Below are 228,819 nucleotides of genomic sequence, written 5' to 3'. Positions count from 1 at the left end.
TAGTTTGAAAGGCCCAGGTGTAGGCATCCGCGAGCAGCTGTTGCCAGTCCTTCTCCGGTGCGCCGGAGGCGTCGGGGTCCGCCTCGAGGGTTGCTAGGCGACTGAAGTGCAGAGTCCTGGAGTAGGTCGCGGCATCGGTGGAGCGAAAGGTCTTCCACTCATCAAGTGACACCTCCCAGAGCACGCCGACGTGCGGTGGGGCTGGTGCGCCATAGAGTCGATTGCGCCGCTTGCCGCGTGAAGGAAGCCGGTCCTGGCCATCCCACGCTCTGCGCAGGTGCGCTTCGAGCGAGAGGGAGATGGTGGGCCTGCCGCGACTTTGGCGGAAGGGACTGCCGGTCAGCAGAAGAGTGGAGACGGCCCTGCCCATTCTTCCGGCCCTCCGAGTGGTGTGTCCGGCGGAGCCGAATAGCTGCACGTCAGATACGTCGTGATGTGTCAGCAGTGGGGCTGGAGCTTGCAGGACAGGGCGCAAGACGTCTTGTAGCGGGGGCAGGCCATGTCCGTTGGATTCGACGAAGGTGGTCCATACGGACAAGGGTGCACTGGGCCACATGCTGAGCGAGACGGCCGGAGCGATGGCTGCGGACCACCAGCTCACCGCGGCGGCGTACACGTCTGATGGATCCGTTCCCGCTGGCCGGGCCAATTGCTGGGCCATGTGGCCCAGCGGCCCGCTGTAGATGATGTCTTCGTCCATCGCAGCCCCCGGTTCACTCCTGCGTAAGGGTCCGCCCAATGGCAGCGGGGCTGCGCTACAGGGGCCGGAGTCCGGAATGTGTAACTGGTCTAGCTGGTGCGCATTCACGGGTGGATGGTGCCTGACTCGAACCAGGCGTGAAGGGTGGGCTCAGCTCCGTCCGGGAGATCGTCAATGAATACCACGGCCAGGCCGCGCTGGGCTCGGGAGCAGCAGACGTAGAACAGGTTGCGTGACCGTTCGGTACGGTCGGGTTTGTCGGTGCCGGCGAGCATTTTGCCGATGCTGTACCTGTTCCAGGCGCGGTCGTCGACCACTACGACGACGTTTTCGAATTCGTCACCCTTGACACCGTGTTGGGTAGAGAACGGGGTGAGCTCATCGATGAAGTGGGTGACGCTGATGACTTCACGGTAGGACACGGTGCGGAGGTTGTTGGAGAAGTCCGCCCGTCGCTGGTCGCGCTCGTCCAGGTTCGTTGTGGATCTCCGACGCTCCAGGTCCTTGAGCTTTCCCGGCAGGGCGAGGAGATGGCCGTCGGCCATCAGATCGAGCACTTCGCCGATGGTGCCGGTGCTGCGTACAGCGTCGAGCGCACGGATCGCGTCACTGATGGCGCGTTTGTGTGCGTGACGGGTGATCCGTGTCCGTCCCTCGCCCAGCAGGTTGGTCAGCTCGGCGAAGTCATTGGTGTGAAACGCGGTGCTGACGGCCTCGATGCGGGTGAGGTACTGGATGTACGGCTCGTTGCGGGCCATGAGGTCGTCGGGACCGTAGCGGCCCAGCTTTCGGTACTGCTCCAAGAGGTTGGCGTACTCCAGGGTGCCAGCTATCCCGCGGTGGGTGAGGAGTAGGTACTTACAGTTCTCCCGTGTCCAACCGTTCCGCGCGAGTGTTGCTTCGGCGGCGGTGAGTCGCTCATGGCCGGCCGGGATGCTGCTGTTGAGGAACAGGTGGATCTCGCCGGTCTGCTGCTTGCCGACGGCGTCCTGGGGGAGATCGGGACGCATCCGGTTGAGCACCTCGACGACGGGAGGCGAGCAGCGGTAGTTCTCGTGCTTGGTGAGCTCGGTGAGAAGGCCGGGCCGTTTTACCGCTCCGACTCCGGACTCGTAGATCTTCTGCATGGAGTCGCCGAAGAGACCGACCACGCATTTCTCGCGGCCCGCGCCTGCCAGGTGGTCCAGCAGCAGCTGGATGGTCTTGGGCGAGGTGTCCTGGTACTCGTCGACGAAAATGACCGGGTACTTGCTGGTGATGATGCGTATGAGCTTGGGGTGGGCCGTGACGAGACGGAGTGACAGCGCGATGACGTCGTCGTGGGAGATGCGCCCCTCGTGCAGCCTGCGCCCACGGTCGGAATACTCGATGACGGGAGGATCAGTAACGTCATCAAGGTCTTCAGGTTTGGACAGGTCCTTGTTGTAGTCGATGATCTGCTGCCAGAGTTCACGCTGGTACGGCTGGATGACACTCCACAGGAATTCGTGGATGGTACCGACATCGACGAGCGGATCTGCGGCGATGCGTTCGTGGATCTTCTTCTTGGCGACGTTGGTATAGGTGATGCAGGCGATCCTCCGACCGTGTGCCTCCAGGTCTGCGCGGTGGTGGGTCAGGAGGTGCCGCAGGGCGCGCACCAATGTGGTCGTCTTGCCAGCGCCGGCCCCTGCTTCGACGAGGAAGCTGCGCCGGGCCTCCAGCTCGGTGGCGACGGCTTCGAGGGTGTCTAGGCGAGCCACTGCAGTCCTTCGGCGATGTAGCGGGGAACGGCCCAGTCCTCCAAGAGCATGACGTCGAAGGCGAAGTCCGTCTTGTGGTCACTGAGTCGCTGTGCGATGTCGTAGGCCTTGGCTTCGATCTCGTCGGCAGTGGGGTCTGCCCCGACCTCCTTGACGAAGGCCACCTTCAGGGCGAGCTGGCGGAAGTCCCGCGCGAGGGGTCCCGCGTTGGCGATGATGAAGGCATCTTCGAAGCTTCGCGCGCAGGCTCCCGAATCTGTCTCCGGGATCTGGTAGGCGACGCGGACATGGCCCTGCTCCTTGTCGGCCGGGCCGGTGGCGAGCAGCTCGGCGATGCTGGACTTGGCGGGCAGCCAATGTTTGAGCGTCGAGTTCGAGGTGACCGTCTGCCCCTGGCCGGGTGGGCAGGCTTTGCGGTGCTTGGGGCACACGGAGTCGATGTCGGTGATGACGAGCGTCTTGACGTTCAGGAAGGCGAGCAGTTCCCGGAAGCGGACGGCGTAGGCGTCGCCGACCTCGATGACCGATACGTACTGGTGCAGAAGCCCCTTGGCGCAGCGCCGGACCATTTCCGGCAGGATCAGCCGTTCCGCGGTGCCCTCGATCAGGATCACCTTGTCGGCGAAGAACATGTCACACCGGTGCAAGACCATGTACTGGCGCAGGAAGCGCAGGGTCTCGTCGCCCTGCGGGGTGGCCTTCACGTTGGCCTCGAAGGTCGAGAGGTCCTTGACCGTGAGCTGCGGCTCGGAACGGTCGAAGTAGCGCACCGTGTGGAAGCCGCTGCTGGCGACGATGTGGGAGGAGTGCGTGGTGATGATCACCTGCACCTTCCAGCCCGTCTTACGGTCGATGAAGTCCTGGATGTTCTTGATGAACGTCTCCTGCATCTGGGGATGCAGATGGGCTTCGGGCTCCTCGATGAACAGCACCTGCAGCGCCGGTTTGGGTGTGGTGCGCTCGTAGGTCTGGTGAAAGCTGATGACCTGCAGGATCGTGAAGATCAGCTTGCTGTAGCCCAGCCCGTTGTGACCTTCGGGAAGATGGAAGTCGTCGTCCCCGGACGGGTATTGGATGCGGGTACTGCCGCGCAGGATGCCAGAAGCTTCGATGAGGGAGACGATGCGGGGCTTCTGGACTGGGGTGATGGTGCCCACCCCGAAGGTACGCAGGTCCTCGAAGATCGGGTCGAACAGCATGGCGTAGTTGTCGTCGAGCTGCTGAGAGGCGGACGCTAGAGCGGTCTCGATCTGCTCGATGCTCTGGTGACGGTCCTCCTGCCCGCTGTTGACCTTGTAGTAGGCCTCGAACGTCTTCGACAATGTGCGGGCCTTGTCGCCCGGCGTGTCATCCATCTTGGTCTGCGCGTAGACGAACTTGACCGACAGGATGGATTCGGCGGCGCCACGCTTGATCTCCTTGCGGACGTTCTCGTGCAAGGGGCTGACCGCGCGATAGGCCGCGGCGAAGTAGTCCGAGAAGTTCTTGCGCAGCCACTTGACGCGATCGAACTGCTCCCGCTGGCTGGCCGACCAGAAGTCCTTGAGGAAGTCGTGCGGGCGGGCCACCTCCAGCGCCGCCTCGATCTTGGCCTCGAAGCACGTGTCGTCCAGGTCGAGGATCACGCCCGTGAGCGGCGCGAGGTCGTCGTCCTCCGTGTACTGGATGGTGAGGACCAACCGGATGGCTGGGACGAGATCGTACGCCTTGGCCAGCAGGTCCTCGCTCGTCGTGGAGTCGCCACGGCCAGCATGCGACTGAGCCTCGCCGAAGATCTGCCGCGCTTGCTCGATGTCGGCGATACGGCAAGTGGAGAAGTCCTCCAGGACGAACCTCGTGTCCTCCTCACCGAAGAACTTCTCGAAGAGATTGACGAACGACGTCTTGCCGCTGTTGTTGCGCCCGACGATGAGGGTGGCCTTCGGATCAATCCGGACGTCCACTCTCTCGAGGGCGCGAAAGTTGATCACTTCGGCATGCGTCAGCTGCATCTCACTCCCGATCTTGTCCCCACCCCAGCTCCCGGGAGGGCACCTGTGTGCCTGCCGAGAGTCAGAGCAGTATCTGATATGGAAGGGGTAGAGATGCCTACTTGACTCAAAGTGGTCAGAGGTGTGACGAGTTACGTCTGTTTGAGTCGTTGCTGATCAGTCTCTGTCTGTTGATCCCGCGCGAGGAGCGTGGTGATGAAATGGCATGTGCAGGATTGCCAACCCAGCTCGGTCGTGCTCGTGCGGATGCGACAGGGGGTCGGCCCGTCGAATGAGTTCAGGCGCTGCAGTACACGGTGAACGTGCCCCGGGTGAGGGCGTGGACGTAGGTTTCGGCGCCGGCCAGCAGCCGTAGGTGTTCCTCGGTGCATGCAGATGCGGACAGTCCGGGCTGGGCGAGTACGGTGTGGAGGCGCGGCCGCAACTGCGGGGCGAGTTCACGGATCCGGTAGAGCTCTTCGATGCTGCCGACCTCGAAGGGTGAGACTCCGGTGCGTGCCCGGAAGTTCCTGGCGCGTCGGTCTAGATGGTTCAGGAGCGGGCCCAGGTGGTCCTGCCGCCACTTTGCACTGCGGACGGCCTGGCCGCACAGTTCGTACAAGTCGGCCACCCGGCCTCCGGGGGTCGGCTCGGAGGAGTACTTGCAGTGCACCAGGGTGACGACGAGTTCGTCGCCGTCGATCCCTATTCCGACCAGGTCGGCTGCTTCGCGAGCGCGGTCGTCGTCGATGAGGACGTCGAACTCCTGAGACTGCTGCAGGTGGGCGGAGATGTAGGCCTGGATGGAATCGGGTTCACGCTTGGCAGTCTGCGACTCCTTCTGGATGTCTACCCCGGTCCAATCGAGCACGGTCAGTCGTCTGCGGTCGAAGGGGGCGAGGTCTTTACGAGGGGCTAGCAGCCGGTCCTCGGCAGTGATCATCTTGTCGCCCGCCAGGAACAGAGTGGGCTTGTTCCGATTGATCCAGTCCTCAAGCGAATACTCGTGGATTCCCGAGCGGACACGCCCGTCCAGCTCGTCGGGAGTGTAGGTCAGTCCGTTGTCGGTGAAATTGGCGCTGTAGGCGATCTGCCAGGCAGGAGTGGTCAGGTGGATCAGGAAGGGGCCGGTGGGGGAGTGATCTGCCACTTCCAGGGCGACGTCGACGGCGGGGTACGCGGTGCCGGCGTGGGAGATCTGAGGGCCGGGCCCGTTGCCGGTGAACAGCGGCCAAGGCCATTCGGCAGCGATGAGTACGCCTTCGGGGCGTTCGGTGAGGTCCTCGGGGAGGATGAACCCTTCCATGACGCTGGCCAGGTCGATGCTGGTGTCGGTGAGCTTGGCCCCCTGCTCGTCACACCAGTCGGTCCAGGCCTTGAGGTTGGGGGCGGTCTGCATCGACCAGAACCGTCCTGACAAGGCGGCGCTGATGGTGGTCTTCTCCCCGTTGCGGAATCCGGAGGCGGCGATGTGGGTCTGGCTCTTGCCCTGACGGTCGGCGGTGGTCAGCGCCTCGTAGACGTCGCTTCCCACGTGCATGGAGAACCGGTTGAAGTGGTCCCGTGAATCCAGCAGGCCCACGTTGGTGGGGATCAGGCGCTCCATGTGGCCCAGCACCCTGAAGGTCGGCATGCCGGTGACTGGCCGGGATGCCACGCCCAAGACGGCCTGGGCGAGTTCCTGGTAGTCACTGGTGTTGTTCGAGCCGTGGATGTAGAGCAGGCCTCGAGCACGGCTGAAGTACATGACGATCAGCTCGTAGGTGACCTGCTCCAGGGCCTGCGGGGCTCCCCAGCGGACTTCGCTGCGGGTCTCCACCACGAACCAGGCAACAGTGGACGTGGTGTTGACCGCGATGGTGCTGTCCAGGACCCGTCCTTCGCTGTAGACCTCCAATGCCCGTTCGGGAGTCCAGGTGTGGCCGGGAGCATGGTGAGCGATGGCGCTCATCTTGGGTTCCAGAACTGCGACGGACACCTCTTCCGGCGCATCGGTGAAGGACGCCTCGAAGTCGCTGATCTCCTCCACGCTCGCCGTGGCCCGTTCGGTGATGTCATGCAGGATAGTGTCCCAGTCGGCGTCCTCGCGCAGCAGTTCACGCAGTGGTGACAGCGCTACCGACGGATCACGGGCCACGAACACCGAGGCCGTTCCGATCGTCGAGCCTGCGGAAGTGGCACGGGTGAATCGCCCGATGAACTGGATCATCGGGCTGAGGCTCTTCTTCACGTCATGTAGTGCGGCGATCTTCAAGGCTGGCAAATCGAAGCCTTCACCGAGCATGTCGACGCAGACCACGATCCGGCACGACCGATCTGTCAGAGCGGCAAGCGCCGTACGCCGTGCTCTGGCCGACACCTTCTCGTGCAGAACGGTCGGATTCATGTCCGGCGCGAGCGCCTGATAGAGTTCGCCGAGTTCTTTGGCCCGCGCGATGCTTCTCGCCCGAACCATCGCGATGTGATCGAGCCCTGCCGCCTGGTCCTGGCGCAGCTGTCCCACCGCCAGCTGCGCGAGTTCTCGGTCAGTGCCCTCCAGGCTGAGCACGGCCCGGTAGTTGATCGGGGTGAAGTACCCGTCCCGTTGGGCCTCCCGCAGCGGGAACCGAAAGATTGTCCGCCCGGGCACAGGACGCCCGTCCTCTCTGAACGGAGTGGCGGTGAACAGCAGGACACGCCGGTCGGCGAAGGTATCGACAATGCGCGACCAGCTGGGTGCCGGCGCGTGATGGGCCTCGTCGACCACCAGGTGAGTGAACGCGGCCAGCAGGGTGTCGAGAGATTCCGACTCACAGGCCTGAAGGGCGTGTGGGGTGGTGACTACCACGTTGCAGGCGGAGGCGAATGCCGCAGCATCGGCTGCGTCGTGGAAGCCGTGCTGGAGTTTGCCCACTACAGGCCGCATCACGCCCGGGGTGACGATCTGGTGTGTATGCAGGATGCCTAGCGACTCGAACTTCGCAGCAATTTGATCACGCAGCGCCGAGGTTGGAACCGGCACCAGCAGACGCTCGGGTCGGGCGGCCACGAGCAGCGCGAGCATCGTCTCTGTTTTGCCTGTTCCGGTGGGCATCACCACGATTCCCGGAGCGGTTACTCCGGAGGCCCAGTAGCCGATCACCGAGTGCAGGGCACCGATCTGGGGACGTCGTAGCGCGTGCGGTTCGGTGTGGTCGCGGAACCCGATGCCGTCAACGAACGAGGCAAGCACTGTCTGCGGCGGGCGAAGTACCGTGTCGCCGACCCATCCCACACGCCCGCTCGTTCTGACGGTGGGTATGACAGCCGTCAGCTGCTCTGGCTCTCCGCCTCCGGCGCGGATCGCCGGCCATCTGCCCTGTTCGCTCGTTACCTGTAGTCCGGTGGCTGCCTCCAGTACATCCAAGGTGCCTGACGGCACCAGTAGTTGGCGCACCGTATTGCGGCCGAAGACGATTTGTCGGGCCCACACATTGCTGGTCACGACGTGCACACGTGCTCCTGTTCCTTACCCGTCGGGACTGGTAGCTCAGTCGCCCCAGCGCCCAATCCGACTACCACGCCCCTCACGGAACGCCAGTAGGGATTCAACCGATATACACCCATGAGTCGACTACCGCACCCCAAATGCCGGGTGACCTGCTCCAGGGCTCAGTGGGATTGGGCCCTGGCCGGGTGCCGCGGAGACGTCGCCGCTTCCGCGCGGACGAGGGAAGTCGCCGCCCTCTGCATGTAGAAACGCTGTACCGCGTTGCGATTAGAACGCTCGGCCGACCATCCTTGAGGAAGCAGCGATGCCTTCGCCGCTCGGCCGGAAGGTGGGGTCTCCGAGGGCGTTGATGGCGGTCGGCGGGATCAGGAGCCCCCGTCGACCGTCGTGCTCCGGGTTGTGCGCCCGAATGTCAGTGGTCACCCGTATCGTCGGCATCAGTACGTTCAGGGGCCTTTGGGGGGACAGTGACCGACGGACAGTGGCGAACGAAGCGGCCCACGGGTCCCGGCTCGGCCAGGCACAAGCAGGTCGTGGCGACGGCGGTCATGGAGGCCGAGGGGTGTCTGGACGACCTGAAGCGCGGACGACGCGCCGCTCTGGAGATCAAGAAAGTCACCGAACGGATGCTCTCGCCGGAGTACAAGGGGCGCGTGCTCGTCGAACTGCTCCAGAACGCGCATGACGCGCACCCCGATCGCGACGGCGTCGGCCGCGTCGAGATCGTGCTCGACGAGGACGAGGGCGAACACGGTGTCCTGTACGTTGCGAATGGCGGCAGGCCCCTCGGCCCCAAGAACTTCGAGGCTCTGTGCAGCATCGGTCTGTCGAGCAAGCGCCCTGACGAGGGCATCGGCCACAAAGGCGTCGGTTTCAAGAGCGTCTTGCAACTCACCGCCGCGCCGGAGCTGTACAGCGTCGCACGGACAACGTCCAAGGCCTTCGACGGGTTCTGCTTCCGCTTCGCCCGGGACGAGGACTTCGATCGACTGGCGCGCCATGTCGCGCCCGACCGCCCGGAGGCAGCCGGTCAGCTACGTGCGAACCTCTCGTCGTTGAAGGTTCCGGTGCCGGTGGACGACATCCCGGCCGCGGTGGTGCCCTTCCGCCGCCGTGGTCTGGTGACCGTGGTCCGGCTCCCGCTGCGAAACGCCGACGCGCGCCAGGAAGCGGTACGCCAGCTGCGCGAACTGACCGACGACGGGGTGCCGTTCGAGCTCTTCCTGGACCGCCTCGGCAAGGTGTCTGTGACACACCGGGTGGGCAGCCGGGGGCGCTCGAACGTCTACACACGTAAGGTGGAGCCGCTCCTCACCTCGCGTGGCCTGAAGATCCAGCAGGTCACCCTGCGTCGTCGCACCCGCCTGATCATGGTGACGGCCGCGGTGGACCGTGACCGCGCGCACGAGGCCATCGCCGCCGATGTCGAATGCGGACCGCTGACGGAAGACTGGCGGGCCGTGGGCGACTCGGCCGTGGTCAGCGTGGCGGTGCCGGTGGGCGAACCGCTGAAGCGCGGCAGGCTCTACACGTTCCTGCCCATGGGCGCGCAACCGACCTGCCCGGTCCGCGGATTGCTCAACGCTCCGTTCTACACGGACGTGAGCCGACGCACCATGGCCGAGGCCACGCACTGGAACGACCTGCTGCTCGACACCGCGGCCGAGGCCTGCGCGCGGGCGGCGGTACTGGTCGACGAGGGCCGCGTCACGATGCCCGCGGGTGCCCTGGTCGACCTAATGTGTTGGGATTACGATCAGATGCGGCGCCTGGAGCTGGCCTTCACAGCACAGGACCGTGAGTTCGACGATGTCCCGTTCATGCCGGTGCTGCATCCCCTCGGAGCCCGCACCTCTTTCCGGCACGGCTATTTGTGGCACGGCCCCGACCGGGCCCGCGTGTTCACACCGCAGGCCGTCGCCGCCGCCGGGTTTCAGCACGTGCTCGACCCGCGGCTGCATCCCCTGCGTGCCGACCGGCTGGTCGCGCTGGGCGCGGCCCGTAGGCTGGGGCTCGTCCCTGACGCCTCCGTGCTCGCCGGCTGGGCGGAGAGCGTAGCGTCGGCCCTCGCCGAGAACGAGTTCGACGCGGGCAGGTGGGCGGACTATTACCACGATCTCTCGACCTGCTTCTCTCATACCGGCGAGGAGCTGAAGGACAGGAAGATCGTCCTCACGGTCGACGGGAAGCGAGCTCCGGCCGGCGATCCCGGGTTGTTCTTCCGCCGTTCGGACGGCCCGTCGGCCACACTGCCCGTCCTACCACCCGGCCTCGCGAAGAGCATCTCCTTCGTCCACACGGAGATCGCCTGGACGGGACGGAAGACCAGTCGGCGCTCCCGCGGCCGTACCTGGCTGGAGGAACAGGGGCTGGTACGGGACTACAGCCCGCAAGCACTCCTGGACGTGCTGGGTGAGGCCATGCGTAAAGTCCAGGACGACGACGAGGCCCTGCGCGAGCACCTCCTGTTTGCCTGCGCCCTGTGGGAGTCCTCCCCGGACCGGCATGGCAAGCGGCCCGTGATCAAGGGGCTGTTGGTGCCGGGCCGCAAGGGTTGGGTGCCCGCGACGGAGGCCATGTTCGGAGAGGGCTGGTCGGGCGGGCCCGGCGGGATCGACCGGACATTGGCCCGCTTCCTCGACTGCACCGAGGCTGTCTCCCGTGACTTGGTCGCCGCCGCCGACCGGGTCGTCCGACCCGCCCAGGACATCTGTGCCGGCACCCGCACTGACGCACAGACCCTGCGGCGCTTCCTCGAACAGCAGGGAGTTCGCCACGGCCTGCTACCGACCTACGTGCCAACGTTCCAAGCGGTGAAGGGGCAGCATCTCAACCGCCCCTCCGCCTTTCCCGGACTGTGGGCCCTGAACCTGGACCCGGACGCGCGGGCCCAATGGCAGTCGACGGCCCAGCGCTGGCCCAAGCGCCGCGACGATCTCTTCCAGACCGTCGAGTACCGCCCGACCCGCAGGAAGGTGGCCATGCTCCCCGGCCAGCGGGAGTACGCCGCGTTCGAGGAGGGGAGCCGCCGACTCTACGCCGAACTGATCGTCCACGGCCTGGACAACTGGGCCCCCGAGGCACTCGAGTTCCGCTTCGCGGGCGGCTCGGATCAGAAGGGCACACCGTGGCCCACCCCGCTGGCGGCCTTCCTGAGCCGAGCGCCGTGGATTCCCCAGACGGGCGACGACGAAGACACCCCCGCTTTCACCACGGCCGGCCAGGCGTGGTGGTGGACCTCGGCGGAGGCGCCGCCCACCTTCCTCACCGTAGCCTCCGCCGCGCTGCGCAGACGGCAGTCGGACCGCGTGCTCAAACGCCTGGAATTGCTCGGCGTACGCCGCTGGGACGATCCCGAGACCGCCGCGGACCGGCTCCGCCACCTGCCCGCCCTGCTCCGCCGTATGCCCCGGCTACGGCAGGGACGCCTCGGGCATCTGCTGCGGCGGGCCTACGAACAGGCTTGGGCGGACCTCCTTCCTTTGGGTGGATTCGGCAGCGGGTGGCGTTCCGGGATCCTCCCCGAACTTCTTGTGAGCCGGGCCGGGACACTGGATGTCCTGGCAGCCGAGTCCGAGCCGGAGCCGGTCTACGTAGCCGACATCCGCGGCACCCAGCAGCGGAGGCTGCTCGACCAGGCACCCCTGCCCGTCCTCCCGGTCGACGACCGGGCTCTGGGCCAGCGCATTCACGAGCACCTGGAGGTGCAGGGCCGTTTCGTGATCCGACCGACGAGCGAGGCGGAACTCGACGTCCGGGTCGACCAGCTGCCGATCGCCGACGCACCCCGAGTACCGCTGTTTGCCCTGGCTGGGCCCTGGCTGGAGACCCTCATGGTCGCGCTGGTCGAGTTCGACGAGGAGCGGTCCTCCCGAGCCACGGTGCCTGCCGCGCGCCGCGTCAGGCAACGGCTTCGATCCTGTGGCGTCGTCGTGGCGCGGACCGCAGTCACCCATATCGCCGGGCACACCCTCGACGCTTCTGGCGATGACCGCTCCCTCCTGCATAACGATCCGGACGAACCCTGCCTCGTCGTGGTGTGTGCGCGGCAGCGCTCCGACTGGCATGTGCTGGAGGTCGCCGCTACCGCCTTGAGTACCCTGATCGGTGCTCCGTACCTGAGCACGGAGGTACAGCTAGCGTTCATCGCACTGAACCGGCTGGGCCGGACCGTCGCGGACGTCACCGAAGCGGACATCGCCTCTGTGCTCGCCATCCCGCAACAGCGCCTGGAGGCGGTGCTGGCCGACCGCGCCTCGATCCGCTCCGGCAGCGCCCGACTCGTCCCCCTGCTCGCCTGCGTCGACCTCGCCCTCGCCGAGGAACTGCAACGCGGACAGGAGACCCTGCACGATCGCGGCGAACTCCACGACTGGCTGGTCGCCCGGCTCGATGTCGACCGCGCCGACCACTTGCTGGGGCTCGTGGAGGAGAGCGACTGGCAGCGGATGCTGTCCGCGCTTGGAGTGCCCCTGGCCGAGGCCAACCGCGCTTGGCAGACACTGGGTCTGCCGACCGTCGACAACGTGGAGATCCACCAACGGCAGTTCCAAGCCTGGTTGCAGCAGAACCGGGCCCGCATGGCCGACCGCGTCCGTGACGCCTACGTGGCCACGCACAAGGCGGGAGCCCCCCTCACGGAGTACGTTCGGCTGCGCTCGCTCCCCGGACTAAAGCCGGACCCCCAGTGGGGACTCGAACACTGGGACCTTCCTGTTACCCTCCTCGACGCCCACGCCGAGGAATGGACGGTCACGCACCTGCCCCCGCCACCGGCCCGTCAGCACCCCCCGCGCCCGGTGGCCGAGATCCACGAGGACTGCGTCGACACCATCCACGCGCGCCTTCCCCGCCTGCGTGTCCGCATGCAAGCCTGGCTGAACCGCCAGGGCCGCGAGGCTCCCTCCCTGCCGTCGGCCACCGAGGTCGCGTCGGCGATGGACGCCGAAGGTCTGCTCGACTTCGAGCCGATCAGCACCCGCACGCTCATCGCATGGCTCCAGACTCACGGTCACTGGCCAGCGGGCATGCCCGCCACGGACCGGGCGGCCGACCTCGGCCTGCACGAACCTGCGCCCCTCCCGCCGAGCCCGCCCGTCGGTAGCACCCCGCTCCCTGCCGCGCCGTCGGGCCCTTCACTTCCCCTGAACGGCCGTGCCCTCCCGATCGGCCCCGACTACCTGCGCGATCTCGCTCGACAGGTCGCCGCCGACCTCACCCCCGACCAACTCGCCGCCTCCCCACAGCCCGGGACAACGTCAGCACCCACCCTCCCGAGACAACGAACCCCCTCCGCGGCCGCCGGTCGCGGAGGGGGATACCGGGCCGTCCCCCGGGACCCCCAGAGGGACAGAGCCGTAGGACTCGCCGGGGAGGTGGCCGTGGCCGCCTGGCTGGAGCGGCAGTACGGCGTCCCCCGCGAAGAATCCTGGAAGTCTGGGCTACGCCAATACGTCTTCGCCGACGGCTCGGGCGACGACAGCCTCGGCTACGATTTCCTCATTCACGACAGGGACCGGACCCTTCTGTACGAAGTGAAGGCCTCAACCGGGGACCGGGGCGAGTTCGAACTTGGCGAGTCCGAAGTCGAAAGGGCAAGTCACCTCCGCCCGGACGAGACGTACACCATCGTCTACGTTTCCCACGTCCTCGACAGCACCCACCGACGCATCACCCCTCTCCCTAACCCATTCGGCGCCCCCGGCCTCGCCGGCTACCGCCTCGTCGGCACGGCCATGCGCCTGCGGTTCGAACTGCCGCCGGGACGACCGGAACCATCCCCGTAGGCGAACGAGGTCGAGCTGCGCCTATGTGGGCTCATCCCTGGCGGCAACGGGCAATGAACCGCGAACTCTCGGGACTGAGCGACTGAGGCGTGAACCGACGCAGCGCCCCGCACGTTGAAGGACATGCTTGAGAGCCCCGGTCCGCGTACAGCCGCCGGGGCTTGTGGCGGGGGCGTCCCCGCAGCCCCCGGATCGGTGGGACCGCGTCCAACAAGGGCAGGAGCTGGGTGACGTCGTGCCGGTTACCGCCGGTGAGCGTGACGGCGAGCGGGGTTCCGTGTCGGTCGACGATCAGATGGTGCTTGGAGCCGGGGCGGGCACGGTCGACGGGCGAGGGGCCGACATGATCCCCCTTTGAGGGCCCGGACATGCGAGCCGTCCACGGCGCAGTCATCCAGGTCCAGCAGGTCGGTGCGGCGAAGTTCGGTCAACAGGACAGCGTGCAGGCGTGGCCAGACGCCGGCCTCGGTCCAGTCCCGCAGCCGGCGCCAGGCCGTGACTCCGGAGCAGCCCACGGTCTCCGCCGGGACATCACGCCATGCGACACCGGTCCGCAGCACAAACAGCACACCGGCGAGGGCCACTCGGTCGGGAACGCGCAACCGTCCGGGATGACGGCGGCGCCGTTCGGGAACAGGCGGCAACAGCGGGGCCACCCGCTCCCACAGGTCGTCAGTAACAAGATCAGCTCGCACCCCGGGCACCCTGCCGCCCACGATCGACGAGCACAAGACCTGCGGCTCAACTCATTCTGAAACGATCAGTTACGAGCTGGTGCGTGATAGTGGGTGAGGCGTGTTTGCCTGATGTGGGTCGCGGTCAGGTGTTGGCGGTGCGGTCGGATACGAGGCCGGCGATGGCCCGGTAGGTGGCGGGGAGGGTCTCGCGACGGTGGGTCCACCGAGTCAGCTGCTTCCAGCGTTTGTGATCGGCAAGGGCGTGTTCGACGCTGATGCGTCGGGAGGAGTGCTGGTGGCGGGCTTGTGAGCGAGCTTCGTGGACTTCGGGCGGGCTGATTTTGTTCGCTTTTCGTGGTGGTGTGAGTGCTTGGCCGGGGTGGTCGCGTCTGAGGCCGAGGTATCCGTCGTCCAGGAGCACTTCCACGTTGGGGAAGTGCTGGAAGCAGATGGCGATGCCTTCGTTGCGTGTGGCGGTCGCGTCGTGCAATCGCCCTGGTCGCATGGCATCAGTCCAGAGCGTGCGTCCCTGGTGGTCGGCGATGATCGTGGCCTTCATCGTGTTCTGCTTTTTCTTGCCGGACACGAACGCCTGCCGCCCGTCGCGGCCGGCAGGCGGCCTGCGGACCTGGATCTCGGTGGCGTCCAGGCGTAGTTCGATCCCTTCCGCCCGGGCATAGGCGAACACATCCGTCAGGGTCCGAAGCCGCAGGCCGGGACGGTCGGGGACCGCACACCCGCGCTCAGCCAGCAGGCCGCGTACTTCCGCGATCGCGCGGGTGATGGTGGAGCGGTCGACACCGAACAGCAGCCCCAGCACGGAGTGCGGCAGGTCGTGCCGCAGATGGATCAGCGTGGCCACCAGCCGGTCGACGAACACGAGCTGATGGCGGGCGCCGGCACCCGCGGCCCGCTTGCGGGTGCCACCTCGCGCAGCATGGCGGCGGCCTTCGACTCCGGCCTCCCACGGTCCCGCCAACTCCGGTGCCAGGCACGCGAGATGACGCCGAGAGATCCCCGTGAACAGCCGATGCGCCAGCACCGTCCGATTAACCATGATCGCCACAGTCGGATCATGCCAGCAGCCAGGCACGATGCCTCACCCGCTATCACGCACCAGCTCGTTACTGATCGTTTCAGAATGAGTTCGGTGCAGGGTCTTTGCGGTGGAGCTTGGTGGCGGCGTAGTGTTGCGGGTCGGATAATCTTGTGCCTGATGGCCTGTGGGAATGCATCCTTCCGCTGCTGCCGCCCCGCCCGCCGAGGCGTAACCAGTGCCCCGGAGGCCTGCCGGCGGACGACTGCCTGGAGATACTCGCGGTCTCCCGATGAACTCAAGGCCACCACGTGGCGTCGTCGGCCAGCTGGTTACGGTTGGTGGCTTCCTGTGCAATACGGCGGCCCGACACTAGTACCTCATGAGTCCTCTGTCGCAGTCTGGGCGGCAACCAAGCCGTAAGCGTGTAGGCGCGCTCATCGGAGACCATCTGGCCCGGCGTGGAGGGCCGGCTCAGGAGGAGGCCGTACAGCACGGAGGCGGGTTCGACCGAGGGGAGCCCGCACTGGGTGGCTGTTACGGAGGCACGGGCGGGAATCGAGAGCCCTTCTGCGTCGAGGTCACCGTAGTAGAGGATCCGCTGGATCCCATGGATCTCTTTGGCAGTTTCGATAGAGGCTTCGAAGGCCCGTCCGGAGCCGAAGGCCACGGCTCTGGTGCGTCCGGGATTCGGGGTGAGTAGGTCTCGGAGTGTGGCGTAGGTGTCGCTGTTCTCGGCGACCAGGAGGGTGTCTCCGTCGCCGAGCAGTCGGTAGGCGAGGGGCGGTGGTTCGCGAAAGGTGCCGAGCTGTTCCAGGGTAAGGCGGCCTGGGGCGAAGAGCGCACCGGAGAGGAGACCATCAAGGCGCTTTTCGTCCTGGAAGATCTCGTACGAGCGTTCGCGCAGGGGGATCGGTACACGAAGTTCAGGACGATTGCTGGTGTCGCGGAACCATCGGTTGATGAGGGCCAGGTCTTCGTGGTGGGCGGAGGTGAGGTACGCCGTGTGAACCCAGTCGAGTTCAGGGCGGTAGGAGCGCCGTGTGGCGACAGGAGCGGGCTTGCGGGGGGCGACTGCGGGCAGCCGGATCTGTTCGGGCAGGGCGGGACGGCCCGCGTCCCATTTGTGTCTCTGACCGTGGGGGAGTCGCAGGGTGCCGGCGTCGGAGAGTTCTTCGAGCAGGGTTGCCAGTGCGGTGCGAGAGTCCTGACTGCGGGCGGTGCCGGGGAGGGCCGCGGTGAAGGCTTCCATCACCATGGCGCGCGGCACGGTGGCCTTCTCGGCGCGAGCGTGCAGTGCGGCGCTGAGGCGGGCGGCGCCTGATGAGAGGCGAGGAAGCTGCTCGGGGGTGGGCGTCGTCATCGGTTCGTATCCCCCTTGGTGTACAGGCGTGCGGAGCTGAGGTATCCGTTTGCTTCGGGCCCGTGGGTCTCCGGGGCGGTCCGAGGGGTGGGGATGAGGGCGTTGCGGACGCGGTCGTCGAGGCGGATGCGGGAGAGGCCAGTGCGGGCTTCGGCGTCGTTGCGCAGCTGGATGGTGGCGGGGAATCGGGCCGTGACGGCTTCGTCGCTCAGGCCGGTGGTGTAGATGAGCTGGATGCCGAGGGCTGCCGCCATCTGGCTCTGGATGTCGACGAGGTAAGGGGCGTTGGCGCGGCCGATGGGATTGTCCAGGAGGAGCAGTCCGCCGTGGCGGGTGCGGCTGCGGGGGCCGGGGGAGGTGCGCAGCGCGGCGAGGGCGCAGTAGAGCAGGATGGCGCCAGTCAGTTCCTGGCCACCGGAGAAGATCTTGCCCATCTTCTCGACGGGCACGCGTTCGATTCGTTGGGTGGCGTTGGGTTTCATGACCTCGGCGGTGAAACGGGGAACGGCTGCGTGCAGGCAGCGCATGACCACCTCGGTGCCTTTGAGTTTGCGGGTGCGCGGGTTGGCGGCGAGGTTGTCGATGGTTTCGCGCATATGGGCGGTGAGCACGGAGGGCTCGGGCTTCCTGTAGCGGATGGTGAGGAAGCGCTGCCCTGCCCAGGGCGTGGGACCGTCGGGGAAGAGGGAGAACCGGCTTGCTTGGTCCACTTGCTGGAGGAGTTCGGTGACGAAGCCGCTGAGCTGGGACACGAGGGCCTCACGCGCCTTGCTCATGCCTTCGAGCTGGGTAGTCAGGGCTGCGGCAGCGCGGTGCAACGCCGTAGTCCACTCTCGGGCGGCGGCGGGGATATGCCGCCGGTCAAGAGCCGAGATCTGGTTGCGCAAGGGGATGTCGAGTTGCTCGAAGCGGACGTCGCTGGCCTGGTCCTTGAGCAAGGACACGCTGTCTTCGACGCAGCGCTCGGTGCTGGTGAGCTTGCGCCGGGCGTCTTCGTAGCGGGCGGTGGCTTGCCGTACGGCGGGTTCGGCCGCATCGGCGGTGCCTTCGTAGGGGTCCGCCGCGGGTTGAATGCCGAGCTGTTCGATCGTGGCATCCAAGCGTGCTAGGACGTGACCGAAGGCGTCGAGTTCGCGAGTGTGCTGGCTCTGCTGCCTGCGGGCCGCGTTGTACTCCTCGCCGGCGCCGCGTTCGGCCTGCTGGGCCTCCGCCTGGGCGTGTTCGGCACGGGCGGTCAGGTCGTAAGCCTCTTCGAGGGAGTGTGGGGTCCACTCGGCGACGTCTTGAGCGCTGATGTCTTGTGCTGCGGTGGCGAGCGTGCGGTGTCGTTCCTTGAGACGGCTCTCCTTGTCTCGAAGGCGCCGTAGCTGGTCCTGGAGGCTGTTGATCTGTTGGTCTAGATCGCGCTGTACGGCGTCGCGCTGGACGTCATCCGCCGCGGCAGGAGAACGGCTGTATTCCTGGGCGAAGGGCTTGACCCGGTCAGGGACCTGCGCCCATTCGTCCTGGCAGGTGCGCAGGGCGTCTTCTGCTTCCTTGGCACGCTGACGCTGGTCTTCTCCGATGTCCACACTGCGCAGGTCCTCGACTGCCTGCTCGTAGCGGTGCTGGAGGACGGTGAGCGCTTCGCAGGGCGCTCCCTTGGTGTGCTGAGCCTGCTCGGCCTCGGGCGTGGCGGTGACCTTCTTTCGCGCCTGGGCATGGCTCTGGGCCTGCTGGACGGCGGCTTCCACCGCCTGGGTCATACGTGCGATGTCGCCGTGGGCGGTCTCCTCTTTCTCGCCCAGCTCCTCGAGTTCGCGCTGACGCTGCTGAGCTTCTTCCTCGAGCGCGGTGATCCGGTCGCGTGCCTGGCTGGCTTTCGCCTCGGCTTCCGCAAGGCGGCGCATCGCCTGCGCGGCCTCGGCGGCCTCGCGGTGAGCCGTTTCCTGTTGTGTGTAGACCTCCTCGGCAGCGGTGACGGCATCGTCGTGCTGTGCGGCGCTGGCGCGCGCGACCTCAAGGCTGGCCTGGGATGCCTGCGCTGCCGTCCGGAGCTCTTGGAGCTGTTCGAGCCGGACCTCTACGCTCACGGGGCCGATCTCGTCCAGCCAGTACGTGATCTTGTTGCCCAGGTCGCGGGTGACACTGATGCGTTCACCGAGCTCATCCAGTGCCTGCGCGGAGGCCGCCAGGCGTGCTTCGACCTCGGCTCGTTCGAGTGCCGCAGCCTGTTCGTCATGCAGGGCCGGGGTCGGCTCGGGCACCATCCGGCCGCTTGTGTCGGGTACCGGCGTCAGCATCCGTTCCCCGGTTCCTACCGCGACGGCCGCAGTGGGCAGGGGACGGGTGCGCTCCAGATGACGCTGCGCCTGATCCAGTGCTGCGAGGCCGCCGCCTACGATGATGCCGCCGACCAGGTCCGGGTGGTCGTTGATGAGGCGCTGGTGATCGTCCGGCGGGACGTTGTCGCGCAGCCACTGCCAGCCGGGGACGGCGTCGATGCCCTGGGAACAGAGGTCGGCACACAGGGTGCGGACCTCCTTGGTGGCGGGCAGGAGGCCGTCGCTGGTGTCCAGGGCGGCGAGGAGTTCTTCATCCGCGCTGTGCTGGAGCTGTGTCCGCCTGAGCGCACCGTCCAGAGCGGTGATCTTCCGCTCGATCAAGCCCTGCAGGGCAGCGCAGTGGTCGGCGAGCCAGGTCAGGGCATCGCCGTCTTGTAGGTCTTCGAGGCCGAGCTCAAGCAGTTCCGCAGTCACGGGGTGGCGGCGCACGGACTCGGCGCGGACGCGTAGCCGGTCGGTCTCCGCTTCGGCCGCTTCTGCTGCCTGGCGGTCATCGAGAGCCCGCTCCTGCAGTGCAGGCAACTGCTGATATGCCTGTGTCCGGCGGGTGCGGGCCTCATCCTGTGCCTTCTTGGCCTCTACACGGAGCTGGCCGTGGTGATCAGCTTCGCCGTCCATCCGGGAGGCGGCGTCCGCGGCGCTTTCGCCGGGTTGTACCTGTCCTTCGTCCCGTGCGGTGCGCAGCTGCTCTTCGAAGTCCTGCACCTGACGGCGCAACTGGCGCTGCTCTCCCTCAGCCGTACCGGCATCCTTATGGAGCGAGTTGCTTCGCTTGCGCCACTGCTGGATCTTGCTGCGAAACTCGGAGATCTCCCTCTCCAGGTTGCCGGCCTCGACGCGTGCCTGCGTTTCGGCCGCCGCGTAGCCCGCCCGCAGCGCCGCCGCGGCGATATCACACGCCTGCACATAAGGGGCGGCTGTTTCCTCGGCTTCGGAGAGGGCCCGCTGCATGCGGCCGTGGTGCTCCTGGGCAGCCGCGTGACGCACAGCGACCGGGACGCTGCGCCAGCCCGCAAGACGGTCTTCCAGCCGCTGTGTCGTCGCGGCGACTTGCTTTTGCTCCTCGGTTGATTCGCCCAGCTCGATGCCGCAGGCAGCCCAACGCGCATGCGCCACACGTGCCTTGGCGATATCTAGTGCCTGCTTGGCCGCTTCATGGGTCCGGTATGTGGCATTGACCGAGTCTGTGGTGGCCTGTGCCGCGGCGGTGAGGATCTGATGCCGACGCATCAGCCCTGCGGCAAGGGCGGCGAGGCCGGCCCTGGCCTCGCCAGCTTCGCGCTGCTGGTCGGTGTGCTCCTGGTGCCGGTCGGCCACACGGGCGCAGGTCTCTTCCATGGCCAGCGCGAACTCCCGCTCCTTGAACAGTTTCTCGCGCTGGTCGTGGGCGCCGGCATAGGTCTCGAAGGCACTGCCGAGGCTGGTGTACTTGTCGTCGTCGTTGGCCTTCTCCAGCAGCCACTGGACGAACGCTGCCGCACTGGAGGTGGTGAACGCTTCGGCCGCCCCGCTCTCGGTGGCGTTCATCTTGCGTTGGACATCGAAGAGGCCAGGTTCGAGACCCAGACCGGCCTGATGTTTCTCCCACTTCTCCTGCCCGTCCACGATCTGTAGTTCCAACGCCTCGACCGTGTCCTGCAGTTCGCACAGCTCGGTGTAGTAGTGGTCGAACGGCAGCCAGTGACCGTCGCGGTGGAAAGGTAGATCGTCCGCGGACAGGGCGGCACCCGGGTGGAAGCTGTAGAAGCGGCGCTTGAGCTTGCCATCGCCCTCGGGCGCGAGGATCTGCGCGGTGACCAAGAGCCTGCCAGTGCGGGCATCAGCCCACTCCAGGACGATATGGGAGGGTTGAGCTGGCGAGACGACGAAGCTCCGCAGTTTCTCCGGGTTATGGTGGCGCAGCGGGATCGTGGTGCAGGTGATGCCGGTCAGGAGCACACCCTTGCCGCCGCCGTTCTGGAGCATGACCAGACTGGCTGGCGAGGGCCGCTGCGTGACATGTCCGGGCGCCGGCATCAGGGATGCAGTCTCAACCAGGGGGCCCACGCCAGAGAAGTCCAGGTTCACGTTTTCGTAGCGGGCATCGAGCGGGCCGAAGTTGCGCAGCAGGATGCGGTTCAACTCGTACATGGAGAGGGGTCCTTACATCGCGATGGCGTCAGGTGGCTGGGGCGGAGTCCGGGAGCATGCCGTGGTCCGTAGCGTCGGGCTGTTCCGGAGCCTCGGATGGGAGTGACGCATCGTGGTGCGGCAAGACCGCCACGCCCAGGGCAGCCAGTTCCTGGAGCATGTCCCGGGCTGCCTGGTCACGGATGTGCAGTCTGTACAGGACGTTGGTGGCGTAGGTGCCGCCCTCTTCCTCACTGGTCGTGCGGACGAATCCGCGCTGCTCGAGATGCGTGAACGCCCTCCTCACCAGCGCGTACGTCGCCGAGCGCGGGGTCCTGTCCTTGTCCGTACGACCGGTGGGGTTTCGACGCAGGTAGGCCCGCCACAATCCCTCCAGCCCGGGGCTGCCGGCCGGCGGGTCGGTGTCCTCGTCGGCGGCTGCAGCACGGCGCTCAAGGACGGTCGCATAGGCCCTAACGTCTTCGTCGACCTTCTGCACCGATACCCGGGCGACGTGCTCGTCGTCGTCCAAGTCCTCCGGACGAGGGAAGGCTCGCGACGCGATGGCCAGGTGAGCGAGTAGGTACAGCGGACGGTTCTCCGCATTCGGCACGAGGTCGGTGACCGAGACGGCGAAGTCGGTCTCGCGTGTGGTTGCCAGGATCAGTCCCGCCTGCGGGTGTACTTCCTGGACCGTGAGGTCAAAGCCCTGCGCGACCTTCCGCACCAGCTGCGCGAAGTCCGGTTCCGTGTCGAACCGCCGCACGAGGCGGGCGTAGTCTCCAGAGCGCCCTGGGGACTTGCCGCGTGTCATAGCCAGAGCCACCATCCGGGCTGCTGCGGCAACATCGTCGTACTGCGTCATGCACTCGGCTCCAGATCGTCGCTCGTGGTGCGGGGAACAAATTCTGGTGAATGGGGTGGTTGCGTGTCCGGGGCCGCATCAACGCTGTCGGAGACCGGTTCACCCACGGCCGGCAACAGCAGGAAGTCGCTGCCACCGAAAACCGGGTCGTCCAACTCAGTCCCGTCATCCACGACAACGACGGCTTCCTCACCGCGCGCCAGCTCGGCGACGGGGATATGCCGAAAACGATGCGCGGTCTCCATGGCCAGCAGATGGTCAGTGTCGTCACCAGGCCCTCTGCCCTCGCCCCACTGGCGGGCACGCTCGAGCAGCCGAGACAGCCGCACGCCCTCCCCGGGGACACCCGAAAGCAGCCTGTCCACCCATGTATGCTGCGCGTCGTCGAACCTCGGTGGATCGGACGTGTCTTCCCAGTCGTCCCATGCGCCCACTGCGACCAGCTCAATCTCGGCCTGTTCCGGCATCCGCGTGAGGGTCTCGAAGTAGTCCGGCAGGTACATCACCCTCGGGCGGACCGGACCTAGCACCCCACGCACGAACGTCTCCAGGGGCCGCTCGCTGTCCTCGATGCTGAGCTCAAGCGCCGGCTCCAGGAGCTGGCTGCGCAGATGCACCCGTGTGTGGACCACGGGAGGTACGAAGATCTGCCGGTCCTGCTGGCGCCGGAACTCAGGAACCACCCTGAGCAGCATGTCGATGAGCATCAAGTGCCGCTGCAGACAATCCTCGATCAGCGCATGCAGTGCTTCTAGCTGCTGCCGCTTGTGTTCCTCTTCCGTGACCTCGAGCAGTTGCGCCACCTGCGCCTTCAGCTGAGTCTCCGCCCGAGACCTCTCCTCAACGTGTTCTTGCGCCTCCTTCAGCGGGCCTTCAAGATCCGCCTCCCAGTCGACGGCCCGTACGTTGCGTTTCATCTCCTCCATGCGGTTCAGCAGTTCCTTCGCGTAGCGGATGCTCTGTAAGTGGGCGGTGCGGGCGACCTGCCACGCCTCACCGATCCGCGCGCGCTTGAGCAGCGCGGCCAGCTTGGCCTCCGCCGCGATCTGCTCGGACGCGATGTCCACATCGACCGCATGGACGAGCACCGTGATGGCCGCATCAGTAACTGTCAGCGCAGCCTGCCCGGCTTCGTCCGGCACGTCTTTGAGAATCTGGAACGGGAAGTCTCTGACGACGAAGCCGTCGCTTGTCACGCTGCCGATCTCGTGCCGAAAGCACCGGTCGTGTCTCTCGGTGTTGATCATCCGCTCCACCAGCCAGCGCGCGACTTCCCGATACTCGGTACCCGCCCGCCCGGGAACCTGGAGCGCCGCAGACTCAGCCACCTGTTCCACGACGGCTTCCTGCCGAACTGCCGTCCGCGCCCCTATCCGCAGCGTTACGAAGTCGATGGCTGCCAAGGCGAGTTCGGCCAGCCGGTACCCCTCCCAGCCCCGCTCCCGCTTCGCCGGACTCTCGTCGAGCGCTAATAGTGGCCGAACTACGGCCAGCGCCTTCATCCGCGACGTGATGCTCTCGTACGCCGCGGATGACTCGCCAAAGAACACAGAGAGCCCCCCAACATCATCCGCTTGACCGGCAATTCACGCTAGGGCACGGCACTGACAATGCTCCGAGGTCGCACGCGTAAGCGATTATTTTCGGCTACCCTGCCACTGGCTGCAAGCTTGGGAAATCTGCGTCGAACTCCCATCCCATAGCGCTGCAGCTGTGTCGCCCGTCGCCGTCGCTGGCTCGAACGAATCAGTCGCCAGCGGTTCGGTGCCTGCGGCATGTTGAATGGAACATTCGACTCAAGGAGGCCAGTCAAGCGGCAAGAGGTGAAGGAGATTTCTCGGTGATGGTTTGCTGCGGAGCGAGCGCAGTAGTCATTCGCCGGGGCTACGTGAGACAGGGTAGGTGCTCAGAAGGCACGTGCTCTATCCACTGAGCTACGGGGGCTGACCTGCGTAAACGCAGCTTCCGGGCGCTGTCTTCCTGGGCGTGGGGGACGCATGGGGGAATCGCGGATTCCCGGTGACCGGGGGACGCGAGCGCTCCCTGATCGGGCCGTACGTAGGGTCTCACATTATCTTCACGCTCCTGGAACCTCTCGCGGAAACAATCCCGCACCTTCTCGGCGTTGGTGATCTCCGAGCCGAGGAGGGGAAGGTGTCGGGCCTGAAGCTGTTCCGCACGGACATGACGAACAGCGGCATGACGGAGGTCATGCCGCGTCTTGCTGAGATCGAGGCCGACGTGCAGGGCCTCGTCGAGAGGCACATGGAGACGCTGCTGGGCGTCCGGTTCCTGGCGAGCGAGTACAGCACCGGACCGGTGCACGGGGGTCGGATCGACTCGCTCGGGCTGGACGAGAACGGCTCGCCGGTCATCGTCGAGTACAAGCGCGGCACGGATGCCGGCGTGATCAACCAGGGCCTGTTCTATCTGGCGTGGCTGATGGACCACCGTGCCGAGTTCGAGCACCTGGTCCGCGACCGGCTCGGGGTGACGGCCGCATCCCAGGTCCTGTGGAGCGGCCCGCGTTTGATCTGCGTCGCCGGCGACTTCACCCGCTACGACGTGCACGCGGTGCGTGAGCATCGGCGCTCGATCGACCTGGTCCGCTACCGGTTCTTCGGCAGCGATCTGCTCGGCCTTGAGACCGTGGCTTCCGTGAGCGGTGGCATGCAGGTGGTCCACCGGGCACGGCGGGGGTTGGTTGCCCAGGCGGCGGCCGGAGTGCAGGGCGTGGCGATGGTGGAGCTGGCGGGTGCGGTCGACGAGGTCCTGCTTGGGCTCGGGGACGGCGTGAACCGCGTGGAGCGTAAGCAGTACCGCGCGTACCAGCGCCTGCGGAACTTCGCCTGCATGTGCCCGCCGCAGCGCAGCAAGTTGTTGGTCTACCTGAAGGTCAACCCGAAGGACGTCGACCTCGTGCCGGACTTCACCAGGGACGTATCTGGTGTCGGTCATCACGGGACCGGCGACCTGGAGGTCCAGCTCCGTTCGCTGAAGGACGTGGAGCGGGCCCGGGATCTGTTCCGGGCGAGCTACGCCGCGGCGTGAGCGGACAGGGCTGCGCGTCGCCGGGCGGGTCGCGCTTCGAATCGTGTCTGGGGTCGTGAGGGCTTCTTTCGACGTGCGGACAGGGGGTGGCGGTGGACTATCTATGGTCCGCGGGATCGCCGGTTTGGCCAACCGGCGATCCCGCGCTATGTTGCCCCGCTCCCGTGGTTGCTGGTCAGCGTGAGCGGCTGGCGGAGGGGTCGGCGCTGACCGCCGGGGCTGGCGGGCCGAAGGCGAGGCTGGTCGCGGGCGCGCGGCCCTGCTGGACCTGGCGGGTGCCGGTCTCGTTGGCGAGGGATTCGGCGAGGCTCGCGAGCAGCGAACTCGGGGTCTGCGGGGATACGGTGATCGACCAGGTGGGTCTGCCCTGGTCAGGCTGGGTTCCGGCCCGGAGGGTCCAGGTGGCCTGGTTCTGACTGGGGTGCTGCGCGGCGAAGGCGTCGAACTGGATGCCGGCGTCCCCGTCGGAGGATGTCCAGCGGATCCATCGCCCGTCCACGGTGTGCTTCCAGCCGGCGCTGGAGAGTGGCTGGGTGGCCGCGGTGACCATCTTCTCGTTCACCGGGGCGCCGAGGGCGGTGTCCCAGCCCGCGCCGTCGGCGAGATGGGTCAGCAGATCCTGCAGCAGCGGGGCGGGGGTGGCGCCGGTCGCGGTGAGGGCCCACATGCGCTCGGAGACAGGCGTCTCGTAGGCGGCCACAGTCCAGGCGGTCTCGTGGGCGGAGGTTTCGTGTACGCGCTCGATGCGCAGGGTCTGCGACTCGTGGATGGCGTGGGTGGTGTCATCCGACCAGGTGCGCCACTTCTCGAACTCGCGGTGGGCGTCGAGGAGCGCGTCGTGGTCGTCGGCGTCTGCCAGGTAGATCGGGACGGTCTCCGGCTTCGCGGGGGCGGGCGCGGACTTGGCGGTGGTGACGTTGAAGACGGAGCGCGCTGCGATGGCCTCGCGTTCGGTGTCGGTCAGGGGTGCTGGTCCGGGGCGCATCTCGGCTGCGTGGACTTTCTCGAAGGCGAGCAGGGCCTGGGCGGGTGAGTCGAAGGTGTCGGCGATCTGGCGCAGATGGTCCTCGCCGTGAAGGTAGACGGACTTCCCGCCCCGGTGGAGGTAGGTGCCAACCGCGACGGTGGTGTGGCCGTCGTGGGCGTGGGCGTGGATGAGGAGCTGGCCGTGGTGGATGTCGTCGTGGATCTTCTGCGCTTGCTGGGAGACCTCGCGGATCTCGCTGCGGGTGCACCACGGCATCGGGTAGTTCGGCCAGGTCCATTCCTCGTCGATGGCCTCTCGGAGTTGCGAGGTGATGTCGACGGTGATGCCTTCGGCGACGAGGTGCGTGGCGGCGTCGTTGGCCCAGTAGGGCTCCTAGTGGTCGATGCGGGCCAGGACCAGGACGTCTGTGGCGGCGACGCTCCAGCCGCCCGCCTCCAGCGCCATGACGGCGATACTGGCCTGGGTGCCGGTCACGACGGCCTGTACGGCGCTGGGGTGGGTGGGGTGGGTGTCGAGGCGGACGTGGGCGTCGATAGGGGGAGTCACGTGGGGGTCTCATCTGTCCTGCCGGTGGCCGGGCCTTCGTACCTGGCCACCGGTGTCGTCGGGGGCTACCGGGTTGCTCGTGAAGATCGGGCGGTGGGCGCGGCCCTGGTGGTCGGCGGTCCGGCGCGGGTGGTGGGTATGGGCCGCTGGCGTTGCGGTGGGGTGGCTGCGGTGGCGTGCTGCCACCGGGTGCGGACGGTGGCGACGTCGGCGAGGGCGCGGCGGGCGCCGACGACGAGCTGGAACGGGGTGTTCGCCGGGTCGTCCGCGTACGCCTGGATGCGCCGGCCGGTGTGCTCGGCTGTGGCCAGGAGGGAGCGCTGCAGGGCTCGTTCGCCCCAGTGCTCGGCGGACCCGGCCGGTTCGGCGAGCATGCGCAGGACCTCGTCCGGTGCGCTTCCGTCGTTCAGCAGGCCGCGCTGTTGGGCCTCCCACAGGACGGTGACGGGGTCGACGGGATCGCCGCGGCGGGCCAGGGCCATCAGGCACTGCCACAGACCGGTGTGCAGTGCCACGGTGAGGTCGTCGGGGAGCAGCCACCGGACGGTGTCGATGCCGGCGGGGTAGGCCGTGGCGGTGGCGAGGAGGAGCTGCTCCTCCTCGGCGGCCTCTGCCGGGTGCGGTGCGGCGGGTGGCGGCGGTGCCGGCGTGCGGGGCAGGACGCCTGCGCGGGGCGGGAAGCGGGTGGCGATGTCGTCCGCGACCGCGGCGAGTGCGTCGGCCTCGGTGAGCACCGTCTGGACGGGGTGGGGAAGGGAGGCGTCGTGGACGGTGTGGATGAGGCGTTCGGCGGCCGTGTGCAGGCGGCGGCGGGCGTGTTCGGCCTCGACCATCCGGGCGTAGGCGGGGGCGTGGCGGGGCCAGGGGCAGACCTGGACGAGGGTGTGCAGGTAGGAGGCGGTCAGCCCGCGTGCCTGCTCTTGGGCCTTGGTGAGTACGCGGTCGAGCCACTGGGTGTTCTTCGCGTGCTCGGCGGGGTCGGGTCGCGGCAGGGCGGTGATCGCGCCGTACAGGGCGGCGTGGGCGGCGGTGGAGAAGGAGTTGGCGGCGATGCCGCTGACGTCGTCCTGGCGGTGCGGGTCGAGGAGGAGAGCACCTAGGAGGGCCTGCTCGACGTGGAACACCGGTCGAGGGGACACGAGGGTGTCGAGGTCGTCTTCGTCGGGTTCGGGGGTGCGGGGCATCAGGCGGCGAGGGTGAAGTCGTCGGGATTGAGGGGGAGGCCGAGGTGCGGGGCGAGGAGGTGGCCGGCGAGCAGCGGGGGCACGGCGTTGCCGATCTGGGAGAACTGCTGGCCCTTGTTGCCGGCCCAGGGGTAGTCGGCCGGGAAGGTCTGCAGGAGGCCGGCCTCGCGGGCGGTGATCCGGATCGGCTCGGGGACAGCCGGGGTGGCGGCCTCCTCGGTCGGCGGCGAGGCGGGCTCGGCGACCCAGGTGCACTCGTTCGCGCGGTTTCCGAAGAACAGGGTGCCGGCCGGCTCGGACAGGGGCCGGACGGTGGCGTTGGCCTGGTTGTTGCTGCGCAGGGACCAGGACCAGCGGTGGGCTTCGGCAGTGAAGGTCGGTGCCGGAGCGTCGGCGCCGCGGTTCTCGCGGGTGCCGTGCCGGGCCGCCCACCCCGCGCCTTCGCGCCGGGACTGCAGGACCGCCCCGTCCGGCCGGGGCATCCAGGTGCCGCGCTCGCGGGCGTCGGAGAGCGTCTTGCGGGAGCCCGACGGGAACGGCTCAGGCCCGCCGCCGGGCCCGCCGCCTGCGCAGACGGTGGGGACGGGGCGGTCGGTCGCGCCCCATCCCAGGGCTTCGGCCATGCTGACCCAGCGGGTACGGCCCGGGCCGAACAGCGACTCAGGTTCGGCGAGTTGGGCGTGCGTGGGCGTGGGCGGCTGTGCAGGCCGAACGCGGGAGGCGAGGAGGATCGCCCGCTTCCTGGTCTGGGGGATCCCGAAGTCGGCGGCGTTGAGGATCCCGTACCAGACGGAGAACCCCCACCCGCGCAGGACGGCGGCGTACTGCTTCCACAGAGGCAGGACGTCCGGGACTTCCTCCATGGCGACCCAGTCCGGCTCGCCCGCCGCGTTCAGGGCGTAGAGGTAGCGCATGGGCTCGGCGGCGAGCAGGGAGCGCTCGTCGCGGCAGGCGGCCAGGAGACGTTCGCGGGTGTCGCGGCCGACGGCCAGGTCGGCGACCGCCTCGTGCACCAGCGGCTGGTCGAGCAGGCCGAGGCGCTTGCCGGCCATGCTCCACGCCTGGCACGGCGGCGAGGCGATCACACCGCGGGTACGGCCGACGAACGGCCAGACCGGATACCTCGCCACATCGCACCGGATAGTCAACTGCCCAGCCGCCGATCGGGTCTTGCACGCCCACTGGTCCCATTCCAGCCCGACGTCGCGCACGCCGAGGACCTGCAGGGCCCTGCTCCAGCCGCCCGGCCCCGCGAAGAGGTCGAGGATCATGTAGCCAGCCCGAAGCCGTCCTGCGTCAGCGCCTCGGTATCACCGCGGCACGCCCAGGGCGAGCAGCCGTCCTCGACACCGCTCTCCAGGACCTCGGCCTCCTCCGCGCTGAGCTGCAGGGCAGCCCGCTCGGCGGCGGTGACGTGGTCGATCGGCGCCTGGCTCAGCGGCACGCGCGAGCGGTGCAGGAATGCTTCGCCGAGCAATCGGCTGCCCGACGCATTGGCGCGAGCATTGCCCTGCCGGATGGCCGCGTCGAATTCGACAACGTCCGCCCACTCGGACGGGGAGGTATCTCGAATATGCCGCCACTGCGCATTTCCGTGGAACGGGCATCCCAGGCAGCTCGACTTCGGCGTATCGGCGAGCCCGAATGACGTCAGGTAGCGCACGCAGTCGGACCTGCTCCACGACATGTCCAGTAGCGGGTGCCGGTTGCGCATGTACTTGACGTCCGCGTCCTTCGCGCGATGGAATTCGTCCGTGGATATGCCGACCCACTGCTCGACGAAAACGCCCTTTGGTATGCGGTTCGGGTAGGGGCGGCCGAGAAGTTCGCGCACTTTCTGCTTGATCGGCCGCACCTTATATTCGCCGGTACACTGCCGCCGCGTCATCCCAGGTCGCCCGTCCTGATTCAGGATATGCAGCGGCATGGAGGCGAACCGGTGATCGGGGTTAAGAGCATCGCTGCGGATATTTCCGGCCGACACGCGAAGTACCGGTATGCCCGCAGGGGCGGCTACCTCCCTTTCCAGTCGGTCAAGGTGGGCATAAACCGCTCGGGGCTCCCATCCGGTGTCGGCGAATATCGCGTAGTCGACCTTGGGGAGGACACCTTCTGCTGACAGGGCAAGGAGGGTGCTGGATTGGACTCCCGCGCCGAGGGAGAGGGCGCGGAACTGGGGCTGATCTGAAATGGGACTGTCCTGAGGTAGGGGGGAGGTGCGGCGTGCGCTGTGGTCCTGTCGACTGCTCAGTGGCGGGTAGGGGAGCGGGCGCGCGGCTCTGTGGCGGCCGTCGAAGCAAGGGCGCGGGCGAACGCGGCGACCAGCTGCGGCGCTTGTTCGGGGGTGCTGACCAGAGCGCGGACGACGGGGGTGCCGATGACGACGGCGTCCACCAGGGGCGCGACGTGTGCCGCTAGGGCGGGTGTGGAAGTCCCGACGCCGGACACGACCGGCAAGGGGCTCGCCGCGCGCAAGCGCCGGGTGAAGGCAGCTAGGGCGGGGATGTCGAGCGGCCCTCGGTAGCCGGTGGGTTGAGCGCTAGCCGGTGGGTAGAGCCACCCGGAGGCGTTGGTGGCCACGGTGGCCAGGTCGTCGTCGGTGGTGCGGCGCGGGACGAGGCGTGGGGTGCGGAGGTTCGCGTGGTGTGCTGCGGCCTGCCAGCACTCGGCGTGGTGGTCAGGCAGGTCGACGATCATCACGCCGGACGCGCCGGCATCGGCGAAGAGGCGGGCCGCGGATTCGGGGCCGTGCCGTTGGACGGGTTCCCAGTAGGTCATGACGACGGTCGGTCGCAGGTGTGCGGCATACGCGACCGCGCGGACGACGCTGTCCAGGGCATCGCCGCTACGCAGTACGCGGCGGTAGGCGTGCTGGATGACAGGTCCGTCGAGGTGGGCGTCGTGGTGGGCGAGGCCGATCTCAAAGAGGTCGGTACCCGCGTGGGCGAGTTGGCCAAGGTGGCGACGCTCTGCGTGCGAGCAGTGCAGGCCGGCGGGGACGAAGGTGCCCAGCGCGCTACGGGGTTGGGCGAGCAGGGTGTGCAGAGGAGGGGTGGTGGCCAGAGGGGTACCTTTCTCGGCTGGGGCCGTGGTGGTGTCCGGCCGGCGGAGCCGACGGCGCGGGTGAGTAGGCGCTCTGCTGCGGTTGGGTAGTGGGGTGGAGGGTGCAGATGCCGGTCCGGCGGGAGGTTTGCGGTGCGCGCGGTACTGGGCGAGTGCGCGGTGACCCGTGGCGTCACGGTGGTCTCTCGCCCCCGGGAGAGAAGACGGACGTGTCGAGGTAAACCACGGAGCGCCTGCCCAGGGCCTCCTGGCCGCCCGCGACGTCCGTGCAGGGCTGTCCGGTCGATCGTGCGGGCGCCGCATTGAGCGCCTCTTGTCGGCCGTGAAGACGGGCTTCATTCTGGTCAGCGAACTGTCAGCCAGCGTGCGGGGGACGGATGACAACTGGAAGTGGCACGGCGCAGCGCATGACTTGGGTACTGACGGCTGTGGCTTACGTCCTGCTCGGTCTTGGACTGCTGGGGCTGATAGTTGCGACACCGTTCGTACTGGCCGCTGTGGCTCCGGCGGGCACGGACTGGGGGAAGCTGAGTGACATCAGCCAGACGTACGGGGCCGTTTCCGTCGTGCTCTCAGCCATCGCTTTGGCCGGTGTGGCTCTCTCGCTCCTCTACCAGGTTCGGCAGGCACGTACGAGCAACGAGCAGGCCATCAGGGACAGCCACCTCCAGCTTGCGACGCTCGCGCTGAGCGACCCGATTTTGCTCCAGGCATGGGCACCGCCTGTTGCACCGGTGACCTTGAAGCGGCATCAGCAGCATCTGATCACGTCTCTCGCTCTCGGGGAGTTGTTGCAGCGGTTCCGTATCGGCCATCTGTCCGTCGAGAAGCTCGCGATCAAACTCGATGGGCACTTCCGCGGGGAGATCGCGCGGGAACAGTGGGAGCGTGAGGGAACAGGGTGGCACCGCACCATGGAGGCTGGCGATCGCCGGGATCGTGTGTTTGTTCGCCTGGTGGACGAACGCTTCCGGGCCGCTGTGGCGACGGGGCCGCCGCCCGCCCTTCTGGAGTTTCAAGATCGGCCGGACATGTCTCCCAGTCACCGTCCTTCCGCCTAACCGCGACCCGCTGCTACGGGATACGGCCCACTCCTTCGCCTAGCGTGAGCGGACGGGGCACCACGTGCAGCAGGGTGTCGCTCACACGGCCTTTCCGCAGTCGGACTGCACGGGGCTGTGCTTCGCGACGGCGCGGCTGGTGATCGCCTGCGACGCGCGGTCGGACGCGGCGGACAGTTCTGTCGCCCCGGGCTCTCGGTACCACGGCCGTAGATCGAGCATGGCCGCGCGCATGCCGGTGGCGAAGCAGAGCGCGGTGCCCTTGGGCAGGGCGCGGATCGCGTCGGCGGGCAGGATCCGCTCCTGACGCATCGAGACCGACGTGCTCTTGCCGGACTCCGAGTGCGAGGTGGACGTGGTCTGCACGTCGTGGTCGCCGATCAGGCGGGAGAGCTTGTCGGCGAAGTCCGGGTCGTCGATGCCGGAGCCGATGACCTTGACCGTCGAGGCGGACCACATGGCGTCCATGCCCGCGTCCCCCCAGACCTTCTGGCCCTGGCGATAGGACTGCAGGATCGTGATGGGGATGATCCCGCGGGAGCCGAGGTGGGAGTACAGGTCGGGCAGGTCGCTGATCTTGCACACGTTGGCGGCCTCGTCGAGGATCGCCAGCATGGGCGGGTCGAGGCGTCCGCCGGCGCGTTCGGCCTGAGCGGTCGCGGCCCGCATCACCGAGTCCGCGCACGCGGCGATCAACGCCGACGCGCCGCCTCCGCCGTCCTTGCTGAGCAGGAAGAGGGTGTCGGTGGAAGTGACGAACTGCTCCGGCCGGAACTCCGCGACGTCTTTCTGCGGCGTCACCCACGCGGCGATCTCCGCGTTCAGGAGGGCCGCGGCGTACTGGCGGGCGGTCTCGTAGATGCCGTCCCGGGTCTCGGGCGGACCCTCCACGGTGCCCTTGAGCTGAGCGGCGACGGCGGTGAAGCCGTGGTCGCGCAGGATGTCCAGCGGGGTGCGGTCGGCGGGGAAGGCGAGCCAGGCCATGATGTCGGTGATCGGGCGCTCGTCGAGCGCTGCGGCCAGCAGGAGCTGGGAGAGGATGTTGCTGCCGGCCTTGGACCAGAAGTCGCCCTGCTGGGAGGCGTCCACGGACGCGGCGAGGAAGTGGCCGGCTAGCCGGTTCGCCCCGTCCAGGGTCTTCGCACCGGCGAGGGGGTTCCACCACATCTCGCGGGCGGCGTGCGCGATCTGCTGCGGATCCATGGTCCACACCGCCCCGGCCTGGGCCCGCGCTTCGTAGGCGGTGGTGAAGGCATCGCCGGCGGCCTTGTTCGACGTCAGGAGGACCGGGCCGGGTGCGTTGAGCATGGAGGGGATCGCGAGGGAGGTCGTCTTGCCCGAGCGGGGCGCCATGATCGCGACGGCGACGTCCTCGAACCCCATCCGCACCTCGTGCCTGGTGCCCTGCAGGTTGCCCAGGAGGATGCCGGTGTCCTTGGCCTGGATGTGCTTGGCGTTCTTCAGACTCGGTCGCAGGGAGCGGGCCTTGTCGGTGATGGCCTTGGACATCAGGGGCTCGATGTCCCGGGCCTTGGCCATGTCGGTGATCTTCTCCTTCCGGCCCCCGCCCGAGCTCTTGTGCCGGGCCCACAGGAGGCCGACCACAGCGGCGAGGGCCAGGAACAGGACGACGGGCACGATGCGGGCGCCGACCAGCAGGGACGTTTCTCCTGCGGTGGGCCAGACCTGCTCGGGGTGGAGCAGGGCGGCAGTGGGCTGGTAGGGCGCCCACGCGGCCCCCGTGAGGGTGGCGGTGAGGTTGCCGCACAGCCAGGCGAGGTGGGCGAGGAGGATGGCGAGGGCCGCCAGGCCGAGCAGGAGGCGCAGGGCGAGGTCGTACCCGTCGGTGTTGCTCGTGGAGGAGGGTGGCAAGGGCTGGGTGCTTCCGGGCGGGGACGGGAGGGCTAGCGGCTGTGACCGCGCTGCGGCGGCGAGTGCCGTGCGGGGATGGGGGCTGGCGGCGTGCCGGCGGGCCGGGCGGCGAGGGAGCGGACGCGGTCCTCCAGCGCGGCGGCGAGGGAGGCCGCGGGCACGTCGACGTACTTGCGGGCGACGAGGCTGGGGTTGTGGGTCGGCAGCCTCTGCTCGCCGGTGCGGTACACGGGTTCTGGGTCGACCAGTGCGGCGGTGAACGCGGTGACGAGGTGGGGCGGGGTGTGGGTGCCGAAGCGCGCCTGCCACACCGGCGGGCGGTTCGGGGCGAGGGCGGCGGTGACAAACCAGGAGCCCGGTTCTTCTGCGCTGCCCAGCCGCTGGACGTAGGCGGTGCCGTCGGGCGAGACGAGGCCGTCGGCGTCGGCGGCAGGGGGATTCCAGGCGACTTGCCGGAGCGGTCCGAACGGGTCGTGGGACTCAGCTGCCGGCGGGGCTGGGTCGGTGAGGGCGTCGGTGAAAGCGGCGATGAGTTCGACGGGGGTGCGGGCGCCGAAGCCGGCGTACTAGGCGGGCCGGCCAGGCTCGGCGGTGTGGTGGAGGGTCCACCACTGGCCGTCGGGGTCCGGCTCCAGGCGCAGGAGGGCCTTCTGGTCGGGGCTGGAGAGCAGCACGCGCGGCATCAGCGGGTCATCGCCGTGGCTCCAGCCGCTGGCGCGGTGGAGGGGCACGGTGATCCAGGCGGGGTCGCCCCCACCGGCGAGGTGGCGCGGGGTGATGAAGTCGACCTCGACGGTGTCCGCGGTGGAGGACATGGTCACCGCCTCGTCGCGCGGTAGCCGCCGTGCCGGGCCGTGAGAACCGGAAGGTGCGGACGCTTGGGCTGGGGGCCGGCTCGACGGGTGGCGGTGTTGATGTCGAGGATGGCGCGGCCGTGGCAGGCCCAGTCGTCCAGGTAGCTCCAGCACTCGGCGTGGTGCTCGTCCAGCGCATCGTCGTACGCCCCGCTCCCCGGTCCGGCGTCCTCGGGGAGCTGGGCCACGGTCTGGCGCCACTGCGCGTCCAGAGCGTCGAGGCGGTTCAGCGCCTGCTCCAGGATGGCCAGCTGTCCGGGCCAGCTCTTGCGCGTGAGGTGGGCGGGCAGGTGCTGGAGCTGGAGGCGTGCGGTGGCCAGGAGTTGGCGGGCTCCGGCGCGGGTGGTTGTGAACGCCGCGACGGTGTCGGAGTCGCGGACGGCGGCCCGGCGGCCGTAGGCGTCATCGTCGAAGGGCCAGCCGTCCAGGTCGGTGTTGAACTCCGTGTAGGCGTCCCAGGAGGCCAGGATTCGGTCGCTGTTGCGCAGGTAGCGGTTGAGGCGCCGCAGCGAGGTGCGGCGGTGGTTCAGGGTGCGGGGGATGAGGTGGTCCTTCCGGTTCAGCGGTGGGCGGTCGGCTGGACGGCTGCGGTGTGCGGCGGGGGCGGCGCGGGGGTGGTCTGCCGGCGGCGTGCGGCGCGGGTCTGGGCGCCGATTGCCTTCATGCGGGCGGTGTGGGCCTCGACGACCTGCTGTGGGCTCAGCGGGCTTGGCTCCTTGACGGCGCTGTGGTGGGCGGTGCGGTCGAACATGCCGCGCTGCAGCGGGCTCCGGTCGGTCAGCGCTGTGAGGAAGGCGCCGGCGAGGTGGTCGGGGACGTGCTCGTCGAGGTAGGCGTGCCAGATGCGCGGGCCGGGGTACTGCGCGTCGCGGGCGTCTCGGGCCTCGATGTGCCAGGACGGCAGGAGGCGGAACTCGCTCATCGGGCGCCGTTCGATGTGGCACAAGGAGTCCGGCGAGTGCGCCGCGCCGGCCTCTTCGCGCCGCCAGCCTGCTCGGGTCACCTGCTCCCAGGGGTCCTGGTGCGGCGAGGCGGGTGCGACGAGGGCGTTGGTGAGGCCGGCGAGGACCTCGGCCGGCACGCGTTCACCGAACTCGGCATACCAGCCGGGCCCGTTGTCACTGTTCTCGGCCCGCAGCCGCCACCAGGCGGAGGTGGTGGACTGCGGGTCGAACTGCAGGCGGTAGCGGTGATCGGGGCTGCGCATCACGATCTCGGCGTCGAGGGGGTCGGAGAGCGTGGTCCATCCGGCGGCGGCCAGGCCGTGGGTGACGTGGCGGGCGTCGCCGGGGCCGGCGAGGTGGCGGGGGCTGGTGTCGAAGGGGATCTGCCCGGCGTGCTTGTCGGCGAAGGCGGCGAGTTGGCGTTCGCTCAGCGGCACGCGCCGCACTCCGGGTCGCTCTGGGCGGCCTGGTGCAGTGCGCGCAGTTCGTCCAGGATGTAGTGGAGGGTGTGCTGGTCGCTCTGTTCCCACGCGGCGGTGCGCAGTTCGGCGACCAGGAGGCTGACGTGTGCCGCGCCGGCGGCGGTCTGGTGCTCCTGGACGGTGCGGGCGAGGGCGCGCAGGGTGTCGGCGAACTGGACGGGCAGGCCCGTGTACTCGTCCAGGAGCGGCTCGATCAGGGCGAGGGCTTCGGTGGGGTCGGGGTTCTCGCGCAGGTACTCGGTGAGGTCCGAGAGGGTGTCGGTCAGGGTGCTCAGGGCGTCCGGGGTGGGGGCGGGCATCGTGCTCCTTGAAGGCGGGCGGGGGTTCAGCGGCGGGTTCGGGTGCCGCCGGCGGGGGCTTGCGTGCGGGTCTTGGTGCGGGGGCGGGCGTTGTGGACGCTGTTGCGGGCCCAGGTGGCGGCGTGGGCGGCGGTGATCCGGGCCTGCTGCCAGGCGCCGAGCTGGGAGGGTGTGACGGAGACCGACCAGGTACGGATCTGCGCGCTGCTCGGCACGCGCCCGCGCGGGCGCATGACGGGCTCGGGGTTGGCGAGTTCGGTGGCGAAGGCTTGTACCAGCTGCATCGGGGTGTTCGGCGTGAAGCTGGCTGTCCAGCCGTTGTGCTGCGTGTCCCTCGCTCCGGCCCACCACGTCGCCGAACCGTCGGGGCTGTGCTGGTAGCGCAGGCTCGCGCTGCCGTCCGGGCTGGTGGCCACGTAGTGCTCGCCCTCGGAGCGGGTCTGCCAGTGCTGCTCCTGCAGCGGCGCCCAGACGTTGGGCGCGTGAGCGGAGCGGGGCCGGGTGAGTGCGTCGGTCAGGCCCGCGACGATCTCCACCGGCGTCTGGCGGCCCAGGTGCGCCGACCACTCACCGTTGAGCGCGTCGGCTTTGCCGTGGATGGTCCATCCACCGGGGATGATGTAGGGGTCGTAGGCGACGCGCAACGCGCGGCTGGGACTCTCCATGAGCAGCGGGCCGCCGGACTTGGACTTCTCCCGCCATCCGCAGGCGCGCAGGAACTCCGAGATGTGCCGGACGTCGCCTCCGCCGGCCAGAGCGCGGGGCTGGACGAGGTAGTGCTGCTCCGCCCGCTCGCCCGGTCCCCAGCCCTGCCATTGCTTCTTGCTCACCGGTGTCGCCGGGCGACGAGCGGCGCAGGAGCCACAGGCTTCGCCGCCGCGGTGGTGGCCGGCCGCGCGCCGAGGTCCTTGAGGAGGTCCTGGTGCTCGTCCAGGTCCAGGTTGATGTCGTGCAGTTCGTTGGCGGCTCGGCCGAGCGCGAGCCAGACCTCCGCGGGGAGGAGGCCGCGTTCGGCCTCGCCCTTGGCGAAGTGGCTTCCGGTGATGACGAGGTGGGTGACGCCGCCGAGGACACCGGCCTCCGGGTCGAGGACGCGGGCGATGACCTGAGCGGCCTGCGGCGCGGGGAGCTGGGAGAGGTGGTCGGCGAGCTGACCGAGCTGGCGGGTGATGTCGTCGGCGAGCTTCACCGGCTGAGGGACGGGGTGGGACATGCTCCTCCTGGTGGGTGGGCGGTCAGTGGTGGTGGCGGTAGCCGATGCGCTGGGTCCCGCGAGGACGTTCTCGGGCCGGGCGCCTGCCAGCGGGGAGGGTCGGTCGGGGCCGGTCGGGAGGCAGGCGCGCAGATAGCGGCGGAAGAGGGCCGTGGCCAGTCGCGGCTTGCGCCGGGTAATGATGGGCGGGGGTGTGCGCTTTGCTACGGGGTGCTCCAGGTGTCGGGCGGTGGGCCCGGGTGGCCCCGGCGCGGTGCCGGGACCACCCGGGCCCCTACGGAGTCGGCGGTTTCGCCGAGTCGCGCGAAGAGATCGGGTTCGTGGCCGGGCGGCGGACCCTCACCGAGAACGGACGGCCTGCGACCGGGAGCCGGCCGGAACGGGCGGTGGCGAAGCGGGCGCGGCGGTGGGCGCGCTGCGGCCCGCGGGGTGTTGGAGAGCGGTGCCGATGCCGAGCGCGTCGAGACGCGGGCCGATCGCGCGCAGGGCTCGGGCCTGGGCTTGGGTGTCGTCGCCCGTGAGGTGGTAGATGCCGCTGGGCGGGTCCTGGACGAAGCCGTGGGCGGTGAGGATGGCGCCGGCGCGGTCGCCGGCGGGGGCGGTGGCGATGCTGCCGTCAACCTGCCAGGTCAGAATGACTCGGTCGGGCTGGGAGGGCTGGATGGACGCCAGGGCGTTGTGGCGGGCCTGGGCGAGGGCGCGGTCGTAGCGGGCGAGCAGGTCGGCGGCGATCTGCTCCGCGCTGAGGAACGGGTCGTCGGTCAGGGCGATGCCGTTGGGTTCGGGGACCGCGCGGTACGCCTCGTCGGGCAGGGCCGGCGGGGCGAGGGCGGCGATGAGGAAACCGTCGCGGCCGTCGTGCCGGTCCAGGACGGCGAACTGCGCGCCGTCCGGGCGGCTGAGGACGGCGGCCTCGGTCAGCGGGTGCTCGGCGAGGGCGGCGGCGACCAGGTCCAGGTCCCAGATCCGTTCAGCCAGCTCGACGAGGTCGTCCTTGGCATCGGCGGGGAGATGAGCGCTGGTCCAGGTGTCGGGGAGTTCGCCGGCGAGGACGTCGGCGTAGGAGGCGAGGCGCTCGGAGGTGGGGTCGTGCATGGTGTCCTTGCGGGTGGGAGGTCAGCGGCGCATCGCGGCGGCCAGCGGGGGCGGCGGGGCCGGGAGCGCGCGGGGTGGAGGCGGGCAGGCGCACACGGCGGAGCGCTCCTGTTCGGCGGTCGGCACCTCACCGCTGCAGGTGCTGCGGCCGGGGTGCGGGGCGTGCCGGTCGGCGAGCGCGTTGCGCGTGTGGGCGAGATCGGTGCCGATGAGGTGGAGGTACTCCTCGGCGAGGTAGCGCAGGCGTCGGGCGGCGTAGGGGTCGGCCGGCTGGCCGAGGTGGTCGTGGAAGTCGGCGGCGGCAGTCAGTACCTCGTGCAGGGCGGCGAGGATGCCGTCGCCGGGGGCGGTCAGCTCGGTCAGCGCATCGGCCGCCTCGTCGGTGGTGGTGCCCTCGCGGATGCGCTCGGCGACGTGGGCGACGGAGGAGCCGAGCGTGGGGTAACTGACGGGGCGGGCGTCGGTGTCGAGGTCCTTGTCGCAGTCGACGTGGTAGCCGAGCGCCCGCAGGCGGGCGGCGGCGCCGGTGGCCAGGCGGGCCTCGTCGTCCCGGTGCAGGCCGGTGGGGGTGCGGTGGTAGGTCTCGTGGAGGCGGACGACGGCGACGAAGCCGGTGCGCTGCAAGACGCTGTGTGCCTCGGGATCGCCGCCGCGGGCGAGGAGTTCGCCGGAGCGCGGGTCGCGCCGGATGTCCAGGAAGCGGTCGGTCGAGGGCAGTGGGGCTTCTCCTACGGTGATCGGTGGGCGGAGCGCTGGGCAGGCGGGGGAAGTGCGGCGGTGCGGGGCTGGACCAAGCATGCTGCGGTGGTGTCCAGGTCCTGCTGGATGGCGTGCAGGCGGCGGGCGATCAGCTCCAGGCCGTGTGCCGCTTCGGCACCGGCGGGGCCCGGCTGGCGTTCGAGACGGTGGGCGGTGTGCTCGATCAGTCCGCGGACTGTGGCCAGAGGGCCTGCCTGTTCCTCGGCGAGCTGGGTGAGGACGCGGGCGAGCTGGGCGGATGCCGTGGGCGCAGCGGGGACGGCACTGTGGCCGGTGCGTACGGGGAACAGGTCCCGGTCCTGCGGATGCAGGCGGACGTCCACGTGGAGGATCGCCTGCCGGTCGTTGTCCGGGCTGGCGGCGAACGGGTGCTCCAGGTACGGGTCTTCAAGGTGCTCGGCCCACTGGGTGGCCGTCCACGTCTTCTGCTCGTCGTCCAGAGTGAAGTGGTCCAGGCCGGGCCAGTGGGCGACGACCGTGTGGTCGGTCAGGCCCTCGTTGGGCGAGACCGGCCGGCCCAGCGCCTCTTCGAGGGGGCCGTGGGAGCGGTGCGTGCGCTCGTGCAGGCGGGGGATCACCGGCCGCCCCGCGCGTCGGCGAGGTGGACGAGCTGGCCCAGGGCGGTGGTCGTGTACCAGCCGCAGTCGATCACTTCCTCGCGGTCGGTGAAGCGAGGCAGGAAGGTGTCCTCCATGGCCCGCAGGTGGATCAGGCAGTCGGGGCAGCGGCGCGAGAGGTGCACGAGGTAGCGCGGGTGGCCGGTGGTGTAGGTCTGGGCGCCGCCGGTCGGGTCGCGCAGCCGCCATCCGTCTTCGTCGGTGGGGGTGTGCCAGGACGGGGCGACGATGCGCATCGCGTCTCCCCACAGCTCCCCGCCGGCAACCCCCTTGAGCACGACGACCGTCTCGCCGGCCTGGAAGTGGGCGTGGGTGATGTCCCGGGTGGGAGTGAGCGGGTCGGGCGTGAGGGCGAGGACCGGGGCGGGCGGCGGGGTCCAGGGCGGGGGAAGCAAGCGGAGTCCTTCCACACGGGGGAACGGCGGGAGGATCAATGGTCCGCAGGAACGCCGGTTTGGCTAACCGGCGTTGTCCGGCTATGTTGCCCCGGCCTCAGCGGAAGGGGTTCTCCGTGCCGAGGTCGTCCTCGCCAGCTGCTTCCAGAAGTTCGAGCAGGTCAGAGCCCTCGGCATCGCGCTGGTCGATCCACCAGCCGGCCCGGGTCACGGCGCGGGCCTTCTCCTCCAGCTCCGCCCAGTCCGCCTCGTCCCAAGTCCCCTCCACGACCAGCGCCGTGTGCGCGCCTTTCATCAGCTGGTGGCGGGAGCGCTCGCCCCAGTCCAGAGCCCTCTCGGGTCCCTCCAGCGGCGGCATGTCGAATCGCTTCGCCCACGCTCGGGCTGCCTCCTGCTCCGCGGCGCGCCTGGCCGCGAGCCATTCCTCCTTGGATTCGGTGTCGGCGTCGCGTGACGCCTTCCAGCAGTCGGTGCAGTCCTTCGTCGCGAGCCAGCGGGCGAATCCGGCGCGCCGGTCGGCTGGACGGTTGGACAGGTTATGCGTCACTTCGTGTCCACAGCTGTGGATGATCTTCCAGGCCGTGCGTACTGCCACGTGGTTGTTCCTGCTTTCTGTCTTTTTGTCTTGTCTCAGCGTGTTCTGCGGATGGCGTCTGTAGCCGCCTTGGCGATGGCGACGGGAGTGCTGGAGGGCCGGGGCAGGTGCAGCAGAGTGGTCCCCGGCAGGTGCTGGGACTGGGCGGTGAGGGTGAGCTGGAGTACGGCGCAGCCGGCGGTTGTGAGCTGCTTGACGCGGGTGACGGCTTGAGCGGTTTCGTCGCTGCCGTACCGGGCGTCGGTGACGATCACGAGGAGGCGGCCGGTGCCGGGGCGGCTGAGTTCGAGGCCGTGGTCGAGCGCGTCGATGGCGTCGCCGAGGTTGTGGTGGCCGCCGGTGGCATCGAACGTCGTCACGCGCTCCGGTGCTCGGTGGGTGGGTCGGATCAGTGCGGTCAGGTGCCTGTCGTAGGCGATGGTGGCGGTACGGGAGTCGGGGTCGGTCAGGGCCGCTGCGCGTGCCACGATCCAGGCAGCGGACGCGACGGGCGCGCAAGCGGCACGCATGGAGCCGGAGACGTCGACGGCGATACCCACACGCAGCGGTGGGGTGGGGGAGTTCCGGCGGCGGGTATGGGTGAACGGCTCCGCGGTGGGGACCGACCCGGCCGCACGCTGAGCGTCGCGGGCGAGGGCCGCGCGCATGTTGAGGCGGCCGGGCGGGGTGGGGCTGGTGGTCCGCTCCTCGGTCCGCTCGCGGTAGGCGGCGGCACGCAGGGCGCGGCTCAGGCGCGCGGCGGCACTCTTCTCCGCGGCGGTGGGCCTGCGAGTGCCGGTTACCGGGTTGCCGGAGGGCGCCGGTGTGCCGTCGGGAGAGACGGTGGCGCCACGGGCGTTGAAGACCGACTTGGCGGTGGCAGCGGCTTTGCGTCGCTGGCCGGCCCGCTGGGCGCGGTCCTGAGCCTGCGCCTTGGACTGCGCGGCCACGGCGTTGGCCGCTGCGGCCTGAGCCACAACGTCGGCGGCGTCGGTGGCTGCCGTGCTGTCCATGACGACCCCCACGGCGCCGGACAGCAGATCGGTGAGGTTCTCCGGCACGGGCAGGGCGGGGGCCGCGATGTCCAGAGCTTCGCACCATGCTTGACCGTGCGCGAGCATCGTCGTGGCGTCGTGGTCGGCGCACTGGTGCGCTGCACTCCAGATGCGGGTGAGTGTGGCCAGCAGGTCTGCGCCCAGCACCTTCTTGCACAGATCGGCGACGGCCCGGGTCTCGCCGGCGTCCAGGATGCCGACGTCACGGCGGCCGAGGATCAGGGCCGCCACACCGGCGGCGTGCTCGATGCCCTGGAGGTTGGGGTGGGCGATGTCGGGCATGACCAGGGTCCTGGCGCTGGTGCGCAGGTACGTGCGGTCCGTGGGCCGCGTGATCAGGTGTGCGCCTTCGACACGGCTCTCCTCCAGCAGGAGCGCGGCCTCGACGACACGGGGGTTCGCTCCGGCAGGTGCCGTCCAGACGGAGTGGGCCGCGTGCGCGGCCTCGTGCACGAACACCCCCCAGGCGGCGGGATACCGCTCCTCGTCGCCCACGATCCCCGGATGGATCTCGTGGGGCTTCAGCGGGGCGAACAGGTCGGCGTCGAACTCGACCTCGCCCAGAGTGGGGAAGAACGCGGCCGGCGCGCCGCTGCGCGTGCCGGGGCGGCAGGTGACGAGGAGGTCCTGGCGGCCGGAGAGGGCGACCAGCCGGTCGCCGAGTTCGGCTCCCACGCGCAGCCACGCGTTAGGGGAGGTGCGGGGTTGCGCGGGCGGGGCGCCGTCGTCGTCCCATCGCGCGAGGTCGCCGTTGTCGTCCGGCATGGACTGGACGTGGTGGTGGGCGCTCATCGCGAGCGGCCCCGGTGTGCGGAGCCGGCGCTGCCCGGGGGCTGCCGGGCGGCTGAGGAGGGGAGCTGCTTGCCGAGGGTGAGGGGCGCGATCTTCTTGATGCCGACCGACTTGGTGATGGCGTCGGCGACGGCGTCGCGATCCTCCACCGGAGCGATGCCGACGAGGTTCGCGAGCGCGGCGTTGGTGCCGAGGACGGCTTCGGTCTTCTGGTAGCTGAGCAGCTCCCGCAGCTGGGGGGCCCAGCCCAGCTCGCCGAGTTCGACCTGGTGGGCGAGGTGTCGGGCGACCCGGACCACCCGGGCATCGATCCTCAGCGCCAGGGCGAGGTCGTAGTCCGTGCCGATCTGGATCTGCACGCTGAACCGGCTCGCGAGCGCCTCCGTCAACACCGCCCCGTGCACGCCCGGGTTGTGGCCCGCCACCACGTAGAAGCCCGGCTCGGCCTTGATGGTCTCGCCCTTGTGGGCCTTGACCTGGATCTGCCGGCGCCCGTCCATCGCGGGATACAGCGCCGCCAGGACCTTCGGTGAGATCAAGGTGGCATCGTCGATCAGCAGGGCGCGGCCCTCGGTCATCGCGGTGACCAGCGGACCGTACTGGAACACGTAGCCTCCCGCGTCGGCCTGTGTGTACTCGCCGATCAGGTCGCCGACCGTGGTGTCGCCGTCGCCGGCGACGGTGAGCAGGTCCGGGAACGCCGCCTCGACCAGACTCGTCTTGCCGGTGCCCGGAGGGCCGTAGAGCAGCACCGGCACGTCGGCGTCGCGCAGGCGGTTCAGCGCCTCGACGTCGGGCAGATCGGCCAGCTCCCGGGGGTGGTAGAGCTGGCCCCCCGCGCGGCGGATCGGGCCGGTCTGCCGGGGCGTGGCTGCGGCGGGAGTGGCCGTGCGGGCCGTGGCCGCCTGGGCGCGGGGAGTGTGGGTGCCCGGAGGGCTGATCACAGCGGTCTGCGCGGCTGCGGCGGTTTTCGCGTTCGCGCGGAACTCCGGTTGTCCGGTGCCGCTTTGGTCGGCTTCGCCGCGTCGCACCAGGGTGAGCGCGGCGTTGCGGACGGCGCCGTGGGAGTGGCCCAGCTGCCTGGCCATGTCCCCGATGGTGAGCGTGTCCGTCGGCCGGTCGGCCAGCAGTCGGGCCACCTTGGCCCGTAGTTCGCCGCCCTTGGTGCGCGCTGGACTGGTAGGCGTAACGGGTGTGGTCAAACGAGGCCCCCTCAACGGGTGCGGGTGCGGGCGGGTTGGAGAGGCTGGCCGCTCTCGGAGCGGATCACGGGCTGTGGCGACGTCGGGGACCGGGCCAACTGAGGGGTTGCCGTCGGCGTTCACCGGTCGGCCGAGGGCTTGGTGCAGGTGCACGGGATGGCCGGCGACGAGCAGCTCGCTGGCTGCCGAGCAGGCCCGTGTGTCCGCTCCGTGCCGGGTTCCGTCGCTCCGCAGGCGCAACCTGGCGTCTCTTCGAAGCCGGACTGGAGCAGGATCCGCCGGGCGGCGGCGTTGTAGCCGGTGGTGGTGATCTCGCCGGTGATGGCGTGCCGGATCGTCAGGAACGGCTCTGCTAGTGCGTCGGGCAAGGCGGATCTCCTATCGGTGGTGGCGGTAACGGGAAGGGGCACGGGCTGCTTGTCGGCTGGGCGTGGTGGTACGAGCCGGCGGCGTGCGGCGAGCAGAACGGCGAGCGCGAAGGCGGCGCCGGCGGCGGGAACACGGCGGTCGCCAGGGGCTGCTCGGCGAGGCGCCCGCATAGGGCGATGCCGGCGGACTGCCCGACGCCGATCGAGAGGATCAGCCAGGCGTACGCCTCGCTGGTGCGGGCTGCGGGTGCGAGGGTGTCGGTAGTGACGTAGGCGCAGGCGACCACGACGGTCAGGAACGCGCCGGGCACCGCGACCGCGACGGTGGCCGCGTACGGGCCGGGGAGGAACAGGAGTGGCAGCCACCCGGCCACGAACGCACCGGCGACGGTGACCAGCCGGCTGATGGTGGTGCTGTTCCAGTGCCGGCGGCCGTAGAGGAGGCCGCCCAGGAAGCTGCCGGTGGAGAACGAGGCGGGCAGGATCCCGGAGAGCATCTCCTGGCGGTATTGCTCGGCCATGGAGACCGCCCAGACGTTCATGGCGCCGATCGCGAAGCCGATGCCGACCAGAGAAGCGAAGAGCAGTACCAGTGCGGGACTGGCCAGTCGCGGTGTCTCGCGTGCCGGTACCTGAGCGGGCGGGGCCGGACGCCAGCGTCGTGACGGTGGCGCGAGAGCCACCGCGGCGGTACCGGCCATGCCGAGTACAGCGGTGACCGCGAGCGCGGTGGTGGGGCTGTGCGTGCAGGCGAGCGCCGCCACGAGCAGGGGGCCGACGATGTAGAGCAGACCCTGCGTGCCGGTGTCCAGGGCGAGGGCCGCGTGGCGGAGGCGGGGGTCGGGCAGCACGCTGGGCCACAGGGCCCGCAGTCCGGCCTCCAGGGGAGGCGTGCTCAGGCCGCCGGCTACGACGATGGCCGTGGCCAGGCCCGCTCCGCCGAGGGGCTGGCTGTCGGCCGGTCGAGGGCACGGCGGATCTCGGCGGTGGTGGCGGACAGGCCGTCCAGGACGGCCCGCCACCCGGCCAGGTGCCGCGCGGGCGGCAGTTCGTCGAGCGCGTGGCGGGCGGCGTCCAGGAGGTTCTCGGTGTGCGGGGCGAGGTGGGTGGCGTACGCCTCGACCGCCGCTTCGTCGCGGCCTGCTCGTGCGGCTGCCGCTGCGCCTGCGTGGACGGTGCGGCCGAAGCTGTAGCGGGTCGTGTCGAGCGCGACCTCGTACTCGTGGTCGATGACCGCCATCCGCAGCCGGAAGGTGCGGGCGCTTTCGATGACGTCCTTCGCCACCGTTGGGGAGCCGTCCGGGAAGGGGCTTGACTCTGTCATCGGGACCGCCCCGTTCCAGCGGCGGTCAGGTGAACGGTCGGTGCGTAGGTGGGCTTCGGCGGGATCGGCCGGGCAGAGGGGGGCGAGGTGGTGGGCGCGGTGGCGCGCTGGGTGGTCCGGCCGGCGGCAGCTTGTGCGAGGCGGCTACGGCGCTCTAGGAGGTCGTTGGGCCGTGTCGGGCGCGCAGCTGCTGCGGACTGCTGGGGGTCCAGGCCCATGTCGGCCTGCACGGTGTAGCCGTGGCTGCGCAGGTCCAGGACGGCCCGGCGGGTGCGGCGGGCTCCGTCCCGCTCGGGCTCGCTGAGCCGGTAGAGCCCCGGCTTGTCGGGGACGGGCTCGAACTGTTCCCGCTCAAGAAACCAGTGGGTGAGGTGTGCGGGCAGGGAGGCGGTGGAGGAGGCGACGAAGCCGTGCTCGGGGTGGGTGCCGAAGGCGAAGTGGGTGCCGGGCTGCAAGGGGGCGTGCTTCTCCTGACGTGGTCAAGTGGCGGTGGTCAGTGGCCGCGCTGGGCGGGACGGGCGGTGGTGGTGGTGTGGGCCGCCGGGGCGGCGACGGGGAACGCGGGGTGAGGGTGGGTCGCGCTCAGCCGGGCCTGGCGCAGGAAGCGCTCGCCGTCGATGAGCCAGGTCTCGATGGCCGGCCACGCCCGGGCCCGGCGCTCCCGCAGGGTGAGCGAACCTTGGAGGACGCCTTCCAGGAGCGCCCTGACATCCAGGACCGCGTCGGTCAGGCGGGAGAGGGCCGCAGCGTCCTCGGGCCACGGGCTGCGGTCGGGGCGGCACCGGTTGAGCAGTGGCGGGGCGTGGTCGGCGACCGTGAGGAAGCGGTGCCAGGACCGGTCGAGGAACTCCTCGACCGCGGTGCCGAGAGCGGCGGCGTCCAGCGAGGTGGCGTCGCTGTAGCGGCCGGAGGCGACCATGCTCTGCCAGGTCTCGTGCTCGCCGCCGATCTCCTCGAGGGCGGCGGCGATGGCCGCGGTCTGGTGGCAATGGACGGCCTGCTCGTAAGCGGGCAGGTACCGGTCGGTAAGAGCCTTTGCCGCCTGGCCCGGAACTGGGGGCAGAGCGATGCTGCGCGGGGCGTGGGGGCCGGCGTAGCCCTCTTCGAAACCTTCGGGTGCGAAGGCGCCGACCAGATAGTCGAGGTGGCTGCCGGGGCGCTCGATGAACAGGAGCGTGGTGCCGTTGACGGTGTCGGTAAGGATGGCGGCATAGGGGATGCGCTCGCTCTGTAGGGCGCGGTCGAGTTCACCGCTGTCCCAGACCCAGGGCACGAGGTCTTCCTGCCAGGCGGGGTGGGAGTAGAGCCCCACCGACGCCTCCCAGGTACCGGGGAGCTGGCGGGCGAGGTCTGCGGCGGCGTCGCCGATGTAGCGCCGGCTGCTGGTGTGCACGCTGGTGCGGTGCCGTTGCGCGCAGCGGACCAGGCCGAGCACAGTGGCCCCGTTGCCGTCAGGGGGAAGGTGCCACGCACCCCCGTTGCTGCGCTGGAATCCGCTCTCGGCAAGGGCAGTGTCTGCCCACCTGCACTGCTCGCCCGAAGCGATGGCGACGATCCCGGACTCCCGGCTGTGGGACAGGATGATCTGCGCGTCAGCCATGGACCAGGTCTCCGGCGCCGTGGAAGAGGGCGCGCAGGCTCCGGCCGTAGGCCCAGGCGTGCTCGCGAGCCGCCGCCTCCAGCTGGTCGTACCCGACCTGGGCCGTCATCTGGCCGCCCCACTTGCGGTACCGGTACACCGGCGTGGGGAGCAGGATCCCGGGCGCGAGCGAGGCCACGCCCAGGGCCGCGCAGTAGTCCTCCCCCTGGACGAGACCGCCTATGGGCGCGGCGCGCACGAGGTCGGTACGGGCGAGGATCGTGGTCGGCCCGATGGGGATGGTGTCCGCCGGCGACTTCCAGTACGTCCACACCTCGCCGGCTTCGTGCCGGCCGGGCGGCGTGGGGCAGCGCCAGAGGGTGGTGGAGCCGTCGGGGTGGTGGTCCTCGCTCCACCCGGCGCACCAGCCGACGCCGGTCGACTCCAAGGTGTCCAGCCGGATGGCCATCGCGTTGTCGGTGAACTCGTCGTCATCATCGGCCCAGTTCAGATACGGAGTGCGGACCTGGGTGAGGGCGAGGTTGCGGGCGCAGGCGGCGCCGACCGGCCTGGGCAGCGCCAGGGTGCGGACGCGGGAGTCCTGCGCGAGCGGTGCCGGCAGTCGGTCCGGGGAGACGCCGTCGAGGGCGATCACGGCCTCCCAGGACACGGACTGCCGGGTGAGGCTGGCGTGCATGGCGCTGAGGTAGTCCAGCCGGTCCTCGCGCAGGTGGCTGGCGATGACGACGGTGATCAATGGCTTGGTGCGTGAGGGCAGGGGAAGCTCCGGGAAGCGTGAGTGGGGGTCTAGCGACGGCCGGCCGGGCGCGGGGTGCCGGTTTTCGCCGGGGAGCCGGTGGGGATGGTGCGCGGCGGTGTGCTGCGCGGGCCGGGCCGGGCTGGTGTCCAGGCGGCAGGGTGGTCGCTGAAGGCGGTGCTCGGGTCGGTGGACCAGTCCACGACCGGGCCGCGGTCCGCGTGGAGGAGGTTGAAGACCTCGATGCCGTGGGGGTGCAGGACGTGGCCCCACTGCACGTCCATGTCGTCGGCGTTCTCGTCGGTGACGGACATGCGCACCAGCGGGGAGCCGTCCGGGGTGACCAGGTGGTCCAGGGTGCGGCTGGGCCACTGCTCGCCGCCGATCAGTGCGTGCACGAGGGCGGGAGGGGCGTCGTCGAGGAGGTCGGTGCCCAACTCGTCCCAGCCGACGGTGACGTCGTCGATGAGGTGGCGGGACATGGCCTCCAGGTCGCGGCCGGAGCGGTGCTGGTAGGCGGCCAGGAGGAGGGGGAGGTGGTGGCTGGGCAGCCCGTCGAACTGGACGTGGATGCCGCTGTAGCCGGTGCCGGTGGTGGGGCGTGCGATGAAGGAATGGGTGGACAGGCGTATTCCAGGGGACGCGCGGAAGAGGCTGGGCTGCCGCGGGGAAGGACAGCGATCGGCCGTGCGAGGTCCTACGCGCGGTGCAGCTGGGTCGGGACCGGGGGGCCGGAGGCGTCGGTGCGGGCGCAGGTGTAGCCGATCAGGCGGGAGGGCTCGGCCTTCGCGGGGACGGTGGCGGCGTCGTTGCACACGAACGTGTACCGGATGGAGGTGCGAGGCACGTCGTGGAGCCAGGCCCGGTCGTCCTTGCTCGGGTTGAGCTGCAGGCCGGAGTTCGCGACGGTGTCGGTCTGGGTGTGCGTGTGGGAGAAGAGGACCAGTGCGCCGCCGTAAGCGGTCTTCAGGGCGTAGGCGTCCTCGTAGCGGTTGGGGGCTTCGTCGAAGACGGTGCTGGCCTGGCTCCCGAACCGGGTGCCGGCCTCGTCGTGGACCTTGATCTACCGCTTGCTCGCCTCGGTCGGCGTGAAGGCCTTCGTCCCGGTACGCGTGCCGCCCGTGGCGAAGTTGTCGAGCACGGCCGTGCGCAGCAGGTCGGCGTCGGCGGCCAGCTGCTTGTTGCCGTCGGCGGCGACGGCCGTCGCGTACCCCTCGCGGTCAAGGGCGATCTTCGGCAGCTTCGGGCTGTCGAGATCGACGACGGAGACCATCTCCCACCGCTTGTGCTGGGGGCGTTCGGCGAACACGGCCAGTCGAGAGGGGGCCTTGCCGGGGTGGGCCGACAGCGCCGCGGCGAACCAGTGGTTCTGCCCGCCGACCTGGCGGGGGATGTACAGCTTGGCGTGGGCCGAGTCGTAGGACGACTGCTTGTACGGCTCGCGGTCCTTGGCGGGGAGTCCTTCGGTCTCGGTGTAGTCCGAGAGGGACATCGCCTACAGCGGGCCGTCTTCGACCGTGTCGAGCTGGTTCCGGTCGCGGTCGGCGTTGGCCTCGTTGTTGATCTTTGAGTAGCGGGTGATGACGTCGCGGGCCTGGGTGGCGCCGTCTTCGCCGGCGCAGCCGGTGAGAGCCAGGGCGAGGCAGACGGTTGCGGTGAGCAGGGGGATGGTGCGGTGAGCGGTGCGGATCAGGGCTCCAAGGGATCCGCTGGGCGGAAGGGGATCAGCGAGTGCGGCGGCTCGTAGATGCCGTGGGTGATGCCGGGAGGAGGGACGGTGCCCGGGCGGGGGCGGCCCGCGGGGCGGGCGTGAGTGGTGTCAGGGCTCGCATCCGGTCCTCGGCCACGTGCAGGATCTCACCGAGCTGGCGGATCTCGGCGGCGGCGTCGGCGAGGTCGTAGGACAGGTCGAAGCCGTCGTCCTCCTCGGCTTCCTTGGCCTTCTCGCCAGCTGCTTCGAAGAACTCTCCGAGCTGCGCCAGCAGACCGTCGGTGGGCTCCAAGATCTGGTGCAGCAGGGCGGCGGCATCCGCGTGCGACTCGGCTCCGTTGAGCCGGTCGGTCAGCGCGCGCATGGCATCGCCGTAAACGTAGGCAGCGCCACGCTCCGGTGTGCCGGGGGTGTCCTGGGCCGGAGGCGTCGGCTGGACCGGGGTCGGGTGAGCGCTTGCGTGGGTCGTGGCGGGGGCCGGGAGGAGGCCGAGCTGGCCGAGGCGGTGGTCGATCGCCGCGATCAGGGGTACGGCGCTGCCGCCGTGGCGGGCTTCGGGCCGCTGGTTGGCGCCGGGGTCGTCGCAGGGAACCGAGTCGTAGAGAACCTCGTACTCCGTGACGACGTAGGGATCCTCGCGGGTGACGATCCAGCCCTCGGGGTCTCCGGGACGGCGTTCGGAGGGAGGCTCCTGCGGTGGGCCGATGGTCAGGTAGCTGTCGTCGGGGAGCGAGACGCGCACGATGTAGGCGCTGAGGCCGAACTCGATGTCGCAGGGCAGTCCGCGGGCACGTAGCGGTGTGGTGATGTGCGTGTGGCGACGCCACAGCTCCTGCCACCATCGTTCCCCCACATTGCGGTGGTCGGGCAGCGGTGCAAGGGTTGTGCGGGCGTCCACGAGGTCCGGCTCGTCAGCGGCCACGGCTCCTCCTCCGGGACGCCGGCCGGTGTCGCGGAGCCGGACGGCGGGTGAAGTCGGTCTCCGGCACCTGGTGCGAGTCGAGTTCGCAGGCGCCGCAGGCCACGCTCAAGTCGTGCTCCATCTCGGCATCGCGGTCGGCGAGCTGTGCCATGAGGTCGTCGTGTTCGGTCTGGCGGCGCCGGGCTTCGGCCCATTCGGCGGCATTCTCGTGAGGGGGTCGGGCCAAGGGGACTCCGGGTGTGGGGGCGGGGCTGGGAGCTACCGGCGCGGCGCGGTACCGGGCGGCGGGGGAGAGGGCGGCGGGCCTGCGGTAGTCCCCTGCGGGAGGCCGGTCGAGGTCTCAGGGGCCGGGTCGTAGGCGATCCGTAGCCTGTTCACGCCAGCTTCGTCGGCAAGGGCCAGGACCGACAAGGCCCGGCTGGCCGCTGTCATCAGCAGGTTCGAGGGTGACCCCTTGGCCGCGCCGCGGTTCTCCTGTTTCCACCGGGCAGCCGCGGCGAGGTAGTCGCTCAGGGCGCGCAGTGCGGGTTCGGCGGCATCCAGGACGTGGTCGGTGACCGCGTCCATCTCCGCCGGGGTCTGGGCCGCGGCGAGAGCGTTCAGGTACGGGGTGAGGTCGGGTGCCTGCCAGGAGTGGTCGGGCAGCGGGTGCGCGGTGCGGAAGCGCGCTGCGTCGCGTCGTGCCCACCGCTTCAGGTCGCCGCGGGTGGCGAGGTTGTAACGGGCCGCATGGATCTGATCGGCGTCACAGCCGGCGTTGTCGTACAAGTCGAAGTCTGGGTCACGCGAGATGATGAGGTAGTCCCTCGAGCGTTCGTCGGTGTCGGGGAAGTCTTCGGGTCCGGGCCTGCTGGACGTGGAAGCCGGCTGCGTCGAGGAAGGCGAGGGCAGATGGCGCTCCTCGACGGGGCGAGCCGTATGCGTCTCGGTCACCGACGAGTACGGCGAGCAGCTGCTGACGGTGTGGAAATGGCACGCGGGCTGGGGGTGATGGTGGGCCCGTCCGCTGTCACCTGGCGGTAGGCAGCGAGGGCTTCTCTAAGAGTGCATTCTCGTGCCGCTCGGGTCGCTTTCGTGGTACCTCATTGTTCCACCATCCGTAAAATAGGACTCCTGTGAGAACAAGTGCCCCCAAGACGGCCCCGGTTACGTGTCCGACAGGTGGCGGCAAGACCGCCACTCCCACATGCGCGAGAAGCCAGGGCTTCGGGAGCCTGGGCTCGGCTTCGACGCTGGTACCAGCGATCTGACTGGGCGCGTCATACCGCCGTTCTCGCTGCGGTGGTCGCAGCCGCGAGCCTGGCCATCACAGCGTGGGGGACGTACAAGGCGGCTCAAGTGGCTGACGACCAGCTCGCGCAGTCCAAGGAGGACGGCGAGAAGGAGCAGCGAGCCGCAGCCTCACGCGTAACGTGGTGGGGAGACGGCGGTGAGAGCATCACCGTGGCCAATCGGACTCTGGACCCGGTTTTGGTGACCATGTTCTTGCAGACCCGTGAGATGAAGGAACAGAAATCCAGCTGGGCCAACTACATCTATTTTGGGGTGGTGCCGCCCTGCACTTCCATATCGGTGCCGGAAGCTGCTGTCAAAGATGAGGCCACCCGCCGCAACCCTGGGGAAGACTGGCTTCTGAGAGGAGTCCACTTCGTCTTGTCGGATGGCACCTTCTGGGTCCGCCACGCCAGCAATCGCGCACTGGCCGCGACCGAAGTACCGCTACCTACAGGGCTGGCCAATCCGAAACAGCCGGGCGGGTTAATTGCGGATCCCGATGCGACGACGATTCGAATGGAGCAGTGCAGAAGCTGACCATGATCAAAGGCTGTCCAGCAACGATCGGTTTGCGTTTTCGGCCGCATGGCGTGTGCGGGATGTGGTCACGCTCGGGGGCGCTCTGTATCGGGCTCACGGCCTGTCAGGCGGCTGTCCCGCCCGCGTTGCGGATGGTGACGTAGTCCGCGTCGTCGATGCCCTCGTGAAGGACGGCTTTGATCGAGGGCGCGATACTGGCCATGTCGACGCGGGCCTGTTCCCCCTCTGGGGAACTCGACGCCGTGTCAGTGCATGCGGGCGTCGGTGTCGAAGAGGGCCAGTTCGTGGCTGTGGAGGAGGTGCTGAACGATGAAGCTGCGTCCAGCGACCTTCCACAGGCCCCGGCCGCGGTTGAGGTGGGCGATGGCGTCCATCTCGACGGAGGTGAGGCCGAGGAGGGGGGCGGCAGCGTGGAGCTGGTCGGTTTCCTGGCGGTAGATGATCCGGGTGGAGCAGTCGGCGAGGAGGCCCTCGGCGAGGGCGCGTCCCTGTGATCCGGCGTCGCCGGCGGTGAGAAGGTCGGAGAGCCGGTGGATCACCATCAGGTTTGCGATGCCCAGGCCGCGGGAGAGCTTCCACTGGGCCTGCATGCGCTGGAGCAGGCCGACGTGGCGCATCAGGCGCCAGGCTTCGTCGTAGACGATCCAGCGTCGGCCGCCGTCGGGGTCGGAGAGGGCGCTCTCCATCCAGGCGGAGGCGCAGGTCATCGCCAGGACCAGCGCGGTGTCGTCGCCGGAGCCGCCGAGGCGGGAGAGGTCGATGGTGAGCATCGGCGCGGTCGGGTCGAAGCCCACGGTGGAGGGCGCGTCGAACATGCCCGCCAGGTCGCCGAAGACGAGGCGGCGCATGGCGTGGGCGAGGTCGCGGGCGGCGTCGCCGAGCCGCCCCGACATCATCCCGGCGGCCTCATCGAGGGCGTCGGGGTCGTTGAGCGTGGCGGCGATGTCGCCGAGGAGCGGGGTGCGGCCGGTGGCGTCGGCACGGGTGACGACGGCGTCGAGGGCGACGTCGAGGGCGGTGTGCTCCATGGGCATCAGGTCTCTGCCCAGGACGGTGCGGGCCAAGGAGCCGAGCAGGAGCAGTCGCCGCTTGCGGATCTCCCCGGCCCAGTCCGCCTCGGAGATGCTCGCTGGTCGCGGGGCTGCGTCCAGGGGGTTCAGCCGTCCGGGCAGGCCCGGGCCGAGGGCGACGGACCGTCCGCCGAGGGCTTGGGCCACGGGTGTCCATTCGCCCTTGGGGTCGCAGGGGACGTAGACGCGGTAGCCGAAGGCGATCGAGCGCAGCGCGAAGGACTTGGCGAGCGCGCTCTTGCCCTGGCCGATGACGCCGGCGAGCAGCAGGTTGGGGTTGGTGAAGCCCTCAACCTTGCCGTACAGGGCGAACGGGTCGAAGACGAAGCTCGCTTCGGCGTGGACGTCGCGGCCGATGTAGATGCCCTCGGCGCCGAGGCCGCCTTCGGCGAGGAAGGGGTACGCGCCGGCGGCCACCGCCGTGGTCATGCGGTGGGCGGGCAGCTTGAGTCGGTTCCCGCGGGCGGAGGCGGGGCCGGGGCGTCCGCCGGCCGGGTGGAGCGGGGCGGGCATCTCGTGTTCGGGGCTCGTGGCCTGGGCGGAGTGGGCGCCGGCTTCGGCGCGGGCCTTGGCGGTGGCTTCGGCGAGCTGGCGGCGGGCGGCCTTGCGGCTGGCGCGGTCGGTGCCGTGCGGGGTGAACAGCGGGGAGGCGGAGGCGCGGCGTGCGCGGCGGGCGGGCCGGTGGCTCATCGGGGGCCCTCGATTCTGCGGGTGGTGCTCATCGCACGCAGGTGGTGGTGTGCGTGCGGAGGTCGCTGGGGGTGGTCTTGCGGCGGACGATGTGTCCGGCGGCGAGGTGGCGCTGGCAGATCGTCAGCACCGGTGGGCCTTCGGGCAGTCGGTCGGGGCTGCAGGTGCTCTGTTCGGCGTCCGCTGCGGTGCCGGTGGGCAGCAGGTGGAAGGCGTTGTGGACGTTGCTGGTGGCCTGCCAGAGGTGGGTGTGCGCGGTGGCCAGGTGTCGGCCGGCGGCCGGGTGGGGCGGGCGGGTGTTCTTGGCGAGGCGGTCCAGAAGGTGGAGCAGGGCGGTGAGGTGGCCGTGGAGTGCGTCCAGGTGCTGCCGGTCGGCCGGCCGAGGCGGTAGGGCGTCCGGCGGGCGGAGGGCGCGGGTGTGGTGTCGGACTCCGGCGCTGGCTGCGCGCAGGTAGGGGTGCGCGTCCTCCGGGGATGCGGGGGAGGTCAAAGGTGGTGGTCCTTCCTGCCGGGCGGCAGGGGCGGCGACGGGTGCTCGTGTCGCGGATGAGCGAAGGGCTGTGGGCAGGGACGCCGGCCGGTGAACAGGGGGCGGGTTCACAGGGCGGTGCGGGCGAGGGGCAGTGCGCTTAGGGTGAAGGCGTCGGGTTGCTGGTAGTTGAGCCGTCGCAGGTCGACGCCGGAGGTGACGGCGTGGGTTTCGATCTGTGCGCAGGCGGCGTCCAGGAGGCCGTCGGTGTCGGCGGTGACGGTGACCAGGCCGGTCAGGGCCACGTCTGCGTGCCCGGCGATGAGCTGGCGCTCACGCTGCTTGACGTCGGCGTACTCGACGGAGTCTTCCTCGCTGTCGACCTGGCCGCGGCGGGAGCGTTCGTTGGCGTCGGCGATGATCGCGGCCTTCCGCCGCTGGACGTCGCGCAGCGCGGACTCCAGGGCCTGCGGAACGTAGATCAGGGAGAGGCTGCGGCGCACGCCGGCGGTGAACATGATCCCGTGCAGGAATCCGGCGCCCATCTCGGTGCGGGGCCAGTTCTCCACCCAGTACGTGGCGTGGCGGGCGCTGTCGGTGGCCAGGCGGTCGTACTCCTCGACCTGGACGACGGGCCCGGCGGCGGCCGGGTCGGCCTCGGCGCGGCCGGTCTCGGACCACTGCTGGAGGGCGGCGAGGGCGGCCGGGTCGTAGGCGGTGCGGATGACGGCGGCGATCTCCCTCGCGGTCAGCCACCCGGTGACCTGGAGGCCGGCGTTGCGGGCGGCCTGGGCGATGGAGGCGGTGGTCTGCTCCATGACGGTGAACGCCCCCGGCAGCCCGCCGCCGGCCTGGCTGATCAGGCGCCGGGCGGCCTTGAGGTCCAGGGAGATGGCGAGGTAGGTCTCGTGCGGTGCGGCGGCGGGTCCGGCGGAGGCGACCAGCTCGGAGTAGATCTGCCCGGCGACCGGGGTCTGGGGCTGGCCGTGGTGGGTCCAGTGGCGGGTGAGGGTGTCGCCGCTGTCGGGGACGGTGCGTTCCAGGACCTGCACGGTGGCGATGTGCCCGGTGCGGGCGATGCCCGCCAGCGCGCGGCCCCAGCTCGAGACGTTGTGGTTCTGCGTGGCGGGGTCCAGGAGGGCGAAGGCGCGGGAGCTGACGCGGGCGATGGCGGTCAGGGTCTGCTGGTGCGGGTCGTGGACGGCTGCGGCGCCGTTGGCGGAGTCGCCGGGGGTGACCACCTTCAGGGAGGCGGTGGTGCCGGGCAGGTGCAGGATGCCGTCCTGCCGTGGACGGGTGACGGGCCGGGCGAGCCAGAGCGTCTGACCGGTGCGGCGGCGGTGCGCGTAGCGGGTGACGATCGGCGCCCAGTCGATCAGGGATCGTCCGTGTCGGCGGATGGCGACGAGCGCGCCGGACGCCGCCCACAGAGGGGCCAGAGCGACGGCGCCGAGCAGTCCGGTGGAGATCACGGTCAGCAGTAGCACTGCCAGCGTGGCGGACACGAGCAGAAGTTGGGGCAGGGAGAGGCCGAGGAGGATGCCGCGGCGGGAACGGTGCGGGAACTTCACCGTGACCGGGGCGACGGACAGATCAGTCATGAAGTGGGTCCTGGAGGCGCGGGTGGAATCCGGGGGCGGGAGGTGCGGGGCACGTCCCGCCCCCGGTGTTCGGGCAGGGGGTCAGAGGCTGGTCGGAGGCGGCGGTGTGCTCGACCCGCTGGACGGGGCGTTCTGCGATCCGGAGGACGGGGGCGCGCCTTGGGGCGGTGGGGTGGTGGTCGGCGGCGTGGACTGCCACCCACCTCCCTGTCCGGAGGCGGCGTTCGTCCCGGCTCCACCCGGCCCGGGGCTGCCGCCCACCTGGCCGCTGGTGTCGTCGGACACGCTGGTCGGCGCGGGCTGGACGGCCTTCTCCAGTCCGGACTTGAGGGCGTTGCCACCGAGTGAGGCGCCTGTTCCGCCGCCCTGCGGGCCTTCCTTGCCTGCGTCGTCTCCGCCGGTCGGATTGGCCGCGATGTCGCCGGGGAAGCCTCCGCCGGCATCGGGACCCTGCGGTGCGGCGCCCGCTCCGGCGGCTGCGCCACCGGTACCTGCGGTGGCTGCGGCTGCGGCGGCCTTGCGGGCGGCCTTCTCGGCGTGGGCCTTGGCGATCTGGGCTCCGGCGCCGCCGGCACGGTGGATGGACTCGCCATCGGTGCCGTCCGCCGCCCAGTGCACGAACTTGAACACGGCGTACGGGCACAGCAGCACCAGGACCATGATCACGATGCCGGACATGACGTCGGCCAGGGCGGCGATGCCGTCCTTGGCCTCGGTCTTGCCCATGGCGGCGATACCGAGGACGAAGATCACGGTCATCAGGAGCTTGGAGACGACGAGGGTGGCGGTGGCTTCGATCCAGCCCTTGCGCCAGCGCCGGGCGGCCTCCCAGCCGCCGCTGGCGGAGGCGAAGACGGCGAGGGTGACCATGACGAGGATGCCGACCTTGCGGACCATCATCACGCACCAGTAGAGGAACGCGCCGATGGCGGCGCCAAGTCCGGCGACGACGGGCACGAGCCAGCCCAGGCCGGAGAGCGCGCCGATCTGGTTGACCTTGACGATGCGGCGCACGGCCGTCTCGATGTTCAGGTTGGCGGCCTTGAACAGTCCGTCGCTGATGGCGTCGACGACTTCGATGGCGACGGTGGTCAGGGAGATGGCGCAGAAGGCGAACAGGACGCCTGACATGGTGCCGGTGAAGGCTTGGGTGAGGGCTTGGCCGTCGCGTCGGATGGCGGCCCGGACCAGCTGTGCGGAGAAGGTGGCGACCAGCAGGACCAGGCCCAGGGGCAGCAGCATCTCGTAGTTGTCGACGAACCACGAGGCGTTCAGGTCGACCTTGGTGGTGGTGTTGACCGCCTCGGCGGCGAGATCGGCTGCTGCGGCGGCCAGTTCGCCGGCGGACTTCGCCATCCAGTCGCCGATGGCCTTGCCGGGGTCGGTGGCGAAGTCGACCGCGTCGCCGACGGCGCACAGCTTGTCCGCCAGGGGGAAGTCACAGAAACCCACGGGGTTGCTCCTCCTTTCGTGTGGTTAGGCGCGGGTCACTGCGTGACGTTCGGGGCGAGGGCGGCCAGGGCGCAGTCCTGGTTCGGGCGGCACTGCACGGCGAGGGTCAGGGCCCGTTCCTCGGCGCCGCCGCCGCCCTTCTTCCAGACGATCTGCTGCTTGCCGTTGACGGTGACGACGTAGATGTACGCCTCGGTGATCGCGGACGGATCGTCGGCGAGGGCCTGCTTGAACGCGGAGGGGTAGTGGCCCTCGGTGACGTGGGCGGTGGCGTGTTGGTCCTGGTCGGCCATCCGTGACCAGAGCACCGGGTCGGGGACCTGCTCGGAGACCGAGGTCCAGTCGGCGTACGTGGTCTCGGTGGTCATCCAGGTGTGCATGCCGGCGAGCTGCTGGTCGCGGCTGGTGTCGCGGGTGTCGTAGGACCACAGCATCTGGGCTGCTGCCTTGGCGTAGGCGACCGGTTCGGAGATCTGCGGCGGCTTGGGCACCGATCCTGACCCGGAGGAGGGCTCGGGGGCTGCCTCGGTCGCAGATGGGCTGCTGGTCGGAGCGGGGGCGGTGGTCGCTGGAGCCTGGTGGTCCTCCCCGCTGCCGGTCACGACGGCGACGACGCCGGCGAGGGCCAGCAGCGCGGCGACGACCACAGCGACGACGGCGATGCGCCGGTTCGCTGACCAGCCCGCACCGTAGGAGGAGAGGGAGGGGAGTCGGTTCTTCATCACTGGATCTGCGATCCGAGGTTGGAGAAGAAGGCGACCAGGCCGTTGGCGGCGCCCAGGCCCAGGGCGGCGCCCGCGGAAACCATGGCGCCCTTCTTGCCGTTGGCCTCGGCCTGGTGACCGCCGGTGTGGTGGCCCCAGGCCCACACACCGAGGGAGACGGCCAGGGCGCCGACGACGGCCACGATGCCGAAGAGATTGATCGAGCTGACGACGGTCTTCAGCACGCTCAGGCCGGGAAGGCCGCCGCCCTTGGGCGTGATGCCGGGGTCGTAGGCGAGCTGTATGACGCGGTCGGCGAGGGGGACATGCATAGGGGTGAGGAGGCTCCTTGCGTACGCGGGCCGAGCGAGGGCCGGTGAAAGGGGAAGCGGAGGGGCGCGGAACGGGGCCGCGAGGTGGCCTCGCCCGATCGGAGCGGGCGGGCGGCGGCGTCAGAGGACGCGGCGGGCGGCGAGGATCGTCCAGTCCTTGATCGGCGTGATCCGGACCGGCTTGGTGGTGCGCGGCGCCTCGATGAGTAGACCCTCGCCCATGTACATGCCGACGTGCTCCGGCCGTGCGGCGCTGCCGCGGCTGAAGATCAGGTCACCGGGCTGCAGCTTCGACGGCGAGACCGCCTTGCCTTCGCCGACCTGCGTGTACGTGGTGCGGGTGAGCTGGATGCCGGCGTGTGCGTATGCCTGCTGCATCAGCGAGCTGCAGTCGCAACGGGCCATGGGGTCGGGGCCGTGGGCGTTGGTGCAGGAGCCGCCCCACTGGTAGAGCGTCCCGAGCTGCTGCATCGCCCAGGCGATGGCCTTGCGGGCCTTCGGGTCGGCGTCCTTGGGGATCGAGTAGCCCTTGGGGACGCTGCCCTCGGGGATGCGGCCGAACCCGGAACCGTCCTGACCCGGCGTGCAGCCGGTCGAGGTCGAGGGCTCCTTGTCCTGGTCGGCGTCCGCGCCCTCCGCGTCACTGCCGCCCGGGAAGGTCTTGACGATGGCGGACTGCAGTGCGGTGGCCAGGTCCTCCCACTGCGCATACGCGTCCGGCAGGCCGGATCGCTGGACGGCTTGGGCGGCCTGAGTGACGGTCATCTGCTGCCACCCGTTCACCTTGAGCAGGTGCTTGTAGAACTGCTCGGAGGCGTAGGTGGGGTCGCGGATCTGCTCGGCACTGCCCCAGCCCTGGGAGGGGCGCTGCTGGAAGAGGCCGAGACTGTCGCGGTCGCCGTAGTTCAGGTTGCGCAGCCGGCTCTCCTGCATCGCCGTGGCGAGCGCGATGATCTGCCCCTTCTTCGGGACGTCGAGGGAGAGGCCGGCGGCCACGATGGTCTGGGCGTTGGGGACCTGCTCAGCGGGCAGGTCCAGGCCCTCGATGTGCACGTCCTCACCGGAGGCGCCATCCAGGAGCTTGGAGACCTGGTCGGCGATCTCGCTGGAATCCAGGTCCGTCAGGCAGTTGCTGAGGGTGCCGTTGCTTTGCACAGCTTCGGCGGAGGAGGCCAGCATCATGCCGGTGCCGGCCAGGAGGATCGGGGAGAGGAAGACGACGCCGATGCCAGCGGCGAGGGCCTTCAACCCGAGCGGACCGCTCGCCGGCCAGCGATGTTGGGCAGGGGTGGGTAACGAGAAGTCATGCAGGTCCTTCGGTGGTGTCCGGCACACCGCGTACGCAGGGCGTGGTGGAAGGGTGCGGCGGGCCGGGGCGATCGGAGGCAGGGCCGGCGGGGCGAGCTGCCGCTCGCTTCGCGTGGCCCGGGTGGTGAGCTAGGTGGGGCGGGAGTAGCCAACGGCGGTGTGCGCCGGGCGGTTCAAAAACAGTAGGTGCGGATCGGCGGTTGACCAAAAAGTCAGCGCGGGGTGCCGGAATCCGACCCCTCGGCGGGCACTTCTTGGTCGTCGGCTAATTCGGCCCTACAGTTTTTGGACTCCCCTTGCCCTCCTCGGTCCGCGGCCCTGGGCTTCTGCATGCCCGTATTCGGCCCGCGAGGACCTGTCCGAGGCGGCAGTCTCTTTCCGTGTTTCCGCACCCGAATTGGGGTTCCTCTTTGCCTTTTTCCCTCCACCAGGGCGACGCTCTGGCTGTCCTCACCGGCCTGCCGGACGGCTGCGTCGACTCCGTCATCACCGACCCGCCGTACAACTCCGGCGGGCGCACCGCGAAGGAACGCACGACCCGCTCCGCCAAGCAGAAGTACACCTCCGCCGATGCGAAGAATGAACTTCCCGATTTCACCGGCGAGAACATGGATCAGCGCAGCTACGGCTTCTGGCTGACGCAGATCATGACCGAAGCCCACCGCCTGACCAAGACCGGCGGGACGAGTCTGCTGTTCACCGACTGGCGCCAGCTACCGACCACGACGGACGCGATCCAGGCCGCCGGATGGCTGTGGCGCGGGGTGCTGGCCTGGCACAAGCCCGCCGCACGGCCCCAGAAGGGCCGCTTCACCCAGAACTGCGAGTTCATCGTCTGGGCCTCCAAGGGCCCGATCGACGGCTCACGCAACCCGGTCTACCTGCCGGGCCTGTACTCGGCATCGCAGCCCTCCGGTGCGAAGCGGCAGCACATCACGCAGAAGCCGGTGGAGGTGATGCGTGAGCTGGTCAAGATCAGCCCCGAGGGAGGCACCGTCCTCGACTTCTGTGCCGGCTCCGGATCCACCGGCGTGGCCGCCCTGCTGGAGGGCCGCGACTTCATCGGCGTCGAGAAGACCGAGCACTATGCGTCGATCGCTGCCGACCGGCTTACCGAGACGATCCGCGCCACCCTCACCCAGGACGACGTGGGCCTCACCGGATAGGCGGCTGCGGCGTACCCGATTCCGGAGGCGGCGCACGCCGTCGAATGCCGAACGGCCGTTGATGTGACCGGTACTTCGCCATCCGTGTGTACGCCGCTGCTTTCGCCCACCATCACTTCGCGTCTCGTAGGAGGCCGTACTCTTTCATGCTCGAATCCGTAGAACCCGCAGCAGGCGGGGAATTGGAGCCGGTCCGCGTCCCGGACCCTCATCTGGAGGGGATCGAGGCGAGCGTGCGGCGGCTCATGGAGCAGTCGGCGCAGCAGGCCCAGCAGCTGGACCATCTCGCCTCCGCTCCACCGCCGAGTGAATCCCCGTTCGCGGCGTTCGGCATGCCGGGCTTCGGTGGACCGGCTCCCGCCGCTCCGCCGGAGCCCCGGCCGATTCTGGAGCTGGACGGGGAGGAACGCGAAGACGAACTCGACGCCCTCAGCGACTGGGTGGACGACTTCTTCCTTCCCGTCTACGGAGCGGAGGTCACCACCGCGGCCCCCTGGTGCCTGCAGTGGCAGGAGCACGACGACGTCGTGGCCTGGCTCCACGCCCTCTGGCTCGCCTATCAGCAGCACAAGGACCCCGAATCGGGGCTGAGCGGCCTGTTCGTGTGGCACCGGGACTTCCTCACCCACGCGGTCGCTGCCATCCGCGCGCCGGGTGGCCCGCTGTCGGCGTGCATGACCTCTCCCGAGCGTCCTGCGCACCGCCTGCTGCCCGGCCCGCCGCCGTCCATACGCACCGAGGCGGCGTCCGCCGCCGAAGCCGTCGGCACCACCGAGCCGGACGAGCCGACGTCATGAGCGGGGGAGCAGGAGAGCCCGCCTTCGGCCTGAGCTTCGACCCTCGCGCGTTGACCGACCTCCTCCAGGCCCCCAGCCACATCCGCGACATCACCCTCGCCTACCTCCAGGAGGTCGTGAACGCGCAACGCTTCGGGCTGCGCCTGGACGGTGACCTGGAGGGGTACCGGAAGCTGTTCGTGGACGCGCGCAAGGACTGGCGCGTCGTCTACGGAGTCCGCCAGGCACCCGCGGACTCCGTGCACCACAAGGAGATCCACGTCGTGGCTCTCCGGCCGAGGGCAGGCAATGACGTCTACGACGAGGTCGGCCGGCGGCTGGGGATGACCCGCCGGCCGGTAAGCGCCCGTACCCACGCGGCACGCTCCCGCTCCCCCCAGTTGACCATCCGCGGGCCCGTACCCCGGCCCGGCCCGGCGCCCAGCCCGGTACCGGGTCTGCCCCGGCCCGCGCACTCGCCCGCCTCCCGGCACGCCCGCTGACCCCGCGCGAAAGGCCCTCTTGCCGTCCAGCGAACCGGCGCCCGACCGAGCGTCCACCCCTGAATCTGCCGCCTTCGAGGTGGATCACCTCAACGCCGACGAGGACGTCCTCCTCGACTTCTACCAGCAGGTCGGCGACGCCGACATGCTGGTGCCGCTCGCCGAACACCACACGGCGAACGGCGTGCACAGCTACTTCGTCCTCTTCGACCGAACCGCCACCTTCGACCATCCCGGCACCGCGGCCTACCGTGCCGTGCACCTTCGACGGGACCTGGAGCAGCGCACGTTCGCCTTCGAGCAGGCCGTCCTGCCGCTGCCGGCCCTCGCGCAGTCCTGGCTCATCCACCGCGGATGCCGCCCCGACGCCATCACCCTCAACCCCGACCTCGGCCCCCCTGCCGCCGACGAGACGACCCGGTCGCTGGAGCGGCGCCTGGCCGGCGACGGCGACCACTACGCGATGGGCTACTCCTACACCCGCGACGATTCCGAGGACATGGTCACCATCGTCGTGCTGCGGGCCCTGGACGAGCACGTGCCCAGCCCCTTTCGCGTGGTAGTCGAAGGGGTCGACAGCAACGCATGGACCTACACGCTGCGCGAGGGCGGATTCTCTTCTGCCGGTGAAGCCCTGCAATGGGGCGAAGACCGCCTCGCTGGAAATGCCGGTCCGCTGCCGCCCGTCCGCCGGTCAACCACGCCCGCACGTCCATCTGCTGTACCGAAGGCTCCGCCTGTGCGCGTACCCGGACGTCTCTTCTAATGCCGGCAACTGGCAATGGCGGGCGCAACATAGCCGACGATCGCCGGTTAGCCAAACCGGCGATTCTCCGGATTCTTGATGCAGCCGCCGGGACAACCGGCAGCGCCCTTTCACGCAACCCCCGTTTGCCTCATGGAGGTTCCTTCCGCATGCGCTCCACCCGAATCGCCGTGTCGGCCGCTCTGCTCGGCACGCTGGCTCTGCCGGCGCTTTTCGCCACCAGCGCGAGTGCGGCGGCCGTACCCACGGCGGCGACTGCCGCCCCCGCGGTCAGCTGCCAGAACTTGCCGCCGCTGCCGTACGAGGTGCACACCAGCGCTGTGACCATCCGGTCCAAGGCGAGTTCCTCGTCCACCGCCCTGGGCGTGCTCTACAAGAGCCACAAGTTCAGCGTTTCCAAGAAGAGCGGCAACTGGCTCTACATCACTGACAAGACCACCGGCGTCAAGGGCTGGGTCTCCGGCACGTACGTCTACCGCGACGTCCGAATGTGCCTCGACTGACAGGCTCATCAGTTCCCGTACGCCCAAGTCGCCAGGGCCCGCAATTTCCTCGCCCGGTCCTACGCCCGTCCTCTCCAGAATGGGAGCTTCCCTTGCCCGAGCGCATATCCGATGACGCTGAAGATGTCGTGGGCGCGCTCACCGAACGGATCGAAGCGCGTTTCGGTATGGGTCTGGACCAGCTGAAGGCCGCAGTCGCCGCCGCGCCGACCGCCAATCCGGATGCCACCGATGTCGTCAAGTGGCACGGTCTTCTCGTCGAGGCCCAGTCGGTGCTCGACCGAACGGAGGACGACCTCCTCGCCGCGCTCCAGACCCAGCCCAGCGAGGTCGACGACCCGACGATGGACCTTGCCCATCAGGTGAACGCTGCCGTCACGACTCGCGACGGCCGGGCCATGGTCGTGAAGTGGTTCCTCGATCCCGATGCGCCGGGGAGGAGGGATCTGGCCGCCGAACGGCTGGCCCGCCTACGGCCCCGAACAGGGCCGGCGGTGCAGACCAGCGCTCCCCACCAACCCAGTGGAGTGTCCGCTCTCGCCTCGGCGGTGCGAGCGGGGAGGCCGGGCCGATGAGTCCGGTCAAGGCCAGCACCATGGACATCGACCTCCAGCAGGTCTTCGGGAGCCCGGTGCCCGAACTGCACGAGGCCGCTGTCGCGCGCGACGCCTCTCCCGTCCTCACCCGCGCCCTGGAACTGCGCTCCTTCCTGGCGCTGACCGAGGAGCAGGTCGCCCGTGTCCGTGACCGCGTGCACGCGGACATGAACCCCGACCGCGATATGGGCGAGTTGTCGGCGGACAAGCTCCGCTTCGACGTGCAGTGGCTGGAGGCCGCGCTGGAGGCCCGCGACGGCTACCGCGCCGCCCTCGGTGACCTGCTGCGCACCATGCCCCCGCCCGGCCAGCCGGCCCGGCCCGTGCGCACGACACAGCCCCGGGCCACCGTGACCCTGCCCACCTCGGCCGCCCCCGCACCGCCGCGTGCCGGGGCGGCCCGGGGCCCTCGATCCGGAAAGCCTGCTTGACCCACCTCACGTCCACCGAGATCGCCGGACGGATCGAGGACCTGTACGGCGCCCCGCTCGCCGATCTCCGAGCCCACGCCCAGGACCAGCCGCCCGGCATGCTCTGCGCCCTCCTCGGCATGCACGAGCACCTCGCCGGCGCCGAACGCAGCATCGCCTTCCACCGCGAGCACCTCACCCGGCTTCTCCATCCCGAGCGGCCAATCGACCGGCACGAGGTCTCCCACCTCCTGGACGGTGCGCGCCGGCTCGCCGAAGCCGTTGCCGTCCGCGACGTCCAGGCCACGTCGGTGACTGCCGTCCTGCGCAGCCTCGCCCCCATCCCAGCCCCGGCGCCGCCTCCGCCGCCTGCCGCGGCCCCTGCAACCGCTCCGCCCTGTGCGGCGCCGAGCGCGGCACACAGCCGCTGACCTGGTGGCGCATTCCCTTACTGACCCAGGAGTTCTTGTCTTGGCCATCACCGCCCTGCCCCCTGACACCGCGACCAACATCGCCCGGGTCACTGAAGCACTCGGCATGATCACCCCGCGGTGGAACGTGCGGATCCTGCTGGCCCTCTCCGCTCGCCCCATGCGTTACAGCGATCTGGCCGCCAAGGTGTCCTGGCTCCACGACGGGCAGCTCCACCCCAAGGTGAAGGCGCTGTGCGACGCCGGCTTGGTGGAGCGCACCGAGCACAGCGCGCGACACGTGACCTACGGGAACACCCAGCGCGGCACCGCCCTGCTGCCGGTCCTGCCGGTGATCGTCACCTGGGCCGAGGAGCACCTGGAGAAGGCGGACCACCCGCTGATGGCGATCGAACACATCGAGGACAGCCTCACACTCCTCACCCGACGCCACGCCGCCGCAATCCTGTGGGTGCTCAAGACCCACCAGGAGGTCAGCGGGCGCACCCTGGCCCGGCTCGTGATGCCCAATAGCGACTGGACCAACATCTACCCGCCGCTGCGGCAGCTCGTTGACGACGCCTTGGTCAACACCGAGGGCAAGGGCCGGCCCTACCGGTTGTCCGCTTCCGGCGACGGGCTGGGCCCCGTCTTCAGCGCCTTGTCCGCGTGGGCCGCCGGACAGCCCCTCCACGAGGCGGCGTCCCACCCGGTCTGGGGTTCCCCGAACGCCGGACCGGCGTCCAAGCCATGGGTCAGCAGCCTGTCCCGGACGGCCCCCGGAACGCCCTTCCCGACGCGGGCACCGGAGGTGGCTCCGGCCACCTGGCAGAGCCGCGAACTCTTCTCCCACGCCACGACCACCGGCCCGAAGGCGGCCCTCCCGGCAGGGGGGCCGCGCCGATGACTGCCTCCTTCACAGCTGAGATACGCACCGCGATCGAGGTACTGGCATCGCGCCCCTTGATCCGCCTGATCACCGAGATCGACGACAACGGAGCGATACAGCCCAGGCAGCTGGCCGCCACCCTCCCCGACCTCTCCGCCCAGCACCTGCGGATCGCAACCGAGACGGCCCGCAACCACGGTCTCGTCCGCACCGCGCCAGGCGCTGGCCTCGAACTCACCCCCCGCGGCCAGGAGCTGGCCGACGTCTACGATGCGGCAGCGCGCTGGTCCCGCCGCCACACCTCACCGGTGGAGATCTGCGAGTTCACCGACCGCGTCCGTCACGTCCTGGGACTGCTGGCACTCCAGATCTCCAGCGAGGGCGCACAGGATCCGGCACGCCCCTCCGCCGCGAGCTGGGCCGGCACCGAGCCCGAGACCGACCCGGCCCACGTTCGGGTTCTCCTGCTCCAGTGGCTGGCCGAAAACCCGCAGCTCACCTGCTTGTCAACGTACGAGCCGGTCGCGTGAGTCACGTCGCAGACTCCCGGGACCTGCGCCCCGCCGATTCGCTGCTGCGCACCATCTACCTGCCGCGCACGGCCGACGCCCTCGCTTTCGCGATGTGCACCTACGGCATCCCGCTGCTCGTTCTGGCCACCACGAACTCGGCCGCGCTGACGGGGGCCGCGTTCGCCCTGGAGTGGATGCCGCGGCTGGCGGCCTTCGGATGGGCAGGATCGATCGTCGACAGGCGAGGGGCGGCCATCGTGTTCCACCTCGCCTCCCTGGGGCGCGCGGTGGCCCTCGCCGCCGGCGCGACCCTGCTGTGGCTGCACCCCTCGGGGGCCGTGGCGAGCGTCACCGTGATGGCGCTGGCGGCGACAACCGGCGTGCTCACCGAGTTCAGTTACATCGCGGCCGAGACCGCCGGCGCTGCCGCGGGCCGCCGGGCGGGATCTCGAGCCCACCGGGTCCAAGCGGTACTGATCGGCATCGACCAGACAGCCACCCTGGCCGGTCCGGCCCTCGCCGGGGTGCTCCTGCTGGCCGGACCGCCCCCCATGCTCGCGGTGATCACCGCGCTCTCGCTGCTCGCCGCGCTGCTCGCCCTGCGCACCCCACCCTCGCCCACGGCCTCGGAGCACCGCCGCAAGGGACGGCCGGGCGCGGGGCTCCTCACAGGGTGGCGCACCATCCGCTCGCTGCCAGCGCTCGGCTGGCTGGTCACCGGTCTGACCGTGTCCAACCTGGCAATCGGCATTCTTCAGGCAGCCGGTCCGGTGATCGTCGTCAAGCACTTCGGCCAGTCCACCACTGCCGTCGGCCTGGTGTGGTCCGCTGCCGCAGCGGCCACGCTCCTGGCCGTCACCATCTGCCGGTTCGCGCTGGACCGCCTGGGCCTGTGGCCCGTCGGCGCCGTCTGCGCCGTCCTTGCCTCGTTGGCCTGTCTCGCCGCCGCCCAGGCCCCCGACTACCTGTCCTACCTGGTGCTGGTCGCGATCCTCATGGCCGCCGACGGCGGCCTGGCGGTCGTCCTGCGCACCCTGCGGTCCCACCTCATCCCCCCGGAGAAGTTCGGCAGCACGCTGTCCGCAACCATCCTCATCCTCCTCCTGCCCTTCCCCGTCGCCGGCCTCCTCACCGCCCTCACACCCCCCGACGCTCTGGGCCACGTCATCACCGTCTGTGCCGTCCTGCAGGCCCTCGGCCTGCTCTGCGCCTTCGCCCGCCTGCGCCGCGACCCCGCCCTTCGCCCCTGACCCTGCTGCGCCCCAGTCTGTGGAGAACGTCATGCCTATCGCCGTTTGCGGGTCCCACCGCACGACCGGGCACACCATCACCGAGCAGTTCCACGCCTTCGATGCGCGCAACCCGCACGTCTACTACGCGCTCGAACGTACGGCCGCTCTCCGTCTGGCGGCCGGTGCCACCCGCATCGGCATGAAAGACCTCTTCGAGGACCTTCGCCGCGAACTCCTCCGCGGCGTTGCCGGATTGAACAACAACTTCACCGCGCTGTATGCCCGGAAGCTGATCGACGGCCATCCCCGTTGGGCCGGTGCGTTCGAGCTGCGTCGCCGCCGCGCGGCCTGAGAGCCCTCCTCCTGATCCTGCCCTTACCGATACGGAGACCATCTTCTTGTCTGACCGCCCCGTCGTGCTCGTCGTCGCTCCCGGAGACGCGAATTACCGCGGCTACTGCCTTGAGCAAGTCGCCGACACCTACGACGTCGTGCTGCTCACTGCCGCCCAACCCTCCTGGGAAGAGGCGCACATCATCGACCACGTCGTCGCGGACCTCGACGATCCCGCCGCCCTGCTGGCAGGGGGCCGGGCCCTGGCCGCACGCCACGACCTGGCCGGAGTCATGACCTGGGACGAGTGGTGCCTCGTCCCGACCGCCCGTCTCGCCCGCGCCCTCGGACTGCCCGCCAACTCCGTCGAGGTGACACGTGCGTGCCGCAACAAGGCCACCGCACGCTCCCTGTTCGCCCGCCACGGGGTACCGTCCGCCGTCTCGTTGAGCGTGCGCAGCCTGCCAGAAGCCCAGGCCGCTGCCGCCCAGATCGGATACCCGGTCGTCCTCAAGCCCGCTGCCCACGCCGGCGCCATGGGCGTACAGCGCGTGGACACCCCGGATCAGCTCGCCGCCGCACATCATGTCGCGCAGCTGACGGCCGAGCCGGCAGCAGAGAACAACCAGGTGCTCGTCGAGGAGTTCCTCGACGGTCCCGAGATCAGCGTCGAGTGCGTCACCTACCGCGGAACGACCACGGTGGTCGCGGTCAACCGCAAGACCATCAGTCCGCCGCCCCACTTCGAACAGCTCGCGCACCGTGTCGACGCTGCCGATCCACTCCTCGGCATCGTCACGCCCGCCGCGCGGGCCGCCATCCGAGCACTGGGGATCACCAACGGCGTCAGCCACATCGAGATGCGTCTCGTCGACGGCCGACCGCGTCTGATCGAGGTCAACGGCCGACTCGCCGGCGACATGATCGGCCACCTCGTCCGCCTCACCACCGGAATCGACCTGCCGCGCGCTGCCGCCGACCTGGCCTGCGGTCAAGCCCCCGACTTCACGGCCAGCCGCGTCGGCGCCGCTGCCATCGGGATGATCTACCCCCACACTTCCGGCACCCTCACCCACCTCGGCTACACAGGCACTCGCCCGCCGTGGCTGGACCGGCTGTGCTTCCAGCGCCGTCCCGGAGACCGCCTCCTGCTCCCGCAGGACGGTGGCACCCTGTTCACCGCCCGCGCCGGGTTCTACATCGTGACCGGCAGCACCCCCGCCCAGGTCAACGAACGCCTCAGCGCCGTCGCGGATGAGATCACCGTCGTCGTGAAGGCGGACCGATGAGCCCGCAGCCCGCTACGCAGGACGACCTCGATGGCGACGTCTATGTCTTCCCCCGCCACCTGGCCCGCTCGACCGCGGTCGGCGACCCGGTCCTCGACCCGCTGCGCCACCTCGGCTGGGACCTGCATCACGACGACCTCGGCAACGCCTACCTCACGGCCCCCGACGGCCAGGTGCGCCTGGAGTACCTCCCCGAGGGCGAGGACGACGGCCTGTGGCGCATCAACGCCTACCGCGACGCCTTCGGCCCGCCGGTCTGGGGCGTCTGCTGCAACGCCGACACACCGACGGAGTTCGTCACCGCCTTCACCACCGCCCTCGCCACCGCGTATCGCGACGGCCCGGACCGCTACCTCGCCAGCCCGGTCGTCGGCAGCCTGGAGCGCGACCCGTTACTCGCCGTCGACCCGCTCATCGCCCACGGCTGGCAGTTCGACCGATCCAGCCCGGACACCTTCGCCATCACCTCACCCGACGGCCTCGCCACCCTGGAGTACGCCATTGGCCCCCTCGACGCGAAGAGCGAGCTGGACTCACGCAGCGCCCGCTGGCACCTGTGGTCCGGCACCAACGTCGACCGGCCCTTCTGGTACGCGACCGCCAGCACCGACACCCCGGCCGCCCTCCTGCGCGCCGTCACCGAGTCCGTAGCCGACCCCGCGCCGCTGCTGCGGTGGCAGCAGGCGACCCACAGCTACGTCAAGGGCCGCGCCCAGCTCACCCCCGTCCTCCCGCCCTCCCCGCCGAGCCCGACTCCGCTCGATGTCCAGAGGGCCCTCGCCGCTCGCCGTCCGACCGCGGTGCCGGCGGCCAGCGTCCCGCGCTGGAGCACCACCAGCCGACCCGCCCTGCCCGGCCCCCGCCGCTGACACGGCCCCACCCGCCGGAGTCCACCATGTCCCTCCAGGCTCCCGAGTTCTTCGCCGAGCTCTGCCTCCCCTTCGCCGACCACGCCGTTGTCGGCAACACCTATTACGCCGCCCCGACCCCGGGTAGCCCCCTACGGCTGCGCATCGACTTCAAGGGCGCCCTCTACACCGGCACCTACGGCGGCCTGCGCCTGGCGGTCCTCCACCCCGACCGCGGCGAGATCGACGCCGTCGCCCTCAGCTTTCTCGACCACGGCACCTTCCACCGCCGCGACGAAGCCCACGGCACCCGGCCAGGCACCTCGCGGTACGCCACCTTCGACGGGCACCACCAACCCGGACGCCCTCCCTGGGACGGCGCCGTCACCACCGGGCTGCGCGACGCCATCGAGCAGTACACCGCCGTCTGGTTCCCCGGCGCCCGGACCGCGAACAAGCCCCGCCGCACTACGGGCCGCACCGCGCAGCCCGCTCTGGCCGAGCCGCTTGCCCGCAACGGCTCGCGCAACCGCTGAGCCCTGCTCCTGTCCGCCTCGATGCCCTGGCCACATCCGACGAACGCCCTCACTTCCGCCCCTAGGAGCCTCTTCCTCGTGCACGCACGCCTCATCCGATCCGCTGCTGCTGTCGCCGTCGCGGCGGCTGGCACCCTGACCTGGGCACCAGCCGCCAGCGCCGAGCCCTCCGATCCGACCCCCTCGGCCTCCGCCACTCCCACCGAGACCCCGGCTCCGGACGCAGGCAGCCTCGAGATCACCGCGAAGGACGCGGCCGGAGACGCCCTTCCCACCGCCACGTTCCTGCTGCTCGACTCCGCCGGCCAGGAAGCCGGACGCGGACAGACTGACGCTCAGGGGAAGGCGACCTTCTCCGACCTCGCACCGGGGGTCTACCGGCTCAAGCAGACGACGACCGGCAGCCCGCTCCACGAGGCCGTCGCCGACCAGGACGTCATCGTGACCCCGGGCGCGACCACCCGGCTGACGATCACCGACCCGTTCAAGGCCGCCAAGGTCCTCCTGCAGGCCAAGGACGACAAGACCGGCAAGCTCCTGCCCGGCGCGACCGTGAACATCGGCACCGGCACCTCCACGCTGCTCACCCTGACCACGGGCGCCAAGGGCACGGCCTCCGGTGAGCTGCCGGTGTCGAGCCGAAGCACGAGGTTCTGGGTCAAGGAGATCAAGGCGTCCGCCGGTTACGACCTCTACAAGCCGACGAAGATGTTCACCGCGGTCCCCGGCGCCCCGGTCACCGTGACCGTCACCAACACCCACACCGACCCGAAGCCCGACCCCTCAGACAAGCCGACGCACAAGCCCACCCCTTCCCCGTCCAGCCCCGGCAAGCCGAGCAGCGGCAACGGAGGGACGGCCCCCTCGGCCGCGGACAGGCCCACGCCTGACGCCGACTCTTCACCTGACGCCGACCCTTCGTCCGTGGCCGCGGCCCCGGTCAAGGACTCCACGCCGAAGGCGCCGACGGGATCCCTCGCCCACACAGGAGCTGACGCCACGCCGTGGCTGATCGGCGGTGCGACGGCACTGATCGCAGCCGGTGGAGGCGCTCTCCTCCTGGCACGCCGCAGCCGCACCGGTAGCCACGCCGACGACTCCACCGAGAGCTGACCCCTCTCCCCTCTCCACGACTTCGAGCCCTCGGATTCCACTGACTGGAATCCGAGGGCTCCGTCTTTTACTGCGGCACATTCTGGCGGGCCGATGCTTCAAGGCACAGGCCCAGGCCGAGGGGGGTGTAGGTTCTTGGGCCGCGTGTCATGTAACTGCGCCGTGACCTGCGGTTCCATCTGGAGTCTCACGCCGTGTCGCCCGTGAGTTGTCTCAGCTTCCGTGTCTTTTCCTCAGTTCTCGTGCTCGATCGATATCTCGCTCGCTTGGCGTCTCTCCGTTTAATCAGATTAGCCGTTGAATTAAACCCTCCGGGCTATCCGGTCATCAGGCAGCTGTGCTGTGCGGATGTGTTGATCTCATCTGAGCTATTGCGGAGCAGGCAGCGGATCTTGCTGGTTCCGCTCAGGGAGAGGAACGGGGCAGGCTCGCTGCCGTCGCTGTTCTGCATGGCGGAGAAGATATCGATCAGGTTGAGGTGTGCCGCGGCTCCGGGGATGCCGGCTTGCAGCGTCTTGAGTAGTTTGGCAGTGAAGGCGCCGTGATCGCCTACTACGAAAGCATTTCTGTTGCGGTCTGCCGAGCAGAGGGTGTAAACGTCGGCCGCCGTAGCGGAGAAGGCATCGGACAGACGTCCGCCGTAGCACACGTCAGCGATGACGACGTGTTCACGTGCTCTGGACTCACCGAGGATTCCTGCGAGGACTGAAGCGGGTGCCGCGGTGTAGGAGAGTCGATCCATCCGACTTCCGCGTGTCAGGAGAGCCAGAGCACCTGAGTGTGAGAGGGCGCCGTGGCCTGAGTAGTAAACGAAGAGCAGGTCCTCCGCGTCGTCGGCGGCATCCCCCACGGGCCCGAACAAGTCGGCCGGCGTGGCGGGATCGAGGACAAGGCTGCAGTGCTCCGGGGCGAATCCGAAGATTGTTGCGTCGAGGAGTGCTTGGTGGATCGCAAGGGCGTCGTTTCGGCTGGAGGGAAGAGGGGTGAGTCCGTCGTCGTGGTAGGTGGCGCAGCCGATGACGACGGCACGCGATCGGCTGAAGTCGAGCTCCGGTACGGCAGGTTCGGGCTGGAATGCTCCGTAGGCGCGGTTGCGTGCAAGGGGAAAGTCGCCGCCCTCCTTCTTATTGCACTGCTCTGGGAGCGGGAACTTGGTTGCGCGCATCCGTTTGCGTACGTCACCGTAGATGTCGGCCATGCGTAGCAGTGGGCCAGCCGCTGGGATCCCATCATTGAGGGCGTCCAGGAGGTATCGGGTGAACGCGCTATAGGTGTCTCCGTCCGGGGCTTTCGAACGCCGGTCTTTCGGCGCTGAAGTGAGGCAGTACAGACCTTCGACGGCGAGCTGGTCCTTGACCAGGTGCGACGGGTCCGACATGAGGTCGCTGTGCGCGCGGCCGCTGTAGCAGCAGTCGAGCACGACGATCTTGGTAGAGGCTCCGGATTGCTTGATGATGTCAGCAACGTAGGAGAACGGCAGGCTGGACCACGGTGCCTCGGGTTCGCTACCAGTGAGAGTCAGGTGGAGTTCGCTGTTCTCCCCGGACAGCTGACCGTGACCGCTGTAGTAGACCAGCAGGATGTCCTCGGCATCTTCGGCTGCCTGTTTAAGTGGCTGCATGATGTCTGCTGGCGTCGCCGGGTCGTCGACCAACCTCACGTGCTCGGTGGTGAAACTGCTGAGCTCAGGATCGGTGAGCACCCCCGCAAGGCCGCGGATGTTGTTGTACGAGTGGGGGATCTCGTCGAACACTCGGTAGGTGGCAGTGCCGATTAGTACGGCACGGGCGGCAGCGTTCGGTAGTCGGGTCATGCCTCGGGCTTGCCGTCCAGTTCGCGCAGGATGCGGCTGGCGATGTCGTCCGGATCGCGCAGCCGCGAGGCGTCGATCTCGACCTCCTTCTCGCCGCTGCGCACACGGATGCGGACGCCGCGACGCCGAACTCCGGCCCAGGTGCCGACGGACGCGGCAAGGGCGGTAAGGACTCCTTGCGGCTCCAGGAGCACCTGCAGTGCCTCGAGGACCGGCCCCATGTCGCCGCTTTCCATGGGCGCGTTCCGGCCCGAGATCGTAGCCCTTCTGAGTTCATCATCATCGCGCAGCCACTTCTGCAACTGCCGTAGTTCGTAAGCTGCTTCGTCGCCGGTCAGGCCGATCTCGATGATCATGGTGTTCTCCCCCTCTATCAACTGACTGCACACACAGGGTAGTCGCGGTTTGAAGGCCCGTCTGGAAGAACTTGGAGGGTCGCTGGGCGTGCAAAGCTGAGGGCGGGAGAAGCGACGCAGTTGCCATGGAAGGACTGCGGCGCGGGCACGTGGCCAAGTAGCTTGAGGGACGAGTCTCACGGTCGCTTCACATGTGCTGCTCGTGTGCAGTCGAGTCGGAGACTATGAAGCCGAAATTGAAATCCTACAGGGGGAGAACGAGCAGTTCGCCGGGGGCAGACAGGAAAGATCGCAGAAGGACTGGCCAACGTGCGCGAGAGCATGCCAACGTAGACGATCTCGCAAGAAACCCCAGGTCAGAGAGGTGATAGCCCGTGACCGTAGCCCCCGTGGGTCCCGCTTTCTCCACCACCGTCGAAGCGCTCCGACTACGGCAGTGGCAGCTCGGTCCCGGCCAGCCGACCCTGGTCATGGACCAGTTCTCCGCCGAGGACTTCCATCTGGTCGTCGATGATCGTGCGGACGTACACGTCAGCAGCAAGGACGGCCGCTTCTACCTCGGCTGGTTCCCGCTCGGCCGTCCCGGTACGGACCGCGAAGGATGGAAGATCGCGGTCACCGGCACCGCCAAACTGCCCGGTTACCAAGTCTCCTTCGACGTCGAGACGCCGGCCGACATCGTTGCCGCAGCCGTAGCCCGTGTACTGGAGACCTCTCACCTTCTCTGACCTTGCGGGGGCTGCCCGCTCGCATGCCGCCGGCCGAACCGAGTGCCGGCCGCTCTCCGTTCCCTCGTTCTTTCGCCCAGGAGGATGCTCGTGACGTCTTCGGAAATGACCGTCGCCGACCTCATCGACCTGCTCGCAGCCTGTGACCCAAGTGCTCCGGTGCGCCAGGCCATGAACCCCTTCTTCCCGATGGCCCATCGCTTGGCACAGGTCCTGCAATCGGTCGACGAGACCGGCCGGACCGTCGTCTACCTCGCCGAAGGACGCGAGGAGGACGCACAGCTCGGTCACCTGCCGCCCGAAGTCGCCATCAAGCTGACGTGGCAGGGCCCCGTCCAGGCGCCCCCGCGCCGCCCCCGCCGCCGCGCCGGCGGCAACTAGAAACGCACCGAGCCTTTGGAGGTGCCCCTGTACTCCCACCTTCAGCCCGACCCGTCGGCCCCACCCGCGTTCTGGGTCGGCCCCCGCCACCTGGCAGGTGACGACGGGCGCCCGTACGACGCCGTGGCCGACGCTCTTGCGGGCCTGGGCTGGACAAGCCTGACGATCGTCCGCGGACGGCTCGAGCCGGACGAGGCGGAGCAGGACCGTCAGGTCCTGCGCAGCACCGTCCTGCACATCAGCCCCGACGGCCTGCGCTGGGCCCAGTGGTGCTTGGCCGACGAGCCGTTCCACGTGGGTGAACTGCCGATCGCCTGGCAGATCTCCGCCCGTGAGGAGGCGACCAGCCTCGCTGGTTGGTCGGCCTACTTCACCTGCGACGTCCCTGGCGAGGCCGTTGCCGACTTCCTCCTCGCCCTCGACGCCCACGACCAGCCCACTGTGCCTCTGGCTGGCGCCGAGGCCGTCCTGGACGCCGTCGCCGCCCAGGGATGGTTCCGCAACATCGACCAGCCCCAGGCCGCGGCGATGGATCCGACGGGTGCCTCGCACATCAGCCTCGGCGAGGTGCCGCCCCTCATCCAGGACGGCGACCCGCGCGCCCTGGTCACCGAAGCTGACGAGGTGGGCCCGGCCGGATGGCAGGCATGGTCCGAGCCCGTGCTCGGCGCGCCCTACCTGTGGGTGGCCTCCTTCGCCGCCGGCGTGCCGCACGATCTCGTCGCCGTCTTCGCCACCTCCCTCAGCTCGACCGCACCGGTCCTGCGCCGGGTGCTGCCCGAAGCTACCCAGGAGCGTCTCCTGCGCGCGCCGGCCACCTGACCGTCTCGCCGCTCCGAAACGAAAGAAGCCCGGCTCCCTCCCTGGTGGAGGGCGCCGGGCCTTCTTGCTTCCCGGACACCGTCGTCCCATCTGCCCCGCAGACGCACTGCTGCCTCCGACCTTCCCGGGTCGGAGGCAGCAGTGGATTACGGGTGCAGATCAAGGCGTTGCGGTGGCCTTGGCGAGGGCCCGATCGAGGTGGCGGTCGACGAGGGCCGGAGAGCCGGAGACGACGAGCAGCAGGCTGCCGTCGCGGATCGCGGTCTGCTTGAGGACCGTGCTTCGTCCCCCGGCGGTGAACGTCAGGAGCTGGCTCCACTGCTCATCACCGCGGTCCTGGGGTGCGGGCAGCTTCTGCGTGGCGATGTCGATCGGGGCGCTGCCCGCGAGGACCTGATAGTTCGGGCAGGCGGTCATGGCGTCGAAGATCCGGTTGGTGCCGTCGGACAGCTTCGTCGGGCTGTCGCTGTAGAGCTCCTCGGAGATCTCCGAGGAGCTGCTGCCGTAAGTAAAGTCGGCCTTCGCCTTGTTCGGGAAGGTGAGCGTGCCGCCGGTCGCCGCGTCGCCGCCCAGCTTGCTCAGCGCGGGGCAACCGAGAACGGTGACATCGTCGTGCTGAGCCGCGCGCTGCGGCTTGGGCAGGTAGCCGTTGCCGAGGTCAGCCTCGGTGAGGAGGCGGGACGCCAGCGCGGCCGAGGTAAGCGTGGCCGGTTCGCGGTGAGCGTCGGCCGGCTTACCGGTTCGGCTGGAGGAGGCGGTCTGCTGGTCGGCTCCGTCGGTCTCGGGGGAGCAGGCGGGCAGGGCGAGGAGGGCGGTGGTGAGGCCGAGGGCGGTGGTGGCGACGCGAACGCGCATGACGGTACTGACCCCTTGGTGTTAGGTGACGGGTGGTCAGTGCGGGCCTGGAGACCCGGTGGGGTCGTAGGGGCGGTGGTCAGTGCCCGAGGTGGCGCAGGCAGTCCTCGAACGTTTCGTGCGTCGCGTCCGCCGGTCCGCTGTTGCGGTTGTACCAAGCGGTGTCCAGGCGTGTCTCCCGCTGCTGGTGACCGGCCCTGCATCGCAGCCAGATCTGGTCGCGGGTGGAGAGGATGAGCCAGTCCCGGTATGCCCCGCACTCGGCACAGGCGGTCATCTCGCCATCGACGACCAGGGGCTGCTTCCAGGGCATCATCTTGCCCTCGACCTGATCGTGGCTCGGCACGCGCAGCTCCGGCGGAAGGAAGCCCGGTGCCGCAGCGGTCGGCTCGTCGCTCTGCGGTGCGTCCGTCGGCGCCCCGTTCCACGGCGGCATCTGGTGGTGTCGTGCGACCAGCTCGGCGAGCTGTCGCTCCACTTCGCTCGGCCCCTTGGCCCGGCGGCGTATTCGGTGAAACATCCTGGCGTCCTCCTCTGCCTCGTCACCTCGTCCTGCGCGCTTCATGATCGTGCCCCACGCCCCCGCCGGCTTCAATTCACAAGGTCCACAGTCTCCTCCGACCAGGTCAGCAGGGGTGCTTGGGTGCATCGAGCGGGCCTAACGGCCCGGGCGGGCGGCGTCTTCGCCGCTCCGTCGCTTGCCGGGCGCGGGGCAGCTCGTCGCCGTCCCGCGCTTCGTGGACCGGGTGGTTGTGGTGCCGGTCTCGGGCAGACGGGAGGCGTCGGCGGGCAGGTTTGCGGCTCGCCGCATCCGCCACACGAGCACGTCACTGAGGGACTCCGCGGTGCCGAGTTCACGCCCAGCGGCAACCTCGGGGAGCAGAGCGGCCGGGTCGTAGCCGGCGGCATCGACTTCCGCGACGGTGGCGGCCAGGGCGTACCAGCCGGGCTCCGCGAGGATCTGCTCGGCCAGATCCGGCAGGGCCTCGCGCAGCAGCGCGGTCTGGTGCTGGAGCATCGGCCGGCTCAGGCGCCGACCGCGCTCGTAGAGAACCCCGAGGGGCTGCGCGGCGGCGGCCTGGTAGGCGGCGCGCAGGTGATGAGCGGCTCGGGTGGCGGCCTCGGCCTGCTGGGCATGGCCCTTGCGAGCATGCCAGTGCGCGGCGGCCGTGATCAGGAAGAACAGCATGTCGATCGCCATCGCCGTGGTGGCTCCGTCCTCACCGCGGCCGAGCGCCGGGCCGCCTTGGACGAGCTCGCGAGCGGCCTGCCGTAGAGCGCGATCGTGGCCCCGTACGGCACGGACGTGGGACCGCGAGGCTCGCTCAAAAGCTGTTGCCGCGTCGCGAAGTTGGCGGCGGGTGTGGGCGGCGGACGTCTTCGCGAGGGCGTCCAGGACCTCACCGGCCGCGGCGATGTGGGCGGCGGCGACCGCGTCCTCGTCGTGCTCGAAGACGAGCACGGCCTGCCACACGGCCGAGGCCGTTCCGCGGCGTGCAGCGGCCGGACCGTCCGGCCCCGGACGGATCGCGTCGTCCTTGGGGGTAGCCGGGGCGTCGGCGGACCAGCGTTCGCGGATGCGGGGCAGCGACAGATCGGGAGCCAGACGGGCGCCAGGGTAGAAGACCGGCTCGCCGTCCTTGTTCAGGTCGTCGGGTAGCGCGACCTTGTATCCGAGCAGGTCGCCGGAGGGTGCGGCGCGCTTTCGGATCAGGAGGCCGGCGGCGGCGAGCCGGTCGAAGAACTCCTCATCGCTGCGCGCGCCGCTCACCGCGCGTCGTACGGCTTCGCGTAGTTCCTCGCGGGCGGTGCGCTCGCGGCCCTGCCGCTCGGCCTTGTGGCGTTCGGCGCTGGTGGGACGCTTCGCTGCGGTGCCGTCGCCGGGGGCGACCTGGTGGAGGCCGAGTTCCTTCTCGATGAGGCGGGCTTCGGCCTGGGCGCGGGCGCCGGAGCGAAAATCGTCGGGGCGGTGGCCGTCCTCGGTGACGAGGGTGGCGACGATGTGGATGTGGTCGTCGGCGTGGCGCACGGCGGCCCAGCGGCAGCCGGACTGTCCCTCACCCGGGTCAATGCCCGTGGCGGCGACGATGCGACGGGCGATGCCGGCCCATTCCTCGTCGGTCAGGATCCGGTCGCCCGTGTCGGCTCGTACAGAGGTGTGCCAGACGTGCTTGGCCGGGCGGGCGTGCTTGGCCAGGGCCATCATCGGCTGGTCCAGGAGCCGCTGGAGGTCGGTGAGGGTGGCGTTTGGGTCGCGGCCGGGGTCCGGGGACATGCCGTCGAAGGAGGCGACGAGGTGAGGGTCCGTGTGGTCCTCGTGCTTGCCGGTGTCGTAGAGGTAGTAGAGGAGACCTCGGGTGTCCGCTCCCGACGGGTTGACACTTGGAATCATGAGCCGTGGTGCTCGATCAGACGGGTGGCGGCCTGATGGGCGGTGTCGGCGGCACGCCGTACGGCGGCGATGGCCGCTTCGAGGTGAGGAACGTCCACGCCGGAGTTGAGCGCCTTGACTGCCTGGTTGAGGTTGCTGCCGGCCCAGCCGAGCCGACGCCGGCTGTCGAACAGGGCGGTGATCACCTCGCGTTCGTCGGCGATCTCTGCGCTGGTACGGCTGAGGTCGCGGGCGGCGGCGAGCGCAGAACGGGCGAGGAACCCTGCGACGGACAGATTGCACTGGGCGGCGGCGGACTTGATCAGGGCGTACTCGTCTTCGTTGAATCGTGCGTTGGGCTGGTGCAGGCGCTTCTTCTCGGGCGACTGACGCGGACGCTGACGGGCGCGAGGAGCGCGCTGTCGGGGCGCGCGCGGCTCAGTCGGCTTCTCCTCCTGCCCCGGCTTCGATCCGCCCTCGGTCGAAGCCCGAAGGACCTGCGCCCCCCGGTGCGGGTCCTCTCCCGCCCCCTCGGGGGCGGGTTCGGCGGAAGCTACGCTTCCGCCCCAACTTGCTCGCTCCGGGACCGAGTTGCTGTCGCGATCAGGTTCCGGGGCGGTGCCGTACATGCGGGCGTTCGTCATCGAGATTCGGGCCTCTTGGAGCGGGGGTAGTGGTGGATGGCTGCCGCCGGCGCGGTGACGTGGACCGGCCCGTCAGGGCGGTCCTGGACGATCCACTGCCCGGTCGGTGTACGCAGCGCGCGGACGACGTCCGCCCAGGCATCGGCCTCGGCCACGGTGGGCTCGGAAGAACGGGGTGGACGTGGAGTCACGGCATGCCTTCTGAGCAGGGGCGGTGGCCCGGCGCGGAGCCGGGCCGCCTGTGCTGGTAGGGGCCTTGAGCTGGCGGCCTTCAGGGTCAGCCGCACTCGGGGCAGCGCCCGACGTGGCTGTTGAGCGCGCGGGCCATCCGCTGTTTCGCCGAGGCTGCCTGCTTCGCGCTGGACTTCGCCGCCGGCCGGCCAGCGTATCGTTCGGAGTGAGCGAGCATGAAGCCGATCTCTCGCTCGTACTCCGCCCGGACGGTGTTGAACTGGTGGCAGGTCTTCATCGGGAGGTGCTCCTCGTCGTGGTGATGTCCGTGTTCCGCAGCTCCTGAAGGACCACCCCGAGGCGGTTGTTGCCGACTCCCGTGAGGCCCTGGCGGCGGATGATCTCGCGCAGCTGCACTCGGGTGATCGCTCCGTTGCCGTCTCGTTCGAGCAGGGCGGGCACGTGAGGGCGTACCTCGCGGACGAGCTGGCGCTCGGGCTCGCCCAGCTCGCGTGCCGGGCGTTCCGTCTGGGGAGAGCGGGACCTGGTGCGCTTGTTCTTCGTCGTCCGGCTGGTCCGCGTCGTCTTCCGGCGGAGAGGGACCTTGTGTCCGCGGTCCTGGGTGGTGTCGGTCCCGGACTCGGGGGTGGTCGGTCCGCGGTCCTGGGTGGTGTCGGTCCCGGACTCGGGGGTGGTCGGTCCGCGGTCCTCGGTGCTCTCGGTCCCGGACTTCGCGACGTCAAGTCCCTGGTGGGAACTTCGGCCCTGAGCTGCTACTTCGCTCGCATTACGCTCGGTCTCGGTGACCTCTGCAGCGGTCCTTTGGACCGCACCGTCTGCCTGCTGCATGACCTCCTTCGACACTCCCGTCTGGGTGCCCCCGGTCCCTGCACGGACCGCTTCTTCCGGAGCTGCATCGTTGGGGACCGGTCCCCGCGCAGTCCTCGGTCCTCGCTTCGGGACCGGCCCGTCGGAGTCATCAGGATCGGAGCCGGGGACCGGAAGGTCCGGGACCAGCTCTGGGGGGACGATGGCCGCCGATGCACTGCTGTGCGCCGAAGACCAGGGAGAAGGAAGCGGGACCGTGGCGAGCGCGAGCGCGTGTCGACGGGCGGCGAGTTGATCGAGCAGTTGTGCCCGCTGGAGGGGGTCGGTGCCGACCGAGGCCCTGCCCACCGCCTTCGACAGGCGTCGGGTCAGACGCCGGCCACGACGGTTTCGCTGCTGCTCGGGTGTGCGCTCGGCGAGGCGGGCGGCGAGGGTGACGGCTCGGGCGGTGGCTCGGTCCCGGGTGATCTGTGCAGCGTCGCGGTCTCGCGCGGCGATGCCCAGACGGGAGAGCAGCCGTTCGCGTACTTCCCGACCCAGGACGGCGACGAGCCCGCTGGAGGCGGCATCGGGGGTGCGCAGGCGCAGCTCGATGCCCATGGCCAGGTGCCACAGCAACGCAGCCATCACGGGGCCGACGAAGGCGCGGACTGTGCCGCCGATGGGGCCGCTCTCGGCGTAGGCGGGGATCACCTGCACCGTGGTGATCACCCAGACCAGCGTGCCCGGCAGTCCGGGGGCGCCCTGGACGGCGAGGTTCTGCCGTGCCATCAGGGCGGTCGCGAAGAGCGCGAGTTCGGCGGCGGCGAACATCCCGGCGCGCTCGGCGGTGCCGGCCATGTCCAGGTAGTCGGCGGCGAAGCGCCAACTCGTGTCGGCGCTGTACGCGGTGCAACCCAGCGCGGCGATGGCGGCGACCTTGACAGCGGGGCTGCCGAGACGTTTCTGCGTTCGAGTTCCCCGGCGTCGGATGGTCCAGGCGGTCAACAGGAGCGCGAGGGTGGCGGGCACGACGGCGGCGAGGAGGAGCGGGAGGTCCGAAGCGGCACCGAAGTGGGTCATGCTGCCTTTCCGAGAGAGGCGGCCGTCGAAGTCGACGCCGCCGGGCGGGCTGCCGGCTGCTGAGCGCTGGGAGCTGCGGGCGCAGGCGTGTTCTTGGAGGTTTTCTTCCGCTTCTTCTTGAAGCGGGGGATGCCGTAGTTGCGGTCGCGGTCGAGGACCTTGTTGGCGGCCTGGCGCAGCAGGTCACGGGCGTGCTTGGGGCTGATTTGCAAGGCTGCGGCAAGACGGTCGGGCAGCCAGCCCCGGACGTAGGCGTGGTCGATGGCAACCTGCCGCTCAGCCTCGGTCAGGTGCACGTCACGGCCCTGGAAGAAGGCGATCACGCGGCGGTGGTCCAGGCGTCGATGCAGGTTGTCGTGCAGGGGACGCCGTTCGGCTTCGGTGAGGCCGCCCCAGACACCCTCTTTGAGGACGTTCTCCAGGGCGTAGTCCAGGCATTCACGGCGGACGGGGCACCAGCCGCACAGCTCCTTCGCCTCCGCGATCTCCTCGTGGTCGCGAGGGCCGGGGAAGAAGACGGGGTCGGCGTCCTCGACGTCCATGCCGTGGCACGCTCCGCGGGTGTGCCAGCTGGTGTCTCCAATGCCGCGCAGGCCGGTGGCCGGCGCGTCGTGGGTGGTGATGTGGTGCAAGGCGGGTCTCCGATGTGCTGCCGCGTCGGCAGGCCGAGGCGGTGCTCGGCGGGCCGCGGCGTGGGTCCGGCTGCGGGGCGCAGTGGGTGTGCGCCCGGCAGCCGGAGCGGGACGGTGATGTCGCGACGCGGCGCAGCAGCGGGCTGCAGGCGCCGGATCAGCGGATCAGGCCAGGGCGGGCTGCTGAGTCTGCTCGGTGCTCTGGGCCTGCTGGGCGGCGGCGAGATCGAGGCGGCCGGGGTGTGGAGTGGCACGTGGAGTGATGGCGCGTACTCCGTCGTTGGGGCCGATCCGTCGGCGTCGGCACGGTTCGCCGGGCTGGGCCAGGCACCACTCGCACCGCACGCTCAGGGCATCGAGCAGCCCCTGCTCGACCGCGGCCTCCCGGGCTGCGCGCGCGGGCCGGAAGGGTGCGAGAGCTGCACGAGCGGCGGGCGGGATGGGAGATCCGATCGCCTTCAGCCGCGCCTTCAGTGCCGGGTCCATCCCGTCGCGAGCGCTGGTGATCGCGAGGGCCTGTGCGGGCTGGGCGGTGCCGGCGGCGACGGCGCGGCGGTTGCCGACCAGCTCGGCGGTATAGGCGGCCTGGTCGTCCGGGTTGGCCGTGGGCGTGGGGTCGGTGTGCCGAGCCAGACGCTCGCGCCGGTAGCTCTCCCAGGGCCGGCCCACGTCCGCCGGGAGGATCGCGTACGGCGAGGTGCGGTAGTGGTGGCGGGCGACGGCCAGGGCGTCCCAGCCGTGCGGGGTGGCCATCGGCACGTCCCCGAGCAGATGGTGCCACTGGGCGAGCTGCTCGCGGGCCTCGCCTTCGTCGGTGCGGGTGGTGCGGGGGTCCAAGCGGCCGATGTAGGCCAGCAGGGCGGCGATTTCGCGGCGGTCCACGGTCAGCCCTCCGTTCCGGTCGGCTCGTCCAGGGCGCGGAGTAGGGCAGCCTGGTGGGCTTCGGCGCGGGTCATGCCGTGCGGCGGGCGGTGGCCGTTGTCAGGCACGGCGTGCAGTCCGCGCCGGGCCGGGGGGCGCTCGCGGGTGATCCAGGCCCGCCAGTCCGCGGACCAGGCTCCGGCAGAGCGAGGCGTCCAGTCGGAGCGGTGCAGGCGCCACTTCGCGTCGGCAGCCTTCAGCCCTTCCTCGCCGAGGCGGTCGAGGTGGCCCTGCTGGCGGGCCCAGGCGTGGGTTGCTGGGTCGACCTGCCACTCGCCAGCCGGGACGATGGCCGCACCACTACTGCTGTACCTCCGGTTCAAATCACGTTCACTAGGGTTCTGGGGGTTGAAATCCGTACCGTGAGGGGTTCGGATTCCTGCCCTTCGACGGGTCGGATTCCGTCGCGAGGATGTGGAATCCGACCCGGTCGGATTCCTGCGCGAGGGGTCGGAATCCGCGCTCCGCCGGGGCCAGATTCCGTACCGCTGCAACCCCTTCTCGGCGTCGGCGTCGAGGTCCGGAACGGGGTCGGAGTCCGTCGGGGGCTCGACGTAGGCGTCGGGGTCCTCGTGGCGCACGGCTGCGACCTTGGCCAGCCAGGAGGCCGCTCGGGGCAGGCGGTACACCGAGCTTCGCTTGGGGCCCTGAAGGTGTCCGCGCTCCACCAGCTCGCCGCTCTTGTCCAGCGCGGCCAGAGCGTCGCGAACGGCGGTGCGACTAGCGTTCGTCCGCTTCATCAGGTCGGGTACGGAGGCCCAGACCACGCAGCGCTCGTCGGGAACCCGATCCGCGACCGCCAGGAGGACCAGCCGCGCGGTGCCCCTACTGGAGCTGTGGTCGAATACCCATTCACGTACGTCCTTGCTCATCGGCCGCCCCGATCGAGCGAGCGGTGGTGGCCGCGCACCAGACCGGCGCCGGCAGACCCGGTGCGTGGGCTGGAGGGTGCTGCGGCCAGGGTGGCTGCCGCGCGGACAGGCCGGACGGGCCTTTTGCGCAGGGCGGGACCCATGTAAGAATCTCCTTTGGTGTTGCCACGCTGAGACGCCCCGTGGAAGGGATCAGCGTGGTGATGGTGGCGATCACCGCCCTTGCACGGGCGGTACAGCCGTTAGCGTCCGGCGTCCGGGAGTTGCACCTCTCGGGCGCCGCCGCTGTATCAGGACCTATCCGGTCCGAAGTTTCTGCACGTCACAGCTCTCTGTTCGCGTCGGTCGGGCTTCTGGCCGACTGGGGACGACGAACATACGCACGGCTTGGCGTCAAGGTCCAGAGTTGGCTCTTAAACCCTGTAGAAGTCGCGGGAGCGGGCGCGACGGCGATGGAGCGATCATGGGCGGATTCCCTGGCGGGTGCGTCTGGCGTGAGGTCGGCGCGACCCTTCCTGGGCCTCACCAGCAGCTCAACACTTCAGTGAAGCTGCGATCGGAAACCTACGCCACAGTGATCCCTTCTTGTCAATACTGAAGTGAAGCGCCTTGGATGTTGGCCCCTGAGGCTGCACTGCAGTACAGTCCGGGGCTCAGCGTGCAGATGGGAGGAGTCGGATGGTGGAGTCCAGCGAACCGGTGGGGGCGCCAAGCGGCGCGGCCGGCGCTCGGCGCTCTTTGGCCGACAAGCTCAACCACCTCTTCGAGACCAAGAAGAACCCTGCGACCGGCAGGCCCTACACCAATGCCGAGGTGGCCAGGGCGACTTCCATGTCGGAGAGCGCGATCAGTCAGCTCCGGAGCGGGGCCAAGCCCAACCCCACCCTCACGACGGTGGAGAGGCTCGCCGGTCACTTCCATGTGAAGGCGCAGTACTTCTTCTCGGACTATGACGCCGAAGAAGCCGAGAAGGTGCGCGCCACCATGGAACTGATCGAGGCGGTGGCCGACAGCGAGGTCCGCGGACTAGCGCTTCGCGCCAACGGCCTCTCGGCGGACAGCCTCAAGATGATCACTGACGTGATCAACCAGGCGCGTCGCTGGGAAGGGCTCGACAAGCCCGCTCCGTGACGTGACCCTTCTCACCCACTGGGCGGATTTGGCCTATATGCCTTCTAGGTCCTTCAAGATCACATTGAGGGGCCGTCTTGTCGTGTGCAAAGCTCCGCTGGAACCACGCGGAATGATGGGTTCCGGTTAGTGCAGGCCGCGCCAGCGCCGACTCGGGGGCTACAGCAAGGATCTCGTCCATGTTCAATCGGCGTTTCGCGCGCAAAGAGGCGCAGCTGAGGCGACTCTGTGAGGAGCAACTGCGAGGGATCGAGATATCGGATCCTGATGCGGTGGATGAAATATGCCGACAGCTCGCCATCAAGCGGGGCCGTCCGCTTTACCTCCACGAACTTCCTGAAACTGGCGGGGCGAACGCTCCCTGCGGAATGGTCCTGTCATTCGACCACGGGGATTACGTGTTCCACGTGGCGGCAACCAGTGAACGGCATCGCGCGCAGATCGTGCGTCATGAGCTGGCCCATCTCCTGCTCGGACACGCCGGGACCAACGAGAGCGTTGTGAAAGCGCTGCTGGGCGTCCTCCCCGACGGGGTGGATCCTGCGGCTGTTCTCTCGGCCCTGGGCCGGACAAGCTACGACAGCGAGAGCGAGTACGACGCCGAGATGGCCGCCTCCTGCCTCGGAGAAATCTTCCGCGACCTCGCTCACTCCGGCCGCGAACACGGCCGCTCCGGTTTGGTCTCGCGGCTCGACGACGCGCTGGTCCACCCGCGGAGGAACCGCCGCTCATGACCACACCGACCATCATCGCCGGCATCCTCTGGCTGGTGGCTCTCTGGCGGCTGCCGGCGATCCGGCACTCCCACAAGCAGCGGAGCCTGGCGCTGACCCTGGTAGCCCTCGCGGCAGCAATGACCTTCGAGGTGCCCCAGGTCAAGGAGATGGTCGATGCCGCCGTGGGGGCCGAGGCCAGGCTGTCACCGCTACTGAAGCACCTGCTCGGTGTCACCTCGGCGGCCTACCTGCTCGACTTCGTCATTGCGGTTGTCCGACCACAGGGCCTGGCACGCCGTACGCGGCTGGTGGCCGCGGGCGTGACCCTGCCCCTCATGCTCACCTTCTACGCCTTGGCGAACTGGACTCCCGACGGACCGGTCCGGCTCGGTGAAGGCCGCGGGGCCCTCTTCCCCGTTCTCTACATGACCGTCTTCACGCTGTACATCGGCATCGCGATGGTCGTAGCCACATGGCTGTTTCTCGGCGGGGTCCGCCACAGTCGGACCTTCCTCGGGAAGGCCGGCCTCGGCTTCCTGGGCCTGGGAACTCTGCTCGGAAGCCTCTACGCCCTCCAGCGCATCGTCTTCGTGACGATTCAGCTCAGCTCCGGAACCCAGTACCCGGGCCTGGCGAATTCGCTGTCCACGACGCTCAAGCAGGCCACGGTCCTATCGGTCGCGGTCGGCGTGTGCCTTCCTCCGCTCTCCGTCGCCGTGGAGTACATCGCTGCGGCGATCACCCTGCACAAGTTGCGCCCCCTCTGGGTTCAGCTCACGGAGGCGGCCCCGCACGTGGTACTGACGACCTCCGTACGCAGGAGACGCATCCCCTTCCGGCTTGAGCGTTGCGTCATCGAGATCGAAGACGCCTGCCTGGCGCTTCGGGAGTACGTGTCGGTCGACCTTTACACGTCGGCGCAGAAGTTCGTCCTTCACCGAGCTGTCCACCCGCAGCATGCTGATGCGGTCGTGGAAGCCTGTTGGCTACGGGTGGCCGTCCAGTCCTCTCGGAATGGCGAGCGTCTACGAGGTGTGGAATACCCGCCTCTAGGCGTTACCGGACGGGACAGGGAAAGCGAGCTGTCGTGGCTGCGCCTCCTTTCCCATGCGTACTTCTCCTCACCAGTCGCTGCAGAATTCGTCCGGAAAGAACAACCGTCCAATACCCCTGCGCAGGGTAATTCGGAGGGATCTCCTCACAATGACCACTGACGTTCGCCCCCACGAGTCACTGCTGGCCCGACGGATCACTGACTGGCTTGAACCGAAGAACTGGATCATCGCCGTCACCCTGCTGGTGGGTTGGCACACCGCGCACTGGACGGGAGTGGCCTGGGGAGTCGTCGGTGCCCTGTTCGCAGCCGTCATCCCGATTACCTTCATCAAGTACGGCATCCGCAAGGGCCACTGGGGCGATCGTCACGTCGGCGCGAAGCCAGCCCGACTCGTCGTGATGGCCGTCATCCTGCTCTCGGTAGCTACCGGCATCGTCCTGATGCTCGTTGCAGGAGCGCCGCGAACGATGGTCGCGCTCATCGTCTCGATGCTGGTGACCCTGGCGATCCTCGCCGCGATCACCTTCGCCTGGAAGATCTCTGTTCACCAAGCCGTATCCGCGGGCGCGTGCGCGATGCTCGTGCAGACCTACGGCCCATGGATGGCGCTCGGCTTCCTCCTGGTCATCGTCGTCGGCTGGTCCCGTGTCGAACTGCGCGACCACACCCGCAACCAAGTGATCGCCGGCACGATCCTCGGCACCATCGTGGCCGCAGCCGTCTTCCATCTCGCTGGCTGACCCGCTCCCCGGTTGGCGACTTCACGCATGAACGAGTCCGGAAGCCGCCATGCCGGACGGACGGTCTCTCCGTTCGTCTTGGACCCGCTGGAGACCGGGTGCTCGCACCCCCGCCGGGGTGGGAGCGGTCGCGTGGTGGGCCTCGATCTCAGAGCACCTGACCCGTTCCGGGACGCGGAGTCTGAGTCAGGGGCTTGCCGGTGATGAGGTACGTGGGCCCGTCGCCGGTGCGGGCGCGTTCGACGGCCGCCAGGCGGGCGTAGGGCACTTCGCCCATCAGCTCCCGCCACTGGACGAGGTCATGGATGGCGTGCAGGTCGTGTTCGGCCGGGTCAAGGCGGATGGCGCGCAGCTGGTGGGGGGTAAGGCGTCCGCCGTCGAAGACGAACCCGACCTTGCCCATCGGCCAGTGCGGTCCGGGCAGGAGGTAATGGGTCAGGAGCAGGCGAGGCTCACCGTGGCCGAGGCCGAGTCCTGTCTCCTCGGCGGCCTCGCGACGTGCGGTCTGCAACGGATCCTCGCCGGCGTCGGTGTTGCCGCCGGGGAACTGCCACAGCCGGTTGCCATAGATCGAGCGCAGTTGAACGGGGCGGTCGTGAGTGTCGCGGACGTACAGGCAGCCGTAGACGGTGTGATGGGGAACCGTCTTGACGTAATCGGCCCCGGACATAGGCAGCGGGCGTCCCGGGCGTCCTGGGCGGTGGTCGAAGGGGATCGCCAGGACGCCCAGGTCTTCCTGCTCGGGCGAGTAGATGGTGCGCAGAGTTTGCAGAAGTTCGTCGGCGCCGGCATTGGCGTCGATGCGGCGGAGGTCCTGGGCGCGGAGCAACTCTGCGAAGGAGGCGTGTAGCGCGGGGGGTCCGGCGATGACGTCGAGCTGCCGGTCGCTGCCGCGGTCGTGGAAGACCAGGGTGTCTCCTTCGGCGATGGCCTGCCTGCGGGATGTGGCGGTGCGCACCTCGATCGTTTTGTGGCCGGCCTCCACCTGGGCGTAGTAGCGGGGGAGCAGGTGCATGTGGTGCTCCCGCCGCGGCTGGTGCGGGGTGGGCTGAGGAAGAGGCGTGGGGGCGGACTGGGCGCTGTCAGACACGGTCGCCTCCGGCGAGCGCGGCGGTCTGGGGCTGCTGGGCAAGGGGCGGGGTCGGCCACTGGAAGACGAGGCGGGAGGCGGTCTTGTCCACGACGACGCCGTCGGCGGGGAGGTCGTGGTCGGGGGTGGTGGCCGGGTGGACGGTCATCGGGGGGTATCCGGTGGGGCGGATGTGCTGGTCCCAATCCCGTACGCACTGGGCCAGGCGCTCGGCCATCGCGGGTCCGGCCGGTCCGTGCGACCAGACCACGAACTCGTGCCGGGACTCCTGCGGCGTGGCGCCCTGGCGGCGGGGGACGCAGGTCAGGTAGGCCAGGGACCCCTCGGCCACGAGTGCCGGCAGGTGCTCGGCGCCGGCGGCGAGCAGTGGGGTGTCGGTGGCGCGGTCGCAGGTGAGAACGCAGGCGCCGGGCAAGGTGGTGGTGGCGTAGATCTGCAGGGTGTCGTACGGGCTCTTGCCCGGGAGCAGCACGCCGGTGGGCAGTTCGTGCCGCTCGGCGTGGAGAGCTTCCTCCAGTCCTTCGCTCTGGGGTGGGGGGCCGTCGTGGACGTGCACCTGCGCCCGCCCGTCCGCCAACATGAGCACCGGGCTGGGACGGGTAGCGACACCGCGGTCACGGACGAATCCGCACACCGTCCAGCCCCGCGCGTGCAGTACGTCGCCGCGCCGCTGGAGCGTGACGGCGCGCGTGTAGCCGTGGATCGACAGCGGCAGCACCAGGTGGCCGCCCTCGGCGAGCTGGGCGCGCCAGGCGGGGGCGACGTCCCAGCAGTTGTAGGTGATCATGCTGCCGTCGAAGCCACCGCGCGGTACGAGGTGGGCCGGGGCGCCGAGGGCCGCGTCGCCTTCGACGACGCTGACAGCTCCGCTGCCGGCCTCCGCGTTGAAGGCCCGGGTACGGCGTACGACCCACGGGTCGATGTCGACGCTGACCACGCGTCCTCCGGCTCCGGCGGCGTGGGCGATCAGCTGGGCGTTGTACCCGCCGGAGCCTGCCTCGAAGACGCTCGCGCCCGGCGTCAGGCGCAGGCTCTCGACCATGTCGGCCTGCAACCACGCAGCGGAGACCGAGCTGATGGCCGTCCCGGTCTCGTCGCGTCGGGTGACGACGGCCCGGTCGCCGCCGTCGTACGCGTCCGCCAGGCTCACTTCCGGGGCGAACCGATGGCGGGGCACGGTCCGCAGCGCCTCACGGACGGGTTCGGAGGGGGCCCAGCCGCCGTCGATCACCGTCTGGGCCATCTCCTGGCGCAGCCGGGCGGCCTCTTCCGGCTCACCGGGCACGGGCGGCCGCTCGGCGGCGAGCGGGTAGGACACCACCGATGGCAGGTCCGGGATGACGCCAGGCCACACGCTGTCGAGCGCGAGCGCGGCCGGGACGAAGACGTCCCCGACACGGGCGAGAACGTGCAGGTCGAAGAACTCCCAGCGGTCGAACTTGTCCGCCTCCGCGTTGGTCAGGGTCCCCGTCCACGCGGTGATGCGGACGACGGCCGTTAGCCTGGGGATCCCGTGGCTGTCGTCGACCAGCATCGTCACCACGTGCGCATCGCTCAGGTTGGCGACCAGTCCTGTCTCCTCGGCGAGTTCGCGCACCGCGGCGGCGGCAAAGCCCTCCGGGCCGGTGGTCTTGCCGCCCGGCAGCTCGAGCATGCCGCGCGTCGACCGGCCGAGCAGGACCCGGCCGGCGTCGTCGGTGACGACGGCGAGAGCGCCGGTCAGAGCATGACCGGTGGTCGGTCGCTTCTCGACCGCCCGGGTAGCGAGCGGGCGTGGCCCGCGCAGCACCAGGAAGGCCAGACCGTCCGCGTCCAGCCGCTCCACCGTCTCCCATCCCACACCGAGCAGCGTGATCTCGTCCTCGTCCAGGGCGATCCCGCACCGCTCCGCAGGGGTGTTCTCGACGGTCGGGGTGATGACGACGAGCGCGCCGCCCTCCCGCAGCCGCCGGCTCAGCTCGTGGACGAGCCGGTTGCGGTCCCGCACGAACGGATACGCCAGCCGCATCGTGATCAGGTCGTACCCGTCCTCGTGCAGTGGGGCCGGGTCGTCGCGTTCGATATCCAGCCGCAGCCAGCGCACGCCCTCGATGCCGGCGTGCTCCTCGCGGGCCCGGGCGACCGCGCTGTCCGCGAAGTCGACCGCGTCCACGGTGTAGCCGGCCCTGGCCAGGTGGGCGGCCAACTCCCCCGTGCCGCAGCCCACCTCCAGCGCCCGGCCGCCGCCCTCGGATACCGGGACGTGCTCCGCAAGGAGGTGCCGTTCGCGCTCACCGAGCGGCCGCCACCCCTTCCCCTCGCCGTAGTGCTGCTCCCACTCGCCGCGCTCTGTGTACGTCAACGTGCTGCTCCTCGTGTCGGTCGGGTGGGGATCAGGGGCGCTGCGGGTTACGCAGCCGGGCCAGGGTGCGCCGTCCGCGCTCGACCAGCTCGGGGTCACCGTGGGTGGTGCCGTAGGCGATGCCGGAGACGGCGTCGAGGACGGACAGGACCGTGAACTGGGCCTCCTCTGCCGGGGTGAAGGGGCGGCCGTAACCGTCCATCACGGCCTGGAAGAGGTCGGGCCGACCGTGCCAGGCGTCGGAGAGCCGTACGAAGTCCCGCACGGCCGGGCCGCCTTCGGCCCGTTCGAAGTCGATGACGTAGAGGACGTCGGCCCTCTCGTCCCAGCGCAGATTGCGGAGCTGGAAGTCCCCGTGCGTCGGCACGCTCTCCACGGGGGACAGGCCAGCGGCCCTCTCGGCGGTGGCGCGGATGAACTCCTCGTCGCCGGGCGCGAGATGAGGCAGGGCGCCGGCCAGGTGCCGCTCCACCTTGCCCGACGGAGGGGTGTCGGCGGCCGGTCGGGGCGGGGTGCTGTGGTGGATGGCCGCCGCGAGCTGCCCGATGCGGTGGAAGATCCGGCGCTGCTGCTCGGGCGAGTGGACGGCGCCGTGCAGGGTGCGGCCGCCCACCGCGGTGAGCACGACGGCCCGCAGCGCGGGGTCGGCGGCCACCAGCCGGGGTGCGGCCGCACCGAGGCCGGGGACCCAGCTGCGCAGGGCGTCGACTTCGCGGTGGTGGAAGCGGTCGTTCTGGTGGATCTTGATGTACCACTCGCCGCCCTCGGCGCCGACCGCCCGCCATACGCGGCTCTCCTCCCGAGCCCAGGACACGTCCGTCCACGCGGTGATCCGCCCTACCGCCTGCTCGGCGAACGTGCGCACCGCCCGCTCCGGGACCGTGCCGCGCGTGGCAGGGTCTGGCACCAGGACCAGCCGGTCGACGGACCGGTCGTAGGCGATCGGGTCGCCGGGCTCCTGGAAGTGCACGGCCATCCGCGCGCCGGCCCGGTAGGCATCCAGCCCGGCCCGGCAGTACGCCACCATCGGCTCCGGCAGGGCGTCGAAGGAGAACCACCCCATGGCGTCGCACACCTGGTGCTCCCTGACCTCCGGGGTGCCTTCCCACCGCCGCACCTCGAAGAACATCCCGACCCTGGCGTCGCCGCCAGGGGCGCGGTGGTGCACGGTGACGGCCGCCCGGACATCAGCCGGGTCGATGACGACACCGGACTCCTCCTCGGCCTCGCGCACCAGAGCGGTGACCATGTCCTCCCACAGGCCGTCCAGGTGCCCGGAGACGAGATGCCAGCAGCCGGCCGCGTACACGTCACCAGCCCGCCGGGACAGCAGCACCTCCGGCCCCGATGCGCCGTCGCGTACGGCGATCAGGTGGACGTCGAGCGGCTCGGAGTGCCGCCGGGCGCCGCTCACGCCGTACCGCCGGGGCGGCGCGCGAGCAGCACGGTGAACACCGCGTCCTCCGTCAGGACGCCGCCGTCGGCCTGGTCCTGGAGCAGCCGGAGAGCGACGGCCTCGAAGTCGGGGTGGCGGCCGGCGAACAGGGCGGGGCGAGCGAAGCTGGTGGTGCGCAAGTAGCCGATGACCTTCTCGGGCGCCCAGGTACGGGAGACGGGGAAGCGGTGCTCGGTCACCTCGCTGAACGCCGAGTCGGCCAGGTCGTCCTCGTAGGAGCGGCCCGGCCCGTCGTAGGTGCCGCGGGTGCCCGCGCGGCGGTCTTCGCCGAGGCAGCTCTGGATCAGCTCCCGTAGGGCGACTGTCCAGTCGGCCTCGTGGGTCCAGAGGCTGCCGTCGCCCATGATCGCCATGACCGCGTGGGGTGCGGCGATCCGGTCGGCCATGGACAAGACTTCCGGGCGGGCCATCCAGTTGGTCGGCGCGCTCACCCTCTTCACCAGCCCATTTGGGAGTAGAGGCGGCCTTCAGCGATCCCGGTGATGGCCGTGCGGGTGTAGGAGACCAGGCGGTCCGGGAGCTCGTGCCGCGGCCACCACTGCCAGGTCAGGCACTTGTCGGGCTCGCGAACCTCGGGGGCGCCCTCCCATCGGCGGGCCCGGAAGATGAGCTGCAGCAGGGGCTGGCTGCCCGGGGCGTCGACGACGTGGACGACGTGTGCCAGCTCCACGTTCACGGGGTCGATGACCAGCCCTGCTTCCTCCCACGCCTCGCGGACCAGGCACGCGAGGGCGGACTCTTGCTCGCACCGCCCGGCGAGGTAGTGCCAGGTGTCACCCGCGTACTTCGAGTCGGGATGACGCAGTCCGAGAAGCACACGGCCCTGGGCGTCTTCGATGTGGAGGTGTACCCCGACGCCGTTCAGCACCACCCGGCTGCCCCCGTCCCACACTGGAGGAGCCGCGGCCGGCTTGTTGTCCGGGGGGTTCTCGGCCGCGTGCCGGCGAATCAGGTCCCGGGTGGCGGGGCTCAGGCGCAGCCGGTCCAGCTCGTCCACTACGAACCAGCGCAGCAGCACACCCTCGTGCAGCGCGAGTCGGTCGGGGTGGCCACGCCACTGGCCGGCGAAGACTTGGATCGGGACGCTGAGGCCGTCGATGCTGGTTGCGGCCTCCACGGCGTAGGGCCGTACGTTTTCGAGGCGGAGGCCGGGTACCTCCTCGGACAGTTCGCGCAGGAGGGTGCCCTCAAGGTTCTGGTCGTCGCGTGTGCGGCCGCCGCCGAGAAGGGCGAACGCCCCCGACTCCCAGATGACGCCGGGCTTGTGGTCGCGCAGATGAAGCAGGTAGCGACCCTGTCCGTCGTGGATCAGCGCGGAGGCGTTGACGGGCTCCGGCCTCCCGTCCAGACCGTGGGCGCGGGCCTCCAGGAGCTTGCCGCGCAAGGTCGAGGAGTGGACGTCGGCGAAATCGAGCCAGCGGGCGCTGGAGACCTCCTCCTCCTGCAGGGTGAGCCGGGGGCGCTGCTCGGGCACAAGGCAGAAGACGAAGCGAAAGTCGAAGTGCTGGTGGGCGCCCTCGCCCTTGGCCGGGTTGGCGTCGATTTCGTGTACGTCGATGTCGATCGGGGCGCCGAGGAACTGCGGGGTGAGACAGAGGTCCCCCGGCCGCAGGCCGGTTTCCTCACAGACTTCCCGCAGGGCCGCCGCCAACAGCGTTCGGTCCTTCTCGATGTGGCCTCCCGGGGTGAGGAGCAGCCCCGTGCCCCGGTGACCGATGTGGAGCACGCGCTGTTCACGGTCGATGACGGCCGCGCTGCACGTGACGTGGCCGGGGAGCGTCGCGCGGTCGGCTGGGTGGTCGTCGCCCTCTAGGAGGGACAGCAGTCCGGCGAGGGAGTCCTGTTCGTGCGGATGCCGGGCCAGGTACGCCTCGGCGGTCGTGCGGATGTGGGAGCGGCTGAGCGGCACGTCATCACCTCGGGACGGCAGAGGAGGAGCAGGGGTGTCCGCAGCGGCGGCCGGGGGTGCGGCGGGGCGCGCGGAGATGGCGCCAGGGCGGCTCACGCGGAGGTCTCGTGCTTGTCGCCGTCCGGTTCGGACGTGATCTGATAAGACAGCAGCTTGCGGAACAGGCCCGGCTGTTGGGATAGCTGGGCGTAGGTGCCTTCCTGGACGATCTTGCCTTCGTCGAGGACGACGATGCGGTCGGCGATGGCGACGTTGGTGATGCGGTGGGTCACCAGCAGCACCGTCCGGTCCCGGGCGAGGGTCCGCAGCCGCTGGAAGATCCGGTACTCGGCGCGGGGGTCGAGGTTGGCCGTCGGCTCGTCGAGGACCAGCAGACCGGCCGGGCGGAAGAACGCCCTGGCCAGGGCGATGCGCTGCCACTGGCCGCCACTGAGTTCTTCCCCGTTCAGCCATTCGCGGGCCAGGAGGGTGTCCAGGCCGGCGCCGAGCTTGTCGATGACCTCGTCGGCGTCGGCCGCCTCGCACGCCTCGCGGACCGCTGCGTCGCCGCGCGCGGTGGGCTGGCCCTGGGTGACGTTCTCGCGCACGGTCAGCGGCCAGTGCGCGTAGTCCTGCGGCACGAGGGCGACCTGCCGCCACAGGGCCTGCGGGTCGGCATCAGCGGTGGGGACGCCGTCCCACAGCACTTGCCCGTCTGTTGGGAGGTAGAGGCCGCTGACCAGCTTCGACAGCGTCGACTTCCCTGAGCCGTTGAAGCCGACCAGCGCGGTGACCTCGCCGCGCCGCAAGGTGAGGGAGACGCCGGACAGGGCGTCGCGGTCCTTACCGGCGTAGCGGTGGGTGATCGCCTTGACCTCGATCGTCTCCGGCGGTGCGGGGTGGTGCGAGCCGCGGCGCATGCGGAAGCCGCCGGCCTTGTCGAGGAACCCGGTCCAGTCGTCCATGTACAGCCCGGTACGCACCGCGCGGGCGCCGACCGCCACCAGGCCGCGGACCGACATACCGGCGGTCTGCAGGGCGAAGACGGCCGTGCCGGCATGCCCGACGGTGATCCGGCCGGTCGCGAGCAGCCACACGACCGCCGCCCACACCACCGCCGACCCAAACCCGCCGCACACCGCGCCGACCAGCGACATGCGGGCGCCCTGGTCGGCCGCGGCCCGGTCCTCGCGGTTGATCCGGGCAACGGTGCTGCGGTAACGGCCGGAGAGGAAGGGAGCCATGGTGCCGGCGCGGATCTGGTCGGCGGCGTCCTTGGTGTAGATGTGCCAGCGCAGGACCGACAGCATCCGGTTGTCGCCGTTGCTGCGGAGATTGGCCAGATAGCGGGCACGGGCGGCGCTGACCTGGGCCACGGCCTGCGGGAGGCTGGCGGCGACGAGGAGGGGGAGGAGGACCCAGTGCACGCCGGCCAGGACGATCGCTCCGGCGAGGAAGGCGGCGGCCGAGGCGATCAGGTCCTGGCCCTCGTTGATCAGGTCGCCGGTGACCTGGGCGCCCCGGTCGGCGGCCTCGCGGTCGCGGTTGAAGTCGGGATCGTCGTAGGCGCACAGCTCGACCTCGGCGCAGCCGGTGAGCAGCATCTGCTCGGCCTCGCGGGACATCAGCGGGCCCAGCCGGGAAGAAAGCCAGTTGACGGTGATGCCCAAGAGCGCGCGTGCGCTGGCGGCTCCGGCGAGCAAAGCGACGGAGGGCCATGCCTGAAGGACGCGGTGGTAGACGTCGCCGTCGCGCAGCAGGGCGGTCAGGGTGCCTGCGATGGCGACCAAGCCCAGGGCCTGCATCACGCCCGTGAACAGCTGGCACAGCAGGAGGCCGACGGTCGCGCGCCGGTCGACCCGCCAGGCCAGGGCCAGCGAGCGACGGACCAGTTGCGGCAGGCGCCGAGCCATGTCGCGCATCCGGATGGAGCGACCGGCCGCCTCGCGGCTGCCGGTCAGGTCGACGTACCGCATCTGCGCCTCGGGCGCGGTGGCCGCCGCCGAGGGGGCGGAAGCGGAAGCGGAGGAGGGGGCGGGCGACGGCGCGGTGGTGGTGCGCGGGCCCGGAACACTGTCGGCTGATGCATCGGTGGGCTCACTCACGCCGCCCACCCCGTATCCGAGCGTTCTGAGGTGCGCGTGCCGTCAACGCTGAGAGGTGGAAGGCTGGGCCGCCGTTCGATTCCGGGAGGCTGCTGCAGGGGGGTGGGGGTGGGGTGCATGGCGTCCTCCGTCTGGGCGTCGGTGTGGCACTGATGCTCTAAAAACGCGGTGGATCTGGTCCCGTCACGGCCTGTTCAGAGGGCATTTGGTGAACGTGAGTTCTAAAGCCGGGGTTGGGCCGTGCGGGCTCCGGGGTGTCGTCGTTCAAACTCGTTCGATCAGGTCAGACCACTCCTTCGGGGGGTTGCGGACAGCACGAACCAGGGCCGCGGCGTACGACGGCGGCCTGGGGCGGTGATCGGAGGTGGAAGGGCGGGAGCGGGTCAGGTGTCGAGGACGGTGAAGGCGACCGCGGGGAAGCGGCGGCCGTTGACCTGGAGGGCGACGGAGTAGGAGCCGGGGGAGACCTTCCAGCGTGCGGTCGAGCGCAGCGGGTGCGCCTTGGCGAGTCGTAGCTCCTGACCCGGCTTGGCGGTGGCGCGACGCACGAAGGCCACCTTCTCCCGTGGCCGGCCGCTCGGTCCCGTAGTCGCGATCACGATCATCACGTGGACGGGAGTGGTCGCAGTGGCGGTGAGCGCGGCGGAGAAGTCCAGGGTGTCGCCGTCGCGGAGTTCGGTGCTCTGCAGGATGAGCGGCGTGAGGGAGATCGGTGCGTCGTGGGGGTAGCCGAGGAGGGCGTAGGCGGGCGGCCAACCCTCCTTCAGCCGGTTCATCAGGGCGTTGCGGGCGAGGAAGGCGAACTGCTCGCCGTTGACCCGGCCCGAAGCCTTCCACCGGTGGAGCGTGGCCAGCGCGAGGTCGGGCTGGGCGGCGGCGATGTCTCCGAGGTGGTTGGCCACGGAGGTGCGGACGTAGAGGTGCGGGTCGTCGTAGAGGGTCTCGAGGACGGGGAGGCCCGCGTCGGCGGGGAGCCTGATCCGTGGGGCCCAAGGGAGCAAGGGCCGGATAGCCTCGCTCGCCAGCCGCCGTACCCGGAAGTCCTCATCGCGGCTCCACGTGTCGACGGCCTTCATCGTCTCGTCGGGGAAGTCGGCGAGAAAGTGCCGTACCGGGAGCTCAGCGGAGAAGTACCCCGTCATGCGGGCCAGCGCGGCAAGTGACCGTTCAAGATGCTCGGCGGTGCGCAGGTACCGGGAGACGTAGTCGGAGTGCGGGCTGTAGAGGTGCAGCCCGAAGTCGTTGGTCACCCCGGCGGCCGCGGGCGTCGGGGGCAGCGAGCGCAGCAGGATGTCGAGCGCGTCGGGGCCGCCGGCCGGGAGGTGGTCGTGCAGGCCCTGGCTGGTCCGGGCGATCCGGGCGCTCAACTCCAGCCGGGGAAGGTCCGCCATCACCGATGCCACGAAGCCCTCAGTGTCGAACTCAGGCCACACGCCGTGGACTTCGCGGCCGACACGGGCGATGCGCTCGGCGTTGATAGCGGTCTCTTTCAGGGGAACCTTCGCGGTCATGGACAAACCCTAGGGCTGGCTGCGGGGGCATCCCTCGTGTTCTCGCCGCAGGTCATCCGGCGGTGTGAACGCGGGGGTTCTCGGCTATCGGACGGCGGCGCGGTACAGCAGCCGGCGGTGCCGGGAGCTGTCGCAGGGAGAGGCGGTGTGGAGGGTGGCGAGGTTGTCCCACACGACCAGGTCGCCCTGGCTCCAGCGGTGGCTGTAGACGTAGGGCGCGCTGGTCGCGTGCTGCAGCAACTCCTCCAGCAGAGTCCGGGCCTCCTGCTCGGCGAGTGTGGTGATGCCGCTGATCACCATGGAACCGAGCAGCAGGGAGCGCGCCCCCGTGACGGGATGGGGCAGGACGAGCGGATGTACGGCCTCCGGACTCGCGGCCAGGCTCCCGGCTACGATCGACGACTGCCCGCCGCTGGCCTGGCTCTGGAGCGCGCCGAGTTGCGCGAGCGAGTGCCGCGCACGCATCGGGCCGATCCTCTGCCGCACCGCATCGGGGAGGTCGGAGTAGGCGCGGGTCGCGTCGGCGAAGCGGGTCTCGCCGCCGCGTTGGGGGGTGATGACCGAGTAGAGCATCGTCGCCGAGGTGAGCTGGGGCTTGAAGCTGTTGTCGGCGTGCCATTCCTCCTCGTTGTCCCCGTCGTAGACGCCGATGTGTCTGCCGTCCTCGACGATGTTGCTGATGACGGTCAGGCCCGGGAAGCCGCCGACGGCGTACCGGCGGTCGACGCTGGTGTCGACCGTTCCGAAGCAGGAGGCGACGGTCAGTAGGTCGGCGTGGGTCAGGTGCTGGCTGGGCACGATCAGCAGCCGGTGCTGATGCAGGGCCGCGGCCAGATGGGGCGCGAGGTGCTCGGCGTCGGTCGCGAGGTTGGTGTCGACGACGGCGCCGAAGCCGCTCTCGTCGAGCGGGCGCAGCGACAGGTCCATCGTCACTCCTTCCGGACGGTGATCGGGGCGGTCAGAACCGGGGCGAGGGCTGGAAGACGCTGATGTCTTTGACGCCGGAGGCGGCCATGCACAGCCGCTCGATGCCGATGCCGAGTCCGACGCTGCCGGCGGGGACGCGTCCCGTGTCGATCGCCTCCCTGGCCAGGGCCTGCTCGTCGTCGTACAGGTCCACCGCGCGGGCCCGGTCGACGAAGGCGGCTCCGTCGGGCTCGTCCTCGTAGCCGTGGACGACCTCGATGCCGTCGACCAGGACCTCGAAGCGGTTGAGGACGGCCGTCGTGCCCGGCGTCAGGCGGGCGCACGGCTCGTCTCCGCCGACCGGGTACTCGGTCAGGAACAACGCGGCGCCGGCGCTCTGGACCTCGACCTCGCGCTCCACGTATTGCCCGAGCACCGTCTTGAACGGCACGTCCGGGCTCATGCCCAGGTGTGCGGCCATCCGCGCGGGCAGATCACCGAGGGGCTCGCGGTGCAGGTCGATGCCGAACTGGTCACGGATGTGGCCGGCGACGGAGACGCGCTGCGGGGCATAGGGCAGGTGTGGGCGGATCAGCCTCTCGGCGAGCGCCAGGAGGAAGTCGAAGTCCTCGCCGACGGCGTAGAGGTCGAGCATCTGGAACTCGGGCGCGTGCAGCTCGTCGGGCTTCTCGGGCCGGAAGCATGCGCCGATCTCGAAGACGCGCGGGTGATGCTCCAGGTTCACGCGCAGGGCCGGGCCGATCATCGCCCGCAGGAACCGCCCGCCGTCGTGGTCCACGGGCAGACGGCGCCCTGGACCGAGGTCGGCTCGGCGCATGGTCGGGGTAGTCACCTCGACGAAAGCCTCGGCGCGAAGGGTGTCCCGGAGAGTGAACAGCAGGTCGGACTTCATGACGACGGGGTTGAGCACGGAGGCTCCTCAAGGCCGTTGTTTCCGGGCGGAGTTCGCGGGAAGCCGGGCCCCACGGTGATCTGGGACTCGGGCCCTCGGCGAGGCCACAACGTAGCCGCGCCCCGGCGAACAGCAGAAGCCCTCCCACCCCTCCGGCCGCGGCCAACGGGCCCGAAACGGGGCCCATCCAGGAACCAACTTCGGCATAAGAGCAGCTCAGAAGCGGTGTGCGCGCAACAGTGACGCAACGGTTCCGTGCAACCGGCGCAACGGCCAGAGCCGTTGCGGCCCTCCTCGGCCGAGTTCTAGCGTGACTGTCCAAGCGCCCGGCGTGACCGCCACGCAACACTCCTCCACAGGTGGAGGGGGCGTGCTGAGGCGAGGCCCTCTTCACCGGCGTGCGCCCACGCCACGGCGTGCCGAGCCGACGGTTCAGCACCTCACCGGACCCGCGGCCCGGCAGTTCCACAGCCCGATCACCCGGACTCGCGGATCACCCGCGACCGAGCAGGGAGAACTCGATGACCGCTACCGCTGGAATGACCCCGGACACCGACCTGAAGGCCGGCATGCGCCCCGACGCGGCGGACCTGAAGCTCGGGATGCGCCCCGACGCCGAGCTGAAGGCCGGCATGCGTCCGGACGCCTCCACCTTGAAGGCCGGCATGCGCCCCGACGCCACCGTGCTGAAGGTCGGCATGCGCCCCGACGCCGCCGACCTGAAGGCCGGCATGCGCCCGGACAGCGCCCTCGTCGCCGCCTGACCGGCGGCTGATCCACCCCTTCGTCGTACTCCGGCGCGCCCGCCCAACGGCAGGCCGCCCGTGCGGTCCGCCCTGCGGGGGCGCGCCGGAGTACGGCCCCGCTCTCATCCGCACCGCGTCGACTGGAGAACCTGATGGGCAGCCCCGCCGCCGGCAGGACCCGCAACGGCACCGGAGCCTCCGGCCCGGTGCGCAAGGCCCTCGGCCAGCAGCTCATCGCCGACCTGGAGAAGCTCTGCGGGCGGCCGACCATCGGCCTGTGGGACGTCGCCTGGGACCTCATGGCCATCGCCGCCGCGGCGATCGCCGGCCACCTCGTCGGTCACGTCGCCGGCCCCCTGTTCGCGGTCTGCTACATCGGGGTGCGCCAGCGCCACCTGTCCAACCTCGGCCACGAGTGCGTGCACTCCAAGCTCATGGCCACCCGCCGCGCCAACCGGATCGTCGGCTACCTTCTGACCGGCCTGCTCGGCGAAGGGTTCGAGCCCTACCGCAGCAGCCACTACGTCCACCACGCCAAGCTCGGCTCCGACGACGACCCGATGTTCCAGTCCTACCGCGCCGGCAACATCCGCGCCGCGGGCCGGGCACCGAGCCGCCGTGCCTTCGTCCTGCGGGTCATCGTGCGCAACGCCCTGTGGCGGCTGCCGAAGACCGCGGTGCTGACCCTGCTCACCCGCGCGCCGGGGGAAACCTGGCGGGCCCTCGCCGCCCGGGCCGTGCTGTGGGCGGGCGTCGTCGCCGCGCTGTGGCCCGTGGGCGGCGCGCCCTACCTGCTGCTCTACTGGCTGCTCCCCCTCGTCCTGATACGGCCCGTCGTCACCTGGATCACCGATCTCGGCAACCACGCCGGGCTGATCGAGAACGGCGACATCCTCCTGCAGACCCGCGGCTGGACCTCCCACTGGCTCACCCGGCACCTGCTCGGCGGTCACCTCGACGACATGTTCCACCCCATCCACCACTGGTGCCCGCAGATCCCCTGGCGGCGCCTGCCCGAGGCCCGCGCCCTGGCCGCCGAGCACCTGCCGCGCTTCGGCGAAGTGCCGTGGTGCTCCGGCTACTTCTTCCGGCGCCGCGCCACCCCCGACCAACCGTGCGTGATCGAGGACATCATCACCCGGCTCGCCGCCCCCGCCGCCTGTACCCCGGCCCGGCACGCCTCGGTCGCCTGACCTGATCCCCGCCCGACCTCCGAACCCCGTACGGCACCACCCCGCCCCGGCCGCGCATCTCGCGCGCCGGAGGCGAGGGTGCGCCGTCGCCCGCCGCCGAGGAGGCGGCCCACCATGCCCCAGCCCGCGCCCGCCTCGCCGGCCTTGAACAGCTTCGACGAGTTCACCCGGCTCGACGAGGTCGTCCTCGGCCGCGCCGAGCACTACGACGCCCACCACACCGACACCTCGTGGCGGCTGTTCTTCTACGACAACGTCGCCCCCGTCCTCGGCCGGCACACCAGCCCGACGGGAGAGGAGCTCCTGCCGATCCCCGCGCAGCTGGTCGACGAGCTCAACGAGGACATCGCCAGCTTGGCCGACGCCCTGACCGGATGCGGGGTGAAGGTCCTGAGGCCCGCCGCCCCGGGCAAGGACGTCGACATCCGCTCCCCGTACTGGGATGCCCGGGCCACCCCGCCGCTCAACGTCCGCGACCAGACCATCATCCTCGGCAACACCATCGTGGAGACCGCGCCCCACGTCCGCGCCCGGATCTTCGAGAACGACCTGCTCAAGCCCGCGTTCTACCGCTACTACCAGGAGGGTGCGAACTGGGTGAGCATGCCGCGCCCGGCCCTGGCCCGCGGCTCCCTGGACACTTCCTACTTCACCAGCCAGGACCTGGACGTCAGCCGCGCCATGGACGGCGAGAGTGCCGGCGCGATCGAGGGCCTGGGCCTGGAGATGGTCTTCGACGGCGCGCAGTGCATGCGCCTGGGCCGCGACGTCCTGGTCAACGTCGCCAACCACAACCACGAACTCGCCTTGCACTGGCTGAGGGACAACCTCCCCGGCCTGCGGTTCCACCGCCTGAACGCCATAGCGGACAACCACATCGACAGCGTCCTGGTCCCGCTGCGCCCCGGCTTGATGCTGCTGCGCTCCCCGGCCTACCTGAAGTACCTGCCCAAGGACATGCAGTCCTGGGACGTGATCTACGCCCCCGATACGGACGACAGCAACTTTCCGGACTACAGCGACCTCGGCTTCGTCATCCCCATCGGCAGCCAGTACATGGACATCAACCTGCTGTCCATCGACGAGAGCACCGTCGTCGTCAACGCCCTCTATCCGGAGCTGATCGAGGTCTTGGAGCGCCGCGGGTTCACCGTCGTCCCCGTCCGCCACCGCCACCGGCGGCTGTTCGGCGGCGGCTTCCACTGCTTCACCCTCGACACCGTCCGCCGCGGCGGCCCCGAGGACTACCTCAGCTGACCCCCGCCACCGCGCCCCGGCCCCACGGCAGTCCGCTTCGACGTCTGGAGATCCTTGATGGACACCGCCTACCCCTGGCCACCCGACCGGGCCTTCTGGACCGGCACCTTCCCCGAGCACACCACCGGGCGGACCACGCCCTTCCTGTTCAAGGGCGTCATCCCCGCCTCCGCGGCCGGGCCGGACGACGTCCTGGCCGGATTCGAGGCCATCCGCCGGGCCCACACCGCCGACACCGGCATCAAGGCGCACGCCCGCGTCTACGTCGGCGAGGACCGTCGCGACGACCTCCTGCCCCAGGCGCTGACCGCCCCGGCCTGGGACGGGGGCGTGGCCGCCTTCGTGCCGTGGATGCAGGACCTCGCCGGCGCCGAACGGTTCTCCCTGGTCATCAACAACCTGGAGACCGTCAGCCCCACCCTCGCCGCCGGCCTCGGTACCTTCCTGGGGACCCTCATCGACGGGTGGGGCCTGCCGCTGGGCGGCGCCGAACAGGTCGCCTTCGCCGGGAACTACGCAGGCACCGCCTTCGGGATCCACGAGGGCTACGAGGACGCCTTCCTCGTCCACCTCGGCCCGAACGCCAAGAACTTCTACTGCTGGCCCGCCGAGCAGTACGAGAAGCTCACCGGCGGCAAGGAGCCCACCTACGGCGACTACCGGGCGCTGCTGGAGGAGGCCGAGCACTTCCTGCTGGAGCCGGGCGACGCCCTCTTCCTGCCCCGCCGCGTCTTCCACGTCGGCACCCAGGACACCTTCTCCGTCTCGGTGGCCATGCCGCTGTACACCTACCCGTACGCACAGCTCCTGCAGAGCCGCATCATCCCGGACGTCCTCGCCGACCTGGCCGGCGACGGGCCCGACAACCCGCTCAACGAACCCTCCGCGATGGCGGACACCACCACCGGGCCCGGCGCCGTCGCCGACCGTCTGGCCGGAGTTGGCCGCGAACTCCTCACCGTCGCCGCCGACCGCGTCCGCGCCGCAGCCCGCGAGCACACCGAGCAGCGATGGGCCACGCTGCTGAGCAACGGCGGCTGGGAGCTCGTCGAGGGCGACCTCTCCCGCCAGGAAGCCGCGGACGCCTTCGACCCCGAGCAGGTCATCCCGGGCGCCGGCATCCGCCTGATCACCCCCTACCAGGTGACCACCCTCCTCGACGGCGGCTCCCAGCAGGTCCTGCTGCGCGGCCACCAGCCGGGGGTCGCCCTCGACAGCGCGGGTCTGGACCGGGACACCGTCACCGCCCTCAACCGCGGCGACACCCTCGTCCTGCCCGACAGCGCCGAGCTCCTGAGGGCCGTCCGCGCTCTGGGCGCCACGGGCGGCCTGCACCTGACCCCCCGCCCCTCCGACACCAAGGACGCCGACGCATGACCCCCGACAACAGCCTCGTCCACGCCTACCTGAGGACCCACCCCGAGACGCAGAGCGCCGTCAACGGCACACTGCTGAGCAACTTCACCTCCGGCACCGCCCTGGTCACCAAGCACCTGGCCCCGCTGGTCGAGTGGGTGTATGCGCGGATCGCTGAGAAGGTCGGCGCCGCCGACCTCAACGAGCGCCAGGCCCGCATGTACATCGAGGAACTCTCGGTGTTCGCCCGCTACAACGCGCAGTTCCTCAAGACGGCTGCCACCGCCGTTGAGGGCTACTGCCCCGAGCTCGCCCACGAGCTGCGCCGCAACCACATGGAGGAGGGCGGCGAGCGCGGCAAGGTGCCCGCGCACTACGTCCTGTACACCAATGCGCTCCTCTCCGACCTCGGCCTGCTCGTCAACGGCCATGTGCCCGCACCGGAGACGGAGACGCTGGTCAACCTCCACCAGTGGATGGTCGGCTCGCACATGCCCAGCCACATCGCCGGCGCCTACTACGCCACCGAGGCCGTGGCGATCGCCGAGACCGAGATCCTCCGCGACATCACCAACCGCTACGGCGAGCTGACCGGCGCCGGCAGCGGCGGCGAACTCAAGGCCCTGAAGTACTACTACGACCTCCACCTCGACGACGGGCACGAGGCCGCCCAGGTCGGCGGCATGAGCGTCGAGGCCGCCCACATCGAGGGCCTCGCCAGGTTCATCAAGGAGGGTGAACTCTTCCGCATCGACCTGCCCCAGGCCCTCGACGGATGGCTGACGATCATGGAGGGAATGACACACTGGTGGGCTCAACTGGCCCACCGCGCCTCGGAGATGAACTGATGAACGCCACCCCCGACATCGTCGCCGCCGCCCAGGGGCGCACCGGCGGATGCCTGTGCGGAAAGATCCGCTTCACCGTCAAGGGCGAGGCCGTCTACCCGCACACGTGCAGCTGCAAGCACTGCAAGAAGCTGGGCGGCGGCCCGATGATGTGGTGGGCCGGCTTCGCCCCGGAGAACGTCACCTGGACGAACGGCGTCGAGCCGACCTGGTACACCACGTTCGAGGGCGAGGCCCAGCGCGGCTTCTGCCCGGACTGTGGCAGCCGCCTCGCGGCGATCGACAGCGACGTCCCCGAGCTCGGCATCGTCGTCACGGCCCTGGACGACACCAGCGGCGCCGATCTCGTCCCCGTCAACCAGTCCTTCCGCGACGACGCCGTGGCATGGCTGGACCAGGTCCCCGACACCACCGAGAAGAGCCCCGTCGGCTGACACCCGCGCCTTCGGGGGCCGACAGCCCTGACTCTGCCGGCCCCCGGACCCCGCACCCTCCTGGGACCGTCTGCGCCACGTCCGGCTCACCTCCGATCCGCCCCGCACCCCCGCCCAGGAGACCCCTCGTGCTCACCCCGCACGCAACCAGCGAGTACGGCGCCCTGCGCCACGTCGCCATGCGCTACGCGAGCGACCTCACCCCCGACCTCGACGGCCCCGATATCTCCCCCGTTCTGACCCGCCAGAAGGCCACCAGTTCCTGGCAGGCATACGACCCGGCCACCGTCCGCACCCAGCAAGACACCCTCATTGGCCTGCTCCGCGGACGCAGCATGGAGGTGACCCTTCTCGATGCCGCTCCGGGCTCCCCGGTCCAGCACTACCCCCGCGACATCGCCTTCGTCATCGACCACGTCCTGGTCATGGCCCGCCTGAACGCCACGCACCGCCGCCCCGAGGCTGACGCGCTCGCCCCGCTGCTGGCCGGCGCCCCGCACGTCGCCCACCTGGACGAGGGCACCATCGAAGGTGGCGACGTCGCCCTGCATACCGGAACCGTCCTGGTCGGCCTGGGCGAGGAGACCTCCCCCACCGGCGTGGAGGCGCTGCGGCGGGCGCTGGCTCACCACGGTGTCGACCGCGAGGTCCGCCCGGTGCACTTCGCCACCCACGGCATCGTCCACCTGGACGACCATTTCGCCATCGTCGCGCCCGGCACCGCCCTCATCCACCGCGACGTCTTCCCGCCCACCGAACTGTGCTGGTTCGAGCAGCACTTCGACCTCATCGACGTCACCGTCGCAGAGGCGCGCGCCGTCCAGACCAACGTCCTGGCGATCGCCCCGGACACCGTGATCGTCGCTGCTGGCAGCGACCGCATCAGGGAGCAGCTCACCGCCCGCGGACTCCAGGTCCTCACCGTCGACTACCGCGAGGTCACCCGGATCCCCGGCTCGCTGCGCTGCACCACCCTGCCGCTGACCCGCGCCTGATCCACCCCCATACCCGTCCCGCACCCGGCCGCCGGCCCACACAGTGCGGTCCTTCGCCGTCGCCCGACTCCTGGAGCTGTCGTGCCCGACCCGCTGCTACCCGTGCTCCTCGCCGTCCCGGTCGTGATCCTCGCCTGCCAGGCCGGCGGGCGAGCCGTCAGGCTGCTCGGCCAGCCGCCGGTCATCGGCGAAATCCTGGCAGGGATCCTGCTCGGCCCTTCGCTCCTCGGCTGGCTCGCCCCCACCGCCCAGCAGCACCTCCTGCCCCCCTCGGTCCTGCCGGTCACCTCCGCCTTGGGCACCCTCGGCCTGATGGCATTCCTGTTCCTGATCGGACTGGAACTCGACCTGCGCAGCCTGCGCACCACCCGCGGCGCCGTCGCCGCAGTCAGCCTCACCGGTCTTCTGCTCCCCATGGCCCTCGGCGCCGCCCTGGCCGCCGACCTCTACTCGACCTTCGCTCCCGACGGCGTCGACCGGCTGCCGTTCACCCTGTTCGTCGCCGTCGCCCTGAGCATCACCGCCTTCCCGGTCCTCGCCCGGATCCTCGCCGACCGCGGCCTGGAGACCACACCCCTGGGCGCCTTCGCCCTGGCCTGTGCCGCCACCGACGACGCCCTCGCCTGGTGCCTGCTCACCGCCGCCGTCGCCCTGGCCACCACAGGCACCGCCCTGTCGGCCCTCACCACCCTCGCCCTCACCGCCGCCTTCGCCGCCGCCCTCGCCCTCACACGCCCCTTGCTGCGCACCCTGCTCAAGCGCGCCGGCCGCACCGGCGACGAGCTCGTCCTGGCCCTGCTGTTCGCCGGGCTGTGCCTCAGCGCCTACACCACCGACCAGATCGGCGTGCACCCCGCCTTCGGCGCGTTCCTGTTCGGCGCCGCCGCCCCCCGCGGCCTCCCCGCCGTCGAGCGCGGCGCCGCGCGCATCCGCGCCGTCGTCCTGCCGCTCCTCCTGCCGCTGTTCTTCGTCGGCGCCGGCCTGCACACCGACTTCTCCCACCTGCCCGCAGGACAGTGGGGCTGGGGCGCGGCCATCCTCGCTGTCGCCGTCGTCGGCAAGTGGGGCGGCGCGGCCGGCGCGGCCCGGCTCACCGGCTCCGACTGGCGCTGGTCGGCCGCCGTCGGCACGCTCATGAACTGCCGTGGTCTGACCGAACTCGTCGTCCTCGGTATCGGTCTGCAGGCCGGCGTCATCACCGAGGCCCTGTTCACCCTCCTGGTGATCATGACCGTCATCACCACCGCGGCAACCGCCCCCATCCTCCGGTGCGTGGCCGGCGACGACCCGAGAATGACCCCGCCGACGCCCCACGACAACCCTGACCGCGCCCCGGCCCGGGAGACGACCCGATGACCCGCCCGAACTCGGTCCTGGACGCGGTCCTCACCCGCCGCAGCGCTCCCCGTCTGACCGAGCCCGCCCCCGGCTCCGCCGACCTGGAGTGCCTCGTCCAGGCCGCGGCCACCGCCCCCGACCACGGGCGGCTGCGCCCCTGGCGGCTGGTCGCGGTGAGCGGCGACGAGCGGGCCCGGCTCGGCGATGCGCTCGCCGAGGCCGCCGACGCCCCGGAGCAGGCCCGCCGCGCCGCCGCCAAGCCCTTGCGCGCGCCCCTGCTCCTGGCGATCGTGCACCGGCCCGTGCCGGACCACCCGAAGGTCCCCGAGTGGGAGCAGCTGGCCGCCACCGCCGGCATGGTCACCACGCTGTCGCTGCTCCTGCACAGTCACGGCTTCGCGTCGATCTGGCGCACCGGACCCACCGTCCAGGTACCCCAGGTCCGCAAGTACCTCGGCGTCGAGGACGACGAACAGCTCCTGGGCTGGCTGTACGTCGGCACCCGGGAGGGCGAGGACGCCGCCGACCGGCGGCCTCTCGACATCCCCGCCAGGATCACCTGGCACACGACCGGCATCTGAGCCCACCACCCGGCACGCGACGCGCCCGGCAGCGAGCCGGGCGCGTCGCTGTACCCCGCTGCGAAAGGCGGACCATGCGCGACATCCAGCACATCGACACCCGGACACACCGTGAGCGTCCGCGTCGATCTCGGGACCGAGCGGGAGGGCCGCCCCGCCCTGTGGCCGAGCGTGGGGGAGTACCCGATCTACGCCCCGTTCCTCTACACGACCATGACCACCGACGACGAGCGCAACCGCCGCTTCCGCGCGGCCCTGGCCCGCCTGGCGCCGGACCGGCGGATCCTGGACATCGGGACGGGACAGGACCTGCTCTGGGCACGCGAAGGCGTGCAGGCCGGAGCTCGGCATGCCGTAGCCATCGAGGTCATCGAGGGCGCCTTCCACAAGGCTGCCGCCAACCTGTCGACCCTCGCCTTCCCGGACCGGATCACGCTGCTGCTCGGCGAGTCGACCAGTCTCCGTTTCGCCCTCCGCGCCGATGTCTGCGTCGCCGAAATCATCGGTTCGCTCGCCGGCGCCGAAGGCACGGCCGCCGTCCTGGCTGACGCCCGCATCCGTCTCATGGAACCTGGCGGCATTGACGTACCCCACCGCGCGGTCACCCTGGCCGCCGCGGTCCGCCTGTCCGACCTGCTCCCCGACCAGCCCGTGGCGTTCGCCGAGGCCGCGCTTCCGTACCTGCGCAGCATCTTCGACTGGCACGGCGGCCTCTTCGCCGTGCGGCTCCGGGTCGAGAACCCGCCCGTCGACGCGCTGCTCTCCGAGGGCGCTCCCGCCGAGGTGCTCGACTTCAACGGTGACCTTCAGACACAGCAGAGCACGACCACACGCTTGGTCATCACGCGGCCGGGCCTCGTAGACGGCGTGCTCACCTGGCTCAACCTCTGGTGCCTGCCGGACGAAGAGCCGCTCGACGCGCTGCGCATGCAGACGAACTGGGCCACCATCTACCTGCCACTCTTCGACCGCCCCTGGCCGGTCGAGCCAGGAAACGTCCTGGAGCTCACCTTCGCGGCCAACCTAAGCGACGACCGGGTGCACCCGGACTATAAGCTCCGGGCCGTCCTGCACACCGCCGACGGGCAACAGCACCGCGGCTCTCTCGTCTCCCCGCACCACGGCGGTGCCTTCCGGTCCCACGCGATCTACCGGCATCTCTTTCCCACGGGCTGACCGGTACCGGGCGGGGCCCCCAGGCCCATCGCGGACTCCTCCGCAGGCTGCCTGGGACGCGACGGCGGTTGGGATGGTCAGAAGTCCCGTAGCGACTCGCCCGCGTTCAGGTGGTCCAGGCGCTCGGAGAGCCGTCGGCTCATCAGGTGCTGTGACGCCTGGGAGGCACGCTTCGCGGCCGCCGTGTGCTCCGCCGAGGCACCGCGCAGTCGCGCCAGCTCGGCTTCAGTGATCAGTAGTTCCACTGTGTCGCGCGTGCGGTTCGAAGGAAGGGCCGACGCCTCCTTCAGCGCCTGAGCGCCCTGTTCGGCCAGGCCAGCGACGGCGAACGCCCACGCCGCCTGTCCTTCCAGCTCACGCAGGTCGAACCACTCCAACCAGGTCGGACCGGAGTTCCTCTGCGCGCGGACGAAGAACTCGCGGGCCCGCCTCACCGCCGCCACGACCTGATCCGCCTGGCCATTCAGGGCCCATGCCTGGGCCTCGGTCACGCAGGCGTAGGCCCTGACCAGAGGCGGCGAGCCCTTGGCCGCCAGCACAGCACTGCGCGCGTGCGCGAGCACGTCGGCCTGCCCTCCCTGCGTTGCCGCCAGCCGGGCCTGGTGAATGTGGACCCGGGTGATGCGGGCGCGGTCGCCGATCGCCTGGGCCAGCCGCATCGCCTGAAGGTCATAGCGCTGGGCGAGACCGGGAAGCTGGTCGTCATAGGCCATCGACGCCATCGCGAGGACGGCATCCACCACGCTGCCGTACAGCCGACGCCCGGTCCGCGCGGAGAAACCCCCGTTCAGCATCGGCGTGGCGTGCGTGTCCATCATCGACGCGAACACGGAGCGGAACTTGCCTCCACCGTGCTGAGAGTCGAGCTTGCCGTACAGCTGCGTCTGCTCGTCGAGAAGGTCGATGTCCGCCGCGCTCACCTTGTGCCGCCCAAGCCCACCAAGCACAGAGTCGGCCGGCATGACGAGCGCCTCCCTCGAGGCGGGACCGAACACGCTCGGAGAGAACGCGCTCTTGACGACGCTCCGCCGCCGCATCGCGTCCAAGGCCCACAACTTCGAGAGCATCCGTACGGCGTGCGGCACATCCAGGTACTCCAGCGACTGCGCAGCGACCAAGCCGGTGTCCGACGGCCAGCCCAAGCTCTCCGGCGTCACCACCCGGTTAAGGGCCTTAGACAGCACATGACACGCGGCGGCCGCGAGGTCGTCGCTGGGGGTCGCCCCCTTGCACCACCGCGAGACGGTACTCGTGACCACCGTGTACGGCAGGTGGGTAGCCTCGCAGCGCGCGGCGATCCGGCGGGCGAAGCCGCTGATGGACCACTCTAAGGTCTCCAGGTGTTTGAGTAAGACCTCGTTGCGCTCAGCCTTCGCTGGTCTCGGTCTCGTCATCGTGCCGTCCATCGAGGCGAAGTTGGCAACGAGGACGACACCCTCCCAAGCAGAAGCGCGGTTGTGGACGTGGGCTCCCGCAATGAGGTGGCCGGGGTAAATGGGAGACCTCTGGGGTTCGCCTTGGCCGCCAAGACGAACGGGATGATCAGAACGCCCATCAGGATCACAGTGAGGCTGCCGCCGAGGTCGCGAAGCGCCGACCCGAGCGGGCCCTCGTGCCAGGATCGTCCGGTATGGGACAAGATGTCATCTCCTTGGTGGGATGGCGGCTGGCAGGACTGATGGGAGTGCGTTCGAGGCTGGCCGTCACGGCCTGCCGGACCTCGGTCGCGCAATCAGGCGGGGCTTCGGTCAAGGAGTTCGCAGACGAGCACTGCGAGACGGGCGGTGCACCACAGCGGGCTGGACGCGACGCCGGTCGTGTCGAGAACGAGAGCAGCCGCGGAAGGTCTGGGTGTGCTCGGCGTTACGGCCCTGGCGCACACGGACGGCGTCAAGCTGGTTGTTGACGCGTTTGACCGAGTACGCGGCGGACTGGGTCGCGCCGGCGATCAGTTTGCGGGCGAGGTCGCAGCGCTGGGGTCCGGCGGTGGTCATGCGCTGCCCCGATCGTCCGGGACCGTCTCCGGCGCGTGGACGCGGCAGGCGATAAGGGTGCTCAGCCCGGGCCTTTGCTCGGCGGCGAGTTCGAGGCGGGCGACTCGTTCACCCTCTCGTCCTATCCCGGAACACCGGATGACCCAGCCCCTGTCGGTGAGCCGACGCAGTAGGGCGGCGATGGGGTCGGCATCCAGGGGGTGGCGAGCCAGGGCCTCGGCGCGGACAGCGGGCAGGCCCTGCCGGGCGGCGAAGTCTGAGGCCCACAGGGTGATCAACCGCATGATGTCGTCGGGTTCGTCGGGCAGGGTGTGGACACAGCCGAGGAAGAGGCAAGGGCCTTCGCCCCAGCCGAGGCCGGGGTCGCGCTGGGGGATCAGGCAGGCCAGCAGCTTCCCGTCCTCGAACAGCCCGGCCGGCTTCGTCTGCGGGTTTCGGAAGTGGGCCGGGACGTCGGTTTGAGCGGGCACCGGGAGACCGCGCATGGCGAGCTGGCGCTGGCGGTCCTGGACAAGGGCGGCGGCCTCCTCGCGCTCGGCGTCCGTGCGTAACGTGCGCATCTCGTACACGGCGGCCAAGGGCGGCGTGGTGAAGGGTGCCGCAGTTGGCCGGCCCTGGTGGGTCGTGGAGGCCGGGTGCCGGTTCACTGGCTCGCTCCGACGCGCGTCGGCTCGGCCGTCAGCAGGTTCCATCCGTGCGCCAGGATGACCAGCTGGGTGGTGTCCTTGGCACCCGTGTCGACGAGTAGCTGGTCGAGCGCGGCGCGCAGGTCGGCGGGGGCGAGCTTGGCGGCGAGGGCGACGTTGCGGGGGTTGCTGTGCTCGGCGACGGCTCGCAGCAGCAGCAGGTCCTCGGGACTGAACTGCGGCGCCGGCCGGTCGGGCGCGGGAACGGCCACCTGCTGGGTGGAGAACAGGCGGTGCACCATCACCGGGGGCTTGCAGCGCGGCGGGCAGTGAAGGCTCTCGCGGATGTCGCGCATGTACTGGCGGACGGTTTCGGCCGACAGCCCGGTCTGTGCGCCGATCTCCTTCGGCGCAAGGCCGCCTGCCAGGTGCTGGGCGACGCGCAGCAGGGTCGGCGTCAGCGGAGTGATGGGTGCGCTAGTCGTTTTGGACAGGGTCACGATGTTTCTTTCTCAGCTGGGTGGACGGTCACCGGGGGAGGTGCCGCCGGTCCCCGCGGGGGACGGGGGCCGGCGGCACGGACCCGTGCGCGGTGGTGCGGATTCACGGGGTGCCGCGCACGGGGGTTTAGGCGGCGGTCGGGCCAGGGCGGGCCCAAGCGGCCTCGGCTGCCAGGCGTTCGGACCACTGAATGTGGTCCTCGTCGAAGGCGGCGTCCGCCAGGCGTATTCGCTGTACTTCGCCGGTGCCGGCCGGTGGGTAGGTGTGCTGGATGTCGCGCCAGAAGCGCTGGAGGACGTACTCGCCGTCGAGGGCGTGCGCGCCGTGCAGTTCCATGGCGTCCTGGGCGGACTGCGCGGCCCACTGGTGGCCGAGGTACTTGGAGTTGATCAGGTCGGCGTCGCAGGGCAGGCCCTGGTCGAGAAGGTGCACCGCCTGGTAGGCGAGTATCCGGCCGGCACGAAGGCGGGCCTCCATGGCGCCGATGCGGTCCCGAAGAACGGGCAGGTCGGACAGGGTGCCCCGGTAGCGGGGGCGGGTCTTGAGCCGCGTGGTGGTGGTGTTCACGACGGCCTCGTGGATGCCGAGGCTGACGGCGGCCAGGTTGGAACGGCCGTACAGGATGCTGCTGCTCTGGGCCACGGCCAGTCCCTGGCCGACCTCTCCGACCACGTTGTCCTCGGGGACGCGGACGTGGTCGAGGTCGAGGCGGCCGGCGGAGAAGCCGTGCAGGCCGAGAGCGACCTGGTGGCGGGGGATAAACAGGCCGGGGCGGTCGGCTTCGACCATGAACGCGGTCAGCGCCTGGGAGGTGCTCACGCCGGGCCCTGCGGTGCGGGCGACGACGAGGTGGGCGCCGGCGAGGTGGCTGTTACCGATGTGGATCTTGCTGCCTGTGATCACCCACTCGTGGCCGGCGCGTTCGGCGGTGGTCGCCATGCCGCCGGTGTGTCCGCCGGCGAGCGGTTCCGTCACGGCGATCGACAGCAGCAGGGAACCGTCCGCGACCCGGGGCAGCCAGCGGCCCTTCTGCTCGTAGGTGGCGAAGTGGAGAAGGGCGCCGACGGGGATCAGGGTCGCCTGCAGTATGGCCGCGGCAGCCGCCGAGACCCGCGCGATGCGGTGGATCAGGATGGTCCTGGCCACGTGGCCGGCGTCCAGCCCGCCGAAGGCGGCCGGGACGGTGACGGCGAACCAGCCCCGCGCGGCCATCAGGTCGGCGGCCTTGCGCTCCACTTTGCCCGGGGCGGCCTCCATCCGTGCAGCGCGCGGCGCGATGTGTTCGGTCGCGAAGGCGTCCGCATCCTGCCACAGCAGGTCGTGGCGGGCGGTGAGGTAGGGACGCAGCGAAGGTGGCGGTGCGGTGGGTGCGGCGGACATGGTCTCCCTCTCCCTGGGTGAAGGTCGCAACGCGGAGCGGGTGGGGGGAACGGCTTAGCGGGCGGGGGCGCGGGCGATGTGGTCCATCACCTGCACACTGGCGTTGATGACGATGTCCCGCAGACGGCGGGCTTCGGCCAGGGGCCGCTTCTCGGGGTCGATGACGCACACCGTGCCCAGTACGGTGCCGCTGGCGTGGATGAGCGGGGCGCCGAAGTAGGACCGGATCCCGACGGCGTCGACCACCGCGTTGCCGCTGAAGCGCGGGCTGGCGTGCACGTCGTGCAGCGGCAGGGCCTTCCGGCGCGCCATGACTTCCGGGCACCAGCCGTGGTCGCGGCTCATGGTGCGCCCGACGATCACGAACCCGCTGTCCGCCGGAGGCTGGTGCAGCCCGACGAAGGTCTGCTGCTCCAGGAAGAGGTTGACGAACCCGTAGAGGAACCCGGCCTGTGTGGCCATGTCCCGGGCCAGGTCGTCGAAGTCCTCGTCGGCCGTGGTGGGAACGCCCAGGCGGTGCAGCAGTTCGTAGCGCTGCGCCAGCTCCGGCGCCTGCTGGGCCGACTGGCTGGGGAGGGCGGTGTCCGGCGGGGTGAAGGGGCCGCGTGCGGCCTCCCGCATGTCGCGTCGCGGAAGAGACTGCGCGGGCGGTGCAGCCTGCGGCGTGCGGTAGGGGTGCTGAGACATCAGGCTTCCTGGAGGGTGGTGGGTGCGGAGTAACCGCGCCCGGCGGAGGTGCGGGTCTCGGCGTGGCCGACGAGGGTGAGCAGGACGCCGGCGACGTGGTTGCGGTCGCGGGCGTCGCAGGCGACCACCGGTACGGATGCGGGGAGTTCGAGGGCGGTGCGGACCTGCTCGGGGTGGTAGCGGTGTGCGCCGTCGAAGTGGTTGACGGCGACGACGAAGGGCAGGCCGATGTCCTCGAAGAAGCTGACGGGGGTGAAGCTGCTCTCCAGACGGCGGGTGTCGACCAGGACGACCGCCCCGACGGCGCCGCGGGCCAGGTCGTACCAGAGGTCGACGAATCGGTCCTGGCCCGGCGTGCCGAACAGGAAGAGCTCAAGGGGCATGGGCGCGTCGGGCAGGCTCAGGCGGCCGAAGTCGAAGGCGACCGTGGTGGTCCGCTTGGCCTCCAGGCCGGCCAGGCTGTCCACGTCCGCGCCGGCCTCGGTCAGGTACTCCTCGGTGCTCAGCGGCGTGATCTCGCTGACGGCGCCCACGGCGGTGGTCTTGCCCGCGCCGAAGCCCCCGGCGATCAGGATTTTCAGCACGATCGGCGCGGTGCCGGCGGGCGGGCGCGGTGAAGGACGCAGGAGCACGCGGGAGTCATCCGGCCTGGGGGTAGCGGGTGGCATTGGGGAACTTCCTCTTCAGGCCGGCGGAAACGGCCGCCAGCAGCTGGGTGGAGGGGCCCGCATCCGAGTCCGAGCCGGATGCGGCATAGGGGGCGGTGACGGGGACGACCAGGGCGTCGGCGTCCAGCAGGTCGGAGACGAGGACCTTGACGGCGGTGACCGGTCGGCCGAGGCGGCCCGCCAGTTCGGTCACCGACCGTCGGTGTGCCCGGCACAGTGCGAGGATCTCCGCGCACTCCTCGGCCTGTGCCGGGCCGGCCCGGCCCGACCCCGCTTCCAGCACCGTGTCCAGACCGAGCAGATGCCTCGGCTTGGTGCGCCCGCGCGTCAGGGTGTAGGTCCGCACGAACGTCGATTCCTCGGCCGCGCGGCCGTGCCCGGTCACCGGACGTCGCCGCTCGCGCCGACCCGGACGGGGATCTTCATGTAGGGGGCGAACTTCGCCACGAGGCGGCCCATCTCGAAGCCCACGGAGCCTGCGTCAGCGTCCGTGGTGGCGACGACGACGAGGATCGTCTCCACCTCACCGCGCTCGTTGCCGGGGCGGTTGTCGAAGGCGGCGCTGCACCCGGCGCTCTGGACGAAGTAGAGGCAGTCGTCCCGCTCGATGATGATTTGCCGGGCCGGCCGCTTCTTGTGGCTGGGGCCGGTGATGTTCGAGGCGAGAGAGGCGACGCCGCTGATGGCGGCCGACAGCTCGTCCGCCCAGTCCTTGTCCACGTCGCTGTCCAGCAGACGCAGCCCGTCCCGTGACAGCAGGACGGCGTGCGTGACGCCCGGGGTGTCGCCGGCGAACTGACGCAGCAGCCAGGCCATGTTGTCCCGCTGGCCGCTCGGGCTGTTCTCGGGCGCGGACACGCCGGTCACGGTGCCGGTCTCGTGGTGGGTGCTCATAGGGATCGCTCCAGAAGGGGGAAGGGCCCGACGCGTGGGAGTGGGCCTGCAGGAATGGGGGCCGTGAATGGTTCAGGGGTTGGGGTGCTCGTCCGGAGCAGGGGGAGAGGGGGTGGTGCCGCCGGCCTGGATGCCGGAACGGAAGGCGGCGGCCAGCCCCGGCGTCGGCGCGGCCACGGGCGCTTGCTCGCGGGGTGGTCGGAACGCGCCGGCCTGACGGGTGCGGGTTGGTAGGGCGGGCACGCTCCCCGAATGACCTGCCGCAGCGGGGCTTGGCGTGCCAGGGGGACCGGGGCGGGTGGCATGGCCTGGAGAAGGAGCTGCCGGGGCTGCGGTGGTCTGCCGCACCGGCGGAAGGGCGGATCGAGGCTGCCCCGCGGGCATGCCGGCGTCCTCGACGGGGGGAATCGCGACGAGGAGTCGCCCGGGGATGACGACGAGGGCGGTGGTGCCTCCGGTTGCGTTCTCCTGCAGCACGACGGAGAAGCCGTGCGATTCGGCGATCTTCGCCGCGACCAGCAGCCCAAGCTGCCCGGCCCGCACCTGGCCGCTCACGTCGACTTCGCTCGGCGCCTTCAGGAGGTGGTTCATCTGTGCCCGCGTCTGCGGGTGCATGGGCATGGCCCGGTCCTCGACCTCGACCGCCAGTCCGTTCGCGACCCGCTGTGCACGCACCATCACCTTCGTCGCCGGGTCGGAGCTCTCACAGGCGTTCTCGATCAGCTCTGCCAGCAGGTGAGTGAGGTCCGGACCCACATGGCCGGGGAGGCCGAGCTCGGCGCCTACGGACCCGGCGGCGACGGCCACGCGCGGATACTGCACGACCTCGGAGACCGCCCCGCGCAGCGTGGTGGTGACGGGCACGGGCTGACGTGTGCTGCGCAGGGACTGCCCGCCCAGCACCGCCGTGCTCTCCACCTGACGCCGCATCCGCGTCACGAGGTGATCGATCTCGAAGATCTTGGCCAGCAGCTCCGGGTCGTCGGTCAGCATCTCCAGCCGACTCAGCGCCTGGAGTGCCTTGCCGACCAGGGCGTGCTCGCGCATGGCCAGGCGGCGCAGAACTTCCAGCAGGACGACGGACTGGGACTCGTCGTGGACGCGTATCAGGGAGGCGATGGCCTGCACCTGCAGTGCACCCAGCGCGTTGTTGATGCCGTCGTTCGCGCCGGCCGGTGGCGGCGTCTGTGGGTCCTGCAGCGTGGGGCGCCCACCGCGGCACAGCTCGTCCGCCGACCACTGCACCGACTTCTCGACGGCCGCCGCCGCCTCCGCCACGGTCGCCAGCGCCGCTGCCCGGGCCCCCTCCACGGCCGTCTGCGCTGCCGCCTGGGCTTCCTCTGCTGCCGTCTGCACGGCTTGGGCGAAGGTGCGTGCCTGGCGAGCCGCGATGGCTGCGACCCCACCCAGTCCACAGACCAGACCGGTCAGGAGCCAGCCGGAGCCCACCGCGGAGACCGACCGGAGGGCGAAGGCGGCTACCAGCAATGTGCCAAGGAGTACCAGGGGCACGGCCACGGCGCGGCGGGCACGGTGCAGCGTGATCGCGTCGACCGGAGGCCGCCGTCGGCGGTGGTCGGTAGCGGCCGGCCGTGCCGGGAAGGCGCTGTCAGGCATGAGGATCCTCGTCAGGCGTGGGTGGCGTGCTGCGGCGTCAGGTCGGGGCTGGTCGTGCGCGTGCTGGAGGCGGCCGAGCGCGGCGCTGGCACCGAGACCGGGCCGTGGCGGTGGGCAGGTCCCGCCGTCAGGACCTGAAGGAGCCGGGCGCTCTCGATCAGCCCCATGTGGCTGAACGCCTGCGGGAAGTTCCCGAGCTGGCGCCGCTGGACGGGGTCGTACTCCTCCGCCAGGAGTCCGAGGTCGTTGCGCAGTTCCAAGAGGCCCTCGAACAGGGCACGGGCCTCGTCGATGCGGCCGGTCAGGGCCAGGCCGTCGACGAGCCAGAAGGAGCAGAGGAGGAAGGCGCCCTCATCGCCCTTGAGGCCGTCCACCCCGGTGCGGTCGCCGAGGGTGGGGTACCGGCGCACGAGCCCGTCAGGGGTGGAAAGCTCACGGCGTACCGCGTCCACGGTGCCGACGACGCGCGGGTCGCTGGGCGGCAGGAAACCGACCCGGGGGATCAGCAGCGTCGCGGCGTCCAATTCTTGCGAGCCGTAGGACTGGGTGAACGTGTTGCGCACCGGATCGAAGCCCTTGGCGCAGACCTCGCGGTGGATCGCCGCCCGCAGCTCGACCAGAGAGGCCGAGTCCACGTCGAGCGCGCCGGCCTCGGCCAGGCGGATGGTGCGGTCGACCGCCACCCAGGCCATCACCTTGGAGTGGACGAAGTGCCGGCGTGCCCCGCGAATCTCCCAGATCCCTTCGTCGGGCTCCTGCCAGCGCTGCGCCAGATGTTCGATGAGCCGCCGGTGCAGGACCGCAGTGTCGGCGCAGTGGGCGACACCGCTCTGGTGCGCGAGGTAGAGGGTCTCGATCACCTCGCCGTACACGTCCAGCTGGAGCTGGTCCGCAGCCTCATTGCCGACCCGCACTGGGGCCGAACCCTCGTACCCAGGAAGCCAGGGAAGCTCCCGCTCCCGCAGATCACGCTCCCCGGTGATCCCGTACATGATCTGCAGGTTCTCCGGATCCCCGGCCACGGCCCGCAGCAGCCATCGCCGCCACGCCTGCGCCTCCTGCCGGTACCCGGTCCCCAGCAACGCGGCCAGCGTTGTGGCGGCGTCGCGTAGCCAGGCGAAGCGGTAGTCCCAGTTCCGCCGGCCGCCGATTTCCTCGGGCAGCGACGTGGTCGGCGCCGCGACGATCCCACCGCTCGGCCCATAGGTCATCGCCTTCAGCACGATCAAGGAACGGATCACAGCCTCGCGGTAGGGCCCGTCGTAGGCGCACTCCTGTACCCAGTCCTGCCAGAAGGTGAGCGTCTCGGCGAGCGCGGTCTCCGAGTTGGGAACGTCCGGTGCGGCTGCGTGGGACGGGCACCAGCTGAGTACGAACGCCATACTCTGTCCGGCGGTGACGGTGAAGGCGCTGACGACGACGCCGTCCTTCTCGACCTGCGGGACGCAGGTGTCGAGCCATAGAGCGTCCGCGCCGGCCTCCGCGACCATACGTCCGCCGACCTCGTGGATCCACGGGCTGACGCTGCCGTATCCCGGACGCGGACGCATGGCAGAGACCATCTCCATCTCGCCAGCCAGTCCCTCGATGATCCGGATCACCTGCGGTGCCCCGTCGCGTGGCGGCATGAAATCCAGGACCCGGACCGAACCAGTCGGGGTACACCACAGCGATTCGAGAACGAGCGAGTCACCGCGGTACCGGCGCTCAGCCACTTTCCCGGAGCCGGACCGGCCTACGGACGAGGCCGGGGCGATCTGCCAGGTGCCGTGTTCCTGTGTGCCAAGCAGGTCGGCGAAGACGGCTGGCGAGTCGAAGCGGGGCAGGCACAGCCAGTCGATCGAACCGTCGTCGCAGACGTGGGCGCTGGTCTGCGTGTCGCCGATCAGGCCGTACTGCTCGATACGCGGAAGGCGTTTCATCGTGTAGATCTCCGTTGAGCCCCGCGAACGGGGTGGGCTTCAAGGCCGTGAGGGGCGGCCGGTGAACTGTCGGTGAGGCGGGGCACCGTCGCGGCGGCGACTCGATCTGCGCCGGTGAGGTTTCCTCGCCGACTTGCGGGGACTGATGGCGCGGTCACCGCGGAGAACCAGCCACGCTGTGGGACCGAGGACCAGGGCGATCAGAACCGCTCCGGTGACGGTCATGCCCGCGGTACGGAGGCAGCCAGGACGAGGCAGGCGAGTGCGAGGGCGAAGACCGCGCCACGCAGGACGTTGATTCGAGGTGTCCACCGAGGCCGTTCCCCCTGCTGCTTCGCACGGTCGCTGCCGCAGGTCTCCACTGTCGCGGTGAGTTCCTGGGTCGCCTTGGCGAGTTGGACCAGGTACACCCTGCTGGGCACATAGCCGTCGGGGACCCCCGCCGAGCCGAGCTGCTGGGCGTGGCGCAGCACCGGTGTCTCCTTCGGCACCATGACGCCGAGTCGGTGGATGTGACCCCGCAGACGCCTCGCGAGGTCTTCCACGTCAGCGGCGGTCTCCGGCAGCGGTGATTCCTCGTCCAGCACGAGCGCCACCGTCTCCGCCGCGGCCACCGCTTGATTGCGCCGCCGGACCGGCTCGTCAGCGACGCGAACCTTCCTGTTGGGCGCGGCGCGCTGACCGTCCGCCTGCCGTGGAGCCAACGCAAGGCGCATGACACAACTCCTGTTCGAATCAAGCCAAGTTGACTGAGGTCTGCCGTGCGACGGCGTCGGTTGTCGTGCAAACTGAGTGATCTGGCCGCTACGTTGAGCGAACCGTGAATCGCCGCCGAGGGGTATGCCTGCGCGACTTCCGAGGCCGTCAAAGGCGTCAAAGATCATTTCGGAACCGAGGGGCAGCCCATGGCCCGTGCGCGAAACGAAGCCCTCGCCGCACTTCTGCGCGAAGCTGGCTGGTCCCAGCCACAAGCAGCCGCAGCGGTCGCCCGGGTAGCCGCGGAGAGCGGGGTGCGTGAGCTGGAGGCGATCTCCCGCTCGCACATCGCCATGTGGGTGCAGGGCACACAACCGAGCGGCCAGGCACCTCATATCCTGCGCGAGACGCTGTCCCGTAGACTCGGCCGCCACCTCACTCTGGCCGACCTCGGGCTGGAAGGTGAAGCCACAAGCCAAACCGACAGCGGTTCCGACTGGAGCGTCGACCCTCTGACCATGCTGGCCGAGCTGGGAAGCGACGACCTCGATATGCACCGACGTAAGCTGCTGGCGACCGCCGCGTACTCGGCCGCCGGCCTCGCCTTGCCCACTGCCTCGTGGTGGGCAGCCGCCCCCGCCGCCGCGGCGAAGCGGCCGACGGTCTCCCCGTGGCCGGTGACCCAGGCCGACATCGACGATGTCCGGGGCTTGACGACTTTCTACTCCGCGCGAGACCAGCAGCGCGGCGGAGCCTCCGGCCGCTCGGCCCTGGCCGGCCACCTTCGCGACGAAGCGGTGCCCCTGCTCGGCAGCAGGTTCCGCACGGAACAGCTCCGCCGCGACACGTACTCGGCCGTGGCGGAGATGACCTACCTCGCCGGCTGGATGGCTTTCGACGCCTCCGAACACCGCACCGCCCAGCGCTACCTCACCCTCGCCGCCCGCGTCGCGGCCGAAGCCGGCGACGGACCGCTCGGCGGCCACATCCTGCGCGCCCTCGCCCACCAAGCCGTGGACCTCGGGCATCCGCGTAGGGCATTCGCCCTGGCTGACGCCTCCATGTCCCGCGACCGCTACGGCCAGGCGAGCCCCCGGGAGAAAGCCCTGCTCGCGATCGTCCACGCACGAGCCCTGGCGGCCGACGGTGACCGCCCCGCAACCCTCGCGGCCATCAGCCGCGCGGAACGGGACCTCGCTCGAGCCGACAACAACGAGGCGCCGGGCCGCGTGGGCTTCTTCCAGGAAGCCTCCCTTGCCCACGAGACAGCCTGTGCCCTGCGCGATCTGGGCCAGCCGCTCGACGCGGAGATCCACTTCAAGCGCAGCGTCGCCACCCGCCGCCGCCAGTACGCCCGCACCCACAGCGTGACCCTCGGCTACCTCGGTGCCGTACAGGTGCAGCAGGGCCACGTCGACGAGGCGTGCGCGACCTGGAGCCGTGCTCTGGACGCTATGACCGGAGTGCAGTCCGGACGGGCCCGGGACGTCATCGTCCGCATGCGGAGTGACCTGTCTCCCGTGCGCGGCCGCGGCGGCCGTCACATCGCGGAGCTTGACCGCCGCGCCCGGGAGATGCTGCGAGCCATAAGCTGACACCCGATCACGTCGGCGTCCTGCTGCGAGGCGTCCGGCCGTGCCGGTAGTCAGAGGGATGGAGAGGGAAAAACGGTGCCCAGCTACGAGGTCAGCTCGATCGCCACGGTCGTCGGAGGTCATACCCAGGTCCTGGACGACTACCAGGGCGGCGTCCGCTCGGTCATCCGGCTCAACGACGAGTACCCGCTGGAGACCCTCCAGGGCATCGAGGAGTTTTCGCACCTCACCGTGACTTGGCGCTTTCACCGGGCGCGCCCCGAAGACGTGCAGTTGCACGCCCGCAGCCCGCGCGGCGACGCCCGATGGCCGGCGACCGGTACCTTCGTGCACCGCAACCACCGCCGCCCCAACCAGCTCGCGATCAGCTTCCCGCGCCTGCTCGACGTCGACGGCCGAGACCTTCACGTCACCGACCTCGACGCGGTCGACGGCACCCCCGTTCTGGACCTCGCCCCGTACTTCCAGCAGATGGGCCCGCGAGGCCTGATCCGCCAGCCGGCCTGGCCCGGTGAGATGCTCGCCCTGACCTACTGGAGCGACGCCAGCGAGCGCCCGTAGGCGTATGGAGAGCAGCGGGGCACCCTTCCGGCGGCCACTCGGCTCGTCGAGTACGCACGGCATGAAGACTCCCGGTGTCACAGGAAGTTGGCAGGTCCGGAGGTTTCTCGACGACATGGGTTGTCACGCCGATCGGGAGAGGAGCCCAGCGGACTCCGGGCAACGGAAGACGGCCCACACGCCCTTACCGGTGACCCCTTGGGAGTTTTTTCGCGGCGCTGCCGTCCAGTAGTCGGCCACCGCGTCGACGAGCTTCAGACCGCGGCCACAAGTGGCATGCGGGGCAGGCCGAACGGCCGCCATGGGCGCCTCGTTGGAGTTGTCAGTGACCAGAACACCCAGCGCTCTGCCCGGCTTGAGGGCCAGCGCGATACCGACGTGCTCGCTGTCGTCCGTCGGCCGCATCCGGCCGTGCAGCACCGCGTTGGTGACCAGCTCGCTGACAGCCAGTACCACCCCGTCGGTGAAGTCCCCCGCCTCGGGGAAGCGCCAGCCGAAGAGCTGCTGCCGGACGAAGGACCGCGCGTCACGAACCGACGCCGGCGTGCTCTCGACCTCGATTGCCGCACGCTCGATTCCCTGACCGTCGGCCAGCTCCGCCAGGACCGTGTGGTACGGCGAGGACGTCATCGATCCACCTCCCTGTGGGTGACGAATGCCGCGCCTTCCCGCCGCAAGGTGCGGTGGGAGACGGCGGCGAACGCAGGCCCGGCGACCGGGCGTTCCACGCCACCGGCCGACGAGCGGTTCGTCGGGCTTCTGGGAGCAGCAAGGTTCGCCCCACCGGTATCGACGAACAACAGTCACCCTTCGCCGATCAGTCACTTCTTGCTTGCGGGTGACTGATCCGGTCGCCCGGCCGTCGAATCAGTCACTGATCCCGCGGATGGGGGAGTGCCTCACCGATACGCTGCCGGGAGTAGGAGCAGGGCGAGTTGGAGGAGGGGCCTTGGACCACAAGCCGCACCGTCCGTCCTGTGCGCAGCGGTTACGCGAGGACGCCGCCGACCGTGGAGAGCCGGTCCAGGAAACCGCCCATCGGATCCACGCCCACTGCGGTGTGACGCTGCTCCGCGCGCATCGCCTGGCGCGGGGACTGACCCTGCAGGAGGCCGCCGACGGCCTCAACGATCTCGGAGCGCGGTACGAAGCAGCACCCCGGGCGGACGGTGATCAACTGGGTCACTGGGAAAAGGGTCGGCAGCCCCGCCCGGTCACCGTGGACCTGTTGTGCGAGTTCTACGCGAGCACGGCCCAGGGCCTGGGACTGCGCGGAAGCAGCCAGTCCTCCTCGCCGGACGAGCCTCCGGCTGAGGAGAGGGCGCCGGCACGGAGATCCCAGCAGGCACTCACCCCCGCGGTCGCCCCACGACGCGCGGCGGACACGGTTCCCCTCTCCTTCGAGCAGCAGATCGACGCCGCCCGGCGGTCGGTCGACCGCACCCTTGCGGTGGGCACGGTGACGCCCACGCAACTGGACCTGCTCGACGAGCAGCTGCTGTGGGCACGCGAACAGTACGTCTACACGCCGCCCGCGCCGATGATCGAGATTCTGCTGGGCCACCTGTCCGAGGTGGAGGACATGGCCGCCCACCGTCAGCCAGCCGCCGTACAGGTCCGGCTCTCCGAACTCACAGCGATGATCGCCACACTGATCGCCGACGCCCTGATGAAACTCGGGCACCTCCGCCGGGCGCAATCCTGGTACGCCACCGCCCGCAACGCGGCCGACGACAGCGGCAACACCGAGCTGCGCGCCCGCGTCCGCGCACAGGCCGCCATGCTCCCCTACCACTACGGCCCGATCGAGGCCGCGGTCGCCCTGTCCAGAGAGGCACGGATCATCTGCCGCAACCGGCCCACGCCCACCGCCGCCTTCGCCTCGGCTGCCGAGGCACGGGCCTTGGCGAAGCTTGGCCACGCGGAGGGAGCGGAAGCCGCCCTTCGGCAGGCCACCGAGATCTTCGAGCGAAGCCATGCCAGAGCGGACACGGGCAACGACGCCTTCGCCTTCCCCGAGCGGCGCTTCCTCCTTTACATGAGCGGCACCCTCACCGCCCTCCGGCGGACCGTCGAAGCCCGACGCGTTCAGGAGAGCGCGCTCGCCCTGTACCCGGAAAAGACCGGCATCGACCCGGCCCTCCTCCACTTCGAGGCAGCTCTCTGCCTCGCCCACGAACACAGCACCGAGGAAGCATGCCAACTGGCGGCCGCCACGTTCCTGCGGACGGATCCGGCGCATCGGACCCCTATCGTCGAGGAGCGGGCGCGGGAGGTCGTGGAAGTCCTGCCGCCGCGCGTTCGAGGCAGCCGTGTGGCGCGGGAATTGCGCGATATTCTCGCGCTTCCTCCCGGCCAGATGTGACACTCGGCCATGTGTCCGCGAGCCTGGAACGCATGAGAGAGATGGCGCCGGCCCCCGGCGGGTACGACGAGGCCGAGATGCACCGGATCCTGGAACGGGCGTGCGCTGCCGCCGGCCTCGACAGCCTCGGTTCCCGCCTCCTCCGCGGCCACACCAACGCGGTTGTCCTGCTGGAGAAGGAACAAGTCGTCGCGAAGATCGCCCGCAAGGGCTCCCGGGTCGAAGACGTGACCCGCAAGGTCGAGTTCGTCAGGCGGCTCATGGCCGCGGGCTTCCCCACCGTTCCGCTCCACCCCGTCGACCAGCCCCTCCTCGTCGACGGCCACGCGGTCACCTTCTGGACCTACCTGCCCCAGCCCGAGCAGCTCGTAGAGGCCCAGCAACTGGCCCAGCCCCTTCGCGAGCTCCACAACTTGCCCCTGCCACCGCTTTGCTTCCCCGAGCACGACAACGTCGGGGCCATTCGACGCTCACTGTCCGCCATAACATGCCTGCCGCCTGACGCCATCCGATTCATGGAAGCGCAGACGGACCGCCTCGCAGCCGAGCTCCAAGACATCCGTTTCCCCCTGGCCCGAGGGTTGATCCAAGGCGACCCCCAGCACCGGAACGCCCTCCACGCCCCGGACGGCGGGGCGGTCCTGTGCGACTGGGATACGGTCGCCTACGGCCAACCCGAATGGGACCTCGTCACGATCGAGGTGCACTGTCGCCGCTTCGGCTTCGGCCGGCACCATTACCGCCGCTTCGCCGACGCCTATGGCTGGGACGTCACCGCTTGGCCGGGCTACCCGGTACTCGCTGGACTGCGCGAACTACGCATGATCACGACCAACGCCCGAAAGATTCACCACGCGCCAGCGAGCCTTGCTGAGGTGCAGAGGCGGGTGGAAGCACTGCGGAAAGGCGATCTGGCGTTCCGGTGGAACATCCTCTGACGGGGCTGCCTGAACTGCGGCGCGGCTTCCTTGCTGCCCGGTCCTCGATCGCGGCCAAGAGGTCGACTGTCGGTGATATTGATCAGAAACGCTTTGGGTTCATACTTGTTGACCGTGCGTGAGTGATCTGGTGGAGGATGCGCGGAGCTGGTCACCGGACGCGCTGGGAGGGAAACGCACCTCGGTCCGGACGGATGAGCGGGTGCGATCGCAATCAGGCACCCGAAAGAGTCACAGGCACACGAACCGCACAGTCACCGACCGCATCGTGTGCGCTGGCGTGTTCGATCTCAGACCAGCCCGGTCCCGGGTCGGACTCCCAAGTCGATGCCGTCACGCACTTCATGACCGGCAGCGCGCAGGTCAGCACCGGCTACAACGGAATTTTCGCGCCTGATCTGCACCGAGCTGCCGGTCCATTGGTACAGGAGGGCTTGGTGTGTCAGTGCAGCCCTCTACGCTGGGATCCGACACGCGCACAGTGGGGCGGCGGGACGGTCAGAGGACGGCAGTGGCATCGAACGACAGCAGGGCACACAACTGGCACAGCATCCGGGAATGGGACGGCAGCCAGCATCGCGCGTTCGAGGAACTCTGTTTCCAGCTCCGGACGCCGGCGCCTCCGGGCTGGGAGACGATCAAGACTGCTGCTCCGGACGGCGGCGTCGAATGGTATGACCAGGCGCCCGACGGCATTGCTGCACACGGATACCAGGTCAAGTTCGTCCACAACATCGACGATCTCATCCCTCAGGCGAAGAAGAGCGCCAAAACAGTCGGTGAGAACATCGCGAACCGGAAGATCGTCCGGCTTGAATTCCTCACTCCCTTCGACCTCTCCGACCCCACCCCTGTCACCCCGCGCGGGAAGGCGCGTACCGGTGCGAGGGAGCGGTGGAACAGCAACGTCGCCCGGTGGAAGAAGGACTTGCCCGGTCTTGCCGACGTGGACATCCGCTACGTCGGTGGCGGTGAGCTGCTGGAGCGGTTGACTCGGCCTGGAAATGAGGGGCGTCAGTGGTTCTTCTTCGAACGGCGGGCGCTGGGCAGCGAGTGGTTCAGGGAACAGGTCACGCTTGCTGAGCGTCTGGCCGAGGCGCGGTACACACCCGAGCATCATGTGACGTTGCCCCTTGCGCGCGTGGCTGATGCGTGCGCCCTGCCGCAGGAGTTCTTGAGGCAGGGCGTCCAGCGATCCCGGGATCTGCAGGCCGCTGTGGTGACCCTCCTTTCCGAGATGACACGCTGGTACGACAGCTATCCCGCGCCGGCCAGCAGCCCCGACCATCAGGCGCTGGCGCGGTGGGTGCATGCGTGGACGCCCGCGTTGCGGGAAGGCGCCCACACCTTGGTCCACGACCTGTCCGCTGCATCCGCAACGTCCGGTTTCCCCGCCGAGCAGAGTTCTGCTGTGGTGGAGGACATGCTGGAGCGGCTGGGTGAGTTCAAGGACCTGGCTGACCGGTTCACCGAGGAAGAGCGTGAAAGCGACGACGCCATATCTGCGGCCGGACGGGGCGCAAACGCTCCGGTGACCGCGGTGCGGAGCGTGCAGTGGTTGTGCGAGCGCGCTCTGGTTCGTGCCTTCGACGCCTGCGAGCGCCTGGACGGCTTGTTGCGGAGTTCCGCTGCCCAGGCAGCGGAGAAGAAGACCTGGCTGCTCGTGGGGGAGGCAGGGCAGGGTAAGACGCATTTGCTGGTCGACGCCGCGCGGCGGGCCGTGGACGAGGGCCGGCCGGCGTTGGTGGTGTTCGGGCAGGAGCTCACCGGGCACAACACGCTGAGTGAGATCGCGCAGAAGCGTGGCCTGGGGCCGCTTGCCGAGCGGGACTTCCTCCAGGCGATGGACGCCGCTGGCGCGGCCAGCGGTTGCCGCTTCCTGTTGATCATTGATGCGCTCAATGACTCCGACGACGCCGGGAACTGGAAGAGCGAACTGCTCGCGTTGCAGGTGCGTCTGGCCGGGTACCAGCACATCGCTTTGTTGGTGTCCTGCCGTTCGACCTTCAAGTCGATCGTCGTGCCTGATCGTTTCGATGTGCCGGCATCCGTGCACTCCGGCTTTGCCGGACGGGAGATGGAGGGGCTGGAAAGCTATCTGCAGGGTGCGGCGGCCGTTCTTCCCAACACTCCCCTGCTGGCCTCGGTCTTCACCAACCCTTTGTTCGTGAAGCTGTATGCGGACAGTCTGAGCAAGAGCCTGGAGCGTGGCGGCTCGGGTGTCCATCCGCGTGACCGGAGCGCGGTGTTCGACGCCTTTATCGACCACCGTGCGGAGACCATCTGCTCCCGGCTCGGGCTCGATCCTCTGGAGCGGCCCGTGCACCGTGCGGTGGACGCCCTGGCCTCGCTCATGGCCGACGCACGGCGTTCTGTGCTGCCGCGTGATGAAGCCCGCGCTCTTGCCGACGCGTACGCTCCTGCAGCCACGGTGTGGCCGGACACGATGCTCGGGCAGCTCCTCGCCCAGGGCCTGGTGTCCAACGAGCGGACCTACAAGTCCAACCAGGCAACTGGTATCGGTTTTCCCTACCAGGCGTTCGGCGACGACCGCGTTGTGCGATCGGTCTTCGCTGCCCACCAGGACGAGATCGACGTGCTGCGCGAGGGACGCCCACTGGCCGCCGATTCCGCGCTGCAGGGCTGGCTGAGGCAGGCTGCCCCGAACTACCAGGAAGCAGCGTCAATTCTCCTGCCCGAGCGAACAGGGACGGAGCTCATCGACCTGCTGGCCGCTTCTCCCACATCTGCGGAGGTTACAGCTGGCCCCGGCAGTCGCGCGGACGTTCGAGGCTATCGGCTGGCCCGCAGCTTTCTGGAAACGCTTCCGCTGCGCGGCACAAGCAGCGTCAACGAACGCACCATCGAACTCCTCAACGAGACCGCCTCACGTCACGGACGTAATTCCGACGTGCTGGAGGTCGCGGTAGCGGTCACCGCCGAGCCGGGGCATCTGCTGAACGCCGACCGTCTCCACCGGGTGCTGCTGCGGAAACAGCGGCCCGAGCGCGATGCGTGGTGGGGTGTCGAGACCTACTCCTTGTTGTGGGACGTCACGGCACTGCACCGGCTGCTGCGCTGGGCCGAGCAGTACCCCACCCCGCGCCATCTCCACCCTGCGTCCCTCACGGTCCGGCCTCGGCTCGGGGACCGGACCCGCCGGCCGGTGCAGATGGCCGGAGCCGGCGACGAGGAAGTCGTCCGGTTGGCGGCCACGACACTGGTGTGGACCCTCACGTCCTCCAACCGGTTCCTGCGGGACCGGGCCACCAAGGCCCTGGTGCAGCTGCTTCTGGGGCACGGAGACGTTCTCGTCTCCCTCCTGGACAGATTCCTCCACGAGGACGCGGAGAAGATCGACGATCCCTACCTCTTCGAGCGTCTGGTGTGGGTTGCTTATGGAGTCCTGGCCCGTCGCAGCGAGGACGACGGCAAGCACGACCTCCTCCGGACAATCGCCCGGCGGCTCCTCACGTACTCCTACGGCGCCGTTGATTCGCCCGCGCACGCTTCACGGAACGCACTGCTGTGCGAAGCGGCTACACGCGTTGTCACCTTGGCGCACCGTGCTGGAGCCGTCACCGGCGAGGAAGCAAACGCGGTCAGGCATCCACACGCCTGCCCCCCGATCGGGCAGGCTCCTGCGGAGGAGGACCTCGACGTGCTCTTCCCGCGGCGGGAGCAGAATAAGTCGCTGTGGGGATCGCTCCGCTCGTCCCTTTCACCGCTGGGAGACTTTGCGGACTACCAGGTCCGGCCGGCCGTGCGTCACTTCAGTTTGCTGCCGCTGTCGACCGATTATCCCCGTCGGCCGGCGTGGCAGCGCGCCGACGATCCTGTCGTAGTCGACCCCGCCCGTATCCCGGCCTTCGCGCAAAGCCTTCCGGAGTCCGTCAGGCCCGCCTTGAGCACACCGGCTGCCGTTGAACAACTCCTCACTGGGAGGAAGGCGAGGGACGTCCTCGACGCGGACCAGTACGCGCTGCTGCGAGCCTGCCGAGTGCCCCCGCCCGACGACGAACGCCTCGCCGCTGCCCACGTCGACGCCGAGTGGGCCGCACGCTGGATCCTCGCCCGCGTCGCCGACCTGGGCTGGACACCTGAACTCTTCGCCGAATTCGACAACATGCGTTCCCGCCACTCTGGCTCCCGCCAGTCACACAAGGGCGAACGGATCGGCAAGAAGTACCAGTGGATGGCCCTCCACGAGCTCGTGGAACGCCTGGCGAACCACCGGCACCCCCACCGGCAGACCGAGCACGACGCCGCCGAATACCCGGGAGCGGCACAACTGTCGCTGCTCGACATCGACCCCTCCCTCCCCCCGGCCCGACACCCCTTCTCCGACACCGACGACGACAACAGTCCAGACGAAGCCGACCACGCCACCTTCCCGACCGCAGACCCCGCACACCCGCTGGCACCACCTGTCCCCGACCTGCCCGACGACGAGGGCGTCGACGAATGGATCAGCCGTCCGGACAACCTGCCCGACCTCGGCGAACTGGGCATCCGCACCGACAGCCAGGACAGGCAGTGGATCGTCCTCTACGAACAGGCCATGGACGACCACGACGGCCGAGGATGGAACGTCACCCGCGGCCAGGCAGAGCAATGGCACCGCATCCACAGCTGGCTCGTGCCCACCCCCCAACTCACCAGCCTGCTGACGTGGCTTGAAGGCCGTTCGCTCACAAACCGGCTGATGCCCGAAGGAGCCGATCGCCACAGCCTTCTCCTGGCCGACTTCCCCACCGTCCCCGGTCCCTGGACCGACCCGGAACCCGACTCCTGGCATGTGAGTACCTTTCAGTACGACGAACCCGATCGCGGTGAGGACGACTCCCCTGTCCCAGGGGACGACGATCTCTCCACTCCGGAGCCAACCCCTAGACCGCCGGCCTCGGAGGAGAGCGTCGCCATCGCCATCTGGCGGGAGCGCAGGGAAAAGCGCCGGGAAGAGCTGCTCCTGGAGCTCGCAGACCAGTGGGCGGACGGTCCGATGGAAGACGACGAGGACGACTGGCTGGAGCGCACCCTCGCCGCACAGCCGCAGGGCCGGATGGTGTTCGCCATAGATCCCGATGGGGAACCCGTCACCGCTATTCCGACCGACCAGACATACAACTGGAGTGGTCAGAGCCTGGACTGCTCCCTCGACGCATCCGTCTCAGTGACGCTGCTCAGTGACCCACTCCTGAGAAACAGCAGGCTGCGGCGCGACCCGGACCGCCCTTTCTGGTACGACACCGACGGGCAACTGCAGGTGCAGTACCTGACATGGGACCGCCCGAGCGGCAGGGCCTACAGTCTCCTCGCGTCCAGAGAGTGGCTCGAGCACCACCTCGAGCGCAGCGGCCACTGCCTGGTCCAGGGCATGATCGGCGAACGGCAGCCTGTGACCGCCGAGCACCCCCGTGTCTGGAGAGAATTCAGCCAGAGCGCCGGCCGCACGGCACAGGGACAAGGCGAGCCTGGGACCATCGTCACCGAAATCAAGAAAAGCATCCGGTAGCAGGCTGCTGCCGCGCTTGGCCCGGGCACGACCGCAGAGCACGGCCCGTGTAGGAGGTTGACCATGATCAAGGGCGCCGCACTGCGGGGGTATTTATTGGAGGAGGCGCTTGCCTGGCTTCTGCGCTCCTCCGGCTACCGCCTGCTGGTGCACGAGAGCCAGGACCCCGAGGAGCTGGCGACCGAAGGGAACACGCTTCGGGTGCGGGGCCGGGGAGCACTGCATCAGGTGGACGCACTGGGGGAGTTCGCGTTCACACCGGCGTTCTCGATGCCGGTGCGGCTGTTCCTGGAGGCGAAGTTCTACCAGGAGCGCTGCGGACTGGAGATCGTGCGCAACGCCCACGGAGTGCTGCACGACGTGAACGAGAACTTCGTGATGCACGCCGGTAGAAGGCCGCGGCAGCGGTATCAGTACGCGTACGCCCTGTTCTCGACGAGCGGGTTCACGTCGGACGCCCAGAAGTACGCCTTGGCGCACCAGATCTCGCTGGTGGATCTGTCGGGCGCCTCGTTCGCATGGCTGCTTGGGACGATCGGTACCACCGCGTGGACTTTGGAGCAGGCGCAGTTCCACCTCGGGGCGTCCGGGACGTTCCCGGTGACGTGGATGCGTACGGAGCTGCGCAAGGAGTTGGGGACCTGGACCGCGTCTGCGGAGCTGCAGCCGACCCCGGCGCCGGCGGACGGCAGATTCCGGGACGAGGCTGAGGCGGCGATCGCCGGCTTCGCAGCCGCGCTCCAGCAGAACAGCGGTGCCGAGTTGCTGTTGGGCTTCCCGTCGGCACCGTTCATCCTGCCGTTGGCCGCCAGCGATCACCTGGCGTTCACCACGTACGCGGATGCCCAGCCGGATCATGCGGTGCGCATTCGGCGACGTGGCAATGGCGGTTCGGCGGAGTGGACGCTGTCGCCGCTGGGTGAGGAAAGCGCGTACGAGCTTGCCTTTAAGCTGCCGAAGCAGGTGGAGGACTGGATCAGTGACGTCGAGGGGAAGGAGCGGCGGCGCGCCCTGGAGGTCAAGGAGCAGTTCCTTTCCGCGATCACGATCTACCGGATGAACGGCGGTGGCGTGCGGGCGTATCAACTGCGCTACGAGGCGAGTTTCCTCTCGCACTTCTGATTCCCAGCGAGGAGGAGAGTGTGGGCCTTCCCGAGGCCGGGGAGGCCCACGTCCGTGTCAGACCGGCAGGTAAGGGCTGTGCTTGCCGTGCCAGCTGATGTTCAGCGCGTCTCGGGCTCGCGTGGTCGCCACGAAGAGCAGAGAACGGGCCTTGCGCTGTTCGCGCTCGTAGCGGGGCGGATCCTCGGTGCGGTAGCGGTCGATGACGTGCGTGCGGGGGATGATGCCGTCACTGGCACCCACGATGGCGAGGCGCTGGTACTCGAGACCCTTGAAGCGATGCATCGTGCCGACGTGGACCTCGCCGTCGCCCTTGGGACCGTCCTTGGTGAGTTCAGCGCAGGTGATGCCGGCCTTGGTGACCAGGTAGTACATGGTCTGGCTGACCAGGTCGCGGTCGGCGACGCAGACGGCGATATGGCCGCTCGGGTCTATGGGTGAGCCGTTCTCGTCCGTGGAAAGCTCCTCGCGCCACGTTGCCAGGGTGGTGGCAAGGCCGGCGAGCTCGTCCTCCCAAGTGTCGTACGGCGTGAAGGTCGGGGCGGGGCCGTGGAGGACGGAACGGTATCCGGCGAGGTTGTCGGTGCCGTCGTCCAGGTCGTCGTAGTTCACCTGCTGCCCGGGCTTCACAGGGTCGACCACGCGGAGGGCCTCGGTGAGGATCTCCTTGGTGGTGCGGTAGCTGAGGGTGAGGCGAGAAGAACGGCCGCGGATGTTGATGCCGAGGCTGCCGAGGGCTACCTGGTGGTCGTAGATGCGCTGGTGGGTGTCGCCGGCGATGAACATGTCGTTGGGCAGGTCGGGGTCGGCCATGGCCCGGAGCATCTTCCAGTGCGCGGGGCTGAGGTCCTGGGCCTCGTCGACGACGATGTGCCGGTAGCGGTAGTTCAGGTAGCGCATGCCGGAGCTGTTGTCGCGGTGGATGAGGTCCTTGCCGCCGACCTCCTCTTTGTACTCGCGCCGGGCTCTGATCTTCGCGGCGCGCTCGATCTCGAAGCGGGCAGCGCGCTCGGATGCCTGGCCCCAGGTCTCCACGCCGAGCTTGTCCAGGCGGGCGGTGAACTGTTCGACGAGCTTCCAGATGTGGTTGCGCTCGGGCCGGGTCAGCGAACGGCCCCGTCCTGCACGGCGGGCCTGGAAGTAGGCGGAGCGGGTGGTGACGGACTGGCCGAGGATGACCTGCTCCCACTCCTCCAGGAGAAACTCGGCCTCCCAACGGCGGTCGTCGAGTTCGGCGAGGAGCTGGCGCATCTCATTCAGCGCCACGTGGTCGTAGACACGCTGCCGGCCCCGGCCAGGTGCGGTGTTCTCGCCCAGGACGCGGGCGGCGAGCTGGTCGATGTGAGCGATCTCGACACGGTCGAGGAGTTCGGGCTCGACGAGGGATGCCAGACGCAGGCGGAGGTCCGTGGTGAGGTTCTTGGTGAACGTGGTCAGCAGGATCGCCTTGTTGCTGCCGGGGGGCAGTTGCTCGGCCAGGTGCTTGACCCGGTGCAGGGCGACGATGGTCTTTCCGGTGCCGGGCCCGCCGGAGACGCGGGCAGGTCCGTTGTAGTGGCGGTGGACGATGCGTTCCTGCGTGGGGTGGAGGAAGACCTTCCAGGCTCGGAAGTCTCCTTCGTCGATGGCCGCCTGAACGGCATCGTCGACGGCGGTGACCTTGGTACGGCTCAGGGCCGCGGCGAAGTCACCGAGATCGGGCTCATGGCCGAGCTCGACGGGCTGGGTGATCTCCTTGCGGACCTCGTCGATGGTCATACCGGCGGCGAGACCGTAGAGGACGTCCTTGGACAACAGCGGGGCGCCCTCGACGAGCTGGTCCAGCTCGGCGCTGTCGGTGACGGCGAGGGCCAGCTCGATCAACTGGTCGGCGACGCCCAGCTCACGCAGCTGGTCGGCGCTGTACGCGGCGAGCAGGGGAGGGGTTTCCACCGTCGGCTGCGGCTGCGGCTGTGGTTCGGGCTCGGCCGGCGGCGCGGTCCGGTCAGGTTCGGCCGGGGTCAGGGTGATCCCGGCGCGGCGCAGTGCGCTGTTGCCGACGACCGAGAGGTCGACGAACTCGATCTCGCCGGTGACACGGTTGACCGCGACCTGGAGCTCTTCGTAGACGTCCTTGCGGTGGCGGACGGCGATGACCAGCCAGCTCTGGGTGCCGTCCGCGTCTGCTCCGGTCGGGGTCAGCAGCGCGCGGTAGGAGTCGTTGACTCGCGCGGACCAGATGCGCGAGTCGCCTTTGAGCTTCTTCAGCTTCAGGCCCGGCTGGTTGGGGTTGTTCCGGAAGACGTGGCAGAAATCGTAGAACTGGGCCTTGACCGAGCGGTCGAGCTTGTACAGCTCCTGTTCGGCCTTGCGGTACAGGCTGAGCCGGGCGGTCATCGGGTGGTGCCTTCCGTATCGGGGAGCTGTATGAGCAGGGTGTCGAGGTGGTCGAGCCATGCTGCGGCGGTCCGGACCGTCCAGCCGTCCTCGGCGTAGGCGGCGTCGCGTCGCTGGGCCTCGATGTCCTCGTCGCCCTGGTGAGCGGCGACAACGGCGATCTTGAGGCCGGGAGTCTGCCAGGCGAAGTCCGCCTGCCAGCGGCTGCTTCCGAGTTCGAACCCGAAGACGGGGGCCTGCTTTCCGTGCTCGGCGAGCGTCTCGGCGAGGCGGAGCAGGGCAGGTGCCTCGTCGGGGTCCTCGCACAGGATCTCCAGGATGTCGTCGTCCCAGACGGCGTCCCGGATGATCTTCCGGAGGGCGGCTTCCGCCGGCGAGTCCCTGCTCGGCTCCGAGGCGGCGGGCCGGACTGTGGGCTCGGGCACCAGGGCGGGCGCGGGGGCGAGTGCTGCGGCGAGCGAGTCGAGTTCACCCAGGCCACCGCACACGGCGAGAACCTCTACCTCGAAGTCCGCAGCGCTGCTGACGGCGAGCTGGACACCGTCCCCGCCGACGAGTGACAGGAACTGGGTGATGTTGGTCCAGTACAGCCAGGACCGCCACCGCAGCTTGTGCTCGTCGGTGTCGAGGACGGCGTCGCTGTCGTCGAGGACCGTCAGGGCGGTCCACCGCAGGTTGTCAGGGTCGGCCGCGTCCAGCGCGAACACGATCGGCAGACCGTGCTCGTCCTGGGTGCGGAACACATGAACGGGACCGAGGCTGCCGGCGTCGGGTACCACCGGCTTGCGGTGCCGTCGGCCGGCTCCGAAGGAGGCGAGCTGTTCGCGCAGCGCGGCGACTAGCTCGCTGCGCTTGCCGGTCGCGGCGACGGCGGTCGTGGCGGAAACAGCGGTGAGGCCGGTGACCAGGGCGCGGGCCCGGCGGGCCCAACGGGTGGCGTCGGGGTCCCGCAGATAGGCGATGAGCGTGTCGATCGGGTTGGCGAAGACGGCTTCGCCGAAGTGGGCGCGGTTGCCGCCGTACTGCTCGTAGGCGGCCTTGGCCTGCTCCTGTGCGGTGCCCCGATACGGCGGCCAGACCGGTTTGGTGCGCCCCGGCCGCCGTTCGAACAGGTCGATGTCGGCCCAGGTGATCTGGAAGACGATCTTTCCGTCGGCACGGAGCCGGGTGCGCTGGGCCGCGTTCTTGGCGATGAGGTTGTGTTCCCGGCTGGCGTGGAACCGGAAGCCTTCCAGATAGACGTGCACGCTCTGCACCGGACCGCCGACGCGGGTGAAGGTGAAGTCCGTTCGGGTGCCTTCGAGCTGCCGCTGGGCCGTCAGCCTCCAGTGCATCACGTCCGAGCCGTCGGTAAATCGCAGATGTCCGCTGGCGTGGCCCTCCTCATCCAAGGCCGCGTCGTCGGTGACCTTCACCCAGTCCCGCAGCGCGGTCAGGAAGCGGGCCTCCAGGTCGGATTCGACCTGAGCGTCCAGCCCGACCAGCCCGGTGTGCTCCACATCGCTGATGTCCCAGCCGTCCTCACCGTCCCCCTTGAACAGCAGCGACTCCAGCATGCTGAGCGCCGCCTGGCGCGAGACGACGTCCTGGAACTGCTCGGGGGTGTAGCGGTGCAGACAGCGGTGGCAGGCGCGCCGCTGCTCCTCGGCGCACGGACATGCCTTGAGCTGCTCGTACGCCCGAGCGAGGGTGTCTCGGAAGGCACGGCGGTCGGTGAGCCGGTCCAGGTAGCCGGTGCCGCCCGGGAGAGAGTCGAAGAGCACCAGGAACCAGCGGCGCTCGCCGCTGTCCATGTCCGGCATGGAGGCCACCGTGGTGTCCAGGTGCTGCGGGTCGCCGCCGAAGTGCAGGTCGACACCGAGTCGCAGGGCGGCCCGGAATGAGTGCACCCGTGCGTCCACGTCGGCTGTCGCGGCCGGGATGAGGATCCGCAGGGCTTCGGTCTGCAGCTGGTGGGCCAGCAGCACCTGCTCCTGCGTTACGCCGTCCTTCTTGCCGCGGCGCAGGGGGCACCACGGGCGATGGTGCTTGAGCTGCGGGGCACGGGTTGCTGCCGATTCAAGGGCGTCGGTGTCGTGGTCGAAGACCGGACGGCCGTCCGCGCTCGCGGCCCCGCAGGCAGTGCACACGTGGAAGGGGTTCAGCCGGACCAGGTGGCCGGCGAAGTCATCCCGGGCAGGAGCGTCGTAGCGGACCGGGCCGACGTTGATCCGTCGGATCATCGCCGTGCGGCAGAAGTCCACGCCGAACGTCTCGCGGTCGTGCCGCCAGGACTTCCCCCGCTCGATCTTCTCGACGGGGATGTCCACCGCGTCCACGACGGTGTACGAGCGGCGATCACGGTCGTCCTTGTCGTCCCGGATCCGCGCGTCCTCACGCTTGTCCCGCGACGTCACGGTGGCCGGCTCCACGACCTGGAACAAGCAGGAGCCGTCGTCGGCGATCTGGCTCGTCCTGCACCGGGGGCACGGAGAGCGATCGTCGGTGGCGTCCTCGGTGCGTACGTACCCGCACCCTGGGCACACCCTCCAGGTCCGCCACTCCTGGCGCCCGCCCGTCGACAGCTCCAGGCCGGTGATCTCGTGCCGGTAGCCGTTGACGTAGAAGGTGTTGCCCGGCGCCAGCTCCTGGATCGCGAAGCGGCGGGGCCGCTCGTAGGAGACGGTATCGGACGTGTACACCACCTTGCCCGTCTTCGGGTCGATGCCGTCCTCGCCGTACAGGGTCGCCGACAGTGTCGTCGACGAGTCGATGAGAGCGTAGTTCGGCAGCAGACCCAGGTCACACAGCGCGGTCTGCGCCGTAGTGTCGCCCAGGTGGAGCAGCTGCCTGCCCACCCCGCGCCGTTCGGCGTCCAGTTCCGCCTTCTGACGGGCCTGGTCGGGGTCGCTGTCGTGCAGCTCGCCGTGGGCCTCGTCGATCTCCCGCAGCCGCGCCCGCAGCGCGTCCTCGGCGCGCCGCCACTCGCCTTCCGCCCTCTCTACGGCGCTGCGCAGACCGTGCGTCGCATACGCCTCCAGGTCGGCCCCGGCCTGCTCACTGACGCCGACCGGGAACAGCCGCAGGAACCCCTTGACCAGCTCCTCGCCCTGGTCGAGGGCCAGCTCCACCAGATCGGTCAGATAGCCGGACGGGCCGAACAGGCGCGGCGCCTTGTGCGGCAGCGCGCGCAGCACGATGCCGTCCGCACGGACGAGACGGCCGGCCGCGGCGAGGTCCAGCAGATGCGCCAGGTACTGACGACGAAGGATCTCGACGGCCGACAGGTAGGACCCGGGCGGCACGATCGTGCCCGCGATCAGGTCCTTCGGACGCTCGAGGAAGTACAGGTCACGGCGCCGCCGGTCGGGGATGGTCAACAGGAAGGCATTGCCGGTGCGGCGGCCGGCCCGGCCGACCTGCTGAGCGTAGGAGGCGGGACGGCGCGGCAGCGCGGCCAGCACGACGGCGGACAGGTCGCCGATGTCGATGCCCATCTCCAGCGTCGGCGTGCAGGAGAGCACATTGGGGTCCTTGAACCCGCCGCCGCGCTTGAACGCCTCCTCGACCCTCTCGCGCTGGTGCCGCGTCAGCATGCCCGTGTGCTCGGCGGTGATCACCTGATAGGTGCCCGCGCCGAGGTAGAGCCGCCGGTAGTAGTCGTCCCTGTAGTCGCGGTCGCGGTGGTGTACCCCCAGCCCCTCGGGCCGGTCGCCGGACACAAGGCGGCCCCGTCGGCACCGGTAGGAGGGACAAGGCTGGTCGTGCCACTGGTCCAGCAGCGACGGGTGGACCGTCTGCTCCCAGAAGCACACCGGGCACCGCACGTACGAGACCCGCACCTGCTCGTCGTCCAGCAGCCGGGCCTCGATGTTGCCGGGCTTGAGTCCGTACACCCGCACCGAGGTGTCGTTCGGGGTGCGCACCGACAGCAGCCCCATCGAGGCGAGTTCGGGCAGCAGCCGGCTCCACAGCTCGGGTGCCAGCTCACGCGGCAGCTCCAAGCACCGCCCGGCCCACCGCTCGTACCAGGAGAGCCGTCCGGTCGCGAAGTCGAACTCGCTGCCGTTCTTGGGCTGCCCGAGCAGGAACACGGGGGCGGCGATCCCCTTCGGGAAGGCCCGCATACCCGGAGCCCGCTTGCCCCAGATGTAGTACCGGCTGGTGCCCGCCTCGTCGATGAACTTGTTCAGCCACTGATGGGCGACCGCACCCCGGGTACGGAGCCGCTCCAGGAAAATGCGTACGAACGCAAGATAGCGGGCGTCGTCCTGTGCCACCAGCGGCAGGCCGTCCCGCACGCACTCCTCGTGCAGCCGCTTGACCAGCGCGATCACTGCAGCCGGGTCGCCGATGCGGACCTGCGCGGCGGCGGTGCGGGTCAGCTCCAGCGTACGGCCGTTCCGGGACCGGAAGCCGAACTCCATCAACGCCTCGAACGCCAGCCGCTGACCGATCAGCCGCCACGTTTTCAGGTCCCCACCGCGACCCTGGCCGGACAGCAACCGGTTTACGCCCTTGAAGCCGTGCAGGTCCGGCGGCACCACCGCCGAGAGGGTGTCCTTGTCCGTCGTGGCGTCGACGACGTTCGCGATCAGATCATTCAGCGCGGTCGGCTCGTCGTGCCGCAGGTGGTCGGCGAGGAGAGCACGGAGCGAGAAGGTGTACGAGCGGTTGGCGACGAACCCGGCCCGGTGCGCGGCGTCCTGCACCGAGTCGTTGAACATCAGCGTCTTTTTCTCGTGAAGCTTCTTGTCGAGCTCTCCACCGGTGAAAAGCTGGGTGATGGACGCGGCCGCCATCGCGGCGGCACCCGTACCGAGGTAGCGGATCGCGTTGCGCTCACCGCACGCCGGACACCAGTCCTCCTTGGCCGCAGTGTTCGCCGTCTCCCCGAAGTTCACGAGCACGAACGCCGAATCACGGGCCGTCAGCCGGGGCTCCTTGGTCTCCCGGTCGTAATCGTTCAGCGGATCAGGCAGTCGCAGCCGCTTACGGGTGCCGTCCAGCACCATCAGCGCCCCACCGGCACCCTGCGACGCAGCCGATCCCCCCTTGCCGCTGGCCGCCGTGAGCAGCGCGGCCCCGGAACCCTCCCGGGCCTCCCGGTCCGTCGCGGCGATCAGGTTCCGCACCCGGGCCTTGTCCTGGCCCAGTGACGCCCGCCGGATCTTGTACGTGTCGAACTGGACATCGTGGTCATCGCTCTCCGGCGAGAACACCGCCCAACCCGATCGCCCACAGTCACGGCAGTAGATCGCGGGCAGGAACAGGTTCGCGCTCTGCCCCGACGTCGCCGTCGTCACCGGCGCCATACGGCCGCTGTCGGCCGCGCCGGCATCGGCCGTGCCGGCTACATCCCAGCGGAACTCCGCCTTCGGCCACGGCAGCACTCCGCGCAGCAGCCGAGACACCGAACGCGCCCACTGATGCACCTCGACGTGCACGAAGGGCCGGGGCTCGGCGGGCGAGGACTCCGGATCGCGGGCGTACGACAGCAGCGCGACGAACCGCGCCAGCGCCTCGGCCGCCTTCTCCGGCTGCCGCGCCACCGCCTCGGACCAACCGGCGGCGCCCGCACGCCACATCACATCCAGCACTTCGGCACTGGTCTTCACCCCGCCGCCGAGCGCCTGCATCACCGCACGAGTGAACAGATGCCGCTTGAGGTTCCCTCCGAGGAGGAACGGATCGAGGTCACGGACGTCCGTCACCTTCTCGATCAGATCCAGCAACGCCTCATCGCCGGTCGCCGGATCGGGCAGCGCCAGCAACTCGTCGGGTGTCGGCATCGGCTGCATGGTCACGTCGCCGAGCGGGATGAACTCCTCGACCGTGAGCCGGTTCTCCCCGACGATGGAGTCCGCAGTGAACTCCGTGCCGAAGACGTGGGTGGCCACTTCCAGCAGCTGCGCCGTGCCGTCCTCGTCCGTGCCGGAAGCGAGCGTCGCCGACGTCGCGACCGGACAGATCTTTCCCAGCGGACGGCCTTCCTCGGCTGCCCCGACGGAGGCGGCGAGTCGACGCAGCAGCATCCCGACGTCCGTGCCCTGCGCGCCGTCGTACGTGTGGAACTCGTCCACGACGACGTAGCGGATATCCGACTCCCGCCATAGGGGCGCGTCGTCCGCACGCTGGAGGAGGAGGTCCAGCATCTTGTAGTTCGTTATCAGGATGTCGGGCGGGGACAACTGCATGTCCGAACGGCGGGTTCGCACCTTCTCGTACTGCGTCGCTGCGCGTTCACCGATGTAGAGGCCGGCCGACAGCTTCCCGAGCTCGGCGTTCTCCGTGAGTAGATCGTTGATGCGCTGCGCCTGGTCGGTGGCCAGGGCGTTCATGGGGTAAAGGAAGACCGCCTTCACCCCGGTCTTGCCGGCTGCCCGCTCCCGACGGCAGTGGTCCAGCACGGGGTAGAGGAACGACTCCGTCTTACCGGACCCGGTGCCGGTGGTGACTAGCGTCGGTTGCGGGGTGTGGCCGTGCGCTGAGGTCAGCCGCGTGAAGGCGGCCGCCTGATGCGCGTACGGCTTGAAGCCCTGCCGCTGCCACTCCAGATGCTTGCGCCACTCCTCGCCGGCCACGGTGAAGGGCGTCCGGATTCGAAGATACGGGCCACGGAACATCCCCGATGTCTCGTCCCCGAGGAACCGGTGTAGCGCCTCACGCGCACCCTCGTCGGTGAGCGCGTACGTCGTCGACAGGTACTGCAGCAGGCTCTCCTTGAGCCCGCGCGCCTGAAGAGTCGGCCTCACGGCTTCGGCACCTCCTGCTTCACCGGATCCCACTCACCACGGGTGACGGCCTCGTCGAGCCGCTTCTGGAAGTAAGCGTGTGCTGCGCGCATCTCCGCCTCGCGATCAGCCTTGTAGAACGGCGCGGTGTACCTCCTCGGCACGGGTGCGTTGACGGGGTCTGCCTGGTACGCCTCGAACTGCGCCCAGCTCTCCTTCGTCTGCCGCTGGCCGATAGTGCGGGCGTTACCCGCGATCTTCCAGCCATCGGCGTCGAACCAGGTCACGGCCTCGTACTTCTGCAGCACAGGGAAGCGGCCCCGGTATGCAGCGATGAGCGCGTCCGCGTCCATGCCGAGCCAGACGGCGACCAGCGCGTCGATCTCGACCAGCGCTGAGCGACGAGCACGCTCGCTGCGGAGCGGTGTTTCGGGTCGCCAGTCCGGGGTGACCTCGTGGAGCGGCTGAAGGTCGGGCCATTCGCAGGCCCATGGCTCGTAGGTGGGCCAGGTGGGGTCGTAGAGCTCCGCCCAGAGGTCGGCGTAGGCGTTGGTGAGACAGTTGAGGCGAAGGGTGCGGAGGAGGAGAGGGGAGGCGAGGGGGTGCTCAGCCGCAGGGGCCGGCAAGCGCTGCGCTTGGGCAACGTCCAAGTTTGCGATGCCCGAGATGCGCAGTGAGTAGTCAAGCGGCAAGGCCGACCAGAAGCCAGCAATGAGTGCCGTGTTGTTGTTGTCCGGGACCCTCCCACTGCGGACACCGTCAATGTGTGCAACGCCTGGGGGAACGATCGCGACGTAGAGTGCTCTCTCGGTGTTAGGAGCGATCATTTTTCGCCAGGCGAACCTGTGGAACGTGGTGTAGCGACGCTTCGCTCGCTGTCTGAGCACGTCGTCGACCTTCGCAGAATCGGCGTGCTCCACCGGGACACCGGTGGCACGTGCAGCGACGTTACGTGCTTGGGCCAGCGCTTTGTTGTCTTCTCGCAGTCGGCTTAGAGCCCGGTGGTCGATCCACCGTTCCTGCTCGGCCAGATAGGCGTGAGTTCTGCCGGGCGCCCGCACGTAAGCAGTGTCCGGGACAAAGTCCGACGCGAGGCTGACAAGGTTCATGCCGTAAGGGTCGTTACTGTTTGCGTCGTGGCGTTTGAACACCGGTGTGGCCACGCTCAACTGGGTGCCCTTGAGGATGACGTGGCGCCAACGGTCCGGCTGGTACCCCTGGCCCGTGGCTGGGTCTGGCCGGTTGTAGTCGATCAGGTTGTCCTTCTTGGCGCCGCTTTCGTGGTAACCCGGCGAGATCTCTGGTGACAGAGTGCCAAGTCGCAACGGATAGTCCGCAAGAGCCTCGATCGCCGAGGCTTCTGCGGTGCTGACAGGAAACAGCAGGCGGGCCTGCTCGACGGGCTGGTCGGCCTCGTCCAGTAGGCGCTGCCAGACAGATAGCTGGTGTTCGTCCACCGTGACGACGCGAGCTCGATGCGGGCGTTCGTCGAACTCGCCGTTGAGGTATCGGACTCCGGGTACCTCCCCGGAACCATCGTGTTCGGCGGAGTATCGGAGAGCATCCGTCGAGACAAGCCAGGACAGGTGGTCGAATGAGATATTTGTCGGCTGCCCGTAGATGTGTACCCCGAAGTGAGCGGTGTGTCCGACCGGTTCGGGGAAGAACCGCTGCCCAGCGTTGACGAAGTCGCCGTGAATCCGAAGCCGCCTGTACGCCGTCTCCCGAAGCGCTCCCTCCTTGTCGCCCGTGAAATGTGTGTCAGGGTGCACCATTCCCGCAGTTCCTTTGGACGAGGAGTGCGCCCAAATCTGGGACATAAAAGCGCGGTACAGGTCAGGCTGGGTACCTGTCAGCAGCGGGTACATCTGCGGTGAGCCGAACACAGCGACTTGAGCAGTCGTGCTCGTCAGCTCTCCGAGCACGTATCGGTGAGCGTCCTCGGACGCTAGCACCTTTCGACGTCGACGGTCCTTCTCGTTTGCCGACGCCTTGTCCTGCAGCTCGAACCACGGCTCGTGCTCCGCCAGCACAGCCGACTCGTTCCAACGGGGTCGTACCCACGGCGGGTTGCCGACCTGGAGGTCGAAGCCACCGCTTTGCGCGAAGATGAGTGCGAATTCGAGCTCCCAGTGGAGGAAGCCCTGGTCCTCCGAGATGTCGTGCACTTCCCGAAGCCACGGGAAGCGGTCTTCCGGGTTGCCAGCGTCCATGCCCATGAAGCTGGGCAGCGTCTCCTCGAAGCTCTTGAGGGCATCGAGGTCCTTGAAGCTGTCGATGAGGGTGCCCTCAGGCACGTCGGCCGTGCCGAGCATGGCCTCCAGAAACTCCAGCCAGTCGTCCAAGTCCTTAAGCGGGACGATCGGTCGACGCTCCGGCGCTTTCGGCTTCGGTGCTGAGGTCTGGGTCCTTCCCCGCGGCCTGATCTGCTTGACTTCCACGACCGAGTCGTCGGCGCTCAGTTCGAGGTCCTCGAAGCTTGTCTGCTCGGGGCCGAGCGCGAACAGGGCCGTCGCCTCGACGAACTGCGGCACGGGTGTGGGCGTGGGTACTGCGGCCGGTTCCGGTTCAACCGAGGCAGCGGGTGACTCCAACACCAGCGGCGCGCCGTCCAGCAGGCGACTGAGGCTGTCCGCTCCAGTCACCTCCAGTCGCGCCGCGTACTCACCAGCCGTACCGTCGAGCAGACCGGCTTTCTCGATGGGCCAGAACCACAGCGCACACCAGGCGTCCATGATCTTCTTCAGTCGCCAGTACGGAGTGTCGGCGGCGTTGAAAAGGTCTTCGAGGACCTGTTCCTTCGTAACCGCCTGGTCAGGGCGGTGGAGGAAGGCGTACTCGGGGTCAGTCGGGTCGGCGCCCCAGACGTCGATCCGACGGGCGATTGCCTGCTCGGAGAGCTCCATGCGCTTGGCGACAAGCGACCAGAGGAATTCGACTCGGCGGGCGGCGTCCCGGAGGCTGGTGAACTGAGACACCGGCTCCTTCTTCGCCCGGCCGGCTTTGCTGCGCTTAGGGCGCTGGAGGATGCCCTTTTTCCAGGCGGCGAGCTGTTCGACACCCTCCTTCGCCAGTTCCTTGGCCTCCTTCGAGCCCGCGATCGCGGCCCACCCGGGGCTCGGCAGGAGGAACTGGTGGACCGCGTCCTGGGGGAGCGGCTGGGGCTCGCCGTCCTTGAGGAAGGGCAGCGGGGTCGGAGCCAGGGCGCCCTTGGCCTTGAGCCATTCCTTGCCGATGACGTCGTCGGCCGCGTAGACGGCGCGCCTGGCGCCGATGAGGCTGTTTCCTCGGCGCAGGTGAAGGCCGAACCAGGGAGCGCGCATGCCGGGGTGCATGGTGTTGAGCCAGAGGGACACCTCTGCGAGCTCGACGCCCGTGGCGTTGAGGTCGACGCCGTACGCGTTGTGCAGGGCGATGTACGCCTTGGCCTTCTGCTTCTCGGTAAGGGCGTCCGCGGTGGGGATGGTGACGCCCAACTCGTTCTGCCTACGGCGCAGGTATTCCTCGGCGACCTGGTTGATCGCCTCGTTGAGGAAGGCGCCGGAGCCGAGAGCCGGCTCGCAGATCTTGTACTGGAGCAGTTCCGACGCCCGGGTCTTCATGACGTTGCCGTCGGCGTCGCGATCCTGGTCGAGGCGGTGCTTGAGCGTGAGCTCGACCGTGACCTGGGTCAGCGACTCGGGCGTGTAGTACGAGGCGGAGGTCTCGCGGTCACGGCCGGCGAGGCGGTAGACGAAGGAGCCCTTCTCGTACTTCTTGACGCCGCGCAGACCCTTGCGGGCGTCGTCCTCGTCGTAGTGGACGAGGGTCTTGTCGGGGTACTGGTCCTGCTTGTGGGAGGGGATGAGCCAGGAGCCCTTCTCCGGGTCGCCGCCCTTGGCGACCTCGCACAGCTCCTCCTCGGCGATGATGCCGGTGTAGGACATCAGGCCCTCGTAGACGGCACCGAGCTGGTTGATGCCGAGGTTGCGGTAGGAGATGAAACCGCCCCGCTCGCCGCGCTTGCCCTTCTTCATGGTGAGGAGGCGCAGCACCTCATGCAGGGCGGCGTTGCGGAGCCGCAGGTCGAGCCAGCGCGGGTCGCTGTCCTCGTCGCTGCGGGGGTCGAGGACGCCCCTGCCGATGAGGCGTACCGAACGGGGCTCGAAGAGCTCGCTGCGTAGGGGTTCGAAGCGCAGGCCACGGTCCTCGCTGCGGCGGGCGGCCTTGGCCTTGCGGGTCTCCTCGTCGTCGCCGGGCTGGTCGTCGTCGGCCTCGGTGCCGTACGGGCGGTGGCCGAAGTTGACCTTGTTGAAGAGGACGTCCAGAGATTCGTGCAGGTGGAAGCCGTTGCGGGCCTCCTCTTCGACGAGTTCTTCGTCGCGTTCGACGAGCTCGCGCAGGCGGGCCATCGAGTAGCCGGCCTCGTAGCTGCCGTCGTCGGCGGGGAGGATGCCGAGTTCGGGGCGGGCCTCGGCGTAGAGGAGGAACAGGACGCGGTAGAGGTAGCGGAGGGATTCGCTGGTGAGTTCCCGGGCGAAGGGGATCTTGGGGCTCTCGATGTCGGCCGGGGTGACGTCGTTCTCCGGCTCGGCCATCCGCGCGAGGACTTCGTTGGCGATGATCTCTACCGAGCGCTGGAGTCCGTGGCGCAGTTCGCCGGAGACGCCGGCGGCGTTGGCGCTGGAGGACTTTAGCAGGGCATCGATGGTCCGGCTCTGGTCGTTCTCGCCGGGCCGGAGCATGTCCAGGCTGAACAGCGCCGCGATGGTGGCGAGTTCGCCTTGCTGGCTGCGGTCGTTGCGTTCGAGGGCCGCGTCGAGGTTGACGGCGAGGTAGCGGCCCTCGTTCCAGGACTGGCGATCCGCGAGGACGAGCACGCCTCCGCACAACAGCAGGACGAAGCGTGGGCGAGGCCCGCCGGCCTCGCCGAGCTCGCTCTGGAAAAGCCAGGATGCCAGGGCCGGGCCGGTTTCGTACATCTCGCTTGCACTGACACGCAGTGGGTGCAGCAGTCGGCCGGGGCCTGTCCCGTCCAGAGCGGCGTCGTTGTCGGCGGCCCAGCCGCAGTCCAGGGCGATGATCCCGTGGCCGTGGTAGGCCACGGTCAGGGAGTGGTCGCGTCCGGCGCGATGGACGGTGACCTCGGTGGGAGTGACCTCGAAGCCGAGGGCTTGCAGGATCGTCTGATGCCACTCGGCGAGGCGCTTGCACCACTCGGAGTTGTTGTGGGTGTTCGGTCGGACCTCATCTCCTGCGTCGCGCTCGGCGGCCTCGGCGAAGTAGCCGCGTACGTCTTCGGCGAGGTAGGTGCCGCGCAGCGAGCGGAGGAGCTCTCGGGGAGTCTTCCGCGGATCGTGCTCATCGCCTTCGCGCAGGGCCCAGGTGGCGAACAGGCCCTTCTTCAGGTCGGTTCCTAGCTGTTCGGCGAAGTAGTGCGCGGCGAAGTACTCGCCGCGGTTACTGAAGGAGTCGAAATCGGTGCTCATCGGTCGGTGCCTCCCTCAGCGGCGTTGAGCGGTTCCAGGACGGCGAGCAGGCGCAGCATCGGCTCGCCCGTGGTCTGTAGGGAGTTGAGAAGGCTCAGCCGCCTGCTGACGCTGAGGTTCACTCCGCGCTTTCCCGTCCCATCAGAAGAGAACATGGCTTCCTGTTGCCAATGCACGACGCGCTTGCGGGACGGGGCCAGGACCGCCTCGATCTCCTCGCCGTACGCCTCTTTCAGGTCCCGGAGGTGCTGTTCGGCCCTGTCGATGGCTGCAGGCACGAGCTCCGTCAGGCCACTGAGGTCGCGCGGCGCGGCGCGGCCGGGCATCGTCGGACCGACGCCGTAGTCCTCCAGAACCTCCGGAGTCAGAGGCGTCACCTGAAGGTCGTGGGGGGCACCGTGGATGGCCATCCACTCGACGATGGTCGGCCGACCCAGCGCGTTGGAACAGATGCCCTGCACCAGGAACGTCGGTGAGTCCACGGAGGCGGCGAGCACGGGGGCCTGGTGGCGGCCGACCTCGACGAGCACCTTGTCGGTCAACCAGTCCAGGACGGGGTGGACGTCGGTGACGTAGGAGACGTTCGGCCACTGTGACTTGGACGACTCTCGGGCCGCCTTCAGACGCCGGTCCGCGAGGTCTTTGGAGAAGGTGATGCGCATCCGTCCCGGCTCAGTTTTCCGAGGCATGATCCGCTGCTCGTCGAGGTACGACTTCGGCAGTGCCTTCAGCCGGTACAGCAGGTCACGCGGAGGTTCGAAGGCGATCGTGCCGTCGTCGTCGCGGCGCATCGAGAGCTGGTCCTCGGGGTTCGGACGGCAGATCTGACGCAACGCCTCGTCGAAGTAGTCTGCGGTGGAGGAGAACAGACGTGGCACGTACGCCCGTCGCACCTCGGGATGCTCCGGGACGGCGCCTACCTGGCCGAGCAGTCCGGAAAGGAACGCCGCACCTCCTTGCTGGGACTGCTTGATCGACTCCTCGACGGTCCGGCCGGCGATCAGGTCCTGGGTGAGGCGGTTCTCTTCCTCCTTGGCCCGGTACAGGCCGGTGACCGCCTCCACCGAGCCCTCGATCTTGTGCGCTTCCTCCTCGCGCTTCAGGAGTTTCTCGCCCACGAGGCGGTCGTCCAGTGTGCGGGGCTCCCCGGTCGTCTCGTCCGTCCGCCAGGGGATGTCGCTAGTGAGGATCAGAGCGCGGAACTCAGGCCGGTGCTGCTGGCCGTAGCGGTCGATACGGCCGTTGCGCTGCTCGATGCGGATCAGGGACCACGGCAGGTCGAAGTGGATCAGCCGGTGGCACTGCTGGTGGAGGTTGACACCTTCGGAGGCGACGTCGCCGGTGAACAGGATGCGTACGGGGTCGTCGCGCAGCCCGAACTTCTCGACGATGGCCTGCTGCTCCTCGTCGCTGGTGGCATCGCCGTGCATGACCTGGACCACGCCGCCGAAGGCCAGCCAGGGCTTGTTCTCGTCGGGGTCGGCGCCGCGACGGAAACCGAGCGCGGTCGGGGCAGCCTCCGCGAGCCACTTCAGTGTGGGGATGCGCTCGGAGAACACCACCACGCGGGTTTCCGAACCGGGGCCGACACCCATGGCGCGCAGCTCGTCCACGAGGGCCGCCAGCTTCGTCGAGTCGTTGTCCTGGATCCGCTCGGCCACGTCCCGGAGGTCCAACAAGGCTGCGCGCTCCGCCTGCCTTGCCGCTTCCCGGACCGCCGGGTCGACCGAGCGGGCCGGCCTCTGACCGCCTCGCGTCGACTCTGCGGTCGGCTGCTTGTCCAACGTCTTCAGTCGCGTCTTGACGGTCTCCAGCAGGGCCTTGTGCGAGGACAGGAAGGACTTCAGCAGCTGGTAGGGCACCAGCTGGTGTCGGCTGACCGACGGCTGGTCGGGATCGGCCGGAATCCAACGCGTGGCGAGCTCCTGGAAGACGGCGAGTTCTTTCTCACCGGCCGTTACGTGGATCGGCTGGGACGGTCCACGGTCCGCCCAGGCGCCCTTCAACGAGTCGCGAACCTCCGCCGTCGTCTTCGTACGCCGGATGTAAAGGTGCTCAAGGTCCTTCACTTCGTACTTCGACGGGTTGGCGATGGCCGCCTCGTCCAGCATCTTGATCAACTCGGCGAACGACTCGGCACGACCGTTGTGGGGTGTGGCCGATGCCAGCACCAGCGCGTCGGTCTTCCGAGCCAGCAGACGGGCGAGTTCGTTGTTCTTGGTGCCCCGGTTGACCAGATTGTGGGACTCGTCGATGACGACGGCGTCCCAGTTGGTGTGCTCGAGGTGGTGCGCGTAGACGTCGCTCTTGAGCGTGTCCACGGAGATGATCGCGCGCTTGAAGTACGCGAACGGGTTCCGGCCGGCCGGGATGTCCTGCTGGATGCGCTGGATACCGGTGGAGTCCAGTCGGACGAGCGGAATGGCGAAGCGGGTCCACAGCTCCCGCTGGAACTGCTCTAGCACATGTTGGGGGGTCACGACCAGGATGCGCTCGCCGCGTCCGCGCCGGATCAGCTCGGCCAGCAGCACTCCGGTCTCCAGGGTCTTGCCCAGGCCCACCACGTCGGCGATCAGGATCCGCGGCTGCGGGTTCTTCTCCAAGGACAGCGCCAATTCGGCGGGCCGCAGCTGGTGCACCTGCTGGTCCATGAGGAACCCGTCGGCCAGCGCGAGCCCATGTTCGGTCTGCGGCAGGAACGTCTTGCGCATCACCGCTTCAAGGAACAGACGGCCCCGCCGGTGATTGGGTGAGTCGTCCGGGACGAGCCGCGTCTCCCTCGGGTCCAGTACCTGGATCGCGTCGAGTCGGCTGTAGAAGACCGCGTCCGTGCCTCGCACGAAGGACGAGATGCCGGTGACCTCCACCATCCACCCGTCTTTACCGACGTCCTTGGAGTTCCGGACGAGCCACAGCTCGTCGCGGATCAATACCTGGGACCCCGGGGCATAGCCGGAGGACCCGCTGGTCCGCCGTGAGGCCGGAGCATCCTCCGGCGCCCAGGCGTCCCACACCTCATCGCCCTGGCCGCCCACGGCTTCCGCCTCGACGCTCAACGTCCACTCCGATCCATCATCAGCGGCCACCGACGGCCGCACACACCGCACACGCCTGTAAACGACGGACTACGCCGTCCGAGCGCCATTCCGACAAAGACTCTCACCCAGCACTGTCAGCGCAGGAGTCACAGAACGGGATCGGCGGCATACAACGCGCGCAGCTCGTCCGCGATCCGCTTCGACGCCAGAGGGCGTCCCTTGGCCGCGCCGGCCTTCGTAGGGTCACTCCGCCTTCCGGACTCCGGCGTCGGCTTGGGCAGGAAAACCTCAGGCTCTTCTGGCTCCCGCTCCGGTTCGTCGGCCTCGGCCAGTGAAGCCCGCGGCGGGTCGTCGAGCGGACTCACCGGTTCACTGTTCTCGACAAGATCAGCCTGCTCGTGGATGAGCTTCTCGAACGGCACCGTCGGCGGCTCACCAGGGGTCGACGGAGCCTCGCCCCCCTTGGTGTGGGCGATCAGCGCGAGCCGGGCAGCCGCCGGTGTCACCCCGGAGCCGGAGAGGACCCTCGCGCACGTTTCGGAGACCGCTGGCAGAGTCGGCCGCTCCTCCGGCGTGTGGGCGAGCATCGACTCCAGCAGGGGCACCAACGGTGCAGGCACACCAGAGAGATCGGGAGCGATCTCGGGATTGGTGACCTGTGCCGCGATTGCTTCCCAGCGTGAACCGTCGTACGGATAGTGGCGGGCCGCCGCGTACAGCAGGACCGTGCCCAGCGCGTACACATCTGCCGCGGGTGACACCTGTGGATGGCCGCCGGCCTGCTCCGGAGGCATGCATCGGACGGTGCCGATGATCATGCCACTGTGTGACAGCGTCTCCTGCGTGGAGTCCATGAACGCGCCCAGCCCGAAGTCGATGATCATCGGGCCGTCATCGCCCAGGATGACGTTCTGCGGCTTCAGGTCTCGATGGAGCAACCCCGCGGCGTGGACTGCCGACAAGCCTTCGGCGAGCAACGCCCCAAGGCTGGCCGCCAGCGGCAGCGGAAGTGCACCGTCGCTGTCCACACAGGCCAGCAGCGTACGGCCGGCCACGTACTCCATGGCCAACCAAGGCCGGTCTGCGTAAGGATCCGCGTCCAGGAAGCGGGCCACCCGGTTCGTGCCGATTACCGTGCGGGCGATCAACGCCTCCTTCTCGAAGCGCGCACGCGTCAGGGGATCGAGCTTGTCGTTGCGAATCACCTTCACCGCGACGGGATCGCCTGCGGGCGTGTAGGCGAGATAGACCTCACCCATCCCGCCCGAGCCGAGCTCCCGCGCCACCGTGTACCGGCCGATCCGCGTGGGCACCCCGCTCATCCGCACCGACTCACCTTTCCACCGCGCCTCACCCGATCGGCGCTCTTGCCCGCCACACTCTAATCGGCCAAGAGGTCAGCCTGAGGTGCTTTCATCCTGATCAGGACACCGAGCAACGCGATGCAAGCCGAAACCGGCCGTGAGGAAGTCGGGACACCGGGATCTCCAGCAGCCACTGTGTCGGCGACTGCTGTGTGTCTGTGAGTCCGGGGCCGACAAGAAACTGCCCGCTACTAATGGATCTTCTGCTGCTCCAGCCACTTGAAGACCTCGGCCCTCTTGTACAGGACCTTGGCGTTCCTGCCTCGGCCGAGCTTGTAGCCCTTCAAGCCCAGTTTCGATGCCTCTTTGTAGACCCAGCTCGTGGACATATTGAGCATCGCAGCTACCTCAGAAGTGTCCATAAGGACGGGCTCGACGCTACGGCGCCTGCGCGACGAGTCGATATCGGTGCGGGTCTCGTCGGGGTGCGACTGCGGTCCCATGGGCAAGATGACTCCTTGAGGCTGGCCTGAGCCTGATCGCGGCAGCGGCTCGCGCTCTGCTCTGGTCGAATTTCAAACGTCCTTGACGCCCGCCCTGTGCCACCGCCAAGAGCCACCGGACGAGCCACAGTCATGGTCGTGAGAATCGCCGGTTTGGCTAACCGGCGATCCGCCGCTATGTTGCCGCGCTGCTTCGGCCATTCAGATTCATGGAGCTGTGGGCGCCTCCTCCTTTGAGACGGGATACGAGGGGCCTGGGCCGGCTGACCCATGGCGGCGCGTGGTCCGACTTCCGGTCGAGTGCCTTCGCTCCTGACCGCCTTCCAGACCGTCCGCGTGACGGTGATCACGGACGTCCTTCGGGGGGTGCTGCGTAGGCTTGGGTCGTCGCCGCGGTGGGGTCCGCGAGAGTGGGCGAAGCCCTCCTCCAGCCACCTGACGGGGCGTCAGGAAAGTCAGCAAGTGGTCAGCATGAGTCCTGAAAAACCTGGGGACAGCTGCCCGAACATGCGACTCGTTGTAGGGTGTCGAAACAGCCCTTGACCTGCAAAAACGCAGGCAGGGAGCCTACTTGTGGGAGTACCCCGATGTTGCGTACAATGTTCAAGTCCAAGATCCACCGTGCCACCGTCACCCAGGCCGACCTGCACTACGTGGGGTCGGTGACCATCGACGCGGACCTGCTGGACGCCGCCGATCTGCTGCCGGGTGAGCTGGTGCACATCGTCGACGTCACCAACGGCGCGCGGCTGGAGACGTACGTCATCGAAGGGGAGCGCGGCTCGGGGGTCGTCGGGATCAACGGGGCCGCCGCCCATCTCGTGCACCCCGGAGACCTGGTGATCATCATCAGTTACGCTCAGGTCACCGACGCCGAGGCGCGAGAGCTGAAGCCCCGCGTCGTGCATGTGGACCGCGACAACCGGATCGTGGCCCTGGGCGCCGACCCGGCGGAACCGGTGCCGGGCTCGGACCAGGAGCGCAGCCCGCAGGCCGTGTCCGTCTGACCCCCCCCGCACCACCGGTCCCCAGCAGTCCCAGGAGAGTCCATGAGCGACATCGGCATCCGCGACGACCGGCCGGCCGGCCGCCTCGAGGCCCTCGGCGAGGGCGGCGAAGTCGTCGGTCGCATCGAGTACTTCGTGCTGGAGTCGCCCGCGCCCGCCCTGGTACCGGTGCACACGATCGTCGAGCCGGCCCACGAGGGCAAGGGCATCGCCGGCTCCCTGGCCCGCGAGCTGTACGCCGTCTCCGGGCGCGAGGGCGTCCCCGTGGCCCCGCTCTGCCCGTACGTCGTGAAGTGGGCCGCGCGTCACCCCGAGGAGGCTCCGGCGCCCGACCCCGCGCTGCTGAGGGCCGCCAAGGAGTGGCTGCGCGCCCACCCCGGCCGGTTCTGAGCGGCCTGGATGCTCGCCCTCCTGCACACCTCGCCCGTCCACGTGCCCGTGTTCGACGCCCTGCGTGACCGGGCCCACCCCGGCCTGGAACTGCGGCACTTCGTCGACGAGGACCTGCTGATCCGGGCGCGGGACCGGGGGCCCGACGCGGTCGCCGCCGACGTACGGGCCGTGCTCGCGCGTGCCGTCGCCGACGGGGCGCGGGCGGTGCTGTGCACCTGCTCCACCCTCGGCGCGGTCGCGGAGTCGGCCGCGCCGGGCGTCCCCGTGCTGCGCGTCGACCGGCCGATGGCCGCCGCCGCGGTCGCCGCGGGCCCGCGGGTCGTCGTCCTGGCGGCCCTGGAGAGCACCCTCGGCCCCACCGCAGAGCTCGTGACGGAGGAGGCGGCCCGAGCGGGCCGCCCCGTCGCGGTGCGCACGCTGCTCGTCGACGGCGCCTGGGACCGCTTCGAGGCCGGTGACACCGAGGGCTACGTCCGCCTCGTCGCCGCCACCGCCGACGCGGTCACCGACGCCGAGGCCGACGCGGTCGTGCTGGCCCAGGCCTCCATGGCCCCCGCCCAGCACCTCACCACCACCGCGGTACCGGTGTTCAGCAGTCCCGGGCCGGGCCTGGCCGCGGGCGCGGAGGCAGCGCGTCGCCGCTGACCCCCGGCACCCGTCCCCCCCGCGGTGGGGGACCCGTGACCCCGCCCGGTGCCCGGCGACCCCGCCCGGCGTGGGACCCGGCCGGGCGCACCGCGTGCCACCACCGGGTGACTGCGTGCGCCGCCGTCGGGTAGGCGGGGGAGTAGTCCAGAGCCACGTTCGCCCCCGGCCCGGAGGACACGATGACGAACCCGTACCCCGACCCCGTCCAGCCGCCGCCGACACCGGTTCCCGACCCGTACCCCAGCCCGGTCCCGAACCCCGAACCACCCCCGGGGCCGGAGCCCGTCCCGCCCGTTCCCGGACCGGATCCGCAGCCGACTCCCCAGCCGACTCCACCGCATCCCGGCCCACCATCGCCGGAACCGGACCCGTCCCCGATCCCGCCGGGCCCGGAGCCGGTCCCGAACCCGGAGCCGGGCCCCCCGCTCAGCTGACCCCGGGTTCACGGACCGACGAGCGGTGGGCGGCACCCCGCAAGGACGCCGCCCACCGCAACGGACCCCTCAGGGGCGGACGGTCACGCCGACACCTCCGACCGGTCCCCGCCCCACAGCGTGTGGAACGATCCGTCCCGGTCCACCCGCCGGTAGGTGTGCGCCCCGAAGAAGTCCCGCTGTCCCTGCGTCAGGGCGGCGGGCAGCCGTTCGGCGCGCAGGGCGTCGTAGTAGGCGAGCGCCGCCGCGAAGCCCGGCGTCGGCACGCCCTGGAGCGTCGCGGCGACCAGCACCTCGCGCCACGCGTCCTGCGCGGCCCCGATCTCCGAGGCGAAGGTCTCGTCGGACAGCAGGCTCGGCAGGTCCGGCCGCGCGTCGTAGGCGGCGCGGATGCGGTCGAGGAAGGCCGCCCGGATGATGCAGCCGCCCCGCCAGATCGCCGAGACGGCACCGAGGTCGATGTCCCAGCCGTACTCCGCGCCGCCCGCGGCGATCTCGTGGAAGCCCTGCGTGTACGAGACGATCTTGGAGGCGTACAGCGCCTGCTCGACCCGGTCCGCGAAGGCCTGCGCCTCGGCCCGGTCCAGGGGCGCCGCCTTCGGTCCGGACAGGCCGCGCGAGGCCTCCCGCAGCGCCGCGTGGCCCGACAGCGACCTGGCGAAGACGGCCTCCGCGATGCCCGACACCGGCACCCCGAGGTCCAGCGCGATCTGCACGGTCCAGCGGCCGGTGCCCTTCTGCTCGGCCTGGTCCACCACCACGTCCACGAACGGCTCGCCCGTCGCCGCGTCCACGTGCGACAGCACCTCGGCCGTGATCTCGATCAGGTACGAGTCCAGCCGGCCGGTGTTCCAGGTGCGGAAGATGTCCGCGATCTCGGCGGGGGAGTACCCGGCGACGTCCCGCAGCAGCTGGTACGCCTCACCGATCAGCTGCATGTCGGCGTACTCGATGCCGTTGTGGACCATCTTCACGAAGTGTCCGGCGCCGTCCGGACCGACGTGCGTCACACAGGGCGCCCCGTCGGCCGCCTTGGCGGAGATCTTCTCCAGCATGGGACCCAGCGACCCGTACGACTCCGGGGAGCCGCCCGGCATGATGCTGGGGCCGTGCAGCGCGCCCTCCTCGCCGCCGGAGATGCCCGTGCCGACGAAGTGGATGCCCTGCTCCCGCAGCTCGCGCTCACGGCGCCGGGTGTCCGCGAAGTGCGCGTTGCCACCGTCGATGATCATGTCGCCGGGCTCCAGCAGCGGCGCGAACTCCTGGATCACCGCGTCGGTCGGCTCCCCGGCCTTCACCATGATCACCAGGCGGCGGGGGCGCTCCAGCGCCGCCACGAACTCCTTGGCGGTCTCGGCCGCGATGAACTCGCCCTCGCCGCCGAACTCCTCCACGAGGGCGTGCGTGCGCGCCGCCGTCCGGTTGTGCAGGGCGACCGTGTAGCCGTTGCGGGCGAAGTTGCGGGCGAGGTTGCGGCCCATGACCGCGAGTCCCGTGACGCCGATCTGGGCTGAGTTGGTCATGCGGTTGGCTCCTTGGAAAATCTGTAAAAGTCTGTGGCCGGCCGGCCCGTGATCCGTGCGCGACCCGTGCTCGTCGACGCAGGTGCCGGCCCGTGCACATCCTGTCGCGTCGGTGCACCCCTCGCACGTGCTGGACACGCCAAGTCGCCCACCCGAATACGAACACGAGGCCCATCCGTCTCAGCGGTCACGCAACAAGTCCGTGGTCCGGCTCAGTTGAGCCAGTGCGGCCGATTGTCGTCTTGTCACGGGCAGTGAGCGGACCTTACTTTTGCCCCTCCTGACGCATGTCGAGGGGGATCTCCATGGCCGCACGCGGTCGGCACCGCCGGTATCAGCCGAACAGGATCAACCGGGCCTCGCTCACCGTCACGGCGGGCGGCGCCGGCATGGCGATTCCGCTCATCGGCGCCGGAGCCGCCCAGGCGGCGGACGTGGACACCTGGGACAAGGTCGCCGCCTGCGAGTCGACCAACGACTGGAACATCAACACGGGCAACGGCTATTACGGCGGCCTGCAGTTCAGCCAGTCCACCTGGGAGGCGTACGGCGGCACCCGGTACGCGCCGCGCGCGGATCTGGCCACCAAGGACCAGCAGATCGCCGTGGCGGAGCGGGTGCTGGACGGTCAGGGGCCGGGTGCCTGGCCCGCCTGCTCGGGGCGGGCCGGGCTGACCGCCGGCGGCGAGGCCCCCGACATCGGGCCGGCCGGCGCGTCCGCGAAGACCGCCGCCAGGCCGGCCAACACCCTCAAGGACGTCCAGCCGCAGACCACACCCCAGTCGCGGGCCGGCACCGCCCGGATGTACACGGTCGTGCACGGCGACACCCTCTCGGAGATCGCCGACGCCAAGGACGTCCGGGGCGGCTGGCGTGGGCTGTACGCCGCCAACCGGACGACGATCGGGACGGATCCCGACCTCATCGTGCCCGGCCAGCGGCTGGACCTGCGCGGCCGGGCCGCGGCGGCCGGGGCTCCCGGCACGGAGCGCGGCGAACCGGTGCGGGAGGGGACCACCGGGAAGAAGAAGCCGACCGGGAAGAAGTCCACCGACGACAAGTCCACGGACGACAAGTCCACGGGCAAGAAGTCCACGGGCAAGAAGTCGGCCACGGAGAAGAAGCAGACCGGCCGCTCCCTCGTCGCCCCTGTCGACGCCGGGCTCGGCACGCCGTACCACGCGACGGGTTCCTCGTGGTCGAAGGGCTACCACACCGGCGTCGACTTCCCCGTGCCCACCGGCACGTCCGTGAAGTCCGTCGCCCCGGGCACGGTGGTCAGCGCGGGCTGGGGCGGTTCCTTCGGCTACCAGGTGGTCGTCCGGCACTCCGACGGCCGCTACTCGCAGTACGCGCACCTGTCGGCGATCTCCGTGCGGGACGGGCAGTCCGTGGGCGCCGGTCAGCGCATCGGCCGTTCCGGTTCCACCGGCAACAGCACGGGCCCGCATCTGCACTTCGAAGTGCGGACAGGGCCCGGATTCGGCTCGGACATCGACCCCCTGACCTATCTGAGGGCCGGCGGCGTCAGGATCTGATGCGCACCCGGTGCCGGTCGAGGACCGGCATCGGGACGTACGGCCCGCCGTAGAACGGCCCGTACAGCGGCAACGGCACGGGCGCGGGAGCAGGCACCACCGGCGCCGACGGTTCCCCGGGAGTCACCGCCCCGTCCGCCACCACCGGGGCCGGTACGGCGTCGGTCACCTGCGGGGAGGCTTCCGCGGACGCCGGGACGACGGCCGGTCCGGCCGGCAGTTCCGGGAACGCGAGAGCCATCCGCTCCGCGGCGTGTGCCGCAGCGGACTCCGCGACCGCCGCGCGGGGCCGCGCCGCGGCAGTGCCGTCAGCAGGTTCCGGAAACACGACGAGGAGGTCGGCCACGGGCGCCACGACTCCCGTGGGGACCGTCCGCGCCTCCTCGTGCCGCGGGCCGTCGGTCTCCGGCCGGCTGTTCGCCAGCCGCTCGGTCGTCAGCAGGATCAGGCCACCGGCCGCCACCACACCACAGCTCAGGGCGAGCGCGGTGCCCGTGGCGCCGTAGCGGAAGGTCTCGCCGAACATCGTGATGCCGACGGCCGCCGCCACCACGGGGTTCACCACGGTCAGCGTGGCCAGGGGGGCCGCGAGCCCCGCGCCGCGGTAGGAGGCCTGCGACAGCAGCATGCCGGCCGTGGCCAGGACGCCGATCACGGCCAGGGAGGGCAGGTCGGCCGCCGAGACGCCGTCGGCCCAGTCGACCGCGACGGTCTTGGTGAACACCGACGACATGCCGAACGCTATGCCGGAGCCGGTCGCCAGCAGCATGCTGCGCACCGCGGGGTGCCGGTGCGCGGCCCGGCCGGCGACCATCAGCGCCACGACGGCGCCACCCGTGACGAGCGCCGCGCCCACCCGCTGCGGGGTGCTGAGCGACTGCGCCTCGGCCGCGCCGACCAGGGAGAGCAGACCGGCCAGACCGACGGTCGCCATGACGGCGCCGCGCCAGGCCGTCGCCCCGGCCCTGCGGCCCACGAACAGCGCGGCCATCGGCAGCGCGAAGACGATGGTGAGCGCGCCCAGCGGCTGGACCAGGCTGAGAGGACCGTACGCGAGCGCCACGACGTGCAGCAGGCCGCCGAGACCGTTCAGCCCGACCGCCGCCCACCAGCCGGGCCGCCGCAGCGGGGCGTACTGCTCGTCGGGGGAGGACACCGCGACCTGCTCCTGCACGATCGCCCCGGCCGCGTACGCCACGGCGGAGACGAGCGACAGGACCACGGACAACGCGAGGGCGCTCATGAGCCGCTCCTCTGCGTGAGGCGGGGGCCCGGGGCCCGGCGCGGTGAACGGTCGGCTCTCATGAGCAACACGATGCCCTGTCGATCTGTTCCCGTCGTCGTCCCTGAGCACTCAATGAGTCCTACTACCGATGGAGTACGAGGCGTTCCCACTCCTCCCCAGGGTGGGGGATACGCCAGGGATCTCCCCTACGGCGGCCCCCGCGACGGCGTCCCCGTGCCCGCGGCACCCCCCTACGGCGGCTCCCGTGACGGCGACCCCCCGACGGCGGCCCCGGCCCCCCTTGGTACTACTGCACGTCGTGGACCTCGACCCCCGACTGACGGCACTGCGCGCCCTGGGCGGCTTCTTCGCGCTGCGCACGACACCGCCCACCGCCCCGGACGCAGAGCCGGACCGGCCGCTGCCGACGCTCGCGCAGGCCTACGCGGCCGCGCCCGCCGCCGCGCCCACCGGTACGCACGACGACCCCCTGGCCCGCCGCGTCGGCAAGGTGGCCCGCGCCCTGCGCGCCCCCGAGCCGCGCGTCGCCGCCTCCGTGGCCCAGCAGGGCCTCGCGGCCCGGCTCTGGTCGGTCGCGCTCGGCTGCGCCGTCCTCTACGGCGGGCAGCCCGACCTGGCGCCGGGACTGCTGCGCTGGGATCCGGACGGCAGCGCCCCGGACGACCTGTGGCTGACGGAGGTCCGCGCCCGGCCCGGCGACGCGCGGACCCTGGCGGCGACGGTCCTGCACGGCCACCTCGAACCGCTGGCGGCGGCCCTGCGCGCCCGCCACCGCGTCGCGCCCGGCCTGCTGCGCGGCAACGCCGCCTCGGCGCTGGCCGGCGCGGCCCGGCAGCTCGAGGGCTGGGCGCGGGCGAACGGCCGCCCCGACGCCGCCGCCCGCTCCCGCGCCCTCACCGCCGAACTCCTCGCCCACCCCCTCCTGGCCGGCACCGGAACCCTCACCGCGACCCCCACCGGAACCGCCTTCCGCCGCCGCAGTTGCTGTCTCTACTACCGGGTGCCCGGCGGCGGGGTCTGCGGCGACTGCTGCTTCCCACGGCCCCCGCGCTCTTTCCTCCGCGGCCCGTCTGGGTGACCATGAAGGGGACCGGCCTTCACATGCGAATCCAGGGGGTTGCCGGGTGCGAGTGGGACTGCTGACCCGGGAGTACCCCCCGGACGTGTACGGCGGGGCGGGTGTCCATGTCGAGTTCCTCGCCCGGGAGCTGCGCGAACTGGTCGATCTGGAGGTGCACTGCTGGGGCGAGGGCCGTACCGAAGGCGTCCGGCGCCACCGCTCCTGGCCCGTCCTCGACGGCGCCAACGACGCGCTGCGCACGTTCTCCGTGGACCTCGCCATGGCCGCCGCGCTGGAGGACCGCGAACTGGTCCACTCCCACACCTGGTACGCCAACCTCGCCGGCCATCTCGCCAAGGAGCTGTACGGCGTCCCGCACGTGGTGACCGCGCACTCGCTGGAGCCCCTGCGGCCCTGGAAGGCAGAGCAGCTGGGCGGCGGCTACCGCCTCTCCGGCTGGGCCGAGCGGACCGCCGTGGAGGCCGCCGACGCGGTGATCGCCGTGTCCGGCGCGATGCGCGAGGACATCCTCGCCTGCTACCCGGCGCTGGACGCGGCACGGGTCCACGTCGTCCACAACGGCATCGACACCGCCCTGTACCGGCCCGACCACCGCACGGACGCCCTCAACCGGATCGGCGTCGACCCGGCCCGCCCGTACGTGCTGTTCGTCGGCCGCATCACCCGCCAGAAGGGCGTCCCGCACCTGCTGCGCGCCGTCCGGGACATCGACCCGGCGGCCCAGGTCGTGCTGTGCGCGGGCGCGCCCGACACCCCCGAGATCGACCGCGAGTTCCGTGAGCTGTTCGCGGAACTGAGCAGGGCCCGGGACGGCGTGCACTGGATCCCGCGGATGCTGCCGCGTCCGGAGGTCATCCAGCTCCTCACCCACGCGGCCGTCTTCGTCTGCCCCTCGGTGTACGAGCCGCTCGGCATCGTCAACCTGGAGGCGATGGCCTGCGGCACGCCCGTCGTGGCCTCCCGGGTCGGAGGCATCCCGGAAGTCGTCGAGGACGGCGTGACCGGACTGCTGGTCCCCGCGGCGGAGGGGGAGGAGGACGCAGGCGTCTTCGAGGCGGGGCTCGCGCGGGCCCTGGACTCCGTGCTGGGCGATCCGGCGACGGCCCGCCGCATGGGCGAGGCCGGACGGGTGCGCGCGGTGGAGGAGTTCGGCTGGGACGCGGTCGCCCGGCGCACGGTCCGGCTCTACGAGGACACCCTCAAACAGGCGTAGTGCGCCCCGTGCGGGGCAGCAATGGATCAATCAGGGTGAGGGGAGCGGCCATGCGTCGTGGTGGACCTTCGGTCCTCGGAATCGTGCTGGCGGGCGGCGAGGGCAAACGCCTGATGCCTCTCACGGCGGACCGCGCCAAGCCCGCGGTCACCTTCGGCGGGACGTACCGTCTCGTCGACTTCGTGCTGTCCAACCTCGTCAACGCCGACATCCTGCGCATCTGCGTCCTGACCCAGTACAAGTCGCACTCGCTGGACCGGCACATCACCACCACCTGGCGGATGTCGAGCCTGCTCGGCAACTACGTCACCCCGGTCCCGGCCCAGCAGCGCCTCGGCCCGCGCTGGTACCTGGGCAGCGCCGACGCCATCCTCCAGTCGCTGAACCTGATCTACGACGAGCGCCCCGAGTACGTGGCGGTGTTCGGCGCCGACCACGTGTACCGCATGGACCCGCGCCAGATGCTCGCCCAGCACATCGACAGCGGCGCGGGCGTGACGGTGGCCGGCATCCGGGTGCCGCGCGCCGAGTCCGCGTCCTTCGGCGTGATCACGGCGGGCTCGGACGGGCAGACGGTGGAGCGGTTCCTGGAGAAGCCCGCCGACCCGCCGGGCCTCGCGGACGACCCGGAGTGCGTGTTCGCCTCCATGGGCAACTACGTCTTCACCACCAAGGCCCTCATCGAGGCGCTCCAGCGGGACGCCGAGGACGAGCACTCGGTGCACGACATGGGCGGCTCGATCCTGCCCCAGCTCACCGACCGCGGTGAGGCCCAGGTGTACGACTTCAGCGAGAACCACGTGCCGGGCGAGACCACCCGCGACCAGGGCTACTGGCGGGACGTGGGCACGCTCGACGCGTACTACGACGCCCACATGGACCTGATCGCCGAGCGGCCCGCGTTCAACCTGTACAACCGCAGCTGGCCGATCTACACCCACTCGGGTCAGCTGTCCCCGGCGCGTTTCAACGCGGGCGGCATCGCCAGCGAGTCGATCATCAGTGCGGGCTGCCTCATCCGGGGGCAGGTCTCCCGCTCGGTGCTGTCACCGGGCGTCCTGGTCGACCCGGGTGCGGTCGTGCAGGGCTCGATCCTGCACGACAACGTCCACATCGGGCGGGGCGCGGTGGTGCGCGGGGCGATCCTGGACAAGAACGTCGAGGTGCCGCCGGGCGCGACGATCGGCGTGAACCCGGAGCGGGACGCGGAGCTGTACTCGGTGTCGAAGGCGGGCGTCATCGCCCTGGGCAAGGGGCAGCGGGTGTCGTGAGCGCGGTACGGAGAAGGCGGAGAAGTGCCGTGCACGGGAGTGTCGCCGGCCAGGCGGTCCCGTCGATCACCATTTCGAAGCCGATACTCCTTTTGACGCATACGTAACGGGTTCTTAACTGTGTGTAGCCCGATCGTGCTTGACCGTGATCGCGCGGGGGCGGTTGACTACGGGCTCACTCTCCGTCGACGCGAGGCAAGCCCGTGACCGCTGATCCGCTCGCACCCCTCGATCTGGCGTTCTGGAACATCGAGACTCCCGAGAACCCGATGCACCTCGGCGCGCTGGGCGTCTTCGCCGCGCCCTCGGCAGGCGCCGCCGCCCACGCCGCCGACCTGCTCGCCGGCCGGGCCGCCGCCGTCCCCGGGCTGCGCATGCGGATCCGGGACGTGTGGGGGCCGCTCACCGCGCCGCTCTCCCTCGGCGGTGCGGTCCGCGAACCCGACCCGGAGTTCGACCCGCTGCACCACGTGCGCCTGCACGCGCCCACCGCCGACTTCCAGGCGGCGTCCGGGCGGCTCATGGAGCACCCGCTGGACCGCGGCCGGCCCCCGTGGGAGGCGCACGTCCTGCCGGGCGAGGCGGGCGACGGCTTCGCCGTCCTGTTCAAGTTCCACCACGCCCTCGCCGACGGTCTGCGCGCGCTGACCCTCGCCGCCGCCGTCCTGGACCCCCTGGACCTGCCCGCCCCCCGGCCCCGCCCGGCGGCGCCGGCCCGCGGCCTGCCCGAGGTGCGCGCACTGCCCGGTCTGCTGCGTGGAGCCCTGTCCGACGCCCTGTCCGACGTGGGCCGCGCCCTCGACATCGGCGCCTCCGTCGCCGTCCACACCCTCGGCGTGCGCTCCACCACCGCCCTCACCGCCGGGCCCACCGGCACCCGCCGCACCGGCGGCGTGGCCGTCGACCTCGACGACGTGCACCGGGTGCGCAAGGTCGTCGGCGGCACCGTCAACGACGTGCTGATCGCGGTCGTCGCCGGGGCGCTGCGCACCTGGCTCGACGAGCGCGGCGACGGCAGCGCCGGTGTGACCCCGCGCGCCCTCATCCCCGTCTCCCAGCGCCGCCCGCGCACCGCCCACCCGCAGGGCAACCGGCTCTCCGGGTACCTGATGAGGCTGCCCGTCGACGATCCCGACCCGCTCGGCCGGCTCGGCGCGGTCCGTGCCGCCATGGACCGCAACAAGGACGCCGGACCCGGCCGCGGCGCGGGCGCCGTCGCCCTGCTCGCCGATCACGTCCCCGCCCTCGGCCACCGCCTCGGCGGCCCCCTGGTCAGTCAGGCCGCCCGGCTCTGGTTCGACATCCTCGTCACCAGCGTGCCGCTGCCGGGCATCGGCCTGAAGCTCGCCGGGAACCCGGTGACCGAGATCTACCCCTACGCCCCGCTCGCCCGCGGCCAGTCCCTGGCGGTGGCGATCTCGACGTACCGGGGCCTGGTCCACTTCGGCCTGGTCGCGGACGCCGAGGCGGTCCCCGATCTCGACCGGTTCGCGCGGGCGCTGACCGCGGAGGTGGAGACGCTCATCACGGCCTGCGGCTCTTGACCCGCGCGGGTTTGGAGGGGCGGCCCGGTGCTCCGTAGAATTCCCGGTTCGAAAGCGGGCGCGGTCGGAGCGCCGCACGGGGCAGCAGGGAAACGGCAGCGCGATGACGGTGACAGAGGACGGCCCGGCGGCCATGGACGAGGCCGTGGACGAGGCCATGGACAAGGCCGTCGACGAGGTCGTGCACGGGCCCGGCATCGACCCGGAGCGGCTGGCGGTCTGCCTCGCCGTACTGGAGGAACTCGACCAGCTCGACGTCGACCACCCCGACGCGATCACCGTGCGCCGGGCCACCGCAGGCATCTACCGCTCGGTCAAGCAGCGCCGCCGCCAGGAGCGCCGGGCCGCCAAGACCGCCCACGACCGGGCCGTGACCGAGGCCACCGCGACCGGTTCCGCCCAGCGCATCGACGACGAGACCGAGGGCATCCTGCCCTCCTCCCGCACGGAGGAGGGCACGATCGCGGGGATACTCCAGCGACCCCGCTCCTGCTACACCTGCAAGGCGCGCTACGTCGAGGTCGACTACTTCTACCACCAGCTCTGCCCGGAGTGCGCCGCCGAGAACCGCGCCCGCCGCGACGCCCGCGCCGACCTCACCGGCAAGCGCGCGCTGCTCACCGGCGGCCGCGCCAAGATCGGCATGTACATCGCGCTCCGGCTGCTGCGCGACGGAGCGCACACCACGATCACGACCCGCTTCCCGAAGGACGCGATCCGCCGCTTCAAGGCGATGGACGACGCGGCGGACTGGATCCACCGCCTGGAGGTCGTCGGCATCGACCTGCGCGACCCGGCACAGGCCGTGGCGCTGGCCGACCAGGTCGCCGAGCAGGGCCCGCTCGACATCCTGATCAACAACGCGACGCAGACCGTACGCCGGCTGCCCTCCGCCTACGCCGCCCTGGTCGACGGCGAGAGCGCCCCGCTGCCCGCCGGTGAGCTGCCCGCCCACCACGTCATCGGCGCCTTCAACTCCGGGGCGGTCGACGGCCTCGCCGCGCTGCCCCTCGGCACCAGCGGCATGGACGCGCAGCAGGTCGCCGACCTCGCCCTGGTCGCCGGCAACGCCAGCGTCGCCCGGCACCTGGACGGCACCGCCATCGACGCGGGCGGTCTGGTCCCCGACGTCGTCGACACCAACACCTGGGTGCAGACCATCGAGCAGATCTCCCCGGTGGAGCTGCTCGAGACCCAGCTGTGCAACTACACGGCGCCCTTCATCCTGATCAGCAAACTCCGCCCGGCCATGGCCGAGGCGGCACGCCGAGCCTCCGGCAAGCGCGCCTACGTGGTGAACGTCTCGGCGATGGAAGGCGTCTTCGGCCGCGGCTACAAGGGCGCCGGCCACCCCAACACCAACGCCGCCAAGGCCGCGATGAACATGGTCACGCGCACCAGCGCCCAGGAGATGTTCCAGACCGACGGCATCCTGATGACCTCGGTCGACACCGGCTGGATCACCGACGAGCGTCCGCACTACGACAAGCTGCGCCTGGCCGAGGAGGGCTTCCACGCCCCGCTCGACCTGGTCGACGGCGCGGCCCGCGTCTACGACCCCATCGTGCGCGGCGAGTCGGGCGAGGACCTGTACGGCGTCTTCCTCAAGGACTACGCACCCGGCAAGTGGTGACGGCGGCACTCGGCGGGCGGTGGGTGACGGGCCGTCAGCCGACCGCCCGCGGCCGCGAGTCGGCCGACCCTCCTCAGTCGTGAGGTGGCCTACGGCTCGCGGCCTCGCGCCAGTCGACGGCGCGCAGTCGTGAGGCGCGGGCCGCCACCAGTTCCAGCACGGTCCGCCAGTCCTCCAGCACCCCCGCGTCGAACCCGGCGACCCGGCCGTCCTCGTCGGCCTGCCGCAGCACGGCCAGGTCGTCGTCGGCCGGCCCGTTCCAGGGATGCCGCCGCACCAGTCCCGCCACCCGCTCACCGAGCAGCGCCCGTACGGCGTCGGCGGCGCGCCCGGCCCGCCCCGCCCGGTCGGACGGCGCCAGCAGCAGGCCGACGGGGTGGACCAGTCCGGCCACCTGGAGTTCCTTGTCGGCGGGGCGGGCGCGGCGCAGCAGCGCGGCGGTCTGCAGCGCGTGGTCGTGCACGTCGACTCCGCGCACGTCGATTCCGCGCGTTCCGATCCTCCGCGCGCCGCCCCCGTGCGCTCCGTGGGGGTGCGGGGCGCCGGTGTCGTGCACCCCGCGCCCGGTGTGCAGCAGATCCATCAGCTCCTCGACGCTGCGCAGTTCCATGCGTCGGTCCTCCCGCGAGACGGCCGTAGCGGTACGCCAGCAGAGCACGGCGAGTTTGCGGCCGGGCCAACGGGACCTGAACCGCGCGACGGTGACGGCACGCCTGTGCGTCCGCGTACGCCGTACGAGTGAAGGTCAAGGGTGCTTCCAGGGAGGAAGGGGTTGAATCATCTGCGGGGACACACGGGTGACTTGCCATGGTTACCCCAAATTTTCAGCCCGATCGAGCGGTATCCCGCTCATCTGGTTACTCTGTAGCCGACGGACAGCAGGACGGAGTGCCACCCCACACCCACCGTCCGTCATGGGACAAGCCGGTTCACAGCGGCCTGCTCCTTCTGGAGTTTGCCGGCGCCACCGCGTCAGAACTGCCCTTGAGCCAGACCCGAGGGGCGCCAGACGCCGGATCCGCAGACCGACCGGCACGCCCCGAGGGTGACCGACACATAAGGAGTGCGCGGTGACACCGGAGAAGACGAAAAGCGAGCAACGCCCCAAGGAACGCACGGAGCGTGCGGGCCGCCGGCCCGGAGAGATCGGCAGCCTCGACGTGTGGGCGCGCTCCGCCCCCATCCGGCTGGCGGGGTACGAGGACGACCTCAACGAACCTCACATCCTGCCCAGCGTCGACTGACGCCGGCGGACCGCTCGCGACCGCCGGGCGCATGGGCGTGCGGACAGCACGCCCATGCGACACGAGGCCCCGGCGACACCGTGCCCGCGGACCCCGGCCGCTCATCGGTCGAGCGGCGCCCTCCCGGCCGCCACCGCCACCGCGCCGCCACCGCCACCGCGCCGGCACCGCCACCGCGCTGCCACCGGACGAACCGCCCACCGCGCGCGAGGTGTCCCGCGAGTTGAGGGCGGTGCCGTGTACGCCCTCAGCGGTGCCGAAGACGCACGGTTCCGACACGTCCGTCAGGCCCGCCACCACCGCGCCGGCCGACCCGCTCGGTCGCAGGCGCCCCCGGTGTGCGGGCGTACAGGTGTCACCGCGAGTGCGGGGAGAACCGGGCCCCGCCCGACGCGTCACGTCGAGGGGTCCCCGGGGTCCGTCCGGTCCCGCAGCCACTGTTCGACCCCGGCCACGTGGGCGGCCGCCGCCGCCCGTGCCGCCTCCGGGTCGCGGGCCGCCAGGGCGCGGTGGATCGCGGCGTGCTCCCGGCGGGTGCGGGCGAAGGCGCCCTCCTCCCGCCGGCCCCGCCGCACGCGGGCGCGGAAGGTGCGTGAGGACAGGCCCTCCAGCATCGCCGCCATCGTCTCGTTGCCGGCCGCCGCGGCGATCTCGCGGTGGAAGGCGAGGTCGTGGGCGAGGATCTCCTCCGGGTCGTCGGTGGCGTTCATCGCCGCCAAGTGGCCTTCCACGGCTTCCAGTTGTTCCGGGGTGATGCGGGCGGCGGCCAGGGCGGCGGCCGTCGACTCCAGGACGCGCCGCACCTCCAGCAGCTCCACCAGGCGCGGGCCCCGCGAGAGGTCGGCCATCACGCCGAACGTCTCCAGCAGATCGCCGGCCCGGAGCTGGGTCACGTAGATGCCCGAACCGTGCCGGGCCTCCAGCACCCCCATGACCGTGAGTGCCCGGATCGCCTCCCGCACCGAGCTGCGGGAGATGCCCAGCTCCGCCGCGAGGTCGCGCTCGGTCGGCAGCCGCCGGCCCGGCTCCAGCAGGCCATCGCCGATCATCGCCTTGATCCGCTCGATGGCGCGCCGCGTCACCGTGCCCTTCGGGGCGGCGGGCGGCCCGCCGGGCGGGGACTCGTTCACGTCACCTCTCCTGTCGCCGGTGGGCGCAGTCTAACCACCGAAGTGGTCCGACCACTCCAGCAGTGATGACGCGAATGTCGCGTCCGAGGGGTGCCCAGGACGGCAAGTGGTCTGATAAATATGCGGCATGGCGCCCCCGAACCCCGCCCGCGTCATCGCGGTCGACACCCACGACATCCGCTTCCCCACCTCCCGGGAACTCGACGGATCCGACGCGATGAACCCCGACCCCGACTACTCGGCGGCCTACGTCGTCCTGCGCACCGACGCGGCCGACGGCCACGAGGGCCACGGCTTCGCCTTCACCATCGGCCGGGGCAACGACGTCCAGGTCGCCGCGATCGGCGCCCTGCGCGAACACGTCGTCGGCCGGTCCGTCGACGACCTCTGCGCCGACCCGGGCAGCCTCAGCCGCGACCTCGTCGGCGACAGCCAGCTCCGCTGGCTCGGCCCCGAGAAGGGCGTGATGCACATGGCGATCGGCGCCGTCGTCAACGCCGCCTGGGACCTCGCGGCCAAGCGCGCCGGCAAGCCCCTGTGGCGGCTGCTGGCCGACGCCGACCCCGAGTGGCTGGTGCGGCAGATCGACTTCCGCTACCTCACCGACGCCCTCACCCCCGACGAGGCCCTCACCCTGCTGCGCCGCGGCCGGCAGGGCGCCGACGCCCGCCGCGCCCACCTGCTCGAACGCGGTTACCCCGCCTACACCACCTCCGCCGGCTGGCTCGGCTACGACGACGACAAGCTCACCCGCCTCGCCGCCGGGGCCGTCGCCGACGGCTTCCGGCAGATCAAGCTGAAGGTCGGCACCGACCTCGACGACGACATCCGGCGCTGCCGCGCGGCCCGCGCCGCCGTGGGCCCCGGCATCCGGCTCGCCGTCGACGCCAACCAGCGCTGGGACGTCGGCGAGGCGATCCGCTGGACCCGCGCCCTCGCCGAGTTCGACCCCTACTGGATCGAGGAGCCCACCAGTCCCGACGACATCCTCGGCCACGCCGCCGTGCGCGAGGCCGTCGCCCCGGTGAAGGTCGCCACCGGCGAACACGTCCACAACCGCGTCGTCTTCAAGCAACTCCTCCAGGCGGGCGCCCTCGACGTCCTCCAGCTCGACGCGGCCCGCGTCGGAGGCGTCAACGAGAACCTCGCGATCCTGCTGCTCGCCGCCAGGTTCGGCGTGCCCGTCTGCCCCCACGCCGGCGGCGTCGGCCTGTGCGAACTCGTCCAGCACCTGTCGATGTTCGACTACGTCGCCCTGAGCGGCACCACCGAGGACCGCGTCATCGAGTACGTCGACCACCTGCACGACCACTTCCTCGACCCGGTCGTGATCAGGGACGGCCACTACACGGCACCGACCGCGCCGGGCTTCTCCGCCGCCATGCGCGCGGAGTCGATCGCGCGGTACACCTACCCCGGCGGCACCTTCTGGGCCGCCGACCCCACCGGCCCGAAGGAGCAGGCGGCGTGAACGACTTCGAGGGGCTGACCGCCCTGGTGACCGGCGGCGCCTCCGGCATCGGCCGGGCCACCGCCGAACTGCTGGCCGAGCGCGGCGCCACCGTCGCCGTCCTCGACCTGGACCCGACCGGCGTCGGCGAGCCCCTGCTCGCCCACCGCGCCGACGTCCGCGACGACGCCTCCGTGCGCGCGGCCGTCGAGGCCGCCGTCGCCGCACTGGGCGGCCTGGACGTCCTGGTCAACAACGCGGGCATCGGCGCCCAGGGCACCGTCGAGGACAACGACGACGCCGAATGGCACCACGTCCTGGACGTCAACGTCGTCGGCATGGTCCGCACGGCCCGTGCCGCCCTGCCCCACCTGCGGGCCTCCGCGCACGCCGCGATCGTCAACACCTGCTCCGTCGCCGCCACCGCCGGCCTGCCGCGGCGCGCGCTGTACAGCGCCACCAAGGGCGCCGTGCACGCCCTCACCCTCGCGATGGCCGCCGACCACGTCCGCGAGGGCATCCGCGTCAACTGCGTCAACCCGGGCACCGCCGACACCCCGTGGATCGGCCGCCTGCTCGACGCCGCCGACGACCCGGCCGCCGAACGCGCGGCCCTGGAGGCCCGTCAGCCCAGCGGCCGCCTCGTCAGCGCCGCCGAGGTCGCGGGCGCCATCGCCTACCTGGCGAGCCCCCTGTCCGGCGCCACCACCGGCACCGCCCTCGCCGTCGACGGCGGCATGCAGGGCCTGCGGCTGCGTCCGGCGGGCTCGTGAACACCCTCGGCCGCAGCGGCGTCCGGATCACCGGGCTCGGCCTGGGCGCCGCCCCCCTCGCGGGCCTGTACACCGAGGTCGACGACGAACAGGCCCACGCCACGGTGGCCGCCGCCTGGCGGCGCGGCGTGCGCTACTTCGACACCGCGCCCCACTACGGCCTCGGCCTCTCCGAACACCGCCTGGGCGCCGCCCTGCGCGAGCACCCGCGCGCCGACTACGCGGTGTCCACGAAGGTCGGCCGCCGGCTGGAGCCCTCGACGGCCGGCGGCGACGACCTCGCCCACGGCTTCGCCGTCCCCGCCACCCACCGCCGGGTCTGGGACTTCACCGCCGACGGCGTCCGCCGCACCCTGGAGGCGAGCCTGACCCGCCTCGGCCTCGACCGCGTCGACGTCGTCTACCTCCACGACCCCGACGACCACGCCGAAACAGCCTTCCGCGAGGGCTACCCCGCGCTGGAGAGGCTGCGCCGCGAGGGCGTCGTCGGGGCGATCGGGGTCGGCATGAACCGGACCGCCCTGCTCACCCGCTTCGTCCGTGACACCGACGTCGACGTGGTGCTGTGCGCCGGCCGCTACACCCTCCTCGACCAGAGCGCGCTCACCGATCTGCTGCCGGCCGCCCAGGAACGCGGCACGTCCGTCGTGATCGGCGGCGCCTTCAACTCCGGCCTGCTGGCCGACCCGAAGCCGACCGCCACCTACGACTACGCTCCGGCGCCCGGGGAGCTGATCGACCGCGCCCGACGCCTCGGCGCGGTCGCCGAGCGCCACGGCAGCACCCTGCGCGCCGCCGCCCTCGCCTTCTGCGCCGCACACCCGGCCGTCGCCGGAGTCCTCGTCGGTGCCCGCTCGGCGACCGAAGCGGACGACTGCGCGGACCAGTTCGGGGCCGCGGTCCCCCCGGCGCTCTGGCGGGAACTGCGGGAGACCGGCCTCCTGCCGCCCGACGCCCCGGTCCCCGGCGAGAAGACACCGCGCACCCCGACGCGGGAGCCGTCATGAGGGCCGCTCGGCACGCCCGCCGCCGCGCCGAGCGGGATCGGGGCCCGGTCGACGTGGCCCGCCGGGCCCGGACGGCCGAACCGCCCGACGCCGGGCGCGACCACCGGTGTGGAGCCGTGGACGCCGGCCTGCCCGCCGTACGGGAGCTGCCGTGACCGTCGACGCCCACCACCACGTGTGGGACCTGTCCGTGCGCGACCAGGACTGGCTCGGCGGCCCCGGACTCCGGCCGCTGCGGCGCGACTTCACCCTCGCCGACCTCGCACCCGAGGCCCGTGCCGCCGGTGTCGACCGCACCGTCCTGGTGCAGACGGTCACCGTGGCCGAGGAGACCCCCGAGTTCCTCGCCCTCGCCGGCGCGCACGACCTGGTCGCGGGCGTGGTCGGCTGGACCGACCTGACCCGCCCCGACGTCGGTGACGAACTGGCCCGGCTGCGGGAACTCCCCGGCGGCCGCCACCTCAAGGGCATCCGCCACCAGGTCCAGGGCGAACCCGACCCGGAGTGGCTGCTGCGCCCGGACGTACGCCGGGGACTCGCCGCCGTGGCCGACGCCGGCCTGGTGTACGACCTGGTCGTGCTGGACCGCCAGCTCCCCGTCTGCGTACGGGCCGCCGCCGCGCACCCCGGTCTGACGTTCGTCCTGGACCACCTCGGCAAACCGCCCGTCGCCTCCGGCGCCCGCGCGCCCTGGGAGGCGGACCTGCGCGCGCTGGCCGCCCTGCCCAACACGGTCGCCAAGCTCTCCGGCCTGGTCACCGAGGCCGACCCCGCCACCTGGACGGCCGCCGACCTGCGGCCGTACGCCGACGCCGCCCTGGACGCCTTCGGCCCGCACCGCCTGATGTTCGGCTCGGACTGGCCGGTGTGCACGCTCGCGGCCGGTTACGGACAGGTCCTGGACACGGCCAGACAGCTGACCGGACACCTGAGCCCCGCGGAGAGCGGACAGGTCTTCGAGGCCACCGCCACCCGTGTCTACGGCCTCTGAGCCGACCCGGCACCCGCGTCCACGGCCTCCGAGTCGACCCGGCCGGCCACGTCTACGGCCTCCGAGTCGACCCGGCCGGCCACGTCTACGGCCTCTGAGCCGACCCCGCCAGCCGCGTCGGCGGCAGGTACTCCCGCACGTACGTTCGCTTCCAGCACGCCCCCGTCTCCCGCAGCTCGCGCGGGCTCGTGTACCGGTAGCGGAAGAGGCGGGCGCGGACGTGCCGCGGGGGTTCGCCGGGCGGGAACGGGGAGCGGCGCAGCAGGCGGAGCGTGGCCCGGTCGTTCTCCAGCAGCCGTTCCACCAGCGCGCCGAACCAGGGCCCGGCGTAGGCCGGGGAGAGCGCGGCGAACCACATCATCCAGTCCAGCCTCAGGTGGTAGGGGGCGAACTGACGCGGCCAGCGCCGTGGATCGCCGGGCTTGCCCCGGAACTCGTACTCCCGCCAGTCGGAGTCCTCCCGTGGCACCTCGTCGAGGGTGCCCTCGATCACCACCTCGTGGCGCACCCGGCTCACGCTGCCGAACGCGCCGTAGGTGTTGACCAGGTGCAGCGGGTCGAAGGAGCGGTTCATGACCTGCCCGCGCGAGAGCATGTTGAGCACCGGCCGGTGGCTGAGGAACAGCAGGAAGGCGGCCACCGCCAGGACCACCACCACGTACCAGAGGGGGGCGTCCGGCGTCGACGGCGCGTCGGCGGGAAGGCCGAGCGCGGGGACGGCCAGCACGATCGTGAGCCAGTTCAGCCAGGAGAAGTTGCCCGAGAGCACCAGCCACAGCTGGGTGAGGATCATCAGGGACGCGGCGGCCGTCGCGATCGGCTGCGGGGTGAACAGCAGGAACGGCACGAGCAGCTGGGTGACGTGGTTGGCGGCCACCTCCACCCGGTGCAGCGGCTTCGGCAGATGGTGGAAGAACCAGCTCAGCGGGCCGGGCATCGGCTGGGTCTCGTGGTGGTGGTCCAGACAGGTGAGCCTGCGCCAGCACGGATCACCCCGCATCTTGATCAGGCCCGCGCCGAACTCGACGCGGAACAGCAGCCAGCGCAGCAGGAACAGCACCACCAACGGCGGCGCCACCTCGTCGTTGCCGAGGAACACGGCGAGGAACCCGGTCTCCAGCAGCAGCGACTCCCAGCCGAAGCCGTACCAGGTCTGGCCGACGTTGACGATCGACACGTACAGGGCCCACGGCAGCAGCCACAGCAGCATCGCCGCCCACAGCGGCAGCAGCGAGTCCACGCCGGCGACCAGCGCCGCCGACACCGCGCAGCCCGTCCAGGCGCACCCGGCGAAGAAGCGGTCCGAACAGCGCAGGTGGAACACGCTCGGCGCCCGCCGGAACGGCACGCGCTCGACGAACCGGGCGACCGGCAGCATCCCGCGCTCGCCGAGCAGCGCCCGGAACTGGAGCGCCGCCGTGCCGAAGGCGACCAGATACACGCAGGCCAGAGCCCGTTGGAAGACCGTCCGGCTCAGCCAGTAGTCGGGTGCGGTGAACCACTCCACGAACGCCCGCTCCTCTCCCGTCCCCCGGTTCCCCGTCCTGTCATCCCCCGTGTTCCACGCCGGGCCACATCACGCACGTGATCCCCTACCGGTCGAATAATCGGGCAAATGCTGGCAAGGTGGGCGCATGGTCGATCGGGGAGCGAGCGCACCGTCCCTCCCGGAGGACTGGACCGCCCACCCGGAGCCGATCCTGGCGCTCAACCGCATGGGCGGCTTCGACTGGGACCTGGACACCGGTCTGTTCGCCATGGACGCCCGCGCCCACGAGATCTTCGACGTGACCCCCGACGAGTACGACGGCAACCCCGAGAGCCTCTCCTCGCGCGTCCCCCCGGCCGAGGCCCTCCGTCTGGACACCCTGGTGAGCCAGGCCATCAAGGACGGCAGCGAGAACTACGGCGCCTACTTCCGCGTCCGCCGCCGCGACGGCGGGCTGCGCTGGACCCACACCCAGGGCTACATCCGGCGCGACGACACGGGCCGCCCCCGCCGGATCATCGGCATCGTCCGGGACGCGACCGACGAACTGCGCGACCTCGCCGCCCACCGTGAGGCGGCCGCCCTCGACGACGCGCGCCGCGAGCAGACCAACGTCGTACAGCTCACCACCGCCGCCCTGGCGCACGCCCGGACCGTGAAGGACGTCATCGACGTCCTCAAGGACACCCACGGTCTCGTCCACCTGGGCGCGACCAGCCTGGTCATGGGCCTGGTCGAGGCCGGCCGGATCCGGCTGATCGCCGAGGGCCCCCAGGGCAGCTTCGTGCCCGGCACCCTCGTCACCGGAATCGACGAGCCGTACCCGATGAGCGAGGTGGTGCGCACCCTCACCCCCCGGTTCATCGAGTCGCCCGACGAGTTCGCGGCAGGCTACCCCGTGCTGTGGCCGCACATCACCGGCCTGAAGATCACCTCGGCCGCCTATCTGCCGCTCATCGTCCAGGCCCGTCCGATCGGCGCGATGGGCCTGCTCTACAGCGACCGGCGCGGCTTCACCCCCGAGGAACGCAACATCCTCGTCGCCCTCGGCAGCAGCATCGCCCAGTCCATGCAACGGGCCATGTTCTACGAGCAGGAGAAGGACATCGCCCAGGGCCTCCAGCAGGCCATGCTGCCGCGCACCATCCCCAGCGTGCCCGGCGCCGACGTCGCCGTCCGCTACCGCGCCGCCACCATCGGCGGCTCCCAGGGCCGCGACATCGGCGGCGACTGGTACGACCTGATCCCGCTGCCCGGGGGCACCCCCTCCGGGGGAGGCCGGGTCGGCGCCGTCATCGGCGACGTCCAGGGCCACGACACGCACGCCGCCGCCGTCATGGGCCAGCTGCGCATCGTCCTGCGCGCGTACGCCTCCGAAGGACACACCCCGGCCACCGTGATGGCCCGCGCCTCCGTCTTCCTCCACGAACTCGACACCGACCGCTTCGCCACCTGCCTCTACGCCGAGGCCGACCTGTCCACCGGCGTCGTCCAGATGGTCCGGGCCGGCCACATCGACCCGCTGGTGCGCGGGACGGACGGCACCTGCCGGCGGCTCTCCGTCCCCGGCGGACTGCCGCTCGGCCTGTCCGCAGAGTTCGGCTGCCTCGACTATCCCGTCGCCACCCTCGAGCTCGACCCCGGCCACACCCTGCTGCTGTGCACCGACGGGCTCGTCGAACAGCCCGGCGCCGACCTCGACGACGGCATGCGGGCCCTCGCCGAGCTGATCGCCACCGGCCCCGACGACGTACGGGAACTCGCCGACCGGCTCATCGACGTCGCCGAGGAACGCGGCGGTGACGACGACGTGGCCCTCCTCCTGCTCCGCCGGCGCGGCACGGACGCCTCCCGGACCGGCAGCCGGCTCCAGCAGCACGTGGCGCCCGGCGACCCCGAGGCCCTCACCCACGCCCGGCACATGATCCGCGCCGCCGTCCGCTCCTGGGGCGCCCGGCAGCGCTCCGACGACGTCGAGCTGGTCGCCGACGAACTGATCACCAACGCCCTCATGCACACCGAGGGCGCCGCCATCGTCACCCTGCGCCTCCTCACCGGCGTCGACTGCCGGCTGCGCGTCGAGGTCGAGGACTCCTCCAGCGCCCTGCCGCGCCGTCGCGAGGCCGGGGACTCGGGTGTCTCCGGCCGCGGTCTGCTCCTGGTCGACCTGCTCTCCGACGTGTGGGGAGTGGAGGCCCGCGGCGGCGGCAAGTGCGTGTGGTGCGAGTTCGGCATGCCGCAGGGGACCTGAACACCGGGCCCGCCGACGGCGCTGCGGACGGGGCCGGGACTGCCTGGGGCGGGAGCGCCCGGGGCCTTCCTCCGCCGGGGCGGCTCACCACAGAGGCGCGCCGATCAGGTACGCCAGCGCGGTCAGCACGGCCAGGACCAGCGCCGGGAGGGCCAGGCCCCTGGCGATCGCGGTGAGGGTACCCGTGCCGCCCGCGGCCCTCGGCGAGTAGAGATCGCGGCGGGCGCCCAGGTCGTGCCGGGCGAAGGCGCTCAGCAGGAGCGCGAGGGCGGCGGTGGTCAGGGAGACGGTGAGCGGGGTGAGCACGCCGAGTTCTCGGAAGTGTTCCTCGAGGGTGGCGTTGTCGCCCGGCTCGGGGTGCAGCCGCCGGTCCACGGCCGTCGCCACTTTCTGCAGGGTCACGACGACCGTGATCACCGCCGTGACCGCGAGCGTGAGGGCCGCGCCGGCGAGGGCGGGGGCCCGGCGGCGGTCGCGGGCGGGGGCCCGCCGGTCGCGGGGCGCGGCCGGGACCCGCGGCGGCCGGCTCGGGGGCTCGGGGTGGACGACGACCGGGCCGGGCGGCTCCGCCGGCGGATCGCCGAGGAGGGGGCCCAGGTCCGCCGTGGGCTGTCCGGCTCCGGGGCCGGTGGGACCGGTGGGGCGTATCTCGGTCTCCGCCTCCGCCCCGACGGTCGCCGTCACGTGGATCACCGCGTCGCCGGTGACCCCCTTCAGCACGATCTCCCCGGCCAGCGGCCCCTCGGCCGACGGCTCGACGCTCACGTCCAGACCGCCCGTCCTGGTCGGTTCGACCCGCAGCCAGGGCCGGGTGGACTGGGCCACGCAGTGCCGGGCCAGCGGCGGCCCGGCCAGCGCCACGGTCCGCCGCGGCGCGGGCGAGCCCGGCGGCACCCGGCCGAAGTCCAGACGGTCGGGGGAGGGCGCGAGCCGGATCTCGCGCAGCGCCTGGTCGGCCTGGTCGGCGATCTGCCGGATGTCGTCGCGCGCGATGGCCTCCAGGTCCTGGCGCGCACCCTCCGCGACGGGCAGCGAGTCGTCGTGCATCCGGGCGCGCAGTTCGTGGACGGCGCCCTGCCGGGTCAGCGGGTTGTCGCTGTCGATGGCGGCCAGCAGATACGGCGGCGAAGGAACCTTCGTGATCCTCAGGCGGCCCCGCCGGTTGTTCGCCAGCTTCAGCTCGCCCTCCATCTCCACGTCCTTGCTGGGCGTCTGGTGGGGGTTGGCCTCCCGGACCCGGTCGTAGACGTAGTCGTACAGCTCGTCCAGGGTGACCACGCCGTCCCCGTTGCGGTCGGCGTCGCCGCTCTCCAGCCCCTGCACGACGGCGTGGGTGAACACCGACGGCCGCGGCCCGGAGTCCTCGGCGAGGTCGGGGCCCTCGAAGGCGTACTCCATGGAGTTGGACGCCGTGATGACCGCCCGGCCGCGCCCGCCGGGGGGCTTCTCGTCCCGGAAGGACTCCAGGACGTTGACCTCGCCGGTGGCGCGCACGGCGCCGGAACCCCGGGAGAAGGCGCCGCCGTAGCAGCAGTCCAGGAAGAGGACCGTGCTGCCGGCCCGGGTGCGGGACATGCAGCGGCGCACGAAGTGGGCGGGGACCGCGGTGGCGTCCAGGAGGCGCGGGTCGGTGTCGCTGGCGGCGAAGTACAGCTCGCCGGACTCGCTCTTGAGGCCGTGGCAGGAGAAGTGCACGAGGAGGGTGTCGTCGCGCCGCCGGTCGTTGAAGAACTGCTGGATGCGCCGGTTGGCGAGGTGGGCCGGCTCGTTGCGCACCACCTCGACCTCGAAGTCGCCGATCTCGGGATCGTGCAGGACCTCGGCGAGGGCCGCGGCGTCCTGGGCCGGCGCCCGGAGCTGTTTCAGTCCCCGGTCCTCGTACCGGTCGTTGGCGATGATCAACGCGTGCTTGGTGGAGGTCATGGCTCATGCCCCGACGCCGGAATGGCGGCGGACGAACAGGTCGAACGCCTCCGTCACCTGCTCGGGGGACGCCTCGGAGATCTCCAGCACGTCGTCGTCCATCGTCAGGCGCAGCGAGGGCCGGGAGTCCCGGCAGCGGGCCCGCCATTCGCGGACGGCGTTGAGCACCTGGGCCAGGGCGCCCACCGAACCGCTCAGGCCGACCAGCAGGCCGCCGATCGCGGCGGGGTCCGCGACGCGCGCGCCGGGCGGCGGCTCCGGGCCGGGGACCGAGGTCACGTCGTCCACGTCGAGCTGGAGCAGTTCCTCCCGCAGGTAACCGGTCAGTTCGGCCACGCGTTCGGCTTCCGCCCCTTCTTCGGAAAGGAGGATCAGCATGTGCTGCGACACCGGCTCAGCCCCTTCGCTCGTGCTCCCAGGGGCGGCGCGGAGCGGGCCTCGAACAGGCTCCACGTCGGTGCTTCCAGTTTCCGTCCGGGGCGGAGGGACGGCAAATCAACCGCGGCCCGCGCCGCTAGCGGGGCCTGAGCACGACGAGGATCTCGCCGGTCATCGTCCGCACCTCGTAGCGCGCGACCTCGTCGGTCTGCATCGTCGCGCCGCCCTTCATGGTGTTGGGCCGGGCGTCGTGGTCGGGGACCATCCAGCTGGTGACGGTCTCCTCCGAGCCGTCGTGGCCGATGACGATCAGATGGCAGGCGCGCGGGCCCGCGGCGTCCTTCACCTCGAGTTCGACCCGGCTGCCCCAGACCTCGTCCTCGGACGTCACCTGCGCCCACACGCCCGACCTCTGGTCGGTCGCCGCGACGACCGCCGCCGGCTCCTCACCGCCGGCCGCGGCCGTCATGGCGAGCACCGGCCCCGCGACGGCGGCCACGACGGCCGCGGCCACGGCGTACAGCAGCCGGCGTCCGACGGCCCGGCGCCGGGCGGAGACCTCGTGGAGGAGGCGGTCGAGGAGCTGCGGGCCGGGGCCGGCGAAGGGATGCACGGCGCGCGGTGTCGCCCTCCGGTACAGCATCAGCTGCCGGGTGGTGGCGCCGAACTCGGTGACCTCCGCCGCGCAGCGAGGACACTCCATGAGGTGGTCCTCGAAACGGAAGGCCTCCGCCTCGTCCAGCACACCCAGCGCGTACGCGCCGACGTCGCGATGCCTCTCCAGGGACCTCATGCCGAAACCTCGCGCCGTTGAGTGCCAGTGGGGTTACTCCTTGCTCCCACCGGTACGGACCAGGCACCGGAATCACTCAAGGCGCGTACCGAATCGTGACCCAGATGTTCGGAGCGGTCCGGCCCGTGGATTGGTCCGGATGCGAAAAAGCTAGAAAAGATGGATCGCGAGGTGCCCGAGGGGCAGACCGAGCTGCCAGGCGGGCGTCCAGACCTCGGGTCCCTCGTCCTCGCCGGGCGGCGCGCCGCCCGGCACCGCGTTGAGGTCGGGGGCGAGCAGTTCGGTCTCCTCGAGCCAGCGCCAGGCCGCCGACGCCAGCTCCAGATCGGGGTCGGGTCCCTCCGACTCGGCCGTCTCGGCGGTCAGTTGTGACATACGTCCGGCGACCCAGTCCTGCCAGGGCTGGTCGTACGCCGTGAGCGAAAGCCACGTCTCCAGCTGGGTGACTACCCGGATCCCGGGCAGTTCGCCGTCGGTGTCGGACAGGAAGACGGTCAGTGCCAGGGTGTCCCGCCCGGCGCGGAACTCGAAGGACGTCGGTGGCATGAGATCGCCGGTCCGCAGCAGTTCGTCGGCGATGTACTCGGCGTACAACCAGGCCATGGGGACGGTGAGTTCCCCGCCGTCGGCGCCGTCCGTGCTCTGATGACCTCTGTACAGCATCCCTTCCTGCCTTCCTCCGGTGCGTGCGCTTCGTTCGGCGCCGGAAAACCGGCGACCGGGCCCCATCCGGAACACGGATAAGGACACCCGATTACTCAACCGGGGTCCACGGCAAGGCACTTTACGGAGGCTTGACCCGACCGTGGGTTTCAGTCCAGGTCGGGCGCGTAACCGGGAAGCACTCGGCGCAGGGCGCGCAGGGCGTAGTACGCGCGGGACTTCACGGTACCGGGCGGGATGCCGAGGGCTTCGGCGGCCTCCGCCACACTCGCCCCCTGGAAGTACACCAGCACCAGGACCTCGCGGTGTTCCGGCGTGAGTGTCTTCACGGCCTCGCGGACGTCGAGCGCCGCGGCGGCCCGGTCGGCGTGGTCGCCGCAGACCGGCGCGTTCTCCAGCACCGCGTCCCCGACCTCGGCCGGCCGTGCCTGCCGGGCCCGCCGCGCGTCGATCGCGAGCCGCCGGCCGACGGTGAGCAGCCAGGGCCGTACGGAGTCGAAGGCGTCGGTGCGCAGGGCCTCGGGATGCTGCCAGGCGCGCACCAGGGTCTCCTGGACGAGGTCCTCGGCGCGCTGGCGGTCGCCGTCGCACAGCCTCAGCAGCAGCGCGAAGAGCGGCCGGCCGTGCTCACGCTGGAGCGCGGCGAGTTCGTGTTCGGCGGTCGTCGTCTGGGCGGTGAGGGTGGTCCCGGCGGTCATGCGCGTATGGCACCCCAGCGCGCCGGTTCGGGACAGGGTGTGCACAAGGGTCTGCGGCGGACGGTCGATCGCGTCGACGAACGGTTCGACGAACGGTCCGGGCTACGCCGATCGCGCGCATCCGGCCCGGCGGCGGGAGCGCCGGGGCCGTACGCGTCCGCGCGTCGATTAGTAGTGATACATGCGTAAATATGACGAGTCATGTGCGGCGGGGTGATGCAGTGATCGCGCGCAGACACCAGGTGGCCCTGGCCCTCACGGCCCTCCTCACGGCGGCCGCGGCCTGCCAGGCCCACGACCGTGGACCCGCCTCCGGACACCCGGCCCCCTCGCCGAGCCGCGGCTTCACCCTCGTGGCCACCGGCGACATCGTCCCGCACGCCTCGGTCGTCGACCGGGCCCGCTTCGACGCCGGCGGCGCGGGCCACGACTTCGGCCCGATGTTCGCCGGCATCCAACCCGTCGTCACCGGCGCCGACCTGGCGCTCTGTCACCTGGAGACCACCCGCGTCGCCGTCGACCCGGCCGCCGCCGCCCTGCCCCGGCTCGCCGCGGCCCTCGCCGCCACCGGCTACGACGGCTGCTCCACCGCCTCCGACCACGCCCTCGACGACGGCCCCGACGGCGTGCGCCGCACCCTGGACGCCCTCGACGGCACCGGCGTACGGCACGCGGGCACCGCCCGCTCCGAGGCCGAGGCCGCCGCCGTCCCGCTCCTGAGCGCGGGCTCCGCGAAGGTCGCCCACCTCGCCTACACCTACGACACCGACGGCCGGCCGCTCCCCGACGGACAGCCCTGGGCGCTCTCCCTGATCGACGAGAACAAGATCGTCGCCGATGCCCGCGGCGCCCGCCGGGCCGGCGCCGACGTGGTCGTCGTCTCCCTGCACTGGGGCACGGAGTGGCAGGAAGCCCCGGACGACCGGCAGCTCGCCCTCGCCGCAACCCTCACCGCCTCCCGCACCGGCGGACGCCCCGACATCGACCTGATCCTCGGCAGCCACGCCCACGTCCCGCAGGCGTACGAGAAGGTCAACGGCACCTGGGTCGTCTACGGCCTCGGGGACCAGGTGGCCGGCGAGACGCCGACCCGCGCCGGCGTCGTCGACCCGCGCGCCAACCAGTCCAGCGTCGCCCGCTTCACCTTCTCCCCGCCCGTCCGGCCCGGCGCCCGCTGGGAGGTGACGGGGGCCGCCTTCGTACCCGGACTGTTCGACCTCGACGCCGGCCGCGTCGTCGACCTCGACAAGGCCCTCGCCCAGGGCGCCGACGTGAGGGGCGTGCGCGACCGCGTCCGCGACCTCGTACTCAGCCGGGGAGCGGCACAGGACGGGCTGGTGACGGGGGAGTGAGGGCAGTGAAGGGCAGCAAAGGGAGAGCCGGCTACGGCACCACCGTCACCGGCCAGCGCCCCGCCTTCACCAGCCGCACCGCCACCGACCCCACGATCCGGTGACCGGCCTGCTCGGAGGCGCCGACCACCACCGCGTCCGCCTTCAGCTGGTCCGCGGCCTTCACCAGCCCGTTGTACGGGTCGCCGTGGAAGGTGTGGAACTCCCAGCGCACGTCGAATATCCCCCGGGTCCGTTCGGTGGCCTCCCGGATCTGCGCCACGATGTCCTGGGCGATCTCGTCGGTCGCCTCCGCGACCGGCGCCCCGAGCGCCGCGCTCGCCGCCATCACCGGCTGCACGTACACCACGGCGAGCAGGGCGCCCTGGCGCCGGGCCAGACCGGCGGCGTAGGCCGCGGCGCGCAGCGAGGGATCGGAGCCGTCCACGCCGACGAGGACGACCTTCGGGCCGTCCGTGCCCCGTTCGAACGGGGAAGGGTGCTGTTCCGTCACGACGAGAGGCTATCGGAACCCGCAGGTCCCACCGCCGTGCGGGCCCGGCGGTCTCCCGCGGCCGCGACCACGGGCGCCTTGACGGGGCCGCCCCGGCCGAGGACACCCGGCCCGACACGGCCGCCGCAAGCGGCTTCCCCGGCCCCGGGAATGCCGGATGCCGACGAAGGCGCCGACGAGGGCGTCTCCGGCAGCCCGGCAGCCCGACGCCTTCGGCGTCCGCGGCCTGTTCCGCGCCCCGCCGGTCGTCGTCCCGCCGCCGCCCCTCCGGCGCCTCCCGCCCGCCTTCCGCCGCCCTTCAGGCGGTGCCTCCTGCCTCCCGCCGCCCTTCCGGCAGCGCCCGGCGGGCTTGCGGCGCCGCTGATCCGGCCGGTGCCGGCGGGGCGGTCGGCCTGCTGCGCCGAGCGGGTGGAATCGTGCCGCCGGGTCAGTGGCGTTGTGGTGCGCCGGGGCCCGGCCGGGCGACTGATGACACATGCAGAAGGATCAGTTGTTCACGCGGCGCGGGGCGTTGCTCGCCGGCGCCGCCACCGTCGGCGCGGCCGGGACGGCCTCTCTGTTCGCGTGGGGGACGGGCGCCGGGACGCCTGCCCGCACCGGTTCCCCGGCGGCCGGTGCCCCCGCGTACCGCCTCCCGATGGGGCCCTCCGCCTACCGCCTCCAGCCGCTGACCGGCTACGGTCCCCCGCGCATCACGGCCCGCACCCCCGTGCGGCGCGAACCGCTGCTGCGGATCACCGGCCGCGGCCGCACCATGGTGCTCACCTTCGACGACGGCCCCGACCCCCGCTACACCCCGGGCATCCTCGACACCCTGGCCGAGTACGGCGTCCGCGCGATGTTCTTCGTGTGCGGGGAGATGGCCGCCGGCCACCCCCACCTGCTGGCCCGGATGGCCGACGAGGGACACACCGTCGGCAACCACACCTGGTCCCACCCCCTGCTCACGAAAATGACGCGCCGTCAGATCCATTCCGAGATGAACCGCACCAGCGAGGTCATCGAGAACGCCTACGGAGAGCGGCCCCGCTGGTTCCGCGCCCCCTACGGCGCCTGGAACCGCGCCGCCTTCCAACTGGGATCCGAACTCGGCATGGAGCCCCTGGCCTGGACGGTGGACACCCTGGACTGGACCACCCCGGGCACCGGCACCATCGTCGACCGGGTCGAGAACGGCGCCGCCCCCGGCGTCGTCGTCCTCTCGCACGACGCGGGAGGTGACCGCACCCAGAGCGTGCGGGCCCTGCGCCGCTATCTGCCCCAACTCCTCGACTCCGGCTACCACATCACGGTGCCGCAGCGGCAGCGCACCTAGGGTCTCTCGTCCGGATCGGGCCGGATCGGGGAGCGGGTCCGATCCGGACGAGAAACCCTAGGTTCGCCGCCCCGCCCCGCCCGTACCGGTACCGGTCGAGGCCGTCCCGAGGTCCCGGCCGGTGAGCCGAGCGGTCTGCGATCCCCGCACGAGCGACGCCCCCTGTCCCGCGGCCGAGGAACTGCCGACCGCCCGCCCGGTCACCCGCCTGCCCGGCCGGCGGTCCGTTCAGCGGACCTCGACCAGGCGGGCGAAGGCGACCACGTTGCCGTCGTAGCCGTTCGCCTTGGAGAAACCGCCACCGCAGGTGATCACCCGGAGTTCGGGGGCGCCCTTGGAGGCGTAGACGCGGTCGCCGGGGAAGTTGTTCTTCTCGAAGACCTCGACGCCGTAGATCTCGAACACCGCGGTCTTCCCGTCCCGGCGGGCCACCTCGACGTGATTCCCCTTCTTCAGGGCACCCAGGCCGTAGAACACGGCCGGCCCCTGCGTGTTGTCGACATGGCCGACGACGACCGCGGTCCCCTTCTCGCCGGGGGAGACGGCGCCGGTGAACCAGCCGGCCAGATTCGGGTCCTCCGGGGGCGGCGCGCCGACCCAGCCGTCCGTGTCCAGGCCGACCTGCATGACCGGGGCGTCGACCCGGATGGCGGGGATCCGGACCCGGTCGGGCTCCGCGAACGGCAGGGCCTGGACGGTCTTTCCGAAGGTGCCCTGGGCCGCACGGGCGTCGGCGGCCGCCGCGGAGGCGGGCTGCGGCGGGCCCGCGTCGAACTCCCCCGAACCGTTCCGGATGAGCGCGAGCCCGGTCAGCAGAACAAGCGCTATCACGCCCCAAGGAGCGCGCTTCTTCGGCCGCTCCTCCTCTTCCGCCATTCCGGACAGCTCGTACCCAGACATTCGCAAGCCCCTTTCGACGCGGCCGTCGCCACGTCCTTCCGCGCATATGAGAACGCTAAGTCCCACAACGGGAACCGGCGACGGGGCAGCGGCGAACGGGTGGCCCGCGTGTCCTTCGGTCCGCCATCCGAGTTGCCGCGCACAGGAATTTTCTGACGGTCCGTGACCTGCGGTGATATCCGATTGCGCGCTTCTCCCTCGGCGTGTCCTCTCACCAGGACGGACCATTCCCGAAATGCGGGCCCGTGCGCGGCATCTGAGGGTCGATCCGGGAGGCGCTCTCTCGCCGACAGACCGGGGACGGGCCCCGGGGCGCCTTCCGCGGAGGATCACATGCGAAATTCACGCGCCCTGGCGGCCGCGGCCGCAGCGGTCGCCGTCCTCGGGCTCGCCGCCCCCGTGGCCGTCGCGGACGGTATGCCACCCAACCCGGGCAGCCAGAACGACAACAACTGGGTCGACCCCGGAAACAACAACGCCGGAGGCCACTCGGGCAACGACAACTGGGGTGGGAACAACGGCGACCATGGCAACGGTGGTAACGGGGGGAACAACGGCGACCATGGCAACGGGGGAAACAACGGTGGCAACGGGGGTGGCAACGGCGGAAATGGTGGCGGTAACGGGGGAAATGGTGGCGGTAACGGGGGTGGCAACGGCGGAAACGGTGGCGGTAACGGGGGTGGCAACGGCGGAAATGGTGGCGGTAACGGGGGGAACAACGGCGGAAATGGTGGTGGCAACGGTGGCAACGGCGGCAACAACGGTGGGGGTAACGGCGGCGGAGGCAATGGTGGTGGCGGTGGCGGCAACGGGGGGATCTCCCCGAGCAACATCGTCGCGCTGCCCAGCGTCGTCGCCCGCGGCGGTCAGCTGACCGTCACCGTCGACGGCTGCCGGGGCGGCGGGACCATGAGTTCGGACGCCTTCCGGACGACCCGCCTCAGGCCCGTCAACGGCGCCCACCACACGGCGCGGGGCACCGCGACGGTCAACAGCAACGCGCGCCCCGGCTCGCACAGCATCACCGTCAACTGCAACGGCCGTACCCTCACCAACCCCACCGCCTTCACCGTCATCGGCGGCGTCCGCGGCGGTCTCGGCGGCAGCAGCTCCAGCGGTGCCACCCCGACCGACGTGGCGATCGGTGGCGGGCTGGTGGCCGCCGCAGCCGTCGGTGGCGGCGTGTTCTGGATGCGCCGGCGCGCGGAACGCCGCGTCTGACGCCCTTCTCCGGCCCCTTCGGACCGCGGCAGCCGCACGTCACGGGCCTTCGCCCCCTCTCTTCCGGGAACCTGGGCGAGGGCCCGCCGGGCGGGTGCCGTCAGGCGCCACCGTCCTCGCCCGCCCGCCGGCGCGAGAAGTGGTACGCCGCACCGACCGACCCCACGACGAGCACCGTGCCGAGCCCGACCTCCCGCAGGTCGAACCCGGCGAGGGTCCCGCCCGCACCGGCCCGCACGGCGCGCGGGACCGCGTCGGGCACCGGCGTGGGGGTGCCCGGACGGGCGCCGCCGACGGTCAGCCCGGTGGAGCCGCTGACGCCGTCACAGGTGAACGTCACCCGGTACACCGCGCCCACCTTGATGTCGAAGTCGACCGTCGTGGTGGCCGAGGAGCGGTGCGCGGCGATGCGCACCGAGTCGAAGATCCCCGAGGTGATGGTGACGTCGCCCTTGCAGCCGCCGTTGTTCCGGTCGATCCGGAGGGTGACCTGGCCGCCCGCCGTGATCGTCGACGGCAGCACGCTGAAGCCGAACGGGGTGGTGCCGCCGTCGGCGGCGACGGCGGACGGGGCGGGGAGGGCCAGGGCGCCGAGGCCCAGCAGTGCGGCCGAGGCGACGCGTATCGCGTGCATCATGTGTCCTCCGGTTTCCGAGGAGCAGCCGCGGTTCTTCTCCGCGCGTGTGACCGAATGCGCCTCGATGACCGAAACGCTAGGAACGTGCGTGCGCTCCCGCGATCCCTGTCGCGCGAACGGGGTAATCGGGCGGGCCGGACGGGTGACGCGGGTACCGCGACCGGGTGACGGAACCGGCGTGTCGCCCGCCGTCGCCCCGGCCGGTGCGATCAGGGCCTCTTCTTTCGGGTCGGGTCTTTCGGGTCAGGCCGGGCTCACGGGGGCCGGCCTGACCCGAACGAAAGCCCCTACCCCCTGGCGTCGGGGAAGAGGCGGAGGAAAGGCTCGGCCGACGCCGCGATGCCCCGGCCGTAGGGCGCGTCGAAGTCCCAGATGAGGAACAGCAGGAAGGCGATCAGGGCGGAGAACAGCCCCGCCAGGACGAGTTCCCGGGTGGTGCGGCGGATCTGGAGCGCGAAGACCATGCCGACGGTGACGACGGCGCCGGTGATCAACCCGAACCAGACCACCCCGGGCATGGTCGCCCCGGTCGAGTCGGCCCGGTTGTTGCGGGCCTGGTCGGCGGCGGCCAGCTGGTCGAGGAGCGGCTGGTAGGCCTGGGCCTCGAAGTCCGAGGCGGGCCGGTGGTCGGTGAGGTCGGCGCGGAGCCGTCCGAGGAGTTCGTCCCCCCGCTCGGTCACCTCGCCCTTGTCGGCCATGGCCTTCCACTCGGTGGTGACGACGTGGCCGACATAGGCGTCCACGTCCGCGCGGATGCGGTCCCGGACGCCGGACGGGTACACCCGCACCCGCTCCGAGATCTCGTGCAGCGACTGGGCCTCCGCCTGGACGTGGTCCTGGGCGACGCCGCGGGCCTCCCAGACGCCGGCGAGCGCCAGACCCAGGACGATGGCGTACACCACGCCGATCCACATCGTCATGTACTCGATGACGTCCGGGGTCTCGGACGGGTCCTCGTCGTCGGACACCCTGCGGTGCCGGACGAAGGCGACGGCGATCACCACCCCGCACGCGGCGACCATCGCGAGGGTCAGAACAAGCCATTCCGGCAAGAGATGCCTCCTTCAGGGGCGTCAGCGGGGCCGCAGCGCGGCGACGGCGATGACCGCGGGCGCGGTGATGAGCAGGACGTACACGACCGGCGACCGGTGGTGCCGGACCGGTGCCCGGCGCGGTGGTGCGTGGTGGGCCGGGTACGTCACGGGCGACGCGGACGGCCGCTGTGCGGGCGCGGGCGGCGGTGCGGGCGTGGGCTTCGGACGGGGTTTCGGAGCGGAGGGCGGCTGCGGGAGGGGAGCCGCGGGCTTCGGAACTGCGGACCGCGGGGGCTCGGGCCGCAAGGGCTCGGGCCGCGCCCGGGGCGGTGGGGCCGACGGCGGTGTGGGCTCCGGCATCGGTTCGGGGGGCGGTTCCGGTGAGGGCTTCGGCGGTGGTGGTGTCGGTTCCGGAGGGGGTGGCGTCGGTTTCGGTGGTGGCGGGGGTTCGGGTTCCTGCGGCGTCGGTGTCGGGCACCCCGGCGGGGCCGGCCGTCCGATGTTCCCCGCGACGGCCACCGCCTCGGTGCCGTCCGGGCCCGTCGAGGCGTACGCGCAGGCGTCGGCCACGGCCGTCCCGGCCGGTGCGGCCATGAGGATCCAGGCCACGGTCACCAGGGCCGACACCCTGGTCAGGAGGGCGGATCGAGTCGGTTCGGATCCATGCACGACGAGATCATGGGGCCTCGCGCGCGGGTACACGCCGGCGCGCGGGGTGATTGCCCCGAACGGGGGAAGCGCGCCGCGCGGGGTTTGCCCGGGGTGCGCTCGCACGTCCGGCTGCGGGCACTCGCGTGCGAGTGGACCGCACGCGGTGGTGCGCGGCGGTGGCGCGCGCGGTGACGCGTGGGCGTTGGTGCGCGGGTGGACCGCGCCCGCGCACGAGTGTGGGCCTGCCGTGCCTGCTCGTTGCCTGCTCTTTCGCCGGTGCACCGCGTGTGCAGGTGCCGAGGAGGCGGCCCGAAGCGGGCGGCGGCACGGGCGGCGAAAAGAATTTCGTGCCGCCTTTGAACACGATGCCCCCCGTCGTGCGTACCCATGGCCGTGCGGCGGCGCAGCAGGGCGTTGCAACACGCTTGGGATGATCGGGGAGTTGAAGATGAAGACCTCCTGGCGGAGCGCCTCACTCGTGGCGAGCGCTGTGTCTGTTCTGGCGCTGACGACGGCGTGCGGTCAGGAAGGCGGTACCGCGGCGTCCAGCCAGAACGTGGGTGTCACGGCCCCGGCCGGCACCGTCGCGGGGGTGGGCAGCGGCTACGGAGGCGTCGGCGCGGGCACCAGCCCCAGCGCGAGTGCGCCGGCGGCCGCGGGCGCCGACGGCGCGCAGGCGAGCACGGCGGGCCAGCTCGCCGTCTCCGCCAACGCCGAGCTGGGCAAGGTGCTGATCGACGCCGCCGGCATGACGCTGTACCGCTTCGACGCGGACACCGCGGAACCGCCCAAGTCCACCTGTGACGGCGACTGCGCGACGGCCTGGCCGCCCGTGCCGGCCGACGACGCCACCGCCGGCGACGGCATCGACAAGTCGCTGCTCGGCGAGGTCACCCGCTCCGACGGCAGCAAGCAGCTGACCGTCGACGGCTGGCCGGTGTACCGCTATGCCAAGGACACCAACGCCGGTGACACCAACGGCCAGGGCGTCAACGGCAAGTGGTTCGCGCTGGCCCCCGACGGCAAGAAGGCCAAGTCGGCCTCCGCCGCACCCGGTCTGTCCGTGCGCAAGGACCCCAACCTCGGCGACATCGTCGTCGACAAGAACGGCATGACGGTCTACCGCTTCGTCAAGGACAAGGCGTGGCCGAAGCCGGTGACCGCGTGCCTGGGTGCCTGCCTCGAGAAGTGGCCGGCCGTCGCCCCGGTCGCCACCAACGACACCGAGGGTGTTCAGGAGAAGGGCCTGATGAGCTTCACCCGGCCCGACGGCGTCAAGCAGATGACGGTCAACTGCTCTCCGATCTACACCTTTTCCGGCGACAAGTCCCCCGGGGACATCAACGGCCAGGGCGTCGGCGGCACCTGGTACGCCGTGGCCCCCGACGGCAAGCTGGTCGGCGCGCCGAAGCAGTAGAGACCACCCTCCGCGGGGCCGGCCTCCGCTCCCGCGACGGCTCGTACGACCCCGGTCCGCCCCCTCCGCACCGCGCGGAGGGGGCGGACCCCTGTGCTGCGGGCGACACCCCCCCCCGCCCGCCCGCCGTGTGCGGGTGACGCCGCCGTGTTCGAACGGATCGGGGACGCTCCGGAGCACATCGGGTACTTTTCGTGAGCACATCCGGGTATGTCATTTCGGCACGTGCCGCAGGCAGTGACCGGGAACGGACGGTCAATTTCCGTTTCTGCTCGCCCTGTTGGCGGGCGATCAGTAGCCTCTGCTCGAACACCGGATCGCCTACGCCTTGGAGAGATAGATGGATCGTCCCGCCTGGGCCCCACGGAGCATCGACATCTCCGTCCCCAGTGTCTCGCGGATCTACGACTACTACCTGGGCGGTTCGCACAACTTCGAGGTCGACCGGGAAGCGGCCCGCAGGGCCATGGAGTTCATGCCGGGACTTCCCAAGATCATGCAGGCGAACCGGGCCTTCATGCGCCGCGCGGTGCGCTACGCGGCCGACTCGGGCATCACGCAGTTCCTGGACATCGGTTCCGGCATCCCCACCTTCGGCAACGTCCACGAGGTGGCCCAGGCGGCCCGTCCCGGCGCCCGCGTCGTCTACGTCGACCACGACCCGGTCGCCGTCGCGCACAGCCAGGTGGTGCTGGGCGAGAACCCGGACGCCGGCGTCGTCGCCGCCGACCTGCTCAAGCCGCGGGAGATCCTCGCCAGCCCCCAGGTGGAGCAACTGATCGACCTGGAGAGGCCCGTGGCGCTGCTGCTGGTTGCCATACTGCACTTCGTGGAAGACGCCGACGACCCGTACGCTGCGGTCGCCGAGCTGAGCGCCGCGCTCGCGCCCGGCAGCCTGCTCGTCCTCACGCACGCCTCGTACGAGGGGATCCCCCTGCCGCAGGGGCGGGCCGAGGGCGCGGTGGACGTGTACAAGGACATTCGCAACCCGCTGGTCATGCGCTCGCGTGACGAGATCGCGCGGTTCTTCGAGGGGTACGACATGGTGGAACCGGGACTGGTGCCGATGCCGCACTGGCGGCCGGAGACGGCACCGGAGGACGAGGACCCGTACGCCTTCTCCGGTTTCGCGGGCGTGGGGCGCACTTCGTGACCGCCGAGCCGGACGGGCCGGAGGACAGACTGCGGCGGTTCGCGACGATCTGGAGCCGGGCGGTCTTCCCGGTCACCTCCACGTCGCTGACCCGGCCGGAGTTCGAGGAGCAACTGCTGCCGCTGGCCAGGCGGCTGAGCCAGGCGCTGCGCGCCAGGAACTTCGACGCGGAGGCGGCCAGAGCGGTCGGGGCCGCCCTCGTCGATACCCACTGCACCGACCCGGACGCCCTCGCCCACAGCCTGGACTGCATCGACGCCTACCTGGTGCTCTACTGCGGCGGGGACGGACCCCAGGAGGATCTGCGCACCCGCTGCTCCCGGCTCCAGCACGCCATGGCCGCCGGGTTCGCGCACGCGCTGCGCGAGCGCACGCTGGCCGAGCAGGAGGCCATCGCGCAGGCCGCGTTGCGGGCCCAGGGGGTGGTGGCGCAGGCGCTGCACGCCAGCGAGGCCCGCTTCCGCGCGGTCTTCGAGGGCGCCGCGATAGGGATCGGCATCGCCGACCTGGAGGGCAACATCCTCGAGGTCAACGGCGCCCTGGTGCGCATGTTCGGCGGTGGCGAGCAGGCGGTGCGCGGACGCAACGTCAGCGAGTGGACGCACGCCGACGACGCCCCCCAGGTCTGGCGGCTCTACGAGGAACTGGTGCGCGGCGAACGCGAGCACTACCACGTGGAGAAAGCGTTCTCCCGCCCCGACGGAACGGTCCTGTGGACCAATCTCACGGTCTCGCTGCTGCGCGACCCCGACGGGCGGCCGCAGTACCAGCTGGCGCTGATGGAGGACACCACCGAGCGCCGGCTGCTCAACCTCCGGCTGCGCTACGAGGCCACCCACGACGCGCTCACCGGCCTGCCCAACCGCACCCTGTTCTTCGAACGCCTGGAGAAGGTCCTGGCCGCCGGGGACGGCCAGCGCTTCGGCCTGTGCTACCTGGACCTGGACGGCTTCAAGACCATCAACGACAGCCTGGGGCACGCGGCCGGCGACCGGCTGCTCGTCGAGGTCGCCGACCGGCTCCAGTCCTGCGCCACCGCGCCCGGCGAGATGGTCGCCCGGCTCGGCGGCGACGAGTTCGTGGCGCTGACCACCGGCCCCGCCACCCACCGCGAGGTCGACGACCTCGCCGCGCGCATCATGAACGCCCTGGTCGCGCCCGTGCGCATCGAGGGCCGGGAGCTGACCGTGCGCGGCAGCATCGGCATCGTGGAGGGCCCGGCGGGGGAGCGCAGTCCGGCGGAGGTGCTGCGCAGCGCCGACATCACCATGTACAGGGCCAAGTCGGCCGGCGGCAACCGCTTCGAGCTGGCCGATCCCGAGGCCGACGCCCGCGCGATCACCCGGCACGGTCTGACGACGGCCCTGCCGGCGGCGCTGGAGCGGGGCGAGTTCTTCATCGAGTACCAGCCGCTCGTCCACCTCGGCGACGGCAGCGTGCGCGGCGCGGAGGCGCTGGTGCGCTGGCTGCACCCGCAGCACGGGGTGCTCGGCCCGGACCGGTTCATCCCGCTCGCCGAGCACACCGGGCTGATCGTGCCGCTGGGCCGCTGGGTCCTGGAGCAGTCGGTGCGCCAGGCCCGCGACTGGCGCCGGAGCAGCGGCGGCACCGGCCCGCTGCGGATCAACGTCAACCTCTCGCCGTGCCAGCTCACCCACCCAGGGCTGGTGCAGGACACGGTCGACATCCTGGAACGCGCGGGCGTGGCACCGGAGGCGCTCTGCCTGGAGGTCACGGAGTCGGCCCTGATCGGCGCCGACGACGACCTCCTGAAGCCGCTGCGCCGGCTCGCCGAGATGGGCGTCGACATCGCCCTGGACGACTTCGGGACCGGTTACTCCAACCTGGCCAACCTGCGCAGGCTGCCGGTGAGCGTCCTCAAGCTGGACCGCTCCTTCACGCAGAGCATGCAGCAGTTCCCCGCCGACCCCGTCGACCTCAAGATCGTCGAGGGGATCGTCTCGCTCGCCCACAGCCTGGACCTCGCGGTCACGGTCGAGGGCGTGGAGACCGGCGCCCAGGCCGAGCAGCTGCGCGTACTGGGCTGCGACACGGCCCAGGGCTGGTACTACGCCCGCCCCGGCCCGCCGGACCGCCTCCACGAGCTGGCCCTGGTGGACGCCACGGGCTGACGGCGCGATCCGGTTGCGGGAGGGGCCGGGTCACCCGCGATCATGTGCGGGTGACCCAGGAACCAGACGACGTCGCCGCGGCGATCGCCGGCGAACTGAGCCTCATGGACCCCGCCGTCCGCTCCTCCCGCACCGAGACCGTACGCCTGCTCGACCCCGAGTTCACCGAGGTGGGCGCCTCCGGCCGCCGCTACACGTACGCCGAGGCGGTGGCCGAACTCCCCGACCACCCCGGCAGTTCCCCGACCGGCCCCCGCTACGAACCGACGGCGATCACCGGCACCCTCCTGGCCCCCGGCCTGGTCCACCTGACCTACGAGACCCGCTTCGCCGGCCGGCGGGCCCGCCGCAGCTCCCTGTGGCGCAAGAAGGACGACCGGACGGGCTGGCGCATGTACCACCACCAGGCCACCCCCGTACCCCACGACGTCCCCTGACGACAGCCCACCCGGGGCTGCGGGGAACCCGCAGCCCCTCAGGGGCGCGAGGAACCGCGCACCCCGCCCCGACCGACCCGCACCTCCCCACTCCGGCCCAGGCACCCCACCCAGGGGCGCGAGGAACCGCGCACCCCGCCCCGACCGACCCGCACTCCGACGACACCCCCGCCGCCACCCCCGTACAAGCACCCCACACAAGCGGCGCAGCACCTACCGCTCCAGCAGCATCCGCTGCAACTCCCGAGCAGCCCGTGGCGGAGCCACGTCACTGCGGTGCGCCAGCGCGATCACCCGGTGCAACCCCGGCCGGACCAACGGAGTGACCCGCAGGCCCCGCCCCGACCGCGCGGCGACCATCCGCGGCACGACGGCCATGCCGAGCCCTGCCCGCACGAACCCCAGCACCGCGTCCATCTCACCGCCCTCCACCGCGAAGTCCGGCTCGAACCCCTCGGCGCGACACGCGGCGACGGTGAGTTCGCGCAGGTCGTAGCCGTGCCGGAACATCACCAGGCGTTCGCCCTCCAGGTCGGCGATCCGCACGGCGCGGCGCCCGTGTCCCGGTGGGGGCGCCTCCGGCGAGGACACCACCACGAGGTCCTCCCGCAGCAGTTCCACCGTCGTCAGTGCGGGGGAGGGGGTGGGCAGCGGGAGCACCACCAGGGCGAGGTCGAGCGCGCCGCGGGCCAGTTCCCGCACCAGGTCGTGCGAGCCGCCCTCCTCGATCATCAGCCGGATGCCGGGGTAGCGGTCGTGGAAGGCGCGCAGCACGTCCGGCAGCAGCCCGGTGCACAGGCTGGGCGTCGCCCCCAGCCGCACCCGGCCGCTGCGCAGCTGCACCAGCTCCTGCACCTCGTACCGGGCCGTCTCGGTGTCCGCCAGGATCCGGCGGGCCAGCGGCAGCAGCGCCTCACCGGCGTCGGTGAGCGTGATGTTCCCGCGCGCCCGCTGGAAGAGATCGGCTCCCAGCTCCCGCTCCAGCGCCTTGATCTGCTGCGACAGCGAGGGCTGGGCGACGTGGACCAGCTCGGCGGCCCGGGTGAAGTGCCGGGTCTCGGCGACCGCCACGAAGTACTGGAGCTGCTGGAACTGCATCCAGCCATGATAGGCCCCACCTATGGAAACGAGCCGGACCATGTCTTGGACTGATGGGGCCGTTCGGCCCTAGCGTCCTGTCCATGGCTCTGGCAACGCGGACGGACCGACGGTCGTCCATGGCGCGCACCGTGTGGCGCTCCTCCGTCGGCAAGAAGACGGTGATGGCCGTCAGCGGGCTGATCATGCTGCTGTACCTGGTCGTCCACATGATCGGCAATCTGAAGATCTTCTTCGGTCCGGGCGAGTTCAACCACTACGCGCACTGGCTGCGCACGGTCGGCGAGCCGTTCATGCACTACGAGTGGACGCTGTGGCTGGTCCGGGTCGTGCTGGTCGTCGCGGTCGTCGCGCACGCCGTGTCCGCGTACCAGCTCAGCCGCCGCGACCTCAAGGCGCGGCCCAGCAAGTACGTGCACAAGAAGCCGCGGGCGAGCTACGCGACGCGCACCATGCGCTGGGGCGGGATCATCCTCGGCCTGTTCGTCGTCTGGCACCTCCTGGACCTGACGACCGGCACCGCGCACCCCGGCGGTTTCCAGGAGGGCCGGCCGTACCAGAACGTCGTGGACACCTTCTCCACCTGGTACGGCAACACCGTCTACATCGTCGCGATGCTCGCCCTCGGCCTGCACGTCCGGCACGGCTTCTGGAGCGCCGCCCAGACCCTGGGCGCCGGCAGCCGCACCCGCGACCGCGCCCTCAGGACCACGGCGAACGTTCTCGCGCTGCTGCTCACGGCCGGCTTCGTCGCCGTACCCGTGGCCGTCATGACCGGAGTGGTGAGCTGACATGACCTCCTATGCCGACTACACGACCGGCGAGCCGCTCGTCGACGCCAAGGCCCCGTCCGGCCCGGTCCACGAACGCTGGGACAAGCGCCGCTTCGAGGCGAGGCTGGTCAACCCCGCCAACCGGCGCAAGCACACGGTGATCGTCGTCGGCACCGGTCTGGCAGGCGGCTCGGCCGGCGCCACCCTCGCCGAACAGGGCTACCACGTCGTCCAGTTCTGCTACCAGGACTCCCCGCGCCGCGCCCACTCGATCGCCGCGCAAGGCGGCATCAACGCGGCGAAGAACTACCGCAACGACGGCGACTCCGTCCACCGGCTGTTCTACGACACCGTCAAGGGCGGAGACTTCCGGGCGCGCGAGTCCAACGTCCACCGCCTCGCGCAGATCTCGGTCGAGATCATCGACCAGTGCGTGGCGCAGGGAGTGCCCTTCGCCCGGGAGTACGGCGGCCTCCTCGACACCCGCTCCTTCGGCGGCGTCCAGGTGTCCCGCACCTTCTACGCCCGCGGCCAGACGGGTCAGCAACTGCTGCTCGGCGCCTACCAGGCCCTCAGCAGGCAGATCGCCGCCGGGAACGTCGAGATGCACCCGCGCACCGAGATGCTCGACCTGATCGTCGTCGACGGCCGGGCCCGCGGGATCGTGGCGCGGGACCTGATCACCGGAAGGATCGACACGTACTTCGCGGACGCCGTCGTCCTCGCCAGCGGCGGCTACGGCAACGTCTTCTACCTGTCGACGAACGCCATGAACTCCAACGCCACCGCGGTCTGGCGGGCGCACCGACGGGGCGCCCACTTCGCCAACCCGTGCTTCACGCAGATCCATCCGACCTGCATCCCGCGCACCGGCGACCACCAGTCCAAGCTGACGCTGATGAGCGAGTCGCTGCGCAACGACGGCCGGATCTGGGTCCCGAAGGCGAAGGGGGACACCCGGCCGGCGAACAGGATCCCCGAGGACGAGCGCGACTACTACCTGGAGCGCGTCTACCCCTCCTTCGGCAACCTGGTCCCGCGCGACATCGCCTCCCGCGCCGCCAAGAACGTCTGTGACGAGGGGCGGGGCGTCGGCCCCGGCGGGCAGGGCGTCTACCTGGACTTCGCGGACGCGATCAGGCGGATGGGCCGCAAGGCGGTCGAGGAGAAGTACGGCAACCTCTTCGACATGTACGAGCGGATCACCGCGGAGAACCCGTACGAGGTGCCGATGCGGATCTACCCCGCCGTGCACTACACGATGGGCGGCCTGTGGGTCGACTACGACCTCCAGACCACGATCCCGGGCCTGTTCGCGATCGGCGAGGCCAACTTCTCCGACCACGGCGCCAACCGGCTCGGCGCGTCCGCGCTGATGCAGGGCCTGGCCGACGGCTACTTCGTGCTGCCCGCCACCATCAACGACTACCTCGCCCGCAACCCGCACCAGAGCGAGGTGAGCGGCGAGCACCCGGCGGTGCGGGAGGTGCTGGCGGAGACCCGGGGCCGCCTGAACCTGCTGCTGTCCGTCGACGGCGACCGCACCCCCGACTCCTTCCACCGCGAGGTCGGCGAACTGATGTGGGAGTTCTGCGGGATGGCCCGCACCGACGCCGGCCTGCGCACGGCCCTCGAACGGATCCCCCTGATCCGCGAGGAGTTCTGGCGGCGCGTCAAGGTCCCCGGCACCGGCGAGGAGTTCAACCAGTCCCTGGAGAAGGCGAACCGCGTCGTCGACTACCTGGAGCTGGCCGAACTGATGTGCCTCGACGCGCTGCACCGCGCCGAGTCCTGCGGCGGCCACTTCCGCGAGGAGCACCGGACCCCCGAGGGCGAGGCCGCCCGCCGGGACGAGGAGTTCGCCTACGCGGCCGCCTGGGAGTTCACCGGCACCGGCGAGGCACCCGTCCTGCACAGGGAAGACCTGGTCTTCGAGTACGTCCACCCCACCCAGCGGAGCTACGCATGAAGCTCACCCTGCGCGTCTGGCGGCAGCGCGACGCCGACGCCGAAGGCGCCATGTCCACGTACGAGGTGGACGGGATCTCCCCCGACATGTCCTTCCTGGAGATGCTCGACACCCTCAACGAGGAACTCATCCTCAAGGGCGAGGACCCGGTCGCCTTCGACCACGACTGCCGCGAGGGCATCTGCGGCGCCTGCTCCCTCGTCATCAACGGCGACGCACACGGCCCGGAGCGCACCACCACCTGCCAGCTGCACATGCGGTCCTTCCGGGACGGCGACACGATCGACGTCGAGCCGTGGCGGGCGTCCGCCTTCCCCGTGATCAAGGACCTGGTCGTGGACCGCTCGGCCCTCGACCGCATCATCCAGGCGGGCGGCTACATCACCGCGCCCACCGGCGCCGCCCCGGAGGCGCACGCCACGCCGGTGCCCAAGCCGGACGCCGACCTCGCGTTCGAGCACGCCGAGTGCATCGGGTGCGGGGCCTGCGTGGCCGCCTGCCCCAACGGCGCGGCGATGCTGTTCACCTCCGCCAAGATCAACCACCTGAACGTCCTCCCGCAGGGCGCGCCGGAGCGCGAGACGCGGGTGCTGGACATGGTGGCGCAGATGGACGAGGAGGGCTTCGGCGGCTGCACGCTGGCCGGCGAGTGCGCCACCGCCTGCCCGAAGGGCATTCCGCTGGTCTCCATCACCGGCATGAACAGGGAGTGGCTGCGGGCCACCCGCAAGGCGGCAGGGCGCTGACGCCCGGCGCGGGCCGCTCCGCGCCGGCCGCGTGGGGGAAGAGACGTTCGCCGAGGGCGCGGACGGGCGGGACCGGGAGTGGTGCTCATCCCCGGTCCCGTCTCGCTTCCCCCGCCCGCACGGTGGCCGCGGCGGGGACGCCCCGGCGTCACGGGCCCGGATCGGCGAGGAGCGGGCCGAGCGGACCGAGGTCCAGGTTGAGGTCGCCGCGCCGCAGCCCGTGCCGCGCGCACAGCTCGTCCATCCGCTCGTCCAGCAGCATCAGCGCGGTACCGAGCCGTTCCTCCTGGCCGGGGTCGAGCGTCCCCTCGTCGAAACGGCGCACCGCCTGGCGCTCCATGAGCTGCCGCAGGAGTTCCACCACGGTCAGCACCAGGGCCGCCAGGTCGTTCGCGACCCGCTCGGGGTCGAGGTCCAGCGCGTGGGCGCGGGGCGCGGTCACAGCGGCCCGCTGTCCGGCCAGGGCGACGGGACCCGGTCGCTCACCGAGGCCAGCAGCGCGTGCAGCGAGATCCGCACCAGCGGCACGTCGGCGACGGACAGGACCAGGTCACCGCTGATCACGACGCCGGTGGCCAGCACCCGGTCGAGCAGGTCGACGAGCGGCACCCCCACGGGGGCGTACGGCTCCGGTTCGTTCCACGGCACCGCCGTGCGGCCGGACCCGCCCGCGGTCGGCACGCTCATGCGCGCACCTCCTCCCGCGCGTCGCACGCCGCCTCGTCGAGGCGGGCGAAGGAGTACGGGATCCAGGGGCCCGACAGGGTGACCTCCACCGCCGTGCCGTCGCCGGGGACCGGCCGGCCCGCCGCCTCGAGGAAGGCGGCGCGCCGGGCGTCGTCCACCAGATAGGCCGCGTTGAGCAGTTGCGGGGCGCTCCTGCCGGTCAGCTGCTCGCTCTGCGGCCGGTGCCGGGTCGCGGCGACGGCGTACCGCCGCAGCTCCCGGTCGATCGCGTGGGCCTGTGCCAGGGCCGCCTCACGCGCCTCGCGCTCGGTGCGCCGCCGGGCGCTCACCCGGCTCAGGTACGACCGCCCGTCCGCCGGGCCGCCGTGCGCCGGGCCGCCGTCCCCGGCGGCACCAAACGCTCGCCCGGGCCCGGCGCAGTGCACCTTCACCGCCCACTCGGTCCGGCCCCGCAGCCGGTCCAGCAGCGCGCGCAGCGAGGCCGCCCGGCCGGTCACGGCCCGTACCGCGTTGCGGTCGTCGAGGTAGAGCGTCGCCATCGGCAGGGGGACGGCGGTGCCTTTGCGGGCGGCCGCCTCCACCGCACGGTGGTGGGCGCGGGCGCAGCGCTCCAACTCGTCCGGCCGGCCCAGCCGTTGCGCGAGCGCCTCCTCGCCGAAGGCCGCCGCGGGGACGTCCTGCACGACCAGCCGGAGGGGGCCCGCATCGAGGATCCGCAACGGGCCCCCGCCGTCGTGGCCCGGCGTCGCCGCGAGCACGTCGTCCGGCACCGGGGTGTCCGTCACGGCGAACAGGCAGGTGACGCGGGGACGCGACACGTCCTGTCCGGTCACGGCCGGCCGGTCGGCCGGGGTGCCCGTCATCGGATCACCTCCCGGGCGTCGGGTTCGGCGCCCTCCAGGGCGTCGAGACGGGCCCGCAGGCGCGCGTTCTCCTCGGTGAGGGCGTCACGCGCGGCGCGCGAGGACAGCGCCGGGTCCGTCTCCCACCAGTCGATGCCCGCCTTCTTCGCGGTCTCGACGGAGGCGATGAACAGGCGCAGGCGGATGGTGAGCAGCTCGATGTCCAGCAGGTCGATCTTGATGTCGCCGGCGATGACGATGCCCTTGTCCAGGACGCGTTCGAGCAGGTCCGCGAGGCTCCCGCCGAGCGGCGCGTCGGGCTGCGGACCGGGGCCCGCGGGCCAGGTGCCGAGGTCGGTCACGAAGCACCCTCCGTGTACCGGACGGGACTCTCGAGGAGTCGGAGCAGCCGCTCCTCCTCCTTCTCGAAGGCCGCCTCGTCGATGGCACCCTCCTCCAGGGCCCGGTTGAGTGCCGCCAGCCGCGCCTGCACCACCCGGGGGTCACGGGTCTGGCGCTCGGCCTCCTGGAGCAGGTGGTCGGCGACCCATAGCGTGCCGCGCACCGGGGCGAGGGGCAGGAGCAGGAGCCCGCTCACGAGTCCCACCGAGTCACCGCCCGGCCGTGGTGGGCGGCGTGTCGACGAAGCTGTAGCACGGCAACGGCCCGGTGAGGCTCAGCGCCAGCCGGTCACCGCACCGGCGGGCCTGGGCGGCGACGGCCCGGCGGAAGCGCCCTTCGTCGGCCGAGCGCAGCAGGAACGACGTGCTCAGCACCTGCTCGTCGTCGACCGGCCCCTGCGCGGTGCGCACGGCGAGCGGGGCCAGCCGGGCCAGTACCTCCCGCGCCGCGTGCCGGGCCTCGCGCGCGACACCCCGGGCGAGCGCCTCACCCAGGCGTACGTTCGCCTCGTAGCCGGGGCGCTGCCGGGTCCGGCGGGCGAGCGCGCGCAGACTGTCGTCCCGGCGCACGAGGCCGGCGAAGCAGCCGGGCACGACGGCGCCCTTCACGTTCATCTCCACACAGTCCCGGACCCCGTCGAGCTGCTCGGCCAGGCGGGTGCGGTCCGTGCGGAGCCGGCCGCGCAGCGCCGCCGCGTCGCGCGTGAGGACGGCGAACCGCATGGGCAGGACGGGCCCCTGCGCGATGAGTTCGTCGAGCACCGACTGATGGGCCATCAGGTCCCGTCGGCGGGCCCTGAGCCGCGCCGGGGCGTCCGAGACCGCGGCGCACAGCCCGGCCTCGGTCAGCAGCCGTACCGGCGCGCCGTCCACCCCGGGCACTCGCGGCGGCCGGACGCCCGCGGGAGCGATGCCGTAGACGTACAGGGTGCCGAGCGTGCCGGCGGTGGTGAGGGGGGCGGTGCCCGTCACGGTCACTCCTTCTCCTCCGTGCGGCGCCGGGGCCGCGGGCGGTCGTCGTCACCGGCGGCCCTGCGGCCGCCGGCGGCGGGACGCGTCCCGGCCGGGCGGCGGCGCGGGCGCTGGGGTCGCGGGGCGGGCTCGGGGCCGACGTCGTCATCGAGGTCCTCGTCGGCCTCTACGTCGTCGTCCGGGCTGAGGATGTCCCGCACCTTGTCGGTCAGGGAACGGGCCGTGCGCTTCGCACCCGCCTTGGCGACGGTCTTGGCGACCGGCCCGCCGAACAGCTCGGGCACGGTCCTGGTCCGGGTGTCGTTCTCCAGGTCGAGGCGGTTGCACGCCTCGGCGAAGCGCAGGTAGGTGTCGACGCTGGCGACCACGATCCGGGCGTCGACCTTGAGGATCTCGATGCCGACCAGCGAGACGCGCAGGAAGACGTCGATCACCATGCCGCGGTCGAGGATGAGCTCCAGCACGTCGTAGAGGGTTCCGGCGCGGGGCGCGCAGACGACCTCGTCGGCGTAGACGGTCATGCGGCGGTCCTTCCGGGGGAGGTGCCCGAGGGTCCGGTCACTGGTCCTGGGACCCGCGCCGGTACCGGGCGACACGGCGGTACTGCACCAGCTCGCCCGCCGGGTCCAGCTCGACCTGGTAGGTGGCGAGCAGGCTGGTGGTGTCGGGGATGCGCGCCAGCTCGAGCACGTCGACGTCGACGACCCAGCCGTCGTCCTCGCTCCGGCACACCGCGGAGACCCCTTCCAGGCGGTGACGGACCAGCTCGGTCAGCGCCTCGGCGGCGCACCGGGCGGCCTCGCGCGCACCGCGCACGGTCCGTCGGCGGGTGGCGGACGAGACCGGTTCACGACGTCGTCCGCCGGTTCCGGCTTCTGTCATACGGCCCACTCTCGCCGCGGGAGCCGCCGGGCGCGTGTGCAACTGGGCCATCCGGGCCGCTTCCCGCCGTACGGGGGAGCCCGGCAGGGCGAGCGGCGCGGGCCCGTGTCCGGAGGGGGCCCGTGTCCGGAGGGGGCCCGTGTCCGGAGGGGGCCCGTGTCCGGAGGGGGCCCGTGTCCGGCGCTGACCCGTGTCCGGAGGGGGCCCGTGCCGGGCGCGCCGCCCGTGCCGTTCAACAACCCCACATCCCGGCTCCGGGCACAGGTCACGCGCCCGCCAGACGGCGTCGGAAGAACAGGACCGGGCGGGCCGTACACCACCGGCCCGTCCGTCCCCTCCGGCCGAACGGCCCGTGACCTGGAGAGAGCCATGACCACCGCGACCGCTCCGGACGCCCCGCCGCTGCCCGCGGTCCCCTCCCGCTACCTCGTGACCCTCGCCCGCGACGAGGCCGACGTGCGGGCCGCCCAGCGGCTGCGGCACGACGTCTTCGCCGGGGAGATGGGCGCCCTGCTCACGTCCGCACGGCCCGGCCTCGACGTCGACCCCTTCGACGCCCACTGCGACCACCTGCTGGTGCGCGACGCCGACACCGGCCAGGTCGTCGGCACCTACCGGCTGCTGCCGCCGGAGCGCGCCGCGGTCGCCGGTCGGCTGTACTCGGAGGCCGAGTTCGACCTGACGCCGCTGCACGGCATCCGGCCCGGCCTCGTCGAGGTCGGCCGCTCCTGCGTCCACCCCGACCACCGCGACGGCACCGTCATCGGCCTCATATGGGCCGGCATCGCCCGCTACATGGTGGACAACGGCCACGAGTGGCTGGCCGGATGCTGCTCCGTCCCGCTCGCCGACGGCGGCGTCACCGCGGCCGGGGCCTGGGACCGGGTGCGGGACAAGCACCTGGCGCCCGAGGAGTTCCGGGTCCGGCCGCGGCTGCCGTGGGTGCCGCGGCCGGACCTGGCCCTGCCCGCCCGCACCGAGCTGCCCGCCCTGCTGCGCGGCTACCTCCGCCTCGGCGCCTGGGTGTGCGGCGAGCCCGCCCACGACCCGGACTTCGGGGTCGCCGACCTGTACGTGCTGCTGTCGATGCGCCGGGTCAACCCGCGCTATCTGCGGCACTTCCTCTCGCTCGTCCCGGCCTGATGAGCGCCTGGCCGCCCAGCGCGCCCTGCACCCCTGGGGCGTGCGTGGAGGTGTCGGGCTCCGTCGCCGCCGTACCGCGGGCGGTGCTGCGGCTCGTGGCGGTCGTGGCGCTGCTGCTGGCCGGGATCGCGCTGCTGCCGGTCGGCGGCAGGGTCCCGGCCGGGCTGGTGCGCCGGTGGGCGGGGGCCGTCGTGCGGGCCGCCGGGGTCCGGCCGCGGTTCAGCGGTGCCGCCGTACCCGACGGCGGCCTGCTGCTGGTCGCCAACCACATCTCCTGGCTGGACGTCCCGCTGCTGGCCATGGTCCGCCCGGCCCGGATGATCGCCAAGGCCGAGATCCGGCGGTGGCCCGTCGCGGGGCCGCTGGCCGCCCGCGGCGGCGTCCTGTTCATCGACCGTGACCGGTTGCGCGGCCTCCCGGACACGGTCGCCGACATCGCCGGGCTGCTGCGCTCGGGGGCGGCCGTCGGTGTCTTCCCCGAGGGCAGCACGTGGTGCGGCCGGGCCCAGGGCACCTTCCGCAGGGCCGTCTTCCAGGCCGCCCTGGACGCCGGGGTGCCGGTCCAGCCCGTCCGCATCCGCTACCGGCTCACCGGGGGCGCGCCCACGACCGTCCCCGCGTTCGTGGGGGAGGACTCGCTGCTCGCCTCGCTGTGGCGGGTGGTCATGGCGGGCGGCCTGGTGGCCGAGGCCGAGGTGTGTCCCGCGCTCCGGCCCGGTGCCCACACCGACCGCCGGTCGCTGGCCCGGGCGGCCCAGCGCCGGACCGGACCCGTCCCGGCGGGGCCGGGGCATGCGGCGCCGGGTCCACAGGACGCCGTCGCGCTTCTCCCCACCCTTGAACATTGAGAGAAATGTAGGCATTTGTCTGTTTCCTCCGTCCTGTGGGGGTGACTCGGACCGAGAAGCCGTCACATGAAGGGAGGGCGATTCCATGATCGCCCGCGAACAGATCAGGAATGTGCTGGACCATCCCGTCTACGACGGGGAGGGACACAAGATCGGCGAAGCCAAGCACGTCTTCTTCGACGACATGACCGGGCAACCCGAATGGGTGACGGTCAAGACGGGCCTCTTCGGCACGAGCGAGTCCTTCGTACCGATCCGCGACGCCTCGATGGTGGAGGACCACATCGAGGTCCCCTATGACAAGGAGAGGGTCAAGGGCGCACCCAACGTCGACGTCGACTCGGGCGGACACCTCTCGGAGTCCGAGGAGCACCGCCTGTACGACTACTACGGCATCGACTGGGACAGCGTCCTCGACGACGACGCCTCGGGGCGGAGCGGCTGGACCGCGGGGACGGGCACCTCGGCGGCGACCGGCACGGCGGCGGGAACCGCTCCGGGCATGCGGCCGGGCGAGGCGGCCGCCGGCCACCGGGCGGGCCGGACCGGCGACGACGCCATGACCCGCCCGGACGAGACCATGGCCCGCTCCGACGACGCCATGACCCGCTCCGAGGAGCAGATGCACGTCGGTGTCGAGCGGCGCGAGACCGGACGGGCCCGGCTGCGCAAGTACGTGGTCACCGAAGAGGTCGAGACGACCGTGCCGGTGCGCAGGGAGGAGGTGCGCGTCGAGCGTGAGCCCATCACCGAGGCCAACCGCGACGCCGCGCTCTCCGGGCCGGACATCACTGAGGCCGAGCACGAGGTCGTCCTCCACGAGGAACGTCCCGTGGTGGAGACCGAGACCGTGCCGGTGGAACGGGTCCGGCTGACCACCGACGAGCACACCGAGGAGGAGACCGTACGCGGTCAGGTCCGCAAGGAACGCCTGGAGGCCGAGGGCGCCGAGGGTCTCGAGGGCGAGAGGTACGACGACGACACCCCGCCGGACCGCCGGTGAGCCGACCGTCCGTCAGCGGGACGCGCCGGAGCGCACGGTGACGTCGGCGGTCCGGTCGGGCGACGCGGCGCTCGGATGACGCGGCGGGCGGCGGTACCGACCGCCGCCCGTACCGGGCTCGGCCCCGCGGCCCGTACCGGGCTCGGCCCCGCGGCCCGTACCGGGCTCGGCCCCGCGGCCCGTACCGGGCTCGGCCCCGCGGCCCGTGCCCCGGGTCAGGCGCGCGGCGCCCGGGCCCCGCCGTGCACGACGGCCGCCAGCCTGCGGTAGGAGTCCAGCAGCGCTCGCCGGTCGTAGGTGCTGGTGGTGACGAGGACCTCCTGGGCCCCCGTGTCCTTCAGTACCGTCTCCAGCTCGCGGGCGACCTGTTCCTCGGTGCCGGCGATCTGGCCGGCCAGGCCCGCCTCGTAGAAACCGCGCTCCCGCGTGGTCATCGGCAGGGCCTCGACCCGGTCCGCCGGGGGCAGTGGCGGAAACGTGCCGTGCGTGCGGGAGTGCGCCATGGACCAGGCCTCCGGGACCAGCAGCCGGCGGGCCTCCTCGGGCGTCCCGGCGACGGCGACCGTCCCCGAGACGACGACGTACGGCTCCGCGGCCCAGGGGGAGGGCCGGAAGCGGACGCGGTAGTCGTCGACGCCCCGCCGCAGCCGGTCCCGGTCGCGCAGATCGCCGATGACCACGGGGAGTCCCGCCTCCGCCGCGATCCGCGCGCCCTCGCCCATGGCCAGCACGAACGGCGGCACGGTCAGCCCCTCGGCGGGGCGCGCGTGCACGCCGGTCGGCGAGGTGCCGCGGAACCAGCCGAGCAGTTCGCGCAGTTGGGCGGCGAAGTCCTCGGCGTCGTCCTTGCCGCGGCCCAGGGCCCTGCGGACCCCGTCCGTGAAACCGACCGACCGGCCCAGGCCCATGTCGATGCGGCCCGGGAACAGCGATTCCAGCACCCCGAACTGCTCGGCGACGACCAGCGGCCGGTGGTTGGGCAGCATGACCCCGCCCGTGCCGACCCGGATCGTGGCCGTCGCGGCGGCCACGGCGGCGGCGAGAACGGTCGGCGCGGAGCCGGCCACGCCGGGGACGCCGTGGTGCTCGGACACCCAGAACCGGTGGTAGCCGAGCGCCTCCACCTCCCGCGCCAGCGCCACGGTGTCCCGCAGGGCCGCGTCGGCCGGATGGCCCTCGCGCGTGCGGGAGCGGTCGAGGACGGAGAACCGGGCGGCTTCGATCACAGAACTCACACGGTGTTCAACGCGTGGCGGACGCCGGGATTCCCTCAGGGCCCCGGCCCCGCCCCGGACCGCCGGTATTCCCCTCGGGCCCCGGCCCTCCGCGCCCCTGACCCTCCTCCGGTCAGCTTTCGGGACGCAGCAGGCCGCGCTCGTACGCCCGCACCAGGTGCTGGGGGACGAGGTGGCGGACGCCGTCCACGGTGACGGGCACGAGTGCCGGTGCGGTCGCCTTCCATCGGGCGCGACGGTGACGGGTGTTGCTGCGGGACATCTTCCGCTTGGGCACGGCCATGGGGATCCTCCTCGGCGGCTGGACACCGAGGACGCTATATGAAAATGGATCCCATTAACAATTGGCGGTCGACCTTGTGTTCGCCCGGACGCGGGAGGTCCCTAGGGTGGTGCCGTGACCGACAGCAGCAAGCGACCCCTCGCCGTGTTCGACCTGGACAACACCCTTGCCGGCACCGCCCACCGGCAGCGGTTCCTGGAGCGCGGGCCGCGGGACTGGGACGCCTTCTTCGCGGCGGCCCCGCACGACCCGCCGCTCGCGGAGGGGGTCGCGCTGGCCCTGGAGAGCGCGCGGGAGTGCGAGGTGGTCTATCTGACCGGGCGCCCCGAACGCTGCCGGCGGGACACCCGCGAGTGGCTCGACCGGCACGCGCTGCCGAAGGGTCGGGTGTACATGCGACGGGACGGCGACCGCCGGCCGGCCCGCCGCGCCAAGCTGGAGATCCTGCGCCGGCTCGCCCGGGAGCGCGAGGTGCGGGTCCTGGTGGACGACGACGACCTGGTCTGCGACGACGCGGAGGCGGCCGGCTTCACCGTGGTCCGGGCGCGCTGGGCGGCGCCCTCGGCCGCGCTGCGCGTCGCCCAGGAGCGCGAGGGGCGCACCTGAGGCGCGGGCGGACTACCGGCCTGAGGGCCGCCCGTCACTCCGCCCGTCACTCCGCCCGTCACTCCGTCCGTCACCCCGCTCGGCGAACCGCCGGACCGGACGGCCGCGGCGGCGCGGCCCGCCGCTCGCCCGTCACTCCGTCTCGTCCAGGCGGAAGCCGACCTTGAGGCCCACCTGCCAGTGCGCGACATCGCCGTTCTCGATCTGTCCGCGCACCTGGGTCACCTCGAACCAGTCCAGGTGCCGCAGGGTCTGCGAGGCGCGGGAGATGCCGTTGCGGATCGCCTGGTCCACGCCGTCGGGTGAGGTGCCGACGATCTCCGTGACCCGGTAGGTGTGGTTCGACATGCGGGTGCTCCTCTCGGCCGGGACGGCGGTGCCGCGTGTGTCGCGCGTCACTCCACGGTGCCCCAGGCTGCGGCGGAGCGCGAGACGTGCGGGGTGCGGGCCGGTCACCCCTTGACCTCCGCATTGGTCCATACCAAAATCCTGCACACCCGTCCGGGCGACCCCGCCCGTTCCCCCACGCCGGGCCCCTCGCCCCTGTCCACCAGGCAGAACAGGACCCCCGTGAGACGTCGCCTCCTCGCCCTCCTCTGCGTGTCCGCCTCCCTCCTCACCGGTTGCGGCGCCGTGCCGGGCGTCGGCGGGAGCGACCGGCGGACCGTCACCGTCTGGCTCATGAAGGACAGCGCCTCGCGGGACTTCCTGGACCGGTTCACCGAGGACTTCGAACGCGACCACCCCGACCTCGACCTGGACATCCGCATCCAGGAGTGGACCGGCATCGCCGACAAGGTGCAGACGGCCCTGGAGGGCGACGGCGAGGACGGGCCGGACGTCATCGAGGTCGGCAACACCCAGGTCCCGCTGTACGTCGACGGCAACCGGCTGCTCGACCTGACCCTGGAATCCGTCGCCAAGTGGGAGAAGGACGAGTGGCTGCCCGGCCTCGCCGACCCGGGGCAGCGCCGCTTCCACCAGTACGGCATCCCCTGGTACGCGGCCAACCGTGTCGTGATCTACCGCAAGGACCTCTTCGCGCAGGCCGGAGTCACCGCCGTGCCGCGCACCCGCGAGGAGTGGCTCACCGCCACCGAGAAGCTGAACTCGGACGGGAACCAGGGCATCTACCTGGCCGGCCAGGACTGGTACACCCTCTCCGGTTTCATCTGGGACGAGGGCGGAGACCTCGCCACCGAGGACGCGGGCCGCTGGGAGGGCACCCTGGACACCCCGGCCGCCCTGCGCGGCATGGAGTTCTACCGAAGCCTTCAGTCCCTCGGCGCGGGACCGGCGGACGCGGACGAGGAACACCCGCCCCAGGCAGGGGTTTTCGCCGCGGGCAAGGTCGCCCAGATCGTCGCCGTCCCCGGCCTCGCACGGGCCGTCGTCCAGCAGAACCCCGCGCTGGAGGGGAAGCTGGGGTACTTCCCCGTCCCGGGGAAGAGCGCGGCGAAACCGGGCGCGGTCCTCATCGGCGGCTCCGATCTCGTCGTGCCCCGCAACACCGACCGGCGCGAGGCGGCCGTCGCCGTGGTCGCCGCGCTGACCGGTGCCGAATGGAACACCGACCTGGCCCGCACCATGAACTACGTCCCGAACAAGGCGAAGCTGGCGTCCGCGGTGGCGGGCGAGGAGGGGGTCGCCGCCATGGCGGCGGGAGCCGCGCAGGGCCGGGCGACCCCCAGCACGCCCGAGTGGGCCGCCGTGGAGGCGGACAACCCGATCAAGACCTACATGACCGAGGTGCTCGGCGGAGCCGATCCCGCGACACAGGCCCGCCGCGCCTCCCGGCGGATCACCGAGGCGCTGACGGTCTCCGCGGGCTGACCCGCACCCGTACGGTCGTTCCTACCGCGCGGTGCTCAGCGAGAGTGCGAAGCGGCCCTCCCGGTCCGTCCACCAGCGGGACAACTCCAGTCCCGCCGCGGACAGTTCCGCGCGCACTCCCGCCTCGCGGAACTTCGCCGAGACCTCCGTGCGCAGCTCCTCGCCCGCCGCGAAGTCGACGGCGAGACCGAGCGCGGGGAGCTTCACCGTCTGCGCCGTGCGGGACCGCAGCCGCATCTCGATCCACTCGTTCTCCGCGTCCCAGAGCGCGACGTGGTCGAAGGCGCCCGGATCGAAATCGCCGCCCAGCTCACGGTTGACGACGGCCAGGACGTTCTTGTTGAACGCCGCCGTCACCCCGGCCGCGTCGTCGTACGCCCGCACCAGGACCTCCTCGTCCTTGACGAGGTCCGTGCCGAGCAGCAGGGCGTCGCCCGGCGAGAGCAGCGCCCGGACCGATCCGAGGAAGGCCGCGCGCTCGTCGGGCAGGAGATTGCCGATCGTGCCGCCGAGGAACGCCACCAGACGCGGCCCCGGGGTGTCCGGGAGCGTCAGCGGTGCGGTGAAGTCGGCGATGAGGGCGTGGACGGACAGGCCCGGCCGCTCGGCGGCGAGGGCCCGTCCCGCCCCGGTGAGGGCGCTCTCGCTGACGTCGACGGGCACGTAGGTGTCCAGGTCCGTCAGCGCGCCGATCAGGTGCCTGGTCTTCTCCGAGGACCCCGAACCCAGCTCGACCAGGGTGCGGGCGCCGGCCGCGGCGGCGGTCTCGCCGGCCCGGTCCACGAGGATCTCGCGCTCGGCCCGCGTCGGGTAGTACTCGGGCAGCTCGGTGATCCGCTCGAACAGTTCGCTGCCGTCGGCGTCGTAGAACCACTTCGGCGGCAGTGTCTTGGGGGTGGCGGTGAGGCCCTGGAGGACGTCGGCGCGCAGGGCGGCGCCGGTGGCGTCCTCCGGGAGGGTGCGGGTGATCTGGAAGGGGCTCACGAGCCGTTCTCCTCGGGTGATGGGGCTGCCCCCGCGGCGGAGCCGGGAGCGGGGGAGGGCGCCGCGGCCTCGCTCGGGTCCTTCAGCGGGGTGAGCAGCACCTCGGTGCGGGTCGCCGCGAGCAGGGTGCGGTCGGGGACCTCCTGCCAGCGCGGATCGTCGTCGTAGGGCTCGGAGGCCACGACCGTGCGGCCGGGCTCCGTCAGGTACCAGAGGGTGTCCCCCCAGGCCGTCGCGGTGACGGTGTCGCCGTCGCCGAGCAGCAGGTTGAGCCGGGAGCCGGGGGCCGCCGCGGCGACCTCCTGCACCGTGTCGGCGAGCGCCTGGCCCTCCGTGTCCCCGGCGCGCAGCCGGGCCAGGACCAGTGCCCACACGAACGCGGAGTCGTTGCGCGCCTCCATGGCCAGCACCGCGGACGCCGGCAGCGTGCGTACGAGCGGCTCCAGCGACCCCGGCCAGCCCGGCACGGCCCCGTTGTGACTGAACAGCCACCGCCCCGCCGCGAACGGCGCCGCCGCGGCCTCGGCGTCCGCCCCGGCCAGCGTCGCGTCGCGTACGGCGGCCAGCACCGCCCCGCTGCGCACGACGCGGGCCAGGTCGGCGAAGGACAGGTCGGCCCAGATCGGCCCGGCCCGGCGGTAACGGGCCGGCACCGGATCACCCCCGGCGTACCAACCCACGCCGAAACCATCGGCGTTGACCGTGCCGTACCGCTGCACCCGGGGGGACCACGACTGGCGGTACAGGCCGTGCGGGGGCTCCACCAGGAGTCGGCCGAGCGGTTCCTCCGCTCCCAGGTAAGCGATATGACGGCACATCAGGCGGCCGCCGGGCGGGCGGTGCGGAAGCCGGAGAAGATCTGCCGCCGGATCGGGTAGTCCCAGTTGCGGAAGGTGCCCCGGCAGGCCACCGGGTCCACCGCGAACGAACCGCCCCGCAGCACCTTGTACTCGGGGCCGAAGAACACCTCCGAGTACTCCTTGTACGGGAACGCCCGGAAGCCGGGGTAGGGCTGGAAGTCGCTCGACGTCCACTCCCACACATCGCCGATCAACTGCCGAACCCCCAGCGGAGATTCCCCTGCCGGATAGCTGCCGGCGGGTGCGGGGCGCAGATGGCGCTGGCCCAGGTTGGCGTGCTCGGGCGTGGGGTCGGCGTCGCCCCACGGGTAGCGCATCGACCCGCCGGTCGCGGGGTCGAAGCGGGCGGCCTTCTCCCACTCGGACTCGGTCGGCAGCCGCCGCCCGGCCCAGCGGGCGTAGGCGTCGGCCTCGTACCAGCACACGTGCACCACCGGCTCCTCGGGCGGCACGACCTCGGTGACGCCGAAGCGGCGCCGGAGCCACTGCCCGCCGTCGCGGTGCCAGAACAGCGGCGAATCGATTCCGTTCCGGCGGATGTGGGACCAGCCCTCCGCCGTCCACCAGCGGGCGTCGTCGTAACCGCCGTCGTCGATGAACGCCTGGTAGGCGCCGTTGGTCACCGGCGTGGTGTCGATGTGGAACGCCGCCACCTCGCGCCGGTGCGCGGGCCGCTCGTTGTCCAGCGCCCAGGGCTCGCCGGAGGTGCCCATCGTGAACGGGCCGCCCGGCACGAGCACTTCGGACGGGCCGGTGAACAGCGGTGCCGGTTCCGGGTCGGGAGCCGTCAGCGCCTGCGGCCCCGTGCGGAGCTGATGGGTGATCAGCATCGTCTCGTCGTGCTGCTGTTCGTGCTGGGCGACCATCCCGAAGGCGAAACCGGCCTCGGTGAGCCGTGTCCCGTCGAAGTCGGCCGAATCCAGCAGGTCCAGGACCCGCCCGCGCACCTCCGCCGCGTAGGCGCGGGCCTCGGCGGGCGGCAGCAGCGGCAGCGAGGGCCGCTCGGAGCGCGCGTGCTCGAAGGCGTCGTACAGCCCGTCGATCTCGGGGCGCATCGCCTCGCGGCCCGCCACGGCGCGCAGCAGCCACAGTTCTTCCTGGTTCCCGATGTGCGCGAGGTCCCACACCAGGGGGGACATCAGGGGGGAGTGCTGTGCGGTGAGGTCGGGCTCCTCCACACAGCTGGTCAGGAGCGTGGTGCGGGCACGGGCGGTGACGAGGGTGGTGAGCGCCCGCTCGCGCAACGCCTCGGTGTCCAGGGCCTCGGGGGCGAGGTCGGTCATGTGCGGATGTCCTTCCCGTGTGTGCGGCCGTCGGTGCCGCACAGGCGGTCGAGCTGGTCGTCGGCGGGGGTGCGGCCCTTGCGGACGTAGCGCTCCAGGTACCCGGCGACGGCGTCCGTCACCTCGGTGCCGGCGCCGATCCGGGGCAGGGCCTCCAGGGCCGTCGTGAAGCAGGCCACGGCGGTCTCCCGCAGCTCGGGGTCGGCGAGACCGGAGCGGGCCGCCTCGCTCCACAGCGGGTTGTGCGGCGCCGGCCCCGGACGGGACCGTTCCGCGAGCGGTTTGACCGCCCGGTAGGCGCTCTCGGCGGCCTCCGGGTCGTCGAACAGCGCCGTCGTCACCGCGAGCGGCACGATCCAGCCGTCCTCGCCCGGCTGCGCGTCGATCATGCGCAGCTCCAGATGGCCACGCGGTCTCACCGGCGGGAACAGCGTGGACATGTGGTAGTCGAGGTCCGCCCGGGTGGGCGCCCCCGACCGGATCCACTCCCGGAAGGTCAGGTCCTCGGGTACGTCCCACGGCCCGTCCTCCCGGCGTACGCACATCACCGGGGCGTCCAGGACGTGTCCGGCCCAGGCGGCGCGCGGATCCCGGTCCAGGGCCGGTGCGCCCGCGCGGCCCGCGCCGATCTCCGCCCACAGCCGCTGCCGTGTGGAACGCCAGCCCGTCGGGGAGCCGCCGAGCAGCGGCGAGTTGGCGAAGGCGGCGACCAGGACGGGGCCCAGCACGTGCGCCAGCCACCAGCGCCGCCCGTGCCCCAGCGGGCCGGGCTCCTCGTGGCCGGCGTCCAGGCAGACCTGCACGGAGGCCGAGGTGCACATCATGGCCCGCCCGGCCGGACCGGTGCGGTCGAGGCACGCCTCCATGGCGTCGTAGCGCGGCTCGTGCAGGAACCGCCGGGGCGGGTGCCAGGGCTCGGTGCCGAGTCCGGCGAGGACCAGTCCCACCCCGCGCAGGACGGCGCGGACGGCGTCCAGGTCGGCGGAGACGGTGCTCACGCACTCCATCAGGGAGGCGGCGGGCGGCGAGCTGAGCTCCAGCTGGCCGCCGGGTTCGACGGTGAGCGCCGAGGACAGCGGCACCGTCCGCAGGGCCTCGTAGGCCGCCGCGAGTCGTTCGGGTGGGACGGGGAGCCGCGGTGAGCGCAGCTCGTGGACGAACCATTCCACTTCGACCCCGACGGTGCGGGGCGGTCCGGTCTTGAAGCAGATGCCCTTGACCAGGGCCTCCGCCTCGGCCTCGGTGAGAGGAGTACGGGTCCCCGTACAGTCACTCCCCGAAGCGCCGCTCGACGTGTCCGACATGTCGGTATCCTCCTGAGATTCCACCATGCCACCGGTCCGGCTTCGATGGTGCCGGACCGGTTCGCTCATCCACCCAAGACCCTCCCGCCGCATCGCACAAGAGCGCCCGTCGGCGCCCGCGGGTCCGGGGCACCCTCCTTTCCGCGCCGTTCCCGGGCCGTTTCCGAGGGGTTCCCGCCGACCTTCCAGGCCGGTGGAAAACCGGTTGCACCGTCCGTCCAGCATCGCTGACGATGCGTGCGTGAGCACGACGGGGGAGACGGACGGGGCACGGTACGCCGTGCGGCGCACCGTGCGGCACGTGGCTGTGGCGCCCACGGGGGTGGCGCCGTGAGCGCGCGGCTGCGCGGCATCGCGCGGGAGACGGAGGAGGCCGTGGCCGCGGGCGCGTACCGCACGGCCGACGGGCGCGAGGTACCGCTCGCCGCCGCGGTCGGGGCCGCTCGGGAGGGGACCCGCATGGTGGGACCCGGCCCGGTGCCGGTCCCGGAGGCGGTCCTGGGGGCCGCCCCGTCCGCTCCGCGGATCGAGGTCACCGGCGAGAGCAGCCTGGAGGCCGCCCGCAGACTCGCGGACGCCCCGGTGGCGGTGCTCAACTTCGCCTCCGCCCGCAATCCCGGCGGCGGGTACCTCAACGGCGCCCAGGCCCAGGAGGAGGCGCTGTGCCGCGGCTCCGCGCTGTACACGTGCCTGCTGCGGGCCCCCGAGTTCTACGACCACCACCGCGCCCACCGCGACCCGTTCTACACGGACCGGGTCGTCCACTCACCGGCCGTACCGGTCTTCCGCGACGACCGGGGCCGGTTCCTGCCCGAGCCGTACACCGCCGGCTTCCTGACGGCCGCCGCGCCGAACGCCGGAGTGATCCTGCGTACGGCGCCGGAGCGTGCCGGCGAACTGCCGCGCGCGCTGGCGGTACGGGCCGAACGCGTCCTGGAGACGGGCGCGGCGCACGGCTACCGGCGGCTGGTCCTCGGCGCCTGGGGCTGCGGCGTCTTCCGCAACGACCCCGCGCAGGTGGCGGGCGCCTTCCGGGCGCTGCTGGGTCCCGGCGGCCGGTTCGAGGGGACGTTCACGCGGGTGGTGTTCGGCGTGCTGGACCGGACGCCGGGGAGCGTGGTCCGGCAGGCCTTCGTGCGCGCCTTCCCGCAGCCGCGGCTCCGCGAGCGGGCGTGAGCGCCGGGAAGGCGCTCAGTTCCAGCCGTACCGTTCCCGCAGCCGGTGCACCACCAGGTTGAACCGCATCCGGTCCAGTGCGCAGGCCTCCCGGCGCATGCCCTGCTCGTGCAGCCGCAGCACGCGGTCGACGGCCACCCAGGAGTCCCGGCCCGAGCGGTCCCAGGGACCGCTGCCGATCGGCACCCACTCGCGGTCGCCGACGTGCTGCTTGCTGGACAGCCGTACGGCGAGGAAGGTACCGGCCGCCTCCCGGGCGACGACCAGCACCGGGCGGTCCTTGCCGCGCCCGTCGTTCTCCTCGAAGGGCACCCAGGTCCAGACGATCTCGCCGGGGTCCGGGTCGCCGTCGCGCGCGGGCGAGTACTCGGTCCGCACCCGGCCGACCTCGCGCGGTTCGGCCTCGACGGTGGCGGAGGGGCCGAAGCGGCCCGGGACGTTCTCTTCTTCGGTGGAAGCGGTCACGAGGGCACCCTAGGGCCTGTCGTTCGGATCATGCCGGGCTCGCGGGGTCTGGTGCCGCCTCTCGCCGCGTCGTCGTCGGTCGCCAGGGCTCCTCCCTGACTCCCTCCTCCGCCCTCCAAGGCACGGCACCGGACTTCCCCCCTGATCCGGCCCGATCCAAACGAAAGACCCCGGAGGCTGTGCCGGGACCGCCCCGGTGCCGCCCCCGTGACCACGTCGCGCGGGGACGCCGGCGACACGCCCTCCCCTCTGGCCCAGGCCCCGGCGCGGCGCGCACCCGGAGCGGGCGGCTCAGGCCGCCGGGGAGTCCGTGACGAGCGGCTCCGGCCACCGCTCGTGCCAGCGCAGGTCCGCCTCCGCCTGCGCGGCGAGCGACAACAGCAGCGGCTCGCTGCCGGCGGGCCCGAGCAGTTGCGCCCCGACCGGCAGCCCACCGGGCGTGAAGCCCGCGGGCACGTTGACGCCGGGCCAGCCGAGGACGTTCCAGGGCCACGCGTAGGGGCACGCGGCGATCATGGCGCGGTCGGTGGCGAACCCGCTCAGCTCCAGCAGGGCGCCGATGCGCGGCGGGGGAGCGGCCGTGGTCGGCGCGAGCACCACGTCGTACGTCTCGAAGAAGCGGCCGATACGGCGGTGCAGCACCGCCTCCGCACGGCGGGCCGCCCGCAGCGGGGCGCCGCCGAGGAGCCTGCCGAGCCGGGCGGCGCCATGGGTGCGCCGGTCGAGCAGGGCGGGGAAGGGCGCCTCGGCCACCCACTCGGCGATCCCCGCGGTCGCCCGTGGCACGAAGGTCAGCCCGATCCGCCCGTACGGCGGGTCGGCTTCCTCGACGGTGTGCCCGAGGCCCGCCAGCGTCGCCGCGAGCGCGACGACCCGGTCGCGCACCTCGGGGAGCAGCCGGGCGGGCACGGCGGTGAACGGAGGCTTCAGCGCGAGGGCGATCCGCAGCCGGCCGGGGTCGCGGCCCACCGCGGCGAGGGCATCGACGGCGGGAGGCCGGTGCGGGTCGCGCGGATGGTTGCCGCTCGCCGCGTCGAGGAGGAGGGCCGCGTCGGCCACGGTCCGGGCCAGGGTGCCGTTGACCGTGATGCCCTGGAAGGACTCGCCGCGCGGCCAGGTCGACACGCGTCCGCGCTGCGGCTTGATGCCGACGAGGTGGGTCCAGGACGCCGGGATGCGGACCGAGCCGGCGCCGTCCGAGCCGAGCGCGGCGGGTACCAGGCCCGCCGCCACGGCGGCCGCCGAACCGCCGGAGGAACCGCCCGGGGTGTGCCCGGTGTGCCACGGGTTGCGGGTCGCGCCGAAGGCCGGGCCCTCGGTGAACGGCCACTGTCCGAATTCACAGGTGTTCGTCTTGCCGACGATCACGGCCCCGGCCGCGCGCAGCCGCCGTACCGCCTCCCCGTCCTCGGCGACCGCGGGATGGGTGCCCGCGCAGCCGAAGGCGGTCGGCTCGCCCGCCACGTCCATGTCGTCCTTCACGGCGACCGGCACCCCCAGCAGGGGCCTGCGCCCGCCGCGGGACAACTCCCGGTCGGCCGCGTCGGCTTCGGCGAGCGCGGCCTCGGCGCGGACGACGCGGAAGGCGTTGAGGGTGCCCTGGGTGGCCTCGATCCGCGCCAGGGTCCGCTCGACCAGCGTGCGGGAGGTGACCTCCCCGGCGGCCAGCGCGCGGGCGGTCTCGATCAGGCCTGCGGAACGGTCGAGCGTCATGGCGGGACACCTCCGTGAGCACATTGTCTACCGAACGGTAACGTCCGGCCCCCGGAGGAGGAACACACTCCGGCCCGCGGGGGTTCCGTGTCCGCCGCGGGCGTCGCACGGGCCACCACCCGTTCCTGTGCGAGGCATTGACGTGCCCGGGGGTCACCCCTACCTTCTGATCGGTTTTCCGAACTTCGTTCGGGATGTCGAACCCGCGTCGTAGGGAGAGAGCCGCACATGACCGCACGCCGCCCCACCCCGTCCCGCCGCAGCGTGTTGCGCGCGATGGCCGCCCTGCCCGTCTCCACACTGGTGCTCGCGGAGGCGCCGGGCCTGCTCGGCACCGCGCTCGCCGCCGCCCCGCCCGGCGGATCGGCCACCCGCTACACCGTCGTGCCGTTCCTCGACAGCGACGACGGCACGGTGAACGTCTATCAGTCGGACGACGCCACCGACTTCCGCCTCGCCAGGTCCGCCGCCTACACCCCGCCCGCGAACCGCATCCGCGACGCGAGCATCCTCAAGCACACCGACGGCTCCTACTACCTGACCTACACCACGCACACGTGGCAGGACCCCAGCACCACCATCGGGTTCGCCCGCAGCACCGACCGGCTCACCTGGTCGTTCCTGTACGACCACCCGGTCCCCGTCGCGGGCCTCTCGCGGGCCTGGGCACCGGAGTGGTTCGTCGACGGCGACGGCAGCGTCAACATCATCGTGTCCTGCTCCACCACGGACGACGAGTGGATGTTCACCCCCTACCTGCTGAGGGCCACCGACCCGGGCCTCACCGCCTGGACCGCACCCGTCGCCCTGTCCGGCATCGGCGAGAACCACATCGACACCTTCGTCGTGAAGCTCGGCCCGACCTACCACGCCTTCACCAAGAACGAGACGACCAAGTACATCGAGTACGCCACCGCCACCCGGCTCGCCGGCCCGTACAGCATCTCCCGCACCGGCGACTGGGCGGGCTGGGGCGGCTACCGCGAGGGCCCGGCCCTCGTCCAGCTCGACAACGGCGGCTGGCGCGTCTTCTTCGACGGCTACGGCGACGGCACCTACTACTACAGCGACAGCTACGACACCTTCACCACCTGGAGCGCGCCGAAGGCCCTGCCGGGGATCTCCGGCACGGCCCGCCACTTCACCGTCGTCAAGGAGACGGTGACCGGCGGGGTGAGCCTGCCCCGCAACGTCACCCGCTCCTTCCGCTCCGTCAACTACCCCACCCGGCACTGGCAGGCGCAGTCCGCGCTGCTCAACCTGCCGGTGGTGAACGCCTCCGGTACGGCCGCCGAGAAGCGGGCGGCCACCTTCACGGTCGTACCCGGCCTCGCGGACGCGAACGGCTGCTCCTTCCGTGACGCGGCCGGCAACCACCTGCGCCACTACTCCTTCCGTGCCCGCTTCGACCCGAACGACGGCACGCCGGCCTTCGCCAGGGACGCCACCTTCATCGCCCGCACCGGCACCACGAGCGGCTCGGTGCGCTTCGAGTCGTACAACTATCCCGGGTACTACCTGCGCCACTACGACTACCAGCTCCGCGTGGAGCGGGCCGACGGCACGGAACTGTTCCGCCGGGACAGCTCCTTCCTGCCGGTGACCGCCTGGGCCTGAACCGCCGCGGTCGGCGGCGCGGCGAGCACCGGGTGACCCGAACAGCCATGATGATCGCTGACAGGCATGCGCCGAGGTACGCCCCGGTCCTGCCGTGCGGTGAAGGCGATCCGGCGGCGGAGGCGGGGCACGACGACAGGAGCACGGATGAACCCCTCAGCCGACGTGCACACCCGCATGGAGGTCATCGACGCCTACCGGGCCCATCTGCACGCGATGGCCGACGGCGACACCGTCGCGCTCGACGCCCTGCTCGACGACGGTTTCACCCTGACGGGGAACACGGGGGACGAGCAGCCGAAGGCCGCCTGGCTGGCGGACCTGCGCGCCGCGACGTTCGTCCCGCAGGCGATCGAGGAGAAGACCGTGACCGTCACGGTCGACGGCGACACGGCACGCCTCGTGGGCCGCGTGGTCACGCGTCCGGCCGCGGACGGCGCGCACGAGGACCGGCGACTCCAGCTGACCATGGACTACGCCCGCGTGCGCGACTCCTGGATCGCCCTGCGTTCGGTGACCCGGAGCTGGTGAACCGCGCGGGACCGGCCTCCGGCCGGTGAGATCATGGGCCCATGGACGCGGAGGCGGGGGAGCGGGCGGACGACGTCCGGTGCCGTCCCGCGCGGTCGGCGGGCGGGCGACGGGCGGGGCGGCGGTCGGGGGCGGTGCGGTGAGGTGTCGTCCGCTCGCCCTCCTGGGCGTGGTCGTCGCGCTGACCGGGTGCGCGCTCCCCGGCCGGGGCGCCGCCTGCACGCAGGCCGACATGGACTCGGCGGTCGGCGTGCTGTGGACCCCGGCCGACTTCGGGGGCGCCGACGCGGCCGTCGTGCGGGTGTGCGTGGAGGAGCGGTGCGTGCGGCGGTCGTCGGGTAACCCCGACGACCCGTTCGCGAGGCTGTCGGTCCGGCTGCCCGACGACGTCGGGAGGGCCACCGTGCCGGTGCGGCTCACCGTCACCTCGGCGGCGGACGGCCGCGTCCTGGTGTCCGACCGCGTCCGGGCCGGGCTGACGGAGCAGCACCCCAACGGCCGCTCCTGCCCGCCCGTGGCCTGGACCGCGAGCTACGGCGTCGACCCGGAGCGCGGGCTCGTGCCGGCGGCGGGAACGGCCCCGCGCTGACCGGGATCAGCCGCGCGGCTCCCCGCCCTGCGGGGACGGGCGCGGCCACGGGCGTCCGCCGATGGCCTCGATGCCGTTGTTGAAGCGCCTGAGATAGGACGCGAACGCGGTGATGTCGTCCTGCGACCAGTCCCCCATGACGCGGTCCAGGACCTCGACGATGCCCCGCCGCTCCTCGTCGAGCAGCCGCTCGCCCTCCGCCGTCAGCCGGAACTTGCGGGCCATCCCGCCCTGCGGATCGGGGATGCGGTCGAGCAGTCCGGCGCGCATCGCCGCGGCGGTCTGCCGGTTCAGGGTGGAGGCGTCCAGGGCGAAGGCGTCGCTCAGCTCCCCGATCGACATCGGGCCCTGGACCCGGATCCGGCTCAGCAGGATGTAGGCGCTGCGCTCCAGGACACCGTCCGTGCGGCGGCCCCCGCGCCGGCTCAGGAACGTGTGGCGGCTGAGCAGCATCTGCTCGTACTCCACCTCGTGCGTCGGCCTCTGCATGTACCCGAGCCTCCTGTTCGTGCGGCCGTCCCCGCGACCCGTCCCGGCGGCGGCCGCTCCATCCTGGCACACCACCGTGCAGGCACCACATCGCGTGCAACCACCACATCACATGGTTGATGCATTCGACATGTACGATGCACATCCCTCGCCCGGAACCCCCAGAGAAACCGAGGAGTCCGCCCATGGACGCCCCCCAGCCCACGGCCCGCGCGGGTGGCGTGGTCGCCACGCTCGCCCTCGCCGGCATCACGGCCGCGATCATGCAGACGCTGGTCACCCCGCTCCTCGCCGAACTGCCGCAGATCCTCGACACCTCGTCCTCGAACGCGGCCTGGGTCATCACGGTCACCCTGCTGGCCGCCGCGGTCTGCGTGCCGGTCGTGGGCCGCCTCGGCGACCTGCTGGGCAAGCGGCGCATGCTCCTGGCGTGCGCGGTGCCGCTGATCGTGGGCTCGGTGGTGTGCGCCCTCGCCTCCGGCGTCGTCCCGATGATCATCGGGCGCGGGCTCCAGGGCATGGGCATGGGCATGCTGCCTCTCGGCATCGCCCTGCTCCGCGACGTCCTCCCGCCGGAGAAGCTCAGTTCCTCCATCGCCCTGGTCAGCGCCTCGATGGGCATCGGCGGCGGCCTCGGCCTGCCCATCGCCGCGGCGATCGCCCAGTACGCGAACTGGCGCGTCCTGTTCTGGGGCTCGGCCGGCATGGCCGTCGTCGTCACCCTGCTCATCTGGTTCCTGATCCCCGACGTGCCCGCCGCCGCCAAGGGGCAGCGCTTCGACCTGCCCGGTGCGCTCGGTCTCGGCGCCGGCCTGGTCGCCCTGCTGCTCGCGGTCTCCAAGGGTGCCGACTGGGGCTGGGGTTCGGGCGTCACGCTCGGCCTGTTCGCCGCCGCCGTCGTGGTCCTCGCGGCCTGGGGATTCTGGGAGACGCGCACCACCGACCCGCTGACCGACCTGCGCACCACCGCCCGCCCGCGGGTGCTCCTCACCAACCTCGCGTCCGTCTTCATCGGCTTCGCGATGTACGCGAGCATGCTCGTCATGCCGCAGCTCCTGCAGTTCCCGGAGGCCACCGGCTACGGGCTCGGCCAGTCCATGCTCGCGACCGGCCTGTGGATGGCCCCCGGCGGCATCATGATGATGTTCGTCTCCCCGCTCGGCGGGAAGCTCACCAACGCCCGCGGCCCGAAGTCCACGCTCGTCTGCGGCGCGCTGGTCATCGCCGCCGGCTACGGCCTGTCCATGGCGCTGATGGGCTCCGCCTGGGGCCTGATGGTCGTCGGCATCGTCATCAACAGCGGTGTCGGCCTCGCCTACGGCGCGATGCCCGCCCTCATCATGGGTTCGGTCCCGCTGTCGGAGACCGCCGCCGCCAACGGCTTCAACACCCTCATGCGGTCGCTGGGCACCTCGGTCGGCGCCGCCGTCATCGGCGTGATCCTGGCCCAGATGACGACCACCATGGGCGGCTACACCCTCGCCTCCGAGGACGGTTTCCGCACCGCGCTCCTCGTCGGCGGCGCCCTCGCCCTGGTCTCCGCGGCCATCGCGTCCGTCATCCCCGCCGCCCGCCCGGCCGACTCCGACACGGAGGAGACCCGGCACGCCTTCGAGCCCGAGTCCGAGCAGGCCAAGGTCTAGGACGCGGGTCCGGGCAGGGTGCGGGGGCCCGCCGTCCCACGCCTTCGCACCCGCCGCAGGGCTCACCGGACCGCGGTACCCGCCGACCGGGCGCGGAACCCGGCGGCGCCGCCGCGCCAGGAGACCGTCGGCAGCCCAGCCCCGAGCCGGCCGGCTACGGCGTGGGGGCCGCGTCCGCGCGCACCAGCACGCAGTCGAACTCGATCACCCGGCCGGTGGTCGCCTCCCGGGTCACCGGGTACATGCCCGTGATGCCGAACCCGGCCGCCTCGTACGCCGCGACGGCCTCGCCCCTCCCAGGGCTGCCTTCGTACAACCGCAGCACCGCGACCTCGGACTGCATGCCGACGAACTCCCCGATCCGCTTCCCGGCTCCGGCGAACACCTCCAGGTCGTAGCCCTGGGTGTCCATCTTCAGGTAGGGGCGCGGATCGGCGAGGCCCTCCAGCGCCTCGTCCATGACCTCGTCGAGCCGGCGGACGCGGATCTCCTCGGTGTCGGACGTGTCGAACCGGCTGTACCGGTCCCTGCCGTAGTCGCTGGGCCCCAGCAGGGAGTTCATGGTCTTCCAGCCGGTGTGGATCTCGGCGGTCGTCTCCGAACGGGGAAGGACATGCGTGTCGGTGTGCGCATCAACCGGTTCGGCGCCCCGGGGGAGGGCCCGCGCTCGGTGCCGAGCTCGCCGCGGCCGCGGCGGCCGGGGGCCCTCGCCCGGACGGAAACGGAAGGGGACCGGAGACTCCGGGCCCCTTCTCCAGGCCGTGGGCCCCGTGGTCCGTGGTCGGTCTCACCGGTGTCGCCGGGACGGCCGGACTGCCAGGCAGTCGGACGGTCAGGCGGCCACGGTCTCGCTCGCGTGGCCGTGCAGGCGGGCCACGACCTCGGTCAGCTGCGCGGCGACCTCGGCGTCGTCGGCCGGGTGGGTCTCGGCGAAGCGGGTCAGGGAGCCGGGGATGGAGAGCTTGAGGTCCTCGAGCACCTTGCCGCCGGCGATGCCCACGGCCTTGCGGGCCTCGTCCTGCGCCCACACGCCGCCGAACTGGCCGAACGCGGTGCCGACCACGGCGACCGGCTTGCCGCCGAAGGCGCCGGCGCCGTACGGGCGGGACAGCCAGTCGATGGCGTTCTTCAGCACGGCGGGGATGGTGCCGTTGTACTCGGGCGAGAACAGCAGGAAGGCGTCGGCGGCCTGGGCGGCCTCACGCAGCTTGGCGGCGGCGGCCGGGACACTGCCCTCGACATCGAGGTCCTCGTTGTAGAACGGGATGTCGGCCAGGCCTTCGAACAGGTCGACCTGCGCGCCCTCCGGAGCGACCTTGACGGCCGCCTCGGCGAGCTGGCGGTTGGTGGAACCGGCGCGGAGGCTGCCGACGAGCGCGAGGATGCGGACAGGCATGGGTTACTCCCCAGGGGCTGGAACAGTGCGGTGACAATCCGGACCGAGGTCCGTTTACAAGTTCTAGCACTCTAACCGGACCGCGGTCCAGTTTCTTCCCGGTGCTTTACGCTGAGTTCATGTCCGCCGCCCTGCCTCCCCTCCCCGGCCCCGAGACACCCCTCGGCGAACCCGAACTGCTGCAGCTCGGGACGGCCGAGGACGAGCCATGTCTGCGCGCCGACGCGGCCCGCAACCGCGCCCGGCTGCTCGACGCCGCCGCCCGGCTGGTCGCCGCGCACGGCGCGGCCGGGGTCACGATGGAGGCGGTGGCCGCCGCGGCGAACGTCGGCAAGGGGACGGTCTTCCGCCGCTTCGGCGACCGCACCGGACTGCTGACGGCGCTGCTCGACCACTCCGAGCGGAAGTTCCAGGCCGCCTTCCTCGGCGGGCCCCCGCCGCTCGGACCCGGTGCCGCACCGGTGGAACGGCTGCGGGCGTTCGGCGTCGCCTACCTGCGCCGCGCGATCGACGAACTGGACCTGCTGCTGGCGGCCGAGGCCGGCCCGGACCGCCGCTACACCGGCCCCGTCCACCGTCTGCACCACGGCCATCTCGCGCTGCTGCTGCGGCAGGCGGCACCGGACGCCGACCCGGACCTGCTGGCCCACACCCTGCTGGGCTATCTCAACCCGTCCCTGGTCCACCACCTGGTCCGTCAGTGCGCAACCCCGCCGACCCGCCTGGAAACCGGCTGGACCGACCTGGTGGACCGGGTCACGGGCGCCCGCGGCGGGAACGACTGACGAAGAACGCGACGCGAACCGAACACCCCACGACCGGGGACGGGTACCCGAGGGCGGTGACCGCCTTTTCCCGCGACCGTCCCCTGCGCGACTGCTCCTTGCGCAGCTGCTCTTTGCGTCGCCCGCTCGTTCCGTCGCCCGCTCGTTCCGTCCGGCGGACGACTACGATGTTGCACGCTCAATCGGACGGGGACGCGTTCGGCGCCGGCGCACCTCGCCCGGCCGCCCCGGAGCCCGCGTCCCGCCACCCCGGCCGCTCCAGCGGCTGCGCACCACGCGGGACTCGCGCCCCCGGCAGGTCCCGAGGGTCACTGATCGGAGAGCCGCCATGCCGTTGCTCGATCCCACCGCCCGGCAGTCCCGCAGCCTGTCCGGCCCCGTGCACACCGTCACCGAGCCCGCCACCGGCGACGCCCTCGGCACGGTGGTGCTGGCCGGCGCGCAGGACGTGGCCCCGGCCGCGCAGGCCGCCCTCGCCGCCCAGGCCGAGTGGGCCCGCGTCCCCCACTTCGTCCGCGCCGCGGTGCTGCGCAAGGCCGGCGATCTGTTCGCCGCGCACGCGGACGAACTGCGCGAGTGGCTCGTGCGCGAGTCCGGTTCCGTCCTCGGCAAGGCCGACTTCGAACTGCACGTCGCCGCCCAGGAGTGCTACGAGGCCGCCGCCCTCGCCTCCCGCCCGGCCGGCCAGGTCCTGCCCAGCGAGGTGCCCCGGCTGTCGTACACCCGCCGTGTCCCCGTGGGCGTCGTCGGCGTGATCTCCCCGTTCAACGCCCCGCTGATCCTGTCCATCCGCTCGGTCGCGCCGGCCCTGGCACTCGGCAACGCGGTCCTGCTGAAGCCGGACCCGCGCACGGCGGTCTGCGGCGGACTGTCACTGGCCGCAGTCTTCGCGGAGGCCGGTCTCCCCGAGGGACTGCTGCACATCCTGCCGGGCGGCGCCGGGACGGGTGCGGCCCTGGTCGCCGACCCGCGCGTCCCGGTGATCTCCTTCACCGGTTCCACCGCGGCGGGCCGGGCGGTCGGCGAGGGGGCCGGCCGGCACCTCAAGCGCGCCCATCTGGAACTCGGCGGGAACTCCGCCCTGATCGTCCTGGAGGACGCCGACCTCGACGCGGTGATCTCCACGGCCGCCTGGGGTTCCTTCTTCCACCAGGGACAGATCTGCATGACCACCGGCCGCCACCTCGTGCACGCCTCGCTCTACGAGGATTACGTCGAGCGGCTGGTGGCGAAGGCCGACGCCCTGGCCGTGGGCGACCCGCACCGCGCGCAGGTCCACCTGGGCCCGCTCATCGACGACGGTCAGCTCCGCAAGGTGCACGGCCTGGTGGAGTCGAGCACGGCGGCCGGCGCGAAGCTGGCGGCCGGCGGCACGCACGAGGACCTGTTCTACCGCCCGACCGTCCTGGCGGGCGTCGACGACCGCACCCCCGCCTACACGGAGGAGGTCTTCGGACCGGTCGCCCCGGTCCGCGCCTTCGCCACCCCGGAGGAGGCCGCCGCCCTGGCCGGGGCGAGCTCCTACGGCCTGTCCCTGGGGATCGTCACCCGCGACACGGCCCGCGGCCTCGACCTGGCCGAGCGCATCCCGACCGGCATCGTGCACATCAACGACCAGACGGTCAACGACGAGGCCGTGGCGCCGTTCGGCGGGGTCGCGGCCTCCGGCACCGGCGCCCGCTTCGGCGGCGAGGCCAACCTGGAGGCCTTCACCGACGTGCGCTGGACGACGGTGCGCGGGGACGTGGCGCCGTACCCCTTCTAGAACCGGCGCCCCTTCCGGAACCGGCACCGGCGCCCCTTCCGGAACCGGCACCCCTTTTCCGGAACCCGCGCCCCTTCCGGAACCGGCCCGGACGCCTGCCGGGGGCCGAGCCCCAGATGTTGCCGGGCCGGACCGGGCCGTACCGCTTCGAGGACGGGCGCAGGGGACCCGCAGGTCACTCGCCCTGGGCGGCCTGCTGCTCCTCGACGGACTTGCGGACCTCGTCCATGTCCAGCTTGCGGGCCTGTCCGATGACGTCCGTGAGGGCGGCCTCGGGCAGGGCGCCCGGCTGCGCGAACACGGCGACCCGGTCGCGGACGATCATCAGGGTCGGGATCGACTGGATGCCGAAGGCCGCGGCCAGTTCCGGCTGGGCCTCGGTGTCCACCTTGCCGAAGACGAGGTCCGGGTTCTCCTCGGCCGCCTTCTCGTAGACCGGGGCGAACTGACGACACGGCCCGCACCAGGACGCCCAGAAGTCGATCAGGACGAAGTCGTTGTCGGTGACCGTCTGGTCGAAGTTCTCCTTGGTGAGCTCCACGGTGCTGCTCATGGCGTGATTACCTCTTCCCGTGTTCCCGTGCTCCCTGCCGGGTTCTCCCGGCAGGGGGTGAAACCGCCCGCGTCAACACGGCCGGCAGGTCGCGTATTCCGCGCCCTACCCGTGTGGCCACCCCGTACACCACCCACCAGACTGACCCCATGACGGAAACGGAAACCATCGCGTACGACGTCGTGGTGCTCGGGGCCGGGCCCGTGGGGGAGAACGTGGCCGACCGCACCCGTGCGGCCGGTCTCACCACCGCGGTCGTGGAGAGCGAACTGGTCGGTGGCGAGTGCTCCTACTGGGCGTGCATGCCCAGCAAGGCCCTGCTGCGCCCGGTCATCGCCCAGGCCGACGCCCGACGCCTGCCCGGCCTGCGCCAGGCGGTGCAGGGCCCCCTCGACGCGGCCGCGGTCCTCGCCCACCGCGACTACTACACCTCCGACTGGAAGGACGACGGCCAGGTCGGCTGGCTGGAGGGCATCGGCGCCGACCTCCACCGCGGCCACGGCCGCCTGACCGGCCCGCGCACAGTCGCGGTCGGCGACAAGGTCCTCACCGCCCGGCACGCCGTCGCCGTGTGCACCGGCACCCGGGCCGTCCTGCCCGACCTGCCCGGACTGGCCGAGGTCGGGCCGTGGACCAGCCGTGAGGCGACGAGCGCCCGGTCCGTGCCCGGTCGCCTGGTGGTGGTCGGCGGCGGCGTGGTCGCCACCGAGATGGCCACCGCCTGGCAGGCCCTCGGCTCCCGGGTCACCCTCCTGGTGCGCGGCAAGGGACTGCTCAACCGCATGGAGCCGTTCGCCGGCGAACTGGTCGCCGAGGCGCTCACCGCGGCCGGCGTCGACGTGCGGACCGGGACCTCGGTGACGTCGGTGACCCGTGACGACGGCACGGTCGTGGTCGTCACCGACGCCGGCGACCGGATCGAGGCCGACGAGATCCTCTTCGCCACCGGCCGCGCCCCGCGCACCGACGACATCGGCCTCGACACCGTCGGCCTGGAGCCGGGTTCGTGGCTGCCGGTCGACGACAGCCTGCGCGTCACGGGCAACGACTGGCTCTACGCGGTCGGCGACGTCAACCACCGTGCCCTGCTCACCCATCAGGGCAAGTACCAGGCCCGTATCGCCGGTGCCGCGATCGCCGCCCGCGCCTCGGGGGAGACGGACCTGGACTCCGGTCCGTGGGGAGCCCACGCGGCCACCGCCGACCACGCCGCCGTCCCGCAGGTCGTCTTCACCGACCCGGAGGCCGCCGCGGTCGGCCTCTCCCTCGCGGAGGCGGAACGGGCCGGACACCGGGTCCGCGCCGTCGACGTCGACCTCTCCTCGGTCGCCGGGGCGGGCCTGTACGGCGAGGGCTACCAGGGCCGCGCCCGCATGGTCGTCGACCTGGAGAGCGAGGTCCTGCTCGGTGCCACCTTCGTCGGCCCCGGCGTCGGCGAACTGATCCACTCGGCGACCGTCGCCGTCGTCGGCCGGGTCCCCGTCGCCCGCCTGTGGCACGCCGTACCGTCCTACCCGACGATCAGCGAGGTGTGGCTGCGCCTGCTGGAGGCGTTCCGCGACAACTGACGGTCCGGCACCGGCGTCCGGCCGGGCCCTGTCGTCACGGACCGGCCGGGAAGGTGACGACAGGGTCCACTGCAGCCCGGAACACAGGGTCTACGGCAGCCCGAAGCCCAGCGCGCGGGCCGCCTGCTCCGGAGTCGGCTGCGCCCACCGGCGCGCCACCGTCTCGTTGGCCGACAGCGAGCGCAGCTCGGCCCGGTCCAGGTAGAGCAGGCCGTCGAGGTGGTCCGTCTCGTGCTGCACGATCCGGGCGGGCCACCCGCCGAACACCTCGTCCAGCGCGCGGCCCGTCTCGTCCTGGCCGGTCAGCCTTACCTCGGCGGGCCGGGCCACCACCGCCTGCCAGCCGGGCACGCTCAGACAGCCCTCGAAGAAGGCGGCACGGCCGGAACCCACCGGCGCGTAGGCGGGATTGACCAGGACCCGGAACGGCTGCGGCACCCGGCCGCGGGCCACCCGCACCTCCTCCGGCACCGGCGCCGGGTCCTCGATCACCGCGATCCGCAGCTCCACGCCGACCTGCGGCGCGGCCAGGCCCACCCCCGGAGCCGCGCGCATGGTGACGCGCAGCGCCTCGACGAAGCGCGCCAGCAGGGCGGGGCCGAGCTGACCGTCGTAGCGCTCGGTGCCGGTGCGCAGGACCGGGTCGCCGGCCGCCACGATCGGCAACGGGCCGCCGGAGGCGAGGAGTTCCTCGACCCGCTCGGCAAGGGGGGCGCGGGAACTGGGAGATGCCATCCGGCCAGCATGCCACGACCACGGCACCTCGGACGCGGGTCACCGGGCGGGCCGGGAACGCGGTGGGGTCGCGCACCGGCGGGGCGGCGGGCGTCCGGCCGGGTGCGCCACGGCGGCGGGGGGGGGGGGGGGGGGGGGGGCCCCCCCCCGGGCCCCCCCCCCCCGGGCGGGGGGGGGGGGGCCGCGTC

At 70.9% G+C, this 228,819-nt stretch carries 204 protein-coding genes and 4 pseudogenes (1 of these 208 only partly in view); 83 read left to right on the top strand and 125 right to left on the bottom strand.

The genetic code is table 11. The features are described from left to right. The 4 genes from ACGFQC_RS14235 to ACGFQC_RS14220 form a co-directional block, all read right to left on the bottom strand. Window positions 1–700, bottom strand: partial view of an HNH endonuclease gene (locus tag ACGFQC_RS14235; RefSeq protein WP_363087773.1) — the 5' portion only. The gene continues 740 nt to the left of window position 1, outside the view; the window shows 700 of its 1,440 coding nt (coding positions 1–700); the start codon lies at window positions 698–700; the stop codon falls past the left edge of the window. Window positions 701–804: 104 nt separating this feature from the next. Further along, the gene (locus ACGFQC_RS14230; RefSeq protein ID WP_363087774.1) at window positions 805–2,442 is read right to left on the bottom strand and encodes a UvrD-helicase domain-containing protein; all 1,638 of its coding nucleotides are present in this window, start codon (window positions 2,440–2,442) and stop codon (window positions 805–807) included. Next, window positions 2,430–4,433, bottom strand: coding sequence for an AAA family ATPase (locus ACGFQC_RS14225; RefSeq protein WP_363087775.1), 2,004 nt, complete (start codon window positions 4,431–4,433; stop codon window positions 2,430–2,432). Before ACGFQC_RS14225 ends, ACGFQC_RS14230 begins: the two co-directional genes overlap by 13 nt. A gap of 277 nt (window positions 4,434–4,710) precedes the next feature. Beyond that, window positions 4,711–7,875, bottom strand: coding sequence for a DEAD/DEAH box helicase family protein (locus ACGFQC_RS14220; RefSeq protein WP_363087776.1), 3,165 nt, complete (start codon window positions 7,873–7,875; stop codon window positions 4,711–4,713). A 539-nt stretch (window positions 7,876–8,414) separates the two neighbouring features. Here ACGFQC_RS14220 and ACGFQC_RS14215 point away from each other — a divergent pair. Beyond that, window positions 8,415–13,667, top strand: coding sequence for a sacsin N-terminal ATP-binding-like domain-containing protein (locus ACGFQC_RS14215; RefSeq protein ID WP_363087777.1), 5,253 nt, complete (start codon window positions 8,415–8,417; stop codon window positions 13,665–13,667). A gap of 133 nt (window positions 13,668–13,800) precedes the next feature. Here ACGFQC_RS14215 and ACGFQC_RS14210 read toward each other — a convergent pair. The 6 genes and pseudogenes from ACGFQC_RS14210 to ACGFQC_RS14185 form a co-directional block, all read right to left on the bottom strand. Then, window positions 13,801–14,362 (bottom strand): annotated as a pseudogene (locus ACGFQC_RS14210) (IS5 family transposase); the annotation flags it as partial. Between the two features lie 124 nt (window positions 14,363–14,486). Continuing rightward, window positions 14,487–15,401 (bottom strand): transposase family protein, encoded by a 915-nt coding sequence (locus tag ACGFQC_RS14205; RefSeq protein WP_363088055.1) that lies wholly within the window; start codon window positions 15,399–15,401, stop codon window positions 14,487–14,489. 277 nt (window positions 15,402–15,678) lie between these two features. Further along, window positions 15,679–16,743 carry a Wadjet anti-phage system protein JetD domain-containing protein gene (locus ACGFQC_RS14200; protein WP_363087778.1) on the bottom strand — a complete coding sequence of 355 codons (1,065 nt, stop codon included), beginning with the start codon at window positions 16,741–16,743 and terminating at the stop codon, window positions 15,679–15,681. Continuing rightward, window positions 16,740–21,197, bottom strand: a complete 4,458-nt coding sequence (locus tag ACGFQC_RS14195) for a hypothetical protein (protein WP_363087779.1) — start codon at window positions 21,195–21,197, stop codon at window positions 16,740–16,742. The genes ACGFQC_RS14200 and ACGFQC_RS14195 overlap by 4 nt, the downstream gene beginning before the upstream one ends. A 28-nt stretch (window positions 21,198–21,225) precedes the next feature. Beyond that, window positions 21,226–22,041 (bottom strand): hypothetical protein, encoded by an 816-nt coding sequence (locus ACGFQC_RS14190; RefSeq protein ID WP_363087780.1) that lies wholly within the window; start codon window positions 22,039–22,041, stop codon window positions 21,226–21,228. Continuing rightward, window positions 22,038–23,543: a hypothetical protein gene (locus ACGFQC_RS14185; protein WP_363087781.1), complete on the bottom strand. Its 1,506-nt coding sequence runs from the start codon at window positions 23,541–23,543 to the stop codon at window positions 22,038–22,040. Before ACGFQC_RS14185 ends, ACGFQC_RS14190 begins: the two co-directional genes overlap by 4 nt. A 652-nt stretch (window positions 23,544–24,195) precedes the next feature. Here ACGFQC_RS14185 and ACGFQC_RS14180 point away from each other — a divergent pair. Beyond that, the gene (locus tag ACGFQC_RS14180; RefSeq protein ID WP_363087782.1) at window positions 24,196–25,092 is read left to right on the top strand and encodes a DUF5655 domain-containing protein; all 897 of its coding nucleotides are present in this window, start codon (window positions 24,196–24,198) and stop codon (window positions 25,090–25,092) included. 175 nt (window positions 25,093–25,267) lie between these two features. Here the strand turns inward: ACGFQC_RS14180 and ACGFQC_RS14175 are convergent, their stop codons facing one another. The 6 genes from ACGFQC_RS14175 to ACGFQC_RS14150 form a co-directional block, all read right to left on the bottom strand. After that, on the bottom strand, window positions 25,268–26,335 hold the full coding sequence (locus tag ACGFQC_RS14175) for a DUF317 domain-containing protein (protein WP_363087783.1): 1,068 nt from the start codon (window positions 26,333–26,335) through the stop codon (window positions 25,268–25,270). A 117-nt stretch (window positions 26,336–26,452) separates the two neighbouring features. Then, on the bottom strand, window positions 26,453–26,626 hold the full coding sequence (locus ACGFQC_RS14170) for a hypothetical protein (protein ID WP_363087784.1): 174 nt from the start codon (window positions 26,624–26,626) through the stop codon (window positions 26,453–26,455). Window positions 26,627–26,691: 65 nt separating this feature from the next. Continuing rightward, window positions 26,692–27,810 carry a DnaB-like helicase N-terminal domain-containing protein gene (locus ACGFQC_RS14165; protein ID WP_363087785.1) on the bottom strand — a complete coding sequence of 373 codons (1,119 nt, stop codon included), beginning with the start codon at window positions 27,808–27,810 and terminating at the stop codon, window positions 26,692–26,694. Further along, the gene (locus tag ACGFQC_RS14160) at window positions 27,810–29,081 is read right to left on the bottom strand and encodes a DNA cytosine methyltransferase (protein ID WP_363087786.1); all 1,272 of its coding nucleotides are present in this window, start codon (window positions 29,079–29,081) and stop codon (window positions 27,810–27,812) included. Before ACGFQC_RS14160 ends, ACGFQC_RS14165 begins: the two co-directional genes overlap by 1 nt. Then, window positions 29,078–30,001: a hypothetical protein gene (locus tag ACGFQC_RS14155; RefSeq protein WP_363088056.1), complete on the bottom strand. Its 924-nt coding sequence runs from the start codon at window positions 29,999–30,001 to the stop codon at window positions 29,078–29,080. The genes ACGFQC_RS14160 and ACGFQC_RS14155 overlap by 4 nt, the downstream gene beginning before the upstream one ends. Before the next feature lie 56 nt (window positions 30,002–30,057). Further along, window positions 30,058–31,176: a tryptophan synthase subunit alpha gene (locus ACGFQC_RS14150; RefSeq protein ID WP_393288221.1), complete on the bottom strand. Its 1,119-nt coding sequence runs from the start codon at window positions 31,174–31,176 to the stop codon at window positions 30,058–30,060. A 104-nt stretch (window positions 31,177–31,280) separates the two neighbouring features. On the opposite strand from ACGFQC_RS14150, the gene ACGFQC_RS14145 reads away from it, so the two are divergent. Next, window positions 31,281–31,934: a DUF6082 family protein gene (locus tag ACGFQC_RS14145; RefSeq protein WP_363087788.1), complete on the top strand. Its 654-nt coding sequence runs from the start codon at window positions 31,281–31,283 to the stop codon at window positions 31,932–31,934. Between the two features lie 81 nt (window positions 31,935–32,015). Here the strand turns inward: ACGFQC_RS14145 and ACGFQC_RS14140 are convergent, their stop codons facing one another. From ACGFQC_RS14140 to ACGFQC_RS14020, 25 genes and pseudogenes are all read right to left on the bottom strand, one after another. Then, window positions 32,016–33,806 carry a TraM recognition domain-containing protein gene (locus tag ACGFQC_RS14140; protein WP_363087789.1) on the bottom strand — a complete coding sequence of 597 codons (1,791 nt, stop codon included), beginning with the start codon at window positions 33,804–33,806 and terminating at the stop codon, window positions 32,016–32,018. A gap of 32 nt (window positions 33,807–33,838) precedes the next feature. Continuing rightward, window positions 33,839–34,621, bottom strand: a pseudogene (locus ACGFQC_RS14135) (DUF317 domain-containing protein). Window positions 34,622–34,623: 2 nt separating this feature from the next. Then, window positions 34,624–34,848: a hypothetical protein gene (locus tag ACGFQC_RS14130; protein WP_363087791.1), complete on the bottom strand. Its 225-nt coding sequence runs from the start codon at window positions 34,846–34,848 to the stop codon at window positions 34,624–34,626. A gap of 371 nt (window positions 34,849–35,219) precedes the next feature. Next, the gene (locus ACGFQC_RS14125; RefSeq protein WP_363087792.1) at window positions 35,220–36,041 is read right to left on the bottom strand and encodes a DUF317 domain-containing protein; all 822 of its coding nucleotides are present in this window, start codon (window positions 36,039–36,041) and stop codon (window positions 35,220–35,222) included. Next, window positions 36,032–36,385 carry a hypothetical protein gene (locus ACGFQC_RS14120; RefSeq protein WP_363087793.1) on the bottom strand — a complete coding sequence of 118 codons (354 nt, stop codon included), beginning with the start codon at window positions 36,383–36,385 and terminating at the stop codon, window positions 36,032–36,034. Before ACGFQC_RS14120 ends, ACGFQC_RS14125 begins: the two co-directional genes overlap by 10 nt. A gap of 26 nt (window positions 36,386–36,411) precedes the next feature. Continuing rightward, window positions 36,412–37,215, bottom strand: coding sequence for a DUF317 domain-containing protein (locus ACGFQC_RS14115; protein ID WP_363087794.1), 804 nt, complete (start codon window positions 37,213–37,215; stop codon window positions 36,412–36,414). Then, window positions 37,212–37,598, bottom strand: coding sequence for a hypothetical protein (locus ACGFQC_RS14110; protein WP_363087795.1), 387 nt, complete (start codon window positions 37,596–37,598; stop codon window positions 37,212–37,214). The genes ACGFQC_RS14115 and ACGFQC_RS14110 overlap by 4 nt, the downstream gene beginning before the upstream one ends. Window positions 37,599–37,937: 339 nt before the next feature. Continuing rightward, complete coding sequence (locus tag ACGFQC_RS14105) at window positions 37,938–38,693, bottom strand: hypothetical protein (RefSeq protein WP_363087796.1); 756 nt, start codon at window positions 38,691–38,693, stop codon at window positions 37,938–37,940. A gap of 21 nt (window positions 38,694–38,714) precedes the next feature. Next, on the bottom strand, window positions 38,715–39,491 hold the full coding sequence (locus ACGFQC_RS14100; protein WP_363087797.1) for a hypothetical protein: 777 nt from the start codon (window positions 39,489–39,491) through the stop codon (window positions 38,715–38,717). Continuing rightward, window positions 39,422–40,030: a relaxase/mobilization nuclease gene (locus tag ACGFQC_RS14095; RefSeq protein ID WP_363087798.1), complete on the bottom strand. Its 609-nt coding sequence runs from the start codon at window positions 40,028–40,030 to the stop codon at window positions 39,422–39,424. Before ACGFQC_RS14095 ends, ACGFQC_RS14100 begins: the two co-directional genes overlap by 70 nt. Then, window positions 40,027–40,464, bottom strand: a complete 438-nt coding sequence (locus ACGFQC_RS14090; protein ID WP_363087799.1) for a hypothetical protein — start codon at window positions 40,462–40,464, stop codon at window positions 40,027–40,029. Before ACGFQC_RS14090 ends, ACGFQC_RS14095 begins: the two co-directional genes overlap by 4 nt. Before the next feature lie 97 nt (window positions 40,465–40,561). Continuing rightward, the gene (locus ACGFQC_RS14085) at window positions 40,562–41,011 is read right to left on the bottom strand and encodes a hypothetical protein (RefSeq protein ID WP_363088057.1); all 450 of its coding nucleotides are present in this window, start codon (window positions 41,009–41,011) and stop codon (window positions 40,562–40,564) included. A gap of 83 nt (window positions 41,012–41,094) precedes the next feature. Next, window positions 41,095–42,885, bottom strand: coding sequence for a hypothetical protein (locus ACGFQC_RS14080; protein WP_363087800.1), 1,791 nt, complete (start codon window positions 42,883–42,885; stop codon window positions 41,095–41,097). Beyond that, on the bottom strand, window positions 42,882–44,024 hold the full coding sequence (locus ACGFQC_RS14075) for an AAA family ATPase (RefSeq protein WP_363088058.1): 1,143 nt from the start codon (window positions 44,022–44,024) through the stop codon (window positions 42,882–42,884). The genes ACGFQC_RS14080 and ACGFQC_RS14075 overlap by 4 nt, the downstream gene beginning before the upstream one ends. 182 nt (window positions 44,025–44,206) lie before the next feature. Then, on the bottom strand, window positions 44,207–44,428 hold the full coding sequence (locus tag ACGFQC_RS14070) for a hypothetical protein (RefSeq protein WP_363088059.1): 222 nt from the start codon (window positions 44,426–44,428) through the stop codon (window positions 44,207–44,209). A gap of 11 nt (window positions 44,429–44,439) precedes the next feature. Beyond that, on the bottom strand, window positions 44,440–45,477 hold the full coding sequence (locus ACGFQC_RS14065) for an MFS transporter (RefSeq protein ID WP_363087801.1): 1,038 nt from the start codon (window positions 45,475–45,477) through the stop codon (window positions 44,440–44,442). Next, entirely contained in the window at window positions 45,363–45,779 is a 417-nt protein-coding gene (locus ACGFQC_RS14060; protein WP_363087802.1) for a hypothetical protein, read from the bottom strand. Before ACGFQC_RS14060 ends, ACGFQC_RS14065 begins: the two co-directional genes overlap by 115 nt. Next, window positions 45,776–46,234 (bottom strand): hypothetical protein, encoded by a 459-nt coding sequence (locus ACGFQC_RS14055; protein WP_363087803.1) that lies wholly within the window; start codon window positions 46,232–46,234, stop codon window positions 45,776–45,778. The genes ACGFQC_RS14060 and ACGFQC_RS14055 overlap by 4 nt, the downstream gene beginning before the upstream one ends. Window positions 46,235–46,272: 38 nt before the next feature. After that, a complete protein-coding gene (locus tag ACGFQC_RS14050; protein ID WP_363087804.1) occupies window positions 46,273–47,379 on the bottom strand; it encodes a hypothetical protein in 1,107 nt (368 codons plus the stop codon). Continuing rightward, complete coding sequence (locus tag ACGFQC_RS14045) at window positions 47,372–48,115, bottom strand: glycosyltransferase (RefSeq protein ID WP_363087805.1); 744 nt, start codon at window positions 48,113–48,115, stop codon at window positions 47,372–47,374. The genes ACGFQC_RS14050 and ACGFQC_RS14045 overlap by 8 nt, the downstream gene beginning before the upstream one ends. Before the next feature lie 50 nt (window positions 48,116–48,165). Then, complete coding sequence (locus tag ACGFQC_RS14040; protein ID WP_363088060.1) at window positions 48,166–48,666, bottom strand: hypothetical protein; 501 nt, start codon at window positions 48,664–48,666, stop codon at window positions 48,166–48,168. A gap of 146 nt (window positions 48,667–48,812) precedes the next feature. Beyond that, window positions 48,813–48,962 carry a hypothetical protein gene (locus ACGFQC_RS14035; protein WP_363088067.1) on the bottom strand — a complete coding sequence of 50 codons (150 nt, stop codon included), beginning with the start codon at window positions 48,960–48,962 and terminating at the stop codon, window positions 48,813–48,815. Window positions 48,963–49,178: 216 nt separating this feature from the next. Continuing rightward, on the bottom strand, window positions 49,179–49,607 hold the full coding sequence (locus ACGFQC_RS14030; protein WP_363087806.1) for a hypothetical protein: 429 nt from the start codon (window positions 49,605–49,607) through the stop codon (window positions 49,179–49,181). Between the two features lie 232 nt (window positions 49,608–49,839). After that, window positions 49,840–50,748: a hypothetical protein gene (locus ACGFQC_RS14025; RefSeq protein ID WP_363087807.1), complete on the bottom strand. Its 909-nt coding sequence runs from the start codon at window positions 50,746–50,748 to the stop codon at window positions 49,840–49,842. A 258-nt stretch (window positions 50,749–51,006) separates the two neighbouring features. Beyond that, the gene (locus tag ACGFQC_RS14020) at window positions 51,007–51,516 is read right to left on the bottom strand and encodes a hypothetical protein (protein ID WP_363087808.1); all 510 of its coding nucleotides are present in this window, start codon (window positions 51,514–51,516) and stop codon (window positions 51,007–51,009) included. A gap of 52 nt (window positions 51,517–51,568) precedes the next feature. Between ACGFQC_RS14020 and ACGFQC_RS14015 the strand changes: the two genes are divergently transcribed. Continuing rightward, window positions 51,569–51,739 (top strand): hypothetical protein, encoded by a 171-nt coding sequence (locus ACGFQC_RS14015; RefSeq protein ID WP_363087809.1) that lies wholly within the window; start codon window positions 51,569–51,571, stop codon window positions 51,737–51,739. Between the two features lie 347 nt (window positions 51,740–52,086). Further along, window positions 52,087–52,560 carry a hypothetical protein gene (locus ACGFQC_RS14010; RefSeq protein WP_363087810.1) on the top strand — a complete coding sequence of 158 codons (474 nt, stop codon included), beginning with the start codon at window positions 52,087–52,089 and terminating at the stop codon, window positions 52,558–52,560. A 248-nt stretch (window positions 52,561–52,808) separates the two neighbouring features. Here ACGFQC_RS14010 and ACGFQC_RS14005 read toward each other — a convergent pair whose 3' ends face one another. The 7 genes from ACGFQC_RS14005 to ACGFQC_RS13975 all read right to left on the bottom strand — a co-directional run bounded on the left by ACGFQC_RS14005 (window position 52,809) and on the right by ACGFQC_RS13975 (window position 60,129). Further along, the gene (locus ACGFQC_RS14005) at window positions 52,809–54,323 is read right to left on the bottom strand and encodes an ATP-binding protein (RefSeq protein WP_363087811.1); all 1,515 of its coding nucleotides are present in this window, start codon (window positions 54,321–54,323) and stop codon (window positions 52,809–52,811) included. 28 nt (window positions 54,324–54,351) lie between these two features. Next, window positions 54,352–54,813, bottom strand: a complete 462-nt coding sequence (locus ACGFQC_RS14000) for a DUF6238 family protein (RefSeq protein WP_363087812.1) — start codon at window positions 54,811–54,813, stop codon at window positions 54,352–54,354. Between the two features lie 107 nt (window positions 54,814–54,920). Continuing rightward, the gene (locus ACGFQC_RS13995; protein ID WP_363087813.1) at window positions 54,921–56,393 is read right to left on the bottom strand and encodes an SCO6880 family protein; all 1,473 of its coding nucleotides are present in this window, start codon (window positions 56,391–56,393) and stop codon (window positions 54,921–54,923) included. Between the two features lie 81 nt (window positions 56,394–56,474). Then, window positions 56,475–57,845, bottom strand: a complete 1,371-nt coding sequence (locus ACGFQC_RS13990) for an ATP-binding protein (protein ID WP_363087814.1) — start codon at window positions 57,843–57,845, stop codon at window positions 56,475–56,477. A gap of 35 nt (window positions 57,846–57,880) precedes the next feature. Continuing rightward, complete coding sequence (locus ACGFQC_RS13985) at window positions 57,881–58,567, bottom strand: hypothetical protein (RefSeq protein ID WP_363087815.1); 687 nt, start codon at window positions 58,565–58,567, stop codon at window positions 57,881–57,883. Continuing rightward, window positions 58,567–58,881: a DUF6112 family protein gene (locus tag ACGFQC_RS13980; protein ID WP_359911876.1), complete on the bottom strand. Its 315-nt coding sequence runs from the start codon at window positions 58,879–58,881 to the stop codon at window positions 58,567–58,569. The genes ACGFQC_RS13985 and ACGFQC_RS13980 overlap by 1 nt, the downstream gene beginning before the upstream one ends. A gap of 120 nt (window positions 58,882–59,001) precedes the next feature. Next, on the bottom strand, window positions 59,002–60,129 hold the full coding sequence (locus ACGFQC_RS13975; RefSeq protein ID WP_363087816.1) for a C40 family peptidase: 1,128 nt from the start codon (window positions 60,127–60,129) through the stop codon (window positions 59,002–59,004). Window positions 60,130–60,599: 470 nt separating this feature from the next. Between ACGFQC_RS13975 and ACGFQC_RS13970 the strand changes: the two genes are divergently transcribed. The 16 genes from ACGFQC_RS13970 (at window position 60,600) to ACGFQC_RS13895 (ending at window position 72,071) form a co-directional block, all read left to right on the top strand. Then, window positions 60,600–61,355, top strand: coding sequence for a site-specific DNA-methyltransferase (locus ACGFQC_RS13970; RefSeq protein ID WP_363087817.1), 756 nt, complete (start codon window positions 60,600–60,602; stop codon window positions 61,353–61,355). 245 nt (window positions 61,356–61,600) lie between these two features. Next, a complete protein-coding gene (locus ACGFQC_RS13965; RefSeq protein WP_359912260.1) occupies window positions 61,601–62,152 on the top strand; it encodes a DUF4913 domain-containing protein in 552 nt (183 codons plus the stop codon). Continuing rightward, window positions 62,149–62,634, top strand: a complete 486-nt coding sequence (locus tag ACGFQC_RS13960; protein ID WP_363087818.1) for a hypothetical protein — start codon at window positions 62,149–62,151, stop codon at window positions 62,632–62,634. The genes ACGFQC_RS13965 and ACGFQC_RS13960 overlap by 4 nt, the downstream gene beginning before the upstream one ends. Window positions 62,635–62,653: 19 nt before the next feature. Continuing rightward, window positions 62,654–63,400: a hypothetical protein gene (locus ACGFQC_RS13955; protein ID WP_363087819.1), complete on the top strand. Its 747-nt coding sequence runs from the start codon at window positions 62,654–62,656 to the stop codon at window positions 63,398–63,400. Between the two features lie 149 nt (window positions 63,401–63,549). Continuing rightward, complete coding sequence (locus tag ACGFQC_RS13950) at window positions 63,550–63,903, top strand: SH3 domain-containing protein (protein WP_363087820.1); 354 nt, start codon at window positions 63,550–63,552, stop codon at window positions 63,901–63,903. 92 nt (window positions 63,904–63,995) lie between these two features. After that, on the top strand, window positions 63,996–64,478 hold the full coding sequence (locus ACGFQC_RS13945) for a hypothetical protein (protein ID WP_363087821.1): 483 nt from the start codon (window positions 63,996–63,998) through the stop codon (window positions 64,476–64,478). Then, entirely contained in the window at window positions 64,475–64,930 is a 456-nt protein-coding gene (locus tag ACGFQC_RS13940; RefSeq protein WP_363087822.1) for a hypothetical protein, read from the top strand. Before ACGFQC_RS13945 ends, ACGFQC_RS13940 begins: the two co-directional genes overlap by 4 nt. Next, window positions 64,927–65,340 (top strand): hypothetical protein, encoded by a 414-nt coding sequence (locus ACGFQC_RS13935; RefSeq protein ID WP_363087823.1) that lies wholly within the window; start codon window positions 64,927–64,929, stop codon window positions 65,338–65,340. Before ACGFQC_RS13940 ends, ACGFQC_RS13935 begins: the two co-directional genes overlap by 4 nt. A 40-nt stretch (window positions 65,341–65,380) precedes the next feature. Beyond that, on the top strand, window positions 65,381–66,226 hold the full coding sequence (locus tag ACGFQC_RS13930; protein ID WP_363087824.1) for a helix-turn-helix domain-containing protein: 846 nt from the start codon (window positions 65,381–65,383) through the stop codon (window positions 66,224–66,226). Next, complete coding sequence (locus ACGFQC_RS13925; protein ID WP_363087825.1) at window positions 66,223–66,738, top strand: regulator; 516 nt, start codon at window positions 66,223–66,225, stop codon at window positions 66,736–66,738. Before ACGFQC_RS13930 ends, ACGFQC_RS13925 begins: the two co-directional genes overlap by 4 nt. Further along, the gene (locus ACGFQC_RS13920) at window positions 66,735–67,970 is read left to right on the top strand and encodes an MFS transporter (RefSeq protein ID WP_363087826.1); all 1,236 of its coding nucleotides are present in this window, start codon (window positions 66,735–66,737) and stop codon (window positions 67,968–67,970) included. The genes ACGFQC_RS13925 and ACGFQC_RS13920 overlap by 4 nt, the downstream gene beginning before the upstream one ends. 31 nt (window positions 67,971–68,001) lie before the next feature. Beyond that, window positions 68,002–68,304, top strand: coding sequence for a hypothetical protein (locus ACGFQC_RS13915; protein WP_363087827.1), 303 nt, complete (start codon window positions 68,002–68,004; stop codon window positions 68,302–68,304). Between the two features lie 46 nt (window positions 68,305–68,350). After that, window positions 68,351–69,574, top strand: a complete 1,224-nt coding sequence (locus tag ACGFQC_RS13910) for an ATP-grasp domain-containing protein (protein WP_363087828.1) — start codon at window positions 68,351–68,353, stop codon at window positions 69,572–69,574. Continuing rightward, the gene (locus tag ACGFQC_RS13905) at window positions 69,571–70,443 is read left to right on the top strand and encodes a DUF317 domain-containing protein (protein ID WP_363087829.1); all 873 of its coding nucleotides are present in this window, start codon (window positions 69,571–69,573) and stop codon (window positions 70,441–70,443) included. Before ACGFQC_RS13910 ends, ACGFQC_RS13905 begins: the two co-directional genes overlap by 4 nt. A 26-nt stretch (window positions 70,444–70,469) precedes the next feature. Next, a complete protein-coding gene (locus ACGFQC_RS13900) occupies window positions 70,470–70,958 on the top strand; it encodes a hypothetical protein (RefSeq protein ID WP_363087830.1) in 489 nt (162 codons plus the stop codon). A gap of 78 nt (window positions 70,959–71,036) precedes the next feature. Next, entirely contained in the window at window positions 71,037–72,071 is a 1,035-nt protein-coding gene (locus ACGFQC_RS13895; RefSeq protein WP_363087831.1) for a SpaA isopeptide-forming pilin-related protein, read from the top strand. Window positions 72,072–72,387: 316 nt separating this feature from the next. Here ACGFQC_RS13895 and ACGFQC_RS13890 read toward each other — a convergent pair whose 3' ends face one another. Beyond that, window positions 72,388–73,884 carry a caspase family protein gene (locus tag ACGFQC_RS13890; protein WP_363087832.1) on the bottom strand — a complete coding sequence of 499 codons (1,497 nt, stop codon included), beginning with the start codon at window positions 73,882–73,884 and terminating at the stop codon, window positions 72,388–72,390. Further along, window positions 73,881–74,240 (bottom strand): hypothetical protein, encoded by a 360-nt coding sequence (locus ACGFQC_RS13885; RefSeq protein ID WP_363087833.1) that lies wholly within the window; start codon window positions 74,238–74,240, stop codon window positions 73,881–73,883. The genes ACGFQC_RS13890 and ACGFQC_RS13885 overlap by 4 nt, the downstream gene beginning before the upstream one ends. 374 nt (window positions 74,241–74,614) lie before the next feature. Here ACGFQC_RS13885 and ACGFQC_RS13880 point away from each other — a divergent pair, with 374 nt between their 5' ends. The 3 genes from ACGFQC_RS13880 (at window position 74,615) to ACGFQC_RS13870 (ending at window position 76,171) form a co-directional block, all read left to right on the top strand. Next, window positions 74,615–74,968: a DUF317 domain-containing protein gene (locus tag ACGFQC_RS13880; RefSeq protein WP_363087834.1), complete on the top strand. Its 354-nt coding sequence runs from the start codon at window positions 74,615–74,617 to the stop codon at window positions 74,966–74,968. 90 nt (window positions 74,969–75,058) lie between these two features. Then, window positions 75,059–75,349 carry a hypothetical protein gene (locus ACGFQC_RS13875; protein WP_363087835.1) on the top strand — a complete coding sequence of 97 codons (291 nt, stop codon included), beginning with the start codon at window positions 75,059–75,061 and terminating at the stop codon, window positions 75,347–75,349. A gap of 15 nt (window positions 75,350–75,364) precedes the next feature. Next, window positions 75,365–76,171 (top strand): DUF317 domain-containing protein, encoded by an 807-nt coding sequence (locus tag ACGFQC_RS13870; RefSeq protein WP_363087836.1) that lies wholly within the window; start codon window positions 75,365–75,367, stop codon window positions 76,169–76,171. A gap of 159 nt (window positions 76,172–76,330) precedes the next feature. On the opposite strand, the gene ACGFQC_RS13865 is transcribed toward ACGFQC_RS13870, so the two are convergent. The 9 genes from ACGFQC_RS13865 to ACGFQC_RS13825 all read right to left on the bottom strand — a co-directional run bounded on the left by ACGFQC_RS13865 (window position 76,331) and on the right by ACGFQC_RS13825 (window position 84,527). Continuing rightward, on the bottom strand, window positions 76,331–77,026 hold the full coding sequence (locus ACGFQC_RS13865) for a hypothetical protein (RefSeq protein ID WP_363087837.1): 696 nt from the start codon (window positions 77,024–77,026) through the stop codon (window positions 76,331–76,333). Window positions 77,027–77,105: 79 nt separating this feature from the next. Further along, window positions 77,106–77,546 carry a hypothetical protein gene (locus ACGFQC_RS13860; RefSeq protein ID WP_363087838.1) on the bottom strand — a complete coding sequence of 147 codons (441 nt, stop codon included), beginning with the start codon at window positions 77,544–77,546 and terminating at the stop codon, window positions 77,106–77,108. A gap of 138 nt (window positions 77,547–77,684) precedes the next feature. Beyond that, window positions 77,685–79,418: a relaxase/mobilization nuclease domain-containing protein gene (locus ACGFQC_RS13855; protein WP_363087839.1), complete on the bottom strand. Its 1,734-nt coding sequence runs from the start codon at window positions 79,416–79,418 to the stop codon at window positions 77,685–77,687. Further along, the gene (locus ACGFQC_RS13850; RefSeq protein WP_363087840.1) at window positions 79,415–80,026 is read right to left on the bottom strand and encodes a plasmid mobilization protein; all 612 of its coding nucleotides are present in this window, start codon (window positions 80,024–80,026) and stop codon (window positions 79,415–79,417) included. The genes ACGFQC_RS13855 and ACGFQC_RS13850 overlap by 4 nt, the downstream gene beginning before the upstream one ends. Window positions 80,027–80,318: 292 nt before the next feature. Continuing rightward, on the bottom strand, window positions 80,319–80,510 hold the full coding sequence (locus ACGFQC_RS13845; RefSeq protein WP_363087841.1) for a hypothetical protein: 192 nt from the start codon (window positions 80,508–80,510) through the stop codon (window positions 80,319–80,321). After that, window positions 80,507–82,102: a hypothetical protein gene (locus ACGFQC_RS13840; RefSeq protein ID WP_363087842.1), complete on the bottom strand. Its 1,596-nt coding sequence runs from the start codon at window positions 82,100–82,102 to the stop codon at window positions 80,507–80,509. Before ACGFQC_RS13840 ends, ACGFQC_RS13845 begins: the two co-directional genes overlap by 4 nt. Further along, window positions 82,099–82,734: a WhiB family transcriptional regulator gene (locus tag ACGFQC_RS13835; protein WP_363087843.1), complete on the bottom strand. Its 636-nt coding sequence runs from the start codon at window positions 82,732–82,734 to the stop codon at window positions 82,099–82,101. Before ACGFQC_RS13835 ends, ACGFQC_RS13840 begins: the two co-directional genes overlap by 4 nt. Before the next feature lie 165 nt (window positions 82,735–82,899). Next, window positions 82,900–83,616 (bottom strand): hypothetical protein, encoded by a 717-nt coding sequence (locus tag ACGFQC_RS13830; protein ID WP_363087844.1) that lies wholly within the window; start codon window positions 83,614–83,616, stop codon window positions 82,900–82,902. Window positions 83,617–83,618: 2 nt separating this feature from the next. Then, the gene (locus ACGFQC_RS13825) at window positions 83,619–84,527 is read right to left on the bottom strand and encodes a helix-turn-helix domain-containing protein (protein WP_363087845.1); all 909 of its coding nucleotides are present in this window, start codon (window positions 84,525–84,527) and stop codon (window positions 83,619–83,621) included. 678 nt (window positions 84,528–85,205) lie between these two features. Here ACGFQC_RS13825 and ACGFQC_RS13820 point away from each other — a divergent pair. The 4 genes from ACGFQC_RS13820 to ACGFQC_RS13805 all read left to right on the top strand — a co-directional run bounded on the left by ACGFQC_RS13820 (window position 85,206) and on the right by ACGFQC_RS13805 (window position 88,171). Next, complete coding sequence (locus tag ACGFQC_RS13820; protein WP_363087846.1) at window positions 85,206–85,658, top strand: helix-turn-helix domain-containing protein; 453 nt, start codon at window positions 85,206–85,208, stop codon at window positions 85,656–85,658. 179 nt (window positions 85,659–85,837) lie between these two features. Continuing rightward, complete coding sequence (locus tag ACGFQC_RS13815; RefSeq protein ID WP_363087847.1) at window positions 85,838–86,392, top strand: secondary metabolite protein; 555 nt, start codon at window positions 85,838–85,840, stop codon at window positions 86,390–86,392. After that, window positions 86,389–87,588 carry an MAB_1171c family putative transporter gene (locus tag ACGFQC_RS13810; RefSeq protein WP_363087848.1) on the top strand — a complete coding sequence of 400 codons (1,200 nt, stop codon included), beginning with the start codon at window positions 86,389–86,391 and terminating at the stop codon, window positions 87,586–87,588. Before ACGFQC_RS13815 ends, ACGFQC_RS13810 begins: the two co-directional genes overlap by 4 nt. Continuing rightward, the gene (locus ACGFQC_RS13805; protein WP_361647045.1) at window positions 87,578–88,171 is read left to right on the top strand and encodes a hypothetical protein; all 594 of its coding nucleotides are present in this window, start codon (window positions 87,578–87,580) and stop codon (window positions 88,169–88,171) included. The genes ACGFQC_RS13810 and ACGFQC_RS13805 overlap by 11 nt, the downstream gene beginning before the upstream one ends. A 148-nt stretch (window positions 88,172–88,319) precedes the next feature. Here the strand turns inward: ACGFQC_RS13805 and ACGFQC_RS13800 are convergent, their stop codons facing one another. From ACGFQC_RS13800 to ACGFQC_RS13760, 9 genes are all read right to left on the bottom strand, one after another. Then, window positions 88,320–89,261 (bottom strand): NUDIX domain-containing protein, encoded by a 942-nt coding sequence (locus ACGFQC_RS13800; protein ID WP_363087849.1) that lies wholly within the window; start codon window positions 89,259–89,261, stop codon window positions 88,320–88,322. Beyond that, a complete protein-coding gene (gene fxlM, locus ACGFQC_RS13795; RefSeq protein ID WP_363087850.1) occupies window positions 89,254–91,602 on the bottom strand; it encodes a methyltransferase, FxLD system in 2,349 nt (782 codons plus the stop codon). Before fxlM ends, ACGFQC_RS13800 begins: the two co-directional genes overlap by 8 nt. Before the next feature lie 31 nt (window positions 91,603–91,633). After that, window positions 91,634–93,016 (bottom strand): phosphotransferase, encoded by a 1,383-nt coding sequence (locus tag ACGFQC_RS13790; protein WP_363087851.1) that lies wholly within the window; start codon window positions 93,014–93,016, stop codon window positions 91,634–91,636. After that, a complete protein-coding gene (locus ACGFQC_RS13785) occupies window positions 93,013–93,489 on the bottom strand; it encodes a hypothetical protein (protein ID WP_363087852.1) in 477 nt (158 codons plus the stop codon). Before ACGFQC_RS13785 ends, ACGFQC_RS13790 begins: the two co-directional genes overlap by 4 nt. A gap of 5 nt (window positions 93,490–93,494) precedes the next feature. Beyond that, a complete protein-coding gene (locus ACGFQC_RS13780) occupies window positions 93,495–94,967 on the bottom strand; it encodes an NUDIX domain-containing protein (protein ID WP_363087853.1) in 1,473 nt (490 codons plus the stop codon). 92 nt (window positions 94,968–95,059) lie between these two features. Beyond that, the gene (locus ACGFQC_RS13775; protein WP_363088061.1) at window positions 95,060–96,922 is read right to left on the bottom strand and encodes an ABC transporter ATP-binding protein; all 1,863 of its coding nucleotides are present in this window, start codon (window positions 96,920–96,922) and stop codon (window positions 95,060–95,062) included. Window positions 96,923–97,434: 512 nt separating this feature from the next. Then, entirely contained in the window at window positions 97,435–98,562 is a 1,128-nt protein-coding gene (locus ACGFQC_RS13770) for a hypothetical protein (protein WP_363087854.1), read from the bottom strand. An 84-nt stretch (window positions 98,563–98,646) separates the two neighbouring features. Beyond that, entirely contained in the window at window positions 98,647–99,489 is an 843-nt protein-coding gene (locus ACGFQC_RS13765) for a TauD/TfdA family dioxygenase (RefSeq protein WP_363087855.1), read from the bottom strand. Window positions 99,490–99,520: 31 nt separating this feature from the next. Beyond that, entirely contained in the window at window positions 99,521–100,399 is an 879-nt protein-coding gene (locus ACGFQC_RS13760) for an amino acid--tRNA ligase-related protein (RefSeq protein WP_363087856.1), read from the bottom strand. A 503-nt stretch (window positions 100,400–100,902) separates the two neighbouring features. Here ACGFQC_RS13760 and ACGFQC_RS13755 point away from each other — a divergent pair. The 10 genes from ACGFQC_RS13755 to ACGFQC_RS13710 all read left to right on the top strand — a co-directional run bounded on the left by ACGFQC_RS13755 (window position 100,903) and on the right by ACGFQC_RS13710 (window position 110,305). After that, complete coding sequence (locus ACGFQC_RS13755; RefSeq protein ID WP_363087857.1) at window positions 100,903–101,145, top strand: hypothetical protein; 243 nt, start codon at window positions 100,903–100,905, stop codon at window positions 101,143–101,145. A gap of 134 nt (window positions 101,146–101,279) precedes the next feature. After that, a complete protein-coding gene (locus ACGFQC_RS13750; protein ID WP_363087858.1) occupies window positions 101,280–102,320 on the top strand; it encodes a fatty acid desaturase in 1,041 nt (346 codons plus the stop codon). Between the two features lie 114 nt (window positions 102,321–102,434). Continuing rightward, complete coding sequence (locus ACGFQC_RS13745) at window positions 102,435–103,577, top strand: inosamine-phosphate amidinotransferase 1 (protein WP_363087859.1); 1,143 nt, start codon at window positions 102,435–102,437, stop codon at window positions 103,575–103,577. 57 nt (window positions 103,578–103,634) lie between these two features. Then, entirely contained in the window at window positions 103,635–104,954 is a 1,320-nt protein-coding gene (locus ACGFQC_RS13740; RefSeq protein WP_363087860.1) for a JmjC domain-containing protein, read from the top strand. Continuing rightward, window positions 104,951–105,781 carry a DUF3865 domain-containing protein gene (locus ACGFQC_RS13735; protein ID WP_363087861.1) on the top strand — a complete coding sequence of 277 codons (831 nt, stop codon included), beginning with the start codon at window positions 104,951–104,953 and terminating at the stop codon, window positions 105,779–105,781. Before ACGFQC_RS13740 ends, ACGFQC_RS13735 begins: the two co-directional genes overlap by 4 nt. After that, a complete protein-coding gene (locus ACGFQC_RS13730; protein ID WP_004920941.1) occupies window positions 105,781–106,215 on the top strand; it encodes a GFA family protein in 435 nt (144 codons plus the stop codon). Before ACGFQC_RS13735 ends, ACGFQC_RS13730 begins: the two co-directional genes overlap by 1 nt. 128 nt (window positions 106,216–106,343) lie before the next feature. Continuing rightward, window positions 106,344–107,210, top strand: a complete 867-nt coding sequence (locus ACGFQC_RS13725) for an arginine deiminase family protein (protein ID WP_363087862.1) — start codon at window positions 106,344–106,346, stop codon at window positions 107,208–107,210. Window positions 107,211–107,291: 81 nt separating this feature from the next. After that, on the top strand, window positions 107,292–108,566 hold the full coding sequence (locus ACGFQC_RS13720; protein ID WP_363087863.1) for a cation:proton antiporter: 1,275 nt from the start codon (window positions 107,292–107,294) through the stop codon (window positions 108,564–108,566). Continuing rightward, window positions 108,563–109,129, top strand: coding sequence for a nitroreductase (locus ACGFQC_RS13715; protein WP_363087864.1), 567 nt, complete (start codon window positions 108,563–108,565; stop codon window positions 109,127–109,129). Before ACGFQC_RS13720 ends, ACGFQC_RS13715 begins: the two co-directional genes overlap by 4 nt. 111 nt (window positions 109,130–109,240) lie before the next feature. Beyond that, window positions 109,241–110,305: a class I SAM-dependent methyltransferase gene (locus tag ACGFQC_RS13710; RefSeq protein WP_363087865.1), complete on the top strand. Its 1,065-nt coding sequence runs from the start codon at window positions 109,241–109,243 to the stop codon at window positions 110,303–110,305. A 77-nt stretch (window positions 110,306–110,382) separates the two neighbouring features. Here ACGFQC_RS13710 and ACGFQC_RS13705 read toward each other — a convergent pair whose 3' ends face one another. The 11 genes from ACGFQC_RS13705 to ACGFQC_RS13655 form a co-directional block, all read right to left on the bottom strand. Then, the gene (locus ACGFQC_RS13705; RefSeq protein WP_363087866.1) at window positions 110,383–111,711 is read right to left on the bottom strand and encodes a transcriptional regulator; all 1,329 of its coding nucleotides are present in this window, start codon (window positions 111,709–111,711) and stop codon (window positions 110,383–110,385) included. A 584-nt stretch (window positions 111,712–112,295) separates the two neighbouring features. After that, the gene (locus tag ACGFQC_RS13700; RefSeq protein ID WP_363088062.1) at window positions 112,296–112,868 is read right to left on the bottom strand and encodes a hypothetical protein; all 573 of its coding nucleotides are present in this window, start codon (window positions 112,866–112,868) and stop codon (window positions 112,296–112,298) included. Window positions 112,869–112,942: 74 nt separating this feature from the next. Continuing rightward, window positions 112,943–113,425, bottom strand: a complete 483-nt coding sequence (locus tag ACGFQC_RS13695) for a LuxR C-terminal-related transcriptional regulator (RefSeq protein WP_363087867.1) — start codon at window positions 113,423–113,425, stop codon at window positions 112,943–112,945. A 127-nt stretch (window positions 113,426–113,552) separates the two neighbouring features. Beyond that, the gene (locus tag ACGFQC_RS13690) at window positions 113,553–114,806 is read right to left on the bottom strand and encodes an acyl-CoA dehydrogenase (RefSeq protein ID WP_363087868.1); all 1,254 of its coding nucleotides are present in this window, start codon (window positions 114,804–114,806) and stop codon (window positions 113,553–113,555) included. A 54-nt stretch (window positions 114,807–114,860) separates the two neighbouring features. After that, on the bottom strand, window positions 114,861–115,493 hold the full coding sequence (locus ACGFQC_RS13685; protein ID WP_363087869.1) for a GAF domain-containing protein: 633 nt from the start codon (window positions 115,491–115,493) through the stop codon (window positions 114,861–114,863). After that, entirely contained in the window at window positions 115,493–116,077 is a 585-nt protein-coding gene (locus tag ACGFQC_RS13680; RefSeq protein WP_363087870.1) for an ATP/GTP-binding protein, read from the bottom strand. Before ACGFQC_RS13680 ends, ACGFQC_RS13685 begins: the two co-directional genes overlap by 1 nt. Before the next feature lie 55 nt (window positions 116,078–116,132). Next, entirely contained in the window at window positions 116,133–116,546 is a 414-nt protein-coding gene (locus ACGFQC_RS13675) for a DUF742 domain-containing protein (protein WP_363087871.1), read from the bottom strand. After that, a complete protein-coding gene (locus ACGFQC_RS13670) occupies window positions 116,543–117,055 on the bottom strand; it encodes a roadblock/LC7 domain-containing protein (RefSeq protein ID WP_363087872.1) in 513 nt (170 codons plus the stop codon). Before ACGFQC_RS13670 ends, ACGFQC_RS13675 begins: the two co-directional genes overlap by 4 nt. 72 nt (window positions 117,056–117,127) lie before the next feature. Beyond that, on the bottom strand, window positions 117,128–118,672 hold the full coding sequence (locus ACGFQC_RS13665; RefSeq protein WP_363087873.1) for an ATP-binding protein: 1,545 nt from the start codon (window positions 118,670–118,672) through the stop codon (window positions 117,128–117,130). An 11-nt stretch (window positions 118,673–118,683) separates the two neighbouring features. Then, window positions 118,684–120,594: a glycoside hydrolase family 15 protein gene (locus ACGFQC_RS13660; RefSeq protein ID WP_363087874.1), complete on the bottom strand. Its 1,911-nt coding sequence runs from the start codon at window positions 120,592–120,594 to the stop codon at window positions 118,684–118,686. A 221-nt stretch (window positions 120,595–120,815) separates the two neighbouring features. Continuing rightward, window positions 120,816–121,310 (bottom strand): DUF6415 family natural product biosynthesis protein, encoded by a 495-nt coding sequence (locus ACGFQC_RS13655; RefSeq protein ID WP_363087875.1) that lies wholly within the window; start codon window positions 121,308–121,310, stop codon window positions 120,816–120,818. A gap of 189 nt (window positions 121,311–121,499) precedes the next feature. On the opposite strand from ACGFQC_RS13655, the gene ACGFQC_RS13650 reads away from it, so the two are divergent. Then, on the top strand, window positions 121,500–122,885 hold the full coding sequence (locus ACGFQC_RS13650) for a Tat pathway signal protein (RefSeq protein WP_363087876.1): 1,386 nt from the start codon (window positions 121,500–121,502) through the stop codon (window positions 122,883–122,885). A gap of 75 nt (window positions 122,886–122,960) precedes the next feature. Continuing rightward, a complete protein-coding gene (locus ACGFQC_RS13645; protein ID WP_363087877.1) occupies window positions 122,961–123,446 on the top strand; it encodes an SAM-dependent methyltransferase in 486 nt (161 codons plus the stop codon). 123 nt (window positions 123,447–123,569) lie between these two features. On the opposite strand, the gene ACGFQC_RS13640 is transcribed toward ACGFQC_RS13645, so the two are convergent. Beyond that, window positions 123,570–124,076, bottom strand: coding sequence for an ATP-binding protein (locus ACGFQC_RS13640; protein WP_363087878.1), 507 nt, complete (start codon window positions 124,074–124,076; stop codon window positions 123,570–123,572). A 358-nt stretch (window positions 124,077–124,434) separates the two neighbouring features. Further along, window positions 124,435–124,632 (bottom strand): hypothetical protein, encoded by a 198-nt coding sequence (locus ACGFQC_RS13635; RefSeq protein ID WP_363087879.1) that lies wholly within the window; start codon window positions 124,630–124,632, stop codon window positions 124,435–124,437. A gap of 33 nt (window positions 124,633–124,665) precedes the next feature. Between ACGFQC_RS13635 and ACGFQC_RS13630 the strand changes: the two genes are divergently transcribed. From ACGFQC_RS13630 to ACGFQC_RS13615, 4 genes are all read left to right on the top strand, one after another. Then, window positions 124,666–125,811 (top strand): XRE family transcriptional regulator, encoded by a 1,146-nt coding sequence (locus ACGFQC_RS13630; RefSeq protein ID WP_363087880.1) that lies wholly within the window; start codon window positions 124,666–124,668, stop codon window positions 125,809–125,811. Between the two features lie 32 nt (window positions 125,812–125,843). Beyond that, window positions 125,844–126,749: a phosphotransferase gene (locus tag ACGFQC_RS13625; RefSeq protein ID WP_363087881.1), complete on the top strand. Its 906-nt coding sequence runs from the start codon at window positions 125,844–125,846 to the stop codon at window positions 126,747–126,749. Between the two features lie 511 nt (window positions 126,750–127,260). Continuing rightward, window positions 127,261–132,264 (top strand): hypothetical protein, encoded by a 5,004-nt coding sequence (locus tag ACGFQC_RS13620; RefSeq protein WP_363087882.1) that lies wholly within the window; start codon window positions 127,261–127,263, stop codon window positions 132,262–132,264. A 63-nt stretch (window positions 132,265–132,327) separates the two neighbouring features. Beyond that, the gene (locus ACGFQC_RS13615; protein ID WP_363087883.1) at window positions 132,328–133,386 is read left to right on the top strand and encodes a hypothetical protein; all 1,059 of its coding nucleotides are present in this window, start codon (window positions 132,328–132,330) and stop codon (window positions 133,384–133,386) included. Window positions 133,387–133,443: 57 nt separating this feature from the next. Here the strand turns inward: ACGFQC_RS13615 and ACGFQC_RS13610 are convergent, their stop codons facing one another. From ACGFQC_RS13610 to ACGFQC_RS13585, 6 genes are all read right to left on the bottom strand, one after another. Then, window positions 133,444–135,762, bottom strand: a complete 2,319-nt coding sequence (locus ACGFQC_RS13610; protein WP_363087884.1) for a UvrD-helicase domain-containing protein — start codon at window positions 135,760–135,762, stop codon at window positions 133,444–133,446. Next, window positions 135,759–142,496 carry a DEAD/DEAH box helicase gene (locus tag ACGFQC_RS13605; RefSeq protein ID WP_363087885.1) on the bottom strand — a complete coding sequence of 2,246 codons (6,738 nt, stop codon included), beginning with the start codon at window positions 142,494–142,496 and terminating at the stop codon, window positions 135,759–135,761. Before ACGFQC_RS13605 ends, ACGFQC_RS13610 begins: the two co-directional genes overlap by 4 nt. After that, window positions 142,493–147,943 carry a hypothetical protein gene (locus ACGFQC_RS13600; RefSeq protein ID WP_363087886.1) on the bottom strand — a complete coding sequence of 1,817 codons (5,451 nt, stop codon included), beginning with the start codon at window positions 147,941–147,943 and terminating at the stop codon, window positions 142,493–142,495. The genes ACGFQC_RS13605 and ACGFQC_RS13600 overlap by 4 nt, the downstream gene beginning before the upstream one ends. Continuing rightward, complete coding sequence (locus tag ACGFQC_RS13595) at window positions 147,940–150,999, bottom strand: SNF2-related protein (protein WP_363087887.1); 3,060 nt, start codon at window positions 150,997–150,999, stop codon at window positions 147,940–147,942. Before ACGFQC_RS13595 ends, ACGFQC_RS13600 begins: the two co-directional genes overlap by 4 nt. A gap of 128 nt (window positions 151,000–151,127) precedes the next feature. Then, window positions 151,128–152,303, bottom strand: coding sequence for a serine/threonine-protein kinase (locus ACGFQC_RS13590; RefSeq protein WP_363087888.1), 1,176 nt, complete (start codon window positions 152,301–152,303; stop codon window positions 151,128–151,130). 233 nt (window positions 152,304–152,536) lie between these two features. Next, entirely contained in the window at window positions 152,537–152,707 is a 171-nt protein-coding gene (locus tag ACGFQC_RS13585) for a helix-turn-helix domain-containing protein (RefSeq protein ID WP_228679018.1), read from the bottom strand. Between the two features lie 668 nt (window positions 152,708–153,375). Here ACGFQC_RS13585 and panD point away from each other — a divergent pair. From panD to ACGFQC_RS13570, 3 genes are read left to right on the top strand one after another with little or no spacing between them, the layout of a single operon-like run. Further along, a complete protein-coding gene (gene panD, locus ACGFQC_RS13580; RefSeq protein ID WP_363087889.1) occupies window positions 153,376–153,795 on the top strand; it encodes an aspartate 1-decarboxylase in 420 nt (139 codons plus the stop codon). A 42-nt stretch (window positions 153,796–153,837) separates the two neighbouring features. After that, complete coding sequence (locus ACGFQC_RS13575; RefSeq protein ID WP_363087890.1) at window positions 153,838–154,185, top strand: GNAT family N-acetyltransferase; 348 nt, start codon at window positions 153,838–153,840, stop codon at window positions 154,183–154,185. A gap of 9 nt (window positions 154,186–154,194) precedes the next feature. Continuing rightward, window positions 154,195–154,833: an aspartate/glutamate racemase family protein gene (locus ACGFQC_RS13570; protein ID WP_363087891.1), complete on the top strand. Its 639-nt coding sequence runs from the start codon at window positions 154,195–154,197 to the stop codon at window positions 154,831–154,833. Between the two features lie 520 nt (window positions 154,834–155,353). Here ACGFQC_RS13570 and gndA read toward each other — a convergent pair. Beyond that, window positions 155,354–156,793: an NADP-dependent phosphogluconate dehydrogenase gene (gene gndA / locus ACGFQC_RS13565; protein WP_363087892.1), complete on the bottom strand. Its 1,440-nt coding sequence runs from the start codon at window positions 156,791–156,793 to the stop codon at window positions 155,354–155,356. Window positions 156,794–157,098: 305 nt separating this feature from the next. Between gndA and ACGFQC_RS13560 the strand changes: the two genes are divergently transcribed. Then, window positions 157,099–158,331: a transglycosylase family protein gene (locus ACGFQC_RS13560; protein ID WP_363087893.1), complete on the top strand. Its 1,233-nt coding sequence runs from the start codon at window positions 157,099–157,101 to the stop codon at window positions 158,329–158,331. Here ACGFQC_RS13560 and ACGFQC_RS13555 read toward each other — a convergent pair. Further along, window positions 158,321–159,574 carry a DMT family transporter gene (locus tag ACGFQC_RS13555; protein WP_363087894.1) on the bottom strand — a complete coding sequence of 418 codons (1,254 nt, stop codon included), beginning with the start codon at window positions 159,572–159,574 and terminating at the stop codon, window positions 158,321–158,323. The genes ACGFQC_RS13560 and ACGFQC_RS13555 overlap by 11 nt on opposite strands. A 301-nt stretch (window positions 159,575–159,875) precedes the next feature. On the opposite strand from ACGFQC_RS13555, the gene ACGFQC_RS13550 reads away from it, so the two are divergent. The 5 genes from ACGFQC_RS13550 (at window position 159,876) to ACGFQC_RS13530 (ending at window position 166,319) form a co-directional block, all read left to right on the top strand. Further along, entirely contained in the window at window positions 159,876–160,655 is a 780-nt protein-coding gene (locus ACGFQC_RS13550) for a (2Fe-2S)-binding protein (protein ID WP_363087895.1), read from the top strand. 46 nt (window positions 160,656–160,701) lie between these two features. Continuing rightward, window positions 160,702–161,871, top strand: coding sequence for a glycogen synthase (glgA, locus tag ACGFQC_RS13545; protein ID WP_363087896.1), 1,170 nt, complete (start codon window positions 160,702–160,704; stop codon window positions 161,869–161,871). A 50-nt stretch (window positions 161,872–161,921) separates the two neighbouring features. Further along, on the top strand, window positions 161,922–163,142 hold the full coding sequence (glgC, locus tag ACGFQC_RS13540) for a glucose-1-phosphate adenylyltransferase (RefSeq protein ID WP_363087897.1): 1,221 nt from the start codon (window positions 161,922–161,924) through the stop codon (window positions 163,140–163,142). A 203-nt stretch (window positions 163,143–163,345) separates the two neighbouring features. Continuing rightward, window positions 163,346–164,686, top strand: coding sequence for a wax ester/triacylglycerol synthase family O-acyltransferase (locus ACGFQC_RS13535; RefSeq protein WP_363087898.1), 1,341 nt, complete (start codon window positions 163,346–163,348; stop codon window positions 164,684–164,686). A gap of 103 nt (window positions 164,687–164,789) precedes the next feature. After that, a complete protein-coding gene (locus ACGFQC_RS13530; RefSeq protein WP_363087899.1) occupies window positions 164,790–166,319 on the top strand; it encodes an SDR family NAD(P)-dependent oxidoreductase in 1,530 nt (509 codons plus the stop codon). A gap of 73 nt (window positions 166,320–166,392) precedes the next feature. Here the strand turns inward: ACGFQC_RS13530 and ACGFQC_RS13525 are convergent, their stop codons facing one another. Further along, entirely contained in the window at window positions 166,393–166,929 is a 537-nt protein-coding gene (locus ACGFQC_RS13525; RefSeq protein WP_363087900.1) for a hypothetical protein, read from the bottom strand. A 460-nt stretch (window positions 166,930–167,389) separates the two neighbouring features. Here ACGFQC_RS13525 and ACGFQC_RS13520 point away from each other — a divergent pair, with 460 nt between their 5' ends. Then, the gene (locus tag ACGFQC_RS13520) at window positions 167,390–167,563 is read left to right on the top strand and encodes a hypothetical protein (protein ID WP_363087901.1); all 174 of its coding nucleotides are present in this window, start codon (window positions 167,390–167,392) and stop codon (window positions 167,561–167,563) included. Window positions 167,564–167,958: 395 nt separating this feature from the next. Here ACGFQC_RS13520 and ACGFQC_RS13515 read toward each other — a convergent pair whose 3' ends face one another. Further along, complete coding sequence (locus ACGFQC_RS13515) at window positions 167,959–168,693, bottom strand: FCD domain-containing protein (RefSeq protein ID WP_363087902.1); 735 nt, start codon at window positions 168,691–168,693, stop codon at window positions 167,959–167,961. 127 nt (window positions 168,694–168,820) lie between these two features. Here ACGFQC_RS13515 and ACGFQC_RS13510 point away from each other — a divergent pair, with 127 nt between their 5' ends. The 5 genes from ACGFQC_RS13510 to ACGFQC_RS13490 are packed head-to-tail and all read left to right on the top strand — an operon-like array spanning window position 168,821 to window position 172,914. Further along, window positions 168,821–170,164 (top strand): enolase C-terminal domain-like protein, encoded by a 1,344-nt coding sequence (locus tag ACGFQC_RS13510; protein ID WP_363087903.1) that lies wholly within the window; start codon window positions 168,821–168,823, stop codon window positions 170,162–170,164. After that, window positions 170,161–170,916, top strand: a complete 756-nt coding sequence (locus tag ACGFQC_RS13505) for an SDR family oxidoreductase (protein WP_363087904.1) — start codon at window positions 170,161–170,163, stop codon at window positions 170,914–170,916. The genes ACGFQC_RS13510 and ACGFQC_RS13505 overlap by 4 nt, the downstream gene beginning before the upstream one ends. Continuing rightward, window positions 170,913–171,923, top strand: a complete 1,011-nt coding sequence (locus ACGFQC_RS13500) for an aldo/keto reductase (RefSeq protein ID WP_363087905.1) — start codon at window positions 170,913–170,915, stop codon at window positions 171,921–171,923. The genes ACGFQC_RS13505 and ACGFQC_RS13500 overlap by 4 nt, the downstream gene beginning before the upstream one ends. After that, the gene (locus ACGFQC_RS13495) at window positions 171,920–172,078 is read left to right on the top strand and encodes a hypothetical protein (RefSeq protein ID WP_363087906.1); all 159 of its coding nucleotides are present in this window, start codon (window positions 171,920–171,922) and stop codon (window positions 172,076–172,078) included. Before ACGFQC_RS13500 ends, ACGFQC_RS13495 begins: the two co-directional genes overlap by 4 nt. Continuing rightward, window positions 172,075–172,914, top strand: coding sequence for an amidohydrolase family protein (locus tag ACGFQC_RS13490; RefSeq protein ID WP_363087907.1), 840 nt, complete (start codon window positions 172,075–172,077; stop codon window positions 172,912–172,914). The genes ACGFQC_RS13495 and ACGFQC_RS13490 overlap by 4 nt, the downstream gene beginning before the upstream one ends. A gap of 85 nt (window positions 172,915–172,999) precedes the next feature. Here the strand turns inward: ACGFQC_RS13490 and ACGFQC_RS13485 are convergent, their stop codons facing one another. Then, window positions 173,000–174,421, bottom strand: coding sequence for a lipase maturation factor family protein (locus ACGFQC_RS13485; protein ID WP_363087908.1), 1,422 nt, complete (start codon window positions 174,419–174,421; stop codon window positions 173,000–173,002). Between the two features lie 127 nt (window positions 174,422–174,548). Between ACGFQC_RS13485 and ACGFQC_RS13480 the strand changes: the two genes are divergently transcribed. Next, window positions 174,549–176,654 carry a SpoIIE family protein phosphatase gene (locus ACGFQC_RS13480; protein ID WP_363087909.1) on the top strand — a complete coding sequence of 702 codons (2,106 nt, stop codon included), beginning with the start codon at window positions 174,549–174,551 and terminating at the stop codon, window positions 176,652–176,654. A gap of 84 nt (window positions 176,655–176,738) precedes the next feature. Here ACGFQC_RS13480 and ACGFQC_RS13475 read toward each other — a convergent pair whose 3' ends face one another. The 5 genes from ACGFQC_RS13475 to ACGFQC_RS13455 form a co-directional block, all read right to left on the bottom strand. Continuing rightward, entirely contained in the window at window positions 176,739–178,577 is a 1,839-nt protein-coding gene (locus tag ACGFQC_RS13475; RefSeq protein ID WP_363087910.1) for a caspase family protein, read from the bottom strand. Window positions 178,578–178,580: 3 nt separating this feature from the next. Beyond that, entirely contained in the window at window positions 178,581–178,967 is a 387-nt protein-coding gene (locus tag ACGFQC_RS13470) for a hypothetical protein (protein ID WP_363087911.1), read from the bottom strand. A 124-nt stretch (window positions 178,968–179,091) separates the two neighbouring features. Beyond that, complete coding sequence (locus ACGFQC_RS13465) at window positions 179,092–179,748, bottom strand: zf-HC2 domain-containing protein (protein WP_363087912.1); 657 nt, start codon at window positions 179,746–179,748, stop codon at window positions 179,092–179,094. A 150-nt stretch (window positions 179,749–179,898) separates the two neighbouring features. Then, window positions 179,899–180,411, bottom strand: a complete 513-nt coding sequence (locus tag ACGFQC_RS13460; protein ID WP_363087913.1) for a hypothetical protein — start codon at window positions 180,409–180,411, stop codon at window positions 179,899–179,901. A gap of 149 nt (window positions 180,412–180,560) precedes the next feature. Next, complete coding sequence (locus ACGFQC_RS13455; RefSeq protein WP_363087914.1) at window positions 180,561–181,109, bottom strand: sigma-70 family RNA polymerase sigma factor; 549 nt, start codon at window positions 181,107–181,109, stop codon at window positions 180,561–180,563. Window positions 181,110–181,330: 221 nt separating this feature from the next. Here ACGFQC_RS13455 and ACGFQC_RS13450 point away from each other — a divergent pair, with 221 nt between their 5' ends. Beyond that, the gene (locus ACGFQC_RS13450; RefSeq protein ID WP_363087915.1) at window positions 181,331–182,461 is read left to right on the top strand and encodes a CapA family protein; all 1,131 of its coding nucleotides are present in this window, start codon (window positions 181,331–181,333) and stop codon (window positions 182,459–182,461) included. A gap of 31 nt (window positions 182,462–182,492) precedes the next feature. Here ACGFQC_RS13450 and ACGFQC_RS13445 read toward each other — a convergent pair whose 3' ends face one another. Then, a complete protein-coding gene (locus ACGFQC_RS13445) occupies window positions 182,493–182,954 on the bottom strand; it encodes a universal stress protein (protein ID WP_363087916.1) in 462 nt (153 codons plus the stop codon). A gap of 475 nt (window positions 182,955–183,429) precedes the next feature. Between ACGFQC_RS13445 and ACGFQC_RS13440 the strand changes: the two genes are divergently transcribed. Further along, window positions 183,430–184,269 carry a polysaccharide deacetylase family protein gene (locus ACGFQC_RS13440; RefSeq protein ID WP_363087917.1) on the top strand — a complete coding sequence of 280 codons (840 nt, stop codon included), beginning with the start codon at window positions 183,430–183,432 and terminating at the stop codon, window positions 184,267–184,269. A gap of 228 nt (window positions 184,270–184,497) precedes the next feature. Here the strand turns inward: ACGFQC_RS13440 and ACGFQC_RS13435 are convergent, their stop codons facing one another. Next, a complete protein-coding gene (locus ACGFQC_RS13435; RefSeq protein ID WP_363087918.1) occupies window positions 184,498–185,169 on the bottom strand; it encodes a class F sortase in 672 nt (223 codons plus the stop codon). A 790-nt stretch (window positions 185,170–185,959) separates the two neighbouring features. Here ACGFQC_RS13435 and ACGFQC_RS13430 point away from each other — a divergent pair. Then, window positions 185,960–186,393, top strand: a pseudogene (locus ACGFQC_RS13430) (hypothetical protein). A 100-nt stretch (window positions 186,394–186,493) separates the two neighbouring features. On the opposite strand, the gene ACGFQC_RS13425 reads toward ACGFQC_RS13430, so the two are convergent. From ACGFQC_RS13425 to ACGFQC_RS13415, 3 genes are all read right to left on the bottom strand, one after another. Further along, window positions 186,494–187,027 (bottom strand): hypothetical protein, encoded by a 534-nt coding sequence (locus ACGFQC_RS13425; protein WP_363088063.1) that lies wholly within the window; start codon window positions 187,025–187,027, stop codon window positions 186,494–186,496. 290 nt (window positions 187,028–187,317) lie between these two features. After that, the gene (locus ACGFQC_RS13420) at window positions 187,318–188,082 is read right to left on the bottom strand and encodes a hypothetical protein (protein WP_363087920.1); all 765 of its coding nucleotides are present in this window, start codon (window positions 188,080–188,082) and stop codon (window positions 187,318–187,320) included. Window positions 188,083–188,103: 21 nt separating this feature from the next. Then, window positions 188,104–188,232, bottom strand: coding sequence for a hypothetical protein (locus ACGFQC_RS13415; protein WP_363087921.1), 129 nt, complete (start codon window positions 188,230–188,232; stop codon window positions 188,104–188,106). Between the two features lie 931 nt (window positions 188,233–189,163). On the opposite strand from ACGFQC_RS13415, the gene ACGFQC_RS13410 reads away from it, so the two are divergent. The 4 genes from ACGFQC_RS13410 to ACGFQC_RS13395 all read left to right on the top strand — a co-directional run bounded on the left by ACGFQC_RS13410 (window position 189,164) and on the right by ACGFQC_RS13395 (window position 193,854). Next, complete coding sequence (locus ACGFQC_RS13410; protein WP_363087922.1) at window positions 189,164–190,132, top strand: SCO0930 family lipoprotein; 969 nt, start codon at window positions 189,164–189,166, stop codon at window positions 190,130–190,132. Window positions 190,133–190,472: 340 nt separating this feature from the next. Continuing rightward, entirely contained in the window at window positions 190,473–191,285 is an 813-nt protein-coding gene (locus tag ACGFQC_RS13405) for an SAM-dependent methyltransferase (RefSeq protein ID WP_363087923.1), read from the top strand. Then, window positions 191,282–193,417, top strand: coding sequence for an EAL domain-containing protein (locus ACGFQC_RS13400; RefSeq protein ID WP_363087924.1), 2,136 nt, complete (start codon window positions 191,282–191,284; stop codon window positions 193,415–193,417). The genes ACGFQC_RS13405 and ACGFQC_RS13400 overlap by 4 nt, the downstream gene beginning before the upstream one ends. Before the next feature lie 104 nt (window positions 193,418–193,521). Further along, window positions 193,522–193,854, top strand: a complete 333-nt coding sequence (locus tag ACGFQC_RS13395) for a DUF4440 domain-containing protein (protein ID WP_363088064.1) — start codon at window positions 193,522–193,524, stop codon at window positions 193,852–193,854. A gap of 213 nt (window positions 193,855–194,067) precedes the next feature. Here the strand turns inward: ACGFQC_RS13395 and ACGFQC_RS13390 are convergent, their stop codons facing one another. Further along, a complete protein-coding gene (locus tag ACGFQC_RS13390) occupies window positions 194,068–194,952 on the bottom strand; it encodes a LysR substrate-binding domain-containing protein (RefSeq protein ID WP_363087925.1) in 885 nt (294 codons plus the stop codon). 119 nt (window positions 194,953–195,071) lie between these two features. Here ACGFQC_RS13390 and ACGFQC_RS13385 point away from each other — a divergent pair, with 119 nt between their 5' ends. The 3 genes from ACGFQC_RS13385 to ACGFQC_RS13375 are packed head-to-tail and all read left to right on the top strand — an operon-like array spanning window position 195,072 to window position 198,440. Beyond that, a complete protein-coding gene (locus tag ACGFQC_RS13385; RefSeq protein WP_363088065.1) occupies window positions 195,072–195,743 on the top strand; it encodes a succinate dehydrogenase in 672 nt (223 codons plus the stop codon). 1 nt (window position 195,744) lies between these two features. After that, on the top strand, window positions 195,745–197,694 hold the full coding sequence (locus ACGFQC_RS13380; RefSeq protein ID WP_363087926.1) for a fumarate reductase/succinate dehydrogenase flavoprotein subunit: 1,950 nt from the start codon (window positions 195,745–195,747) through the stop codon (window positions 197,692–197,694). Next, window positions 197,691–198,440, top strand: coding sequence for a succinate dehydrogenase/fumarate reductase iron-sulfur subunit (locus ACGFQC_RS13375; protein WP_363087927.1), 750 nt, complete (start codon window positions 197,691–197,693; stop codon window positions 198,438–198,440). Before ACGFQC_RS13380 ends, ACGFQC_RS13375 begins: the two co-directional genes overlap by 4 nt. 148 nt (window positions 198,441–198,588) lie before the next feature. Here the strand turns inward: ACGFQC_RS13375 and ACGFQC_RS13370 are convergent, their stop codons facing one another. From ACGFQC_RS13370 to gvpO, 8 genes are read right to left on the bottom strand one after another with little or no spacing between them, the layout of a single operon-like run. Beyond that, a complete protein-coding gene (locus ACGFQC_RS13370) occupies window positions 198,589–198,882 on the bottom strand; it encodes a gas vesicle protein K (RefSeq protein WP_363087928.1) in 294 nt (97 codons plus the stop codon). Continuing rightward, entirely contained in the window at window positions 198,879–199,127 is a 249-nt protein-coding gene (locus ACGFQC_RS13365; protein ID WP_363087929.1) for a gas vesicle protein, read from the bottom strand. The genes ACGFQC_RS13370 and ACGFQC_RS13365 overlap by 4 nt, the downstream gene beginning before the upstream one ends. Beyond that, window positions 199,124–199,990: a GvpL/GvpF family gas vesicle protein gene (locus ACGFQC_RS13360; protein WP_363087930.1), complete on the bottom strand. Its 867-nt coding sequence runs from the start codon at window positions 199,988–199,990 to the stop codon at window positions 199,124–199,126. The genes ACGFQC_RS13365 and ACGFQC_RS13360 overlap by 4 nt, the downstream gene beginning before the upstream one ends. Then, complete coding sequence (locus ACGFQC_RS13355) at window positions 199,987–200,331, bottom strand: gas vesicle protein (protein ID WP_363087931.1); 345 nt, start codon at window positions 200,329–200,331, stop codon at window positions 199,987–199,989. The genes ACGFQC_RS13360 and ACGFQC_RS13355 overlap by 4 nt, the downstream gene beginning before the upstream one ends. Beyond that, window positions 200,328–200,576, bottom strand: a complete 249-nt coding sequence (locus tag ACGFQC_RS13350) for a gas vesicle protein GvpG (protein WP_363087932.1) — start codon at window positions 200,574–200,576, stop codon at window positions 200,328–200,330. Before ACGFQC_RS13350 ends, ACGFQC_RS13355 begins: the two co-directional genes overlap by 4 nt. A 4-nt stretch (window positions 200,577–200,580) precedes the next feature. Beyond that, window positions 200,581–201,348, bottom strand: a complete 768-nt coding sequence (locus ACGFQC_RS13345; RefSeq protein WP_393288166.1) for a GvpL/GvpF family gas vesicle protein — start codon at window positions 201,346–201,348, stop codon at window positions 200,581–200,583. Further along, window positions 201,345–201,863 (bottom strand): gas vesicle protein GvpJ, encoded by a 519-nt coding sequence (gene gvpJ / locus ACGFQC_RS13340; RefSeq protein ID WP_363087934.1) that lies wholly within the window; start codon window positions 201,861–201,863, stop codon window positions 201,345–201,347. The genes ACGFQC_RS13345 and gvpJ overlap by 4 nt, the downstream gene beginning before the upstream one ends. A gap of 37 nt (window positions 201,864–201,900) precedes the next feature. Further along, window positions 201,901–202,224, bottom strand: a complete 324-nt coding sequence (gvpO, locus tag ACGFQC_RS13335) for a gas vesicle protein GvpO (RefSeq protein WP_363087935.1) — start codon at window positions 202,222–202,224, stop codon at window positions 201,901–201,903. 369 nt (window positions 202,225–202,593) lie between these two features. On the opposite strand from gvpO, the gene ACGFQC_RS13330 reads away from it, so the two are divergent. The 3 genes from ACGFQC_RS13330 to ACGFQC_RS13320 all read left to right on the top strand — a co-directional run bounded on the left by ACGFQC_RS13330 (window position 202,594) and on the right by ACGFQC_RS13320 (window position 205,218). After that, a complete protein-coding gene (locus ACGFQC_RS13330) occupies window positions 202,594–203,367 on the top strand; it encodes a GNAT family N-acyltransferase (protein WP_363087936.1) in 774 nt (257 codons plus the stop codon). Next, window positions 203,367–204,215 (top strand): lysophospholipid acyltransferase family protein, encoded by an 849-nt coding sequence (locus ACGFQC_RS13325; protein ID WP_363087937.1) that lies wholly within the window; start codon window positions 203,367–203,369, stop codon window positions 204,213–204,215. The genes ACGFQC_RS13330 and ACGFQC_RS13325 overlap by 1 nt, the downstream gene beginning before the upstream one ends. Window positions 204,216–204,300: 85 nt before the next feature. Further along, entirely contained in the window at window positions 204,301–205,218 is a 918-nt protein-coding gene (locus tag ACGFQC_RS13320; protein ID WP_363087938.1) for a PRC and DUF2382 domain-containing protein, read from the top strand. 215 nt (window positions 205,219–205,433) lie between these two features. Here the strand turns inward: ACGFQC_RS13320 and ACGFQC_RS13315 are convergent, their stop codons facing one another. Both ACGFQC_RS13315 and rpmF read right to left on the bottom strand, forming a co-directional pair. After that, window positions 205,434–206,453: an LLM class flavin-dependent oxidoreductase gene (locus tag ACGFQC_RS13315; protein WP_363087939.1), complete on the bottom strand. Its 1,020-nt coding sequence runs from the start codon at window positions 206,451–206,453 to the stop codon at window positions 205,434–205,436. A gap of 112 nt (window positions 206,454–206,565) precedes the next feature. Beyond that, complete coding sequence (rpmF, locus tag ACGFQC_RS13310) at window positions 206,566–206,736, bottom strand: 50S ribosomal protein L32 (RefSeq protein ID WP_363087940.1); 171 nt, start codon at window positions 206,734–206,736, stop codon at window positions 206,566–206,568. Window positions 206,737–206,850: 114 nt separating this feature from the next. Between rpmF and ACGFQC_RS13305 the strand changes: the two genes are divergently transcribed. Then, entirely contained in the window at window positions 206,851–207,342 is a 492-nt protein-coding gene (locus ACGFQC_RS13305) for a hypothetical protein (RefSeq protein WP_363087941.1), read from the top strand. A gap of 132 nt (window positions 207,343–207,474) precedes the next feature. On the opposite strand, the gene ACGFQC_RS13300 is transcribed toward ACGFQC_RS13305, so the two are convergent. After that, on the bottom strand, window positions 207,475–207,690 hold the full coding sequence (locus ACGFQC_RS13300) for a dodecin (RefSeq protein ID WP_363087942.1): 216 nt from the start codon (window positions 207,688–207,690) through the stop codon (window positions 207,475–207,477). Between the two features lie 222 nt (window positions 207,691–207,912). On the opposite strand from ACGFQC_RS13300, the gene ACGFQC_RS13295 reads away from it, so the two are divergent. Further along, window positions 207,913–209,175, top strand: a complete 1,263-nt coding sequence (locus ACGFQC_RS13295; RefSeq protein WP_363087943.1) for an extracellular solute-binding protein — start codon at window positions 207,913–207,915, stop codon at window positions 209,173–209,175. A 21-nt stretch (window positions 209,176–209,196) separates the two neighbouring features. Here the strand turns inward: ACGFQC_RS13295 and egtD are convergent, their stop codons facing one another. Genes egtD through egtA form a run of 4 tightly spaced genes read right to left on the bottom strand, consistent with a single transcriptional unit; the run spans window position 209,197 to window position 213,606 of the window. Continuing rightward, window positions 209,197–210,159: an L-histidine N(alpha)-methyltransferase gene (gene egtD, locus ACGFQC_RS13290; protein WP_363087944.1), complete on the bottom strand. Its 963-nt coding sequence runs from the start codon at window positions 210,157–210,159 to the stop codon at window positions 209,197–209,199. Further along, window positions 210,156–210,977, bottom strand: a complete 822-nt coding sequence (gene egtC, locus ACGFQC_RS13285; RefSeq protein WP_363087945.1) for an ergothioneine biosynthesis protein EgtC — start codon at window positions 210,975–210,977, stop codon at window positions 210,156–210,158. Before egtC ends, egtD begins: the two co-directional genes overlap by 4 nt. Further along, window positions 210,977–212,302, bottom strand: a complete 1,326-nt coding sequence (gene egtB / locus ACGFQC_RS13280) for an ergothioneine biosynthesis protein EgtB (protein ID WP_363087946.1) — start codon at window positions 212,300–212,302, stop codon at window positions 210,977–210,979. The genes egtC and egtB overlap by 1 nt, the downstream gene beginning before the upstream one ends. Next, a complete protein-coding gene (gene egtA, locus ACGFQC_RS13275) occupies window positions 212,299–213,606 on the bottom strand; it encodes an ergothioneine biosynthesis glutamate--cysteine ligase EgtA (RefSeq protein ID WP_363087947.1) in 1,308 nt (435 codons plus the stop codon). The genes egtB and egtA overlap by 4 nt, the downstream gene beginning before the upstream one ends. Window positions 213,607–213,936: 330 nt before the next feature. Between egtA and ACGFQC_RS13270 the strand changes: the two genes are divergently transcribed. After that, a complete protein-coding gene (locus ACGFQC_RS13270) occupies window positions 213,937–214,782 on the top strand; it encodes a TIGR02452 family protein (RefSeq protein WP_363087948.1) in 846 nt (281 codons plus the stop codon). Between the two features lie 15 nt (window positions 214,783–214,797). Here the strand turns inward: ACGFQC_RS13270 and ACGFQC_RS13265 are convergent, their stop codons facing one another. Both ACGFQC_RS13265 and ACGFQC_RS13260 read right to left on the bottom strand, forming a co-directional pair. Beyond that, window positions 214,798–215,247: a type II toxin-antitoxin system PemK/MazF family toxin gene (locus ACGFQC_RS13265; protein WP_363087949.1), complete on the bottom strand. Its 450-nt coding sequence runs from the start codon at window positions 215,245–215,247 to the stop codon at window positions 214,798–214,800. Between the two features lie 291 nt (window positions 215,248–215,538). Further along, window positions 215,539–216,960: an amidase gene (locus ACGFQC_RS13260; protein WP_363087950.1), complete on the bottom strand. Its 1,422-nt coding sequence runs from the start codon at window positions 216,958–216,960 to the stop codon at window positions 215,539–215,541. A gap of 228 nt (window positions 216,961–217,188) precedes the next feature. On the opposite strand from ACGFQC_RS13260, the gene ACGFQC_RS13255 reads away from it, so the two are divergent. The 3 genes from ACGFQC_RS13255 to ACGFQC_RS13245 all read left to right on the top strand — a co-directional run bounded on the left by ACGFQC_RS13255 (window position 217,189) and on the right by ACGFQC_RS13245 (window position 219,697). Then, window positions 217,189–218,577 carry a glycoside hydrolase family 43 protein gene (locus ACGFQC_RS13255; RefSeq protein WP_363087951.1) on the top strand — a complete coding sequence of 463 codons (1,389 nt, stop codon included), beginning with the start codon at window positions 217,189–217,191 and terminating at the stop codon, window positions 218,575–218,577. Between the two features lie 147 nt (window positions 218,578–218,724). Continuing rightward, the gene (locus ACGFQC_RS13250) at window positions 218,725–219,108 is read left to right on the top strand and encodes a nuclear transport factor 2 family protein (protein WP_363087952.1); all 384 of its coding nucleotides are present in this window, start codon (window positions 218,725–218,727) and stop codon (window positions 219,106–219,108) included. Between the two features lie 139 nt (window positions 219,109–219,247). After that, window positions 219,248–219,697: a hypothetical protein gene (locus ACGFQC_RS13245; protein ID WP_363087953.1), complete on the top strand. Its 450-nt coding sequence runs from the start codon at window positions 219,248–219,250 to the stop codon at window positions 219,695–219,697. A 6-nt stretch (window positions 219,698–219,703) separates the two neighbouring features. Here the strand turns inward: ACGFQC_RS13245 and ACGFQC_RS13240 are convergent, their stop codons facing one another. Then, window positions 219,704–220,186, bottom strand: coding sequence for a MarR family transcriptional regulator (locus tag ACGFQC_RS13240; RefSeq protein ID WP_363087954.1), 483 nt, complete (start codon window positions 220,184–220,186; stop codon window positions 219,704–219,706). 185 nt (window positions 220,187–220,371) lie between these two features. Between ACGFQC_RS13240 and ACGFQC_RS13235 the strand changes: the two genes are divergently transcribed. Next, a complete protein-coding gene (locus ACGFQC_RS13235) occupies window positions 220,372–221,829 on the top strand; it encodes an MFS transporter (RefSeq protein ID WP_363087955.1) in 1,458 nt (485 codons plus the stop codon). Window positions 221,830–221,983: 154 nt separating this feature from the next. Here the strand turns inward: ACGFQC_RS13235 and ACGFQC_RS13230 are convergent. Then, a pseudogene (locus ACGFQC_RS13230) lies at window positions 221,984–222,418 on the bottom strand (FkbM family methyltransferase); the annotation flags it as partial. A gap of 243 nt (window positions 222,419–222,661) precedes the next feature. Beyond that, complete coding sequence (locus tag ACGFQC_RS13225) at window positions 222,662–223,225, bottom strand: NAD(P)H-dependent oxidoreductase (protein WP_363087956.1); 564 nt, start codon at window positions 223,223–223,225, stop codon at window positions 222,662–222,664. A 119-nt stretch (window positions 223,226–223,344) separates the two neighbouring features. Here ACGFQC_RS13225 and ACGFQC_RS13220 point away from each other — a divergent pair, with 119 nt between their 5' ends. Further along, complete coding sequence (locus ACGFQC_RS13220; RefSeq protein WP_363087957.1) at window positions 223,345–224,010, top strand: helix-turn-helix domain-containing protein; 666 nt, start codon at window positions 223,345–223,347, stop codon at window positions 224,008–224,010. Between the two features lie 328 nt (window positions 224,011–224,338). Next, window positions 224,339–225,775 (top strand): aldehyde dehydrogenase family protein, encoded by a 1,437-nt coding sequence (locus ACGFQC_RS13215; protein ID WP_363087958.1) that lies wholly within the window; start codon window positions 224,339–224,341, stop codon window positions 225,773–225,775. 175 nt (window positions 225,776–225,950) lie between these two features. Here the strand turns inward: ACGFQC_RS13215 and trxA are convergent, their stop codons facing one another. Next, entirely contained in the window at window positions 225,951–226,328 is a 378-nt protein-coding gene (gene trxA / locus ACGFQC_RS13210; RefSeq protein WP_363087959.1) for a thioredoxin, read from the bottom strand. A 149-nt stretch (window positions 226,329–226,477) separates the two neighbouring features. Here trxA and ACGFQC_RS13205 point away from each other — a divergent pair, with 149 nt between their 5' ends. Continuing rightward, window positions 226,478–227,896 (top strand): NAD(P)/FAD-dependent oxidoreductase, encoded by a 1,419-nt coding sequence (locus ACGFQC_RS13205; RefSeq protein WP_363087960.1) that lies wholly within the window; start codon window positions 226,478–226,480, stop codon window positions 227,894–227,896. A gap of 90 nt (window positions 227,897–227,986) precedes the next feature. Here the strand turns inward: ACGFQC_RS13205 and ACGFQC_RS13200 are convergent, their stop codons facing one another. Continuing rightward, window positions 227,987–228,631: a peptide deformylase gene (locus tag ACGFQC_RS13200; protein WP_363087961.1), complete on the bottom strand. Its 645-nt coding sequence runs from the start codon at window positions 228,629–228,631 to the stop codon at window positions 227,987–227,989. Between the last annotated feature and the right edge of the window lie 188 nt (window positions 228,632–228,819).

Source organism: Streptomyces sp. NPDC048734 (assembly GCF_043198675.1).
Lineage (GTDB): Bacteria > Actinomycetota > Actinomycetes > Streptomycetales > Streptomycetaceae > Streptomyces.
Note: the sequence above shows the minus strand (reverse complement) of the source record. Positions and strands in the feature narration are given on the sequence as shown.

Excerpts from the sequence above, each read along its gene's own strand:
- ACGFQC_RS13460 (WP_363087913.1), bottom strand. The coding sequence starts at position 180,411 with ATGCTGTACAGAGGTCATCAGAGCACGGACGGCGCCGACGGCGGGGAA.
- ACGFQC_RS13365 (WP_363087929.1), bottom strand. The coding sequence starts at position 199,127 with ATGAGCGTGCCGACCGCGGGCGGGTCCGGCCGCACGGCGGTGCCGTGG.
- ACGFQC_RS13585 (WP_228679018.1), bottom strand. The coding sequence starts at position 152,707 with ATGGACACTTCTGAGGTAGCTGCGATGCTCAATATGTCCACGAGCTGG.
- ACGFQC_RS13380 (WP_363087926.1), top strand. The coding sequence starts at position 195,745 with ATGACCTCCTATGCCGACTACACGACCGGCGAGCCGCTCGTCGACGCC.
- ACGFQC_RS13590 (WP_363087888.1), bottom strand. The coding sequence starts at position 152,303 with ATGAGCGGGGTGCCCACGCGGATCGGCCGGTACACGGTGGCGCGGGAG.
- ACGFQC_RS13375 (WP_363087927.1), top strand. The coding sequence starts at position 197,691 with ATGAAGCTCACCCTGCGCGTCTGGCGGCAGCGCGACGCCGACGCCGAA.
- ACGFQC_RS13625 (WP_363087881.1), top strand. The coding sequence starts at position 125,844 with ATGAGAGAGATGGCGCCGGCCCCCGGCGGGTACGACGAGGCCGAGATG.
- ACGFQC_RS13435 (WP_363087918.1), bottom strand. The coding sequence starts at position 185,169 with ATGTCTGGGTACGAGCTGTCCGGAATGGCGGAAGAGGAGGAGCGGCCG.
- ACGFQC_RS13765 (WP_363087855.1), bottom strand. The coding sequence starts at position 99,489 with ATGGACCTGTCGCTGCGCCCGCTCGACGAGAGCGGCTTCGGCGCCGTC.
- ACGFQC_RS13900 (WP_363087830.1), top strand. The coding sequence starts at position 70,470 with ATGTCCCTCCAGGCTCCCGAGTTCTTCGCCGAGCTCTGCCTCCCCTTC.
- ACGFQC_RS13215 (WP_363087958.1), top strand. The coding sequence starts at position 224,339 with ATGCCGTTGCTCGATCCCACCGCCCGGCAGTCCCGCAGCCTGTCCGGC.
- ACGFQC_RS13805 (WP_361647045.1), top strand. The coding sequence starts at position 87,578 with ATGACCACTGACGTTCGCCCCCACGAGTCACTGCTGGCCCGACGGATC.
- trxA (WP_363087959.1), bottom strand. The coding sequence starts at position 226,328 with ATGAGCAGCACCGTGGAGCTCACCAAGGAGAACTTCGACCAGACGGTC.
- ACGFQC_RS13850 (WP_363087840.1), bottom strand. The coding sequence starts at position 80,026 with ATGTACGGCACCGCCCCGGAACCTGATCGCGACAGCAACTCGGTCCCG.
- ACGFQC_RS13510 (WP_363087903.1), top strand. The coding sequence starts at position 168,821 with ATGGCGCCCCCGAACCCCGCCCGCGTCATCGCGGTCGACACCCACGAC.
- ACGFQC_RS14150 (WP_393288221.1), bottom strand. The coding sequence starts at position 31,176 with ATGCGGCGCCCGCACGATCGACCGGACAGCCCTGCACGGACGTCGCGG.
- ACGFQC_RS13390 (WP_363087925.1), bottom strand. The coding sequence starts at position 194,952 with ATGCAGTTCCAGCAGCTCCAGTACTTCGTGGCGGTCGCCGAGACCCGG.
- ACGFQC_RS13820 (WP_363087846.1), top strand. The coding sequence starts at position 85,206 with ATGGTGGAGTCCAGCGAACCGGTGGGGGCGCCAAGCGGCGCGGCCGGC.
- ACGFQC_RS14030 (WP_363087806.1), bottom strand. The coding sequence starts at position 49,607 with ATGTCCCTCTCGGACTACACCGAGACCGAAGGACTCCCCGCCAAGGAC.
- ACGFQC_RS14185 (WP_363087781.1), bottom strand. The coding sequence starts at position 23,543 with ATGAAGGCGCTGGCCGTAGTTCGGCCACTATTAGCGCTCGACGAGAGT.
- ACGFQC_RS14205 (WP_363088055.1), bottom strand. The coding sequence starts at position 15,401 with ATGGTTAATCGGACGGTGCTGGCGCATCGGCTGTTCACGGGGATCTCT.
- ACGFQC_RS13410 (WP_363087922.1), top strand. The coding sequence starts at position 189,164 with ATGAAGACCTCCTGGCGGAGCGCCTCACTCGTGGCGAGCGCTGTGTCT.
- ACGFQC_RS13985 (WP_363087815.1), bottom strand. The coding sequence starts at position 58,567 with ATGAAGAACCGACTCCCCTCCCTCTCCTCCTACGGTGCGGGCTGGTCA.
- ACGFQC_RS13965 (WP_359912260.1), top strand. The coding sequence starts at position 61,601 with ATGGAGCAGTCGGCGCAGCAGGCCCAGCAGCTGGACCATCTCGCCTCC.
- ACGFQC_RS13745 (WP_363087859.1), top strand. The coding sequence starts at position 102,435 with ATGCCCCAGCCCGCGCCCGCCTCGCCGGCCTTGAACAGCTTCGACGAG.
- gndA (WP_363087892.1), bottom strand. The coding sequence starts at position 156,793 with ATGACCAACTCAGCCCAGATCGGCGTCACGGGACTCGCGGTCATGGGC.
- ACGFQC_RS14005 (WP_363087811.1), bottom strand. The coding sequence starts at position 54,323 with ATGAGCCACCGGCCCGCCCGCCGCGCACGCCGCGCCTCCGCCTCCCCG.
- ACGFQC_RS13475 (WP_363087910.1), bottom strand. The coding sequence starts at position 178,577 with ATGACCTCCACCAAGCACGCGTTGATCATCGCCAACGACCGGTACGAG.
- ACGFQC_RS13250 (WP_363087952.1), top strand. The coding sequence starts at position 218,725 with ATGAACCCCTCAGCCGACGTGCACACCCGCATGGAGGTCATCGACGCC.
- egtC (WP_363087945.1), bottom strand. The coding sequence starts at position 210,977 with ATGTGCCGTCATATCGCTTACCTGGGAGCGGAGGAACCGCTCGGCCGA.
- ACGFQC_RS14195 (WP_363087779.1), bottom strand. The coding sequence starts at position 21,197 with ATGTACGAGTTGAACCGCATCCTGCTGCGCAACTTCGGCCCGCTCGAT.
- ACGFQC_RS13960 (WP_363087818.1), top strand. The coding sequence starts at position 62,149 with ATGAGCGGGGGAGCAGGAGAGCCCGCCTTCGGCCTGAGCTTCGACCCT.
- ACGFQC_RS13730 (WP_004920941.1), top strand. The coding sequence starts at position 105,781 with ATGAACGCCACCCCCGACATCGTCGCCGCCGCCCAGGGGCGCACCGGC.
- ACGFQC_RS13615 (WP_363087883.1), top strand. The coding sequence starts at position 132,328 with ATGATCAAGGGCGCCGCACTGCGGGGGTATTTATTGGAGGAGGCGCTT.
- ACGFQC_RS13890 (WP_363087832.1), bottom strand. The coding sequence starts at position 73,884 with ATGACCCGACTACCGAACGCTGCCGCCCGTGCCGTACTAATCGGCACT.
- ACGFQC_RS13395 (WP_363088064.1), top strand. The coding sequence starts at position 193,522 with ATGGACCCCGCCGTCCGCTCCTCCCGCACCGAGACCGTACGCCTGCTC.
- ACGFQC_RS13465 (WP_363087912.1), bottom strand. The coding sequence starts at position 179,748 with ATGAGGTCCCTGGAGAGGCATCGCGACGTCGGCGCGTACGCGCTGGGT.
- gvpO (WP_363087935.1), bottom strand. The coding sequence starts at position 202,224 with ATGACAGAAGCCGGAACCGGCGGACGACGTCGTGAACCGGTCTCGTCC.
- ACGFQC_RS13300 (WP_363087942.1), bottom strand. The coding sequence starts at position 207,690 with ATGTCGAACCACACCTACCGGGTCACGGAGATCGTCGGCACCTCACCC.
- ACGFQC_RS14165 (WP_363087785.1), bottom strand. The coding sequence starts at position 27,810 with ATGCCCCGCACCCCCGAACCCGACGAAGACGACCTCGACACCCTCGTG.
- ACGFQC_RS13220 (WP_363087957.1), top strand. The coding sequence starts at position 223,345 with ATGTCCGCCGCCCTGCCTCCCCTCCCCGGCCCCGAGACACCCCTCGGC.
- ACGFQC_RS13705 (WP_363087866.1), bottom strand. The coding sequence starts at position 111,711 with ATGGACGGCACGATGACGAGACCGAGACCAGCGAAGGCTGAGCGCAAC.
- ACGFQC_RS13650 (WP_363087876.1), top strand. The coding sequence starts at position 121,500 with ATGGCCCGTGCGCGAAACGAAGCCCTCGCCGCACTTCTGCGCGAAGCT.
- ACGFQC_RS13770 (WP_363087854.1), bottom strand. The coding sequence starts at position 98,562 with ATGACCGCGAAGGTTCCCCTGAAAGAGACCGCTATCAACGCCGAGCGC.
- ACGFQC_RS13740 (WP_363087860.1), top strand. The coding sequence starts at position 103,635 with ATGGACACCGCCTACCCCTGGCCACCCGACCGGGCCTTCTGGACCGGC.
- ACGFQC_RS13995 (WP_363087813.1), bottom strand. The coding sequence starts at position 56,393 with ATGACTGATCTGTCCGTCGCCCCGGTCACGGTGAAGTTCCCGCACCGT.
- ACGFQC_RS13860 (WP_363087838.1), bottom strand. The coding sequence starts at position 77,546 with ATGTTTCACCGAATACGCCGCCGGGCCAAGGGGCCGAGCGAAGTGGAG.
- ACGFQC_RS14175 (WP_363087783.1), bottom strand. The coding sequence starts at position 26,335 with ATGCCGTGGTGCACCCGCAGCGAGATCCGCGAGGTCTCCCAGCAAGCG.
- ACGFQC_RS13260 (WP_363087950.1), bottom strand. The coding sequence starts at position 216,960 with ATGACGCTCGACCGTTCCGCAGGCCTGATCGAGACCGCCCGCGCGCTG.
- ACGFQC_RS13235 (WP_363087955.1), top strand. The coding sequence starts at position 220,372 with ATGGACGCCCCCCAGCCCACGGCCCGCGCGGGTGGCGTGGTCGCCACG.
- ACGFQC_RS13320 (WP_363087938.1), top strand. The coding sequence starts at position 204,301 with ATGATCGCCCGCGAACAGATCAGGAATGTGCTGGACCATCCCGTCTAC.
- ACGFQC_RS13440 (WP_363087917.1), top strand. The coding sequence starts at position 183,430 with ATGCAGAAGGATCAGTTGTTCACGCGGCGCGGGGCGTTGCTCGCCGGC.
- ACGFQC_RS13885 (WP_363087833.1), bottom strand. The coding sequence starts at position 74,240 with ATGATCATCGAGATCGGCCTGACCGGCGACGAAGCAGCTTACGAACTA.
- ACGFQC_RS13665 (WP_363087873.1), bottom strand. The coding sequence starts at position 118,672 with ATGCCTGACAGCGCCTTCCCGGCACGGCCGGCCGCTACCGACCACCGC.
- ACGFQC_RS13775 (WP_363088061.1), bottom strand. The coding sequence starts at position 96,922 with ATGCGGTACGTCGACCTGACCGGCAGCCGCGAGGCGGCCGGTCGCTCC.
- ACGFQC_RS13865 (WP_363087837.1), bottom strand. The coding sequence starts at position 77,026 with ATGCGCGTTCGCGTCGCCACCACCGCCCTCGGCCTCACCACCGCCCTC.
- ACGFQC_RS14050 (WP_363087804.1), bottom strand. The coding sequence starts at position 47,379 with ATGGCTGACGCGCAGATCATCCTGTCCCACAGCCGGGAGTCCGGGATC.
- ACGFQC_RS13610 (WP_363087884.1), bottom strand. The coding sequence starts at position 135,762 with ATGACCGCCCGGCTCAGCCTGTACCGCAAGGCCGAACAGGAGCTGTAC.
- ACGFQC_RS14200 (WP_363087778.1), bottom strand. The coding sequence starts at position 16,743 with ATGACGACGCCCACCCCCGAGCAGCTTCCTCGCCTCTCATCAGGCGCC.
- ACGFQC_RS13425 (WP_363088063.1), bottom strand. The coding sequence starts at position 187,027 with ATGCACGCGATACGCGTCGCCTCGGCCGCACTGCTGGGCCTCGGCGCC.
- ACGFQC_RS13495 (WP_363087906.1), top strand. The coding sequence starts at position 171,920 with ATGAGGGCCGCTCGGCACGCCCGCCGCCGCGCCGAGCGGGATCGGGGC.
- ACGFQC_RS13840 (WP_363087842.1), bottom strand. The coding sequence starts at position 82,102 with ATGACCCACTTCGGTGCCGCTTCGGACCTCCCGCTCCTCCTCGCCGCC.
- ACGFQC_RS14105 (WP_363087796.1), bottom strand. The coding sequence starts at position 38,693 with ATGCACGACCCCACCTCCGAGCGCCTCGCCTCCTACGCCGACGTCCTC.
- ACGFQC_RS13825 (WP_363087845.1), bottom strand. The coding sequence starts at position 84,527 with ATGAGCAAGGACGTACGTGAATGGGTATTCGACCACAGCTCCAGTAGG.
- ACGFQC_RS13530 (WP_363087899.1), top strand. The coding sequence starts at position 164,790 with ATGACGGTGACAGAGGACGGCCCGGCGGCCATGGACGAGGCCGTGGAC.
- ACGFQC_RS14145 (WP_363087788.1), top strand. The coding sequence starts at position 31,281 with ATGACTTGGGTACTGACGGCTGTGGCTTACGTCCTGCTCGGTCTTGGA.
- ACGFQC_RS13855 (WP_363087839.1), bottom strand. The coding sequence starts at position 79,418 with ATGATTCCAAGTGTCAACCCGTCGGGAGCGGACACCCGAGGTCTCCTC.
- ACGFQC_RS13845 (WP_363087841.1), bottom strand. The coding sequence starts at position 80,510 with ATGAAGACCTGCCACCAGTTCAACACCGTCCGGGCGGAGTACGAGCGA.
- ACGFQC_RS13815 (WP_363087847.1), top strand. The coding sequence starts at position 85,838 with ATGTTCAATCGGCGTTTCGCGCGCAAAGAGGCGCAGCTGAGGCGACTC.
- ACGFQC_RS13600 (WP_363087886.1), bottom strand. The coding sequence starts at position 147,943 with ATGAGCACCGATTTCGACTCCTTCAGTAACCGCGGCGAGTACTTCGCC.
- ACGFQC_RS13810 (WP_363087848.1), top strand. The coding sequence starts at position 86,389 with ATGACCACACCGACCATCATCGCCGGCATCCTCTGGCTGGTGGCTCTC.
- ACGFQC_RS13205 (WP_363087960.1), top strand. The coding sequence starts at position 226,478 with ATGACGGAAACGGAAACCATCGCGTACGACGTCGTGGTGCTCGGGGCC.
- ACGFQC_RS13560 (WP_363087893.1), top strand. The coding sequence starts at position 157,099 with ATGGCCGCACGCGGTCGGCACCGCCGGTATCAGCCGAACAGGATCAAC.
- ACGFQC_RS13690 (WP_363087868.1), bottom strand. The coding sequence starts at position 114,806 with ATGTCCGCCGCACCCACCGCACCGCCACCTTCGCTGCGTCCCTACCTC.
- ACGFQC_RS13555 (WP_363087894.1), bottom strand. The coding sequence starts at position 159,574 with ATGAGCGCCCTCGCGTTGTCCGTGGTCCTGTCGCTCGTCTCCGCCGTG.
- rpmF (WP_363087940.1), bottom strand. The coding sequence starts at position 206,736 with ATGGCCGTGCCCAAGCGGAAGATGTCCCGCAGCAACACCCGTCACCGT.
- ACGFQC_RS13735 (WP_363087861.1), top strand. The coding sequence starts at position 104,951 with ATGACCCCCGACAACAGCCTCGTCCACGCCTACCTGAGGACCCACCCC.
- ACGFQC_RS13325 (WP_363087937.1), top strand. The coding sequence starts at position 203,367 with ATGAGCGCCTGGCCGCCCAGCGCGCCCTGCACCCCTGGGGCGTGCGTG.
- ACGFQC_RS13480 (WP_363087909.1), top strand. The coding sequence starts at position 174,549 with ATGGTCGATCGGGGAGCGAGCGCACCGTCCCTCCCGGAGGACTGGACC.
- ACGFQC_RS13360 (WP_363087930.1), bottom strand. The coding sequence starts at position 199,990 with ATGACGGGCACCCCGGCCGACCGGCCGGCCGTGACCGGACAGGACGTG.
- ACGFQC_RS14190 (WP_363087780.1), bottom strand. The coding sequence starts at position 22,041 with ATGACGCAGTACGACGATGTTGCCGCAGCAGCCCGGATGGTGGCTCTG.
- ACGFQC_RS14120 (WP_363087793.1), bottom strand. The coding sequence starts at position 36,385 with ATGCCCGCCCCCACCCCGGACGCCCTGAGCACCCTGACCGACACCCTC.
- ACGFQC_RS13640 (WP_363087878.1), bottom strand. The coding sequence starts at position 124,076 with ATGACGTCCTCGCCGTACCACACGGTCCTGGCGGAGCTGGCCGACGGT.
- ACGFQC_RS14225 (WP_363087775.1), bottom strand. The coding sequence starts at position 4,433 with ATGCAGCTGACGCATGCCGAAGTGATCAACTTTCGCGCCCTCGAGAGA.
- ACGFQC_RS13905 (WP_363087829.1), top strand. The coding sequence starts at position 69,571 with ATGAGCCCGCAGCCCGCTACGCAGGACGACCTCGATGGCGACGTCTAT.
- ACGFQC_RS13715 (WP_363087864.1), top strand. The coding sequence starts at position 108,563 with ATGACCCGCCCGAACTCGGTCCTGGACGCGGTCCTCACCCGCCGCAGC.
- ACGFQC_RS13915 (WP_363087827.1), top strand. The coding sequence starts at position 68,002 with ATGCCTATCGCCGTTTGCGGGTCCCACCGCACGACCGGGCACACCATC.
- ACGFQC_RS13980 (WP_359911876.1), bottom strand. The coding sequence starts at position 58,881 with ATGCATGTCCCCCTCGCCGACCGCGTCATACAGCTCGCCTACGACCCC.
- ACGFQC_RS14160 (WP_363087786.1), bottom strand. The coding sequence starts at position 29,081 with ATGATCCTCGACCTCTTCGCGGGGCCGGGCGGCTGGAGCAGGGCCCTG.
- ACGFQC_RS13950 (WP_363087820.1), top strand. The coding sequence starts at position 63,550 with ATGCGCTCCACCCGAATCGCCGTGTCGGCCGCTCTGCTCGGCACGCTG.
- ACGFQC_RS14110 (WP_363087795.1), bottom strand. The coding sequence starts at position 37,598 with ATGTCCCACCCCGTCCCTCAGCCGGTGAAGCTCGCCGACGACATCACC.
- egtB (WP_363087946.1), bottom strand. The coding sequence starts at position 212,302 with ATGACCGACCTCGCCCCCGAGGCCCTGGACACCGAGGCGTTGCGCGAG.
- ACGFQC_RS13225 (WP_363087956.1), bottom strand. The coding sequence starts at position 223,225 with ATGCCTGTCCGCATCCTCGCGCTCGTCGGCAGCCTCCGCGCCGGTTCC.
- ACGFQC_RS13670 (WP_363087872.1), bottom strand. The coding sequence starts at position 117,055 with ATGAGCACCCACCACGAGACCGGCACCGTGACCGGCGTGTCCGCGCCC.
- gvpJ (WP_363087934.1), bottom strand. The coding sequence starts at position 201,863 with ATGACCGTCTACGCCGACGAGGTCGTCTGCGCGCCCCGCGCCGGAACC.
- ACGFQC_RS13405 (WP_363087923.1), top strand. The coding sequence starts at position 190,473 with ATGGATCGTCCCGCCTGGGCCCCACGGAGCATCGACATCTCCGTCCCC.
- glgC (WP_363087897.1), top strand. The coding sequence starts at position 161,922 with ATGCGTCGTGGTGGACCTTCGGTCCTCGGAATCGTGCTGGCGGGCGGC.
- ACGFQC_RS13660 (WP_363087874.1), bottom strand. The coding sequence starts at position 120,594 with ATGAAACGCCTTCCGCGTATCGAGCAGTACGGCCTGATCGGCGACACG.
- ACGFQC_RS13655 (WP_363087875.1), bottom strand. The coding sequence starts at position 121,310 with ATGCGCCTTGCGTTGGCTCCACGGCAGGCGGACGGTCAGCGCGCCGCG.
- ACGFQC_RS13455 (WP_363087914.1), bottom strand. The coding sequence starts at position 181,109 with ATGACCGCCGGGACCACCCTCACCGCCCAGACGACGACCGCCGAACAC.
- ACGFQC_RS14080 (WP_363087800.1), bottom strand. The coding sequence starts at position 42,885 with ATGAGCGCCCACCACCACGTCCAGTCCATGCCGGACGACAACGGCGAC.
- ACGFQC_RS13255 (WP_363087951.1), top strand. The coding sequence starts at position 217,189 with ATGACCGCACGCCGCCCCACCCCGTCCCGCCGCAGCGTGTTGCGCGCG.
- ACGFQC_RS13750 (WP_363087858.1), top strand. The coding sequence starts at position 101,280 with ATGGGCAGCCCCGCCGCCGGCAGGACCCGCAACGGCACCGGAGCCTCC.
- ACGFQC_RS13570 (WP_363087891.1), top strand. The coding sequence starts at position 154,195 with ATGCTCGCCCTCCTGCACACCTCGCCCGTCCACGTGCCCGTGTTCGAC.
- ACGFQC_RS13575 (WP_363087890.1), top strand. The coding sequence starts at position 153,838 with ATGAGCGACATCGGCATCCGCGACGACCGGCCGGCCGGCCGCCTCGAG.
- ACGFQC_RS13330 (WP_363087936.1), top strand. The coding sequence starts at position 202,594 with ATGACCACCGCGACCGCTCCGGACGCCCCGCCGCTGCCCGCGGTCCCC.
- ACGFQC_RS13685 (WP_363087869.1), bottom strand. The coding sequence starts at position 115,493 with ATGTCTCAGCACCCCTACCGCACGCCGCAGGCTGCACCGCCCGCGCAG.
- ACGFQC_RS14060 (WP_363087802.1), bottom strand. The coding sequence starts at position 45,779 with ATGACAGAGTCAAGCCCCTTCCCGGACGGCTCCCCAACGGTGGCGAAG.
- ACGFQC_RS13925 (WP_363087825.1), top strand. The coding sequence starts at position 66,223 with ATGACTGCCTCCTTCACAGCTGAGATACGCACCGCGATCGAGGTACTG.
- ACGFQC_RS13200 (WP_363087961.1), bottom strand. The coding sequence starts at position 228,631 with ATGGCATCTCCCAGTTCCCGCGCCCCCCTTGCCGAGCGGGTCGAGGAA.
- ACGFQC_RS13755 (WP_363087857.1), top strand. The coding sequence starts at position 100,903 with ATGACCGCTACCGCTGGAATGACCCCGGACACCGACCTGAAGGCCGGC.
- ACGFQC_RS13240 (WP_363087954.1), bottom strand. The coding sequence starts at position 220,186 with ATGCAGAGGCCGACGCACGAGGTGGAGTACGAGCAGATGCTGCTCAGC.
- ACGFQC_RS13525 (WP_363087900.1), bottom strand. The coding sequence starts at position 166,929 with ATGGAACTGCGCAGCGTCGAGGAGCTGATGGATCTGCTGCACACCGGG.
- ACGFQC_RS13940 (WP_363087822.1), top strand. The coding sequence starts at position 64,475 with ATGAGTCCGGTCAAGGCCAGCACCATGGACATCGACCTCCAGCAGGTC.
- ACGFQC_RS13385 (WP_363088065.1), top strand. The coding sequence starts at position 195,072 with ATGGCGCGCACCGTGTGGCGCTCCTCCGTCGGCAAGAAGACGGTGATG.
- panD (WP_363087889.1), top strand. The coding sequence starts at position 153,376 with ATGTTGCGTACAATGTTCAAGTCCAAGATCCACCGTGCCACCGTCACC.
- ACGFQC_RS14100 (WP_363087797.1), bottom strand. The coding sequence starts at position 39,491 with ATGCTTGGTCCAGCCCCGCACCGCCGCACTTCCCCCGCCTGCCCAGCG.
- egtA (WP_363087947.1), bottom strand. The coding sequence starts at position 213,606 with ATGTCGGACACGTCGAGCGGCGCTTCGGGGAGTGACTGTACGGGGACC.